The 230040-nt window shown below is 72.7% G+C and carries 188 protein-coding genes, 2 tRNA genes, 4 pseudogenes and 1 riboswitch (2 of these 195 running past the window's edge); of the genes and pseudogenes, 99 read left to right on the top strand and 95 right to left on the bottom strand.

Translation table 11 applies throughout. The annotated features are described in order from the left end of the window. Both SYYSPA8_RS17020 and SYYSPA8_RS17015 read right to left on the bottom strand, forming a co-directional pair. On the bottom strand, positions 1–363 hold the 5' portion of the coding sequence (locus tag SYYSPA8_RS17020; protein ID WP_323448032.1) for a RidA family protein. The gene continues 108 nt to the left of window position 1, outside the view; 363 of the gene's 471 nt are visible here — the first part of the coding sequence; its start codon is at positions 361–363; its stop codon lies off the left edge, out of view. Continuing rightward, positions 360–518, bottom strand: coding sequence for a hypothetical protein (locus SYYSPA8_RS17015; protein WP_323448031.1), 159 nt, complete (start codon positions 516–518; stop codon positions 360–362). Before SYYSPA8_RS17015 ends, SYYSPA8_RS17020 begins: the two co-directional genes overlap by 4 nt. Positions 519–702: 184 nt before the next feature. Between SYYSPA8_RS17015 and SYYSPA8_RS17010 the strand changes: the two genes are divergently transcribed. Further along, complete coding sequence (locus SYYSPA8_RS17010) at positions 703–1665, top strand: ArsA family ATPase (RefSeq protein ID WP_323448030.1); 963 nt, start codon at positions 703–705, stop codon at positions 1663–1665. Next, a complete protein-coding gene (locus SYYSPA8_RS17005; protein WP_323448029.1) occupies positions 1662–3191 on the top strand; it encodes an ArsA family ATPase in 1530 nt (509 codons plus the stop codon). The genes SYYSPA8_RS17010 and SYYSPA8_RS17005 overlap by 4 nt, the downstream gene beginning before the upstream one ends. A gap of 255 nt (positions 3192–3446) precedes the next feature. Here the strand turns inward: SYYSPA8_RS17005 and SYYSPA8_RS17000 are convergent, their stop codons facing one another. Continuing rightward, a complete protein-coding gene (locus SYYSPA8_RS17000; RefSeq protein WP_177149633.1) occupies positions 3447–3791 on the bottom strand; it encodes a WhiB family transcriptional regulator in 345 nt (114 codons plus the stop codon). Positions 3792–4296: 505 nt separating this feature from the next. On the opposite strand from SYYSPA8_RS17000, the gene SYYSPA8_RS16995 reads away from it, so the two are divergent. Beyond that, positions 4297–6675, top strand: a complete 2379-nt coding sequence (locus tag SYYSPA8_RS16995) for a transglycosylase domain-containing protein (RefSeq protein WP_323448028.1) — start codon at positions 4297–4299, stop codon at positions 6673–6675. A 101-nt stretch (positions 6676–6776) separates the two neighbouring features. On the opposite strand, the gene SYYSPA8_RS16990 is transcribed toward SYYSPA8_RS16995, so the two are convergent. Next, a complete protein-coding gene (locus tag SYYSPA8_RS16990; protein ID WP_323448027.1) occupies positions 6777–7241 on the bottom strand; it encodes a GatB/YqeY domain-containing protein in 465 nt (154 codons plus the stop codon). A gap of 278 nt (positions 7242–7519) precedes the next feature. On the opposite strand from SYYSPA8_RS16990, the gene SYYSPA8_RS16985 reads away from it, so the two are divergent. Together SYYSPA8_RS16985 and SYYSPA8_RS16980 are read left to right on the top strand one after the other, a co-directional pair. Then, positions 7520–8446: a metallophosphoesterase gene (locus SYYSPA8_RS16985; protein WP_323448026.1), complete on the top strand. Its 927-nt coding sequence runs from the start codon at positions 7520–7522 to the stop codon at positions 8444–8446. 90 nt (positions 8447–8536) lie between these two features. Next, a tRNA-Pro gene (locus tag SYYSPA8_RS16980) sits at positions 8537–8610 on the top strand. 77 nt (positions 8611–8687) lie between these two features. Here SYYSPA8_RS16980 and SYYSPA8_RS16975 read toward each other — a convergent pair. The 9 genes from SYYSPA8_RS16975 to SYYSPA8_RS16935 all read right to left on the bottom strand — a co-directional run bounded on the left by SYYSPA8_RS16975 (position 8688) and on the right by SYYSPA8_RS16935 (position 15124). After that, positions 8688–9722: a site-specific integrase gene (locus SYYSPA8_RS16975; protein WP_323448155.1), complete on the bottom strand. Its 1035-nt coding sequence runs from the start codon at positions 9720–9722 to the stop codon at positions 8688–8690. Positions 9723–9874: 152 nt separating this feature from the next. Next, positions 9875–10057 carry a helix-turn-helix domain-containing protein gene (locus tag SYYSPA8_RS16970; RefSeq protein WP_323448025.1) on the bottom strand — a complete coding sequence of 61 codons (183 nt, stop codon included), beginning with the start codon at positions 10055–10057 and terminating at the stop codon, positions 9875–9877. Continuing rightward, positions 10050–11339 carry a replication initiator gene (locus SYYSPA8_RS16965; RefSeq protein WP_323448154.1) on the bottom strand — a complete coding sequence of 430 codons (1290 nt, stop codon included), beginning with the start codon at positions 11337–11339 and terminating at the stop codon, positions 10050–10052. The genes SYYSPA8_RS16970 and SYYSPA8_RS16965 overlap by 8 nt, the downstream gene beginning before the upstream one ends. A 148-nt stretch (positions 11340–11487) precedes the next feature. Continuing rightward, a complete protein-coding gene (locus tag SYYSPA8_RS16960; RefSeq protein WP_323448024.1) occupies positions 11488–11682 on the bottom strand; it encodes a hypothetical protein in 195 nt (64 codons plus the stop codon). 12 nt (positions 11683–11694) lie between these two features. After that, on the bottom strand, positions 11695–11883 hold the full coding sequence (locus tag SYYSPA8_RS16955) for a mobile element transfer protein (protein WP_323448023.1): 189 nt from the start codon (positions 11881–11883) through the stop codon (positions 11695–11697). 13 nt (positions 11884–11896) lie between these two features. Beyond that, positions 11897–12463, bottom strand: coding sequence for a DUF2637 domain-containing protein (locus tag SYYSPA8_RS16950; protein WP_323448022.1), 567 nt, complete (start codon positions 12461–12463; stop codon positions 11897–11899). Between the two features lie 19 nt (positions 12464–12482). Further along, positions 12483–13802 carry an FtsK/SpoIIIE domain-containing protein gene (locus SYYSPA8_RS16945; RefSeq protein ID WP_323448021.1) on the bottom strand — a complete coding sequence of 440 codons (1320 nt, stop codon included), beginning with the start codon at positions 13800–13802 and terminating at the stop codon, positions 12483–12485. Further along, a complete protein-coding gene (locus tag SYYSPA8_RS16940) occupies positions 13802–14158 on the bottom strand; it encodes an SCO3933 family regulatory protein (RefSeq protein ID WP_323448020.1) in 357 nt (118 codons plus the stop codon). The genes SYYSPA8_RS16945 and SYYSPA8_RS16940 overlap by 1 nt, the downstream gene beginning before the upstream one ends. A gap of 177 nt (positions 14159–14335) precedes the next feature. After that, a complete protein-coding gene (locus SYYSPA8_RS16935; protein WP_323448019.1) occupies positions 14336–15124 on the bottom strand; it encodes a GntR family transcriptional regulator in 789 nt (262 codons plus the stop codon). Between the two features lie 109 nt (positions 15125–15233). Between SYYSPA8_RS16935 and SYYSPA8_RS16930 the strand changes: the two genes are divergently transcribed. The 5 genes and pseudogenes from SYYSPA8_RS16930 (at position 15234) to SYYSPA8_RS16910 (ending at position 19045) form a co-directional block, all read left to right on the top strand. Then, positions 15234–15641: an NUDIX hydrolase gene (locus tag SYYSPA8_RS16930; protein WP_323448153.1), complete on the top strand. Its 408-nt coding sequence runs from the start codon at positions 15234–15236 to the stop codon at positions 15639–15641. A gap of 46 nt (positions 15642–15687) precedes the next feature. Continuing rightward, positions 15688–15759, top strand: a pseudogene (locus tag SYYSPA8_RS16925) (ATP-binding protein); the annotation flags it as partial. A gap of 92 nt (positions 15760–15851) precedes the next feature. Continuing rightward, positions 15852–16460, top strand: coding sequence for a hypothetical protein (locus SYYSPA8_RS16920; RefSeq protein WP_323448018.1), 609 nt, complete (start codon positions 15852–15854; stop codon positions 16458–16460). A gap of 408 nt (positions 16461–16868) precedes the next feature. Further along, complete coding sequence (locus SYYSPA8_RS16915) at positions 16869–17579, top strand: hypothetical protein (RefSeq protein WP_323448017.1); 711 nt, start codon at positions 16869–16871, stop codon at positions 17577–17579. A 248-nt stretch (positions 17580–17827) separates the two neighbouring features. After that, entirely contained in the window at positions 17828–19045 is a 1218-nt protein-coding gene (locus SYYSPA8_RS16910; RefSeq protein WP_323448016.1) for a restriction endonuclease, read from the top strand. Between the two features lie 203 nt (positions 19046–19248). On the opposite strand, the gene SYYSPA8_RS38390 is transcribed toward SYYSPA8_RS16910, so the two are convergent. Then, on the bottom strand, positions 19249–19815 hold the full coding sequence (locus SYYSPA8_RS38390) for an endonuclease domain-containing protein (RefSeq protein WP_407706016.1): 567 nt from the start codon (positions 19813–19815) through the stop codon (positions 19249–19251). 1177 nt (positions 19816–20992) lie between these two features. Between SYYSPA8_RS38390 and SYYSPA8_RS16905 the strand changes: the two genes are divergently transcribed. The 3 genes from SYYSPA8_RS16905 (at position 20993) to SYYSPA8_RS16895 (ending at position 23792) form a co-directional block, all read left to right on the top strand. Further along, positions 20993–21850, top strand: coding sequence for a hypothetical protein (locus tag SYYSPA8_RS16905; RefSeq protein ID WP_323448015.1), 858 nt, complete (start codon positions 20993–20995; stop codon positions 21848–21850). 410 nt (positions 21851–22260) lie between these two features. Continuing rightward, on the top strand, positions 22261–23385 hold the full coding sequence (locus SYYSPA8_RS16900) for a toll/interleukin-1 receptor domain-containing protein (protein WP_323448014.1): 1125 nt from the start codon (positions 22261–22263) through the stop codon (positions 23383–23385). A gap of 143 nt (positions 23386–23528) precedes the next feature. Further along, positions 23529–23792 carry a hypothetical protein gene (locus tag SYYSPA8_RS16895; RefSeq protein WP_323448013.1) on the top strand — a complete coding sequence of 88 codons (264 nt, stop codon included), beginning with the start codon at positions 23529–23531 and terminating at the stop codon, positions 23790–23792. Between the two features lie 298 nt (positions 23793–24090). Here the strand turns inward: SYYSPA8_RS16895 and cobN are convergent, their stop codons facing one another. Continuing rightward, entirely contained in the window at positions 24091–27789 is a 3699-nt protein-coding gene (gene cobN / locus SYYSPA8_RS16890; RefSeq protein WP_323448012.1) for a cobaltochelatase subunit CobN, read from the bottom strand. Positions 27790–27837: 48 nt separating this feature from the next. Continuing rightward, positions 27838–27950: riboswitch (cobalamin riboswitch) on the bottom strand. A gap of 107 nt (positions 27951–28057) precedes the next feature. Here cobN and SYYSPA8_RS16885 point away from each other — a divergent pair. The 3 genes from SYYSPA8_RS16885 to SYYSPA8_RS16875 all read left to right on the top strand — a co-directional run bounded on the left by SYYSPA8_RS16885 (position 28058) and on the right by SYYSPA8_RS16875 (position 32238). Next, positions 28058–29638: a cobalamin biosynthesis protein CobG gene (locus SYYSPA8_RS16885; RefSeq protein ID WP_323448011.1), complete on the top strand. Its 1581-nt coding sequence runs from the start codon at positions 28058–28060 to the stop codon at positions 29636–29638. A 456-nt stretch (positions 29639–30094) separates the two neighbouring features. Continuing rightward, positions 30095–30721, top strand: a complete 627-nt coding sequence (locus SYYSPA8_RS16880; protein WP_323448152.1) for a precorrin-8X methylmutase — start codon at positions 30095–30097, stop codon at positions 30719–30721. Next, positions 30718–32238: a precorrin-2 C(20)-methyltransferase gene (locus SYYSPA8_RS16875; protein ID WP_323448010.1), complete on the top strand. Its 1521-nt coding sequence runs from the start codon at positions 30718–30720 to the stop codon at positions 32236–32238. The genes SYYSPA8_RS16880 and SYYSPA8_RS16875 overlap by 4 nt, the downstream gene beginning before the upstream one ends. 220 nt (positions 32239–32458) lie before the next feature. Here SYYSPA8_RS16875 and tsaD read toward each other — a convergent pair whose 3' ends face one another. Then, a complete protein-coding gene (tsaD, locus tag SYYSPA8_RS16870) occupies positions 32459–33532 on the bottom strand; it encodes a tRNA (adenosine(37)-N6)-threonylcarbamoyltransferase complex transferase subunit TsaD (protein ID WP_323448009.1) in 1074 nt (357 codons plus the stop codon). Positions 33533–33697: 165 nt separating this feature from the next. On the opposite strand from tsaD, the gene cbiE reads away from it, so the two are divergent. Both cbiE and cobM read left to right on the top strand, forming a co-directional pair. Further along, entirely contained in the window at positions 33698–35104 is a 1407-nt protein-coding gene (gene cbiE, locus SYYSPA8_RS16865; RefSeq protein WP_323448008.1) for a precorrin-6y C5,15-methyltransferase (decarboxylating) subunit CbiE, read from the top strand. Beyond that, positions 35101–35865: a precorrin-4 C(11)-methyltransferase gene (gene cobM, locus SYYSPA8_RS16860; protein ID WP_323448007.1), complete on the top strand. Its 765-nt coding sequence runs from the start codon at positions 35101–35103 to the stop codon at positions 35863–35865. The genes cbiE and cobM overlap by 4 nt, the downstream gene beginning before the upstream one ends. Here the strand turns inward: cobM and SYYSPA8_RS16855 are convergent. After that, positions 35862–36650 (bottom strand): cobalt-precorrin-6A reductase, encoded by a 789-nt coding sequence (locus SYYSPA8_RS16855; protein ID WP_323448006.1) that lies wholly within the window; start codon positions 36648–36650, stop codon positions 35862–35864. The genes cobM and SYYSPA8_RS16855 overlap by 4 nt on opposite strands. A 17-nt stretch (positions 36651–36667) precedes the next feature. Here SYYSPA8_RS16855 and SYYSPA8_RS16850 point away from each other — a divergent pair, with 17 nt between their 5' ends. Both SYYSPA8_RS16850 and SYYSPA8_RS16845 read left to right on the top strand, forming a co-directional pair. Further along, the gene (locus SYYSPA8_RS16850; protein ID WP_323448005.1) at positions 36668–37798 is read left to right on the top strand and encodes a cobalt-precorrin-5B (C(1))-methyltransferase; all 1131 of its coding nucleotides are present in this window, start codon (positions 36668–36670) and stop codon (positions 37796–37798) included. A gap of 503 nt (positions 37799–38301) precedes the next feature. After that, positions 38302–44784, top strand: a complete 6483-nt coding sequence (locus tag SYYSPA8_RS16845) for a hypothetical protein (protein WP_323448004.1) — start codon at positions 38302–38304, stop codon at positions 44782–44784. Positions 44785–44962: 178 nt separating this feature from the next. Here SYYSPA8_RS16845 and SYYSPA8_RS16840 read toward each other — a convergent pair whose 3' ends face one another. After that, positions 44963–45613 carry an SRPBCC family protein gene (locus tag SYYSPA8_RS16840; protein ID WP_323448003.1) on the bottom strand — a complete coding sequence of 217 codons (651 nt, stop codon included), beginning with the start codon at positions 45611–45613 and terminating at the stop codon, positions 44963–44965. Positions 45614–45920: 307 nt separating this feature from the next. Here SYYSPA8_RS16840 and SYYSPA8_RS16835 point away from each other — a divergent pair, with 307 nt between their 5' ends. Then, the gene (locus SYYSPA8_RS16835) at positions 45921–46625 is read left to right on the top strand and encodes a 4'-phosphopantetheinyl transferase family protein (RefSeq protein ID WP_323448002.1); all 705 of its coding nucleotides are present in this window, start codon (positions 45921–45923) and stop codon (positions 46623–46625) included. Positions 46626–46721: 96 nt separating this feature from the next. Next, positions 46722–47015: a DUF6191 domain-containing protein gene (locus SYYSPA8_RS16830; protein ID WP_323448001.1), complete on the top strand. Its 294-nt coding sequence runs from the start codon at positions 46722–46724 to the stop codon at positions 47013–47015. Positions 47016–47067: 52 nt separating this feature from the next. Here SYYSPA8_RS16830 and SYYSPA8_RS16825 read toward each other — a convergent pair whose 3' ends face one another. Continuing rightward, positions 47068–48006: a class I SAM-dependent methyltransferase gene (locus SYYSPA8_RS16825; protein WP_323448000.1), complete on the bottom strand. Its 939-nt coding sequence runs from the start codon at positions 48004–48006 to the stop codon at positions 47068–47070. 70 nt (positions 48007–48076) lie between these two features. On the opposite strand from SYYSPA8_RS16825, the gene SYYSPA8_RS16820 reads away from it, so the two are divergent. Next, positions 48077–49903, top strand: a complete 1827-nt coding sequence (locus tag SYYSPA8_RS16820) for a S9 family peptidase (RefSeq protein ID WP_323447999.1) — start codon at positions 48077–48079, stop codon at positions 49901–49903. 229 nt (positions 49904–50132) lie between these two features. Next, complete coding sequence (locus SYYSPA8_RS16815) at positions 50133–50891, top strand: SURF1 family protein (RefSeq protein WP_323447998.1); 759 nt, start codon at positions 50133–50135, stop codon at positions 50889–50891. Positions 50892–51245: 354 nt separating this feature from the next. Here SYYSPA8_RS16815 and SYYSPA8_RS16810 read toward each other — a convergent pair whose 3' ends face one another. The 7 genes from SYYSPA8_RS16810 to SYYSPA8_RS16780 form a co-directional block, all read right to left on the bottom strand. After that, entirely contained in the window at positions 51246–52286 is a 1041-nt protein-coding gene (locus SYYSPA8_RS16810; RefSeq protein WP_323447997.1) for a hypothetical protein, read from the bottom strand. 485 nt (positions 52287–52771) lie between these two features. Next, entirely contained in the window at positions 52772–53512 is a 741-nt protein-coding gene (locus SYYSPA8_RS16805) for a SigE family RNA polymerase sigma factor (protein WP_323447996.1), read from the bottom strand. Between the two features lie 343 nt (positions 53513–53855). Next, complete coding sequence (locus SYYSPA8_RS16800) at positions 53856–54914, bottom strand: aspartate-semialdehyde dehydrogenase (protein ID WP_323447995.1); 1059 nt, start codon at positions 54912–54914, stop codon at positions 53856–53858. Beyond that, positions 54911–56182 (bottom strand): aspartate kinase, encoded by a 1272-nt coding sequence (locus tag SYYSPA8_RS16795; RefSeq protein ID WP_323447994.1) that lies wholly within the window; start codon positions 56180–56182, stop codon positions 54911–54913. The genes SYYSPA8_RS16800 and SYYSPA8_RS16795 overlap by 4 nt, the downstream gene beginning before the upstream one ends. A gap of 371 nt (positions 56183–56553) precedes the next feature. Continuing rightward, a complete protein-coding gene (locus SYYSPA8_RS16790) occupies positions 56554–57207 on the bottom strand; it encodes a DUF5063 domain-containing protein (protein ID WP_323447993.1) in 654 nt (217 codons plus the stop codon). After that, on the bottom strand, positions 57200–57799 hold the full coding sequence (recR, locus tag SYYSPA8_RS16785) for a recombination mediator RecR (protein ID WP_323447992.1): 600 nt from the start codon (positions 57797–57799) through the stop codon (positions 57200–57202). Before recR ends, SYYSPA8_RS16790 begins: the two co-directional genes overlap by 8 nt. 81 nt (positions 57800–57880) lie before the next feature. Then, positions 57881–58216, bottom strand: coding sequence for a YbaB/EbfC family nucleoid-associated protein (locus SYYSPA8_RS16780; protein WP_323448151.1), 336 nt, complete (start codon positions 58214–58216; stop codon positions 57881–57883). Between the two features lie 353 nt (positions 58217–58569). Between SYYSPA8_RS16780 and SYYSPA8_RS16775 the strand changes: the two genes are divergently transcribed. Beyond that, the gene (locus SYYSPA8_RS16775; protein WP_323447991.1) at positions 58570–59379 is read left to right on the top strand and encodes an SLATT domain-containing protein; all 810 of its coding nucleotides are present in this window, start codon (positions 58570–58572) and stop codon (positions 59377–59379) included. Between the two features lie 112 nt (positions 59380–59491). Here SYYSPA8_RS16775 and SYYSPA8_RS16770 read toward each other — a convergent pair whose 3' ends face one another. Beyond that, positions 59492–60322 (bottom strand): serine/threonine-protein kinase, encoded by an 831-nt coding sequence (locus SYYSPA8_RS16770; RefSeq protein WP_323447990.1) that lies wholly within the window; start codon positions 60320–60322, stop codon positions 59492–59494. A gap of 152 nt (positions 60323–60474) precedes the next feature. On the opposite strand from SYYSPA8_RS16770, the gene SYYSPA8_RS16765 reads away from it, so the two are divergent. From SYYSPA8_RS16765 to SYYSPA8_RS16735, 7 genes are all read left to right on the top strand, one after another. Further along, positions 60475–61758 (top strand): adenylosuccinate synthase, encoded by a 1284-nt coding sequence (locus SYYSPA8_RS16765; RefSeq protein WP_323447989.1) that lies wholly within the window; start codon positions 60475–60477, stop codon positions 61756–61758. A gap of 370 nt (positions 61759–62128) precedes the next feature. Continuing rightward, positions 62129–62686 (top strand): RICIN domain-containing protein, encoded by a 558-nt coding sequence (locus SYYSPA8_RS16760; RefSeq protein ID WP_323447988.1) that lies wholly within the window; start codon positions 62129–62131, stop codon positions 62684–62686. Between the two features lie 561 nt (positions 62687–63247). Then, positions 63248–64699, top strand: a complete 1452-nt coding sequence (locus SYYSPA8_RS16755; RefSeq protein WP_323447987.1) for a DUF11 domain-containing protein — start codon at positions 63248–63250, stop codon at positions 64697–64699. Positions 64700–64819: 120 nt separating this feature from the next. Beyond that, complete coding sequence (locus tag SYYSPA8_RS16750) at positions 64820–67021, top strand: hypothetical protein (RefSeq protein WP_323447986.1); 2202 nt, start codon at positions 64820–64822, stop codon at positions 67019–67021. Between the two features lie 102 nt (positions 67022–67123). Continuing rightward, positions 67124–69283 carry a COG1361 S-layer family protein gene (locus SYYSPA8_RS16745; RefSeq protein ID WP_323447985.1) on the top strand — a complete coding sequence of 720 codons (2160 nt, stop codon included), beginning with the start codon at positions 67124–67126 and terminating at the stop codon, positions 69281–69283. Between the two features lie 403 nt (positions 69284–69686). Beyond that, a complete protein-coding gene (locus tag SYYSPA8_RS16740; RefSeq protein ID WP_323447984.1) occupies positions 69687–70115 on the top strand; it encodes an SSI family serine proteinase inhibitor in 429 nt (142 codons plus the stop codon). A gap of 120 nt (positions 70116–70235) precedes the next feature. Continuing rightward, positions 70236–71606: an aspartate aminotransferase family protein gene (locus SYYSPA8_RS16735; RefSeq protein ID WP_323447983.1), complete on the top strand. Its 1371-nt coding sequence runs from the start codon at positions 70236–70238 to the stop codon at positions 71604–71606. Here the strand turns inward: SYYSPA8_RS16735 and SYYSPA8_RS16730 are convergent. Beyond that, on the bottom strand, positions 71596–75645 hold the full coding sequence (locus SYYSPA8_RS16730; RefSeq protein ID WP_323447982.1) for an nSTAND1 domain-containing NTPase: 4050 nt from the start codon (positions 75643–75645) through the stop codon (positions 71596–71598). The genes SYYSPA8_RS16735 and SYYSPA8_RS16730 overlap by 11 nt on opposite strands. 129 nt (positions 75646–75774) lie before the next feature. On the opposite strand from SYYSPA8_RS16730, the gene SYYSPA8_RS16725 reads away from it, so the two are divergent. Further along, a complete protein-coding gene (locus SYYSPA8_RS16725) occupies positions 75775–77340 on the top strand; it encodes a glycosyltransferase family 39 protein (protein ID WP_323447981.1) in 1566 nt (521 codons plus the stop codon). A 91-nt stretch (positions 77341–77431) separates the two neighbouring features. Here SYYSPA8_RS16725 and SYYSPA8_RS16720 read toward each other — a convergent pair whose 3' ends face one another. Beyond that, complete coding sequence (locus SYYSPA8_RS16720; RefSeq protein ID WP_323447980.1) at positions 77432–77881, bottom strand: hypothetical protein; 450 nt, start codon at positions 77879–77881, stop codon at positions 77432–77434. A gap of 73 nt (positions 77882–77954) precedes the next feature. Between SYYSPA8_RS16720 and SYYSPA8_RS16715 the strand changes: the two genes are divergently transcribed. The 3 genes from SYYSPA8_RS16715 (at position 77955) to SYYSPA8_RS16705 (ending at position 82087) form a co-directional block, all read left to right on the top strand. After that, complete coding sequence (locus SYYSPA8_RS16715) at positions 77955–78752, top strand: GntR family transcriptional regulator (RefSeq protein ID WP_323447979.1); 798 nt, start codon at positions 77955–77957, stop codon at positions 78750–78752. Between the two features lie 2 nt (positions 78753–78754). Next, a complete protein-coding gene (locus SYYSPA8_RS16710; protein ID WP_323447978.1) occupies positions 78755–81226 on the top strand; it encodes a dolichyl-phosphate beta-glucosyltransferase in 2472 nt (823 codons plus the stop codon). A gap of 210 nt (positions 81227–81436) precedes the next feature. Then, positions 81437–82087 carry a hypothetical protein gene (locus SYYSPA8_RS16705; RefSeq protein ID WP_323447977.1) on the top strand — a complete coding sequence of 217 codons (651 nt, stop codon included), beginning with the start codon at positions 81437–81439 and terminating at the stop codon, positions 82085–82087. 24 nt (positions 82088–82111) lie between these two features. Here SYYSPA8_RS16705 and SYYSPA8_RS16700 read toward each other — a convergent pair whose 3' ends face one another. From SYYSPA8_RS16700 to SYYSPA8_RS16615, 18 genes are all read right to left on the bottom strand, one after another. Further along, a complete protein-coding gene (locus SYYSPA8_RS16700; protein ID WP_323447976.1) occupies positions 82112–82405 on the bottom strand; it encodes a hypothetical protein in 294 nt (97 codons plus the stop codon). 13 nt (positions 82406–82418) lie between these two features. After that, positions 82419–82712, bottom strand: a complete 294-nt coding sequence (locus tag SYYSPA8_RS16695; protein WP_323447975.1) for a hypothetical protein — start codon at positions 82710–82712, stop codon at positions 82419–82421. Further along, positions 82705–82929 (bottom strand): hypothetical protein, encoded by a 225-nt coding sequence (locus SYYSPA8_RS16690; RefSeq protein ID WP_323448150.1) that lies wholly within the window; start codon positions 82927–82929, stop codon positions 82705–82707. Before SYYSPA8_RS16690 ends, SYYSPA8_RS16695 begins: the two co-directional genes overlap by 8 nt. Before the next feature lie 112 nt (positions 82930–83041). Next, positions 83042–84247 (bottom strand): cytochrome P450, encoded by a 1206-nt coding sequence (locus SYYSPA8_RS16685; RefSeq protein ID WP_323447974.1) that lies wholly within the window; start codon positions 84245–84247, stop codon positions 83042–83044. 121 nt (positions 84248–84368) lie between these two features. After that, positions 84369–85013: a response regulator transcription factor gene (locus tag SYYSPA8_RS16680; protein ID WP_323448149.1), complete on the bottom strand. Its 645-nt coding sequence runs from the start codon at positions 85011–85013 to the stop codon at positions 84369–84371. 11 nt (positions 85014–85024) lie between these two features. Further along, positions 85025–86410 (bottom strand): sensor histidine kinase, encoded by a 1386-nt coding sequence (locus tag SYYSPA8_RS16675; RefSeq protein WP_323447973.1) that lies wholly within the window; start codon positions 86408–86410, stop codon positions 85025–85027. Positions 86411–86459: 49 nt separating this feature from the next. Further along, positions 86460–87308 carry an NAD(P)H-binding protein gene (locus SYYSPA8_RS16670; RefSeq protein ID WP_323447972.1) on the bottom strand — a complete coding sequence of 283 codons (849 nt, stop codon included), beginning with the start codon at positions 87306–87308 and terminating at the stop codon, positions 86460–86462. A gap of 65 nt (positions 87309–87373) precedes the next feature. Beyond that, complete coding sequence (locus tag SYYSPA8_RS16665) at positions 87374–88267, bottom strand: alpha/beta hydrolase family protein (RefSeq protein ID WP_323447971.1); 894 nt, start codon at positions 88265–88267, stop codon at positions 87374–87376. 162 nt (positions 88268–88429) lie between these two features. Then, on the bottom strand, positions 88430–89842 hold the full coding sequence (locus SYYSPA8_RS16660; protein WP_323447970.1) for a kynureninase: 1413 nt from the start codon (positions 89840–89842) through the stop codon (positions 88430–88432). Continuing rightward, entirely contained in the window at positions 89835–90734 is a 900-nt protein-coding gene (locus tag SYYSPA8_RS16655) for a tryptophan 2,3-dioxygenase family protein (RefSeq protein WP_323447969.1), read from the bottom strand. Before SYYSPA8_RS16655 ends, SYYSPA8_RS16660 begins: the two co-directional genes overlap by 8 nt. 160 nt (positions 90735–90894) lie before the next feature. Further along, positions 90895–91308 (bottom strand): DUF3151 domain-containing protein, encoded by a 414-nt coding sequence (locus SYYSPA8_RS16650; RefSeq protein ID WP_323447968.1) that lies wholly within the window; start codon positions 91306–91308, stop codon positions 90895–90897. Positions 91309–91322: 14 nt separating this feature from the next. Then, positions 91323–92906 carry an MFS transporter gene (locus tag SYYSPA8_RS16645; RefSeq protein ID WP_323447967.1) on the bottom strand — a complete coding sequence of 528 codons (1584 nt, stop codon included), beginning with the start codon at positions 92904–92906 and terminating at the stop codon, positions 91323–91325. A gap of 217 nt (positions 92907–93123) precedes the next feature. Further along, positions 93124–94146: a class II fructose-bisphosphate aldolase gene (gene fbaA / locus SYYSPA8_RS16640; RefSeq protein ID WP_323447966.1), complete on the bottom strand. Its 1023-nt coding sequence runs from the start codon at positions 94144–94146 to the stop codon at positions 93124–93126. Between the two features lie 304 nt (positions 94147–94450). Then, positions 94451–94999, bottom strand: coding sequence for an orotate phosphoribosyltransferase (pyrE, locus tag SYYSPA8_RS16635; protein WP_323447965.1), 549 nt, complete (start codon positions 94997–94999; stop codon positions 94451–94453). Positions 95000–95045: 46 nt separating this feature from the next. After that, positions 95046–95840 (bottom strand): aldose epimerase family protein, encoded by a 795-nt coding sequence (locus SYYSPA8_RS16630; RefSeq protein WP_323447964.1) that lies wholly within the window; start codon positions 95838–95840, stop codon positions 95046–95048. 36 nt (positions 95841–95876) lie between these two features. Then, positions 95877–96749 carry an SRPBCC family protein gene (locus tag SYYSPA8_RS16625; RefSeq protein ID WP_323447963.1) on the bottom strand — a complete coding sequence of 291 codons (873 nt, stop codon included), beginning with the start codon at positions 96747–96749 and terminating at the stop codon, positions 95877–95879. A gap of 70 nt (positions 96750–96819) precedes the next feature. Continuing rightward, complete coding sequence (locus SYYSPA8_RS16620; protein ID WP_323447962.1) at positions 96820–98430, bottom strand: polyamine aminopropyltransferase; 1611 nt, start codon at positions 98428–98430, stop codon at positions 96820–96822. A 300-nt stretch (positions 98431–98730) separates the two neighbouring features. After that, positions 98731–99285, bottom strand: coding sequence for a DUF2617 family protein (locus SYYSPA8_RS16615; RefSeq protein ID WP_323447961.1), 555 nt, complete (start codon positions 99283–99285; stop codon positions 98731–98733). Between the two features lie 880 nt (positions 99286–100165). Between SYYSPA8_RS16615 and SYYSPA8_RS16610 the strand changes: the two genes are divergently transcribed. After that, a complete protein-coding gene (locus SYYSPA8_RS16610; RefSeq protein ID WP_323447960.1) occupies positions 100166–101365 on the top strand; it encodes a pyridoxal phosphate-dependent aminotransferase in 1200 nt (399 codons plus the stop codon). A gap of 106 nt (positions 101366–101471) precedes the next feature. On the opposite strand, the gene SYYSPA8_RS16605 is transcribed toward SYYSPA8_RS16610, so the two are convergent. Then, positions 101472–102098: a hypothetical protein gene (locus SYYSPA8_RS16605; protein ID WP_323447959.1), complete on the bottom strand. Its 627-nt coding sequence runs from the start codon at positions 102096–102098 to the stop codon at positions 101472–101474. Between the two features lie 46 nt (positions 102099–102144). After that, complete coding sequence (hisS, locus tag SYYSPA8_RS16600; RefSeq protein WP_323447958.1) at positions 102145–103473, bottom strand: histidine--tRNA ligase; 1329 nt, start codon at positions 103471–103473, stop codon at positions 102145–102147. A gap of 465 nt (positions 103474–103938) precedes the next feature. Here hisS and SYYSPA8_RS16595 point away from each other — a divergent pair, with 465 nt between their 5' ends. The 3 genes from SYYSPA8_RS16595 (at position 103939) to SYYSPA8_RS16585 (ending at position 106302) form a co-directional block, all read left to right on the top strand. Next, the gene (locus tag SYYSPA8_RS16595) at positions 103939–104736 is read left to right on the top strand and encodes a helix-turn-helix domain-containing protein (RefSeq protein WP_323447957.1); all 798 of its coding nucleotides are present in this window, start codon (positions 103939–103941) and stop codon (positions 104734–104736) included. Then, the gene (locus SYYSPA8_RS16590; protein WP_323447956.1) at positions 104736–104936 is read left to right on the top strand and encodes a DUF397 domain-containing protein; all 201 of its coding nucleotides are present in this window, start codon (positions 104736–104738) and stop codon (positions 104934–104936) included. Before SYYSPA8_RS16595 ends, SYYSPA8_RS16590 begins: the two co-directional genes overlap by 1 nt. Positions 104937–105087: 151 nt before the next feature. Beyond that, complete coding sequence (locus SYYSPA8_RS16585; RefSeq protein ID WP_323447955.1) at positions 105088–106302, top strand: mannosyltransferase family protein; 1215 nt, start codon at positions 105088–105090, stop codon at positions 106300–106302. A 51-nt stretch (positions 106303–106353) separates the two neighbouring features. On the opposite strand, the gene SYYSPA8_RS16580 is transcribed toward SYYSPA8_RS16585, so the two are convergent. Beyond that, the gene (locus SYYSPA8_RS16580) at positions 106354–106896 is read right to left on the bottom strand and encodes a type III secretion system chaperone family protein (RefSeq protein ID WP_323447954.1); all 543 of its coding nucleotides are present in this window, start codon (positions 106894–106896) and stop codon (positions 106354–106356) included. Positions 106897–106995: 99 nt separating this feature from the next. Then, positions 106996–109593: an ATP-dependent chaperone ClpB gene (gene clpB / locus SYYSPA8_RS16575; RefSeq protein ID WP_323447953.1), complete on the bottom strand. Its 2598-nt coding sequence runs from the start codon at positions 109591–109593 to the stop codon at positions 106996–106998. A gap of 239 nt (positions 109594–109832) precedes the next feature. On the opposite strand from clpB, the gene SYYSPA8_RS16570 reads away from it, so the two are divergent. Next, complete coding sequence (locus SYYSPA8_RS16570; RefSeq protein ID WP_323448148.1) at positions 109833–110267, top strand: pyridoxamine 5'-phosphate oxidase family protein; 435 nt, start codon at positions 109833–109835, stop codon at positions 110265–110267. A 138-nt stretch (positions 110268–110405) separates the two neighbouring features. On the opposite strand, the gene SYYSPA8_RS16565 is transcribed toward SYYSPA8_RS16570, so the two are convergent. Continuing rightward, positions 110406–110726, bottom strand: coding sequence for a (2Fe-2S)-binding protein (locus SYYSPA8_RS16565; protein WP_323447952.1), 321 nt, complete (start codon positions 110724–110726; stop codon positions 110406–110408). Beyond that, complete coding sequence (locus SYYSPA8_RS16560) at positions 110723–110857, bottom strand: hypothetical protein (RefSeq protein ID WP_323447951.1); 135 nt, start codon at positions 110855–110857, stop codon at positions 110723–110725. Before SYYSPA8_RS16560 ends, SYYSPA8_RS16565 begins: the two co-directional genes overlap by 4 nt. 148 nt (positions 110858–111005) lie before the next feature. On the opposite strand from SYYSPA8_RS16560, the gene SYYSPA8_RS16555 reads away from it, so the two are divergent. After that, a complete protein-coding gene (locus tag SYYSPA8_RS16555) occupies positions 111006–112025 on the top strand; it encodes a helix-turn-helix transcriptional regulator (RefSeq protein WP_323447950.1) in 1020 nt (339 codons plus the stop codon). Between the two features lie 590 nt (positions 112026–112615). Here SYYSPA8_RS16555 and SYYSPA8_RS16550 read toward each other — a convergent pair. From SYYSPA8_RS16550 to dnaK, 4 genes are all read right to left on the bottom strand, one after another. Then, positions 112616–113062, bottom strand: coding sequence for a heat shock protein transcriptional repressor HspR (locus SYYSPA8_RS16550; RefSeq protein ID WP_323447949.1), 447 nt, complete (start codon positions 113060–113062; stop codon positions 112616–112618). Between the two features lies 1 nt (position 113063). Further along, positions 113064–114254 carry a molecular chaperone DnaJ gene (gene dnaJ, locus SYYSPA8_RS16545; protein WP_323447948.1) on the bottom strand — a complete coding sequence of 397 codons (1191 nt, stop codon included), beginning with the start codon at positions 114252–114254 and terminating at the stop codon, positions 113064–113066. 135 nt (positions 114255–114389) lie between these two features. Next, positions 114390–115043, bottom strand: coding sequence for a nucleotide exchange factor GrpE (grpE, locus tag SYYSPA8_RS16540; RefSeq protein WP_323447947.1), 654 nt, complete (start codon positions 115041–115043; stop codon positions 114390–114392). Beyond that, positions 115040–116899, bottom strand: coding sequence for a molecular chaperone DnaK (gene dnaK, locus SYYSPA8_RS16535; RefSeq protein WP_323447946.1), 1860 nt, complete (start codon positions 116897–116899; stop codon positions 115040–115042). Before dnaK ends, grpE begins: the two co-directional genes overlap by 4 nt. Positions 116900–117242: 343 nt before the next feature. Here dnaK and SYYSPA8_RS16530 point away from each other — a divergent pair, with 343 nt between their 5' ends. Together SYYSPA8_RS16530 and SYYSPA8_RS16525 are read left to right on the top strand one after the other, a co-directional pair. Further along, complete coding sequence (locus tag SYYSPA8_RS16530; protein WP_323447945.1) at positions 117243–119522, top strand: (Fe-S)-binding protein; 2280 nt, start codon at positions 117243–117245, stop codon at positions 119520–119522. A gap of 215 nt (positions 119523–119737) precedes the next feature. Beyond that, positions 119738–120754 carry a Yip1 family protein gene (locus SYYSPA8_RS16525; RefSeq protein ID WP_323447944.1) on the top strand — a complete coding sequence of 339 codons (1017 nt, stop codon included), beginning with the start codon at positions 119738–119740 and terminating at the stop codon, positions 120752–120754. 76 nt (positions 120755–120830) lie between these two features. On the opposite strand, the gene SYYSPA8_RS16520 is transcribed toward SYYSPA8_RS16525, so the two are convergent. Next, positions 120831–121328: a phosphoribosyltransferase gene (locus SYYSPA8_RS16520; RefSeq protein ID WP_323447943.1), complete on the bottom strand. Its 498-nt coding sequence runs from the start codon at positions 121326–121328 to the stop codon at positions 120831–120833. Positions 121329–121330: 2 nt separating this feature from the next. Beyond that, positions 121331–121906 carry a dCTP deaminase gene (gene dcd / locus SYYSPA8_RS16515; RefSeq protein WP_323447942.1) on the bottom strand — a complete coding sequence of 192 codons (576 nt, stop codon included), beginning with the start codon at positions 121904–121906 and terminating at the stop codon, positions 121331–121333. 477 nt (positions 121907–122383) lie between these two features. Between dcd and SYYSPA8_RS16510 the strand changes: the two genes are divergently transcribed. The 8 genes from SYYSPA8_RS16510 to SYYSPA8_RS16475 all read left to right on the top strand — a co-directional run bounded on the left by SYYSPA8_RS16510 (position 122384) and on the right by SYYSPA8_RS16475 (position 129879). Next, positions 122384–122457 (top strand) — tRNA-Gly (locus SYYSPA8_RS16510). 246 nt (positions 122458–122703) lie between these two features. Continuing rightward, positions 122704–125754 carry an FG-GAP-like repeat-containing protein gene (locus SYYSPA8_RS16505; RefSeq protein WP_323447941.1) on the top strand — a complete coding sequence of 1017 codons (3051 nt, stop codon included), beginning with the start codon at positions 122704–122706 and terminating at the stop codon, positions 125752–125754. 233 nt (positions 125755–125987) lie between these two features. After that, a complete protein-coding gene (locus SYYSPA8_RS16500) occupies positions 125988–126698 on the top strand; it encodes a DUF4232 domain-containing protein (protein WP_323447940.1) in 711 nt (236 codons plus the stop codon). Between the two features lie 234 nt (positions 126699–126932). Next, positions 126933–128204, top strand: coding sequence for a cation:proton antiporter (locus SYYSPA8_RS16495; protein WP_323447939.1), 1272 nt, complete (start codon positions 126933–126935; stop codon positions 128202–128204). Between the two features lie 201 nt (positions 128205–128405). Continuing rightward, the gene (locus tag SYYSPA8_RS16490) at positions 128406–129020 is read left to right on the top strand and encodes a DUF5994 family protein (RefSeq protein ID WP_323447938.1); all 615 of its coding nucleotides are present in this window, start codon (positions 128406–128408) and stop codon (positions 129018–129020) included. Between the two features lie 84 nt (positions 129021–129104). After that, positions 129105–129386: a hypothetical protein gene (locus SYYSPA8_RS16485; RefSeq protein WP_323447937.1), complete on the top strand. Its 282-nt coding sequence runs from the start codon at positions 129105–129107 to the stop codon at positions 129384–129386. Between the two features lie 54 nt (positions 129387–129440). Next, complete coding sequence (locus tag SYYSPA8_RS16480; RefSeq protein WP_323447936.1) at positions 129441–129731, top strand: S1 domain-containing protein; 291 nt, start codon at positions 129441–129443, stop codon at positions 129729–129731. 22 nt (positions 129732–129753) lie between these two features. Next, positions 129754–129879, top strand: coding sequence for a hypothetical protein (locus tag SYYSPA8_RS16475; protein WP_323447935.1), 126 nt, complete (start codon positions 129754–129756; stop codon positions 129877–129879). Here the strand turns inward: SYYSPA8_RS16475 and SYYSPA8_RS16470 are convergent. Then, positions 129873–132677 (bottom strand): hypothetical protein, encoded by a 2805-nt coding sequence (locus SYYSPA8_RS16470; protein WP_323447934.1) that lies wholly within the window; start codon positions 132675–132677, stop codon positions 129873–129875. The genes SYYSPA8_RS16475 and SYYSPA8_RS16470 overlap by 7 nt on opposite strands. 185 nt (positions 132678–132862) lie before the next feature. On the opposite strand from SYYSPA8_RS16470, the gene SYYSPA8_RS16465 reads away from it, so the two are divergent. Continuing rightward, positions 132863–133006, top strand: coding sequence for a hypothetical protein (locus SYYSPA8_RS16465; RefSeq protein ID WP_323447933.1), 144 nt, complete (start codon positions 132863–132865; stop codon positions 133004–133006). A gap of 196 nt (positions 133007–133202) precedes the next feature. After that, positions 133203–135407, top strand: a complete 2205-nt coding sequence (locus SYYSPA8_RS16460; RefSeq protein ID WP_323447932.1) for an FG-GAP repeat domain-containing protein — start codon at positions 133203–133205, stop codon at positions 135405–135407. Positions 135408–135539: 132 nt separating this feature from the next. On the opposite strand, the gene SYYSPA8_RS16455 is transcribed toward SYYSPA8_RS16460, so the two are convergent. The 3 genes from SYYSPA8_RS16455 to SYYSPA8_RS16445 all read right to left on the bottom strand — a co-directional run bounded on the left by SYYSPA8_RS16455 (position 135540) and on the right by SYYSPA8_RS16445 (position 139033). Further along, positions 135540–135977, bottom strand: coding sequence for an RNHCP domain-containing protein (locus SYYSPA8_RS16455; RefSeq protein ID WP_323447931.1), 438 nt, complete (start codon positions 135975–135977; stop codon positions 135540–135542). A 22-nt stretch (positions 135978–135999) separates the two neighbouring features. Then, positions 136000–136365 carry an RNHCP domain-containing protein gene (locus SYYSPA8_RS16450; RefSeq protein WP_323447930.1) on the bottom strand — a complete coding sequence of 122 codons (366 nt, stop codon included), beginning with the start codon at positions 136363–136365 and terminating at the stop codon, positions 136000–136002. 367 nt (positions 136366–136732) lie between these two features. After that, the gene (locus tag SYYSPA8_RS16445; RefSeq protein WP_323447929.1) at positions 136733–139033 is read right to left on the bottom strand and encodes an MMPL family transporter; all 2301 of its coding nucleotides are present in this window, start codon (positions 139031–139033) and stop codon (positions 136733–136735) included. A 347-nt stretch (positions 139034–139380) separates the two neighbouring features. Between SYYSPA8_RS16445 and SYYSPA8_RS16440 the strand changes: the two genes are divergently transcribed. The 7 genes and pseudogenes from SYYSPA8_RS16440 to SYYSPA8_RS16410 all read left to right on the top strand — a co-directional run bounded on the left by SYYSPA8_RS16440 (position 139381) and on the right by SYYSPA8_RS16410 (position 144757). Further along, on the top strand, positions 139381–140610 hold the full coding sequence (locus tag SYYSPA8_RS16440) for a sensor histidine kinase (RefSeq protein ID WP_323447928.1): 1230 nt from the start codon (positions 139381–139383) through the stop codon (positions 140608–140610). A gap of 118 nt (positions 140611–140728) precedes the next feature. Next, positions 140729–141457 (top strand): response regulator transcription factor, encoded by a 729-nt coding sequence (locus SYYSPA8_RS16435; protein WP_323447927.1) that lies wholly within the window; start codon positions 140729–140731, stop codon positions 141455–141457. Between the two features lie 105 nt (positions 141458–141562). Beyond that, a pseudogene (locus tag SYYSPA8_RS16430) lies at positions 141563–141908 on the top strand (SDR family oxidoreductase); the annotation flags it as partial. Between the two features lie 367 nt (positions 141909–142275). Further along, a complete protein-coding gene (locus SYYSPA8_RS16425) occupies positions 142276–142797 on the top strand; it encodes a SigE family RNA polymerase sigma factor (protein WP_073785247.1) in 522 nt (173 codons plus the stop codon). Then, positions 142794–143372: a PASTA domain-containing protein gene (locus SYYSPA8_RS16420; protein ID WP_323447926.1), complete on the top strand. Its 579-nt coding sequence runs from the start codon at positions 142794–142796 to the stop codon at positions 143370–143372. The genes SYYSPA8_RS16425 and SYYSPA8_RS16420 overlap by 4 nt, the downstream gene beginning before the upstream one ends. A gap of 262 nt (positions 143373–143634) precedes the next feature. After that, a pseudogene (locus tag SYYSPA8_RS16415) lies at positions 143635–144182 on the top strand (capsule biosynthesis protein CapD); the annotation flags it as partial. 74 nt (positions 144183–144256) lie between these two features. Then, positions 144257–144757 (top strand): hypothetical protein, encoded by a 501-nt coding sequence (locus tag SYYSPA8_RS16410; RefSeq protein WP_323447925.1) that lies wholly within the window; start codon positions 144257–144259, stop codon positions 144755–144757. 69 nt (positions 144758–144826) lie between these two features. Here SYYSPA8_RS16410 and SYYSPA8_RS16405 read toward each other — a convergent pair whose 3' ends face one another. Beyond that, on the bottom strand, positions 144827–145720 hold the full coding sequence (locus tag SYYSPA8_RS16405) for a peptidase S1 (protein WP_323447924.1): 894 nt from the start codon (positions 145718–145720) through the stop codon (positions 144827–144829). 288 nt (positions 145721–146008) lie between these two features. On the opposite strand from SYYSPA8_RS16405, the gene SYYSPA8_RS16400 reads away from it, so the two are divergent. Beyond that, the gene (locus SYYSPA8_RS16400) at positions 146009–146650 is read left to right on the top strand and encodes an HAD family hydrolase (RefSeq protein WP_323447923.1); all 642 of its coding nucleotides are present in this window, start codon (positions 146009–146011) and stop codon (positions 146648–146650) included. A 66-nt stretch (positions 146651–146716) separates the two neighbouring features. On the opposite strand, the gene SYYSPA8_RS16395 is transcribed toward SYYSPA8_RS16400, so the two are convergent. Continuing rightward, complete coding sequence (locus SYYSPA8_RS16395; RefSeq protein ID WP_323447922.1) at positions 146717–148300, bottom strand: TIGR00645 family protein; 1584 nt, start codon at positions 148298–148300, stop codon at positions 146717–146719. A 292-nt stretch (positions 148301–148592) separates the two neighbouring features. On the opposite strand from SYYSPA8_RS16395, the gene SYYSPA8_RS16390 reads away from it, so the two are divergent. The 8 genes from SYYSPA8_RS16390 (at position 148593) to SYYSPA8_RS16355 (ending at position 155752) form a co-directional block, all read left to right on the top strand. Next, positions 148593–149228: a helix-turn-helix domain-containing protein gene (locus SYYSPA8_RS16390; protein WP_323447921.1), complete on the top strand. Its 636-nt coding sequence runs from the start codon at positions 148593–148595 to the stop codon at positions 149226–149228. A 112-nt stretch (positions 149229–149340) separates the two neighbouring features. Further along, complete coding sequence (locus SYYSPA8_RS16385) at positions 149341–149727, top strand: hypothetical protein (protein WP_323447920.1); 387 nt, start codon at positions 149341–149343, stop codon at positions 149725–149727. Between the two features lie 139 nt (positions 149728–149866). Beyond that, positions 149867–150439: a hypothetical protein gene (locus SYYSPA8_RS16380; RefSeq protein WP_323447919.1), complete on the top strand. Its 573-nt coding sequence runs from the start codon at positions 149867–149869 to the stop codon at positions 150437–150439. 282 nt (positions 150440–150721) lie between these two features. Next, entirely contained in the window at positions 150722–151123 is a 402-nt protein-coding gene (locus SYYSPA8_RS16375; RefSeq protein ID WP_323447918.1) for a hypothetical protein, read from the top strand. 86 nt (positions 151124–151209) lie between these two features. Continuing rightward, positions 151210–152370, top strand: a complete 1161-nt coding sequence (locus SYYSPA8_RS16370) for a PLP-dependent cysteine synthase family protein (RefSeq protein ID WP_323447917.1) — start codon at positions 151210–151212, stop codon at positions 152368–152370. Positions 152371–152387: 17 nt separating this feature from the next. Next, positions 152388–153644: an MFS transporter gene (locus SYYSPA8_RS16365; protein WP_407706018.1), complete on the top strand. Its 1257-nt coding sequence runs from the start codon at positions 152388–152390 to the stop codon at positions 153642–153644. Positions 153645–153797: 153 nt separating this feature from the next. Beyond that, on the top strand, positions 153798–155045 hold the full coding sequence (locus SYYSPA8_RS16360; RefSeq protein WP_323447915.1) for a DUF1015 domain-containing protein: 1248 nt from the start codon (positions 153798–153800) through the stop codon (positions 155043–155045). Positions 155046–155185: 140 nt separating this feature from the next. Continuing rightward, positions 155186–155752 (top strand): GNAT family N-acetyltransferase, encoded by a 567-nt coding sequence (locus tag SYYSPA8_RS16355; RefSeq protein WP_323447914.1) that lies wholly within the window; start codon positions 155186–155188, stop codon positions 155750–155752. A gap of 336 nt (positions 155753–156088) precedes the next feature. Here the strand turns inward: SYYSPA8_RS16355 and SYYSPA8_RS16350 are convergent, their stop codons facing one another. Next, the gene (locus SYYSPA8_RS16350; RefSeq protein WP_323447913.1) at positions 156089–156298 is read right to left on the bottom strand and encodes a hypothetical protein; all 210 of its coding nucleotides are present in this window, start codon (positions 156296–156298) and stop codon (positions 156089–156091) included. 273 nt (positions 156299–156571) lie between these two features. Here SYYSPA8_RS16350 and SYYSPA8_RS16345 point away from each other — a divergent pair, with 273 nt between their 5' ends. Then, entirely contained in the window at positions 156572–157165 is a 594-nt protein-coding gene (locus SYYSPA8_RS16345) for a DUF5919 domain-containing protein (RefSeq protein WP_407706015.1), read from the top strand. Positions 157166–157167: 2 nt separating this feature from the next. On the opposite strand, the gene SYYSPA8_RS16340 is transcribed toward SYYSPA8_RS16345, so the two are convergent. Next, positions 157168–157572, bottom strand: a complete 405-nt coding sequence (locus tag SYYSPA8_RS16340) for a pyrophosphohydrolase domain-containing protein (protein WP_323447912.1) — start codon at positions 157570–157572, stop codon at positions 157168–157170. 173 nt (positions 157573–157745) lie between these two features. On the opposite strand from SYYSPA8_RS16340, the gene SYYSPA8_RS16335 reads away from it, so the two are divergent. After that, positions 157746–158048 carry a hypothetical protein gene (locus tag SYYSPA8_RS16335; RefSeq protein WP_323447911.1) on the top strand — a complete coding sequence of 101 codons (303 nt, stop codon included), beginning with the start codon at positions 157746–157748 and terminating at the stop codon, positions 158046–158048. A 27-nt stretch (positions 158049–158075) separates the two neighbouring features. On the opposite strand, the gene SYYSPA8_RS16330 is transcribed toward SYYSPA8_RS16335, so the two are convergent. Then, positions 158076–160487, bottom strand: coding sequence for a hypothetical protein (locus SYYSPA8_RS16330; protein WP_323447910.1), 2412 nt, complete (start codon positions 160485–160487; stop codon positions 158076–158078). A 457-nt stretch (positions 160488–160944) separates the two neighbouring features. On the opposite strand from SYYSPA8_RS16330, the gene SYYSPA8_RS16325 reads away from it, so the two are divergent. Further along, positions 160945–161928 carry an alpha/beta fold hydrolase gene (locus SYYSPA8_RS16325; RefSeq protein WP_323447909.1) on the top strand — a complete coding sequence of 328 codons (984 nt, stop codon included), beginning with the start codon at positions 160945–160947 and terminating at the stop codon, positions 161926–161928. Positions 161929–162090: 162 nt separating this feature from the next. Here the strand turns inward: SYYSPA8_RS16325 and SYYSPA8_RS16320 are convergent, their stop codons facing one another. Beyond that, on the bottom strand, positions 162091–162966 hold the full coding sequence (locus tag SYYSPA8_RS16320; protein ID WP_323447908.1) for an alpha/beta fold hydrolase: 876 nt from the start codon (positions 162964–162966) through the stop codon (positions 162091–162093). Continuing rightward, entirely contained in the window at positions 162963–163910 is a 948-nt protein-coding gene (locus tag SYYSPA8_RS16315; RefSeq protein ID WP_323447907.1) for an amidohydrolase family protein, read from the bottom strand. Before SYYSPA8_RS16315 ends, SYYSPA8_RS16320 begins: the two co-directional genes overlap by 4 nt. A 236-nt stretch (positions 163911–164146) precedes the next feature. On the opposite strand from SYYSPA8_RS16315, the gene SYYSPA8_RS16310 reads away from it, so the two are divergent. From SYYSPA8_RS16310 to SYYSPA8_RS16285, 6 genes are all read left to right on the top strand, one after another. Continuing rightward, positions 164147–164728, top strand: coding sequence for an FxLYD domain-containing protein (locus tag SYYSPA8_RS16310; protein WP_323447906.1), 582 nt, complete (start codon positions 164147–164149; stop codon positions 164726–164728). A gap of 533 nt (positions 164729–165261) precedes the next feature. Continuing rightward, a complete protein-coding gene (locus tag SYYSPA8_RS16305; protein WP_323447905.1) occupies positions 165262–166236 on the top strand; it encodes an alpha/beta hydrolase in 975 nt (324 codons plus the stop codon). Positions 166237–167321: 1085 nt separating this feature from the next. After that, entirely contained in the window at positions 167322–169529 is a 2208-nt protein-coding gene (locus SYYSPA8_RS16300; RefSeq protein WP_323447904.1) for a vWA-MoxR associated conflict system protein, read from the top strand. After that, complete coding sequence (locus SYYSPA8_RS16295; RefSeq protein ID WP_323447903.1) at positions 169526–170521, top strand: AAA family ATPase; 996 nt, start codon at positions 169526–169528, stop codon at positions 170519–170521. Before SYYSPA8_RS16300 ends, SYYSPA8_RS16295 begins: the two co-directional genes overlap by 4 nt. Further along, complete coding sequence (locus SYYSPA8_RS16290; RefSeq protein WP_323447902.1) at positions 170514–173825, top strand: SAV_2336 N-terminal domain-related protein; 3312 nt, start codon at positions 170514–170516, stop codon at positions 173823–173825. Before SYYSPA8_RS16295 ends, SYYSPA8_RS16290 begins: the two co-directional genes overlap by 8 nt. Positions 173826–174018: 193 nt before the next feature. After that, positions 174019–175020 carry an ABC transporter substrate-binding protein gene (locus SYYSPA8_RS16285; protein WP_323447901.1) on the top strand — a complete coding sequence of 334 codons (1002 nt, stop codon included), beginning with the start codon at positions 174019–174021 and terminating at the stop codon, positions 175018–175020. Positions 175021–175248: 228 nt separating this feature from the next. Here SYYSPA8_RS16285 and SYYSPA8_RS16280 read toward each other — a convergent pair whose 3' ends face one another. Further along, positions 175249–175383: a hypothetical protein gene (locus SYYSPA8_RS16280; RefSeq protein ID WP_323447900.1), complete on the bottom strand. Its 135-nt coding sequence runs from the start codon at positions 175381–175383 to the stop codon at positions 175249–175251. A gap of 1174 nt (positions 175384–176557) precedes the next feature. Here SYYSPA8_RS16280 and SYYSPA8_RS16275 point away from each other — a divergent pair. Together SYYSPA8_RS16275 and SYYSPA8_RS16270 are read left to right on the top strand one after the other, a co-directional pair. Beyond that, positions 176558–177778 carry a pyridoxal phosphate-dependent aminotransferase gene (locus SYYSPA8_RS16275; RefSeq protein ID WP_323447899.1) on the top strand — a complete coding sequence of 407 codons (1221 nt, stop codon included), beginning with the start codon at positions 176558–176560 and terminating at the stop codon, positions 177776–177778. Between the two features lie 235 nt (positions 177779–178013). Continuing rightward, on the top strand, positions 178014–179270 hold the full coding sequence (locus tag SYYSPA8_RS16270) for a dienelactone hydrolase family protein (protein WP_323447898.1): 1257 nt from the start codon (positions 178014–178016) through the stop codon (positions 179268–179270). 29 nt (positions 179271–179299) lie between these two features. Here the strand turns inward: SYYSPA8_RS16270 and SYYSPA8_RS16265 are convergent, their stop codons facing one another. After that, positions 179300–180307 (bottom strand): ferric reductase-like transmembrane domain-containing protein, encoded by a 1008-nt coding sequence (locus SYYSPA8_RS16265; RefSeq protein WP_323447897.1) that lies wholly within the window; start codon positions 180305–180307, stop codon positions 179300–179302. Between the two features lie 229 nt (positions 180308–180536). Here SYYSPA8_RS16265 and SYYSPA8_RS16260 point away from each other — a divergent pair, with 229 nt between their 5' ends. Both SYYSPA8_RS16260 and SYYSPA8_RS16255 read left to right on the top strand, forming a co-directional pair. Continuing rightward, entirely contained in the window at positions 180537–181202 is a 666-nt protein-coding gene (locus SYYSPA8_RS16260; RefSeq protein WP_323447896.1) for a hypothetical protein, read from the top strand. Between the two features lie 97 nt (positions 181203–181299). After that, positions 181300–181986, top strand: a complete 687-nt coding sequence (locus SYYSPA8_RS16255; RefSeq protein ID WP_323447895.1) for a sigma-70 family RNA polymerase sigma factor — start codon at positions 181300–181302, stop codon at positions 181984–181986. Here the strand turns inward: SYYSPA8_RS16255 and SYYSPA8_RS16250 are convergent. The 4 genes from SYYSPA8_RS16250 to SYYSPA8_RS16235 are packed head-to-tail and all read right to left on the bottom strand — an operon-like array spanning position 181955 to position 186586. Then, complete coding sequence (locus SYYSPA8_RS16250; RefSeq protein ID WP_323447894.1) at positions 181955–183277, bottom strand: MFS transporter; 1323 nt, start codon at positions 183275–183277, stop codon at positions 181955–181957. The genes SYYSPA8_RS16255 and SYYSPA8_RS16250 overlap by 32 nt on opposite strands. Continuing rightward, positions 183274–184515, bottom strand: a complete 1242-nt coding sequence (locus SYYSPA8_RS16245; RefSeq protein WP_323447893.1) for an ATP-grasp domain-containing protein — start codon at positions 184513–184515, stop codon at positions 183274–183276. Before SYYSPA8_RS16245 ends, SYYSPA8_RS16250 begins: the two co-directional genes overlap by 4 nt. Next, positions 184512–185735 carry a pyridoxal-phosphate dependent enzyme gene (locus SYYSPA8_RS16240; RefSeq protein ID WP_323447892.1) on the bottom strand — a complete coding sequence of 408 codons (1224 nt, stop codon included), beginning with the start codon at positions 185733–185735 and terminating at the stop codon, positions 184512–184514. The genes SYYSPA8_RS16245 and SYYSPA8_RS16240 overlap by 4 nt, the downstream gene beginning before the upstream one ends. A gap of 59 nt (positions 185736–185794) precedes the next feature. Continuing rightward, on the bottom strand, positions 185795–186586 hold the full coding sequence (locus SYYSPA8_RS16235; RefSeq protein ID WP_323448146.1) for a class I SAM-dependent methyltransferase: 792 nt from the start codon (positions 186584–186586) through the stop codon (positions 185795–185797). A 557-nt stretch (positions 186587–187143) separates the two neighbouring features. Between SYYSPA8_RS16235 and SYYSPA8_RS16230 the strand changes: the two genes are divergently transcribed. Continuing rightward, positions 187144–189411 (top strand): MMPL family transporter, encoded by a 2268-nt coding sequence (locus tag SYYSPA8_RS16230; RefSeq protein ID WP_323447891.1) that lies wholly within the window; start codon positions 187144–187146, stop codon positions 189409–189411. A 34-nt stretch (positions 189412–189445) separates the two neighbouring features. Here the strand turns inward: SYYSPA8_RS16230 and SYYSPA8_RS16225 are convergent, their stop codons facing one another. The 4 genes from SYYSPA8_RS16225 to SYYSPA8_RS16210 form a co-directional block, all read right to left on the bottom strand. Then, positions 189446–191380, bottom strand: coding sequence for an amidohydrolase (locus SYYSPA8_RS16225; protein ID WP_323447890.1), 1935 nt, complete (start codon positions 191378–191380; stop codon positions 189446–189448). A 136-nt stretch (positions 191381–191516) separates the two neighbouring features. After that, positions 191517–191999 carry a hypothetical protein gene (locus SYYSPA8_RS16220; RefSeq protein WP_323447889.1) on the bottom strand — a complete coding sequence of 161 codons (483 nt, stop codon included), beginning with the start codon at positions 191997–191999 and terminating at the stop codon, positions 191517–191519. Positions 192000–192174: 175 nt separating this feature from the next. After that, a complete protein-coding gene (locus SYYSPA8_RS16215; protein WP_323447888.1) occupies positions 192175–193389 on the bottom strand; it encodes a helix-turn-helix domain-containing protein in 1215 nt (404 codons plus the stop codon). 335 nt (positions 193390–193724) lie between these two features. Then, positions 193725–195692: an Ig-like domain repeat protein gene (locus SYYSPA8_RS16210; protein ID WP_323447887.1), complete on the bottom strand. Its 1968-nt coding sequence runs from the start codon at positions 195690–195692 to the stop codon at positions 193725–193727. 547 nt (positions 195693–196239) lie between these two features. On the opposite strand from SYYSPA8_RS16210, the gene SYYSPA8_RS16205 reads away from it, so the two are divergent. Further along, the gene (locus tag SYYSPA8_RS16205) at positions 196240–197154 is read left to right on the top strand and encodes an NAD(P)-dependent oxidoreductase (protein WP_323447886.1); all 915 of its coding nucleotides are present in this window, start codon (positions 196240–196242) and stop codon (positions 197152–197154) included. Between the two features lie 57 nt (positions 197155–197211). Here the strand turns inward: SYYSPA8_RS16205 and SYYSPA8_RS16200 are convergent, their stop codons facing one another. From SYYSPA8_RS16200 to SYYSPA8_RS16190, 3 genes are all read right to left on the bottom strand, one after another. Then, entirely contained in the window at positions 197212–198708 is a 1497-nt protein-coding gene (locus SYYSPA8_RS16200; RefSeq protein ID WP_323447885.1) for an alpha/beta hydrolase, read from the bottom strand. A 219-nt stretch (positions 198709–198927) separates the two neighbouring features. Next, positions 198928–199392 carry a DUF7144 family membrane protein gene (locus SYYSPA8_RS16195; RefSeq protein WP_323447884.1) on the bottom strand — a complete coding sequence of 155 codons (465 nt, stop codon included), beginning with the start codon at positions 199390–199392 and terminating at the stop codon, positions 198928–198930. A gap of 50 nt (positions 199393–199442) precedes the next feature. Next, positions 199443–200951 (bottom strand): hypothetical protein, encoded by a 1509-nt coding sequence (locus SYYSPA8_RS16190; RefSeq protein WP_323447883.1) that lies wholly within the window; start codon positions 200949–200951, stop codon positions 199443–199445. A 302-nt stretch (positions 200952–201253) separates the two neighbouring features. Here SYYSPA8_RS16190 and SYYSPA8_RS16185 point away from each other — a divergent pair, with 302 nt between their 5' ends. The 4 genes and pseudogenes from SYYSPA8_RS16185 (at position 201254) to SYYSPA8_RS16170 (ending at position 204151) form a co-directional block, all read left to right on the top strand. Beyond that, positions 201254–202600, top strand: coding sequence for a chloride channel protein (locus SYYSPA8_RS16185; protein WP_323447882.1), 1347 nt, complete (start codon positions 201254–201256; stop codon positions 202598–202600). Between the two features lie 137 nt (positions 202601–202737). Next, positions 202738–202926 (top strand): annotated as a pseudogene (locus tag SYYSPA8_RS16180) (type II toxin-antitoxin system RelE/ParE family toxin); the annotation flags it as partial. Next, positions 202926–203249, top strand: coding sequence for a helix-turn-helix domain-containing protein (locus SYYSPA8_RS16175; protein WP_323447881.1), 324 nt, complete (start codon positions 202926–202928; stop codon positions 203247–203249). The pseudogene SYYSPA8_RS16180 and the gene SYYSPA8_RS16175, both read left to right, overlap by 1 nt. Positions 203250–203311: 62 nt before the next feature. Then, entirely contained in the window at positions 203312–204151 is an 840-nt protein-coding gene (locus SYYSPA8_RS16170; RefSeq protein ID WP_323447880.1) for a phosphotransferase enzyme family protein, read from the top strand. A 111-nt stretch (positions 204152–204262) separates the two neighbouring features. On the opposite strand, the gene SYYSPA8_RS16165 is transcribed toward SYYSPA8_RS16170, so the two are convergent. Beyond that, complete coding sequence (locus tag SYYSPA8_RS16165) at positions 204263–207685, bottom strand: cell surface protein (protein ID WP_323447879.1); 3423 nt, start codon at positions 207683–207685, stop codon at positions 204263–204265. Between the two features lie 345 nt (positions 207686–208030). Between SYYSPA8_RS16165 and SYYSPA8_RS16160 the strand changes: the two genes are divergently transcribed. Continuing rightward, entirely contained in the window at positions 208031–209140 is a 1110-nt protein-coding gene (locus SYYSPA8_RS16160) for a magnesium and cobalt transport protein CorA (RefSeq protein ID WP_323448145.1), read from the top strand. An 8-nt stretch (positions 209141–209148) separates the two neighbouring features. Here the strand turns inward: SYYSPA8_RS16160 and SYYSPA8_RS16155 are convergent, their stop codons facing one another. Beyond that, positions 209149–209355: a hypothetical protein gene (locus SYYSPA8_RS16155; protein WP_323447878.1), complete on the bottom strand. Its 207-nt coding sequence runs from the start codon at positions 209353–209355 to the stop codon at positions 209149–209151. A 569-nt stretch (positions 209356–209924) separates the two neighbouring features. Between SYYSPA8_RS16155 and SYYSPA8_RS16150 the strand changes: the two genes are divergently transcribed. Then, complete coding sequence (locus tag SYYSPA8_RS16150) at positions 209925–210116, top strand: hypothetical protein (protein WP_323447877.1); 192 nt, start codon at positions 209925–209927, stop codon at positions 210114–210116. Positions 210117–210389: 273 nt separating this feature from the next. On the opposite strand, the gene SYYSPA8_RS16145 is transcribed toward SYYSPA8_RS16150, so the two are convergent. Further along, positions 210390–211217, bottom strand: coding sequence for a hypothetical protein (locus SYYSPA8_RS16145; RefSeq protein ID WP_323447876.1), 828 nt, complete (start codon positions 211215–211217; stop codon positions 210390–210392). A gap of 152 nt (positions 211218–211369) precedes the next feature. Between SYYSPA8_RS16145 and SYYSPA8_RS16140 the strand changes: the two genes are divergently transcribed. From SYYSPA8_RS16140 to SYYSPA8_RS16115, 6 genes are all read left to right on the top strand, one after another. Further along, positions 211370–212143: a bestrophin-like domain gene (locus SYYSPA8_RS16140; protein ID WP_323447875.1), complete on the top strand. Its 774-nt coding sequence runs from the start codon at positions 211370–211372 to the stop codon at positions 212141–212143. Positions 212144–212356: 213 nt separating this feature from the next. Then, entirely contained in the window at positions 212357–213520 is a 1164-nt protein-coding gene (locus SYYSPA8_RS16135; protein ID WP_323447874.1) for an LLM class flavin-dependent oxidoreductase, read from the top strand. Next, positions 213517–214125: an FMN reductase gene (locus SYYSPA8_RS16130; protein WP_407706014.1), complete on the top strand. Its 609-nt coding sequence runs from the start codon at positions 213517–213519 to the stop codon at positions 214123–214125. The genes SYYSPA8_RS16135 and SYYSPA8_RS16130 overlap by 4 nt, the downstream gene beginning before the upstream one ends. 145 nt (positions 214126–214270) lie before the next feature. Further along, entirely contained in the window at positions 214271–217414 is a 3144-nt protein-coding gene (locus tag SYYSPA8_RS16125; RefSeq protein WP_323447872.1) for an ATP-binding protein, read from the top strand. Positions 217415–217512: 98 nt separating this feature from the next. Next, positions 217513–218757: a helix-turn-helix domain-containing protein gene (locus SYYSPA8_RS16120; protein ID WP_323447871.1), complete on the top strand. Its 1245-nt coding sequence runs from the start codon at positions 217513–217515 to the stop codon at positions 218755–218757. Positions 218758–219120: 363 nt separating this feature from the next. Beyond that, positions 219121–219252, top strand: a complete 132-nt coding sequence (locus tag SYYSPA8_RS16115; RefSeq protein WP_323447870.1) for a hypothetical protein — start codon at positions 219121–219123, stop codon at positions 219250–219252. Positions 219253–219424: 172 nt separating this feature from the next. Here SYYSPA8_RS16115 and SYYSPA8_RS16110 read toward each other — a convergent pair whose 3' ends face one another. Further along, positions 219425–220633 carry a helix-turn-helix domain-containing protein gene (locus SYYSPA8_RS16110; RefSeq protein ID WP_323447869.1) on the bottom strand — a complete coding sequence of 403 codons (1209 nt, stop codon included), beginning with the start codon at positions 220631–220633 and terminating at the stop codon, positions 219425–219427. Between the two features lie 162 nt (positions 220634–220795). Between SYYSPA8_RS16110 and SYYSPA8_RS16105 the strand changes: the two genes are divergently transcribed. Beyond that, positions 220796–221032 (top strand): hypothetical protein, encoded by a 237-nt coding sequence (locus tag SYYSPA8_RS16105; protein WP_323447868.1) that lies wholly within the window; start codon positions 220796–220798, stop codon positions 221030–221032. Positions 221033–221143: 111 nt separating this feature from the next. Here SYYSPA8_RS16105 and SYYSPA8_RS16100 read toward each other — a convergent pair whose 3' ends face one another. The 5 genes from SYYSPA8_RS16100 to SYYSPA8_RS16080 all read right to left on the bottom strand — a co-directional run bounded on the left by SYYSPA8_RS16100 (position 221144) and on the right by SYYSPA8_RS16080 (position 225832). Beyond that, on the bottom strand, positions 221144–222307 hold the full coding sequence (locus tag SYYSPA8_RS16100; RefSeq protein ID WP_323447867.1) for a MerR family transcriptional regulator: 1164 nt from the start codon (positions 222305–222307) through the stop codon (positions 221144–221146). A 238-nt stretch (positions 222308–222545) separates the two neighbouring features. Beyond that, a complete protein-coding gene (locus SYYSPA8_RS16095; RefSeq protein WP_323447866.1) occupies positions 222546–223445 on the bottom strand; it encodes an ABC transporter permease in 900 nt (299 codons plus the stop codon). Then, entirely contained in the window at positions 223442–224458 is a 1017-nt protein-coding gene (locus tag SYYSPA8_RS16090; RefSeq protein ID WP_323447865.1) for an ATP-binding cassette domain-containing protein, read from the bottom strand. The genes SYYSPA8_RS16095 and SYYSPA8_RS16090 overlap by 4 nt, the downstream gene beginning before the upstream one ends. 136 nt (positions 224459–224594) lie before the next feature. After that, entirely contained in the window at positions 224595–225164 is a 570-nt protein-coding gene (locus SYYSPA8_RS16085) for an NADPH-dependent FMN reductase (protein WP_323447864.1), read from the bottom strand. Positions 225165–225319: 155 nt separating this feature from the next. Next, positions 225320–225832 (bottom strand): hypothetical protein, encoded by a 513-nt coding sequence (locus SYYSPA8_RS16080; protein ID WP_323447863.1) that lies wholly within the window; start codon positions 225830–225832, stop codon positions 225320–225322. A 267-nt stretch (positions 225833–226099) separates the two neighbouring features. Between SYYSPA8_RS16080 and SYYSPA8_RS16075 the strand changes: the two genes are divergently transcribed. Beyond that, positions 226100–226942 carry a hypothetical protein gene (locus tag SYYSPA8_RS16075; RefSeq protein WP_323447862.1) on the top strand — a complete coding sequence of 281 codons (843 nt, stop codon included), beginning with the start codon at positions 226100–226102 and terminating at the stop codon, positions 226940–226942. 39 nt (positions 226943–226981) lie between these two features. Here the strand turns inward: SYYSPA8_RS16075 and SYYSPA8_RS16070 are convergent, their stop codons facing one another. From SYYSPA8_RS16070 to SYYSPA8_RS16060, 3 genes are all read right to left on the bottom strand, one after another. Further along, on the bottom strand, positions 226982–227761 hold the full coding sequence (locus SYYSPA8_RS16070) for a TetR/AcrR family transcriptional regulator (RefSeq protein WP_323447861.1): 780 nt from the start codon (positions 227759–227761) through the stop codon (positions 226982–226984). Between the two features lie 348 nt (positions 227762–228109). After that, positions 228110–229633, bottom strand: a complete 1524-nt coding sequence (locus SYYSPA8_RS16065) for an MFS transporter (protein WP_323447860.1) — start codon at positions 229631–229633, stop codon at positions 228110–228112. Positions 229634–229742: 109 nt separating this feature from the next. Then, positions 229743–230040, bottom strand: partial view of a response regulator transcription factor gene (locus tag SYYSPA8_RS16060; protein ID WP_323447859.1) — the final stretch only. Its footprint extends 455 nt past the window's final position; the window shows 298 of its 753 coding nt (coding positions 456–753); its start codon lies beyond the right edge, outside the window — the gene reads right to left on this strand; its stop codon occupies positions 229743–229745.

Genomic DNA, 230040 nt, shown 5'->3' with positions numbered 1-230040 from the left:
CTCGCCGAGCAGCTCGCTGGCGCCGTTGAGGACGCCGGGCTGCCCGGTGAAGTCCGCCGCCGACGCCACAAAGCCGGTGACCTTCACCACGCGCGCGATCCGGTCCAGATCACCGGCGACGGACTTGACCGCGGCCAGCGCGTTCAGCGCGCAGATCCGGGCCAGCTCCTTGGCCTCCTCCGGCGTGACCTCGGCGCCCACCTTGCCGATGACCGGCAGCTTGCCGTCCACCATCGGCAGCTGACCCGCCGTGAAGACGTAGGAGCCGGAGACGACGGCCGGCTGGTACGCGGCCAGCGGAGGCACGACGTCCGGCAGGGTCAGCCCCAGCTCGGCGATGCGCGCCTCGACGGCGCCGCTCATGACGCCTTCGCCCGCTTCAGATAGGCCACGAGCTGCTCGGGGTTCGGGCCGGGCACGACCTGGACCAGCTCCCAGCCGTCCTCGCCCCAGGTGTCCAGAATCTGCTTGGTCGCGTGCACGAGAAGGGGCACGGTCGCGTATTCCCACTTGGTCATGGAGCCGACTGTAGCCGTAGGCGGGGCGTGACCCGTCCCCGAGGGCGGCGGGAACGGCCCGGAGCCGCCGCGAGCCCTGTGGGGACGAGGGGTGCGCCGGGCGTGCTCCGGCGCACCCCGGGCGTGACGCAGCCCGCACACCGCCTGTGCGTAGCGCGCCATGGGACTGGTTAGGCTCGAATGTGTGAGCAGGCTCCAGGTCGTCAGCGGCAAGGGCGGCACCGGTAAGACCACGGTCGCCGCCGCCCTCGCGCTCGCCCTCGCGACCGAGGGAAAGCGGACTCTCCTCGTCGAGGTCGAGGGGAGGCAAGGCATCGCCCAGCTCTTCGAGACGGAGGCCCTTCCGTACGAGGAGCGGAAGATCGCCGTCTCGTCCGGGGGCGGTGAGGTCTTCGCGCTGGCCATCGACGCCGAGCGGGCCCTCCTCGACTACCTCCAGATGTTCTACAAACTCGGCAGCGCGGGCCGCGCCCTCAAGAAGCTCGGCGCCATCGACTTCGCGACGACCGTCGCCCCCGGCGTGCGGGACGTGCTGCTGACCGGCAAGGCGTGCGAGGCCGTGCGCCGCCGCTCGCCGCAGGGCTCGTACGTCTACGACTACGTGGTCATGGACGCGCCCCCCACCGGCCGGATCACCCGCTTCCTCCATGTGAACGACGAGGTCGCCGGGCTGGCGAAATTCGGCCCCATACACAACCAGGCCCAGGCCGTGATGCGGGTGCTCAAGTCGCCGCAGACCGCGGTCCACCTGGTGACGCTGTTGGAGGAGATGCCGGTCCAGGAGACCGCGGACGGCGTCGCCGAGCTGCGCGCGGCCGGGCTCCCGGTCGGCAAGGTGATCGTGAACATGGTCCGGCCGCACCTCCTGGACGAGGACGCCGTGCGCAGCGCCTCCGGCGAGCGGCGCGAGGAGATCGCCGGGGCGCTCGCGGCGGCCGGGGTGAGCGGCGCCGACGAACTGGTGGACCCGCTGATCGAGGAGGCGGCGGAGCACGCCCAGCGGGTCGCCCTGGAACGCGAGCAGCGGGCCGCGCTGAACCGGCTGGAGCTGCCGTCGTACGAGCTTCCCCTGCTGAGCGAGGGGGTCGAGCTGGCCGGGCTCTTCCAACTGGCCAAGGAACTGCGGAAGCAAGGGACCGGTTCATGACCCTGGACGCGTCGGCGACCCCCCTCGATGTCGACCCGCTCATCGACGATCCGGCCACCCGGATCATCGTGTGCTGCGGCTCGGGCGGCGTCGGCAAGACGACGACGGCGGCGGCCCTCGGGCTGCGGGCGGCCGAGCGCGGGCGGCGGGTGGTGGTGCTGACCATCGACCCGGCCCGCAGGCTGGCGCAGTCGCTGGGGATCGACTCCCTCGACAACACGCCGCGCCGGGTCGAGGGCATAGCGAACGGCTCCGGTCGCTCGGCGGAGTCGGCGGACTCGGGCTCCGCGGACTCGGGCTCCGCGGACTCGGCAGACCCCGGGGACTCGGCGGACGCCGGCGGCGAGCTGCACGCCATGATGCTGGACATGAAGCGGACCTTCGACGAGATCGTCGAGGCCCACGCGGACCCGGAGCGGGCCCGCGCGATCCTGGAGAACCCCTTCTACCAGTCCCTGTCGGCCGGCTTCGCGGGCACGCAGGAGTACATGGCGATGGAGAAGCTGGGCCAGCTGAGGGCCCGCGACGAGTGGGACCTGATCGTGGTCGACACGCCGCCGTCGCGCAGCGCCCTGGACTTCCTGGACGCGCCCAAGCGGCTGGGTTCGTTCCTGGACGGCAAGCTGATCAAGCTGCTGGTCGCCCCGGCCCGGATGGGCGGCAGGGCGGGGATGAAGTTCCTCAATGTCGGTATGTCGATGATGACGGGAACCCTCGGCAAGCTGCTGGGCAGTCAGCTGCTCCGGGACGTACAGACCTTCGTGTCGGCGATGGACACCATGTTCGGCGGCTTCCGCACCCGCGCCGACGCCACCTACCGGCTGCTCCAGGCCCCCGGTACGGCGTTCCTGGTGGTGGCGGCCCCGGAGCGGGACGCCCTGCGGGAGGCGGCGTACTTCGTGGAGCGGCTGGCGGCGGAGGACATGCCGCTGGCGGGGCTGGTCCTCAACCGGGTCCACGGCAGCGGGGCCGACCGGCTCTCGGCTCAGCGGGCGCTGGCCGCGGCCGAAATCCTTGCCTCGGAAATTACGTCAGAAAATCTTGACGGAAGCCGCATTGTCGATCAGGGGGTAGGGAAGACTGGTGTTCGTGAGGCCGCGGACGCCCCTCCCGAAGCCCTGTCCGTGGCACACACTCCGGCACGCACCCCCCGGCAGCCGGCGCACACCCCCGAGCAGTGCGACCCACCCGAGACCCCCGACCCGGCACCGTCCCACCGAGCGGCAGCCCCAGACGGCCCCGCGGCTCCGAACGACCCCGCAGCTCCGGACGACCACACCGCCGAGCAACTGACGGCCGGACTGCTGCGTCTGCACGCCGAGAGGATGCAGGTGCTCGCCCGCGAGCAGCGGACCCGTGACCGCTTCACCGCTCTCCATCCCGAGGTGGCGGTGGCGGAGGTCGCCGCCCTGCCCGGCGATGTGCACGATCTGGCGGGCCTGCGCGCCATCGGCGACCGGCTCGCGCGCGCCGACCGGGCGTTTCCCGGTACGGGTCCGCGCGCGGACTTGACGACAGAGGCGTGAGCGCGGACACGGGGAGCGCAGGACACGCGGAGGTGTACGCGGCCGGCAGGCGCGAGCGGTGTGACCCGTGGCCGCCCGATGAGTAGACAGTGAGGCGGCGGAGGAGGCACACAAGGAGAGCGAGGAGAGCAGAGAAGCGCAGGGGACGCGAGGGACGGAGCGCATGACGGAGCGGATGGCCGAGGAGCACGGAGGACCCGGGAGCCGGATGGCGTGGACGCGACGTACCGCGGGGGCGCGGCCCGTGGCCGTACCTCACCCGACCGCGGCGTACGTCTCGTATGTCTCGTCGTCGTCGAGTCCGACAGGCAGAATGCCCGCGCTCCGCTCGTACTCCGTACGAGCCGTCTCCAGCAATCGGCGCCAGGAGGTGACCGTGGGACGCCGGCGCAGCAGAGCCCGCCGTTCTCTTTCGGTCATTCCGCCCCACACGCCGAACTCCACGCGGTTGTCGAGAGCGTCGGCCAGGCATTCCGTACGCACCGGGCATCCGGTGCACACCGCCTTGGCCCTGTTCTGCGCTGCCCCTTGTACGAACAGTTCATCCGGATCGGTAGTGCGGCAGGCTGCCTGCGCACTCCAGTCGGTAACCCAGCCCATCCCGGCGCCGTCCTCTCCCGAATCGAGGCTCCCCCACGGCGGCAGCGGCATATTCACCGCTGCCAGTTGAGGACGTTACGGAAGGCGGACACAGCGCAACACCCCCTTCGGGCCCAATCTTGAATGGCCCGAACGGACTATGCGTACGCGTCAGATCACCCAGGGGAGTGACCTGATGGCATAAAGGACATAATCCGCATAGAGGGTCAGATCACTCTGGTCGGCTCGACCGCGGGAGGGCACATAGGCCGGGTTTATCTAGAATTCGGACACGGACTGAAGGATTCCACTTGCCTGGCCACTCCCACCGTTGTGACTATGCGGCTCGCGGGAGCGGCGCCGGGCCGCCGCGGGAGGCTTGCTACGAAATTGCTACAGACACCCTGTGACCTGGTACGGATTCCAGGAATACCCTGATACAAAACCGCACTGCTGTGACTGTTGAGAGCAGCTTAGGCCACGGCCTATACGTGTGTCCGGCGAACAAGAACGTAGGCTCCCTTACATGCCAAAGAAGCGCTCCGGTGGCGGTCTGACCGGACCCCAACAAGCCGCCAAGTTCCTCGGTGTCAGTGTGCTCGCGGGAGCGGTGCTGGCGGGTATCGCCCTGCCGGCCGCCGGGGTGCTGGGCCTGGCGGCCAAGGGGACGGTCAAGGGCTTCGACGAGATCCCCGCCAACCTCAAGCGGCCGCCGCTCAGCCAGCGCACCACCATCCTGGACGCCGACGGCGAGCTGATTGCGTCGGTCTACTCCCGCGACCGTACGGTGGTCCCGCTCAAGGACATCTCGCCGTACATGCAGAAGGCGATCATCGCGGTCGAGGACTCGCGCTTCTACCAGCACGGCGCGATCGACCTCAAGGGTGTGCTGCGGGCGCTCAACAAGAACGCGACGAGCGGCGGGGTGGCCGAGGGAGCGTCCACGCTGACGCAGCAGTATGTGAAGAACGTCTTCGTGGAGGAGGCGGGCGACGACCGCGCCAAGTTCGCGCAGGCCACCCAGCAGACCCTCGGCCGGAAGATCCAGGAGCTGAAGTACGCGATCCAGGTCGAGGAGGAGCTGGGCAAGAAGAAGATCCTGGAGAACTACCTCAACATCACCTTCTTCGGGCAGCAGGCGTACGGCGTCGAGGCGGCCTCCCGGCGCTACTTCTCCAAGTCGGCGAAGGACCTGAAGCTGGAGGAGGCGGCCATGCTGGCCGGCCTCGTCCAGTCGCCCAGCCGCTACGACCCGGTCAACGACTCGGAGGAGGCGCGCAAGCGGCGCAACATCGTCCTCCAGCGGATGGCCGACGTCGGCGACATCACCCAGGCCGAGGCGGACAAGGCCAAGGCGACCGCCGTCAAGCTGAAGGTGAGCCGGCCCAAGAACGGCTGCATCACGGCGGTCAACGGCGCCGGCTTCTTCTGCGACTACGTCCAGAAGTCGTTCCTCGCCAACCCGGTCTTCGGCAAGACCCGCGAGGAGCGGGCCAAGATCTGGAACCGCGGCGGTCTGACGATCAGGACCACCCTGGACCCGAAGGCGCAGGAGTCGGCGCAGGAGTCGATCGAGAGCCATGTGAACCAGGACGACAAGGTCGCCACCGCGGTGACCATGGTCGAGCCGGGCACCGGCAAGATCCTCGCGATGGCGCAGTCGCGACCGTACGGCTTCAACAAGAACGAGACCCAGATCAACTACTCGGTCGACCAGAAGCTGGGCGGCTCGGCCTACGGCTTCCCGGTCGGTTCGACGTTCAAGCCCTTCGTCGCGGCGGCGGCCATAGAGCAGGGCAAGCCGGCGACGCAGGTCTACCCCTCGCCGTACTCCATGCCGTACCCGTCCTCGATCCCGGCCTGCGACGGCAAGATGTGGATCAACGACCGGGCGGACAACCTGGAGAACGAGAACGAGCTGGAGGTCGGCCCGTACGACCTCAAGGAAGCGATGGAGAAGTCCGTCAACACCTATTTCGTCGAGATGATCGACGACATAGGGCTCTGCCCGGTGGTCGACATGGCCTCCGAGCTGGGGCTGGTCCAGGGCAACGGCGCAGAGCTGCCGGTCGCGCCCGCGCCGCTGACCCTCGGCTCCACCGGTATGTCGCCGCTGACCATGGCCAACGCGTACGCGACCTTCGCCAACCGGGGCACGCACTGCACCCCGACCGCCATCTCCTCCATCCGCACGGCGGACGGGAAGAGCATGCGGGTGCCGAAGAGCACCTGTGAGCGGACGATGAGCGAGCGGACCGCGGACACGATCAACACCCTGCTGAGCGGGGTGGTCTCCGACTCCGGTACGGGTGCGAGCGCGGGCCTTTCCGGCCGTGCCAACGCGGGCAAGACGGGTACGACGGACGGCCGGAAGAACGCGTGGTTCGTCGGGTACACCCCGAACCTCTCCAGCGCGGTCTGGGTCGGTTCGCCGACCCAGCAGGTGGAGATGTTCGGCATCACCATCGGCGGCATCTACCACGACAAGGTCTTCGGTGGGCAGGTGCCCGGCCCGATCTGGCGGGACGCGATGAACGGCGCGCTGGCGGACAAGGACGCCCCGTCCTTCAACAGCGTCTCCATCCCGGACCGGCCCAAGGGCGGCGACCGCCCGGGCAACGGGGACACGGGCGGCGCCACCACCGGCACCACCACCGGCGGCGGCGGGGACGGCGACTCCGACGGTGACGGCGGCGACAACGGCGGCGGCTGGGACAACGACGGGAAGCCGGGCGACGAGGAGCCGATCCCCGGAATCTCCATCCCGGAGAACGGCATCGCGGGCGGCGACGGCGAGAACGCCGGCGGCGACAGTGCGGGCAGTGCCACCCTGGGGTCGGACGGCGGGGGCGACGGGGACGGCGGCGACAGCGAGGGCGGTGGCCTGAACGGCGGCTGGGACTGACCTCGCCTCCCGTAAACGGGTGATCATGCGGAAGGGCCCGGCTCCTGGGGAGCCGGGCCCTTCGGCATGTCGGGGGCGACGTCAGTCCGTCAGCCAGTCCGTCAGCCGGCGAGCTGCTGCCTGACGGCGGCGGCGACCCGGCCGCCCTCGGCGAGGCCCGCCACCTTCGGGTTCACGATCTTCATGACGGCGCCCATGGCCCGCGGCCCCTCGGCACCGCCGGCCTTGGCCTCGGCCACCGCGTCGGCGACGATCGCCGTCAGCTCCTCGTCGCTCAGCTGCTTGGGCAGGTACGAGTCGAGCACGACCCCCTCGGCCCGCTCCCGCTCGGCCGACTCAGCCCGGCCGCCCTGCTCGAAGGCCTCGGCGGCCTCCCGGCGCTTCTTCGCCTCGCGGGCGATCACCTTCTGGACCTCGTCGTCGGACAGCTCACGGGCGGTCTTGCCCGCCACCTCCTCCTTGCTGATCGCCGCGAGGGTCAGCCGGAGGGTGGACGAGCGCAGCTCGTCACGCGCCTTGATCGCGTGGGTGAGATCGTCGTGCAGCTTGGACTTGAGCGTGGTCATACGGACAAGTGTGGCAGGTCGGAGCCGCACGGCGCCGCGCATTATGCGGCCCGGCCCCCGCCGGCCCCGCCGGCCCGGCGATCGCCCCGCCCCGCCCTGCCCCGACCGGAGGCCCGGGCGCCCAAAGGTACGGTCCGGTTCCCCGGCCGGAACAGATCCGCCAGAAAACACCTGTACCCCCCGCAGCACCCCGGACCTGGGCATTCTCCCTCGTACAAAGATCACGAAGCCCGCCCCGGCCCCATGGTCGCTCCCCGGGGTCTGCGACGATGGGCAGCATGCGCGCACGCTACGGAGTACCCCTGGCAATCACGGCGATCGGCGCGGCCGGCATCGCCTACGCGGCCGGCTTCGAGGCCCGTTCCTTCCGCCTCCGGCGGGTGACGGTCCCGGTGCTGCCGAAGGGCATGCGCCCGCTGCGCGTGCTCCAGGTCTCCGACATCCACATGGTCAGCGGCCAGCGCAAGAAGCGCGCCTGGCTCCAGTCGCTCGCGGGCCTGCGCCCCGACTTCGTGGTCAACACGGGCGACAACCTGTCCGACCCCGAGGGCGTTCCCGAGCTCCTGGACGCGCTGGGTCCGCTGATGGAGTTCCCGGGCGTCTATGTCTTCGGCTCGAACGACTACTACGGCCCCACGCTCCGCAACCCGGCCCGCTATTTGTTCGAGAGGGCCCAGGGCCGCCACGGTCACAACGGGAACGCGCCCGTCGCCGCCCCGGTCCAGAACCCGTGGGAGGAACTGCGGGACGCCTTCGACGACGCGGGCTGGGCCGGGCTGGGCAACACCCGCGGCCGCCTCAAGATCGACGGCCTGGACCTGGCCTTCACCGGCCTGGACGACCCCCACATCAAGCGCGACCGCTACGAGGAGGTCGCCGGCGGCCCCGACGAGAGCGCCGACCTCTCCGTGGCCGTCGTGCACGCGCCGTACCTCCGCGCCCTCGACGCCTTCACCACCGACGGCTACCCCCTGATCCTGGCGGGCCACACCCACGGCGGCCAGCTCTGCATCCCCTTCTACGGCGCCCTGGTCACCAACTGCGACCTGGACACCGACCGCGTGAAGGGCCTCTCCACCCACACCGCCGACGCCCGGACCTCCTACCTCCACGTCTCGGCGGGCTGCGGCACCAGCCGCTACACCCCGGTCCGCTTCGCCTGCCCCCCGGAGGCCACCCTCCTGACCCTGGTGGAACGCCCCTGACCGCGAGGCCCGCCGCACCCGCGAATCGGATTTCGTCTGGGAGCGCCGGTGGGCTAAAGTAATCGATGTCGCCACGACAGTGGCGGCGATCGGGGTGTAGCGCAGCTTGGCAGCGCGCTTCGTTCGGGACGAAGAGGTCGTGGGTTCAAATCCCGCCACCCCGACAGCTGAGTAGCAGATCAGGACCAGTGACTCACGTGAGTCACTGGTCCTGATTCGTTGTGCGTGACTAACTGCGTGACTACCGCTTCGGGGGCGGTGACGTGCCGAAGATCCCGTCCATGGCGACGGCCCCGGTCTGGATCACCAGACGGGTCTGCTTCCGGTAGACCTCCTCCGTGACGGCCGGGCTGGAGTGGCCGACGAGCCGGGATATCGCCTCCAGCGGGATGCTTCGATCGGACAAGATCGAGACGAAGGATGTCCGGGTCTCCCGCGTCGTCCACTCATGCGGCTCGATCTCAATTCCGGGCACCCGGGCGACCCGCGCGAGAATCTTCCGGAGTTCGCGCCGGACGTTCGCCGCGTCCAGCTCAGTGCCCACTGCCGAGGTGAAGACGAGCCCAGTCTCTTGCCACTCGTCACCGGCCGCTACCCGTTGCCGGCCCTGGCGCTCCCGCTGGACCTTCAGCACGTCGACGGCGCGGCCGAGCAGGGCCAGGGTCCGGCGGGATTTCCGCGTCTTGGTGTCCCCGGTGCTCCGGACCGAGCGCCAGACGGCGATGTGCGGCGGGATCTCGGGAACGACGTCCGGATCGCCCTCAAGGTCGACGTGGTCCCAGCGGAGGGGGCGCATCTCCTCCGTGCGCCCACCGGTGAGCAGCGACACCACGAAGTACGCGTACAGCGGGGAGTCCTCGGCCGCGACGAGCACAGCCTCGGCTTGCTTGAGGGTGAGGGATTTCGATGGCCGGCCAGTGCGGCCGGTGGGCACTGAGCACAGCTCCACGACGTTCCGCTTCACGTTGTCCCGTGCCATGGCGCGCTTGACCGCGCGGTTGAGGCAGGAGCGGATCGCTTCCAGGGAACGAGTGCTGAGCGCCTTGGCCTTGTCCGCAAGCCATCTGTCCACGTCGTCAGCGCTGAGGTCACGGAGCTTGCGGGCTCCCAGGGCCGGGATGACGTGGGTATTGCACAGGATCGTGTTCGTCTTGACCGTGGCGGGGTCCCGACCGGCCAGTCCGTACATGAGCCAATCGGTCACAGCATCCTTGACCGTGTAGCCGGTCGGCGCGATGGCGAGGCCGTCTTCGTAGTCCCGAAGGATCTCCTTCAGCTTGTTCTTGGCCGCCGTCTAGGTGAACCCGCTCGCCCGATTCACGATCCGCTTGCCGCTCGGGTCAAACCCGAGGCTGGCCGTGGCGATCCAGCGTTGACGCTTGTCGTCCCAGTGGAGACCGCCGTCTCCTCGGCTCCGTCGGGTGGCCATCAGGCTGCCTCCCTCAGCTCGCCGGCGATGAAGTCGCGAACGGACTGCACAGGAATGCGACGGGCGCGGCCGACACGGATGGAGGCGAGCCGGCGGGTACGGATCAGTTCGTAGACGGTGGTCCGACTGAGCCGGAGCCGAGCCATGACCTCAACCACTGTCAGCAGTTCGTCGTCACGCATGGGTGGGTTCTCCTTCCGTGCCGGGGGCGGGGGTGAGGGATGCGGCGAGCCATTCCTCTGCGGCGCTGAGGCCGGTTCCGGCGAAGACCCAGTGGGCGAGGACGTGCGTCGTGCCGGTCGGATGCTCGGGGGTGTTCTGTGTGCGGCGCCAGTCGGCACGAGCGGTGCGGAGGGCGCCGAGAGTGGTCGAGTACGTGCGGGACTTGGTCGAGAAGTGGCCCCGGAAGCCGAGCATGTGGGCCCAGGCGCGGAGGCGGAGGTGGTCCAGGTCCTTGCGGGCGCCGAGGGTCCAGGCGGTGCGGATGAGGCGGCGGGCGTGGTCGGAGATGTCGAGCTGGGCGAGTTCGGCGGCGAACTTCAGGGGCCGGTCCAGGGCTCCGGTCGCGGTTTCGGCGCCCTTGGTGGCGTACTTGGCGATGTACGCGGCCACGGCCCGGTCGGTCAGCGCCTGATCACCCGGGAAGTCGGCTCCCCGGATCGTCCGGACATCGAGTTGCCGACCGAAGGTGAAGGAGTGGGCCCGGTCGTCCACCGTCGGGCCGTCGACCCGGGCCTTGGCTGCTGCGGCGTGGATCGCGTCGGTGAGGAGTTCGGCGGTGGCCCAGGCCGGGGGCGGGGTGTGGCCGCCGTCCGGGCCGTCGAGGCGGATCACGGCGTGGAAGTGGACCGCGCCGCGCCGCTGGTATTCGGCGACCTTGGCGAAGGCCACCCGGGCGTACTGCCGGAGGGCGCGTTGCGAGAGTCCGGCACGCTTGGCGACCTCCCGGCGCAGGTAGATGGTGAACCGCCGCCAGAGTGCCCCGGTGTGGGCGTTCCAGAGGACCGCCGCTTCGTAGTCGTACCGGCCGGGGTCCAGCGGGGTGCCGAGGACGGCGTCGTCCTGGTCGTGCTGGACGCCGCAGCGGCAGCGTTTGTCCGTGCGGTTGTGGACCGGGCCGAAGCCGGGCGCGGTGAAGGTGGCGAAGACCCGGGGGTGGGCGGCGACGGTGTCCGGGGTGCCCTTGCCGCCGCGCAGGCCGGTGGCGATGAGATGGAAGGTGTCGCGGCGGTAGACCTCCGCGCAGGCCCGGCAGCGGGTCGCACGCCGGTTGTTGCAGCGGACCAGCAGATGGCCGGCCGGAAGCGCGGACGCGTCGAGGTGGTGCAGGACGGAGCCGATCTCACCGGTCCGGATGTCGACGGCGTACTCCGTGCGGTGACCGTCGAGCCGGATCGGGTGGGTACAGCCGCCGAGCCCGGAGAGCTGACGGAGGATGCCCGGCAGGGTGCCGCTGTTGGCCAGATTGAGGAGTTCGGGGAGCGGGGGCGGGGTGGCGCTGGTAAAGATGACGTTCTCCTTCTGACTGTCTCGGTCGGGAGGGACGCCCCGGGGCGGTGGATTCTTGGCGGGATCAGACCGCCCCGGGTTGGCACGCTAGCTGTCTACTCGTCTAGTCATGTGGGTCGTTAATGACGGACACTCCGGATTCCGTGCCGGACCTGATGGCGGGGGCGAGGAAGGTGTCCGAGAGCCAGAAGCCGAAGAGCGCGATCACGACGACGACCCAGGTCCGGACGCCGAGGAACTTGACCGCACCCCAGGCGAAGAGGCCGAGGACGAAGACGAGCGGCAGGTTCACGTTCATGGGACGGTCCTTTCAGCGGACGGGGCAGCGGTGGGTACGGGCCGCCAGTTCGGCGGCGGCGCGGCTGTCGTAGTCGGCGGAGAAGCCGCAGCGCGGGGCGGTGCAGGCGGCGGTGTGCTGCTCGCGGCCCCTGTGGTCGTACGAGGTGCCGACCTGGACGGGGCCGGTGCGGATGAGGTCGCGGAAGTGGCGGCGGGGCATCGTGGTCTCCTGCTCAGAGGTGGGTGGCGATGGCGTCGGCCATGGGTGCGGGCACGCCGAGGCGGGCTCGGAGCGTCGCTGTGTCGATGGGTTGTCCGGTACGGGTGTGGTGGTCGGCGGCGACTTTGCGGGCGTGTTCGATCAGGGCGGCCGGGACCGGCGCGGGTGGGAGTTCCGGGATGGGCGGTTCGGGCGTGTCCTCCAGGCGCTCCGCTTCTGGCGCCGAGTGGACGAGGAGCGTTCCGCCGAGGAAGGCGACGGCGGGCCAGCCCGCGACGAGGATCCGGAGCCACGCGGGTACGTCGTCCAAGTCGAGGAGTCCGGCGGTGGCCACGTTCGCGCCGAGGGAGGCGGCGAGCGCGATGACGAACCAGCACCACCCCATGGCTTTCGACGGCCCGGTCCGCAGCCGCCGCCAGGCCGCGACAAGCAGCAGGTCGACGCTGATCGGGTAGGCCCACGCCTTCCAACCGTCCTGTCCGGCCGCGAGGGCGACATCGTGGATGTGGGCGAAGGAGAGGGCGGCGGCGATGACGGCCTGGACGAGTACCGCGTCGACCCGGGCGAGATGAGCGCGCACAGTGCGGCTCCTTCCGTGGTCAGGGGGCGGGTCGGAACGGCTCCAGCGCGGGCAGGTCGGGCACCAGGTGCGCGTACTTCTGGCAGGTGCGGGCCGCGTCGCTGAGTGAGAGGTACGGGGTGCGGATGCGGGACCAGCCGCCGGAGGTGTCACCGGCCACGGCGAGGCCGGGCCGTTCCGGGGCGATGGCGCAGGCAGCCATGACCGCGTCGGGCGCGATGTCGCCGAGCGCCATTTTGGCGGAGCCTTCGTCGTTCACCCGGTGGCAGACACGGCCGGTGAGCTGGGCTCGGAGCATGGTCGCGCCCTTGCCGAGTTCGGCGCCGAAGCGCTGCCCGCAGACCTCCAGGTAGACGCCGGCGGCACGGCCGAGCTGAGCGAGTCGGATGAGCTGGGTGACCATCTCGTCCCGCCGTTCCTCGTCCTTCTTCGTGGCGACGAGGAAGAGTTCCGCGACCTCGTCCACGAACAGCACGACGGGTACGGGACGTTCGTGGTCCGGCAGTCCCCAGATGTCGGAGGTGATCTCCTCGTCCGGGGTGCTTGATGAGATGCCCTGACGGGCCTTGATCACGTCGTATCGGTCCTCCATTTCCTTGATGAGTACGGGCAGGAGCGCGGCGGCCTGTTCCGGATCGGTCGCCAGCGCGGAGAGTCGGGGCGCGAACGGCGCCAGCTCCACACCGCGCTTGCAGTCGATCCCGACCAAGGCCACCGGCTGCCGGGCGAGCCCGCTGATCAGATGCCGCAGGAACATGGACTTGCCGGACAGCGTCGCGCCGAGGATGAGCCCGTGGGGGACGGCGCGGTAGTCCCGCACGTAGGCGGTGGCGTCCTCGCGCAGTGCCACCGGAACCCTGAGAAGCCCGGTGTCGACCTTGCGGGGCATCCGGACCCGCCGCAGCACGTCGAAGCCGACGAGCCGGAGTTCGACCATGCCCGGCTTGACCGTCGAGACGTACACGGCGTGGACGCCCCAGGCGTGCCGGAGTCGTTCCGCCGAGGCGGCGACATCGGCGGGTTCCTGCCCCGGCGCGAGCCGAAGCCGGAGCCGTAAGCCGGTCGACGTCGGTCGGATGAGTCCCCGGCGGGGCGGGACCGGCCGGATCACGCGGTGGCTGGTGGCCCTGGTCAGCAGGACCCGCAGCCGGGACGGCGGCACGGTGAGCCCGCATGCCTCCATGGCCGATCCGTACGAGCCGAGCAGCCGCAGGGCGGAGACCTGCATTCCGAACGCCGCCCAGTGCGCGGAGGGGCGCCGGGCCCGGGTGTAGGCGGCCCCGCCAGCCAGTACGGCGAGGAGGCCACCCACCACCAGGATCGTCGTCGGGTCGGTCATCAGGCGATGGCGCCGAGGGCGGACGGGAAGGCGCCCGGGGTGACGGCGGCGGCCCGGTAGGCGATGCCGTGCCGTTGCTGCCCGTTGAAGACGCTCTCCCAGGGCCGGGCCAGCAGTCCGGGAAGCGCGACCGGCGACCCGAGTGCCAGCCCGTCCGCCACCCCGCTCTCCGGGACGGTGACCTTGATCAGCGCCGATTCACCGTCCTCGATGTAGACGACGCCGATCGTCATCAGGGACTCGCCGCTGACAGCGTCCTTGGCGATCTCCCCCGTCTGCCGGTCCCGGATCTTGGGCTCCGGTGCCTCCGTGAGCAGGATCGTGGCGGCCGTGGTCTCCACACGGATGGTGCGCATAACCAACTCCCCATCTACTCGTCTAGACAAGATGCATTCCGGGGGAGGACTCCCCCGAGGTCGTGGCGATCACCCTGCCACACAACTTGCCCACTCGTCTATACGAGTATGCCTGTTGGGGTGTACGAGTTCGGAAAGACGGCCCCGCGCACCACCGTTGGCCACCGCCTCAGCCCATCAGGTCGCCGGAAGCTGGTAGTTGAGGACGTACGCGTCCGCCGCCATCACGGTGTCGCAGACCTCCACGGCCCGGCCCTCCGTATCGAACGCGGTACGGACCAGATGGATCACGGGCACGCCGGATGCCAGCCGGAGCGTCTTCACCTCGGAGGGCGAGGGCATGCGGGCCCGGATCTCCTCCTCGAAGTGGTCCAGGCGGTGGCCCAGCTCTTCCAGCCGGGCATAGATGCCGCCGGGGCCGGGGTTGGGTTCGGCGATCTGCGTCCCACGCGCGATGTCGAGGGGCAGGTACGAGGTGGCGAACTCCACCGGCCGCCCGTCCAGCAGATACCGGCGACGCCGGGCGAGGACCCGTCGCACCGAGCCGAGGCGGGTGGAGATGTCCTGACTCGCCTTCTCCTCCTTCACCTCCAGTCCGTCCACCTGGGGGTGACTGCCGGCCGCGTCGGCCTCCACGATGAACGCGGACTTCCCCTGATCGCGATGGCGCCGGGCGAACCGGTCCGAGGCGAGCCGCCGCACGGGCGGCCGGGGGCGGACGAAGACACCCTTGCCGTGCTCCGCGTGGACCAAGCCCTCCCCCTGGAGTACGGAGAAGGAGTTCCGGACGGTCATCCGGGACACCCCGTAGTGCTCGACCAATTCCGCTTCCGAGGGCAGCTTCGCCCCCTCCTTGAACCGCCCACGGTCGATGGCCTCACGCAGCTGATCGGCGATCTGCCGGAACACCGCTCGATCACTTGTCGGGTCGAGATCCCCGAGCAGGCCGGAGGAGAGTGAAGGCACGTCTTACTCCTTTAGGTGTCTAGACGAGTGGGCGACTCTTGTTGCTACGGTGGAGAGCCTAGCCATCCGAGAGGTCCCGGGAATCGTGAACCCTGAACGCCCGCATTCCGTGAGCGTCGCCGGAGTGATCGTTGACGACCACGGCCGGGCCCTCTTGATCCAGCGCCGCGACAACGGCCACTGGGAGCCCCCGGGCGGGGTCCTCGAACGTGAGGAGACGATCCCCGAGGCCCTTCAGCGCGAAGTCCTCGAAGAAACCGGAATCAAGATCGCGCTTCCCGCGACACTCACCGGGATCTACAAGAACATGACGGGGCTGATCGTCTCCCTGGTCTTCCGGTGCGAGGCCGCCGACGGCACGCCGACCACCGGAAGCGAGACCCGCGCGCTGCGTTGGGTCACCCGCGACGAAGTCGCCGAACTCGCCGACGAGGCGTATGCGATCCGCGTCCTGGACGCACTCGACGCGGCGAACCCGCCGGCCATCCGCGCCCACGACGGCGTGAAACTCGTCTAGCCCGAACCCGCTGCACATGGCGGCCTACCAGCACGAAGGAACTTGTATGCACGAGTATACGAGCACAAATCGAGTCTGGGGCCTCACTTGCCCAGGTTTTCCGGAAGAGATCAGCCGGGTCCCCGGCGGCCGAGCGGTCGACAAGGTCACCGACCTCGTCCACCAGGACGTGCACCACGACGCCGGCCAGCTCGCGGGGCGGTGCGCCGGATGACCCAGGCGACGTTCCCGAAGGGCACCGTCCCGTACATCACGCAGTGGACCGGGGAGGCCCCCGCGAAGGTACGAGTGGTGGTGCGGCGCGGGCGACTGGCGTACGCGGACGAGCGTTCCTTCGACCGGGACCCCCGGGGTGTGCTGTGGCGGCGGATCCCCTCCACTCCGGGTAAGGGGAAGCCCGACTTCGGAGCGGTGCACGCGTTGCGTCAGCGGTTGGCGATGGCCAACGTGCTCTGCCAGGTCTGCGGCAAGCCCGCCGACTGCGACGAACGCGGAGTCCTCTGGCTCCTGGGCGAGGCGGAGGACGACCCGGACTCCTGGCCTCAAGGGCTGGAGACCCCGCATCCCCCGGTCTGCCGACCGTGCGCGACCGTGGCGACGAAGGCGTGTCCCCACCTCAGGCGCCGCTACGTGGCACTACGAGTCCGGCGGTGGACCCCGGTAGGAGTCCACGGTGCTCTCTACCGACCCAGCGAGCAGCCCGTAGCCGTTGACGCCAGGGGTATCCCGTTCGACAGCCCCGCCATCCGCTGGACCATCGCCGGCCAACTCATCGTCCGTCTGGATCGATTCACCCTCATCGACCCGACCGAGGTGTGAGTTACAACTTTCTCTACTGGTTCAAGGCGCCTCGCTCCGCTCGCCGCGCGCGGCCCGGCTCCCCCGGGCCGCCGCTCCTGTCTCCGCCCCGCTCCAGCCCGGACCGCCGACCGCGCCAGCGACAGCACGCCATGACATCGGGAGAGAACCCCTCTATGGCTGGGGGTCGGCTCCACGGCTTTAGGCAGCCACCATGGGGCGAGCCTCGAAGATCGGGGCCCACATCGGGCCTTAGCGGGCAGGTCCAGAGACTGCCCGAGTCGCCAGCAGCTTACGGGCCCCGATCTCTCGCCCCATGGCAGCTCCCGCCCAAAGCCCCTCCACCGACCTTCAGGAAAATCCCCTCACCGACAGCGCTCCCCAATATGATGTCGCGTTGAGGTGTCCGAACATTTTCAAGGAGACTCGATGCCGTCGCGGCTAGCAAGTGAAAAGATCAGCGGATCCGTAATGGCCCTTACCGCGGGACTGGTAGCCGACATGTCCGCAACCGCCCTCTTTCTTGCATCGCCAGGAGTGCGTAATTGGCTGAAGGAAGAGTACGCCCTGATTTCACTCACGACAATACTCTTGTTTGCGACTGTAGTAGTAGTGGCCAACATTGCCTTTTCGGCGCGCGGGAAGATTCATGAACTCCAAGCGGAGATCGAATCTCTGACCTCTCGACTGACTACCCCATCCGAGCATGACACCGAGATGTTCAGGGCGATCAACGAGAAGGCATCGCCTCAGAGCCCCTTTGTAACTTGGTTCCGAGAATGTTTCATCGCAACCCGAATCCCCGCAGGACCATTCCAGAGTCTCGAAAAAATGATCGATTTTTTCGATCGAGAACCCAGAGGGTTTATTGATAACGATGTTGATGATTCATATCGAGCGCTCATCGGAGCTGGAAGCGATTTGATCAACAAGATATCGGATCACATGTGGTACGAGGGGAGGGAGAATTCACGCCTTGAGATCCCACGAGAGTGGGAATTGAATGATCCGCAAAGGTTCGAGGGTGCTATGAATGAAATCAGGGAGGCACGCGAGGCGTTCATTGCTTCCTATGACGCATTCTTTATGACAGCCCAGACCAAGGGATTGTCAAGCGTAATTTCAGCGTCTGTACAGTAGGAGACTTCCCGGGCGGCCCATTCTCACCTTTCTCCGTATGCCGGGGCGGCTCCGCACCAAAGCGCACCAGAAGTGTCGGTGAGCAGCGGCCAGAAAGAGCCGCCAGATCCGCACCCGCACCGGAAGCCCGATCCTGCTCCTCCTCCCGGACAGTCCGCACCATACGGCTTGAGTCCGTCGGCCACCGCAATCTGTCCCGATGCCAGGAGGCTCAGACCGCTGCAAGCAGCACCTGGTAGACCTTGCGGGTGACCCATTCACACACGCCCCAGGCGCCACAGCCCCACGTTGCGTTCGAAGACCTCAGCACCGCGGATCTCATCGTGGATGCGCTCTACGCAGGCGGATCCCGGGGAAACTCCGGCGATGACCCAATATCGAAGCTGATACCGGGTGTGGGCAACCAGGGAGGATTCCGACATGCCGGATCCCCAGCCCAGGGCACAGTACGACTGTCCGTGCTGTACACCAGCGGTAACGACGTTGACTGGCCGGACTACCTGGATATCGACACAGGCACCTTCACGTACTACGGAGACAACAAGAAGCCCGGGCAGGGACTCCATGAGACATCGCGGGCAGGGAACATCCTCCTGCGTGATGTCTTCGCAGCGTCACACTTGTCGGCAGCGGATCGGGCCAGGATCCCACCGTTCCTGCTGTTCGAGAAGGCGGCTTCGGCCGGCCGCTCTGTGCGCTTCCGCGGGCTGCTGGCCCCCGGAGGGCCGACCCTGACTTCGGACGACGAGCTGACTGCAATCTGGCGGGCAACAGCCAAGGACCGGTTCCAGAATTACCGCTCACACTTCACGGTCCTTGACCACAACTCGATCCCCCGCAGCTGGATCCAGCACCTGCTCGACGGCGGGAACCCTCTTGAAGGGGGATGCCCTGAGGCGTGGAGGACCTGGGTAGAAGGCCGCGTCTACAAGCCGCTGCTCGCCCCTCAGACCACCATGATCCGCTCTAAGGCTGAGCAGCTTCCCGATGACGCCAACGGCATAGCCCTGCTGGAGGAAATTCGTGAGTACTTCCGCGGACGGGAGCACGACTTCGAAGCGTGCGCCGTGGCCATCTGGCGTCTGATCGCGCCCAGCACGGGGCCAGTCGACCTGACCAGGCCGAGCAGAGACGGAGGCCGGGACGCAATCGGCACATACGGCCTGGGTCCGGCAACGAGTCGGATCGCGATCGACTTCGCCCTTGAGGCCAAGTGCTACAGCCTGTCCCACTCTGTTGGAGTCCGGGAAGTATCGCGGCTGATCTCAAGGATCCGGCACCGCAACTTCGGTGTCCTCGTGACCACGTCACACTTCAACCGGCAGGTCCAAGAGGAGGTACACGAGGACGGGCACCCGATCGTTCTTCTCGCCGGCCGGGACATCGTCGACGCTCTACGTCATCAGGGACGAAGCACAGTGCCCGCCCTCCGGCAGTGGCTGGAGCAGAGCTTCCCGCAGCCGTAGAGGATCACAGGCCATGCCCGATCCGTGCCCGGCAGGTCGGTAAACCACGGCTGCCGCCGGACGCTGGGGGTGGTGGATCTACCACCCCCAGCGCTCATCGTCGCAGGTCAGACCGCACGCAGGGCCTTAAAGATCACTGACTCCCAAGCTCAGCGCTTCGCTCCTCTGCGACGAAGTTGCACAGGCTCCGACCTGCTCTAGGTCTACAAGGTCTCACGGAGAGGTCTGTTAGAGCGCCAACTGGCAAACGACCCATCTCGCGAGCGGACGCCAGCGAGATCACCGTGGAACAGCACCGCCGCCTCTGGTCTACGCGCCGGGGGATCGGCCAAATAGGCGTTGGCGTGATCCCAGGTTCGCAAGTCGACCGTGAGACTTTCATACCAGGCCAAGCCGCGCGTATTGCAGTCCCTGCACAGCAGTCCTCGTACACATTGTCCGCAAGAGGTCGAACCAGGACAGCAGTGGTGATCATGGTCGATGTGCCACCACGATCGCCCCTCCATTGAGGAGTCACCTCCCAGGCTACGGCAGAGGGGGCAGGTGTCGTCCTGAACTCTGAGGATCGCATTGACACGAGCACGCGTCAGGTTGTGTCGACGTGCCTGCCGTTCGGCATTACGACACTGCGGACATACCCTCCCTCTGGGCCCCGCATCGACCCGCCAAAACTTGTCGCAGCAAACCTTGCACGGTTCCAAAGTATCGACCCATGCATAGAACTCTTCACTCGTCAGGGCGACGATCTCATCGTCTGTTAACCAATCCACAGGCCGCAAGATAGACGGTGCCACTGACAAACGATTAGCTGGCGCCTTGAAGTTCACTCTGCCACCCGTCGCACGGATCTTGGAAGGGCCCAACGAGACCCACGGTGCGCAGGAGAGGAACGAGACACGGCGAGTGTCTAACTGCGTGACAACGGTGACGGACGTCCATGAACAACTGCGGACGTCTGTGGACCATCAGCGCAGGTGAGAGCCACACCAGCCCAAGCGGCGCCCATACCCAACTTGCTTCGGGACGAAGAGGTCGTGGGTTCAAATCCCGCCACCCCGACAGCTGAAACACCAGGTCAGGGGCCTGATCCGCGAGAGCGGATCGGGCCCCTGACTCGTTTCTTGGGCCTCTTGGGATCCATCGGGGAGCCGAGCATATGGGTCCGGACAGCAGGTGATCTCGGCAACCCCGCAATACCTTTCCACCGGATCTTCCCTGGTTGACCGGATCCGTCATCGACCGGGCCGGGCCACTTCTTACGCGCCACCTGTTTGGAGATCCCCCATACAGATCCCAGATGGCCCAAGGTGTCACCCACTCCTCCACCCATCAGCGCAGCCTCGGCAGCAAGGACCTCCGTGGCCTCTCGTACCTGCCAAAGGGCGTACGAGTAGGCAAGCTGTCAGTCCGCGAATCGCTCCGCCATAGCTGAGTGTTCGTGTCCGTTGGTCAGACACTCCTGGCTCGCGTCGAGGCCCCGTAGCCGACGTTGCGGGCGAGGTCACTTGCGGAGTTGAGCAGCACCTGCTGCAAGGTAGGCACACTCGCAATCGCCAAGCCATCCCCGCCTACTTACGGTTGACTTGTGCCGTAGGACAGCAGAACCGGAGACGTTATGGCCAAGCACCTCAACTTTGACGTCACTCCTGCCGTTCAGGCCGCATACCTGCCAGAACAACCCTCGCGCACACCGGTCTTCGAGCTTTGTTGCGGGCCTCTGCACGTGACCCTTGACCGCGCACCGCTCAAGTTGCTGACGCTCGGAAGCACGTTGACGGCCGTTGCCATGCGAACAGTGCATTGGTTGCGCTGACCGCCGGGCCACGGCTCGCCAAGCAGAGGGACGAGCCGAGCCTCCTGCAGGGCCTTCTACGGATACCAGCCGGAGAACGCCGCACTGGGCTCAGATGCCGCCGTGACACCTCGGCCCGCTGCTACGGTCCCCGCATGACGCACTCGGTCTCCGCTCTTCGCGCTGCCGATCTCCGAGTCGAGCCGGTCGACAAGATTCTTGATCGCGTCGCGCGGTCCCTTCAAGCCTGTTTGGACCCGGGCACGGTGGTACGCAAACGCCGGTCGATAGGAGCCCGGACGGACAGGGACACCTGGGTACGAGTGGAGCGGCGCCCGCTCGAACGGATCACTGACCAGGGGTGGAACGGTACGGAGAGCGCCGCCCGCCTTGAGGGCGTTGTCCAGCCCGCGTGGCGGGGGTGTGTGGTCTGGCGGGACACGGACGAGCCGGTGATGTGGCGAGCGGACGAGACCGATCTCCTTCCCGGGGCACCGATCGGGACCGCCGTCCTGGCTGAGGAGCCGACGCTGTCGGAGGAGTGGTGGCGGGCCTTCGGGCATTCCCTGGACGCACTGGCGCGGAACAAGACCAGGCGTGTGGCCACTCCGGACACGGTCAAGATCTCGCAGGAGCTGGTCGGCGAGTCGATCCGGGGCGTATTCCCCGAGGTGATCGACACGACCGTTGAGCGATGGGTTCCGGCCCACGCCGATCTGAACTGGGCCAACATGAGCGCGCCGGCCTTCTCCCTCTTCGACTGGGAGGACTGGGGAAACGCCCCCCGGGGCCTCGACTCCGCGACCCTCTGGGCCGCCTCGCTCGCCGTCCCCGCTCTGGCCGACCGCGTACGACGCGAGCGGCGGCACGACTTCGAGAGCCGGGACGGCAAGCTGATGACGCTCTTGGTGTGCGCCAAGGTCCTCGGACCGGACGCCCACCCGGAAGACCCTCGGATCGAACCCGTCTGGCACAGGGCACAGCAGGTCGTCTCGGAGCTTCAGGTCGGCTGACCGTTCAACCGCTGTTGGAGGAGGGCTCGGCACTCATGGATCGTCCGCTCATCGGGCTCGGCGGCCAGGGCGTCGAGCAGCTCACCCGGATGAGCCGGGCCGTCCGTGCCCACGGCCACGGTCCCGACATGAGGAAGGCAGCACGAGGCCCGGAAGGCCGCCTGGACCGATCCCGTACTCACCGACACTGCCGATGTGTGAGTGACAACTCTCTCTACAGGTTCAAGGCGCCTCGCGCCGCTCGCCGCAGGGTGCGGGCGGTTGGGCCGGGACTCTCTGCACGACGCCAAAAACCAGGCAGGCCCCGGCCAAACCCGCTACCCCAGCCTCAGAGCGACAGCCAGAGAGCAGATAGTAGGAAAAGCTGCGTCTCTGGGACATCTTCGGTTCCTGCGTCATAGGGTACGGACATGAATCAGGACGAGCCTGTCGGCTTCTGGAGCTACACGCGCCGAGACGATCAGATTGAACGCGGCAGAATCAAAAGATTGGTCGATCTCATTGCAGACGAGTTCGAGATCATGAGCGGCCGCCAGTTACATATATTCTTCGACAAGGAAGACATTTCCTGGGGCGAGGAATGGCGCTCGCGAGTCGACTCGGCAATCATGGGAACAACTTTCATGATCGCCATCGTCACTCCTCGATTCTTAAGGAGTCAAGAGTGCCGCCGCGAAGTAATCACCTTCTCCAGTCATGCGTCTAGCCGCGGACTGGATGATCTACTGCTTCCAATTCTCTACAGCGGCCCTTCGGGCCTACTAGAAGAAAGTCAAGACGATGAAGTAGCCGCCTTGATCAAGAGGCGGAATTATGTTGACTGGAGACATCTTCGCCTCGAAGATGAAGGGTCTCCCGAATACAGGCGAGCCGTCCATAAACTGGCACAGCGTCTGGCGGAGATCCTGGATCGCTCCAGCGAGTTGGAACCCACCACTCAAGAGGAAGCACTACTGATTGACGACCAAGCAGGAATCGTCGATCGGCTCGCCAGCATGGAGAGCGCCCTGCCGCGACTGGCTGAATGCTTGACCGGATTCGGTCAGGCGACATCAGAAATCGGCTCCCAGATGCGATGGGCCACTGAGGAAGTCAACGAATCCGACAAACGCAATGGCGGATTCGGTGGAAGGCTCCGAGTCAGCAACGAGCTTGCCGGCCGACTGCACGAGCCGGTACAGAAACTGGCCGAACTGGGGGAGCGATACGCCTCCGAGCTGGCCGTCGTCGACCCCGGCGTGCTGACATTTATCAAAATAGCGAACGGACCAAACCTTCCCGACGCGGACCGCGCTCCTGTACAGGAGTTCCTCCGCGCCGTTGTGGATGCGGCAAAGACTTCGCGCGAAAACGTGCCAATCCTCATGGGTTTCGCATCAAACGCTGACAGCATTTCAAAATACAGTAAAGAAATCCGCCCATTGATGAAGAATCTAGTAAAATCCGTACAGCGGTTCATCGACGGGCAAGCAATCATGGACGAATGGGAGAGGTTGATCCAGGAAGGCGGAGACTCAGCAGCAACCTCCGCTTGACGGATTTTCAAGCAATGTGTGCAGCATCATCCGCTTGCCGAATCAACGCCCACCAGTGGTGGCCGTGGGTTCAAATCCCGCCACCCGACTCACCAGACCGGAGCAAGTGTCTGAATCCACTGAGGGGATCAGACCCTTTCCACGTGTCCAATGATCTTTTAGGAGAGAGCCAGGGGACGATCCTGATCCGCCTCGCCCTGGAGCACGTCCGTACGGGCAGAATACACGTCCCACCGCCTGTCACCCGACGCCGACGGCGGTCTAGCTCCTGGAAGACCATCAGTTCGGACTCCCCCGGCGAACTGGCCCTGGGCGGGGAGCTGCTGGGCGAGCGGTTCACCGTTCATAAGCCGGTGGAGCGGGTATGGGAGTTCAGTGCCCGGTTCGCGGCGGCGGCAGGCCTGTGAGCGGCCCGCCTATCCTCGTCCGTACCAACGACGACAGGGTCAGCGGACGGGGGACGGACACGTGCGGGATCTGATGGCGGAGACGGGTGTACGGGAGCGGATCGCCATCGCGGCCGGGTGGGAGCCGGGTGGGTCGTCCGTGGTCGGGCGGGCGCGGCGGTGGCTGGTGGTCGTCGGGTTGGTGGTCGGTTGTGCCGGCGGGGTCGGGGTCGTCGGCGCGGTCGTTCTCGGGGTTGGCTGTGCCCAGTGAGTGCGTCGCCGGAGGGCCAGCCGGAAATGGCCCTCCGGCGGCGGGGCGTCAGTCGTCGGTCTCGGCCTCCAGGTCGCCCTCGGTCTCCAGATAGACCTGCCGCAGTGCCGCCAGGATCGCCGGGTCGGGCTTCTCCCACATGCCCCGCGACTCGGCCTCCAGCAGCCGTTCGGCGATCCCGTGCAGGGCCCACGGGTTGGCCTGCTCCAGGAAGGCCCGGTTCTCCGGGTCGAGGACGTACGCCTGGGTGAGCCTGTCGTACATCCAGTCCGCGACCACGCCGGTGGTGGCGTCGTACCCGAAGAGGTAGTCGACGGTCGCGGCCAGCTCGAAGGCGCCCTTGTAGCCGTGGCGGCGCATCGCCTCGATCCACTTCGGGTTGACGACGCGGGCGCGGAAGACCCGGGAGGTCTCCTCCACCAGGGTCCGGGTGCGTACGGTCTCCGGGCGGGTGGAGTCGCCGATGTACGCCTCCGGGGCGGTGCCCCGCAGTGCGCGGACGGTCGCCACCATGCCGCCGTGGTACTGGAAGTAGTCGTCCGAGTCGGCGATGTCGTGCTCGCGGGTGTCGGTGTTCTTCGCCGCGACCGCGATCCGCTGGTACGCCGTCTCCATCTCCGCGCGCGCGGGCCGGCCGTCGAGTTCCCGGCCGTACGCGTAGCCGCCCCACACCGTGTACACCTCGGCCAGGTCGGCGTCGGTGCGCCAGTCGCGGGAGTCGATCAGCTGGAGCAGGCCCGCCCCGTACGTCCCGGGACGGGAGCCGAAGATCCGGGTGGTGGCCCGGCGTTCGTCGCCGTGTTCGGCCAGGTCGGCCTGGGTGTGGGCGCGGACGTGGTTGTCCTCGGCGGGCTCGTCCAGCGAGGCGGCGAGGCGTACGGCGTCGTCCAGCAGGCCGATCGTGTGCGGGAAGGCGTCGCGGAAGAAACCGGAGATCCGCAGCGTCACGTCGATGCGGGGGCGGCCCAGTTCGGCGAGCGGGATGGGCTCCAGGCCGGTGACCCGGCGGGAGGCGTCGTCCCACACCGGCCGGACGCCCAGCAGGGCCATGGCCTCCGCGACGTCGTCGCCGGCGGTGCGCATGGCGCTCGTACCCCACAGGGAGAGCCCGACCGACGTGGGCCAGGTGCCGTTGTCGGTGCGGTAGCGGGTGAGGAGGGAGTCCGCGAGGGCCTGTCCGGTCTCCCACGCGAGCCGGGAGGGGACGGCCTTCGGGTCGACGGAGTAGAAGTTGCGGCCGGTCGGCAGGACGTTGACCAGTCCGCGCAGCGGCGAACCGGAGGGGCCCGCCGGGACGAAGCCGCCGTTCAGGGCGTGGACGGTGTGGTCGAGTTCGGCTGTGGTGGCCGCCAGCCTCGGGACCACCTCGCGGGCGGCGAACTCCAGGACGGCCCGGACCTGTTCGCTCTCGTCCGCCGGAAGGGCGGCGAGGTCCCAGCCGGCGTCGTCCATGGCCTGGACCAGGGCACGGGCCCGCTCCTCGGCCGCGTCGGCCGTCGTGCGGGTCGCCGCCGACTCGTCCAGCCCCAGGGCCTCGCGCAGCCCCGGCAGCGCCGTCTTCCCGCCCCAGATCTGGCGGGCCCGCAGGATCGCGAGGACCAGGTTGACGCGGTCCGCGCCCTGCGGCGCCCCGCCCAGGACATGGAGCCCGTCCCGGATCTGGGCGTCCTTGATCTCGCAGAGCCAGCCGTCGACGTGGAGCAGGAAGTCATCGAAGCCGTCGTCCTCGGGCCGGTCCTCCAGGCCCAGGTCGTGGTCGAGCTTCGCGGCCTGGATGAGGGTCCAGATCTGCGCCCGGATCGCGGGCAGCTTCGCCGGGTCCATGGACGAGATCTGCGCGTACTCGTCCAGGAGCTGTTCCAGGCGGGCGATGTCCCCGTACGAGTCGGCGCGGGCCATCGGCGGCACCAGGTGGTCCACCAGCGTGGCGTGGACCCGCCGCTTGGCCTGGGTGCCCTCGCCCGGGTCGTTCACGAGGAAGGGGTAGATCAGCGGCAGGTCGCCGAGGGCGGCGTCGGGGCCGCAGGCGGCGGAGAGACCGGCGTTCTTGCCCGGCAGCCACTCCAGGTTGCCGTGCTTGCCGAGGTGGATCATCGCGTCCGCACCGAAGCCGCCGTCCGCCCGGGGCGTGGCGATCCAGCGGTAGGCGGCGAGGTAGTGGTGCGACGGCGGCAGATCGGGGTCGTGGTAGATCGCGATCGGGTTCTCGCCAAAACCGCGCGGTGGCTGGATGACGATGAGTAGGTTCCCCCGGCGCAGCGCCGCGAGGACGATGTCGCCCTCGGGGTTGGCGCTGCGGTCCACGAACATCTCGCCGGGCGGCGGGCCCCAGTGCTCCTCGACCTGCTCGCGCAGCGCGGCGGGGAGCCCCGCGTACCAGCGGCGGTAGTCCGCGGCGGGGATGCGGACCGGGTTGGCGGCGAGCTGTTCCTCGGTCAGCCAGTCCTGATCGTGGCCGCCCGCGTCGATCAGTGCACGGATCAGCTCGTCGCCGTCGCCGGAGACCACGCCCGGAAGGTCTTCCTCCGGCCCGAAGTCGTACCCCTCCGCCCGCAGTCGGCGCAGCAGGGCGACGGCGCTGGCGGGGGTGTCGAGACCGACGGCGTTGCCGATACGGGAGTGCTTGGTGGGGTACGCGGAGAGCACCAGCGCGAGCCGCTTGTCGGCCGCCGGGACATGGCGCAGCCGCGCGTGGCGGACCGCGATCCCGGCGACGCGGGCGGCCCGCTCGGGGTCGGCGACATAGGCGGGCAGGCCGTCCTCGTCGATCTCCTTGAAGGAGAACGGGACGGTGATCAGGCGGCCGTCGAACTCCGGGACCGCGATCTGACTGGCGGCGTCCAGCGGCGAGACGCCCTCGTCGTTCTCCTCCCAGGCGGCGCGCGAACCGGTCAGGCACAGCGCCTGGAGCACGGGGACGTCGAGCCCGGTGAGGGCGCCCGCGTCCCAGGACTCGTCATCGCCGCCGGCCGAGGCCTCGGCGGGGCGGGTGCCACCGGCGGCGAGCACGGTGGTGACGATCACGTCGGCGGCGCGGAGCGTGTCGATCAGCTCGGGCTCGGGGGCGCGCAGGGAGGCCACGTAGAGCGGGAGGGGGCGGGCGCCCGCGCGCTCGATCTCCGTGCACAGGGTGTGGACGAAGCCGGTGTTTCCACTCATGTGGTGCGCGCGGTAGTAGAGGACCGCGACCACGGGGGCCGTATCCGCCGGGGTCGCCGCCGGGGTCGTGTCCGCCGTCGTATCCGCCGGGGTCGCCGCCGGTCCGGCCGACGGCGTGCGCTCCAGGGGGCCCCAGGTCGGGGCCGGGGCCGGCGGCTCGAAGCCGTGGCCCGTCAGCAGCACCGTATCGGAGAGGAAACGGGCCAGTTGGCCAAGATTGTCCGGGCCACCGTGGGCGAGATAGGCGTGCGCCTCGGCCGCGATGCCGATGGGGACGGTGGACGCCTCCATCAGCTGGGCGTCGGGGGCCTGTTCACCGGTGAGCACGACGACCGGGAGGCCGCTCGCGAGCAGCCGGTCCAGGCCGTCCTGCCAGGCCCGCACCCCGCCGAGGAGGCGGACGACGACGAGTCCGGCGCCGTCGAGGAGGGCCGGGATGTCGTCCAGCGGAAGCCGGGAGGGGTTGGCGAAGCGATAGGAGACCGGGCCCTCGGCGGCGCGAGCGCTCAGCAGATCGGTGTCGGACGTCGACAGAAGCAGGATCTCGTGGGGCTGCGGGGCGGTCTGGTCCCCGGACGACTGATGCATGCGGCGTCTGGCCTTCCTCGGGGTTTCCGCGCCCCGGGCGGTGTCGGACGGCGGGAGTTCCTGACTCATCCGGCCAGGCCGGCCGGATTCACAGTGGCGGGACCGCGCCGGAATCGCACCGGGCTTCCTCCCCTTACGCCGTCGCCGGCGAGGGCGGACCGGGTGATCCGCCGGGCCACATCGTACGGGCCGCATCCGTCGCGCGGGATATGCGATATGGGCGTCTATGCAGGTGAGTGCCGGAATGGCCATCGGTATGCTCGCCGCCATGTCCATGCCTTCCAGCAGCTCCGGGTCGTCGTACGGCGGCTCCGGGCCGTCGTCCAGTGGCACCAGGCAGTCGGCCGGGGGCGCGTCCGGGCCCGTCTCCGGGGCCGTCTCCGAGGCAGTCTCCGGGGCGGTCTCCCGGGCCGGTGGCGATGCCTGTCCCGGTGCGCTGCGGCTGCACCGGGCCGACGACGGCGCGCTGGCGCGGGTCCGGCTGCCCGGCGGTGTGCTGGCGGTGGCCCAGGCGGACGCCCTCGCGCGGGCGGCGCGGCGACTCGGCGACGGAGTGCTGCATCTCACGTCCCGGGGCAATGTCCAGCTGCGCGGCCTCGGTGACGGCTGCGGCGCGGAACTCGCGGATCTCCTCACCGGGGCGGGGCTGCTGCCGTCGGCCCGGCGGGAGCGGATCCGCAACGTGGTCGCCTCCCCGCTCTCCGGTCTGGACGAGCCCGGGAACGGGAACGGGAACGGGAACGCGGATGTGGGGCCGTGGCTGCGGGAGCTGGACGCGTTGCTGGTGGGCGGCGCCCCGGGGCTGGAGGCGTTGTCGGGGCGGTTCCTGTTCGCGCTCGACGACGGGCGCGGGGACGTGGGCGCCCTCGGCGCGGACGTGACCCTCACGGCGGCAGCGGACGGCGGCGCGCTGCTGCGGCTGGCAGGGTGCGGACACACGGCGCTCCGGGTGCCGGGCGGGCTGGCGGCACGGGCGGCGGCGGTCGCGGCGGCGGTCTTCCTGGACGCGGCGGACGCGGTGGCCGGGGTGGCCGGGGGCGGGGGCGGGGGTGGATCCTCGGGCACGGACGCGGTACGCGGGGGCCCGCCCCGGGGTATCTGGCGTATCGGTGAACTGCCCGACGCGGTACGGGGGAACCTGCTCCGCGAGGTCGCGCACCGGCTGACCCGTGGCACGGGTACGGACATTCACGCCACGGCGGACCGGATCTCCGCGGACCGGGCCTCCGCGGCGACCGGAGCGCCGGGCGTGGCCGAGGTGTCGGGGGCCGTCGGAGGGCCGTCGCCCGGTGCGGTGCCGGGACCGGACTCCGGCCGGGTCGCGCTCTGCGTCGGGATCCCCTTCGGACGGATCAGCGGCGACCAGTGGCGGCTGCTGACCGACTGCGCGCGCGACGACGGGCGCGGCGAGCTGCGGCTGACCCCCTGGCGCGGAGTCGTCGTCCCGGCGGTCGCCGCCGCCCGCGCGGACGCGTGGCTCGCCCGGTTCGCCGCCGCCGGGCTCGTCACCGCCCCCGGCTCGCCGTGGCGGGGCGTGGGCGCCTGCGTCGGGCATCCGGGCTGCGCGAAGTCCCTGGCGGACGTCCGCGCGGACGCGGCGGACGTGGTGCGGGCCGGGGCGTACCGGCCTTCGGCCGCCGGGCCGGCGGTGGTGGAGTTGCCGGTGTACTGGTCCGGGTGCGAGCGGCGGTGCGGACGGCCGCCGGGCGACCGGGTCGATGTGGTGGCCGTCCCCGAGGGCTACCGGATCTCCGTGGTCGGCGCGGACCGCCCGTCCGCCGCTTCCGTCCGCGTCGCCTGCGGACCGGATCTGACGGCCGCGGTTGCCGGTGCGCGCCGTGTTCCCTGAGCCGCTGTCCCCTGAGCCGCTGTCTTCCGAGTGGCCTGATCCCGAACAGCCTGATCCCGAGCAGCCGGATCCGCAGTGGCCTGATTCGCAGTGGCCTGATACCCGGCAGCCGTCCCGCGAGCTGCTGCGTCCCGGCCCACTGCCTCCGGAGCCGCTGTCCTCCGAACCACTACCTCCTGAGCCATGGGTTCCTGAGCGGCTGCCTCCCGCTGAACCGCTGTCCTCTGTCCTCCAGACCGCCGCCCCCGGAGCGCCACGGGCAACCGGCCCACAGCGGACGTGGCAACCGCCCCTGACCCCGGCCCCTGGCCCCGCACCCTGACCACCGGTGTTCCCGGAGGGCCGACCCCCTGGACGGCCCCCGCGACCCCACCGCCACCATGGCACAGGCGCACCCGGCGCCGCCCGCGTCCCTCCGGACGCGGTGACCCGATGAGCGAGAGCAGCGAGAACAGCGTGTTCGAATACGAGAAGGACGGCGCGGCCATCTACCGCCAGTCCTTTGCCACCATCCGCGCGGAAGCCGACCTCGCGGGTCTGCCCGCCGATGTCAGCCAGGTCGCGGTCCGGATGATCCACGCCTGCGGGATGGTCGATCTCGTACGCGATCTGTCCTACAGCCCCCTGGCGGTGGCCCGCGCCCGCGCCGCGCTGCGGGCCGGAGCGCCCATCCTCTGCGACGTGGCGATGGTCGCGAGCGGGGTCACCCGCAAGCGGCTGCCCGCCGACAACGAGGTGATCTGCACGCTTTCCGACCCCTCCGTGCCGGAGCTGGCGGCCCGGCTCGGGACGACCCGCAGCGCCGCCGCGCTGGAGCTGTGGCGGGACCGGCTCGACGGCGCCGTGGTCGCCGTCGGCAACGCCCCGACCGCGCTCTTCCGGCTCCTGGAGATGATCGAGGAGGGTGCCCCTCGCCCGGCGGCCGTCATCGGCGTCCCCGTAGGCTTCATCGGCGCCGCCGAATCGAAGGACGCCCTGGCCGGGCACCCCTCGGGCCTCGACCACCTGGTCGTGCGCGGCCGGCGCGGCGGCAGCGCGATGGCTGCGGCCGCCCTGAACGCGATCGCGAGCGAGGAAGAATGAGCGCCACAACGACCGGCCGGCTGTACGGAGTCGGGCTCGGCCCCGGCGATCCGTCGCTGATGACCGTACGCGCCGTGGAGGTCATCGCCGAAGCGGACGTGATCGCGTACCACAGCGCCCGGCACGGGCGGTCGATCGCCCGGTCGATCGCGGCCCGGTACATCCGTCCCGACCATGTCGAGGAAGCGCTCGTCTACCCCGTCACCACGGAGACCACCGACCACCCGGGCGGCTACCGGGGCGCCATGGAGGAGTTCTACGCCGAGGCGGCGGACCGGCTGGCCGCGCATCTCGACGCGGGGCGGACGGTCGCGGTGCTGGCGGAGGGCGATCCGCTCTTCTACGGCTCGTACATGCACATGCACAAGCGCCTCGCGGACCGGTACCAGACGGAGGTCGTCCCCGGGGTCACCTCCGTGAGCGGGGCGGCGGCCCGGCTCGGGGCGCCGCTCGCCGAGGGCGAGGAGGTGCTGACGATCCTGCCGGGCACCCTGCCCGAGGAGGAGCTGACGGCCCGGCTCGCCGCGACGGACGCGGCGGTGGTGATGAAGCTGGGGCGGACCTTCCCCAAGGTGCGCCGGGCGCTGGAGCGGTCCGGGCGGCTCGCCGACGCCCGCTATGTGGAACGAGCCACCATGGCCGGGGAGCGCACGGCCGAACTGGCCTCCGTCGACCCGGATTCGGTGCCGTACTTCTCGGTCGCGGTGCTGCCGAGCCGTATCGGCGCACAGGCGCCCGAGCCGGCGGAGTCCGCCGGGCCCGGTGAGCGCGGTGAGGTCGTCGTCGTCGGCACCGGCCCGGCCGGTCCGCTGTGGCTGACCCCCGAGTCCAGGGGTGCCCTGGCCGCCGCCGACGACCTCGTCGGCTATACGACCTATCTGGACCGGGTGCCGGTACGCCCCGGTCAGCGGCGGCACGGTTCGGACAACCGGGTCGAGTCCGAGCGGGCCGAGTTCGCACTCGATCTGGCCCGCCGGGGCCGGCGGGTGGCGGTCGTCTCCGGCGGCGACCCCGGGGTCTTCGCCATGGCGACGGCGGTCCTGGAGGCGTCGGCGCTGCCGGAGTACGCGGAGGTCCCGGTACGGGTGCTTCCGGGGGTGACCGCCGCGAACGCGGCCGCCGCGGCCGCGGGCGCTCCCCTCGGGCACGACTACGCGACCGTCTCGCTCTCCGACCGGCTCAAGCCGTGGGAGGTCATCGCCGGGCGGCTGCGCGCGGCAGCGGCGGCCGATCTGGTCCTCGCCCTCTACAACCCGGGCTCCCGCAGCCGGACCTGGCAGGTGGGCAAGGCCCGCGAACTGCTGCTGGAGCACCGCGCGCCGGACACCCCGGTGGTGGTGGCGCGGGACGTCGGCGGTACGGAGCAGAGCGTCCGGATCGTCCGGCTGGCCGACCTGGCGCCGGAGGAGGTCGACATGCGGACGATCCTGCTGGTCGGCTCGTCGCAGACCCGTACGGTCCGGCGCGGCGACGGCACGGAGATCGTCTGGACCCCCCGGCGCTATCCGGAGGACTGACCGAAGGCTGAGGACTGACCGAAGGACGGGCCGGGCCGCTGACCGGGAAGCCGGCCGGGCGGCCGACCGACGGCCCGTCGCCCGACGGCTGCGGAGGCCCGGTATCGAGGGTTCCGCCGCTCCCGGCCGGGCGGCGGCTCTCCGTACCCGTCAGATCCCCCCGGAAACACCGACCCCCGAAGACACCAGAAACGCCGGAATCAGTCCAGCGGAGCCGGTGTCATGCCACCCTCGCCACCACCGGCAGCGGCTGGAGCGCCGCGTACTCCAGCGGCGCCGACGGATCGATCGACAGATCCAGCGGCGCCGGCGCGGCGCCCGCCCGCACCAGCAGGTCGCCGACCGCCGCGATCATCGCCCCGTTGTCGGTGCAGAGGTCCAGCGGCGGCACCCGCAGCTCGATCCCGGCGGCCCGGCAGCGCTCCTCCGCCAGCGACCGCACACGGGAGTTCGCGGCGACCCCGCCGACCACCACCAGCGTCCCCACCCCGTGCGCCGCGCAGGCCGCCACCGCCTTGCGGGTGAGGACATCGGCGACCGCCTCCTGGAGGGCGGCCGCGCCGTCCGCCACCGGCAGCTCCGTGCCCGCGCCCCGGTGCCGCTCGGCCCAGCGCGCGGCGGCCGTCTTCAGCCCGGAGAAGGAGAACGCGTACGGGTCGTCGCGCGGCCCCGTCAGCGGCCGGGGGAACGCCACGGAGGCGGGATCCCCGTCCCGCGCCACGCGGTCGATCACGGGGCCGCCCGGATACGGCAGCCCGAAGACCCGCGCCACCTTGTCGAAGCACTCCCCGGCCGCGTCGTCGAGGGTGTCCCCGAGGTGCACGATCGGATCGCGCACCAGATCGCGCACCAGCAGCAGCGAGGTGTGCCCGCCGGAGACGATCAGCACCACGCAGGGGTCGGGCAGTGGCCCGTGCGCCAGGGTGTCGGCGGCGACGTGCCCGGCCAGGTGGTGGACGCCGTACAGCGGCACGCCCAGCGCGTACGCCAGGCTCTTCGCGCCGGCGACCCCCACCTGGAGCGCGCCCGCGAGCCCGGGGCCAGACGTCACCGCGACCGCTCCGACGTCGGACAGCGTCAGACCGGCCCGGGTCAGGGCCTCGCCGATCACTGGTCCGATCGCGTGCACATGGGCGCGGGCGGCGATCTCCGGGACGACGCCCCCGAACCGCGCGTGCTCGTCCATGCTGGAGGCGATGGCGTGACCCAGCAGCTCACCGTCGCGCACCAGCCCCACGCCGGTCTCGTCGCAGGACGACTCGATCCCCAGCACCACCGTTCCCGCCGTGCCCATCGCCCGCTCCTCCGCACCTGTCCCGCGCGTGCACAGCCCTTGCGCACTCCGCGCGACAAGGGTAGGGCCCTGCCCGAAACCGGAGGGCGCGCGAACAGTAGAGTGCGCCTGCGTCCCACCCCGGCACGCCCCGCCCCCGCCACCCGAACCCCGAGGTAACGGCCCGTGCCCCCCGTACCCCCCGCAGGCCAGGCGCCCGCCCCGGCCGTCACGGTGGTCGGCATCGGAGCGGACGGCTGGACCGGGCTCCCCGGTGCGTCCCGGACAGCGCTCCTGGACGCCGAGGTCGTCATCGGCGGCGGCCGTCAGCTCGCCCTGCTGCCCCCGGAGTGCGCGGCCGTCCGCGTGTCCTGGCCGTCACCGCTGCGGCCCGCCGTACCCGGGCTGCTCGCCGCCCACCGAGGCCGCCGGATCGCCGTTCTGGCGAGCGGCGACCCCATGCACTACGGCATCGGGCGGACCCTCGCCGACGTTCTCGGCGCGGACGCCCTGCGGGTGCTGCCGCATCCCTCGTCCGTCTCGCTGGCCGCCGCCCGCCTCGGCTGGCCGGTGGAGGCGACCGAGGTGGTCACCCTGGTGGGCCGCCCCGCCGCCCGGCTCGCCGCCGCCCTGTACGACGGCCGCCGGCTGCTGGTGCTCAGCGCGGGCGCCGCGACCCCCGGCGAGGTCGCCGCCCTGCTGCGGGACCGTGGTTTCGGCCCCAGCCGGATACGGGTACTGGAACAGCTCGGCGGCGCGGCGGAACGTATCCGCGAGGGCACCGCCGACGACTGGCCGCACGCACCCGGAGACCCGCTGAACGTCGTCGCCGTGGAGTGCCGGCGCTCCGCCGACGCGCCCCGGCTCGGCGCGGTGCCCGGCCTGCCCGACTCCGCGTACGAACACGACGGGCAGCTCACCAAACGGCATGTCCGCGCCGCCACCCTCGCCACGCTCGCGCCCGCCCCCGGCGAACTCCTCTGGGACGTCGGCGGCGGCTCCGGTTCGATCGCGGTCGAGTGGATGCGTACGCACCCCTCCTGCCGGGCCGTCACCGTCGAACGCGACCCGGAACGGGCCGACCGCATCACCCGCAACGCCGACCGGCTCGGCGTCCCCGGGCTGCGGGTCGTCACCGGTGCCGCCCCCGGCGCGCTCGCCGGGCTGCCCACCCCGGACGCCGTCTTCATCGGCGGCGGACTGACCGCCCCCGGCCTGCTGGACGCCTGCTGGGAGGCGCTGCCCCCCGGCGGCAGGCTGGTCGCCAACACGGTGACCCTGGAGTCCGAGGCGCTGCTCGCGGAACGGCACCGGCTGCACGGCGGCGAGCTGGTACGGCTCGCGGTGGCGCACGCCGTGCCCGTCGGCGGCTTCACGGGCTGGCGGCAGGCGATGCCGGTGACCCAGTGGTCGGCGCGGAAACCCGGCCACGACCGGTCGTCCGAACGCGCCGAGGCCAGTCGCACCGAAGCCGGAAGCACCGAGGCAGGACCCGCCGAAGCCGGAAGCACCAGAACCGGACACGCCGAAACCGGGCACAGCGGAACCGGACCGGGTGCAGCCGGACGCAGTGAAGGAGACAGCAGCACATGACCGTGTACTTCATCGGCGCCGGCCCCGGCGCGGCCGACCTGATCACCGTGCGGGGCGCGCGGACCCTCGCCTCCTGCGAGGTCTGCCTCTACGCCGGCAGCCTGGTCCCGCGCGAACTCCTGGACGGATGCCCGCCCGGCGCCCGGCTCGTCGACACCGCCCGGCTCACCCTCGACCAGATCACCGACGAGCTGGTCCGCGCGCACGCGCAGGGCCGGGACGTGGCCCGGCTGCACTCCGGCGACCCGTCCGTCTTCAGCGCGGTCGCGGAGCAGATGCGCCGCCTGGACGCGGCGGGCGTCCCGTACGAGGTGATCCCCGGCGTCCCCGCCTTCGCCGCCGCGGCGGCCGCGCTCAAGCGCGAGCTGACCGTGCCGACCGTGGGCCAGACCGTGATCCTCACCCGGGTCGCGCAGCGTGCCACGGCCATGCCGGAGGGCGAGGATCTGGCCACGCTGGGCCGCAGTGGCGCACTTGTCGTGCTGCACCTGGCCGCCGGATACGTGGACCGGGTCGTCGCGGAGCTGCTGCCCCACTACGGCGCCGACTGCCCCGCCGCCGTCGTCGCGTTCGCCAGCCGCCCCGACGAGATCGTGCTGCGCGGCACGCTCGCCGACATCGCCGGGCAGGTGAAGGCGGCGGGCATCGTCCGTACCGCCGTCATCATCGTGGGGCGGACGCTGGGCGCGGAGGGGTTCCGCGACAGCCATCTCTACTCGCCGGAGCGTGACCGGCACGACTGCGCGCCGGACCCTTCCTAGCCGGCGAATCCGCCTGCGACACCGTCGGCGAGGCCGAAAACCGACGGAAAGCGGGTCCGCATCCATGCGACCGCCGCCTCCGGGTCCGGGACGGCCGCCACCCCCGGCGGCGGCTCCGGGCGGCGCACGACGACCACCGGCAGCCCGGCCTCCCGGGCGGCCGTCAGCTTGGGCGCGGTGGCCGCGCCCCCGCTGTCCTTGGTCACCACGACGTCGATCCGGTGGCGTGCCAGCAGCTCCCGTTCCCCTTCGAGGGTGAAGGGGCCCCGGTCCAGCAGGACGTCGAGGTGTTCCGGTACGGGTCCCTCCGGCGGGTCGACGGAGCGGACGAGGTGCCACAGGCCGGCCCCGGGCGCGAAGGCGGCGAGCCCCATCCGCCCGGTGCTGAGGAAGACCCGGCTCCCGAGCGCGGGCAGCAGCCGCGCCGCCGCTTCCAGGGAGTCCACCGGGTGCCAGTCGTCACCGGGCCGGCGGACCCAGCCGGGGCGGCGCAGCGCGAGCAGGGGAACATGGGCCGTGGCGGCCGCGTAGGCCGCGTTGGAACTGATCTTCCGGGCGAAGGGATGGGTGGCGTCGATGAGCAGATCGGCCCGGTGCGCGCCGAGCCATGCCGCCAGCCCTTCGCTGCCGCCGAAGCCGCCCGTGCGGACCTCTCCCGGGGGCAGCCGGGGCGCGGCGACCCGGCCCGCGAGGGAGCTGGTCAGCCGCAGGCCGGGGGTGGCGCCGTGGAGCAGCTCCGCCAGTCGGCGGGCCTCCGTCGTACCCCCCAGAATCACGATGTGCACGGAGCGCGGACCCTTTCATGAGTGAGGCACCGGGCGGGCGCGTCGCCCAACTCAAGCACACCGGTCTGCGCTCCGGCTGGACGACCGGGGCCTGCGCGACCGCCGCGACGACCGCCGCGTACACGGCCCTGCTGACGGGCCGGTTCCCCGACCCGGTGACGATCACCCTGCCCAAGGGGCAGACACCGGCCTTCGCGCTGGCGCGCGAGGAGCTGGAGACGCCGCCGGAGGGGCGGCGGGCGATGGCGGCGGTGGTCAAGGACGCGGGCGACGACCCGGATGTCACCCATGGGGCCCTGGTACGGGCGACGGTGCGGGCGCTGCCGGCCGGTACGGGCGTGGTCTTCCGGGCCGGGCCCGGCGTCGGCACGGTCACCCGGCCGGGGCTGCCGCTGGCGGTGGGCGAGCCGGCGATCAACCCGGTGCCCCGGCAGATGATGCGCGACCACGTCGAGCGGGTGGCGGCCCTCCACGGCGGCTCGGGCGATGTGGAGATCACGGTCTCGGTGGACCACGGCGAGGAGATCGCCCGTTCCACATGGAACCCCCGACTGGGGATCCTGGGCGGGTTGTCGATCCTGGGCACGACGGGGATCGTGGTGCCGTACTCCTGCTCCGCCTGGATCGACTCCATCCGGCGCGGGGTGGACGTGGCGCGGGCGGCGGGGCGCCGCCATGTGGCCGCGTGTACCGGTTCCACGTCGGAGCGGACGGTGGTCGCGGAGTACCGGCTGCCCGAGGACGCGCTCCTGGACATGGGGGACTTCGCCGGCGCGGTGCTGAAGTACCTCCGCCGGCATCCGGTGGAACGGCTCACCGTGTGCGGCGGTTTCGCGAAGCTCTCGAAGCTGGCGGCCGGGCATCTGGATCTGCACTCGGCCCGTTCCCAGGTCGACAAGGGGTTCCTGGCCGAACTCGCCCGCCGGGGCGGGGCGGACGACACGCTGGTGCGGGAGGTCGCGGAGGCCAACACCGGGCTCGCCGCGCTCCAGTCGTGCGCGGCGGCGGGGGTGCTGCTCGGTGATCTGGTGGCGGTGGCGGCACGGGACGAGGCGCTGGCGGTACTGCGCGGGGCGCCGGTGGTGGTGGACGTGATCTGCATCGACCGGGCGGGGACGGTCGTGGGACGCAGCGCCCCGGCCGGCTGAGGCACCCCGGGACCGGTCCTCGCCGGCCCTGCCCGCCGCCCCCTCGGCCCTCGGCCCCCGCCTGACGGCCTGTCCGCCTGTCCGCCTGTCCGCCTGTCCGCCTGTCCGCCGCCAAGTCTCTCCACAAGACCTTCAACGCCCTTTGCCCCCAAGGCGCTTCACTTTCCGTAGTCGCTCCGTGATGATGTGCACGTATGAACATGCACGGCCGTCCCACCCCGCCCCGCGGAGCCGTATCGCGCGCCACCGCCCTCGGCCGGGGCCGCCACGGCTTCCGAATACGCGCCCGGGTCGCATCGCGGTAGCCGCCCGCGATCCCCTTGTGCGCTGTTCCTCACTCCACACCTTCTCCGCCACCGGCTTTCCGCCACTCCGGCCCTCCGGCCCTTCCCGGACCGCCGCGCCGCCGGACCGCCGGATCCCCGTCACTCCGGACCCGTGCGCCGACCCCACGGCGTACGCGTCCGTGTGTTCCGCCGCGCACACCCCCACCTGGAGTACCCGTGACCTCACCGCGCCGTCACCGGCCACCCTCCCGTGAGGAGTCCGAAACCCCCCGCACGGCCACCGGCACAGCTGCCGGTACCGGTACCGGCAGAGCTACCGACAGCGAGGCGGAAGAGCCGCCTCCGGTACGGGCCGCGCTCGCCGACCTCTCCCACGCCCTGGCCGCCCTCGTGCCCCAGCTGGGCGACGCGGTACGGGACATCGAGCGGACTGATGTCGAGCACGTCCTTCAGGCGATGCCCGTCCAGCGCCGCCGCCAGGTCCTGGGCGCGCTGCGCATGCCCGTCGCCAGCACCCGGGTCGGCCCCGCGCTCTGCCGGGATCTGCTGGCCCGGCTGCGGCGGGAGCCGGACTCCGAGCGCGCCCGGCACGCCGTCGCCCATCTCACGCAGCCGCTCCTCGGCGATCTGGTCCTCGCCACGGTCCGCTCGGCCGCCCACCCCGACCAGGCGCCGCCCCCGCTCACCCGGCGCTGGAGCCCCGCCCTGCTGCGGCTGGCGCTCTGGTCGGCGCTGCGGCCTACCGCCGGGGACGCCCGGATCTGGCTCTGGGCCCTCGATCAGCCCTGGCTCGCGGAGCACGCGGGCGCGGTGGAGCTGTCGGCGGTACGGGAGGCCGCGCGGCGGCTGGTGGACCTCACCCCGGAGCTGGACGCGGTGACCGGCGGGCCGCCCGCAGCCGCCCCGGCGGCGGCCCCCGACGCCACCGGGCTGGCCGCCGCCGTCGAACGGCTCACCCGCGCCCTGGCGGACGCAGGCGATCCGTTACGCCGGCTCACCGGGGCGATCGGGGACGGGGCCCGCCCCGCCGACGCGGACATCGGCGCCCTGACCGCGCTGGCCGACGCGTTCGACGACGCCCTCGCCGGCCTGACCGCGCACGGCGCCACAGAGGTACGGGCCGAACTCGCCGCCGTGCGTCACCACACGGCCGATGTGCTGGCCCGGCTCGCCGACGGGGAGCTGCGCGAACGGCTGGGGACGGTGGGCCGGCTGACCCGCACGGAGGGCTCCGTGGTGCCCGACGGGGCCGTGCCCCAGGCACACGAGCGGGCCCGGGCGCTGCTGGCCCGGCCCACGTGGGATGAACGGGAACGCGCCGACGCGGCGGCCCTCGGAACCCTGCTGACCATGGTCGGTCTGGCCCGGGACGGGGACCGGGCGGGCGAGATCCTGGAACTGCTCGCGGGCATGTCGCGACAGGCGCCCTGGCTCCTCCCGCTGGCGGCCCAGCACGCGGGGCTGGAGCTGGCCGATCCGCCGCCACCGGAGCCGGCGGCCGGGCGTCCGTACGGCCCGTCGGACGGCGGCCCGGGGGGCGAAATCCGGCCCCCGGATGACGAGGGCCCGGATGACGAGGGCCCACCGCCGCCCGCCCCGGTGGACACTGCTCCGGAGCCTCCGGCGCGGGAGCCCGGCGCCCCCGCTCACGTACCCCACGGGCCCCCGGCCGAACGGCCGCCGACACCTGCGGCCAGCGCGCCGGAACCGCCGCCCCAGGACCCCACGGAGCCCCGGTGCACCGCCCCCGCTCCCGGCCCCGGCCCCGGCCCCGGGGACACGGAACCGCTGTCCGCGGAGCCCCAGTCCGGCGGACCGACCCCACCGGCCCCCGGGTCCCGGCCCTCCGGGCACTCCGGGCCCACGGCACCCGCCCCCCGGACGACACCGACGGCCACGACCGAGGCTCCGGACCCGGACGGGCCGGTGGCACCTGACGGCCCCGTCCCGGAAGCCGCGGCGTACCGCCCCACAGCGCACACCGCGCCCGGCACCCCCGAACCCATCGCCTCCGCACCCGTACCCGTATCCGCACCGGTGTCCGGTCCCGGTGCACGCACGGGTGGCACCGCCGGCCACACCACTGGGAACACCGGAAGCACCGGAAGCACTGCCGACGCGGATGGGTACGGCGCCCCGCCGCGTACCCCCACCGGCGCGGAGGCGACCGCGCTCGCCCGGCTCGTCGGGGACGGCCGGCACGGGCTCGCCGCCGCCCTGGCCGAGCAGGCGGGGGAACCGGCGTACCGCGTCTCCGCGCTGCGGATCAGCGCGTACAGCAACACCCTGGACGCCACCGGCAACGGCACCGGACACGCCCATGTCCGCTCCGAACTGGCGTGTACCGACCTGGAGGAGCTGGCCGCCAGCCGGCCGGAGACGCTGCTGCTGACCGCCGCGCTGCTGCGGACCGTCCTGGTCACCGGCGACCCCGAGACCGGCGCCCCGCTCGGCCGGCTGGCGGGGGTGGTCTCCCCCGCGCTCGCCACCGTCGCCCGTGAGGTCTCGCAGCGGGCGCTCCAGTCGACGCTGCTGCACGCGCCGCCGCTGGCGCTCGCCCGCGACGCCGCCGGGCTCGAACGGGCGCTCCAGAAGGCCCGCGAGGAGTGCCGGCAGAGCCTGGAACAGCACCCGAGGCTCCGGTTCAACCGCGCCTCCGACATCGCGCGGCAGTGGCTCGCCCGGGACGGGCTGCTCGGGTGGCTGCTGCACCGGGCCGCCGCCGACGACCGTGGGGTGCGGGACGAGGTCGCCGCACGGGTCCGTGAGCTGAGCGGCGGCACCGTGCTCCAGGACCGTCTCGGCGACATCGACCGGCGGCTGATGAAATCCAGCCGCACCCGGCTCGAAGGGGCCGCCCGGCAGAACCTGCTGCGGCTGGCCCAGAACCAGCTGCGGCTGGTCGAGCGATGGGTGGCGTGCTCCCGCGCGCTGGACGCCGGGGCCGCCGACTGGGGCGCCGACCAGGTCCAGGAGATGCGGGCCACGGTCCTGGGGCTGCGCGACCGCGTCGCCGCCGAGCTGGCCGAACTCCCCGCGGCCGCCCCGCCGGACGGGGTCGGCGGCGACAGCCCGCCGGGGCCCGCCTACGCCGCCTCGGCCCACCGGGCGGCCGCCGACTCGCTGGCCCTCACCTTCCGGCTGCTCTCCGGCGAGGACCGGCTCGCCCCGGCCCGCTGCGGGCCCGCCCCTGCTCTCGGCGCCGAACTCCTGCGGATCGCGGGCGTCCGGCTGGACACCGCCACCGGGGAGGCGATCGTTCCCGCCACCGGGCCGGGGGAGTTCCTGGCCGCGAGCCACCGCGCCCCCGCGGACGCGGTACGGCTGCACACCGCGGCCGAGCGGTACGACGTGGCCCGCCGGTTGCTGGACACCGTGCTCGGCGGCACGACCGCCGGTGGCACGGACCCCGGTGACGTCCCGTCCCCGGTGGGCGAGTTGTGCGCCCTGGTCGCCGACGCGGGCCGGCGCACCGCGGCCGAGTTGGAGCAGCGTCGCCGGATCCTGGAGGACCGGTTGCGCCGGGCCCGGGTCAACGAGGTGTTCCAGGAGCCCGAGGAGCGTGCGTTCGAGCACCGGCTGCGGGCCGTCCCGCTGACCCCGGTGAGCGATCTCGCGGGGGCGCGGGCCCGGCTCGACGCCCTCGCGGAGGAGCTGGAGCGGGCGAACGCGGGCTTCACCGCCGGCCTGCGGGCCCGGCTCGCCGGGATCCCGGGTCTCGCGCCGGAGGACGCCGCCCGGGTGACGCCGCTGCTGGACGAGGGTGATCTGCTGACCGCGCACGAGCTGATCTCCTCGCTGGCGGTCGGGGAGGCCATTCCGGACACCCGGCAGACGGACCACGCGCTCGCCGCGTTCTCGCGGTTCTTCCCGGCCGTCCCCGACGCCCTGCCGGACGGCGTCACCGAGGAGCTGATCGACGCCGTACGCCGCCGTGAGCGCCATCTCGGCCTGGACGCGCTGGACTTCTCGGCCATGTCGCCGGAGTTCGCCGAGGCGGCGGCGCAGGGCCTCGCGGGCTGGCGGGACATGGCGTCCCGGGAGGGCGCGCGCCGGCTGGACGGGCTGAGCGAGGAGAGTCTGCTGATGCCCGCGCTGCGGCTGATCGGCTACCGCAGCACCCGCAGGCCGCAGCGGGACCAGCAGAAGAGTCTGGGGCGCGAGTACCGCTTCCTCGACGTCCCGGACGTCACCCACACCGGGGAGGCGCTGGTCCCCGACTTCGGCTCCGGGCTGCGCGGCCGGCTGCGGGTGATGCTGGTGTGGGGCCAGCCCGCCCCGGAGGCGCTGCTCGCGCGCGTACGGCAGGATCCCGGCCAGGGCGGGCTGCTGGTGGCCTATTTCGGCACCCTGTCGGCGGCGGGCCGGGCCCGGCTGGCGTCCGAGTGCATCGGCGGCCGTCCGCTGCTGGTGCTGGACGACGCGGCGCTCGCCCATCTCGCCGCCCGCGGCAATCAACTGCTCGGTGCGGCGATGCGGGTGCTGCTGCCGTTCTCGGCGGTGAATCCGTACGTCAGCGAGAAGCGCGGCCGGGTCGCCGAGGAGATGTTCTTCGGCCGCAGCGACGAGCTGAAGTCGGTCCAGCTCCCGGCGGGCAACCAGGTGCTGTTCGGGGGCCGGGGGCTCGGCAAGTCGGCGCTGCTGCGGGAGGCGGCCCGCCAGTTCGAGCGGGGCGCGGGCCCCGCGGGCGGCCAGGTCGGCCTGGTGCTCAGCCTGGACTCCACGTACACGGGCACCAATGCCCCGTCCGCGACCATCTGGCACATCATCGGCCGGGAACTGCTGGACCGGGGTGCCCTGGTGATGCCGCGCAAGGTGCGTTCGGACGCGACGTTGACGTACGAACAGGTACTGGCGGGAATTCGCGGGTGGCTGCGGGCGGACAGCGGGCGGCGGATGCTCATCATGCTGGACGAGGCGGACGGCTTCTTCGAGGCCGACTCGCCGCGGTTCACGGAGACCCGGCGGCTGCGGGACCTCAGCGCGCGGACCGACGACGGGGTGAAGGTGGTCCTCGCCGGGCTGCACTCGGTGCAGCGGTACGCGACGCTGGCGGTGAACAACCCGTTCAGCCATCTCTCGCAGCACCCGGAGCCCATCGGCCCGCTGGAGCCCCAGGCGGCCGCCGATCTGCTGATCGGTCCGCTGACCGCGCTCGGTCACCGCTTCGAGGAGCCGACGCTCGTCCACCGGATCCTGGGGCACTGCTCGTACCAGCCGTTCCTGCTCCAGATGTTCGTCCACCGGCTGGTGCAGACGATGCACGAACGCCGCCGGGGAGCCCCGGAGCCGCCGCCCTACCGGATCACCCGCGCGGACGTGGAACAGGTGCAGTCGGACAAGGAGTTGCAGCGCTCCATCACGGGCGCCTTCCACGACACGCTGCGGCTGGACTCCCGGTACAACGTCATCGCCAACGTGGTGGCCCTGCACGCCTACCACCAGGGGCTCGGTGCCCTGCTGACGCACGCGGAGCTGCGCAGCGAGTGCACGTACTGGTGGTCGGACGGCTTCCGCGACCTGGATCCGGACCAGTTCCGGGCGTATCTGACGGAGATGGAGGGGCTGGGGGTGCTGGCGCCCGACCCGGACCACCGGGGCTGGCATCTGCGCGGCGCCAACGCGCTGAACATGATCGGCACCCTGGAGGACGTGGAGGCCCAGCTCCAGAACGCGGCGAGCCGCGAGATCACCGAACGGCTCTCCGCGCTGGAGTCCCGGCACACCTCGCGGGCCACCCGCACGCACTCCCCGCTGACGGCGGCCCAGGTGGCGCAGATCCTGCCCGGCGGGCGGCGCGATCCGGACCGCCGCAACCTCGCCCGGGTCGTCGTCGGGACCCCGGCGACCGGGATCGACCGGGTGGCCCCGGCGCTGCGGGAGATCGCGGAGAGCACCGGGTGGACCATGCCGCCGGTCGTGCGGCGTTCCGACTTCGAGCGGGAGCTGACCGGCGGTACGCCGGGGCGCGGCCGGGTCGTCGTCTCGGACCTTCACGCCAAGTCTCCGGTGGCCGGAACCTGTCTGAGTTCGCTGGAGAGCGCGCAGCGGATGCTGCCGGAGCGGGCGGGGGTGACCCGGTCGGCTGTGATCGTCGCCGGTCCGCGGCAGCGGGCGCTGTGGTTCCTGCCCGGTGAGCGGGAGGGCGACATCGACACGGTGCCGCTGCGCCGGTTCACCGCCAGCGGGCTGCGGACGTGGGCGCTGGACATGAGCGCGTTCACGTCGGAGGCGGCGCTGGAGCGGCTGACGGCGGCCACGGGCGGCTGGCCGCTGCTGGTGGACCGGGTCGCGGCGGGGCTGTGGGAGGGGTGCGGCGAGCGGGAGGCGCTGCGGTCGGTTGCGGAGTGGCTGGATACGGAGGCGGGGGCGGCCGAGTTCCTGCGGCTCGCGGGGCTCGAACCGGGCTCCCGGCTGTGGTGTGCGTACCGGGCGGTCCGTGAGCTGATGACGGAGGACGGGCTGAGCGGCGAGGACGTGCGGGCGGCGGTCGGCACAGGGCTGGTGGACCTGCCGGATCCGCTGCGGAGGCAGGACGCGCTGCCGGTGGAGCTGGAGGCGGCGGAGACAGTGCGGGCGCTGCGGGTGATGCAGGTCTTCGACGTGGACCAGTCGGGCCGGCACCGGCTGGAGCGGGTGCTGCTGTCCTGCTGGCCGTCGGCGGCGGGCGGGGCCGGCGACCCGGGGGCCAAGGGGTAGCCGGGCAGCGGGGGGGGTATCGGGGCGGCGGGGGCGGATACGCGGTAAGGGCCCTGGCGCACAGTACGGGTGGTACGGGATGACGGTTGCGGAGGGTCGGTTACGGGGTGGGCCGGTGGCGTGTGATCCGGCCACCGGGCGGTACGGGGTGGGGGCCGGCCCCGTACTCCCGGGCCCGTCAGCCGGCGTCGGTGTCGGCCGCGGGCGGGGGGATGTAGAAGGCGATGGTGCCGCGGACCGCTTCGGCGACCGCCTCGGGGGAGGCTCCGGAGGCGCGGTGGGCCTCGCCCCACGCCTCGCTGCTGCGGGTCATGAAGACACGCGCCTCGTCGGTCGCCTGCCAGGCCGTGGGGTCGGCGATCTCGCCGCCCAGCAGATGCAGCCCGAGGCCGAGGAGGGTGAGGTCCCAGCCGACGCCGACGGCGCCGGGTCCGAAGCCCTTCCACATCTCGACCGGTACGACGGCGACGTGCTCCAGTCGCAGGGCGGTGCCCCCATTGCCCGCGGGGGTGAGCCGCAGCTCGACCTCGCTGAATCCGGGGTTCTCGCCGAAGAGCCAGCTCACCCGGAGGAGCCGGGGCGGCTCGCAGCGCAGGATCCGGCCACCCGCGTTGCCCTCCAGGCGGTAGTGGCCGCCGGGCCGGAGGTCTCCGCTGACCGGCAGGAACCAGCGGCCGATCCGTGCGGGGTCCGTGCAGGCGGCCCAGACGTCGGCGGGGTGGGCGTCGTAGGCGCGGTGCAGCAGGACCACCCTGGCCTCGTCGCCCTCCACCGAACGGGTGGCCACCTCCCGGTGGATGTCGTTGACCTGGTCGGCGATCTCGCTCATTCCGGTCTCCCTGGCTTGGCTGGTTTCCCTGGTCTCCGTGGCCCTGTCCCCGGCGTTCCGCCGCCCCTTTGGGGTCCCCCTGTGCCGGATCCGCCCGGCGGCGCACCGGCACCCGGGGCGCCGGACACGCACGCCTTCCCCACTATCCGCCGGGTGCCGGTGCGGGGCCACACGTCACGACGGTTCCGGGGCGGTCGGGAACCGGGGTGGCAGGCGGGGCGTTGGATGCCACAGAGCACCACCCGGGAGGACGCGGGGGACAGCGGCGACGGCCGCCGGGCCCGCGGCGGTGAGGAGAGGGCAGAGCATGGCGACCGAGTCCCCGTCAGACGTCCGGCGCACAGCGCAGCCCGTGCCGCCGCCCGGAGTGGAGCGCGTCTGGTTCGGGCGGGTGACGGAGCTGGCGGCCGACGCCCTCGCCCACCGGCAGGTGCTGGACGCGGGCGAGCGGGCGCGGCTGGACGGCTTTCTGCGGCCGGTCGACCGGGACGCCTACGCGGTGGGGCATGTGGCGCTGCGGCGGCTGCTGGGGGCCCGGCTCGGGGTGGAGCCCGCGGAGGTCGTGATGGAGCGGCGGCCGTGCGCCCACTGCGACAAGCCGCACGGCCGGCCGGTGGTCCCCGGCGATCCGGTGCACTTCTCGCTGTCGCACACCGCCGGCGGGGTGCTGATCGCGCTGGCGGCCACGGCGGTCGGGGTGGACATCGAGGGCCGGCCGTCCGCGTCGGCGGTGGACGACATCGCGGGGCAGCTGCACCCCCGGGAGCGGGCGGAGCTGGCAGGGTTCGCCAGCGAGGAGCGGCAGTGGGCGTTCGCCCGCTGCTGGACCCGTAAGGAGGCGTATCTCAAGGCCACCGGCGCGGGGCTGACCGAGGATCTGTCCCTGACCCATGTGGGCGCCGGGCCCGTACCGGCCGGGGTGCCGGGGTGGTCGATCACGGATGTGCGCACCGACCCCGGTTACGCGGCGGCGGTGGCGGTGGCGGTGGGGGAGCCGGCCGCGGCTTCCTGAGGCTTTCCGGGACACCCCGGGGCCTCCGGGGCGTCCCGCGGTTCCGGGGCTCCCGGCCTGTGGGGTTCCGGATGTCCAGAGAAGGAGAGCACCACCATGGAGTTCGTGGTCTTCATGACCCTCCCCGGTCTGGTGATCGTGCTGTTGCTGATCGCCTTCGCCGACCAGATCCTGCGGGCGACGGGCCTGGGCAGACGGCGGGGGCAGGTGTCCGCCACCGGCTTCGAGCAGTTGCACGCCAGCTTCTCGCCCGGCAAGCAGAACGAGCTGAAGGAGCGGCAGAGCGCGCTGCTGCTGCGGGACGACGAGGAGGACGGGGCGCCGCCGCACCGCTCCTCCGTCGATCTGGAGGGCGGCACGGCGGTGGTACGGCTGCCGAAGTCCCCGTAGGCCGTCCCGTCTCCCGGGCTGCGTCTCCGGGCTGCGCGGGCGACGGCCCCGGTCAGCGCGGGCGGCTCGCCTTCAGGGAGTACATCAGCGGGATGCGGGGCCGGCCCTCCGGGAAGCGGTAGCGCTGTTCCCCGGTCTGTACGAGGTCGTCGAAGCGGGCGAAGACCGAGGTGTCGTGCTCGTGCAGAAACTCCAGCCGCAGCCCGGCGGCGCAGAGCGCGGAGACCACGTCGCCGATCGGGTGCTGCCACTCGACGGTGCGGCTGCTGGTGATCGCGGTGCCGGGCCCGGCGTCGGTGTACGTGAGGGGCTCGTCGTCGATCCAGGGGTCGCGGGAGAAGTAGTCGTGCACGACCCGTGAGCCGGTCTCGTCGTCGAGGGCGTCGGTCAGCGGGTGGAACTCGGCGAGATAGAGGAATCCGCCCGGCGCGACCAGGGACGCGGCGGTCCGGGCCCAGCGGTCGACGTCCGGGAGCCAGTTCAGCGCGCCGGTGCCGGTGTAGACGATGTCGTAGGACGGCTCGGGGACGGCGGCCGGGGCGTCGTACACGTCGGCGGCGACGAACGCGGCCCGGTCGGGGCCGAGGCCGACGTCCGCGGCCAGTGCGCGGGCGGCGGCCACGGCCGGGGCGGAGAAGTCGAGCCCGACGACGCGGGCGGCACCGCGCCGGGCCCAGCTGAGGGTGTCCTGGCCGAAGTGGCACTGGAGGTGGAGCAGGGTCCGGCCGGTGACATCGCCGACCTCGGCGACCTCGAAGTCGCGCAGGAAGTCGCGGCCCTCGCGGAAGGCCTTGACGTCGTAGAAGTCGCTGGCCACATGGATCGGGACGCGCTCGTCCCAGTTGGAGCGGTTGGCCTCGCGCCAGTCGGCGGGCACCTGCCGGTGACCCCTCCGGTCGGACCCGGCGCACCCGTCAGCCGGGGCGCTCTGATTTGTCATACCGGCAGGGAGGGGCTGTCCGGGCAGGTCGGAGGGGGTGTGCTCGTCCATGGCGCCGACGTTATCCACAGGCTGGGCGGGACGCGAACGGTTTGTCGGGGCCGGGCGCAGAATGGGGGACATGACTGAGACCAGCGACTCGATGCCCGCCTGGGAGCGGCGTTTCCGCGCCCCGCGCGTCTCCCTGCCCGACTGGGCGGTCGACGCGCCCGACCGCTCCCTGTTCGTCTCCAATGCCACGGGCACCTACGAGCTGTACGCCTGGGACCGGGCGAGCGGGGAGCAGCGGCAGGCCACCGACCGTCCGAGCGGGACGACGGACGGGGTGCTGTCCCCGGACGGCCGGTGGATCTGGTGGTTCAGCGACTCCGACGGCGACGAGTTCGGCATATGGATGCGCCAGCCCTTCGGCGGCGGGGAGGACGTGCCCGCCGTTCCCGGTCTCGCCGCGTCGTACGGGGCGGGGCTGGCGCTCGGCCGGCACGGGGTCTCGGTGGTCGGGCGCTCCACCGACGAGGAGGGCAGCACGATCCATGTGGTCCGCGAGGGGTCCGGGCCGGTGGAGATCTACCGGCACCGGGAGTCCGCCGGGGTCGGCGACCTGTCCCACGACGGCACCCTGATCGCCGTCGAGCACACCGAGCACGGGGACGCCATGCACTCCGCGCTGCGGGTGGTGCGGCCGGACGGCTCCACGGTGGCCGAATTGGACGACACCCGGGGAGGGGCCGAGGAGCTGGGCCTCGAAGTGCTCGGCTTCGCCCCGGTCGACGGGGACACCCGGCTGCTCGTGGGCCATCAGCGGCGCGGCCGCTGGGAGCCGATGATCTGGGATGTGGCCACGGGCTCCGAGACCGATCTCGCGCTGGGGCTGGCCGGGGACGTGTCGGCGGAGTGGTATCCGGACGGGTCCGGCCTGCTGGTCATCCATGGCTACGAGGCCCGGGGCGAGCTGTTCCGCTACGACCTGGCGAGCGGGGAGCTGACCCGGATCGACACCCCGGCGGGCACGGTCTCGGGTGCCACGGCCCGGCCGGACGGGGCGGTCGAGTATCTGTGGTCGTCGGCGGCGCTGCCGCCGAGGGTCCGTTCGACGGCCGGCGGGGTGGTGCTCGACCCGCCGGGCCTGCGGGCCCCGGAGTCGGTACCGGTCGAGGACGTCTGGGTGGAGGGCCCCGGAGGCCGGATCCACGCGCTGGTGCAGCGCCCGGCGGGGGCCACCGGCCCGCTGCCCACCGTCTTCGACATCCACGGCGGCCCGACCTGGCACGACAGCGACTCCTTCGCCGCGGGCCCGGCGGCCTGGGTCGACCACGGCTATGCGGTCGTCCGGGTGAACTACCGGGGTTCGACGGGATACGGCAGACAGTGGACCGACGCCCTGAAGCACCGGGTGGGGCTGATCGAGCTGGAGGACATCTCGGCCGTCCGCGAGTGGGCGGTGGCCTCGGGTCTCGCCGACCCGGAGCGGCTGGTTCTGGCGGGAGGCTCCTGGGGCGGCTATCTGACCCTGCTGGGGCTGGGCACCCAGCCCGGCTCGTGGGCGCTGGGGCTGGCGGCGGTGCCGGTCGCCGATTACGTCACGGCGTACCACGACGAGATGGAGGCCCTGAAGGCGATGGACCGCACGCTGCTGGGCGGCACCCCGGAGGAGGTGCCCGAGCGGTTCGCGGCCTCGTCGCCGCTGACCTATGTGGACGAGGTGCGGGCCCCGGTCTACATCTCCGCCGGGCTCAACGACCCGCGCTGTCCGATCCGCCAGGTGGAGAACTACGTCGACCGGCTGGCGGCCCGGGGCGCGGTCCACGAGGTGTACCGCTATGACGCGGGCCATGGGTCGCTGGTGGTCGAGGAGCGGATCAAGCAGGTGGCGCAGGAGATCGCCTTCGCCTCCGCGCATCTGGGCACCGGCGGATCCGGAGCGGGTGGGGAGGCTGCCGGGGCCTGAGCCGAGGCAGGGCCGGCCGCTCCCGGGCGGCGGCCGGGCCGGGGGCGGGGACGGGACGGGGCCGGCCGCTCCCCGCCGCCCCCGGCCGGGCCGGGGGCGGGGGCGGGGACGGGCGGGGACGAGACGGGGCGGGGCGGGGCGGGGGCGGGCGGGGGCGGGGAACGGAGAAGAGAGGTCGGAGAGGGGGGTGGGCCGCCGGGTCACCGGGGGCGTTCCGTACCGTGGAGGGGTGTACCGGTTCCTGCTGACTCCCCGGTGGTGGGGCATCAATGCCTTCGTCGCCCTGGCGATCCCGTTCTGCATCTTCATGGGGACCTGGCAGCTCGACAGGTTCGAGGACCGTGTCGACTCCCACCAGGAGGCCAAGAAGGCCCCCGCCCCCAGTGAGCGGGCGGCGGTGCCGCTGACGGAGCTGCTGCCCGTCGACAAGCGGACCGCCGGGCGGCCGGCGACCGCGTCGGGGGTGTACGGGAAGCAGTTCCGGGTGCCGGACCGGCAGGTGGACGGTGAGCGGGGGGACTATGTCCTGACGCTGCTGAAGACCGACGGCGGTCCCGTGCTCCCCGTGGTCCGGGGCTGGGTCCCGAAGGACGATCCGCTCCCGGCCGCGCCCTCCGGCGAGGTCACCGTGACGGGTGTGCTCCAGCCGTCCGAGCACATGGGCACGGACGGGGTGCATTCGACCGGCGGGCTGCCGGCCGGCCAGCTGGGGATGATCAGCGCGGCGTCCCTGGTGAACCTGGTGCCGGACGAGGTCCACAACGCCTGGATCACTCTGATGAAGGCGGACGCGGACATGGTGGCGGTGCCGCCGGTCATGGTCGAGGGCAGCGGGCTGGATCTGAAGGCGTTCCAGAACCTCGGCTACACCGGGGAGTGGTTCGTCTTCGCGGCCTTCATGCTCTTCATGTGGTTCCGGCTGGTCCGCCGTGAGGCGGAGGAGTTCCGCGACCGCGAGCTGGGTCTGACGCCCGACCCGGCGGCCTGATCCGGCCGGGGGCTTCACCGCCGGACGGCCAGGACCCCACCGCCGGACCGACCCCGGAGGCCCCGGCCCCTCACCCCGGCCCCGGGCTCCGACCACGCACTCCGGCCCCGCACTTCGACCAGGGACTCCGGCGCGGGATCCGGCCCTGGCAGCACGGCCTGAGACGGGGCCGGAGGTGACGGGGCCGGGAGCTGGGCCCGGCGCCGGATTCCCTGTGACCTGAACCGGGCCCCACGGCCTCATGGCCCGGCCCGTGCCAGGCCTGGGACCCGGTGGGTGGTCCGGCGGGCCGCCGGCCCGGCGACGCCCGTGGAGGGTCGTCAGGCCGGGGCCGGGGACATTGTGGCGTCGCGGCTATGCGGAGGTGGCCAGCAGGCCCGTCTGGTAGACCGTGCCCGCGCAGGCGTTGGGGATGCTGGTCTCGGCGGTCGGGGCGGAGTCGGCCACGAGGGAGACGGTGACGGAGCCGTCCGCCGTGCCGCCGCTCTCCGTGATCAGTTGTGGGGCCATGCCGTCGGCCGAGGTCTCCGCGCCACCGCCGCCACCGGCCTCGCCCGGTACGGGCGGCTCGGACGGCGTCGGGGAGGGGGACTCCCCCGTCGTCGGGCAGGACTCGCTCGGCATCCAGGCGAATCGCACCTCGTAGGAGGTCTGCGGCGCCAGCAGCAGCGCGGGGGCCTCCTGCGAGGGGTCGGGCAGACCGGCCGCCGGGCCGCCCGGGGTGTGCCGGAGCACGGTGAGCTTGGCGGGGTCCGCCGCGCCCGAGTTCTGGAGGGAGATCGTGCCCGGGTCCTCGACGGTGCAGGTGTCGCCGGAGGCGTTGACGATCCGGAAGGTGCCGTAGACCGAGCCGTCGGCGCCCGGGGCGCCCGACTCGGCGAGGGCGACCGTGAGCTGGGAGGCGTCGCAGCGGGTCTGCAAGGGCTCGGCATTGCCGCGCGGGGGCACCGGGACCGAGCCCGTGCCGCCTCCGGCGCCGGAGCCGGTGCCGGGTGTCGTGCCGTCCGGCCGCTGCGGGGTCCGGCTCTCCTTCTTCGGCCGGTCCGGCGGGGTCGTGGGGCCGTCGCTCCGTTCGGCGAGGCTCTTCTCGGCCGTGCCGCCCTTGGTGGGGATCTGGCCGGTGCCGCCATGGGCGTCCTGGACCCTGCCCAGGTTGACCCGGGCGTCCTTGTCGCTGGTGCCCGTGCCCGCGACATGGACGAAGGCGGGGATCGCCGTGCCCAGCAGCAGCGCGGCCGCTGCCACGCCGACGAGGGCCTGCCGCTTGCGGGCCCGGCGCGCGGGCACCGCCCGGCGCAGGTGGTCGAGAGCCCCGTCGGTGGGGGCGAGGCCGCCCACCGTGTCCTGGAAGAGCCGGCGCAGCCCGTCCTCGTCCATGCCGGAGGAGGAGGTCATGCCGGGGGAGACGGCGCCGCCCGTTCCGGCCAGGGAGAAGACCGGGGTGGTGGGACGGTCCGGACCGCTGCCGGACTCAGCAGGCTCACCGGACCCGCCAGACTCACCGGACTCAGCAGGCCCGCCGGACTCAGCAGACCGACCAGGCCTGCCGGACCCGCCGGACTCAGCAGACCGACCAGGCCTGCCGGACCCACCGGACCCACCGGACCCATCAGGCCCGCCGGACTCAGCAGGCTCGTCGGAGGAGGCCTCGGCCTCCGCCTCGGCTTCGGTCCGGGCCCGGGACTCGGCGGAGGCGGGTTCGCCGGAGGGGGCGCCGCCGCCCGGCTCCGTGGGCGTGCCGCCCTCGGTGCCGCCGTGCTCCTGGTCCTTGCCCACAGTCCCGTTCCCGGTCCGGTCGTCCATCGGCCCGTCCGCGCGGCCCGTCCTGCCTGTGCTGCCCGTACCCGGTTCGTGCCGGTCGAACCTCTTGTCCTCGCCGCTCACGCCGTGGCCTCCATGGCGACGCGAAGCGCCGCGATGCCCCGGGACCCGTACGCCTTCACCGATCCCAGGGATATGCCCAGTGTCTCAGCGACTTGAGCTTCCGTCATATCCGCGAAGTATCGCAGCACCAGGACCTCGCGCTGGCGGCGCTGGAGACCGCGCATCGCCTTGATGAGGGCGTCGCGCTCCAGCTGGTCGTAGGCGCCCTCCTCGGCGCTCGCCATGTCCGGCATCGGCTTGGAGAGCAGCTTCAGCCCGAGGATGCGGCGGCGCAGCGCGGACCGGGAGAGGTTGACGACGGTCTGCCGCAGATAGGCGAGGGTCTTCTCGGGGTCGCGGACGCGCTTGCGCGCGGAGTGCACACGGATGAACGCCTCCTGCACGACGTCCTCGCAGGAGGCGGTGTCGTCCAGGAGCAGCGCGGCGAGACCCAGCAGCGACCGGTAGTGGGCGCGGTAGGTCTCGGTGAGGTGGTCGACGGTGGTGCCCGCGGTCATGGCCTGATCAGCGCCTTCACGCTGACCCGGCAGGGGCGAGGCGTGCGGGGTGGGCATCGGGGCGATCACCGGCATGCCGCCGGTGGAACGGCGCCGCCGCGTGGGGCGCGCGGGCGTGCCGAAGTCCGGCCGCACCGGCTCCCCGCGTACGGGTGCGGGCGCGACCGCGCCACCCCCGAGCAGGCGCATCGGCGCTCTGCGGACCGGGACCACCGTTGCGAAGTCGAGTACGTCTGCCACGCCTGTTGGACACGCATCCCCCCGTCAGGGTTGTACGCGTACGCCATCGCGTTCAGCGATGTTTGGTTTGCTGTCATGCGTACCCGCTCTTCCCCAATGCCCCATTTGCCTGCGGCGACATGCAGAAGTGCACGCCAAGACGCCTCCCGCCCGGCCGCCGGTTGCAGAGCGGGGGAGAAGAATTTTCAGCCATCCGCCCACCCGGGGCCACATGTTTTCGACCATGGTCCTGAACACAGCTCAACCACAGGTTGTTCACAGATCCTACAAACCTGTGCCACACCGTTCCAGATCAGTTCGACTTTTGATCATCAAACGATGTGATCAAGGGTTTAAGCAACCATCACCGAGGGAATTCCGCAGCGACAATCTCGGCAATACGGACGGAATTCAGTGCCGTTCCCTGCCGGAGGTTGTCGGCGCAGAGAAACAGCTCCAGTGCGCGGGGGTCGTCCGGGGCCCGGCGGACCCGCCCGGCCCAGGTGGGATCGGTGCCGACGACATCGACGGGGGTGGGGAAGCCGCCCAGCGCCGGTTCGTCGTAGAGCACCACGCCCGGCGAGGTGGCCAGGATCTCGTGCGCCCGCGCGACGGTGACCTCGTCCTCGAAGCGGGCGTGCACGGTGAGGGAGTGCCCGGTGAGGACCGGCACCCGGACACAGGTGGCCGCCACTTTCAGGCCGGGCAGCCCGAGGACCTTGCGGGTCTCGTCGCGCAGCCCCACCTCGTCGGACGACCAGCCGTCCGGGCGGACCTCGCCCGCCCAGGGCACCACGTTGAGCGCGAGCGGCGCGGGCAGCGGGCCGAGGCCGCCGTCGCCCACGGCCCGGCGGATGTCACCGGTGGCGGTGCCCAGCTCCATGCCGGAGACGAGGGCCAGTTGCCGCCGCAGCGCGGCGGAGGCGTCCCGTCCGGCGCCGCTGGCCGCCTGGTAGGAGGAGACCACCAGCTCCCGCAGGCCGAAGGCGGCGTGCAGCGCGCCCACCGCCGGGAGCAGCGTGAGGGAGGTGTCGCGGGGGCTCGCGACGATGCCGCGCGGCCGGATGCGCAGCGCGTGCGGGTTCAGCTCGGGGACGACGAGCGGCACCTCCGGGTCGAGCCGGAAGGCGGCGGAGGTGTCCACGACCACCGCGCCCCGGGCGACGGCGACCGGCGCCCAGCGCGCGGAGATGTCGTCGGGTGTCAGGAAGAGCACGACGTCGCAGCCGGCGAGGGCGTCCTCGTCCAGCGCCCTCACGACGCACTCCTCCCCGCGCACGGCCAGCGTCCGGCCGGCCGAGCGCGGGGAGGCGATCAGTCGTATCCCGCCCCAGACGTCCTCGTGCTGGGAGAGGATCTGGAGCAGTGCCCCGCCGGCGGCTCCGGTCGCGCCGACGACCGCGAGGGCGGGGCGGTGGGTCATCGCCCGGTGCCGCCGTAGACGACCGCCTCGTCGGAGTCGCTGTCGAGCCCGAAGGCGGTGTGCACGGCGCGCACGGCCTCGTTCACGTCGTCGGCGCGGGTCACGACCGAGATGCGGATCTCGGAGGTCGAGATCAGCTCGATGTTGACGCCCGCGTCCGACAGCGCCTCGAAGAAGGAGGCGGTGACCCCGGGATTGGTCTTCATTCCGGCGCCGACCAGCGAGATCTTGCCGATCTGGTCGTCGTAGCGGAGCGATTCGAAGCCGATCTGCCCCTTCGCCTTCTCCAGGGCGTCGATGGCGCGGGCGCCATCGGTCTTGGGCAGGGTGAAGGAGATGTCGGTGAGCGCCGTGGTGGCGGCCGAGACGTTCTGCACCACCATGTCGATGTTGATCTCGGCGTCGGCGATGGTCCGGAAGATGGCCGCGGCCTCGCCCGGCTTGTCCGGCACCCCGACGACCGTGACCTTCGCCTCGGAGACGTCGTGGGCGACTCCGGAGATGATGGCGTGCTCCACCTGCTGGTCTCCCTGCGGCTCGTTGCTGACCCAGGTGCCGCGCAGGCCGGAGAACGACGAGCGGACGTGGATCGGAATGTTGTATCGGCGGGCGTACTCGACGCAGCGGTGGAGCAGCACCTTGGAACCGGACGAGGCCAGCTCCAGCATGTCCTCGAAGGAGATCCAGTCGATCTTCCGGGCCTTGGGCACCACCCGGGGGTCGGCGGTGAAGACACCGTCGACGTCCGTGTAGATCTCGCAGACCTCGGCGTCCAGCGCGGCCGCGAGGGCGACCGCGGTGGTGTCGGAACCGCCCCGGCCCAGCGTGGTGATGTCCTTCTTGTCCTGGGAGACGCCCTGGAACCCGGCGACGATGGCGATGTTGCCCTCGTCCAGCGCGGTACGGATCCGGCCCGGCGTCACATCGATGATGCGCGCCCGGTTGTGGACCGAGTCGGTGATGACGCCCGCCTGGCTGCCCGTGAAGGACTGGGCCTCGTGACCCAGGTTTTTGATCGCCATGGCCAGCAGCGCCATGGAGATGCGCTCCCCCGCGGTCAGCAGCATGTCGAATTCCCGCCCGGCAGGGATGGGTGACACCTGCTCCGCGAGATCGATCAGCTCGTCCGTCGTGTCGCCCATCGCGGACACCACGACCACCACCTGGTGGCCGTTCTTCTTGGCATCGACGATCCGCTTGGCGACGCGCTTGATGCCCTCGGCATCGGCAACGGAGGAGCCTCCGTACTTCTGCACGACAAGGCCCACGTGCGCTCCTCGCTCGGTTCTCCACCACAGCTTCGTACTGTGGTCGGCTCAGTCTAACGAGCGGCCGGAACCGATCCCTCGGCATTCACATCGTGAGATGTTCCGCTCAGGGAGTGATCACGGCCGCGCTCGGACTCATGCCCCCGGAACGGCGGTGTACGCGGGGTGTGCGGCGGCTCACATCGGGAGAGGGGCCGCCGTTGGCTGAAAAGGTACGCTCCGCCGGGCCGCGCGATCGACCCGTACGGATCAGGCCACACGGATCAGGCGGTGCCGGATCAGGCGGACGGTGCCGGATCAGACCGTGCCGGATCGGACGGTGCCGAATCAGGCGGCGCCGGATCGGACGGTGCCGGATCGGACAGTACGGATCAGACGGTACGGATCCCCAGCGGGGCCGCGATCTCCTCGGCCATGACCTGGCCGGCCTCCTCCGCCAGCGCCTCGTCGGCCAGCTCGTCCGTGTCCAGCCCGTCCAGCTCCTGGAGCGGCTGGTCCAGCCGGACATGCGAGACGAGCGACTGGAGCGCGCGCAGCGTCGCGGACGCCGTCGGACCCCAGTTGGAGAAGTACGAGAACTGCCACCACCACAGCGCCTCGGAGACCCGGCCCGCCCGGTAGTGCGCGAGCCCGTGCCGCAGATCGGTGACGATGTCGGCGAGGTTGTCGGAGATCCGGCAGGCCACCGGGGCCTTGCGCGGCTCGTACGGGTCGAAGACCTCGGAGAACACGTCCACCGGGTCGAGCAGGACGGCGAAGCGTTCCCTCAGGTCGTCCACGTCGGGCTCCGGGCCGGTGTCCGGCTCGTACCGCTCGTCCGGGACGATGTCCTCGTGCGCGCCCAGCCGGCCGCCGGTCAGCAGCAGCTGGGAGACTTCGAGCAGCAGGAAGGGCACGGCGCTGTCGGGCTCGTCACCCTTCGCCACCTCGGTGGTCGCGACGATGAAGGACTCGATCGAGTCCGCGATCTGGACCGCGAAGTCGCCCGGATCCTGGTGCGTCGCGTGCAGCATGACGTCAGACATCGAGAAGTCGTCTCCCCTCGAAGGCACGCCCGAGCGTGACCTCGTCGGCGTATTCCAAGTCTCCCCCCACGGGCAGACCGCTGGCCAGCCGGGTGACGCGCAGACCCATCGGTTTGATCATGCGGGCCAGATAGGTGGCGGTCGCCTCGCCCTCCAGATTGGGGTCGGTGGCGAGGATCAGCTCGGTGACCGTGCCGTCCGCCAACCGCGTGAGCAGCTCACGGATCCGCAGGTCGTCGGGGCCGACGCCCTCGATCGGGCTGATCGCCCCGCCCAGGACGTGGTACCGGCCCCGGAATTCGCGGGTCCGCTCGATCGCCACCACGTCCTTGGACTCCTCCACCACACAGATGACGGCGAGGTCCCGGCGCGGGTCGCGGCAGATGCCGCACTGCTCCTCCTGCGCGACATTGCCGCAGACGGCACAGAACCGGACCTTGTCCTTCACCTCCAGCAGGGCGTGCGCGAGCCGGCGGACGTCGGTCGGCTCGGACTGGAGGATGTGGAAGGCGATCCGCTGCGCGCTCTTGGGACCGACGCCGGGCAGCCTGCCCAACTCGTCGATGAGGTCCTGGACCACGCCTTCGTACAACGGACTGCCTCTCCTCGGCTCGTACGGCTCCGTGACCCGTACGGTAGTTGTTCCTGCCGCGCCTTAGAAGCCTCGGCAGCCTCAGAAGGGCAGACCCGGCATGCCCCCGAGGCCCTGCGCGAGCGGGCCCAGCTTGCTCTGCTGGAGCTGCTGCGCGTTCTCGTTGGCGGCCTGGACGGCGGCGACGACCAGATCGGCCAGCGTCTCGGTGTCCTCCGGGTCGACGGCCTTCGGGTCGATCACCAGCGCCCGCAGCTCGCCGGAGCCGGTCACGGTCGCGGTCACCAGACCACCGCCCGACTGGCCCTCGACCTCGGTCCGCGCCAGCTCCTCCTGGGCCCGCGCGAGATCCTGCTGCATCTTCTGGGCCTGCTGGAGAAGCTGCTGCATATTGGGCTGGCCACCACCGGGGATCACGGTCACTCCAGGCACGTCGTCGACGGATGTTTCGGTCACCCGAGCCTACGTGGTCGTCGCGAGGTGCGCCGAACCCCGCGACGGCACCTCTTTCGAGTGAGTATCCTGCGGAGCCCCCGGCTGATCACGGCCCGGCCAGAGGCAGAGAGCGGGCGTTCTCCGCCACGGGGGCCGCCATTCGGCGGTAGGAAGGGCATACGCGTCCGCGCGCACGCCACGGACATATGCGCGGAAGGCGACGGAACGCGACGGGGGCGGCCGAGAGCAGCGCCGTACCGCCGCGCCGTGCGCACCGTACCCGTCACACCACGCAGCAGCACCGTACCCGTCACACCATGCAGAGGAGTGCCCCGGTGAGCCAGCCGGAGATGCAGCCCGGGGGGCCGGCCCGGGAGGAGCGCGGCGACCCGCAGCGCGGGGAACAGCAACGCGCGGAGCGGCAGCGCGGGGAACAGCAACGCGGGGAGCCGCAGCGCGGGGATCTGACCGGCAGGCCCTTCCCCCTCGGCGACTGGGGCCGGCCCGCCGAGCGCCTGGACGAGCTGTACCGCTGGGTCGAGACGGGCGCGCTGCGCACCGCCGAGTGGTATCTGACCGACCGGGTCTGGAAGCGCCGCACGGGACGGGCGCTCCGGCTGGCCGCCGCGCTCGGTTTCGTCGCGGGTGCCGCCCTGCCCCTCGCCGATCTCACCGGGGTCCTGCCGTCGGCGGCGGGCTGGGGCTACCTGGCGCTCCTCCTCGGGGCGGCGGCGCTCGCCTGCGACCGCTACTTCGGGATCACCTCCGGGTGGATGCGGAGCGTGGCCACGGCGCAGGCGGTGCAGCGACGGCTCCAGAAGCTCCAGTTCGACTGGGCGTCGGAGAGCGTCCGGGAGATCCTGGGCCCCGCCGACGGCACGGCGGCGGAGGCCGCCGAACGGTGTCTCGGGGTGCTGCGGCGGTTCTCCGACGACGTGACGGAGCTGGTACGGGCGGAGACCGCCGACTGGATGCGCGAGTTCGCCGGACCGCCGGCGCCGCTGGCCCTCCAGCCCGCGCCCCTGCCCCCGGCCCCGTTCCGCGCGACGCCCCCGGACCCGCTCACCGCGGCCCGCTCCTCCTCGATCCCGCCGGGCGCCCGCCCGAACATGCCCCGCCAGCGCCCGCCGGAGTCCCCCCGCTGACCCCCGCTGACCCCTGCTGGCTCCCGCTGACCACCGCTGACCTCGGGAGTCCCCCGGGGTCCTCCGGGGTCCCCCGCCGACCCACCCGCCCCCGTACCGCTGGACAGCCCGGTTACGCGCCCGCCCCCGCCGCCGACAGGTCCGCCTCCGGCTCGCGGCCCGGGGGCAGCGTCAGGCCCCAGGCCCCCGCCCGGACCGTCCAGGTCCGGGTCCGTACCGGCCCGGTGATCGTCGTGTCGGCCCGGTAGCGGAAGTCCGGCCCCGAGACCGTCACCGTCAGCGCCTTCGCGGTCAGCGGCTCCCCCGCCCCGCCCGGCTGGACCACCACCTCCGCCCGGCCGTCCACCGCGCGCACCGTGACCGCCGCCACCTCGCGGTCCCGGTCGGACAGGACCACCCCGTCCGCCTCGATCCGCAGCCGGTGCCCGCCGGCGCCGACCGCCGGAACCGAGCGGACCAGCGAACGGGCGAGCAGCCGCAGGACGGCCCGGACCGGGCGCGCGCCCCCGGGCGACGGTCCCGCCGGGATCGCCAGATCCCCCACCACCACCCCGTCGCTCTCGTCGACCAGCAGGTCCAGCCGCCGGACCGCCCCGTCGAGGACCGCGCGCGCCGCCGCGACCGCGCCCCGGGGCACCCCCAGCGAGTGCGCCAGCTCCACCGCGGGACCCACCGGCACCAGCGCCAGCGCCCCGTCCCCGAGCCAGCGGTCCCGGTGCAGCAGGGCCACCGCCCGCAGCAGCGCCCGGTCGTCCCCGACCACCACGGGCCGCCGCGACCCCCTGCGGGCGAGCGCTCTGGCGAATTCCTCGGGACCCTCCGGAAGGCAGATCTTCACCGATGATCCACCGCACAGCACATCCTTCGCGATCCGAACGGACTCGCCGTCGCTTCGGCGGGCGACCGGGTCGATGACCACCAGCAGCTGGTCGTGAGCCGACACCTCGGTCCTTCCTCGGGTAGCATCTTTGTGCAAGAGCCCCTTGCGCTATTGCGCCAGGGGCTTCGTCTATTCCGGGGCAACCGGTCCGCGGACTCAGGCACGGCTCACGCCCCTGACCTTGGACATGCCCCGCCCGGAAGGGGTGTACGCCTGTGCCCGCACTTGTGCTGCTCGGTGCTCAGTGGGGTGACGAGGGCAAGGGAAAGGCCACCGACCTGCTCGGTGGATCGGTCGATTATGTGGTGCGTTACCAGGGCGGCAACAACGCCGGCCACACGGTCGTCGTCGGCGACCAGAAGTACGCGCTGCACCTCCTCCCTTCCGGAATCCTCTCGCCGGGGTGCACGCCGGTCATCGGCAACGGTGTCGTCGTCGACCCGGCCGTGCTGCTCTCCGAGCTGAGCGGGCTCAATGACCGCGGCGTGGACACCTCCAAGCTGCTGATCAGCGGAAACGCCCATCTGATCACTCCGTACAACGTCACGCTCGACAAGGTGACGGAACGGTTCCTCGGAAAGCGGAAGATCGGCACCACCGGTCGGGGCATCGGCCCGACCTACGCCGACAAGATCAACCGCGTCGGTATCCGGGTCCAGGACCTGTACGACGAGTCGATCCTGCTCCAGAAGGTCGAGGCGGCGCTGGAGTCCAAGAACCAGCTGCTCGCCAAGGTCTTCAACCGGCGCGCGATCGAGTCGGAGCAGATCGTCGAGGAGCTGCTGGCCTACGCGGACCAGCTGCGCCCCTTCGTCGCGGACACCACGCTGATCCTGAACAACGCCATCGACGACGGCAAGGTCGTGCTCTTCGAGGGCGGCCAGGGCACCCTGCTCGACGTCGACCACGGCACGTACCCGTTCGTCACCTCCTCGAACCCGACGGCCGGCGGCGCCTGCACCGGCGCCGGTGTGGGCCCGACGAAGATCAGCCGGGTCATCGGCATCCTCAAGGCGTACACCACCCGCGTCGGCGCCGGTCCGTTCCCGACCGAGCTGTTCGACGAGGACGGCGAGGCGCTGCGCAGGATCGGCGGAGAGCGTGGCGTCACCACGGGCCGGGACCGCCGCTGCGGCTGGTTCGACGCCCCGATCGCCCGGTACGCGACCCGGGTGAACGGCCTCACCGACTTCTTCCTCACCAAGCTGGACGTGCTGACCGGCTGGGAGGAGATCCCGGTGTGCGTCGCGTACGAGATCGACGGCAAGCGGGTCGAGGAGCTGCCCTACTCGCAGACCGACTTCCACCACGCGAAGCCGATCTACGAGCGGCTGCCGGGCTGGTCCGAGGACATCACCAAGGCGAAGACCTTCTCCGACCTGCCGAAGAACGCGCAGGCGTATGTGAAGGCGCTGGAGGAGATGTCGGGAGCGCCGATCTCCGCGATCGGTGTCGGCCCCGGCCGTACCGAGACGATCGAGATCAACTCCTTCATCTGAGCCACCCCGGGGCCGTCCCCGGGCCGCCCCCGGTGGCAGAGGTCCGGTGCCCGGACGGGGTCTTCCCGTCCGGGCACCGGCGTTTTCCCGCCCGGTACCCGCGTTTTCCGGCCGGTGATCAGCTCCGGACGGGACCGCCGTGACCTGCGGGGGCTTCCGGCCACGGACGGGTCGGGCGACCGGGCCGCGGAGCGCCCTGGGAGCGTAGGGACCAGAGAAACGGTTCCCCCCACTATTCCCTGACATCGACCGATTCTGGTTACGGGATTCACGACTACCCTCCGCCCCATTGGCTACGTATAGCGCCAGAAGTCGCACGGAGAGTCGCCGCCGGTCCCCCGCCGGCGGGGCTCCGCACAAGGGAGGGCGCATGATCAGGATTTCCCGGTGGACGGCGGGCGCGACGGCCGCGGCCCTGGCGGGCACGGCACTGCTACTGGGCGGGCCGGCCCCGGCCTCGGCGAACCCCGGCCAGGCGGAGGCAGGGGACCGCTCCATCCCGGTCCGCCAGGTCTCGCTGCGGCTGGCGGTACAGGCGGACCAGGCCGCCACCGTGTCGGACGCCTCCCAGAACAACGACGCGCAGGTGATCCAGGGGGCTTTCACGCGCGCCACGAACCAGATCTGGGAGCCGGACGACATGGGCGGCGGCTACATCCGCTTCAAGGCCGTGCACAGCGGCAAGTGCCTCAATGTGAAGGGCAGCAACAGCGAGGACCTCGCCGAGATCGTCCAGTGGCCGTGCGGCACCGATCACAACGAGCAGTGGAAGCTCGTGCCGAAGGGCGTCGGTCACCAGCTGGTGGCCCGGCACAGCGGCAAGTGTCTCAATGTGAAGGACTGGGTCGGCGAGGGGAACCAGCTGATCCAGTACACCTGCTCCGAGGACATCGCGACGAACAACATCTGGCTGGTCGTCACCGAGTGAGACCGTCCCGGCGGTGACGCCGGGAGCGCACGGGTTACGGGGCGGGCGTCCGGCGATGGTCCGGGCGCCCGCCTCCGGCGTGCGCGGGCCGTGCACGGGCCGCGCACGGGCCGACAGGCACCGACAAGCACCGACAAGCACCGACGACGGCGTCGTCGGGACACGCCGGGGCGACTGCCTCTCCGGGTGCTTCTGTTAGTGCATTACGAGTAATAACTACCGATTATCAGATAAATCAGCCGATGGAGGGGAGGGTTGGTGCCTGTGGATCACCGTTGATGAACAGCGCGGAGGGCATCCCGTATGAGAACCATCCACGGACGGCCCGGGAGGGCCGTCCGCCGTGCCGGTGGCACGCTCGCCGTCTGCTGTGCGCTGGCGGCGGGGGTCCCGGGCCTGGCCCCGGCCGGAGCCGCATACGCGGAGGCACCCGTTCCGGTGATGGTGACGGAGATGGGGACGAGGGCGGGGACGGGTACCGGGACGGGGGCGGGGAACCCGGTTCCCGGCGGCGCGGAGAGCCCCGCCGTGTCCCCGGTCCCGAGCCGCCCCGCGGCACCCGTGTCCCCTCTCGCGGACCCCCTCCCGCCGGCCGGGGCCGCCGGACCCGTCGGGATCGGCGACCCTCTCGGTGCGGTACGGGACCGGACCCGGGAGTACGCGGCCGGCCGGGCCGATCTCGCCGTCCGCGCCGAAGCGGGGCAGCCCACCGCCCCCGCCGGCCCCGTGAAGACCACCGACACCACCGGCGGAGTCCGGGGCCCCGCGCTCCGTGACACCCCTGCCCGTGCCACCGCCGACGCGCCCGAAGGCGCCGCACCGGCCGCCGGCCTGGGCAAGCGGCTGGCGGAGGGCGAGGACATCTTCGAGTACCGCGTGACGGTCACCAACCACGGCCCCTCCCAGGCGGTGAACGTCGTGATCACCGACGAGCTGCCCGAGGCCCTGGTCTTTGAATCCTCCCCCGACGGCTGTAGGGCGTCGGGGCAGCGGATCACCTGCGGCCCCCTGGCGCGGCTCGCCGTCAACTCGTCCCACTCCTGGCGGCTCATCGTCCGGCTGGCCGACGGCTACAACGGCGACGGCACCGACATCACCAACGTGGTCGCCGTCTCCTCCCAGACCGCCGACCCCGACCCGGCCAACAACACCGCGTCGACCACCGGGCTCCCGGTGCCCCCCGGCTCCGGCAGAGCGGATCTGGCGCTCACCATGACCGCCGTGCTCGCCTCCGGCCGCCGCTGGGTCACCCCCGGCGAGAGCTACGCGTACCGCATCACCGTGCACAACAACGGCCCGGCCACCGCCCGCCAGGTGAAGGTCACCGACCCGCTCCCGGCCGTGGTGCGCTTCGTCTCGTCCCCGGACGGCTGTACGGCGTCGGGGCAGACGGTGACCTGCCCGGTCCTGGACCGGCTGGCGGCGGGCGCCTCGGTCACGTACACCTTCACCGTCCGGGTACGGAACGACGCACGGTCCGCGGCCGGCGTCACGGACAGCGTCACGGACAGCACCACCACCGACGCCACCACCGACGAACTTCTCCTCGGCCCCGAAGACGACACCGAAGACGACACCGAAGGCGGTGGCGGCGGTGGCGGCGGCGGGGACGGCGGCCGCGGCAGGTTCGTGGAGATCGACAACATCGCGACCGTCACCTCCGTCACGCGGGACCCGGTCCTGAGCAACAACAGCAACCGGGCCGGCACCACCGGCCCCGGCGGCGGCCCGCTCCTGCTCAAGCTCCCGTCGGCACCGCACCCGCATCCGCACCCGTCCCCCACCGGACCCGGCCGGCCCGGTGAGCCGGGCGGCCCCGGCGGACCCGGGGAACCGCACCCCGGTGAGCCCGGCGGACCCGGGGAACCGGGCGGCCCCCAGGGCCCGCCCCCGCAGCTGCCCCACACCGGCGGCGACCTCCCCGCCTGGCTGCCCTGGTCCGCCGGGCTCGCGCTCGCCTCCGGCTCCGCCCTGCTGCTCCTGGCCAACCGGGCCCGGCGCACCCCCCGCTGAACCGGCCGGGCCGGCTTGACCGGCCTGACCGGCCGAGCCGCCCGCCGGGCCCCGGGCCGCCCCTCTCCCCCGCCCCACCCGCACGATCCCGACCGACACCCGAGACGAAGGTCCGCGGACATGAGACTCATCTGGGGTCCGGCCATCACCGCCCCCCGCCGGCTCGCCCTGGCCGCCGTGTGCGGACTGCTGCTGCTGGCACCGCAGTTCCCCGCCGAATCCGCTGAATCCGCCGCACCCGCAGTACCCGCCGCATCCACCGCATCCACCGAATCGGCAGCGCCCACCGCACCCCCCGCAGGCACCCCCGACGGCCGCGCCGCCCGCCCCCGCGCCCTCAGCTTCCCCGTCCACGAGCCCTTCGACTCCGCGGTGGGCAGCCTGGGCACGGCCGTCGGCAGCGCCACCTTCCAGAGCGGCGGCTGGCTCCGGCTCACCAGCGCGGCCGGCAACCAGTCCGGGGCCTGGGAGATGAACGACTCCTTCTCCACCGGCCTCGGCATCGTCGCCGAGTTCACGTACGCCACCTACGGCGGCACCGCCTTCGACGGCAAGCGCGGCGACGGCCTCGCCTTCTTCCTCGCCAACGGCGCCTCCGCCAACGGCACCGGCGCCCCCGGCGGCAGCCTCGGCTACGCCTGCGGCGGCAACCCCTGCAACCGGGCCGGTGTCCCCGGGGCCTTCCTCGGCATCGGGATCGACGAGTTCGGCAACTTCTCCAGCGCGTCGGTGGGCAACGGCGGCCCCGGCACCCAGGCCAACCGGATCGTGCTGCGCGGCGGCGGCAACAACACCACCGGCTACCGCTTCGGCACCTCCACCCCCGGCCCCACCCAGGGCTCCTCCCCCTGCGCGCTCCCCGCCACCAGCGTGGAGACCTGCGGGCGCGGCGACTACCGGACCGTACGCGTCACCGTGACCCCGAGCGGCGGCCAACTGCTGGTCTCCCTCTGGTCGGACACCGGCCCCGGCACCGCGATGCAGCAGATCATCACCGACTTCAACGTGTCGACGATCGCGAACCAGCCGGCCCTCCCCCCCACCCTGAAGGTCGGCTTCTCCGGCGGTACGGGCGGCGCCACCAACATCCACGAGATCGGCGATCTGAAGATCAACGTCCCGGCGGACCTGTCGGTCACGAAGACCGCGAACGTCAGCACCGTCCCGGCGGGCACCGGGCCGGTCACGTACACCGTCAAGGTCTCCAACAGCAACGAGAACGACGTGATGGGCGCGTTCGTCCGGGACGCCGTCCCCGGGCTCACGGGTGTCACCTGGACCTGCACGGCGACGACGGGCAGCTCCTGCGGCCAGCCGTCCGGCAGTGGCAACAACCTGGCCACCACGGTGAATCTGCTGCGGAACGGCTCCGCGACCTACACCATCACCGGCACCGCGCCCGCCCAGCCGGCCACGCTGACCAACACGGTCACGGTCACCCCGCCCGCCGACCGCAGCGACACGGATCCCACCAACAACACCGCCTCCGTGACCACGACGGTGACCGCGCGCGCGGACGTCGCCGCGATCAAGAACGGGGTCGGCACCGGCCCGGTCACCCCGGGCCAGCAGTTCGACTTCCGCGTCACCGCCGTGAACAACGGTCCTTCGAACACCACCAACGTACGGCTGAGGGACACCCTCCCCGCCGGGCTGACCTTCGTCTCCTCCGGCAGCGGCTGCACGGCCGCCGGCCAGAACGTCACCTGTCCCGCCCTCGCGAGCCTGGCGTCCGGAGCCACCTCCTCGTGGACGTTCCGGGTGCGGCTCGACCCCGCGTACACCGGGGACGGCTCCACCCTCGTGAACACGGCGACGCTCGTCCACGACGTCCCCGACCCGAACACCGCGAACAACACGGCGACGGCGATCCCGCCGGGCGGGGTCACCGTCCCCCGGGCCGATCTGCGGACCGTCAAACGGACCGGGACCACCGCCCTCGTCTCCCCCGGTGAGAGCTTCGACTTCACCGTCACCGTCACCAACGACGGCCCGTCGAACGCCCGCCAGGCGCGGATCACGGACCCCCTGCCCACCGCGTTCGCCTTCGTCTCGTCGCCGGACGGCTGTACGGCGTCGGGGCAGACGGTGCGCTGCGGACCGGTGACGACGCTGACCCCGGGAGCCTCGGTGTCCTGGACGTTCCGGGTGCGGCTGAGCCCCACGTACGAGGGGAACGGCTCGGACCTGCGCAACACGGCCACCGCGTCGTCGGCGACCGAGGATCCCGACGAGACCAACAACAGCGGCTCCGCCGGGCCCCCCGGCGGCCGGACGAATCCACCGACCGCCGACATCGTCCTCACCAAGCGGACCGACTGACTCCCCTACCCCCCTGCCCCTGCTGTCCCCCGCCACCCGCCACCCGCCCGCAGGGCCCGTCCCCGGCCCCCGGACCACTGAACGGAACGGAATCGATGTGAGATGAGAACGACCAGACATCGGCCCCCCACGGTGAGAGCGGCCGTCGCCGCGCTCGCGTGCGTACTACCGCTGTGGTCCGGCACGGGTGGCGCCGTGGCCGCCCCCCAGCTCCCCTCCCTGCTCCCCCCGGCCGCCCTCTCCGCCCCCCTCGTGGCGCACGAGCGCCCGGCCCGGGTCGAGACCCGGCTGACCCGGGCCCCGGCGTCCCGGGCCGTCCCGCCCGGCGGGATGGTCACCTACACCCTCACCGCCACCAACCGGGGCCCGTCCGTGGCCCGCGAGGTGATCGCCACCGACCTCCTGCCCGAGGGCATGGAGTTCGTCTCCTCCGCCGACGGCTGCACCGCGTCGGGACGGAACATCACCTGCGGCCCCGAGCCCCAGCTCGCGGTCGGCGAGACCAAGAACTGGACGTTCATCGTCCGTCTCGACCCCTCCTATCAGGGCGACGGCAGCGACCTCGGGAACTCGGCCGACGGCACCTCCGAGGCCGTCGACCCCGACCCCGGCAACAACAAGCCGGACCCGGTGATCCCCGAGGGCCCGTTCACCCCCGTATCGGATCTCAACACCGTGAAGAACGCGCTGGGTTCGGGACCGATCGTCCCCGGCGAGGAGTTCGAGTACGAGATCATCACCGAGAACACCGGGCCGTCGGACGCCCGCAATGTCACCGTCACGGACGCCCTGCCGGCCGGGATCACCTTCGTCTCGTCCGGCGCCCCCTGCCGGGCCTCCGGTCAGCAGGTCACCTGCGGCCCGCTCGCCCGGCTCGCCGCCGGCGGCCATGTGACCTGGACCTTCCGGGTCAAGCTCAGCGACTCGTACACCGGCGACGGCAGCGATCTGGCCAACACCGCCACCTCCACATCGGACTCCGAGGACCCCAACCCCGAGGACAACACCTCGCCGCCGGTGCGGCCGCCGGGCGGGGTCAGCCAGCCGCAGGCCGATGTGTGGACCGCCAAGCGGCCCACGACCACCACTCCCGTCTCCCCCGGTCAGACCTTCGCGTACGCGGTGACCGTCACCAACGACGGCCCCTCCCGCGCCCGGAACGTCCGGATCACCGACACGCTGCCCGCTCCGCTCGCCTTCGTCTCCTCCCCGGACGGCTGCACGGCGACCGGACAGAACGTCAGCTGCGGACCGGAGGCCGCCCTCGCCCCCGGGGCGTCGAAGACCTGGACCTTCACCGTCCGGCTCGACCCCAACTACCGGGGTGACGGATCGGACATCGCCAACACCGCGACCGCGGCGTCGGACACCACCGACCCGGTGCCCGGGAACAACACCAGCCCGCCCGCCGGGCTGCCCGGCAGCGCGGTCAACCAGCCCTACGCGGACCTGTCGGTGACGAAGACGGCCGTGGGCAGCACCCCGCTGCCACCCGGGTCGACCTTCGACTACCGGATCCACATCACCAACAACGGCCCGTCGGCGGACGCCCTCAATGTGCGGCTCGCGGACAGCCTGCCGCCGGGACTCATCTATGTGTCGTCGTCGCCCGCCGGGTGCACGGTCTCCGGGCAGCTGGTCAACTGCCGGCGCAGCACCCCGCTCCAGGTGGGCCAGAGCGTCGACTACACCCTGACCGTACGGATCGACCCCGACTACAAGGGCGACGGCAGCGACCTGCTGAACAGGGCCAAGGTCACCGCCGACAACATCGACCCGAACAGCCGCAACGACGAGGACGAGGAGCTTCCGCCCGGCGGCTCGGTCGCCCAGCCGTCGGCGGACCTGGCCATCGTCAAGCGGCCGACGACCACGGCCCCCATCGCCCCCGGCGAGTCCTTCGACTACGAGATCACCGTCACCAACAACGGCCCGTCGACGGCCGAGCAGGTACGGGTGACCGACATGCTGCCGACCGCGCTGACCTTCGTCTCCTCGGACGACGCGTGCGTCTCCGGGGACACGGTGCAGTGCGGGCCGCTCGACAGCCTCGCCCCCAGGGCGTCGACGACCTGGGTGTTCCGGGTGAAGCTGGACCCGGAGTACGAGGGCGACGGCGGCGACATCCGCAACACGGCCACGGTGCACTCGGACACACACGACCCGGTGCCCGGGAACAACACCAGCCAGGCCGCGGGTACCCCCGGCGGCACGGTGAAGGAGCCCACCGCCGATCTGGAGGTGACGAAGAAGACCCCGTGACCTCCTCCTGATCACCCCCGACCCCCGCCCGGACCGCACGGCCCCGGGCGGGGGTCGCCCGTCGCCCACCCGTTCCCCGCGTTCACGGGCGGGCCCGTCAGCCCGGGTCCCAGCTCCCCGAACCGGACCCGTTGCGACGGCCCGCCGGTGCGGTCCGGACGGCCCCCGCCCGGGGTACATGGACGGACAAGGGCGACTGTCCCTGTGATCTCGGCATGAACCCATGGTCGTCCGCCCCTGCCGGAAGTTCTTCCGCCCCAGGGGCAACGCCCGTCTCCTCCGTACGGGGGAGACGGGTGTTGGTTGTACGCCGGACGAGGGACCGCCCGGCGTGTCCACCGACCGCACCGGGGGGATCGGCGCTGGTCTGGGGGAGTTCGTCCCTCCGGCAGGAAGAGTTCCCATGCGCCGCCGCGCGGTCCTCCGTACCGTCGTTCCCGTCGTCGCCGCCGTCGTCGCCGCCCTCGGGACCGGCACCGGCACCGGCGCCGCGTCCGTACCGGCCGGCCAGGCGGCCCCCGCCGCGCACATCGGACCTGGGCTGCTGCTGACCGTCGCGGGCCCGGGGAGCGGCGGCCACCGCTCGGTCACGCTGCTGTGCGACCCGCCGGGCGGCACCCACCCCGAGCCCGTGGCCGCCTGCGACGCGCTGGCGCTGGCCGGCGGCGACCCGAACGCGCTGGCCGGGGAGCCGGGGATCTGCCCGCTGGACTACAACCCGGTCACGGCGAGCGCGTACGGCGACTTCCGGGGCCGGGTGGTGAGCTGGCGGAAGACCTTCACCAACGCCTGCGTCCTGCACCGGGAGACCACACCCGTCTTCGACTTCTGATCCGCCCAGGGAAGTCCCGCGTACCGGCGGGCGCGGCCCGACAGAACGCCGTGGCCGGGGCCGCCGGGCCCGACAGTGTGGCCATGACGGGCCGTACCGCGCCCTCCGTACGCTGACGGCATGACCACTCATGCCCAGCGGCCCGCCGCCGACCCCGTGACCGCCGCCGCCGTCAAGGCCGCGGACCGCGCCCACGTCTTCCACTCCTGGTCCGCCCAGGGGCTGATCGACCCGCTCGCCGTCGCGGGCGCGGAGGGCTCGTACTTCTGGGACTACGAGGGCAGGCGCTATCTCGACTTCACCAGCGGGCTGGTCTACACGAACATCGGCTATCAGCACCCCACCGTCGTCGCCGCCATCCAGGAGCAGGCCGGGAAGCTGACGACCTTCGCCCCCGCGTTCGCCGTGGAGGCCCGCTCGGAGGCGGCCCGGCTGATCGCCGAGCGCACCCCGGGCGACCTGGACCGGATCTTCTTCACCAGCGGCGGCGCCGAGGCGGTCGAGCACGCCGTGCGGATGGCCCGGCTGCACACCGGCCGGCCGAAGATCCTCTCCGCGTACCGCTCGTACCACGGGGCCACCGGCACGGCGATCAACGTGACCGGCGACCCCCGGCGCTGGGCCTCCGACAACGGCACCGCCGGTGTGGTCCGCTTCTGGGCGCCCTTCCTCTACCGTTCGCCGTTCTACGCGACGACGGAGGCGGAGGAAGCCGAGCGGGCGCTGCGGCATCTGGAGGAGACGATCGCCTTCGAGGGCCCGTCGACGGTGGCCGCCGTGGTCCTGGAGACCATCCCGGGCACCGCCGGGATCATGGTCCCGCCGCCGGGCTATCTCGCGGGGGTACGGGAGATCTGCGACCGGTACGGCGTCGTCATGGTGCTGGACGAGGTGATGACGGGCTTCGGGCGGACCGGGAAGTGGTTCGCGGCCGAGCACTTCGACGTGGTGCCCGATCTGCTGACCTTCGCCAAGGGCGTCAACTCGGGCTATGTCCCGCTGGGCGGGGTGGCGATCTCGGACCGGATCGCCGCGACCTTCGAGACCCGGGCCTACCCGGGCGGACTGACCTACTCCGGTCACCCGCTGGCCTGCGCGGCGGCCGTCGCCACGCTTCAGGTGATGGCGGACGAGAACGTGGTGGAACGGGCCGCCCGCACCGGCGCCGAACTCCTCGGCCCGGGTCTGCGCGCACTGGCGGAGCGGCACCCGAGCGTGGGCGAGGTGCGCGGTACGGGGGTGTTCTGGGCGCTCGATCTGGTCCGTGACCGGGCCACCCGGGAGCCCCTGGTCCCGTACAACGCGTCCGGGGAGGCGGCGGCGCCGATGGCCGCGTTCGCCGCCGCCTGCAAGGAGGGCGGGCTGTGGCCCTTCGTGAACATGCACCGGACGCATGTCGTGCCGCCGTGCACGGTCAGTGAGGCCGAGGTGAGGGAGGGTCTGGAGGTGCTGGACGCGGCGCTGACGGTGGCGGACGGGTTCACCGTCTGACCGCCCGGGCGGCCGGCCGCCCCGCGGTGCGTCCGGCCGTCCTCCGTCCCGCTGTTCCGGGGCCGCCCCACAGCGTCGGCCCCCGCCCCGGCCCGTCACCGGAACCGTTCTCCGTACGGGTCCCGGCCCCGGACCCCGGGTCCTCGCAGCCGGGGTCCGGAGTGGGGAGGAGGGGGTCGTCGTGCACGGGGATCTCGTCGGGCATCAGCCGGCCGATCCGCGCGCAGACCTCCCGCGCCATCCGCCCGGGATCGAGGGCGCGGGTGTGGGACGCCGTATGCGGTGTCGACACCCGCAGCCCGGTCCCGTCCCCGGTGAAGGCGAGGGCCAGCACGGGGCCGTCGGCGGGCGGGAGCGGCACACTCCGCTGGCTTTCGACGTCCCACAGCCGCAGGGCGCCATGGCTGTCGCCGGTGGCGAGGGTACGGCCGTCGTGGGAGAGGGCCAGCGCCACGGGCCGAGCGGCCCGGCCGTGCGGGGAGGGCCGCTCCGCCGGCAGCAGTACCCTGCTGAGGGCGTTGCCGGCGCGGGCCCAGACCGTGACCCGTCCCCTGGCGTCGGCCATCGCCGCGCTGCCCCAGTGCCGGCCGAAGGCCACGGACACCGCCGCCTCCTCGCCCTCCATGAGCTGATGGGTGTCTTTCACCTCCTCATTCGTGATCAGCCGCCGGTGTTCCGTGAAGAAGAGGTCCTCCTCGGTCCCCGTGCCGATCACCCGGCCGTGGTCACCGCGGGCCAGGGGCGCCCAGACCGGGGCCTGCCGCCCGGGGTGCCAGCGGACGACATCGACGGCGGTGCGGCGGGAGACCCCGAGCAGATCGCCCTCCGAGGCGAAGAACATCCCGGTGACCCCGGGCCTGAACGGCAGGACGAACCCGCCGGGCGGCCGGTCCGTGGCGCTCTCGTACGCGTGGTCGCCGGCGGAGGGCTGCGCCAGGTCGTGGAAGACGACCCGGCCCGACGCGTCGAGCCGGGCGAAGCGCGCCCCCTGGTCGTCGAGCGCCATCAGCGGACGGCAGGGGGCGGCGCACGCGCCGACCCCGGGGAAGCCGCGCCGCAGCCGCCCGTCGCCGTGGCGGATCTCGTACTCCCGGGACCGCGCGGTGGCCAGTACCCCGCCGTCCCGGGAGAACAGGGCCGCGTCGAGCGGGCGGTGCTCCCACTGCCGGGAGACGGCACTGCCCACGTCGACGGTCCGGAAGGTGAGCGCGGACGCCTCGCCCTCGCGGAAGCGGACGAGCCCCCGCTCCAGGTCCAGGCGCGGTTCCGCGTGCGGGAGTCCGCTGAGCGGGCGGTGGAGCACCGGTGCGCCGGTGGCGTCGGTCCGCCAGAGCCGGAGCACGTCCGTGGTGAGCGTGACGAGGTGGGAGCCGTCCGCGCTGAACGCCAGCAGGGGCGTCCCGTCGGTGGTGATCCGGGGGCGTTCCCGGCCGGTCCGTACCTCGATCGTGCGGACCCCGGTCGCGGTGGCGAAGGCGAGCGCCCGGCCGTCGGGGGTGAAGTGGAACCCGCCCGCGCCGCAGCCGCCGCCGGCCCGCGCGGTCCAGGGCGTGGGGAGCGTCCGGCGCTCGGTGATGTCCCACAGCCGCAGGGGTCCGCCACCGGGGCAGTACGCCAGGTACCGGCCCCCGGGGGAGACGGCGGCCCGGTCGATCCCGGGCCGCCGGTCGCCGGTGTCGAGGAGTTCCCGGCCCGTGGCGGTGTCCCAGAGCCGGAGCGGGCCGCCCGGCTCCCGGGCCGCGAGCAGATCGCCGCCCGGGGCGAACCAGCCCTCGATCCGGCCGGTGCGCGGCCCGAACGCGGGCCCGGTCAGCCGGTCCCGGTGGAGGTCCCAGAGCCGGATGCCCCGGTCGGTGCCGACGGCGACCGTGCGGTGGCCGGGGTCGACGGCGATCAGCCGCCGCTGATGCGCCCCGAGTGCGGCCCCGCGCCTGTGGGGCGTACCGGCGGTCAGGCCCTGGAGGACGACCCCGTCGGGGGTGAGGAGGAGCAGACTGCGGCCGTCGGCGCCGAGGTGGTGGCGTACGCCGATGCGGCCGACGGTCCCCGTGCCGTCGAAGAAGTCCCGTACCCGGAAGACGGACTGGTCGGGCTGGGCCGCCGCCTCGAAGAGGGCTTCCCGGGTCTCCTGGAGGTCCGCCTGGTGCCAGGCGGCGGCGCTCAGCCGCAGCGCGGCCGCCGGGTCCGACTCGCGGACCGTGTGCGCGAGACCGGCCAGCCGCCGGGCGTCGGCCTCGACCGCGCGGCGGTCGCCGGCCAGGCTCTGGCGCCAGAGTCCGAATCCGGCGATCGCGGAGAGGCAGAGCAGGACGGAGAGCGCGGCGGTGAGGGCCCGCAGCCGGCGGGTGGTGCGGGCCGCCGCGCGGAGCCCGGTGTCGTGGGCGTGGACGGAGGCGGCGAGGAAGTCCTGTTCGCAGGGGGTGAGGGCGGCCCCGGGGGCGGTCGCGGAACGCCGGGTCCGGGCCCGGCGCATACGGCTACGGGTACGGGTACGGGTACGGCCCGCGCGGGTGCGGCGGTCGGCGAGCAGCCGGGAGCCGGCCACCCGGCGGAATCGGGAGCCCGTGACCTCTTCGGTCTCCCTGTCCTCCGCAGCACCGTCTTCGGCTTCTTCGGCTTCTTCGGCTTCTTCGGCTTCTTCGGCTTCTTCCGCCGCGAAGAAGGTCTCGCGGGCCGCCGCCAGTTGCGCCCCCCGGTACAGCGCCCCTTCGTCCCGTCCCAGGGCGTCCCAGTTCCGGGCCGCCTCCGTGAGCCGGCGGTGCAGCCGCAGCCGTTCGCGGTCCGTCCCGATCCACTCGCGCAGCCGGGGCCAGCCCCGGATCAGGGCCTCGTGGGCGAGGTCGACGGTCCCGTCGTCGACGGTGAGGAGCCGGGCGGAGACCAGGCGTTCCAGGACCCGTTCGGACTCGGGCGAGCGGATCAGCTCGTCCCGGCCGGCCGAGCGGCGGGTGTCCTCGGTGGCGTCACCGGGGGATATCAGGCGCAGCAGCAGTGCCCGCGCGGCCCGTGCCTCGCCCGGGGTGAGGCCGGTGAAGACCTCCTCGGCGGTGTGCGCGACGGCGCCCTGGACGCCGCCGATCGCCTCGTACGCCGACAGGGTGAGGGTCCGGCCCCGGCGCCGGCGCCAGGTCTCCAGCAGGGCGTGGGACATCAGCGGCAGCCCGCCGGGCTGGTCGGCGATGTCGGCGACGATCCGGGTGGTCAGCGACCGTTCCACGATCAGCCGCTCGGCGCCGGCGGGGCCGACGACCGCCGCCCGCAGCTGCTCGGGGCTCATGGGCGGGACGAGCAGCACCGCTTTGCGCAGGGCGGCGGCGAGCGCGGGGTGTTCGGCGCACCGGCCGTAGAAGTCGGCGCGGACGGCGAGGACGACCCGGCAGCCGGAGTCGGTCAGCAGCTCGATGAAGGCGTTCCGTTCGGCCGGGTCCCGGCAGAGGGTGAACACCTCCTCGAACTGGTCGACCAGGAGCAGCGCCCCCTCCTCGGCCAGCGGTCCGTGGGTGCGGGCCGGGGTGGGTCCGGGGGTGAGGATCCGGATCACGTCGGCCGCCGGTCCGCCGCCGTCCCGGAGCGCGGGCACCAGACCGGCGCGCAGCAGCGACGACTTTCCGCTGCCGGACGCGCCGACGAGCGCGGCGAACGGGCGGCGCCGGATCAGCTTCAGCAGATCGGTGACGAGTTCGTCGCGGCCGAAGAAGTGGTCGCGGTCCCCGGAGTCGTAGCGGGCGAGTCCGGGGTAGGGGGCGGCGGTGCCGTCGTCGGGGGCGACGACGGGGTCGTCGGCCACCGCCCGGTGCCAGCGGCGTTCCCACTCCGCCGGGTCCCCGCCGCAGGCGGCCGCGTAGGCGAGGGCGACGGGGAGCGAGGGCAGCCGCTCGCCGGAGGCGGCCTGGGAGAGGGTGGGGGCGGAGTACGGGGAGCCTTCGGCCATCGCCCGGTAGGTGGGTCCGCCGGCCGTGCGGCGGAGTTCGCGCAGGGCGTGGGCGAAGGCCGCGGCCGGCCCCTCCGTCGGCTCCAGCGCCTTCTCCCGGCGTCCCATCCCGCGCCCCTCCCCGTCCCCCGTGCGGCCCTCGGATGACCCTCATGTGGCCCCTGGGCAGGGTAAATGAATTGATGGGTACGGCGTGGGGGGCCTGCCCATCAATGCGCGGGCCAGTGGACTCGCCGCATGATCGATGCCGCGACCGCACCTGTCCGCCCGCTGCCCGGGGCCCGGCCAGGACCTCCGCCCGCCGCTGCCCGCGCTGCCCGCGCTGCCCGTACGGCGTGGAGATGCGCGCTGCCGCCGGCCGCGCTGGCGCTCGTGCTCGGGCTCTGGGGGATCCGCCGCGAGGGCACGCTGTGGGGCGACGAGGCGGTCACCTACGAGATGGCGCGGCGGAGCGTGCCGGAGATCTGGGCGACGCTGGGGACGGCGGACGTGGTCCACGGTCTGCACTACCTGCTGATGCATGTGGTGTTCCACGCCGGGGAACCGGGGCTCGTGGCGCTGCGGCTGCCGTCGGTGCTGGCGATGGCGGCGACCGCCGCCGGGGTCGCGCTGATCGGTCTGCGGCTCGCGGGCCCGCGCGCCGGGCTGCTGGCGGGGCTTGTGCTGGCGGTGCTGCCGGTGGTCCAGCGGTACGCGCAGGAGGGGCGTTCGTACGCGCTCGTGTGCGCGCTGGTCACCTGGGCGACGCTGCTGCTGCTCCAGCGGCGGTGGGGGGCGTACGGGGCGGTGCTGCTGACCGCGTGTCTGCTGCACGAGTTCGCGGTGCTGACGCTGGTCGCGCACGCGGTGACGCTGTACCGGCCGGGCGGGTACGGGGCCGGGATCAGGGCGGGGATCAGGACGGGGGTCAGGACCGAGGCCAGAGCAGGGACCGGGAGTCGCGGAACGGATGCTTCCGGGCGGCCGCCGCGCGGCTGGTGGCGGGCCGCGGCGGTGATCTGCGTCGTCCTCGCCCCGCTGGCGCTGTTCTCGGTGACGCAGTCGGCCCAGGTGGACTGGATCGGCCGGCCGGACTTCGCGCAGGTGGGCGCGTTCGCGGCGCTGGCGGCGGTGGGCGTGCTCTGCGCCCGGTCGCCGGGCGGGGACCGGGTGGGGGCGCTGGCCCTGCCGCTGCTGGTCCTCCCGTCGGCGCTGCTGATCGTCGTCTCCTTCGGCCACCCGCTCTTCGTGGACCGCTATGTGCTGCCGTATGTCGTCGGATTCGCGCTGCTGCTGGGAGCGGCGCTGGACCACCACTGGTCGCGGACGGTCGCCGGGGCCACCGCCGCGGCGGCGCTGCTGACCCTGGTCGCCCAGGGCCCGCATCTGCGGTCGCCGGAGAGCCGGAAGAACGATGTGGGCGCGGTGGCGGACGCCGTCGCGGAGCTGGCCCGCCCCGGGGACGCGGTGCTCTTCACCCCGCAGCGGCGCCGGGTCTGGTCCCTCGTGCACGCCGACGGCTTCCGGGGGCTGCCGGACCTCTCGCTGGACCGCTCGCCGCGCACGTCGGACACGCTGTTCGGGACGGAGCTGGCACCCGCCGCGATCCGGGACCGGATGTTGGAGCACCCCGGGCGGGTCCTGGTCCTCCAGGACCGGCGCGGGCAGCCGCTGGACGCGGTGCCGGGGGAGGAGATGAAGCGGGAGGTGCTGGAGCGCCACTTCCGGCTGGTGTCGGAGCGGGTGGTGGACCAGGCGCGGATCGGGGTGTACGTGAGAAGGGCGGCCCCGGCGGCGGACGCGGCACCGAACGCGGCGGAATGAGCCCGGGAGCCGGAGGCCCGGAGGAGCAGGGCCGGAAGGCTCAGGGGCAGGGGCAGGGGCAGGGGCAGGGCCGGGGCCGGAGCACAGGTGCTCACCCCGCCGGCTCGACCTCCAGGAACCGCCGTCCGCCGGCCCCCCGGTAGAGCAGCGCCTCCCAGCCGGCCTCCGCCAGCACCCGCGCGCCCTCCCGCAGCCGCCCCTCCGCCTCCCTGGGGGCCGCGCCGCCCGGCGGCCCGGCCCACTCCACCCGTACCGCGTCCGGCCGCTCCGCGTCCGCCACCACCCGGTACCCGGCCGCCACCCGCGCGCCGTCCCCGGCCACCGCCGACGGCGGTACGCCACCGGCCTCCAGCGCGAGCGCCACCGCCCACACCATCCGGCCGCGTTCCCAGGGCGCGGGAGCGGTCCCGGTGAGCCGGCGGATCTGTATCAGCCCTGCGTAGGCGGCCTGTACCTCCGCCGTGCGGGCGGCGTCGCCGGCGGTCGGCGGGCCGTCCCCCGTCGCCGCCTCGAAGACACCATTCGCCCCGATTTCACCCATCTGCGCCTCACTTGGTCCATATACTGACTGGCCTATCGTGTCCGGGACCCACTTTGGCGAAGGAGAGCCACCGATGCCCCGGCCCGGACCGAACGGCGCGCGTACCGCTGTCACCCGCAACACCCTGCGGCAGCAGATCGCGGACGCGCTGCGGGACGAGGTGCTGGCCGGGCGGCTGCTCCCCGGCCAGGAGTTCACCGTCCGGCAGATCGCCGAACAGTACGGGGTCTCCGCGACACCGGTGCGCGAGGCGCTCGTCGACCTCAGCGCACAGGGACTGCTCGACTGCGACCAGCACCGGGGCTTCAAGGTGCACCGCTTCACCGTCGCCGACTACCGGACGATGGTCGAGTCCCGCTCCCTGGTGATGGACGGGGTGATCCGGCACGCCGAGCGCCGGGGACGGGCCCGTACCCACGCCGTCGCCATGGTCGCCGTGCGCCGCCGCGCCGAGGAGGCGGCCCGCGCGGCCCGCTGCGGCGACCTGGACATCCATATCGGGTATGACCTGCGTTACTGGCACGAACTTGGAACCATCCTTGCCAATCCCTATATATCAGGCTTTCTCCACCGACTCCGGGTCCAGGGCTGGGTCTTCGCCGTCCCCCACCTCAGGGTGGACGACGACCGCAGCGGCTGGCTGTGGAGCGGCCATGAGGAACTGGTGGACGCGGTGACCCTCGGGGACCTCGGCGCGGCCCGCGCCGTCATCGACGCGCACAACGACCGGGCGCTCGCCTGGGCGGACCGCCTGGAACGACCGGACCGTACAGACGGGCCCGATCCGGCGGACCGACCGGATCTGCCGGACCGACCGGACCGACCGGAGCGACCAGATCTGCCGGACCGACGGGAGCGACGGGAACGGTGACCATGGCCCCGCACCCGGACCCCGTCACCCTCCCACCCGCCGTCGACGGCGGCGGCGTGGAGCTGAGCGTGGTCGTCCCCGCGTACAACGAGGAGAGCAGGCTCCGCCCCACCCTGGACGCGATCCGCGCCCATCTGTCGGCGGATCCCGCCCTCACCTGGGAAGTGATCGTGGTGGACGACGGCTCCACCGACGGCACCGCGCGGGTCGCGCGCGAAGCCGCCGCCACGGAGCCCCGGATCCAGGTCCTGACCGCGCCCGACGGCGCCAACCACGGCAAGGGCGACGCGCTGCGGCGCGGCGTGCTCTCCTCGTACGGCCGCCGGGTGCTGGTCACCGACGCCGACCTCGCCACCCCCATAGAGGAGCTGGACCGGCTCGGGAAGCTGCTCGCCGAGGCGGGCACGGCCGCCGCGATCGGCTCACGCGCCCACCCCGACTCGCTGATAGAGATCCACCAGTGGCGGGTACGGGAATGGCTCGGCCGGCTCGGCAACCGGCTGATACGCACCGTCGCGGTCCCGGGGATCCATGACACCCAGTGCGGTTTCAAACTCTTCGACGGCGACAAGGCGCGGGCGGCGTTCGCCGACTCCCGGCTGGACGGGTGGGGCATCGATGTGGAGATCCTGCGGCACTTCCGGCGCGAGGGCTGGCCGGTGACCGAGGTCCCCGTCCGCTGGTCGCACCGGCCCGGCTCCAAGGTCCGCCCCCTGGACTACGGACGGGTGCTGCTGGAGCTGCTGCGGCTGCGGACCCGCTCCCTCACCCGCGTCGACCTGCTGATCGTCCTCGGCTTCCTGCTCGCGGCCTTCGTCCTCTACCAGGACCTGTGGGCCGATCTGGACCGTGGCTACCTCGCCGACGCCGGCCAGGACCAGAACCAGTGGGAGTGGTTCTTCCGGGTCACCGCCGAGAACGTCACCCAGCTGCGCAACCCCCTCTTCACCACACTCCAGGGCCACCCCGAGGGGGTGAACCTGATGGCGAACACCGTGATGCTGGGCCTGTCCGTGCCCCTCACCCCGGTGACCCTGCTGCTGGGGCCCCCCGTCACCTGGGCCCTGGTCCTCACCGTCGGCCTCGCCGCCACCGCGATCTGCTGGTACCGGGTGTTCGGCCGCTGGCTCGTGGCCGACCGCTGGGCCGCCGCCGTCGGCGCGGGCTTCGCCGCCTTCGCGCCACCGATGATCTCCCACGGCAACGCGCACCCCAACTTCCTCGCCCTCTTCATGATCCCGGTGATCGTCGACCGCGCGCTGCGGCTCTGCGAGGGCCGCCAGGTGGTCCGCGACGGCATCCTCCTCGGGCTCTTCACCACGTACCAGATCTTCCTGGGCGAGGAGGCGCTGCTGCTCGCCGCGATGGGGATGCTCTTCTTCGGAGCGGCGTACGCGCTCTGCCGCCGCGATGTCGCGGCGGTGGCGTGGCGGCCGCTGCTGCGGGGCACCCTCATCGGGCTCGCGGTCTGTCTGCCGCTGGTCGCCTTCCCGCTGGGCTGGCAGTTCTTCGGCCCGCAGAGCTACACCCAGATCATGCACGGCGACAACACGAACAACAGCCCGCGCGCGTTCGTGGAGTTCGCCGGGCGCTCGCTGGCGGGCGACGCCGAGGACGCCGACCCCCTGGCGATGAACCGCACCGAGCAGAACGCGTTCTTCGGCTGGCCGGTGCTGCTCCTCACGACCGTGGTCGTGCTGTGGCTGCGGCGCTCCGCGCTGGTGAAGGCGCTCGCGTTCACGGCGGTGGCGGCGGCGCTGCTGTCGCTGGGCGTGAAGTTCCGCATCCCGTCCACGGACGTGGTCCTCACCGGGCCCTGGTGGGCGCTGGCGGAGCTGCCGCTCTTCGAGTCGGTCATCGAGTCCCGGGTCGCGATGATCTGCGCGCCGGTGATCGGCGCCCTGCTCGCCCTCGCCGTCGACCGGTTCACCGTGGCACCGTCGATGGTCCTGCGCACGGGCGGACTGCTGGCGGTCACCGCCGCGCTGCTGCCCGTACTGCCGACGCCGTACCCGGTACGGGAACGGGCGCCCGTACCCGCCTTCGTCACCGAGGGGATGTACCGCTCGTACCTCGCCGACGGCGAGTCGATGGTCACCGTGCCGCTGCCGGGCCCCGGCGGCGCCGATCCGCTGTACTGGCAGTCGTCCACCGGCCTCGGCTTCCCGCTGGCGGGCGGCTACTTCAACGGACCGTGGGGCCCCGACCGGATCGGGATCTACGGCTCCACCCCGCGCCACACCTCCAACCTCTTCGGCGAGGTCCGCAACAGCGGCGAGGTGCCCGAGATCGGCCCGCAGTGGCAGGCCCAGGCGCGGGCCGACCTGAAGGCCTGGCGGGCGGGGGTGGTGGTGCTGACACCGCAGTACAACGACCACGCCCTGTACGCCACCGTCGAGCGGCTGCTCGGCCGTCCCGGGCGGCCGGTGGGCGGCGTGTGGGTGTGGGATGTGGGCACGGCTCGCGGGGAATGAACGGGGAAGGGAGCACCGGGAGGGAACGGAGAGGACAGAGCGTGAAGGGGGCGACGCAAGGATGTCCCCGGACTGCCATGACCGGGCACGATGTGCGACGGTATCCCCGCCCGGCGCCGCCCTTTTCCACCCGGTGCGCCCCGTGCGCCCGGCGCCGCCCTGGCCGCGTGTTCCCGCCCCGGCCCCGACCCCTAGGAGAGCGAGCCCCCCTTGGCCTGTGACCTCTGGCTGGTCCCCCTTGTCGACGTGCTCTGCCACAGCCCCGACAACCCCTTCGCCGAAGAACTCGCCGCGTACGACGAGGCCCTGACCGGGGCCGGACTGCCGACGGTGCCCGTCTTCGCCTATATGCCGGGCCTCTCGGGCGACGTGGCCCCGGTCGCCGGCTTCGACTACGACGCCCTGCACTTCCTGCGCCGGGCGTATCTGCTGCGGCTCTGCGGGCTCGCGGTGACGCCGGTGGACGAACTGGGCGGCGACTACGAACAGCTCCTGGAGATGTTCGAGTCCACCGCCCAGGAGTCCCACCTGGTCTGGCACTACGACCACGCGGGCGCGTACGTCCCGGTCGACTTCGCGAGCCCCCTGGCCACCGAGGCCCTCCTCGCGGGCGGCGGCCCGCTCGGCTCCACCCAGGGCCTGCTGCGGGAGCTGGAGTTCGTGGCACCGGCCCTGGGCATCGACCCGGCCAACCCACCGGCGGCCCCGGTGGCACCCCTCCGCCCCACCTCCCTGGAGGAACCGGCGGCCCCGGTCCCCCTGGACGACAACCCCTTCGCCCGCGAACGCCACGTCTGGCTGGGCCTCCACGCGGCGGCCACGCGCAGCCTGGGCCAGGGCTCGATGATCGTCTTCAGCTGATCGGTACGGGGTGCGCCCCGCGCCTCACCGGGGCGCGGGGACGACCGCCGGGGTGGCCATGCCGTTTTTGTCGAGGTCGAAGTGATCCATCTCCACACTGCGCACCAGAACCCCGGGGAAGTCCTCGAAGAAGGCAAGCGCCTCGGCAATCGCCTCCGTCAGAGTGGCAGCTGGGAAAAGGCAGCTGAAGTGCGCCCGCCCTGGGCTCTCCACCAGACCGATCCTCCCGTCGTTGAAGCGGTCGAGATGGTCCAGGGTGTCCGACTGCTCCGGTGTCAGCGGCTCCTGCAAATGCAGGTCGAACCACCATTCATGCATTGCCGCTCCTCTCCTACACAGGCGCCGGCACGACCGCCGGCGTCGCCATGCCGTTGTCCTCCAGGGCGAATTCGTCCAGCTCGACACTGCGGACGAGCACACCCGGGAAGTCCTCGAACCTTCCGAGTGCTTCGGCGATGGCCCCGGTGAGCTGCTCCGCGTCGAAGGAGCACCGGAATTCGGCGAATCCGGGACCCTCGACCAGGCAGGTGCGCCCGTCACTGAAGCGGTCGAGACCGTCCAGGGTGTCCGACTGCTCCGGGGTCAGCGGAGCTTGCAGATGCAGGGTAAAGCGCCATTTACGCACAGTTTCGGTGCCCTCGCGTGAATCGGTCGATCTCGGCTGCCTCGTCCCCTTGGCTCTTGGGCGTGCAGTCCACCCGGAAGCGCTGGCTGCACGGACAGCAGAGGACGTAACCCCAAGTGTGCTTCTTCTTGTCACGGGTCACTTTCAGACCCGCCGCCTCGGCCCGCTTCAACGCCGCCTCGACGTCCTTCTTCTGATGTCGGTCACCCAATGCCATGGTCATACGACTACTCCTGCCCGCCCGGCAAAAGCACCCCATGAGGCATCAGTTCACCCGAACAGTCGGCTCACCCGACAAGCACACACCCCCGGCGCACCCCCACGCGCCCCTACAACTCCACCCGCAGCTCGTGCACCCCCCGAATCACATACCCCGGCTTCCACTCCGGCTCCCCGACGAGCCGCAAGGTCGGCGCCTCCCGCAGGAGTTCGCCGAAGGAGGCCGCGAGTTCGAGGCGGGCGAGCGGGGCGCCGAGGCAGAAGTGGATGCCCGCGCCGAAGGTGATGTGGGGGTTGTCCGCGCGGGTGAGGTCGAGGGTGTCCGGGGACGGGAAGCGGGCCGGGTCGCGGTTGGCGGAGCCGAAGAGGAGGGCGAGTTCCGCGCCACGCGGGATCACCGTGCCGTCGATCTCGATGTCGTCGAGGACCCACCGTTCGAACATCTGGAGCGGGGTGTCGTACCGCATCAGCTCCTCGACGGCCGTCGGCAGCAGCGTGTGATCGGCGCGCAGGGCGGCCAGCTGCTCGGGGTGGCGGAAAAGCGTCCACCAGCCGTTCGCGGTGGTGTTCACCGTGGCCTCGTGGCCCGCGTTGAGCAGCAGCACACAGGTGGAGATCATCTCCTGCTCGCTCAGCCGGTCGCCCTCGTCGTGCGCGGCGATCAGCGCGGAGATCAGGTCGTCGCCCGGCTCGGAGCGGCGCTCGGCGATCAGGCCCCGCAGATACGCGGAGAACTCCAGCGACGCGGTCACCGCCCGGCGCGCGGTCTCCTCGGAGGGGTTCAGCTCGAACATCCCGCAGATGTCGGCCGACCAGGGCCGCAGGGGCCCCCGGTCCGCCTCCGGGATGCCCAGCATCTCCGCGATCACGGCCACCGGCAGCGGTTCGGCCACATCGGCGAGGAGATCGCCGCCGCCGTTCCGCTTCAACCCGGCGACCAGCTCCGCCGCGAGCCGGTGGACGGTCGGCTCCAGGGCCGCGACCGTACGGGGGGTGAACGCCTTGGTCACCAGCCGCCGGATCCGGGTGTGGTCCGGGGCCTCCAGGTCGAGGATGCCGTGGTCGTTGAGGGTGTGGAACGGCTCGTGCGCGGCGGGCGGCGGGGTCCGCCCGAACTCCTCGTGGGTGAAGCGGTGGAGATACGTCCGCCCCAGCCGGCGGTCCCGCAGCAGCGCCGAGACGTCCGCGTAGTGGGGGACGAGCCACTGCCGGGTGGGCTCGAACCAGTGGACCCGGCCGTCCTCCCGCAGCCGCTCGTACGCGGGGTAGGGATCGGCGACGAAAGCGGGCGACCATGGCGCGAAACGTGCGTTCATAACCGGACGTTAACGCCGGTTCTCCCCCGCTGGCCAGAGCCGTGACCTGTCCGCCACCCGCTTGTGACCAGCGAGTACACCGACCGCCCGGCACAAACCACCGGGCCCGGGGGCCCGGGGCCTATCCCGGGGAGACGAGCCGGGCCTCGTACGCGAACACCGCCGCCTGCGTGCGGTCCCGCAGCCCCAGCTTCACCAGGATCCGGCTCACATGGGTCTTGATCGTGGACTCGGCGACCACCAGATGGGAGGCGATCTCCGCGTTCGACAGCCCCTGGGCGATCAGCACCAGGACCTCGGTCTCGCGCTCGGTCAGCTCCCCGACCCGGGAGAGGGCGCTGACCCGGGGGGTCTGGGTGAGCTTGGAGAACTCGTTGATCAGCCGCCGGGTCACGGTGGGCGCGAGCAGCGCCTCGCCCGCCGCGACCACCCGCACCCCCTCCGCGAGCCGGCGGGCGGAGGCGTCCTTGAGCAGGAAGCCGGAGGCTCCCGCGCGCAGCGCCTGGTACACGTACTCGTCCAGGTCGAAGGTGGTCAGCACCAGCACCTTGGCATCGGTGCCGGACGCGACGATCTCCCGGGTGGCGTCGATGCCGTTCAGCTCGGGCATCCGGATGTCCATGAGCACCACGTCGGGCCGCAGCTCGGCCACCTTGGTGACGGCCTCCCGGCCGTTGACGGCCTCGCCGACGACCTCGATGTCGGGCATGGCGTTGAGCAGGACGGAGAAGCCCTCCCGGACCATCATCTGATCGTCGACGATCATCACGCGGATGGTCACGCCGGGTCCCCGCCCGTCTCCAGGACGACCGTGTCGGCGGTGGTCTCGTCGTCCGCCGGGGCGACGGGGATGAACGCGGTGACCTCGTACCCGCCCTCCCCGGTCGGCCCGTGGGTCAGTGCGCCGCCGAGCATCGCCACCCGCTCCCTCATTCCGGTGATCCCGTGTCCGGCGCCCGGCGAGGGCTTCACCAGCCCCTGCGGGGCGGTGTTGACGACCCGCAGGCCGAGTCCGCCGAGCACATAGCCGACCTCGACCCGCGCGGTGGAGCCCGGGGCGTGCCGCAGCGCGTTGGACAGCGCTTCCTGGACGATTCTGTACGCCGACAGTTCGACGCCCTGCGGCAGGGTGCGCACGGCGCCCGTGACGGCCTTCTCCGTCGTGAGACCGGCCTCGCGGACGTTCGCGAGCAGGCCGTCGAGATCGGCGAGGACGGGCTGCGGCGCGTCGGGGGCCTCGTAGTCCTCCGCGCGGACGACCCCGAGGATCCGGCGCAGCTCGGTGAGGGCGGCGACGGCGTTCTCCCGGATGGTGGCGAACGCCTGCTCCAGCTCCGGCGGCGGGTTCTCGACCCGGTAGGGCGCGGCCTCGGCCTGGATGGCGACGACGGACATGTGGTGGGCGACCACGTCGTGCAGCTCGCGGGCGATGGTGGTGCGCTCCTCCAGCGTGGTGCGGCGGTCGCGCTCGACGGCGGTGACGGACTGCTCGGCCGCGATGTCCTGCGCGGCCTGCCGGCGGACGTGGACCAGCGAGGTGGTGAGCATCGCCAGGCTGGAGAGGAAGAGCATCCACGCGGAGCTGCTGCCCACGCCGGGCATGAAGACCTCGCTGAGCAGGGCGTAGAGCACGGTCGTGGCCCACATCCAGCCGGCGATGGCGGGCCGGGTCGCGCGGGCCGCGAGCACCATCACGATCAGATGGGTGAAGAAGGAGGCCGGGGACCAGGGCCAGAACCCGGCGGAGCCGGCGCCGACAGCGACGACCGGTGAGACGATCAGGGAGAGCCAGAAGGCGGCCGTGGGGCGGACGAACGCCAGCAGCACGGTGCCGACGGGTATCAGGCTGAGGACCAGCACCGTGCTGCCGGCCAGGTGGTAGCCGGTGGTGAGTTCGGCCGAGATCAGGACCGTGACCAGCGTGAGGAAGGCGATCACGGCGTGCGGGGCCCACGCGGCCGCCGCGCGCCGGCCTGCGGGCAGGCGGCGGGTCAGCGGCCCGTCGGTCCGCATCCGGGGGAGGGGCCGGGGGGCGAAGGCGTCACGGAAGAGCTCGGGCGGCAGGCCCTTGGCCGCGCCGGCGGCCAGCTGGTATTCGGGGCTGTGGGTCTTCTGGGTCACGTACAAAACGGTATGCGGAGGGACGGACGCGGTCGTCCCCATCGCTGGGGATCCTGCCGCGTCCGTCCTGAGGACTACGTGTCGCCGTCCGTCATCCGGCGGCCGGTGCCTCGGTGGGCGTGGCACGGAAGGTGTCCGCGTGGTCCCGTGCCCACGCGGCGAAGGTGCGGGCCGGGCGGCCGGTGACGCGTTCGACGGTGTCGGCGACGGTGCGGCCGACGGCCGGGGTGTCGCGGTAGACGCTCAGCAGGAAGTCGACAACCTCGTGGGAGTGGCCGGCGGCGGCCCACCGGGCCAGGGCCTCCTCCTCGCTCAGCTCGACCAGCCGGATCGCCCGGCCCCGGGCGGTGGCCAGCGCCTCGGTCTTGTCCCGGACGGTCAGCACCTCGGGGCCGGTGATCACGTACTCCTGTCCGGCGTGACCCTCGGTGGTGAGGGCGACGGCGGCGACGGCGCCGATGTCGCCCTCGTGGACCATGGCGCTGAGCCGGCCGGTGAAGGGCTCGCTGACCTCGTCGGCGGTGCGGACGGGCTCGGCCCACTCCAGCGCGTTCGCCATGAACTCGACGGGGAGGAGCACGGTCCAGTCGATGTCCCCGGCGCGGACGGTGTCCTCCACGGGGCTGGGGCCGCCGCCGTGGAGGACGGTGATCCGCCGCACGCCGGCCTCGCGGGCCAGTTCGAGGATGCGCGGGCCGGTCTCCAGGGGGGCGTAGTAGGGGCCGCCGAAGGTGATCAGGTGCAGACCGGTGACGCCGTCGAGCGCGGCCCGGAGCGAGTCGGGGTCGGTGAGGTCGCCGCGTACGGTCTCCACTGCGGCGGGCAGGTCGGCCGTGGCGGGGTCGCGGGTGAGGGCGCGGACGGAGTGGCCGCGCTCCAGGAGTTCCCGCACGATCTCACGGCCGACGGTTCCGGTCGCCCCGGTAACAAGGTTCGTCATGGAGGGAACAGTAGGAAGCCTTGCGGTCAGTTTCTGTCCGTAATCGGGGCCGGCGGTCGGCCGGTTCACCAGGCCAGCTGGTCGATCTCCTCCGCGACCACCGCGCACGCGTCCGCCGCCGGATCGATCAGCGGGAAGTGCCCGGTGTCCGGCAGCAGCGTGAGCCCGACGGTCTCCCCGGACCGGGCCGCCGCGTCCACGAACGCCTCCGCGACCTGCGCGGGCACCACGATGTCCTCCTGCCCCTGGACGACGACGGTGGCGATGCCCGACGGGAGCAGGGCGGCCGGATCGGTCTGCGCCCTGCGGTCCGCCGCTGCGGAGCCGTCACCGTCACCGGTCGCGGGCTCGCCCAGCAGCTGGCGTACCGCGCCACCGCAGACGTCCAGCTCCACGGCCCGCGCGAAGTCGGCGATCGGCGCGAGGGCGACGACCCCGCGCAGCGCGGGCGGGGCGGGCAGCTTCCACGGCGAGGAGGCGGGCAGCACATGCCGGGCCGCCGCCCACAGCACGAGCTGGCCGCCGGCGGAGTGGCCGGTGAGGACGGTGCGCCGGGGGTCGGCCGCGCCGGGCAGTGCGCGTTCCACCAGCTCGGGCAGGGCGTCGAGCACGGTGGCAAGGTCGTCGAAGGTCTCGGGCCAGCGCCCGGCGACCGGGCCGGCGCCACCCTGCTGGGGCAGGTCGCGGCCCCTGCGGTACTCGACGCTGGCGACGGCGAGCCCGCGCCGGGCGAGGAAGTCGGCGAACGGGGAGATGTGGCGCCGGTCGTAGGGCGCCCGCCAGGCCCCGCCGTGCACCACGACGACCAGCGGGGACCGCTCCCGGCCGTCCCGGGGGCGGTAGAAGTCCACGACCTGGTCGGGGTGGTCGCCGTAGGGCAGGGACGCGTCGGGGTCCACGGCCGGATGCGCGAAGACCGACTCGGACTCGGCGATGTCCCGGGCCACGGGGTCCTGCATGCGGTGTCACCTTCCCAGAAGTCGCGGATTCCCGGAGGCCGGGGATTCCCGGAGCCGGGGGTTCCCGGAAGTCGCCGATGAGGTCCCGGGCTTGGGGAAACGACCGCGTGAACGAGCTGATCAGCGGGACGGTACCAGGCACCCGGGCGGTGCGGGCGGGGCTCAGCCGCTCGCCACCGGGCCGTCCGTCACGGCCTCCGCCAGGACCTCCGCCACGACCTCGACGACTGCCGCCGCCGCCCGCTCCGTGTCCGCGAACCCGGTGTACAGCGGGGTGAAGCCGAACCGGAGCACGTCCGGCCGGCGCAGGTCACCCACCACTCCCCGGGCGATCAGCCGTTCCATCACGGCCGGGGCCGACGCGCAGCCGAGGGCGATCTGACTGCCCCGTTCCGCGTGGTCCACCGGGGTGAGAAGGCGCAGCGGACAGCCGGAGGATCCCAGTCCGCCGCCCCACCGGGCGGTGAGCCGGGCGTCCAGGCACTCCAGGAAGAAGTCGCTCAGCGCCAGGCTCTTGGCCCGTACGGCGTCGATCGGCACCCCGTCCCAGACGTCGAGCGCGGCGTCCAGGGCGAGCATGGAGAGGATGTCCGGGGTGCCGACCCGGCCCCGTACGGCGCCGTCGGCCGGGGTGTGGGCGGCGGTCATCGCGAACGGGTCGGCGTGCGAGTTCCAGCCGGGGAGCGGGGAGTCGAACGCCTTCTGATGGCGCTCGGCGACGTACAGATACGCCGGTGAACCGGGCCCTCCGTTCAGATACTTGTAGGTGCAGCCGACCGCGAGGTCCACGCCGTGGGCGTCGAGTCCGACGGGGAGCGCCCCCGCGCTGTGGCAGAGGTCCCAGATCGCGATCGCGCCGGCCGCGTGGGTGGCGCGGGTGAGTTGGGGCAGGTCGTGGAGGCGTCCGCTGCGGTAGTCGACATGGTTGAGCAGGACGGCGGCCGTCGCCGGGCCCAGTGCGGCGGTCAGCTCCCCGGGGTGGACGGGCACGATCCGGCGCCCGGTCAGCCGGGCGGCGGAGGCGGCGATGTAACCGTCCGTCGGGAAGGTGGTGGCGTCCACGAGCACATCGGTACGCGCGGTTCCGCCATCCGGGCGAGTCCTGTCCGATCGAGTCCTGTCCGATCGAGTCCCGTCCGATCGAGTCCCGTCCGATCGAGTCCCGTCCGGTCGAGTCCCGTCCGGTCGAGTCCTGTCCGATCGAGTCCCGTCCGGATGGCCGTCGAGCAGGCGGATCGCGCCGACCACCGCCTTGAAGACGTTGACGCTGGTGGAGTCGCCCACCACGATCTGCCCCGGAGCCGCGCCGACCAGCGGGGCGATCCGGTCGCCGATCCGCTCGGGCGCGGTCCACCAGCCGCTCTCGCTCCAGGAGCGGATCCGCAGCTCGCCCCACTGCCGGGCGACGACATCGGCGACCCGGGCGGGGACATGGGCGGGCAGGGCGCCCAGCGAGTTCCCGTCGAGGTAGACGGAGTCGTCCAGGGCGAAGAGCGCGCGCACCGGGGCGAGTCCGTCGGCGGCGTCCAGGGCGGCCGCCCGCCGAGCCGCCGTCTCCGCACCGCTCTCAGACATGGCTGCGCGCCGTCCACAGCTCGGGGAAGACCTGGCCACGGGCCCGCTTCTCCAGCCAGGCCACTCCGGCGGAGCCGCCGGTGCCGGTCTTGGCGCCCATGGCGCGGCGGGTCGCCACCAGGTGGTCGTTGCGCCAGCGCCAGACCAGTTCGGCGACGTCGGTCAGCGCCTCGCCGAGCCGGACGAGTTCGGCGTGGGCGTCCGGGTCGCCGTAGATGGCCGCCCAGACCTGTTCGACGGCCTCGCTGGGCTCGTACTTGCGCCCCGGTTCGCGTTCCAGCACCTCGGCCGGGACGGGCAGTCCGCGCCGGGCCAGCAGGGCCAGCACCTCGTCGTAGAGGCTGGGCTGCTGGAGCGCCTTCTCCAGTTCGGCGTGGACGCGGGGGGCGCCCCGGTGCGGTACGAGCATGGACGCCGACTTGTCGCCGAGCAGGAATTCCATCCGCCGGTACATCGCGGACTGGAAGCCGGAGCCCTCGCCCAGGGCGGCGCGGTACGAGTTGAACTGCGCGGGTGTCAGCTGCCCCAGCGGCTTCCAGGAGGCGTTGAGGGCTTCGAGTTCGCGTACGGAACGCTTGAGCGCGTCCACGGCCACCGGGATCCGGTCCTCGCGCAGCGCGCGCCCGGCGGTCTCCCACTCGTGGACGATCACGGTGAACCACAACTCCATCACCTGGGTGGTGACGAGGAAGACCATCTCCCCGGGGTCGTCGGAGAGGGGGTGCTGGAGATGGGTCAGCACATCCGCCTGGACGTAGTCCTCGTACGGAGTGGTGCCCTCGAAATCGAGATGCGGGGTGGTGTCTGTGCCAGGGGTGCCAGGGGTGCCAGGCGTATCAAGCGTGCCAGGCGTATCAGGTGTGTCAGGGGTGGCGTCTGCGTCATGTGACATCGCTGTCTCCTCGACGAGTCCGGGTAGCGGTCCGCCCCTTCCTGGTCGGTGTGGGCCCCGGTCCCCATCCGCATCATAGGCCGGAGCCCGCGCCCCCTCCATGGCTGATCCATGGGGCGCACGCCGTGCGTGCGCGGGTGGGGCGCGGGCTCCTGACCGGTCACTTCAGGGTGTCGGCCGCCGTCTGGGAGGAGTCGCGCAGGAAGGTGGTGCAGCGCTCGTACTCCGCCTGCTCGCCGATCTCGCCGGCGGCGCGGGCCAGGGCGTGCAGGGCCCGCAGGAAGCCCCGGTTGGGCTCGTGCTCCCAGGGCACCGGGCCGTGGCCCTTCCAGCCGCTGCGGCGGAGCGCGTCCAGGCCCCGGTGGTAGCCGGTACGGGCGTACGCGTACGACTCGACCACGCTGCCGCGCTGGAAGGCGTCGTCGGCGAGGAGCGCCCACGCCAGCGAGGAGGTGGGGTACTTGGCGGCGACTTCGGCGGGTGCCGTGCCGGCGGCCAGCAGCTCGCGCGGCTCGGCCTCGTCGGGCAGATGGGTGGGGGGCGGTCCCCCGAGGAGGTTCTCGTGGATGCTCATGGCCCCAGTCTCCCTCACCGGCCGGGGCCGGAGCCGGGGCCCCCGGGCGCCTGGGGGCCCGTACCGCCGGGGGGCCGGGGCCCTTCCGGATCCGTGCCGCCGGGCGGTCCCGGGCCGTCGGACGGGAGGGCGGTCGCGGCCTGTGCGCGGTCCGGTTCGCCGGTCTCCAGCGGGGGTGCGACGGCGGCGCAGTTGAAGCGGCACCTGGGGTGGACACCGGCGCCGGCGGGGCGGCGGATGGTCACGGCGGCGATCAGCGCGCCGAGCACCAGGACACCGGCGCAGATCGGCATCGCCTTGCGGAAGGTCGCGTCGAACTCGACCGCCGAGCGGTACGCCTCCGGGCCCATCCCGGTGAGCAGCGGCAGCGCCGCCACCGCCAGCAGGCCGGCCGCGCGGGCGGCGGCGTTGTTGACCCCGCTGGCGATCCCGGCGCGGGCGGTGTCCACGGAGGCCAGGACCGTGGCGGTGAGGGGGGCGACCAGGGTGACCATGCCGAGCCCCATGACGAGCATCGCGGGCAGGACGTCCGTCACGTACGAGGCGTCCGGCCCGACCCGCAGCATCAGCAGCATCCCGGCGGCGCAGATCAGCGGCCCGACGGTCAGCGGCAGCCGGGGGCCGGTCCGCTGCGCCAGCTCGCCGGAGCGGGCCGAGAAGAACAGCATCAGCAAGGTGGTGGGCAGCAGGGCGACGCCCGCGCCGAGGGCGGAGTAGCCGGAGACCACCTGGAGCTGGAGCGCCACCAGGAAGAAGAAGCCGCCGAAGCCCGCGTACACACAGAACGTGACCAGGTTGACGGCGGTGAAGAGCCGGGAGCGGAAGATCGACAGCGGCAGCATGGGATCGGGCCTGCGCCGTTCGACGGCGACGAAGAGGACGCCGACCACCACCCCGGCCACCCCGGCCCACCAGACGGAGGCGATCAGGGAGTAGGTCACCAGGGTGAGCGCCGCCGCGCCGAGGACGGCTCCGAGGATGTCGAAGCGGGCGTGGTGGGCGGCCGGGTCGCGGGACTCGGGCACATGCCGGAGCGCGATCGGTACGCAGATCGCGGCCAGGGGCACGTTGATGAGGAAGATCCAGCGCCAGCCGGGGCCGTCGACGAGCCAGCCGCCGACGAAGGGGCCGATGGCCGCGCCGACGCCGCCGAAGCCGGACCACAGGCCCACCGCACGGGACCGGTCGTCCGGGTGGAAGCTGGCCTGGATCAGGGCGAGCGAGCCGGGGGTGAGCAGGGCGCCGCCGATGCCCTGGAAGGCGCGGGCGAGGACCAGCAGCTCGCCGGTGGGCGCGAGACCGCAGAGGAAGGAGCCGACGGCGAACCAGATGATGCCCAGGACGAAGATCCGCCGGCGGCCGTAGCGGTCGCCGAGCGCGCCGCCCAGCAGGATCAGGCCGGCCAGCGCGAGCGTGTAGGCGTTGACGGTCCACTGGAGGACGGCGAGGTCGGCGTCGAGGCTCTCGCCGATCCGGGGCAGGGCGACATTGACGACGGTCGAGTCCAGCAGTGCCATGCCGGAGCCGAGGACGGTGGTGAGGATCACCCAGCGGCCGGTGGCCGAGGCGAGCCTGATCTCTCCCGGGCGGACATCCATGTCCGGATCATCCCAGCGCCGCCGGACGGGCACGACCGGAACACCGAAGCCCGGCACGCGGGAGACAGCGGCACGGAGGAGACAGCGGAGGGGGCCGGGTACGGGAACGGTCCGGCGCCCCCGGGGTGGGGAGCGCCGGACCGTGTCCGTGAGCCGATCCGGGGCGGGCGTACCGCCGACCGGTCTACTGCGTGCCTACGTCATTCCTGCTTCGTGCCTACTTCAGCTTGCGGCCCGCCGAGCGCAGCGAGACACACGCCTCGGAGACACGGGTGGCCATGCCCGCCTCGGCGAGCTTGCCCCAGGTCCGGGGGTCGTAGGTCTTCTTGTTGCCGACCTCGCCGTCGATCTTCAGCACGCCGTCGTAGTTGGCGAACATGTGCCCGGCGACGGGGCGGGTGAAGGCGTACTGGGTGTCGGTGTCGAGGTTCATCTTCACGACGCCGTTCTCCAGCGCGGTGGCGATCTCCTCGGCCGTGGAGCCGGAGCCGCCGTGGAAGACAAAGTCGAACGGGTCGGCGTTGCCGTACCGCTCGGACACGCCCTGCTGGAGGTCCTTCAGCAGCTCGGGACGGAGGACCACATTGCCCGGCTTGTAGACGCCGTGGACGTTGCCGAAGGACGCGGCGAGCAGGTAGCGGCCCTTCTCGCCCAGGCCCAGGGCCTCGGCGGTGCGCAGGGCGTCGTCGACGGTGGTGTACAGCTCGTCGTTGATCTCGTGGGTGACGCCGTCCTCCTCGCCGCCGGTCGGGGTGATCTCGACCTCAAGAATGATCTTGGCGGCGGCGGCGATGGCCAGCAGTTCCTGGCCGATGGCCAGGTTGTCGGCCAGGGTCTCGGCCGAGCCGTCCCACATGTGGGACTGGAAGAGCGGGTTCTGACCCTTGGCGACCCGCTCGGCGGAGACCGCGAGGAGCGGACGGACAAAGCCGTCCAGCTTGTCCTTGGGGCAGTGGTCCGTGTGGAGCGCGATGGTGACGTCGTACTTCGCGGCGACGATGTGCGCGAACTCGGCCAGGGCGACGGCGCCGGTGACCATGTCCTTGCTGTGCTGGCCGCCCAGGAACTCCGCACCACCGGTGGAGACCTGGATGATGCCGTCGCTCTCGGCCTCCGCGAAACCGCGCAGGGCGGCGTGGAGCGTTTGCGACGAGGTCACATTGATGGCCGGGTAGGCAAACTTTCCTGCCTTCGCCCGGTCCAGCATCTCGTTGTAGACCTCAGGGGTTGCGATGGGCATCTGTCCGCTCCTTGTGATGTGCGGGTAAGCGATATGAGCTGGCCCTGACCTGGGGGCGACGTCATCGTCGGATCCCTATCTTTCCAGACCTGCCGCGCGGCTGGTCGGGGCCCGGTCGGTTACGCCGTACGGGCGGCGGCATGTTTCACGTGAAACAGTGCGTGAGACCGTGCGTGAAACAGTCGTACACCTGACCATCTGCGCAGGTCAGAGAGGTAGAGCAGAAAGCCGCCCCGCCGGCCCGGAAGATCCGGGCCGACATCTGGGGCGGCTTTGCGAGGCGGCATCCGTCACACCCGACGGCTCAGGCGAGGCCCAGCTCGTCCAGGGCGAAGGCGTACCGGTAGGGAACCCCGGCGGTCTCGCTGATCTTCTCGCCGGCGCCGGTGGCCCGGTCCACGATCGTGGCGACCGCGACGACCTCGCCGCCCGCCTCGCGGACGGCCTCGACGGCGGTCAGCGGGGAGCCACCGGTGGTGGAGGTGTCCTCGACCACCAGGCAGCGGCGGCCCTTGATGTCCGGACCCTCCACCCGGCGCTGCATGCCGTGGGCCTTGGCGGCCTTGCGGACGACGAAGGCGTCCACCCGGCGGCCGGCGGCGGCCGAGGCGTGCAGGATCGCGGTGGCGACGGGGTCGGCGCCCAGAGTGAGCCCGCCCACGCAGTCGTAGTCGAGGTCGGCGGTCAGCTCGGACATGACCTGGCCCACCAGCGGCGCGGCGGACCCGTCCAGGGTGATCCGGCGGAGGTCGACGTAGTAGTCCGCCTCCAGACCCGACGAGAGGGTCACCTTGCCGTGCACCACGGCCTTGTCCTTGATCTGCTGGAGCAGATCGGCACGTACATCACTCATGCCCACGAGCTTAGGCCCCCTCTCTTTCGGATCTTGCCGGGCTCGGTCAGAGCCGCCGCCAGGTCCACGTCGTCGCCGTCTCCAGCGGGTCGACCAGGGTGACGAGCCGGGGGTGGGTGTTGAGCCCGTTCGGCGGCCCGGTCTGGGGCTCCACACAGACCGCCTCCGCCTGCTCGTCGTAGACCACCACCCACTCCTCGCGGCTGGCCACGGTCAGCTCCAGCAGCCCCGGCCAGGTCAGCGTGACATCGACGCCGCCGGGCATGCCGAAGCAGTCGTCCCAGGGGCCGGGCAGGGGGTCGATCCGGCGGCCGGTCGGCAGATGGTCCTCGCCGCGCTCCTCCTGCCAGGCGGGCTCGAAGCCGATCCGGACCTCGCTGTCACCGAGGGTGCGCCGGAACCAGGGGTGCCAGCCCGCCTGCGCCGGGAAGGAGTTCTCCTGGGTCTCGACCCCCATCCGGAGCGTCAGGGAGTCCTCGGTCAGCTCCACCATCTGGGTGACCGTGCCGGGCCAGGGCCACGGATCGGTCAGTTCGCAGGTGAAGACCGCCTCGGTGGCGCTGTGCCGGGCGGTGCGCCAGGCCCGGTCGCGGACGGTGCCGTGGATGGCGTGCGGCGCGGCGTTGATCGGCAGTACGTAGGTGTCGGCGCCGCTGCGGAAGAGCCCGTTCTCGGTCCGGCCGCACCAGGGGGCCATCGGGAAACAGCCGAACCGCTCGCCCTGGCGCAGCAGCTCCGTACCGCCGACGATCAGGCTCTCGATCCGGCAGCCGTCCTGCGGACCGACCGTCAACTCCACGTCGCCGGCGGTCAGCCGGACCTTCTTCTCGCTGCTGTTCATCCGAAGGACCCTACTGGCATCGCGGGCCCGAAACGCTCACCGACGGCGGCGCAACGCCCGTCCGATGACGACGGCGGAGGCGACCGCGAGGGCGGCGGCGGCCGGGGCGAGCCAGTGCAGCGGCAGGCCGCCGCCGTCCGGGTCGGGTGCGGGGACGGGGGCGTAGCGGCCGCGCGGCGGGGCGTGGTCGACCTCCTCGGCGCTGCGCCCGATCATGGTGCGGCGGGCGTGGGCGGCTTCGGCGGGCGGGCCGTCGCGGAGCACGGACAGTTCGTCGAGGTCGGGGAGGCCGTCGAGGGCGGGCAGTTCCGGGAGCGCTTCGGTGCCGTCGCCGTCCGGAGCGGATGTGTCCCCGCCGTCGGCGGCGGCGGAGGTGTCGGCGAGGTCGGCGGTGTCGGCAGTGGTATCGCTGCGGGGGCCGTCGGGCCCGGGGCCGGGCGCGGGCACGGCCGCGCCCGCCCCGTCGGCGGACCCCGCCGGAGCGATGGCCTCCTCGGCGAGGCGTTCCCCGAAGCGGTCGAGGAGCCGGTGCGCGGCCTGCTCCCGGGCGGTGGGGCTGAGCTGCGCCAGCCGGCCGTCGACGGTGGCGGTGCCGGTGATGCTGAGGTTGGTCCCTCCGTCGGCGGCGGCCGGACGGATCGTCAGCTCCAGCGCCACGGTGCCGGCGCCGCGCACCTCGGTGCCCGCGCCCCGGACCGTGAAGGCGTCGCCGTCGGCGTCGCTGCTCAGGGTGCCCCGGTAGGTGACGGTGTGGCCGCCGGCCCGGATCCGCAGCCGCCCGGAGACCGGCTCCCCCGCCCCCGTGGGGTCCGGCTTGAGCCCCTGGACACAGCGGGCGAGCCGCGCCGGGTCGGAAAGCACCTGGCGTACGGCGTCGGCCGGGGCGGGAACGAATACCTCGTGGTCCATGGCGTCCGAGCCTACCCAGGGGGGCCGTGCGCGTCTTCCTTTCGTTCCCGGTCCGGGGACGGCTCCCCGCTCACTCCCCGTAACGCGGATGGATCAGGGTGGAGGGCGCCAGGCCGGGCAGCCGGGTGCGTCCGGCGCCGTGGGCGTCGGCGGCGAGAGCGGCGGCGGTGAGCGAGCGGAGTGCGGGGCCGCCCGGAGCCAGGCCGAGCGGGGGTGCCTCGCCCCGGGCGGCGAGAAGGAAACCCCAGGCACGGGGGGCGGGTGCGGCGGCGGTGGCGCGCTCGGGCCCGGCGGCGAAGCGGGAGAGCCGGCCGGTGGCGCGGTAGGGGGTGGTGCGGTATCCGGCGGCCCGCAGGGTCGCGTCCACGGTCCAGTAGGTACGGGGATGGGAGTCGGGGGCCCCGGCGTGGACGACGAGCCGCCCGCCGTCGGCGAGCGCGCCGCCGATCAGCCCGTAGAACTCCTGGGCGTAGTACTTGGCGCCCCGGGTGGTGCCGGGGTCGGGCAGGTCCACGATCACCACGTCCCAGACGGCGGTGTGGCCGGGGCGGGCGGTGCGCAGCCAGCCGAAGGCGTCGCCGGTGACGACCCGGACCCGGGGGTCGCGGTAGGCGTGCCGGTTGAGGGCGGTCAGCGCCGGGTCGGTCCGGGCGAGGGCGACGACGCCGGGGTCGAGTTCGGCGATGGTGACGGAGGCGGTGGTGGGGTAGCGGAGCGCTTCCCGGGCGGCGAGGCCGTCGCCGCCGCCGATGACGAGGACCCGGGCGTGCGGGCCGCGCATCGCCGGGTGCACCAGGGCCTCGTAGTAGTGGTGTTCGTCGCGGGCGCTGACCCAGAGCCGGCCGTCGAGGAAGAGGTCGAGCGGCCCTTCGGGGCCCCCGGTGAGGATCACTTCCTGGACGTCGGTCTCGACGGCGACGCGGACCCGGTCGCCGTAGACGGCACGGCGGGCGGCCCGTTCGAAGTCGTCCACGAGGAGGGTCGCGGTGCCGAGGACGGCAAGGACGGCGGCGTTGGCGGCGAGCAGCCAGGCGCGGGAGCGGGGGGTGAGGTCGCGGCGGAAGAGGCAGAGCACCAGCAGCCCGCCGACGACGGCGTTGACGGCGCCGGTGAGGAGCCCGCTGCTGAGCCGGCCGAGCCAGGGCAGCAGCAGAAAGGGGAAGGCGAGCCCGCCGACCAGGGCGCCCACGTAGTCGACGGCGAAGAGATCGGCGACGGTGCCGTCGACGTCCCGCCGGGAGACCCGCTGGATCAGGGACATCAGCAGCGGCAGTTCGGCGCCGATCAGCACGCCGATGACGAGCGAGAAGAAGACCAGGACGACCCGGGACTCGCCGAACCAGGCGAAGGAGGCGTACAGGACGAGGGCGGAGCAGCCGCCGATGAGGGCGAGGGCCAGTTCGAGGAGGCCGAAGCCGACGGCGGCCCGGCAGCGCAGCCGTTTGGCGAGGAGCGAGCCGATGCCCATGGCGAAGACCATCACGGAGAGCACCACGGACGCCTGGGTGACAGAGTCGCCGATGAGGTACGAGGCGAGGGCGACCAGCTCCAGTTCGTAGACGAGTCCGCAGGCCGCGCAGACGAAGACGACCAGCAGCACCAGCCAGCGGCCGGCGGCCGGGCGCACGGGCAGCCCCGGGGCCTCCTGGGGCGGTGCCAGCTGCTGCGTCCGGTCGATCATGCAGTAACGCTACGTCACGATTCTGGCGCGGTTTGTCACCCACACGTGTGCTCCTGCCCTGCGCCGGGTGGGCCCGGCCAGGGCGCGTCCCCGCCGGAGCGCGGGCCCGGCTCCGGCCGCGATCCGGCGCGGGAAACGGGGCACGGAACGCGGCCCGCCGGCCCCGCCCGGGACTCGGGCCGCGCCCGGACACTCCCCGTACCCGGCGCACCGGCGGCGCCCGGCGCCCACGGACACACTTCCCCCGGGGGGCGGGCACACAGTGGCCGGCCGCCCCCTGGACACCCGGGCCCGGACGCGTTATCGCGCGACGGACACGGGCTCGGGCAGGCGCCGCGCGCGCTGCCGCTGGGACACGGCGCCGACCCGGGTACGGGTGACGACGAGCCGCCCTTCCTGCGGGTAGGAGTGCCAGGTGCGCCACCGCACCTGGCCCTCCGCCCGCTGCGCCATCATCGCGGTGAAGGCGTGCGGCGAGCCGGGGAAGGTCCCGGCGAGCGAGTGCGGATGGTCGGCGACCAGCGCCAGGAGTTCCTGCGCGCGCCCCGCGAACGAGCCCCTGGACAGGGTCTCGACCCGGGCGGCGAATTCGTACTCCCAGTCGCCGACTCTCTTGGCCACGCCCAGCGGCAGGGGCGTGCTGCTGCCGGGCATACAGGCGACGGTCTCGGAACAGGTGCCGCGTTCCTCTTCGAGCAGGACTTGGTGCGAGGCACCGAGCAGCCTGAGCTGGAGCTTCGCGCCGGACAGATCGAGGTCGAGAACGGCCAGGGCGGGAAGCGGCTCCCGTCCGAGTGCCCAGGCGAGGTCGTCGGCACGGGTATCGGTGTAGGCGGTACTGAGGGTGGTGAGCATGGGTCGGCTCCGCAAACACGCGTCGGCGGTGGATACGTGAACCTGAGGCGCCCCCAGAGCGGGAGTTCACAAGGTGGGGGGACCGCCTGATCGGGCCGTGCAGCACGCCCGACGGCCGGGTGGTTCCAACAGGTTCCTGCCAGCGACTGAATCATGGAGTACGCGGGGCTCGCAGTGTTTTTACCCAACTTGAAGGGGTTTCCATCCCCTAGGGGCCCCGCTGGTTCAACTGTTCAACTACAGCTTCACCGCACCCCGGACATCCGGGACAGAGACGGGCCGAAGCCGGGCCGGAGCCGGGCCGAAGCCGGAGCGGAGCCGGGCCGGAGCGGGGCCGGAGAACCGCTGGAGCGGGGGCGGGGCGGGTCAGGGCGCGCCGAGGCGTCCGGCGGAGAACCCCCCGGACGCCACGCCCCCCCGCGGCCGCCGAGCGGCCGCAGACCGCTGCCCCGTGTCAGCTGCCTCCGCCGCACCCGCCGCCTCCACCACCGCCACAGGACGACGAGGACGAGCCGCACGACGAACCGCCGCCGTCGTATCCGGTGTACCCCCCGCTCGAACCTCCCCCGTCCGACGCCCCGCGCCGGCGAGCCCTCGTGACACCCGGCCGGGGGCCGGAGGTCCGACGATTCATCACCACGACCGCCACGGCTATCACCGTGCAAATAACCAGGCCATATACAAAGGTCATGTCCCCCACGTCCTTACTTCTCGCCGATTCGCCGAAGCGAGCCCTCCGCGCCGTTGCGTGACCGCGTCTCGTGCCGGTGCTGTGTTGTTCTTATCTTCCCGCGCTGTGCGCGTGAGAGGGGGATGCCCCCGGCGCTCCGGCGCCAAAGCGGACTTGAGCAAGTCCAGAGCTTCCCCGGAGGATGACGCCATGGCGACCATGGATGGACCCGGCCCGCACGCGACCCGACCGCTGCTGAACCGCCGGCTGGCCGAGTTCGGTACGACGATCTTCGCGGAGATGTCGGCGCTGGCGGCGGCGACCGGCGCGATCAACCTGGGACAGGGCTTCCCCGACACCGACGGCCCCGAGGAGGTCCGCGAGGCGGCGATCCGCGCGATCCGCGACGGCCGCGGCAACCAGTACCCGCCGGGCCCCGGCGTCCCCGAACTGCGCACCGCGATCTCCGAGCACCAGCGGCGCTTCCACGGCCTGACCGTCGACCCCGACACCGGGATCCTGGTGACGGCGGGCGCGACGGAGGCCATCGCGGCGTCCCTGCTCGCCCTGGTCGAGCCCGGCGACGAGGTGGTGGCACTGGAGCCGTACTACGACTCGTACGCGGCCTGCGTGGCGATGGCGGGCGGCCACCGCGTCCCGGTGACCCTGCGCCCCCGCGACGGCGCCTACCACCTCGACCTGGACGAACTCCGCGACGCGATCACCGACCGCACCCGGCTGCTCCTGCTCAACACCCCGCACAACCCGACGGGCACGGTCCTCACCCGCGAGGAACTGACCGCGATCGCGGCCCTCGCCGTGGAACGCGACCTGCTGGTGATCACGGACGAGGTCTACGAACACCTGGTCTTCGACGGCGAACACCTCCCCCTGGCCGGCTTCCCGGGCATGCGCGAGCGCACCCTCACCATCAGCAGCGCGGGCAAGACCTTCTCGTACACCGGCTGGAAGGTCGGCTGGGTGACGGGCCCGGCGGAACTGGTGACGGCGGTCCGCTCGGCGAAGCAGTTCCTGACGTACGTGGCCTCGGGCCCCTTCCAGTACGCGGTGGCGGAGGGCCTGCGCCTGCCGGACGCGTACTTCACGGGCCTGCGCGACGATCTGCGCCTCAAGCGGGACCTGCTCAGCGCGGGGCTCGCGGACGCGGGGTTCGCGGTGTACCGGCCGGCGGGGACGTATTTCGTGACGACGGATATCCGCCCACTGGGCGAGGAGGACGGTTTCCAGTTCTGCCGGAAACTCCCGGAGCGGTGCGGGGTGGTGGCGATTCCGAACGCGGTCTTCTACGACCACCGTGAACAGGGGGCGCCGTTCGTGCGATTCGCCTTCTGCAAGAAGGAAGCGGTGCTCCGCGAGGCAGTGGACCGGCTCCGGAAACTCGCCGGGTAGCGCACGGCGGCCCGCCGCACAGCCGGCGGCGACGAGTGAGACCCCGTTCCGGCCTTACGGACACCCGGAGAGGTAGTCGGAGCACCGGAACGGGGCACCACCATGCTTACATCACCGCAGGCTCTCCGTCGAGATAGAGCAGCGCAGTGATCGTTTTCTTGCACACGTCGCAGTGCATCGGGGCCTCGATGCTCGCAAGGTCGCACTCGATGGACGTGATGCGGTCCACCACGCCGGTCTCGACCTCGCCGTCCCAGGCCGCGTGCCACCGCCCGGTGTTCTCCTGAAGACGCGCGACATAGCCCCGCGTCATCTCGTAGAACGCCCGGACGCCGCACTCCTTCATGTAACCCCAGTTGAACTCAAGGCTCTTGAGTACGACGGGGAACGGATGGAGCGCCTGGGTGCGCCCCCAGGTCTCCAGCACGTCGGCGATGTCCAACCTGCCGACGCGCTCGTCCAGGACGCCCCACATGCCGGAGGCGTCATAGTCGCCGATCACCTGCTCCAGGATGCCGGCGCAGTGGCGAAGGTTCGCCTCCTTCGCCACGAAGACCCGCGTGACCTCCGCGCGCGTCCCGGCCGCCGGTTCCTTGCGGGCCCTGCCGATGGCGCGGGTCAGTTCCGTGCTCAGGGCCGCCTCGTCGCAGAGAGAGTCCCCGAAGCTGAGCCAGGGGTCCGGAAACCCCCGCTCAGCAGTGATCCGGAAGATGCGATCGCCTTGCGTTCCCATCCGCTCCTCCTCGGAACAGCCGGCAGCGGAAGGGATCCGCCGCACGTCAATTGGATGGTGCGCACCGCCGCGAGACTTCGGCGGCGGCCTGATCGAACGGGATCTGGACCTGTTCGCCGCTGTCCATGTCCCGCAACGTGACCGTACCGGCCTCGCGTTCGGTCGCACCGTAAATAAGGCAGTAACGGGCCCCCTGGTCACCGGCCCATTTCATCTGCCGGGCGAACTTTCCGCTCGACCCGAGATAGACACCCGTGCGAACCCCGGCCCGGCGGATCTCAGCCGCGAGACGGAAGCTGTCGGCGGCCTGCTCCTCACCCATCACGGTGACGGCTACGTCGATCTGCGCGTACGAGGCCTCGTCCGCCTGCGAGAGCAGGGGCAGGATGCGCTCGATGCCCAGCGATCCGCCGCACGCCGGGGAGTCCTTGCCGCCGAGACGGCCGATGAGCCCGTCGTACCGTCCACCGGACGCGATCGATCCGGGCATGCCGGGAGCCACCACCTCGAAGATGATCCCGGTGTAGTAGTCGAGCCCGCGCACGAGGTTTGGCGTGAACGCGATGCGCTCGGCCGGGATCGCGCCCTTGGTCAGCTCCAGCAGCCGGTCCACCTCGGCCAGCCCGGCCTGGCCGGTCTCGCTGGACTTGAGTTCACCCCTGACCCGCTCGACGGAGTCGGGCGCGGTCAGATCGTCCACCAAGCCCTGTGCCACCTCCGGCGACAGCCCGCGACTGGTCACCAGCTCGGCCACGACAACCTCCGGAGAGAGCTTGTCGAGCTTGTCCAGCGTGATCAGCGCACCGGAGCCGAGATCGTCCGGCACTCCGTACGCCTCCAGCAGACCGAACAGCGCGTGCCGGGAGTTCACCAGGAAGCGGAAATCCGGTACCCCCAGCGCTTCGAGGGCGTCGTGCAGCGCGAGGACCACCTCGGCGTCCGCCAGTGGCGACGAGGACCCGACGATGTCCAGGTCGCACTGGACGAACTCACGGAACCGCCCCTTGCCGGGACGGTCGGCCCGCCACACGGGCGCGATGGCGAACCGCTTGTACGGCGACGGCAGCTGACTGCCGTAAGCCGCCGCCGCGCGGGCCAGGGGAACGGTGAGGTCGTAGCGCAGAGCGAGATCGGCCTCTCCGGTGGCCTCGTGTTCACCCCGCCGGAGAATCTTGAAGATCAGCTTGTCGCCCTCGTCCCCGTACTTGCCCGTGAGCACGTCAAGCCGTTCAAAAGCCGGGGTCTGGAGCGGCTGGAAGCCATAACGGGAGAACACGGTGCGGATGGTCGCGAATGCGCGCTCGCGCCTCTCGAACTCGGCTGCGAGGAAATCACGGGTCCCGGATGCGGGGTCGAACTGCTTCAAGGAGGCCATGCGGGCATGGTCCCGTAAGCCGGCGGCCCGGAGCAAAACGCGCCGAGGGGGTGTCTCACCCGCTTCGCGACGGCACCGGCACGGACGCAGACGATCGAGCCCGACTCGACCCAGTGTATGCAACTTTGCACCCCTTCATGGCGCGGGCCACGGACCCATTCGCGGCACTCCCTATCGCATGCAATCGAATCGGAAATGGGCATGCGAAAAATTCAATGGGCACCCACATTTAGGCGCTGGGTATTTGCATGCACTCTACGCTCACTGGTCACGCATGATCGCGGCGGAATCTTGACCTGCGAGCGTCGCTTGTGACAGATTTCCTTTTCCTCGAATTTCCCTACAGAGGCCGCTTCCTGGTTCCATAATGGGAGCGAGGGCATGCCTTCACCAGACCCGAGGTGATTCCACATCACTTGGAAACTAAGGGGGATTGCACACATGCACGAATCATCATCCGAACCGGTGAACGGATTGCAGTGGTTCGGCAAGGAGCTGGAAGCCGAATTGCGGCACGCCGGGAAGTCGCAGAGCGAGTTGGCGGAGGCGATCGGGTACCAGCAGCCTTACGTCTCCAAGGTCAAGCACGGGCACGCGATGCCGAGCGAGTACTTCGCCGAGAGCTGCGACAGGTTCTTCGACACGAGCGGGTCGTTCGCCCGGCTGCGGACCCGGATCAGCAGGCGGGGGCATCCCGAGTGGTTCGTGCCGTACCTGGAGCTTGAGGAGCGGGCGTCGCGGATCAGGTACTTCACCCCGTTCCTCGTGACCGGGCTCTTGCAGACCTGGTCGTACGCAGAGGCCCTGTACCGGTCCTGGAGCCCATGTGACAGCGACGAGACCATCAGAGAGAAGGTCACAGCTCGTATGTCACGCCAGGTCATCCGCGATCGCCCCAGCCCGCCCCTGCTCTGGGTCGTTCTGGACGAGTCGTGCCTTCACCGGATGGTGGGCGACCGGGCCGCCATGCGCGGGCAGATGGAACATCTGATGACCGTGGCCCAGACCCCTCACGTCACGCTCCAGATCCTGCCCTACGACTCGGGGGCGCCAGCGGCGGGCGAAGGCTATACGCTGCTGTCGTTCGATGATCCCGCCCAAGACCCGGTCCTCTACGCGGAGGTACTCGGAGAGGGATACGTGATCGACTCGGCGGCGACTGTGGCCACCGGTGCCGATGGGTACGAGCGGCTGTGCGCCGACGCACTGTCCCCCGAGAAGTCTCTCCGCGTGTTGCGTGAAGCGATCAAGGAGTTCGCCTGATGAGCAGCACGGACAGTTTCATCTGGATCAAGTCGAGCCACAGCAGCGGCGCCGGTGGCGAATGCGTCGAATGGGCCCCCGCCCACGCCACTACCGGCGCCATACCGGTCCGCGACAGCAAGAACCCCCACGGCCCCGTCCTCATGCTCACCCCCACCGCCTGGACCGGACTGATCACCCTGGCCCGCGCCACCGCGTAACCGCACAGCCCACCACGGAGCCCGTCGCCCACCCGGGCGGCGGGCTCCGTCCCTGTCAGCCGACCGGGTGGAACCCGCCCCCGCCCCGCCGTGTCGCACCCCCATCACTCGCATCGGAGCGCATCGCCGCAGAAGGTCTCCTTGACGACCCGTGCGCGCCCGGAGGTGTTCCCTGTCCGCAGAGACCTTCGAGGACGCGACAGCCGGCGACGCGGCGGCGGCCCACAACCGGACCCGTCGGCTGCGGGACGCCTTCCGGCGGGCCGCCCCCGCGCTCGGGCTGTTCGCCGCCGCGCGGCTGACCGGGCTGCTGGTCATGGCCGCCTGGGCCTGGCACATCGATCGGCCCGCGCGGCGGACACTGGCGCGGTCGTGGGACTCCGACTGGTATCTGCTGATCGCCGAGCACGGCTACGGGCGGACCCTGACCTGGCCCGATGGCGCCGTGCAGAGCGATCTCGCGTTCTTCCCGCTCTACCCGGGGCTGGTCCGCGCCGTCACCGCCGTCGTCCCCGTCACCCCCGGCACCGCCGGGCTCGTGGTCTCCTGGGTCGCCGCCGGGGTCGCCGCCTGGGGGATCCACGCCGTCGGTGAGCGGGTGTACGGGCGCCGCGCCGCGACCGTGCTCGTGCTGCTGTGGGGGCTGCTGCCGCACTCCGTCGTGCTCACCATGGCGTACACCGAACCGCTGCTCTGCGCCTTCGCCGCCTGGTCGCTGTACGCGCTGCTCACCGGCGCCTGGCTGTGGGCGGGGGCGCTGTCGCTGTTCGCCGGGGCCGCCCGGCCCAACGGGATCGCGGTCGCCGCCGCCGTACTCGTCACCGCCGCGTGTCACGGCGTACGCGCGCTCAGGCAGGGCCGGCGGACCGGGTGGCGGCCGTGGGCGGGGGCCGCGCTCGCGCCCGTCGGCTGGTGCGCGTACGTGCTGTACGTGGGGGTGCGCGAGGGCGATCCGCTCGGGGGCTACTTCGCCGTGCAGCGCCGCTGGACGTCGACGTTCGACTTCGGGGCCGGGTCGCTGCGGGTGGTCCGCGATGTCGTGCTGCGGCCCGCGCCGCTGCCCCTCGCGGTGACGCTGGTGATCGTCGCGGCGGGGGTGGTGCTGTACGCGCTGCTGCTGCTGGACCGGCCGCCGCTGCCGCTGATCGTCTACGCGGGGGTACTGGTGCTGATCACCGTCGGCGGGTCGGGCTTCTTCGAGTCGAAGCCGCGCTTCCTGCTGCCCGCGTTCCCGCTGCTGCTGCCGGTGGCACGGGCCCTCGCACGGGCGCGGCCCGGACCGGCGGCCGTCGTCACGGGCGCCCTGGCGGCGGTCTCGTTCGCGTACGGGACCTATCTGCTGACGCTCTCGCCCGTGGCGCTGTGAGAACGGGGGCCGCCCGGCGTACCGGACGGCCCCCGAGACGAAAGACGATCGTCAGGACTCGTCGGACGCGTCGTCGCCCTCGTCCTCGGCGGCGGGCTCCAGGCCCAGCTGCTCCACGAGCCACTTGTCGAACTCGATCGCGGCCCGCACCCAGCTGACCGTGGACGAGACGAAGTGGTCGAGGCTGACGCCCATACCGATGAGCATCTGCGCCTCACCGATGAGACGGATCGTGGCGCCGCCGTCCTCGTCCTCGTGGAGGTGCGTGTAGACCTTGGGCCACAGGGTCCGGCGGTTCCAGTCGTCGATGACGTCCAGGACGCGCGGACGGTCGGCGGCGGGAAGCGGCCGGTCGTAGAACGTCCGTACCGAGAAGACCTGCTGGTCCGCCTCGCCACGGAACATGAAGTACGTCCGGAACTCCTCCCACGGAGCCGCGAGGTCGCCCTCGTCGTCAATGACGTACTTCAGCTCCATCTGGTCGAGGAGCTGCTTGACCAGGTCCTGGTCGGGAACGACGGGGCCCGCCGGTCCTGCGGCCTGGGGCTGGGGCTGGCCCCCGAAATTCGGAATCGAGGACGGATCGATGGTCACCGTGGATTTCCCTTCGTACGGTTGACGCCATCCTCCCCCATGGTGGGGCGGGGGTCACAACCCCCACCCCCCAGGGCATCCGGGAAACCGGCCCCACGGTCACTCGCCGGTCGCGCGGCCCACGATCAGATCGTCCCCGAAGCGGTCGACGCGGACCGTGTCGCCGTCCGTGACCTCGCCGGAAAGGATCTCCCGGGCCAGCCGGTCCCCGATCGCGGTCTGCACCAGCCGGCGCAGCGGCCGGGCGCCGTACGCGGGGTCGTTGCCCTCGTCGGCCAGCCACTCCAGCGCGGCGGGCGTCACGTCCAGCGTGAGCCGGCGCTCGGCGAGGCGGCGGGCCAGGCGGCCGATCTGGAGTTCGGCGATCCGGCCCAGTTCGGCCTTGTCGAGGGCGGAGAAGACGACGAGATCGTCCAGCCGGTTCAGGAACTCCGGCTTGAAGGAGGCCCGGACCACCTCCAGGACCTGCTGCTTCTTCTCCTCCTCGGAGGTCAGCGGCTCCACCAGGTACTGGCTGCCCAGATTGGAGGTGAGGATCAGGATGGTGTTGCGGAAGTCGACGGTCCGGCCCTGGCCGTCGGTGAGCCGGCCGTCGTCCAGGACCTGGAGCAGGATGTCGAAGACCTCCGGGTGGGCCTTCTCGACCTCGTCCAGCAGGACCACGCTGTACGGGCGCCTGCGCACCGCCTCGGTGAGCTGGCCGCCCTCCTCGTACCCCACATAGCCGGGAGGCGCCCCCACCAGCCGGGCGACGCTGTGCTTCTCGCTGTACTCCGACATGTCGATGCGGACCATCGCCCGCTCGTCGTCGAAGAGGAAGTCCGCGAGCGCCTTCGCCAGCTCGGTCTTGCCGACGCCGGTGGGGCCGAGGAAGAGGAAGGAGCCCGTGGGCCGGTCCGGGTCGGCGATGCCCGCCCGGGTACGGCGGACCGCGTCCGAGACCGCGCGGACGGCCTCGCCCTGGCCGATGAGCCGGCGGCCCAGCTCGTCCTCCATCCGCAGCAGCTTCTGCGTCTCGCCCTCCAGGAGCCGGCCGGCCGGGATCCCGGTCCAGGCGCCGACCACATCGGCGATGTCGTCGGGGCCGACCTCCTCCTTGACCATGGTGGACGCGCTGCCGGAGCGCGCCGCCTCGGCCTCGGTGGCCTCCTCCAGCTCCCGTTCGAGCGCGGGGATCTCCCCGTACAGCAGCTGCGACGCGGTGTCGAAGTCACCGTCGCGCTGGGCGCGTTCGGCCCGGCCGCGCAGGCTGTCGAGACGTTCCTTCAGCTCGCCGACGCGGTTGAGGCCCTGCTTCTCCTTCTCCCAGCGGGCGGTGAGGCCGCGCAGCTCCTCCTGCCGGTCCGCGAGGTCGCGGCGGAGCTTCTCCAGCCGCTGGCGCGATGCCGGGTCGGACTCGTTGCGCAGCGCCATCTCCTCCATCAGCAGCCGGTCGACGGAGCGCTGAAGCTCGTCGATCTCGACCGGGGAGGAGTCGATCTCCATCCGCAGCCGGGACGCGGCCTCGTCCACCAGGTCGATCGCCTTGTCGGGGAGGAAGCGGGAGGTGATGTACCGGTCGGAGAGGGTGGCCGCCGCGACCAGCGCCGAGTCGGCGATCTGGACCTTGTGGTGGGCCTCGTAGCGGCCCTTGAGCCCGCGCAGGATGGCGATGGTGTCGTCCACATTGGGCTCCGCGACCAGCACCTGCTGGAAGCGGCGCTCCAGCGCCGGGTCCTTCTCGATCCGCTCGCGGTACTCGTCCAGCGTGGTCGCGCCGACCATCCGCAGCTCGCCCCGGGCCAGCATGGGCTTGAGCATGTTGCCCGCGTCCATGGCGGAGTCGCCGCCCGCGCCCGCGCCGACGACCGTGTGCAGCTCGTCGATGAAGGTGATGATCCGGCCCTCGCTCTCCTTGATCTCGGAAAGCACCGTTTTGAGCCGTTCCTCGAACTCGCCCCGGTACTTGGCGCCGGCCACCATCGCGCCGAGGTCGAGCGAGACCAGCCGCTTGTCCCGCAGGGACTCGGGGACGTCGCCCTTCACGATCCGCTGGGCCAGGCCCTCGACCACGGCGGTCTTGCCGACGCCGGGCTCGCCGATGAGGACGGGGTTGTTCTTGGTGCGGCGGGACAGCACCTGGACCACCCGGCGGATCTCCTGGTCCCGGCCGATGACCGGGTCGAGCCGGCCCTCGCGGGCGGCGGCGGTGAAGTCGGTGCCGAACTTCTCCAGGGCCTTGTACTGGCCCTCGGGGTCGGGGGTGGTGACCCGGCGGCTGCCGCGCGCGGCCTCGAAGGCGGTCGTCAGCCGGTCGGCGGTGGCGCCCTGACCGGCCAGTACGGCGCCGGCCTGCCCGCCCTTGGCGGCCAGGCCCATCAGCAGATGCTCGGTGGACAGGAACTCGTCGCCCAGCTTCCGGGCCCGCTCGCCCGCGTCCGTGACGACGGCCAGGAACTCGCGGCTGGGCTGCGGCGGCGCCACCGTGGAGCCGGTGACGCTGGGCAGCGCGGCGAGCACCCGCTCGGCGCCCGCGCGCACGGCCGCCTGGTCGGCCTCGACGGCGGCCAGCAGATCAGTGATGTTCTCATTGTCCGAGCCGGCGAGCAGCGCGAGCAGAAGATGGGCGGGGGTCAGATCCGGGTGCCCCCCGGCCACCGCCCGGCTGGTCGCGGCATTGATGGCGTCCCGACTTCTGTTGGTCAGCTCGGCGTCCACGTGCGGTCTCTCCTCCTTGCTGGGGTCCTGCTGGGTCCTGCGACGCTGGTCCAGGCAGGTACGGGGAGACTTCCCCCTCCTAGTGACTCATCCAACGTCCATAAAGTTGAGTCTATTCCGCTCAACCATGCTGCGCCAGCGTGGAACCGTCCTTGGTCAGCAACGTTGGCAACCGCAACTACGCTGACGCCATGACCGATGTCATGACCGACGTCATGACCACGGAGAGGGGAACGGACATGACCGCGGCGGGTACCGACCTCGACGCCCTGAGCCCGGAGTATCTGGAGTTCTGGCGCGAGTACCACCTGTGCAGCCTGACCACCCTGCGGCCGGACGGCAGCCCGCACGTGGTCCCGGTGGGGGTCACCTTCGAACCGGGGACCGGCACCGCCCGGGTGATCACCAACAAGGGCAGCCGCAAGGTCGCCAACATCCTGCGCTCGACCGACGAGGGCGGCGCGCGGGTGGCGGTCTGCCAGGTGGACCGGGGCCGCTGGGCGACGCTGGAGGGCCGGGCGCGGATCCGCACCGAGGAGGACGTCGTCGCCGACGCGGTGCGGCGCTACGCGGAGCGGTACGGGCGCACGCCGGGGCCCAACCCGGACCGGGTGGTCATCGAGATAGCGGTGGAACGGGCGCTGGGGCGCGGCGCGGGCATCAGCCGGGCCTGAGGATCCTGCGGGCCTGCGGACGGCCGCGGACCTGCGGACGAGTGTGCGCAGCACAGCGGCGCCATCGCGTTTCAGGTCCGCGATGACGCCGCTGTGTGGGGGAAGCGCCTGAGCGATTTGGAACGACGGGGGAATCGCTCAAGCACTGCGGGGGGTGGCGGTGGTGGTGTCGGGCTCGGCCATCTGGTGGTCGCGCTGATCGAGGTTCACAAAGATCATTCCGTAACGGATCGCGCACCGTACGGGCTGCGGGGCACCACGGGGCCGGCGAAGACACCGGTAGGCGCGGACGTCCTCGTCCTCCTCGCGTGCGACGACGATCGGCTCGCCGAACAGGGTGACCATCAACGAGTCGCCACGGTGGGGGATGGCCGTGACGAGATCGATGAAGTGCCACCCAGAGCGGTAGGCGGTCGCCATCTCACGCCGGAAGACCCGGTCGTCCGGGGGGACGGTCATGCTTCTGTGCTCTGGATCGAAGCGGCGGCGGTGACGGCGGCGGCGTCCCCCACGCCCCCGGTGGCGACGGCGGCCACGACGTCGGCAGGAGAGCTGTCCCAGGTCGGGTCTTGGGGACCGAGGGTGCCCACGCCGACCGCGGCAGCCGCTATGGCAAGAGCACAAGTAGCACGTAGCGTCCTAGACATGGGTGATCTCCACCTCGTTTGATCAATCCTCCTCCCCCGCGCATAAGACGATGTCTCACTCCGAACGCTTGCACCAGCGACGGCAGGCATCATGTTCCTGTATTGCAAGAGCCTGAGGGGGGTGCATATGACGCCGAACAATGGCGAAGTGGGACATTCCCATACGGTCGGCGAGTTGTGCGAGGCCGGGAAAAGTCTGTACATCACCGCTCTTCGCACCGGACGCATCGCCCGGTCGGAAGCGGAGGCCACACCCTGTCTCTTCGACCTCGCCCTGCTCTACCCGGATCCCGACGACGGGCAGTGGCTGCGGCCCGTCGCGCCCACCGCCGCCCTGTCACAGCTCATACACCCGATCGAAAGGGAGATCCAAGAGCGACGGCGCCGTGCGGTCGCGCTGACCGACGCACTTGAGCCATTCATGGCCTTCACCGCGCAGAACTCGACGGCCCCGCAGGGCATAACGGTCCTGGAAGGCCGCAACCGCATCAACGCGATCCTCGACCAGGTGCTGATGGACTGCTCCGAGGAACTCCTCACGGTACAGCCCGGCAGCGGACGGCAGCCGCATGTGGTGCAGAAGGCGCTGCGGCGGGTGAATCCGCTGCTGGAGCGGGGTGTTCGGATGCGGACGCTCTACCAGCACACGGCCCGGCACCACCCCGCGACGCTCGCCTACGTGGAGCTGGTGGGGCCGTTGGGGGTCGAGGTGCGCACGCTGGAGGAGATCATCGACCGGCTGATCATCGTGGATCGGAAGGTCGCCTTCATACCGGCGAGCAGCGACCGCCTCTCGGCGCTGGAGCTGCGGCACAAGGGGATCGTGGAGTATCTGGTCGGCGTCTTCGAGCAGTTCTGGCTGCACGGGCTGCCGTGGGAGGAGCCCGTGACCTACGGGCCCGATCTGAACGGGATCACGGGGGTCCAGCGTTCCATAGCGAAACTGCTGGTGGAGGGGCATGTGGACGAGGCGATAGCCCGCCGGCTCGGGATGAACGTCCGTACCTGCCGGGCCCATATCGCCAAGCTGGGCTCGTCGCTGGGCAGCGGCAGCCGGACCCAGCTGGGGTATCTGATCGCCCAGTCGAAGATCCTGGAGGAGGACTCCTGAGGGCTTTCCCGGGCATCTGAGGGCCTTTCGGGGGTCCGGGGCGCTCTCCCCCTGCCCCCAGGTGAAACAAGGCCGGAAATCGCTGTCCTCGGCCCCGAGGCCACCGGGGCGACGGTTTCCGGTGTTTCACCCGCGTACGACGGGGAAAGGCGGGGCGCCGCAGGAGTGACGCTCCCTCAGCCGACCTCCGCTGTACGGGGATACGGGCGTACAGGCGTACAGGCGTACGGGGATACGGGCCCGAGGGGCGCCGGCCGGGCCGCGAGCGCGCCGGAGGGCGACCGTCCGCCCCCGGGGGCCCGGAACCTCCCACCGGCCCCCGCCGGCCCGCGCACGGGCCCCTCGCGGGCCTTCCACCCCGTACCGGAATCACACCGGCGGAACACCGTTACCAGGGACGGCGGGAAGGCCGGGCCCGGGCCACCCACCGTCCCCACGACGGGAACTGACGCTCCGTACGGTCACCGCTCCACCGCCCCGGGGACAGAAACAGGCCCCCGGGGCGCGAAAGCGCTCACCGGGGGCCTGCCACTCATCTGCGACCGGACCGTCGGGACCGTCAGCAGGATCTGTCGACGCGGACGGCGTGATCAGCCGTCGGCGCGCTTGGGCCGCCACACCACCAGCGCGCTGGTCTGCTGCACGTCCTGGTACGGCACAAGATCGCGCCGGTAGGAGGCGTGCACCTGGGCCTCGCGCTGCTGGATCGCCGCGGCCGCGCCGTCCAGCGCCGCCGACAGCTCGGCGACCCGGGACTGGAGGGCCGCGACCTGGTGCTCCAGCTCGATGATGCGCTTGATGCCGGCCAGGTTGATGCCCTCGTCCTGCGAGAGCTGCTGGACGGTCCGCAGCAGTTCGATGTCACGGGCGGAATAGCGCCGCCCCCGCCCGGCGGTGCGGTCGGGGGAGACCAGCCCCAGCCGGTCGTACTGCCGCAGTGTTTGCGGATGCAGACCGGAGAGCTGGGCGGCCACCGAGATCACGTACACCGGGGACTCGTCCGTCAGCTCGTAGGGATTACGGCGCCTTCCGTCCATGTCATGCTCCCTTCGCGGCCTGGAACAGCTCGGCCCGCGGGTCCTCCTCCGCGGTGGCTTCGCGGTAGGTCTCCAGGGCTTCCTTCGCCTTCTCGCTCAGGTCCTGCGGGACCGCCACCTCCACGGTGACCAGGAGATCGCCGCGAGTGCCGTCCTTGCGGACCGCGCCCTTGCCGCGCGCCCGCATGGTGCGTCCGTTCGGCGTGCCCGGGGGCAGCTTCAGGGTGACCGGGGGGCCACCGAGCGTGGGCACCTTCACTTCACCGCCCAGCACCGCCTCGGTGAAGCTGACGGGCACGGTGACGGTGAGATTGTCCCCCTTCCGGCCGAAGACCGGGTGGTCGCCGACGTGGACGACGACATAGAGGTCACCGGCGGAGCCGCCGCGCTCGCCCGGCGCGCCCTTGCCGCGCAGCCGGATCCGCTGCCCGTCGGAGACGCCCGCCGGGATGCGGACCTGCATGGTGCGCGAGGAACGGGCCCGTCCGCTGCCCTTGCAGACCTCGCAGGGGTCCTGGGCGATGAGGCCCCGGCCCTTGCAGTCCACACAGGGGTCGGTCAGCGAGAAGGAGCCGCTGCCGCCGCGCGAGACCTGGCCGGTGCCGACACAGGTCGGGCAGACCCGGGGGGAGCCGTTCTTGTCGCCGGTGCCGGAGCACGCCTTGCACGCGGCGGAGCTGGACATCCGCAGCGGGACCGTGGCCCCGTCGACCGCCTCGGTGAAGCTGAGCGTGACCTCGGACTCGATGTCCTGGCCGCGCCGGGGCTGGGTACGCGGACCCGCGCCCGGGCCCGCGCCGCCCCGGTTGAACAGGCCGCCGAAGACATCGCCCAGGCCGCCGCCGAAGCCGCCCGCGCCGCCGGCGCCGCCGCCCTGGGCGCCGCCGAAGAGGTCGCCCAGGTCGAAGTTGAAGTTGCCGCCGCCGGCCCCGGGACCCGGGCGGAAGCCGCCGTTCCCGAAGAGGGCGCGGGCGTCGTCGTACTCCTTGCGCCGCTTGGGGTCGCCGAGGATGTCATTGGCCTCGGAGATCTCCTTGAACCGCTCCTCGGCGGAGGAGTCGCCCTTGTTGGCGTCCGGGTGGAACTCGCGGGCGAGCTTCCGGTACGCCTTCTTGATCTCCGCCTCGGTGGCGTCCTTGGGGACGCCGAGGACCTTGTAGTAGTCCTTCTCGACGAAGTCCTTCGTGCTCATCGACGTCCCTCCTCCCGGGCGGCCACCTGGGCCGGTGCACTTGCGGTCACCGGGGCGGCCCGCCGGGACCCGGCCGGGGCGGTGCCCCGGACGGTCCCCGGGTCACCGCCCCGGACGGTCCTTGCCGAACGCGCGTCAGCCCTCGTCCGGGCCACCGCTCTCCTCGTCCTTCGCCGCCGCCTCGTCCTTGCCGTTCGCGGGTGCCGCGCCCGGCTGGGGCTCGGCCACCGCGACCCGGGCGGGGCGGATGGTCCGCTCGCCGATGCGATACCCCGGCTGGAGCACCGCGACGCACGTGGTCTCGGTGACATCCGGCGCGTAGCTGTGCATCAGCGCCTCGTGGATCGTCGGGTCGAAGGGCTCGCCCTCCTTGCCGAACTGCTGGAGGCCCATCTTCGCGGCCGCGGTCTCCAGGGACTCGGCGACCGACTTGAAGCCGCCCACCAGCTCCCCGTGCTCCCGCGCCCGCCCGATGTCGTCGAGCACGGGCAGCAGCTCGGTCAGGAGGGTCGCGGTGGCGACCTCCTTGACCGCTACCCGGTCCCGCTCGACCCGGCGACGGTAGTTCTGGTACTCGGCCTGGAGCCGCTGGAGGTCGCCCGTGCGCTCGGAGAGCGCCGTGCGCACCTGGTCCAGCTCGGCGGTCAGGCCGGTGACCTTGTCCGCGTCCCCTGCCGGGGCCGCCTTCTCCTTCTGCTCGGAGGAGTCGGCGGCCTCGGCGGCGTCGTCAGGTGTGGCGCCGGAGGGGACGTCGGGCTTCTCTTCGAAGCCCGGAGTCTCCTCGGTCACGCGGCACCGCCCTTGGTGTCCTTCTCGTCGTCGACGATCTCGGCGTCCACGACGTCGTCGTCGGCCTTGGCCTGGCCGGCACCGGCGTCGCCCTGGGCGTCACCGGCGGGGGCCTGCTGGCCCTGGGCATCGGCGTACATGGCCTGGCCCAGCTTCTGCGAGACGGCGGCGACCTTCTCGGTGGCGGTGCGGATCTCGGCGGAGTCCTCGCCCTTCAGCTTCTCCTTGAGCTCGCCGATGGCGGTCTCGACCTCGGTCTTCACATCGCCCGGGACCTTGTCCTCGTTGTCCTTGAGGAACTTCTCGGTCTGGTAGACGAGCTGCTCGCCCTGGTTGCGGGTCTCGGCGGCCTCGCGGCGGCGGTGGTCCTCGTCCGCGTACTGCTCGGCCTCCTGGCGCATGCGGTCGACCTCGTCCTTCGGCAGCGAGGAGCCGCCGGTGACGGTCATCTTCTGCTCCTTGCCGGTGCCGAGGTCCTTCGCCGTGACGTGCATGATGCCGTTGGCGTCGATGTCGAAGGCGACCTCGATCTGCGGCACCCCGCGCGGGGCCGGCGGCAGACCGGTCAGCTCGAACATGCCGAGCTTCTTGTTGTACGCGGCGATCTCGCGCTCGCCCTGGTAGACCTGGATCTGCACGGACGGCTGGTTGTCCTCGGCCGTGGTGAAGATCTCGGAGCGCTTCGTCGGAATCGTGGTGTTCCGCTCGATCAGCTTGGTCATGATGCCGCCCTTGGTCTCGATACCGAGGGACAGCGGGGTCACGTCGAGGAGCAGGACGTCCTTGACCTCGCCCTTGAGGACACCGGCCTGGAGCGCGGCGCCGATGGCGACGACCTCGTCCGGGTTCACACCCTTGTTGGCCTCCTGGCCGCCGGTCAGCTCCTTGACCAGCTCGGCGACGGCGGGCATACGGGTGGAGCCACCGACGAGAACGACGTGGTCGATCTCGGAGAGGGCGATGCCGGCGTCCTTGATCACGTTCTGGAACGGCGTCTTGCAGCGCTCCAGCAGATCGGCGGTGAGCTGCTGGAACTGGGCGCGCGTGAGCTTCTCGTCCAGGTGCAGCGGGCCCTCGGCGGACGCCGTGATGTAGGGCAGGTTGATCGACGTCTCGGTGGACGACGACAGCTCGATCTTCGCCTTCTCGGCGGCCTCGCGCAGACGCTGGAGCGCCATCTTGTCCTTGGCGAGGTCGACGCCGTGGCCGTTGGCGAACTGCTTCACCAGGAAGTCCACGACGCGCTGGTCCCAGTCGTCACCACCGAGGTGGTTGTCACCGTTGGTGGCCTTCACCTCGACGACGCCGTCGCCGATCTCCAGGAGCGACACGTCGAAGGTGCCGCCACCGAGGTCGAAGACGAGGATCGTCTGGTCGTCCTTGTCCAGGCCGTACGCCAGGGCGGCGGCCGTGGGCTCGTTGACGATGCGCAGGACGTTCAGACCCGCGATCTCGCCGGCCTCCTTGGTGGCCTGGCGCTCGGAGTCGTTGAAGTACGCCGGAACGGTGATGACCGCGTCCGCGACCTTCTCGCCCAGGTAGGCCTCGGCGTCCCGCTTGAGCTTCTGCAGGATGAAGGCGCTCATCTGCTGCGGGTTGAAGGTCTTCCCGTCGATGTCGATCTTCCAGTCGGTGCCCATGTGGCGCTTCACCGAACGGATCGTCCGGTCCACATTGGTGACCGCCTGACGCTTGGCGACCTCTCCGACCAGCACTTCACCGTTCTTCGCGAAGGCGACGACGGACGGCGTGGTCCGGGCACCCTCGGCGTTGGTGATGACGGTGGGCTCGCCGCCCTCCAGAACGCTGACGACGGAGTTAGTCGTGCCCAGGTCGATGCCGACCGCACGTGCCATGTCAATTCCTCCAGCTGACTACCTTGAGTGGAACAGACTCAAGGATGCACGACCCCTCCCTCCGAGTCAACAGACCTGAGTCGACCGCACTCAACTTTTATCCCGCGCTTATCCGCACCCCTGGACAACGGACGAGGTCGCGCGCCCGATCGGGGGATGCACACGGGACGCAGGCGGGAGCGGCGACGGAGCGTCAGGGGTAGGCACACCTGAGCGATACAGATCACCGGCCGCGCGGCTACAGAGCCGCCCCGAAAATGGGTAGTCTCAGCACCTGACCAAATAAGTTACCGCTTAGTAATTGTGGTTGGTCCCCCACCTCGCCAGGCCCGAGGAGCCCTGCATGCAACTCGCCGCGATCGTCGTCTCGCTGGTTCTGACCGTGGTCGGCGTTGCGCTCATCGCCCGCGCCGTCGCGGAGATCTACCGGTTCGTGAGGCTCGGCTCGCCCGTGCCCGCCGGCAGCCGTACCGATGAGCCCAAGCAGCGCACGATCACCCTGGCCAGGGAGTTCCTCGGCCATACCCGGATGAACCGGTGGGGGATCGTGGGCTTCGCCCACTGGTTCGTCGCGATCGGCTTCCTCACCCTGCCGCCGACCCTGGCCCAGGCCTACGGCCAGCTCTTCCGGGCCGACTGGATGCTGCCGGTCCTCGGCGGCTTCCTCCCGTTCGAGATGTACACCGAGTTCATCGGCCTGATGACGGTGGTGGGCATCGTCGTCCTGATGGTCATCCGGCTGCTGAGCCTGCCCTCGCGCGCGGGCCGCAAGTCCCGCTTCACGGGCTCCAAGGCCTGGCAGGCGTACTTCGTCGAGTACGTCATCCTCACCATCGGCCTCGCCATCCTCGTCCTGCGCGGCCTCGAAGGCGCGATCCACCACGTCGACGGCTACGAGCCCGCGTACTTTGTCTCGTACCCGCTGGTCATGGCGTTCGACGGGCTGGATGTCGGCACCCTCCAGAACCTGATCTACTTCACCGCCATGGTGAAGATCAGCGTCTCGCTGATCTGGATGATCACGGTCTCGCTCAACACCAACATGGGTGTCGCCTGGCACCGCTTCCTCGGCTTCCCCAACATCTGGTTCAAGCGGAACGCCGACGGCGCCACCGCGCTGGGCGCGCTCCAGCCGATGACCTCGGGCGGCAAGGAGATCGACTTCGAGACGGTCTTCGAGGAGGACGAGGAGGCCGTCTTCGGCGTCTCCCAGGTCGAGCACTTCTCCTGGAAGGGCATCCTCGACTTCTCCACCTGCACCGAGTGCGGCCGCTGCCAGTCGCAGTGCCCCGCCTGGAACACCGGCAAGCCCCTCTCGCCCAAGCTGCTGATCATGTCGCTGCGCGACCACGCGCACGCCAAGGCCCCCTACCTGCTGGCCGGCGGCGGCAAGACGGCGGAGGGCGAGGAGAAGGCGACCGAGGAGCAGCTGAAGGACGTCCCCGCGAGCGCCCTGGCGGAGGCCGAGCGTCCGCTGATCGGCACGGCAGAAGAGAACGGCGTCATCGATCCGGACGTGCTGTGGTCCTGCACCACCTGCGGCGCCTGCGTCGAGCAGTGCCCGGTGGACATCGAGCACATCGACCACATCGTCGACATGCGCCGCTACCAGGTGATGATCGAGTCGGCCTTCCCCTCGGAGGCGGGCACGATGCTGAAGAACCTGGAGAAGAAGGGGAACCCCTGGGGGCTCGCCAAGAAGCAGCGCGTGGAGTGGACCAAGGAGGTCGACTTCGAGGTCCCGATCGTCGGCAAGGACATCGAGGACCTGTCCGAGGTGGACTACCTCTACTGGGTCGGCTGCGCGGGCGCCCTGGAGGACCGGGCCAAGAAGACCACGAAGGCGTTCGCCGAGCTGCTGCACATCGCGGGCGTCAAGTTCGCGATCATGGGCGGGGACGAGAAGTGCACCGGCGACTCGCCGCGCCGCCTGGGCAACGAGCCGCTCTTCCAGCAGCTGGGCCAGGAGAACGTGGCGATGCTGAACATGGCGTTCGGCGAGGATGACGAGGACGAGTCGACCCGTAAGCCCGCGTCGGCCAAGAAGATCGTCTCCACCTGCCCCCACTGCTTCAACACCATCGCGAACGAGTACCCGCAGCTGGGCGGCGAGTACGAGGTCATCCACCACACGCAGCTGCTCCAGCACCTGATCGACGAGGGCCGGCTGATCCCGGTCACCCCGGTCGAGGGCCTGATCACCTACCACGACCCCTGCTACCTGGGCCGGCACAACAAGGTCTACACGCCGCCGCGCGAGATCATGTCCGCCGTGCCGGGCCTGCGCCAGCAGGAGATGCACCGCCACAAGGAGCGCGGCTTCTGCTGCGGCGCCGGCGGCGCGCGGATGTGGATGGAGGAGCGGATCGGCAAGCGCATCAACACGGAGCGGGTGGACGAGGCGCTGTCCCTCAACCCGGACATCGTCTCGACCGCGTGCCCGTTCTGCCTGGTGATGCTGACGGACTCGGTCAACGGCAAGAAGAACGACGGCCAGGCGAAGGAGAGCCTGAAGGTCGTGGACGTGGCCCAGCTGCTGCTGGAGTCGGTGAGGACGCCGCCGTCGGACCCGGAGCCGGCGGAGGAGCCGGAGGGCGCACCGGAACCGGAGCCGGCCCAGTAGCCCGTCGCTCGCGGATCTTTGAGTTCTCTGCACCCCTCGTGCCCCTCGTACCCCTCGTACCGCGCTGGTACGGGGGGTACGCGCGTCCCGGCCCGGAGGCCACCCGGGTTTCAGGTCCGTACGCCCCTTAGGGGATGTCACAGGTCGGCCGCAAAGAGCCCCACCCGCCCCACCCGCTCCCATGCGGCGGGCCGGGAGCGGGTACGTTCGAGAACGTGGCTGGATTCAGGATCGGACGCGGCCGGGACAACAACCGCACGCAGCAGCAGCGACCGCAGCAGGCACCGCCCGGGTACGGGGGTGGGCAGCAGGCGGTGCCTCCGCATGCCCAGCGGCAACAACCGGCACGGTGGCCGCAGTCGGGCCAGCCGGGCCAGCCCGGCCCCGGTGGCCACCCGGGTCACGCGGCCCCCCGGGGCCACGGCGGCGGCTACCAGGGCCCCCACGGCGAACCGGAGTACTTCGGCGAGCCGGACCCGTACCAGCAGCAACGCCGGCCCCAGCCCCACCACCCGCAGCAGCAGCCGTACCCGTACGAGCAGCAGCACCCGCAGCAGCAGCCGGGCCCGGGCGCCGGCCGGCAGGACCCGTACGCGAACAACCCGGGCCACACCCAGGCGTTCTCCGTGCCGGACCCGTACGGCGAAGGCGCGGTCTACCAGGCCGGCTCGGCGGACGGCCCCCCGGCCGGGCCGAGGCTGCCGTGGAAGCAGCTGCTGAGCGGCATCGTGCTGCGGCCGACGGCGACGTTCTGGCAGATGCGGGACTACGCCGTGTGGGGCCCCGCGCTGGCGGTGACGTTCCTCTACGGAGCGCTGGCCCTCTTCGGCTTCGACCAGGCGCGCGACGAGACGATCAACGCCACCATCTCGGCGGCGATCCCCTATGTCCTGACCACGGGCGTCGCGTTCGTGATCGGCGGCCTGATCATGGGCGCGGTGACCCACACCCTGGGCCGCCAGCTCGGCGGCAACGGCGCCTGGCAGCCGACGGTCGGCCTCTCCATGCTGATCATGTCGATCACGGACGCCCCGCGGCTGCTCTTCGCGATGTTCCTGGGCGGCGAGAACGCGTTCGTCCAGATCCTCGGCTGGGCCACCTGGCTGGGGGCGGGGGCGCTGTTCACGCTGATGATGAGCCGTTCCCACGACCTGCCGTGGCCGAAGGCGCTGGGGGCGTCCGCGATCCAGCTGATCGCGCTGCTGTCGATCATCAAGCTGGGCACGATCTGAGCCGTTCACGGAAGAAGGGGCCTGTACCGATTCCCTCGGTACAGGCCCCTTCTTTCTGTTCCATCCGTTCCGGCGCTCAGGCGTCGAGGACCTGACCCTCGCGCCGGACGACGGGCTTCTCCACGCTCCACGGGAAGTTGATCCACTCGTCGGTGCGCTTCCAGACGTACTCGCACTTCACGAGCGAATGGGACTTCTCGTAGATGACGGCGCTGCGGACCTCGGCAACGTGGTCGACGCAGAAGTCGTGCACCAGCTTGAGCGTCTTGCCGGTGTCGGCGACATCGTCCGCGATCAGGACTCGCTTGTTCGAGAAATCAATCGCATTCGGCACCGGGGCCAGCATGACCGGCATTTCGAGAGTCTCATTTACTCCCGTATAGAATTCGACATTCACCAAATGAATATTTTTGCAGTCGAGCGCGTACGCGAGACCACCGGCGACGAAGACACCGCCGCGCGCGATCGACAGCACGACATCGGGCTCGTACCCGTCGTCGGCGATCGTCTGGGCCAGCTCCCGCACGGCCCCGCCGAACTTCTCGTACGTCAGGTTCTCTCGTACATCACTCATGATCACACCTGCGTCCGGTGGAAGTTCTGGAAGGACCGGGAGGCCGTCGGCCCGCGCTGCCCCTGGTAGCGGGACCCGTACCGCTCGCTCCCGTACGGGAACTCGGCGGGCGAGCTGAGCCGGAACATGCACAGCTGCCCGATCTTCATCCCCGGCCAGAGCTTGATCGGCAGGGTCGCCAGGTTGGACAGCTCCAGCGTGACATGCCCGGAGAAACCGGGGTCGATGAAGCCGGCGGTCGAGTGGGTGACCAGTCCGAGCCGCCCCAGCGAACTCTTCCCCTCCAGCCGCGACGCGAGATCGTCCGGCAGCGAGATGACCTCGTACGTCGAAGCCAGCACGAACTCCCCCGGGTGGAGGATGAAGGGCTCATCGCCCTCCGGCTCGACCGTCCGCGTCAGATCCGCCTGCTCGACGGCGGGGTCAATGTGGGGGTAGCGGTGGTTCTCGAACACCCGGAAGTAGCGGTCCAACCGCACATCGATGCTCGACGGCTGCACCATGGATTCGTCATACGGGTCGATGCGAACCCGTCCGGCGTCGATCTCGGCCCGGATGTCCTTGTCTGAGAGAAGCACCCCCCGAGGATACGCAGAACGCCCGGACCCGCCCTACTCGGACGTCCCCGCGCGCCCCACGCACCCCTCTGTCACCGCTGCCCGACGCCGCTACCGCCGCGCCGGCACCACGGGAACAGCACTCCGCAACCGCGCACACCGCGGACACCTCATCAACCGGCCGGGCCCGATCCGCCCGGCCCCGAGCCGCGGCATCGGAAACGAAGCGGCGGCGAATACATGCCCCTCGGCACAGCGAACGAGAGTGTGCTCCATCAAGCCCATCGACCCTTCCCCTAACAAATGCGGACGAAAGCCCACACTAGGGGATCCCTGTCGACGCCCTGACCCCGGCACCCGCGCACACGGTACGCCCCAACTCCCTTACGCGGTGGCGGTTTCCCCGCACTCTCCACGCCACGCGGAACGGGACCGTACCCGCGGCTCAGTGGATGGGGTAGAGTGGGCGGCGCGCTACCGGATCATCCCGGCGGCCAAGCGGGTGTAGTTTAATGGTAGAACATGAGCTTCCCAAGCTCAGAGCGCGAGTTCGATTCTCGTCACCCGCTCCAGACAGAAACCCCCAGGTCGGAGACCCGGGGGTTTGTTGTTGTCTAGACCACTTCAGGGGCGGCGTGCCAGATCCGCGCCGAAGGCTCATTCCCCAGCCCGTGGGTCATACACAGGTAATGCTATATTCCGGCCACTTGGCCGGGGGGTGTCTGAACGTCCTGTCTGCCGCGCCTTCATGGCCTGCGGCTCAACGGCGTACGCACAAGCCTCTCCAGCCTTCGACACCGTCCCCGGAGAGGTTCCGCATGGGCAGACATGCGCTCGTACGAAGCGCCACCGCCGTCGCTGTTTCCTTCACAGTCGCCCTCGGGATCGCCCCGCTCGCGGCCGGCAGCGCGCAGGGGAAGACGGTCGCCGGAGAGGTGGTCGTGCCCGCCACCACGTCCCTGGTTCCCCGGACGGGTCTGCTGAGCGCGGGGCCCTCGGGGTTTCTCCGGTACGAGGAGGGGCGGGGGCAGTTGTGGACGACGTACGGCGGGGTCGACACGGTCGTCGATGCGTCGGGCAGCGAGGTGGACGGGGTCACGAGTGCCGGCGCGGGGTCGGACGTCGTCGCCCGCTACGACGGTTCCGCCCGGGTCGTGACATTGCGGAACATGGTGTCCGGGCAGGTCAGCACCGTTCCGCTGCCGGACGGGCACGCGTACTTCAGCACTCTCGGATCGACGGTCGTCACGACGGCGGGACACCCGGGTACCGACTCCGTGTGGCATCTGCTGGACCTGCGGGCCGACGGGTCCGTCTCCGACCGCACGGTGGAGGGCGTTCCCTCCGGCGTGCATCTGTGGTCCGCCGCCGGGCTGGGTGACGCGCGCGGGCAGCTCGTGCGGTACCGGAAGGGCGACGAACAAGTCACCGGGTGGCTCGATGTCGAGCAGGGGCGCTTCATCACCGTGCCGTACGACGTGCGCGCGTGGTACTCCCAGGTCGCGATCAGCCCCACCCACGTGGTGTGGGTCTACGACGGCACCCTCCACGTCGCCTCCCGCCAGGACCCGGCCGCCGCCGTGCGGACCGTTCGGGTCGGGGACATCGCGCAGGTACTGGGGTTGGTCGGGGACACCGCCGTCGTGTCCCGGTACGACCCCGCCCTGGGCCGTCACGACATCGGCCGCCCGGTCTCGCGGGTGGAAGCCGTCCCTCTCGACGGCTCCGCGCCGCGGACGCTGCTGGCCAGGACATCACGGCAGGCCGTCCCGACCCCGGACGGCGGGCTGCTGGTCGCGGGTGGCGCCGACACGAACCGCTGGGGTGTCTCCCTCATCGAGGCCGCCGCGGGCGGCGGGGTCACCGTGCGCCGGGTCGCGGACGCGTACCCCCGGCCCACCGCCCACAGGGTCTCCCAGCTGACCCTCGCCCAGGGGCGGTTGACCACCGTCGAGCGGGATCCCGTGGGTGACTGGACGTATCTGCACACCCGTGAGACCGGGGTGGCCGGTTCCCCCACGGCGGGGGCACGCACCACCCGTGGCCGTATCGCGCTGGAGAACTACGCGCAGGAGCGTCCGCGGCTGATCGACACCGGTGACGGCCGGACGGTCATCTCCGGTCACGGCACGAGCACCGCCCAGCAGCCCCACCTCCTCGGGGCGACCCAGTCACTGCCCGGTACCCGGATCGACAGCTCCCGCAGCTATCAGACCGCGTCCGCCGCCAGCGGCCGCTTCGCCGCCCTGACCAGGCCGTACACCAGTACCGGCGCGGAGACCCGGATCGTCGACCTCGACACCGGGCGCACGGTGTACACCACGGGGAGAACAGTCCAGGCGATGTGGGGCACCACCGCGTGGCTGAGGGACGGCAACGACGGCGTGGTCCCCGTCGATCTGCTGACCGGGAAGCAGGGCGTGCCGGTGTGGTTCGGGCGCGGCTGCCTGCTGAACGACTTCCAGGCGGTCGGCCGGTGGCTGCTGTGGAACTGCGTGGGCGGCTCGGAGGGCGTGGGTGTCCACGACACCGTCACCGGGCGGAACCTGACCCTCGTCGCCGGTCGCGACTGGGAACCGGCACAGCTCGGGGACGGTTTCGTCACGACGTCCGAGGCCGGCCGGCTGAAGGTGATCGATGTCCGCGGCGGGAAGCCCGTGTCCCGCACCGTCGGGACGGTCGAGGGGTACGACTGGGATGTCGACCCGTACACGGGCGTGATCGCCCAGCTCCGCTCCGACAACACCGTCCGTCTGATCTCCAGCGGTGTCCCCGTCTCCGCCCTCACCCCGCGCGACGCCACCGTCGCCGCCTCGGCGGACGTCAAGGGCGGAGCCGCGCAGTGGAGCCCGAAGTGGTGGCTGAACAAGCCCGCGGCCTCCTGGAAGCTCGTGATCAGCAACAGGGCCGGTACGGCCGTGCGCACGCTCTCCGGTGGACTGGCGCGCGGTGTGGTGGCCCCGGCCTGGAACGGCAAGGACGGATCCGGCCGGCTGGTTGCCAACGGCGCCTACACCTGGAAGCTGACCGCCACCCCCGCGGACGGGCAGGGCGCGGCGCTGACGAGGACGGGCACGGTCAAGGTCACCGGAGCGGCCGCGGCCCGTCGTGACTTCGTCGGGTCGGACGGGTTCGGCGAGCTGCTGACGCTGAACGGCTCGGGCGGGCTGACGTACCAGTACGGGACGGGGAAGGGGACGTTCACGGGGAAGCGGACGGGCTCCGGGTGGCCGGCCACGGTGAAGGCGGTGCCTTTTGGCGACCTGAGCGGTGACCGCTGCAACGACGTGCTCGTCCGGTTCGCCAGCGGCACCTTGCGCGCCTACCGGCCCGCGTGCGGGGCGGCGCCGACGCCTTCCACCGCGTACACCTCGCTGGGCACGGGCTGGAACCAGTACGACGTGCTCACCTCGCCCGGGGACGTCAGCGGCGACGGCCGGGCCGATCTGATCGCCCGCCGGGCCTCGACCGGCGACGTCTACCTCTACAAGGCGACGAGCACGGGCAAGCTCTCCGGCAGGGTGAAGATCGCGTCCAAGTGGACGGGGTACAAGAAGATCCTGGGCGCGGGCGACCTCAACGGCGACGGTCACGGCGACCTGCTGGTGCAGGACAGGTCGAACGAGCTGTGGCGCTACGACGGCACCGCGGCCGGCAAGTTCAAGGGCCGCGTGAAGGTCTTCGACAACTGGGGCGCGTCGTACAACGTGACCGTGGGCACCGGCGACATCACCGGCGACGGCCGGGCCGACCTCGTCTCCCGCGACACCTCCGGCACCCTCTGGCGCCACAACGGCAACGGCAAGGGCTCCTTCGGCGGCGCCACCAAGGTCGCCACCGGTTGGCAAGGGTACAAGGGCCTCTTCTGAGCCGGCCTCTGTGCCACTGCCCCGCGGGCCCGGACGCCGTGCTGCGTCCGGGCCCGTTCCCTGGCGTATGCCGCGCGGCAGCTCTTCGTGGCCGTGTCACCGGTCTGTGACGGCGCTGTCCTGGAACGAAGCCGTCTGGATCCTCCCGGTCGAAAGTTCCCTCCTACTGATCGACCAACCACCGTGAAGTCGGGGTCACTTCGGTCCCGACCATCGATGTCCAGGGGGATCTCATGTCCGACAACCGACGCAAGGCCTTCCTCGCCTCCGCCGTCCTCGTGTGCAATCTCGTACTGATGACCGCGTGCCAGGGTCAGGAAACGGACGGGATCACGGGAAGCGGCGCCGCGCAGGGTTCCTCGGCCGCCACCCCGGCTGCCACCCCGGCCGGCTCGTCGGCCGGCTCGTCGGCCGCAGACAGTGGTCAGGGCACCACCAAGGGCACCGCCAAGGGGGCCGACGCGACGGGCGAGGCAGCGGGCGAGGAGGCCATGGGCGCGGCCGGTTCCGGCTTCGACACCGGGAACGGGAAGCGGGTGCCGGTCGAGCAGAGCTGCGGTGCCAACGACATCTCCTGGAGCACCAGGTCCGAGAGCCAGGCCGGCGGGTACATCCTGGTCGTCGCGAAGGCCAAGTCGGGAATCAGCTGTTACCTGCCCGCCGCGCTTCCGACCGTGGCGTTCGGCTCCGACGGCACCCAGGCGGGTCCCGCGGAGCAGAGCGCCGGCCGGCAGATCAAGCTGGGTGGCGGCACCACCGCCTACGCCGGGGTCAACCCGAAGACCACCGGCGGAAACGGGGGCAAGCAACTGGACAGCATCATCGTCGGCGTCGGAAACGACGACCCCAACCCCGTCTCCCTGCCGGTCGGCCCCATCGTCGTGGATCGCCCGGTCGTCACCAACTGGCACACCGACGCGGCGGACGCCGTTCCCCTCGGCTGAACGGACCCCGGCGTCACCAGGAGGGACAGCGGGTCGGCCCGTAACTGCGGTGTGGTCGAACCCGGACCCGGCAACAAGATCTGCGAGAACCAGTCCGGTCCATACGGGGCAACCAGGGGACTCACCGGAGCGCCACCCCGCCCCCGCCCGGGTCTCCGGCCCAAGCTGGCCAGGTACGGGGAGGGGATGGGTTTCCAGCGGCGGCCGGCACGGACGGCCCGTGGAGGAGGACCGGTGAATCCCTGGGCCGTCATCGCGTCGGGCGCCGTGCTCGGCGGCTACGCGACGGTGTCGCGCCGGCTGTCCACGACGGTTCTCTCCGGGCCGATGGTGCTCGTCACCTGCGGTCTGGCAGTCGGCCCCCTGGGGCTCGATCTCATCGACCGCGCCCACGACGCGGAAGTCGTCCGCGTACTGCTGGAGAGCGCCCTGGCCCTGGTGCTGTTCACCGGGGCCGCGGCGGTCCGGCGGCGGGAACTGCACCGGGAGCGCTCACTGCCGGTGCGGCTGCTGGCGGTCGGGCTGCCCCTGACCATGCTGCTGGGATGGCTCCTGGCCTGGGCGCTCCTGCCCGGCCTCGGGGTGTGGCAGCTCGCGCTGATCGGGATCGTCCTCGCCCCCACCGACGCGGCACTCGGGCAGCAGGCCGTGTCGGACCGGCGGGTGCCCGCTCCGGTACGGCACGGGCTCTCCGTCGAGTCCGGTCTCAACGACGGCATCGTGCTGCCCTTCTTCGTCCTGGCCCTCGCGGCCGCGGCCGGCGGGCATGGCGGCGGCCGGGGCCCGCTCGCCGCCTTCCTGCTCGCCCTCGTCGCCAGCAGCGCCGTCGGACTGGCGGCCGGCTGGCTGGGCGCGCGGCTGCTGCGCTGGTCGGCGGCCCGCGACCGGAGCACCCCCGGCTGGCGGCAGATCCTCGTCCTGACCGTGCCCGCCACGACGTACGCCCTGTGTGTCGTGATCGACGGCAGCGGGTTCATCGGGGCGTGGGTGGCTGGCCTCGCCTTCGGTTCCGCCCTGCGCGACAGGACACCGGCCGGCCGCCCGCCCGCCACCGACGACGACATCCGGCACGGCGTCGAATTCAGCGACCGGCTCGGCGAGCTGCTGGCCGCGCTGAGTTTCCTGGTCTTCGGGGCCGTGATCCTGGGGCCGACGCTGGAGCGGATCGACGGGCGGATGGTGCTGTACGCGGTCCTCAGCCTCACGCTCGTCCGCATGGTCCCCGTCGCCGTCGCCCTCCTGGGGTCCGGGCTGCGTGCGCCGACCGTGGCCTACATCGGCTGGTTCGGCCCGCGCGGGCTCGCGTCCGTGGTGTTCGGGCTGATCGCCTTCGAGGAACAGCTTCCCGGGACGGAACTCTTCAGCGCCGTCGTCGCCGTGACCGTGGCGTTCAGTGTGTACGCGCACGGGGCGTCGGCCGCGGTCCTGGGGGCCCGTTACGGATCCTGGTACGCGGACGCGGTGCACCGCGTACCGGAACTGCGGGAGAAGGGGTCCGGGCCGTGACGGGAGGGCCGGTGGTGCCTTCATGGTGCCCCCGCCGCCCGTACGGCGGAAAGCCGCAGGTGGAAACCGGTTCAGAGCTGTTGATCAGGCGTACAGTGAAGGTACCGGGAGTACTTCGCACACCGGCTTCCACGCGGGTGTCGTTTCCGGCGATCACGGAGAACCGGGCTGCCGACGGATGGTCCGGGGACAGGTCCCGCCATGACCACCATCCTCGACCGGACCGTGCGCCGTGACGCCGCCACGGAGTCCCCGGCACGCTTGTCCCTCACCCCGAGGACCGCCCTCGCCGGCCGGCTGGACGGCGCCTGGTGGCCCCGTACCCGCGATCTCGAAGCGGAGCTGCCCCCGCTGGCCGCCGCGCTCGACGGGGTCTGGGGACGCATCACGCGCATCGCGGTGAATCCGGCCCGCTGGCCCGTCGTCCCGCACAAGGTGTCCGTCGCCGGGCACACGGTCCACGTGGGCTGGTTCGCCGAGCTGCACCCCGACAAGGTGATCCTGCTGTCGTTCACCGTCGGCCGCTGGGACCTGCTGGTGATCCCGCCCGGGACCGAGCCCGCCGCCGCGGCCCGGCTCATGGGCGCCGCGGCGATCCCGGGGAGCGTCCTCACCGCCGGTGCCCTCATGGCCGAGGAGGCCGCCATCAGCCGCGGGATGCGGGATGCCCGCAGCCGCGAGGACACCTGGGAGACCGAGGGCGGCGCCTGCGTCTCCCCGTACGGGGCCCTCGTCGGGCAGCGGGACCTCCCCGTATCCCGGACACACGGACACATCGACACATGGACACACGGAGGTTCCGGCCCGATGACCTGAATCTCCCGCTGAACGGGGGCAGTCGGCGGGGACGCCTGTGGCGCCCCCGCCGATGTGTCGCCCGCCGATGAAAGGACGCCCACCGTGGAACCCCACGACCCCGGGACACTGCTGCCGACGGCCGGACACGCGGAGGTCCGCATCGTGGCCGCCTCGCCCGACGCGGCCCGCGCGGTCGCCGAAGCCCTGCGGCACTGCTTCGCCGGTACGGAGCAGCGCAGTTACCCCGCCCCCGGCGGCGGCACCCGGCTCCATCTCACCGTCGACACCGGGACGGCGGCGGGACCCGCGCGCTCCTGGCTGGCCACGAGCAGGCCCCCTGTCGGTACCGGGGCGCACGCGGAGGAGTCCCACCACATCGCGTGACGGGGGCACAGGGGGAGCGGTTGAAGGGTGCGGTCCCGGCGTAGGGTCGTCGCCATGGTGACAGCGGTGGTCCGGGAGTGGCGCGACGAGGAAGGGTGGGGCGTGCTCGACTGCCCCGAGACGCCAGGAGGGTGCTGGGGGCACTACTCCGACATCCAGATGGCGGGCTTTCGCACCCTGGCCGCCGGGCAGCGGGTGGAACTGCGCTGGGAGGCGCCCGGGTTCCGGCAGGACGGGTACGCCTTTCGCTCGACGTCCATCACCCCGCTCCCCCCGGCCGCCCCGACCGCCCCGCTCGCCCCGGCCGCGCCGGCTGCCTCACCCAGGCGCCGTAAAAAGCGCTGATCCGGTCCCCTGCCGTGACCGTATGACCGACTCCGCGACACCCCTGCGGACCGGTCCGGCTCTGCGGCTCGACGAGCTGGGCGGCCCCCACCGCCGGGCCGCGGAGTTGGAGCGGCCGGCCGAGAGCACGGACGGGACGGGTCACTGACGCCCCTCACCGGTCCCGGGTGACCTGTGGGCCAGGTGCTCCGGGGGCGCCGCGCTCCACGGTGCGGAGATCGCGCCGCCGGGCTCCCAGCCGTACCGCCGCAGCCGCCGCGCGTCCTCGCTGCGGTCCGCCGACTCCAGCAGCTCCGCGTACTGGATCCAGGCGTACGGGTCACCGGCGCGCGAGGCGTCGTGGAGCCAGGCGAGTGCCTCGTCCGTACGGCCCGCGGCGTGGAGCAGTTCGGCGGCCGTGGAACGCTGATCCGGCCGGCCCTCCGCCGCGAGGCCGTCCGCGCAGGTCCGGAGCCAGACGAAGGTCTCGTCCTCGCCCACGGCCCCGGTCATCAGCCGGGCCGTCTGTCCCAGTGCGTCCGGGTGTCCCTGCTCGGCCGCCCGCCGGTACCGGTCGAGTGCCGACGCGGGTCTGCCCAGTTGTTCGTGGAGCGCGGCCGCCTGTACTGCGGCGTCCCGGTTGCCGGTGCTCTGCGCCTCCGCCTGTGCCTCCGCCTCGTAGATCGCGAGGGCTTCTTCGAGGGAGCCTTCCCGCCGCAGCGCTTCGGCGGCTTCGGCGGTGTCCGGGGCCCCGCGGAGGTGCTCTCCGGCGGCGACCCGTTCCGCCAGATCCGCCAGGGCGGTCAGCTCCCGCGTGGCCTCGGGTCCCGCGCCCGCCGAGGTGGCGGCTCTCCGTATGAGGTCCCGCGACCCGGTGTCCTCGGCGAGATGCGTCACCAGCGCGCCCCAGGCCCAGCGGAAGACCGGGTCCTTCGTCCGGTTCTCGTCCGCCACCCGGGACAGCAGCCAGGCCAGGATGTCGACGCCGCTGTCGCCGCGTTCCCGCATCAGGGCGGCGGTCTGAGCCACGGCATGGCCGCCTTCGGTCTCGGCGTCCCGGCGGTGGTGGACGAGGGCTTCTTCCGTGCGCCCGGTCCCTGCCAGCAGCGATGCCAGCTCCCCGTGGCTCCCGCGGACCCCGGCGTCGACCGCGCGCCTGAGGCACTCCTCGGCCTCCCGCAGGTGACCGCCGGACCGGAGGAGGTGTCCGGCGCTGCTCCAGCTCGCGCTGTGTCCCGCTTCGGCGGCCCGCCTGTGCCAGGCGACGGCTTCGGCGGGCCGGCGGGCCATCTCCATGATCCCGGCCACCCGGCTCATGGCCTCCGCGTCCCCTGCCTCGGCGGGCGGTCCGCACCACAGGAGTGCCTCCTCGTACCGCCCCTCCTCACTCAGCAGCTGGGACACCGTCGGCACAGCGCCCGGCACTCCCGCTTCGGCGGCGGCGGTGAGCAGGCGGAACGCGATCCGCAGATGCCCCCTGTCCCTCGCCGACGCCGCCAGGGCGATCAGGGACCGTGGCGACGCGTGGTCGACCAGGGTGTCCCAGAACCCGGCCGGCGGTGCGCCGGTGCGCCGGGTCCTTCTCCCATGCTGGTCCAGATAGGGCGCGAGTCTGACGCTGCCCGTGCGGACGAGGGGGCGGCCGGGCGCACGGACGGTGAGGTCCGTGAGGGGGCCGCGGGTCCCCCGCCACGGTTCACCCAGTTCCGCGAGCGCGCTGTCGATGTCGCCGTCCGCCACCCACTCGTACTGCTGACCCGTGAGGTAGTGCGGGAGCGCCGCTTCCAGCAGCAGCCGGGGCAGGCCCGTGTCGTGACCCAGGCGGAGGGCGTCCATGGCGGGCTCGATCAGGGCCCGTTGCAGAGCGGTGGCGGTGTCGTACCGGTCCACGAGCGCACGGCCACCGGCGAGATACTGGGTGATCTGCCCCTCTTCCGCGCACTCCAGCGCCTCCCGGATACGGGGGTCCACAGCGGCGAGACGCCTCAGCTCGGGCAGGCCCTCCTCCTCGAAGGTGTCCGGAACCCGGTGGTGCCGGCAGGTGAGGAGAGCGCGCACCGACGCGCGCGGATCTCCCCGCTCGCCCTTCCGGCGCGCCCTGACCAGGGCCGTCCACGCACCGGGCCAGGTCGTGCCCAGGACGAGCAGGGGTCCTCGCGCCGGGTCCGCGAAGGCCTCGCGCAGCCGGGCGGCCGCCTCGGCTCCCCGTTCACCGCTCAGGTAGTCGTGGATCTCGTCGAGCCACAGAACGGTCCGGGGGCGGACACGGTCCAGTGCGGTGATCAGCGCCTCGGCCGGGCCGGGCACCAGCGGGTGCACGAGCCGCCAGTCGGCGGGGAGCAGACGGAGCGCCTCCCAACAGGCTCTCGTCTTTCCCGTGGAGGATCCACCGACGAGTACGGCGATGGCTCCCGCCGCTTCGCCGGTGGCGCGCTGTGCCACGCTTCCCACCACGCCGGCCAGCCATCGGTCGTGCTGTCGCGGGGCGTAGGGCGGCAGCACGGGCAGCGGGACTCCGGCACCAGCACCAGCAGCGTCGATGGATTCCTGTACCTGGAGGGCGAACGGGTCGGTGGCCTCGGTGACCGGCTGTCCGGGACCAGCCGGCCCGGGATGGGCCGCGCGGGCGGACCGGGCCTTCTCCAGCAGGTTCCGCCAGGAGCGTTCATCCGGTTTCTCACCCGCCCAGGAACTCCACAGCCGTATCAGCGCCAGCACGTCGTCACTGTTGCGGTCGCTCGGGACCTGGGGCTCCCTGTCCTGCCTGAGGGGCACCCAGGAGCTGATCCGCTGACCGGCGACCGGTCTGCTGTACGGAGGTCTGCCCAGCGCCTCGCTCGCCTGTCTGCGTGAGTAACCGCGGCCGTCCCGGACGAGCGCGGCCTTCGCACGCCCCTCCAGGTCCCGCAGCTGCCGGCAAAGCTCCCCGGACGCCGACGCCGACGATTCCAGCGGTGGCCGTGTCACCGGCGTTCCTCCCCTTCCGCCCTGGCGTGCCCGCTGCGGGCACCGCGGGCACGTCGCCGACCAGCAGCGTAGACCGGCGTTCGCCCGGTGTGCCCGCTTCCCGGGACGGCGTCCGCGAGAGGGCCGGAGGCTTGGGCGAAGGGCTCGGGACAGGGCCGGGCACACACTCCTCGGGAGGACATGCGATGGCACGGACGACGCGGCACACGCATCGGAGGACCGCCCGCCGGCTCGGGCGGACCGTCCTGTTCGGTGCCGTACGCGGGGCGGCCGCCGCGACGGGATCGGCCCTCGTCACCTGCGGTCTGCTGTGGTGGGGGAGCCGGTGAGCGGACTCCATGTGCCGTGCGCCCGGGGCCCGTTCGCGGCAGGGCGATGGCAAGGTCGTTGTCAGAGGCGGCACCTAATCTGGTCGGAACCGTGTGGGGGAGCACGGCCCGGACGACGGTGTCCGCGCGTTCCTCCATGTCCGCAGCAGGCAGTGGAGGAACCGTGAGAAGAGCCGACGGACGCCCCAGTGGGGCCTTGAGCCGGGCCCTCGGGTTGTCGCTCGCTCCCGTACTGGTCCTGGGGGCCGTCGCCGGGGCCGCGCCCGGGGCCGTGGCCGCGTCGGCCGGAGGCAGTGGGAGCGCCGGGGTGGGTGGGAGCGCCGGGGTCAGCGGGGTCGCGGGGCCGTGGGGTCCTCCCGCCGCGCTGACCGGCGGCAGTGACGGGGTGGGGGTCGCGGAGCTGGTGACCGCCTCCGACGGGACCGTCGTCGCCGTCTGGCACCAGCGGATCACCGGGACGTACGACCTCCAGATCCGGGCGGCGGTGCGGCCCGCGAACAGCTCCGTCTGGGGCGCATCGACGCTCGTCGACACCATGGACCTGCGCGGCGGCTGGCAGGATGTCCGGCTGCTGCCCGCTCCCGACGGCTCCGTGGCCCTGACCTGGCTGCGGACGGGGGATGTCAGGACCGTCCGTACGTCGGTGCTCGCGCCGGGCGCGAGCGCCTGGTCGCCGCCGGTGGACATCGTCAGCGGCGCCGGTGTGGCCGAGCCCGTCATGGCGATCGGTGCCGGCGGGCGGGCGGTGCTGGTCTGGAGCCGGTTCGTCGGGCGGGCCACCGAGATATTCGTCCACGAGCGGGGCAGTGCATCCGGTGGCTGGTCGGCGCCCGTGCGGCTGGACGACACGCCCGCCGAGATCCTGGAGGGCGGCTCGCAGATCCTCTTCGGGGCGGACGGTTCCACCACGGTCCTCTGGAGCGAGGGCGGTCCGCAGGCCAACCGGATCGTCGCGGTCGAGAAGGCGGCCGGTGCGGGCACCTGGTCGGCGCCCCGGGCGCTCTCCGCGCCCGCGACCGTCCCCCATGGGGCGCGGGCCGCGAGCGGGCCCGACGGCACGGCCGTGCTCACCTGGACGACCACGCCCGACATTTCAGGCGGCGAGTCCACCCTGAGGGTCGCCGTGCGCCCCGCGGGGAGCAGCCAGTGGGGTCCCGTCGAGACCGTCGGCCCGGCCGATTCGGCGGTCCGGACGGAGCCGCTCGTCGCCGCGAACGGTGAGATCACGCTCGTGTGGGGGGACAGCGGGGAGAGCGGTTTCGGGGTGCGGACCACCACCCGCTCCCCCGCCGGGGTCTGGTCCCCGGTACGGACGCTGTCGACGCGGCCCGTGCCGGACACCTCCGAGCAGCTGGACGCGGCCATCGGGCCCGACGGGACCGTGCACGCGGGCTGGGTGCAGGAGTCCGAGCCGGGCGGCCCGCCCGGGCGCGCCTTCCGGTACGCCGCGCGGGTCGACGGCGTCTGGACCGCGCCGACCGTGCTCAGCCGCAAGCCGTCGGCCGTGGCCATCGGCCAGGTCACCGGCGGGCCCCAGGGCCGGACCACCGCCGTGTGGCACGAGTCGACCGGGGACTTCACCGGCCAACTGTGGTCGGCGGGGACGGGGCTGCCCGGCCGCAAGCCTCCCGTGCGGCCCGCCGCCCACCGCGACCACGTCGGTGACGACGGATACGTCGACCTCTTCTCCCGTACGGCCAAGGGCGAGCTGACCGTCCACCGGGGCACCGCGTCGGGCACGTTCTCGGCGAAGGTGAAGGGCGGCGTCTGGCCCACCACGTCGACGCTGCTCCCGTTCGACGATCTGAACGGCGACGGGGCCAACGAGGTGCTGGTGCGCGATGCCTCCGGCACCCTGCGGGCCTACCGCCCGGCGCGCGGGGCCGTCGTCACCCCGAAGAGCCCGTCCGTGCGGATCGGCTCCGGCTGGGGGGCGTTCGACTCCTTCGCCACCGGCGACCTCACCAACGACGGCCGTATGGACCTGCTGGCCCGGGAGAAGAAGACCGGCGCCCTGCGGCTGTACGAGGCCGACGGCAAGGGGGCGTTCGCGCCGGCCCGGCGCGTGTCCACCGGGTGGAAGGGGCTGACGCTCGTCGGCGCCGGCGAACTCAACGGCGACAAGCGGGACGACCTCCTCGCCCGGGACGCGGCGGGGGTGCTCTGGCGGTACGAGGGCACGGGCAACGGCACCTTCCGGGCCAAGGTCCGGATCGGGGCCGGCTGGGGCGGCTTCACCTCGATCGTCGGCGTCGGGGATCTGACCGGGGACGGCAGGGACGACCTGGTGGCCCGGGACGCGGCGGGCGTGCTCTGGCGGTACGACGGCACCGGCAAGGGCGGCTTCCGCGCGAAGGTGCGCATCGGCACTGGATGGAAGGGCTACACCGGGCTGTTCTGAGCCCGGCTGGGCTGAGCAGGACTGAGCAGGGCCGGTCAGGGCAGGGCTGGGCCGTTCCGAGCGGGACGGCGGGCGGGCGCGCCCGATGCCCCGGCGGGCCCCCGGAGTCGGGGGTCCGCCGGGGCGGGCGGCTCAGAGCGCGAGGAGTGCGCGGGTCGGGACGGTCGGGGATTGGAGGGGGCGGAGGGCCAGGTGGAGCAGGGGTAGGGGGTTGTCGTCGCCCGCGATGCGGTTGGCGCTCAGTTCGCCGCAGGTCAGACACTGGTGGATGATCATCCATTCGCCGTCCGGGCGGACGGACATGCTGAGGGGTTCCATCCGGCCGTGGCAGTCCGAGGCGCGGTCGCCCGGGATCCTGCGGTCGACATGGAGGCTGGCCAGGCAGTGCGGGCAGTGGTTGCGGTGGGCGGTGCCCGGGGCGGTCAGGGGGACGTCCAGGCGGCAGCCGGCACAGCGGAAGTCGTTCGCGCGGTGGCGGCCGTTGCCGTGCAGGACGTCCTTGTGGCGCTGGGGGCGCCGGGGCCCCGAGCCGGAGCGGGCGCGGGCACGGGCGGGCTTGCGTCGTGGCATGGCGGTGGCTCTCCTTCCCGAGTCAGAGCGTTCCGAACGCTTCGAGCGGGAAGGGTGGTTGGGCCAGCGGGCGTACGGCCATGCGCATCAGGATGAGCTGGTTGTCGTCCGCGCAGATCGGGTTCGAGGTCAGCTCGTCGCAGCGGACACAGCGGTGGACGACCATCCAGTCGCCGGTGCGCAGCACGGCGATGGCGATGGGGGTCATCCGGCCGTGGCACTGGCTCGGGCCACCCTCGACGTGGTCGAGGACATGGCGGGAGTGCAGGCACGACGGGCAGTGGTTGCGCGGCGTGTTGTCGGCGGCGCGGGCGGACACGGTGAGACCGCACCAGGCGCAGGCGAAGGTCTCGATCTTCAGTATGTGCTGAGTGGTGTTGCTGGACACCCGGGGTGCTCCTTGCTGGGAGGTCGTTCATGGCAGCAAGAGCAGGCCGAGTGGCCTCGACGGGCCCGTGGCGGGGCCGGGTCAGGGACCGGGAACACATCCGGCGGCCGCGCCGGAGCGGCGGGGCGCAAGAGACGGACGGTTACGCGGCAGGACGAGGCGCACTCGGCGCGGTCCGGGACATCAAGACACCCTCTTCGATCGGGCCGGAAGCCCGGAACGTAGCGAAACGGAAGATAAGCACAGATAGGTGAGCAGAACGGTAGCTCCTTTGTCAGGCTAGCAGGAGGGGCTCCGGCCGCGTCAACGGAATTAGCGCTGCCCCGGGCCCGTCGGACGGGCCCGGGGCAGCGCTCGCCACCGCTCGTCAGCGCTCGTACGGGGAGGGCGCCGCAGGCGGCTCATAGGCCGGACGCTGGTACGTGGTCGGCTCGTACGCGGTCGGCTCGTACGCGGTCGGCTCGTACCGGGTGGTGGCGGGCGCCGGCGCGGACCCCACCGGTACGCGTTCCCCGGACGCGGCAGGCGCCACCGGCACCCGGGCCGCCGGGCGGCGCGGCCACCAGAAGGCCCGCCCGCAGAGCACCGCCAGCGCCGGGACCAGGACGAGGGAGAGCACCAGCGCCGAGAGCGTGATCCCCAGCGCCGTCGCGAAGCCCACGTCCTGCGTCATCGGGTCCGCCGCCAGGCTCGCGAACGAGCCCGCGAGCACCAGCCCCGCCGTGGTGATGGCCGGGGCCGTGTGCCGGATCGCGTCGGCGACCGCGCGCCGGGTGCTCACCGGGCGTTCCATCTCCTCCTTGATCCGGTCGCTGATCAGGATGTTGTAGTCGGTGCCCAGCGCGACCACGAACAGGAACAGCACCAGCGGCAGCGTGAACATCACCCCCGGCCGCTCCAGCGTGTGCTGGAACAGGAACGTGGACGCCCCCAGGGTCGCCGCGAAGCCGAGCCCGACGGAGAGCAGCAGCACCAGCGGGGCCACCAGGGAGCGCAGCAGCACCAGCAGGATCAGCGCGATCAGTGCCGCCGCGACCGGGAAGACCACCCGCAGGTCCTTCTCCACGGCGGTGGCGACATCGGCGAAGACGGCGGCCGTCCCGGTGATGTGCGCCTCCGTGCCCCGCGGGGTGTGCTCCCCGATCGTGGTGCGCACGGGTCCGGAGATCAGGTCGCGGGCCCGCTGGGTGTCGGACCGTACGGTGAGGGCGACGTCGATACGGGCGGCGTTGCCGTCCTCGTTCATCTCCGGGCGCCCGACCTGGCCCACGCCCTCGGTGCGGCCGACGGCCCCGGCCAGGTCGGCGAGGGCGGCCCGGTCGAGGGTGGCGCCGCTCTCGCTCCGTACGTACAGGGTGTGCCGGTCCGTCGCCCCGGCCGGCAGCGAGCGGGAGATCTCCTCCGCGACCTTCACCGCCTCGGTCCGGTCCCCGCCGCTCGGGTCGTACGTCATCCGCATGCCGAGGGCACCCGCCGACAGCACGCCCAGCAGGGCCAGCGAGAGCAGGACGTACCGCACCGGTCGGCGGGTGACGGCCTCGCCGAGGCGGGCGGCCCGCCCGGCGGCCGGCTCCCGCTTCCAGGCGCGCGCCGGCCAGAACATGCCCCGCCCGGTGACGGCGAGCAGCGCGGGCATCAGGGTGAGGCTGCCCAGCAGCATCACCAGGACCGAGACGGCGATGGCCGGCCCCAGCACCCGGAACTGCCCGAAGCTCGCCACGCCCAGCGTCGCGAACGCGGCGACGATCGTCAGTCCCGCGGACGCGATCGCGTTGCCCACCCGGCCGGAGGCGACGGCGGCGGCCTCGGCGGCCGACTGGTCCGGGTGGGCCCGCAGCTGTTCCCGGAACCGGAAGAGGAGGAAGAGGAAGTAGTCGATGCCGATGCCGAGCAGGACCACATGGGTCAGGGACGGCGTCGAGGGGTCGAGCCGGATGTCGAGGAGCAGCGCCGTGCCCGCCACGGCGCCCGCCGCCGCGCCGCCCACAATGGCCACCGCGATCAGCGGCAGCAGCGCGGCCAGCACACTGCGGAACACCAGCACGTTGAGGAGGACGATCAGGAGGACCGTCAGGGCGCCGATGACCTTCTGCCGGGTCTCGCCCGCGTCCATCGCGTCGACCCTGTCGGCGATCCCGCCGGTGAAGCCGGCCCGCAGGCCGTGCTCGCGGAACTCCTCCTTCGTCGCCGTCCGCAGCTCCCGGTGGACCTCCTGGAGTCCGGGGTCGTTCGGGTTCCCGGTGAGGGACACGGTCAGCAGCTGGAACGTGCCGTCCGGGGCGAGCGGCCCCGGGGTCACCCGGGGAGTCTGCGCGTAGTCCTTCATGAACGGCTCTTCGGACTTCGGGGGCGTGATCCGCCGCTTCCCGAGGTCCGCCGCCGCGGTGGCGACCGCCTCCCGGTCCTGGGGGGTGAGCCGGCCGCCGTCGGTACGGGCCACGAGCAGGGTCGCGGCGTTCCCGTCGGGTGTGACGCCGAACTCCGACTCCGCGATCTCCAGCGCGGCCGCGGAACCGTAGCTCCCGGGCAGGAACTCCCCCGTCCGTGATTCGGTGACGCGGTGCGTCATCGACGGACCGACGACGCTCAGGGCGCCGCCGATCAGTACCCAGACGAGGATCGTCACCCATCGCCTCCGGATGGCGAAGGAGGTGAGTCTGCGGACCATGTGGGTTCTCTCCCGGGTGTCGGGCAGGGGCGGATGGACTCCTTCCAGGTCATCACCCCGGGACCGGGCGGGCATCGGCCTGCGGGACGGACTGGCTCCGGGACCCGGGTCCGGTCCATCCTGGTGGGGGGTACCCAGGTCCTGGGTACCCCCGTCCCCGACCCGGACCGGAAGGACCGGCGGGGCCGGAAGGGCCGACGGGACCGGAAGGACCGGAAGGACCGGCAGACCTGATGGGACCGCCGGACCGGAAGGACCAGGCAGACCAGGCAGATCAGACGGACCGGACGGACCGACAGACCACCGGCGGACACACCTGTCCGCGCACACACCGAAGGAGCGACCCCATGGGTCCCGACCAGCCCGTGGGCTCCGCCCCCCATGCCCCGGCGGGCCCGGTTCCGCCCCGGCCGCCCCTCGTCTCCCTCGCCCGCAACGACCTGCTCATCGTCCTCGCCACCATCGCGATCGAGTGGATCGACTACATCGGGTCGAGCGGCACCTTCGGACCGGTGGTGGAGGCCCCCGTCCTGGCCCTCTTCGCCGTCGCTCCCCTCCTGCTCCTCGCCCGCCACCGCCATCCGGTCGCGGTGTTCGCGGGCGTCCTGGCCCTGTTCGCCCTCACCGCCGTGTTCTCCCCCGTCGGCCATGGCTTCCCGACCGCCGTCAGCGTCGCCCTCTACACCGTCGCCCTGCACCGCGGCCGGGCGGTCATCGCCGTCTCCGGTGTCGCCGTGCTCGGCGTGGAGTTCCTGCGCGGGGTCGGCAGCGACCGCCTCCTCTCCCCCGGGCTCGCGGTCTTCTCGGACGTGATCGCCGTCGCGATGGTGATCGTCGTCGGTACGGCCGTACGCGGCTACCGCCACCAGGTCGAGCTGAACCGCCGGCTGCTCGCCGAACGTGCCGTGGCCCAGGAGCGCCGCCATATCGCCCGCGAACTCCACGACGTGGTCGCCCACCACATCACCACCATGTATCTGATGTCCGGCGGCGCCCGGTCGGCGCTGGAACGGGATCCCGACGCCAGCCGGGAGGCCCTGGTGACGCTGGAGGACTCCGCCCGGACCGCGCTGAGCGAGATGCGTCAGCTGCTCGGGGTGCTGCGCAGCGACGACGGCCCGGACGAGGCGGCGTCCGGCCCCCGGCCCGGTGTGGACGAGATCCGGCGGCTGGTCGCGGAGTCGGAGGTGTCGGGGCTCCCGGTCGGCCTGCGGATCACGGGCGACCGGCCGGCGCTGCCCGCGACCGTCGGCCATACGCTCTACCGGCTGGTCCAGGAGGCCCTGACGAACACCCGCAAGCACGCCGGGGCCGCCCGCGCCCGCGTCCACCTCGACTACCGCCCGGACAGCGTCGTCGTGGAGATCACCGACGACGGCGGAGGCGGCGACGGGGGTCCCGGCGCGGGCGGCGCGCACGGGCTGGTCAGCGGCGGATTCGGGCTGCTCGGCATGCGGGAACGGGTCGCCGTGCACGGCGGCTCGCTGGACGCGGGACCCCGGGAGGGCGGCGGCTTCCGGGTGGTGGCGACCCTGCCGCTCGCACCGCACCCGCAGGCCACGGACGCTCCCGCCTGAACCGCGCGTCCCACAGGGGGGCCACCACCACTGTGGAACGCCCCCGGCCCCTGCACACTGGAACACCGGCCACCGGGACACCGGAAGACAACAAGGACACCAAGGAGGTACGGCCCCGATGACCGCAGCCGCACAGGCAGCACCCGACGACAGCGCCCCCGAGCAGGACGGTGGGCGGCCCGCAGGCCCCATCACCGTCCTGATCGCCGACGACCAGCTCCTGGTACGGCGGGGACTCGCGCTGATCGTCCGCTGCGCGCCCGGCTTCACGGTCGTCGGCGAGGTCGACGACGGCGAACAGGCCGTGGCCGCCGCCCACCGCCTCCGCCCCGACGTCGTCCTGATGGACCTCCAGATGCCGGTCATGGACGGCATACGCGCCACCGAGCGGCTCACCGCCGAGCTGCCCGGCTGCCGGGTGCTCGCGCTGAGCACGTTCGACATGGACGAGCAGGTCCTGCGGGCGCTGCGGGCCGGTGCCTCCGGCTTCCTGCCGAAGGACATCTCCCCCGAGGAGCTGACGAACGCGCTGCGTACGGTCCACTCCGGCGAGGCCGTCGTCGCGCCCCGGCTGCTGACCCGGCTGATCGGCTCGTTCGTGTCCCCGCCGGCGTCGCCGCTCGCGGTGGCTCTGGACGGCCTCACCGCCCGGGAGACGGAGATCCTGCGCCTGATCGCCACGGGGCTCGACAACACGGCCATCGCGGACGATCTCGGGATCGGCGTCCAGACCGTGAAGAACCACGTCACCAGCGTCTTCGCCAAGCTGGGCGCCCGGGACCGGGCGCAGGCCGTCATCGCCGCGTACGAATCCGGCCTGGTACGGGCCCGTACCGCCGCACCCTGACGGCAGGTCCTGCTCGTCCGGCGCTTGACCTCAACTTCGGTGGACGTCCTACGGTCGCGGCCATGCGGGTATCCGCCCGCCGGTGACAGAACGGACCGGGCGACCATGATCCTGGTGACCGGGGCGACCGGAAACATCGGCAGTGCCCTCGTACGACAGCTGAGCACCGACGGCGGCGAACCCGTGCGCGCCCTCACCCGCGACCCCGCGCGGGCGGCCTTCCCCCGGGGCGTCGACGCGGTACGGGGCGATCCGACCCGGCCCGAGTCGCTGCCGACCGCGCTGGTCGGGGTGCGGGCGCTCGTCCTCGTACCCGGTCTGGGCGACGACGCCGGGGTGCTCGCGACGGCCCGGGAGGCGGGGGTGGAGCATGTGGTGCTGGTGTCGTCGATCACCGCGCTGACCCCATCCGCACCTCGGGCCCGCCCGCGAGAACCTGGCGTCCAGCCAAGGTGAGCCCAGAAGGGGCAGTGAGACGATCTTGAAGGCGTGAGCCCGCGTTCCGGGCCCACCACCGAGGGCTTGGCCCTGTCCGTCGCCGACGTCGGCGAACGTAGTACCTGGCAAGAGGCGCCCCCGTTCTTCTCGGCCGACTGCGGGCCGCCCGCCCGGCGGCCCTCCGCTTCGCCGGGCCCCGCCCGCACCCCGGGCGGCAGCGGCGCGAGGTCCTGGGACACCCTTCCATCCCGGCTGTGATTCGCGTCACTGCCGGCGGCTCGGTGCAGCACCCGGCCCCGTTCCGCCGTCATGGGGGCAGTGATCGGGACGGGACGAGGAGAGGAGGTCGGCGGGTGAGGTTTCGCAGGAGCGGTCCGGGCATCGGATTCACGGAGTTCGTCGCACAGCGGTCGGGAGCGTTGTTCCGCACCGCGTATGCGCTGACCGGTGACGTGCACGTGGCCGAGGATCTGGTGCAGGAGACGCTGGAGCGGGCGTGCCGACAGTGGCGGAAGGTCGCGGTGGCGGACTCGCCGGAGGCGTACGTGCGCAAAGTGCTGGTCAACCTGGCCAACGACCGCTGGCGGCGGCTGTCGCGCCGGGGCGAGCGCCCCGGGCTGTCGGGGGTGCCCGAGACGGCCGACCCCCGGGACCGGTTCGGGCAGGTGGATCTGCGCGCGGAACTGATCGAGGCACTGCTCGGGCTGCCGATGGGCATGCGCAGCGTGGTGGTCCTGTACTACCTGCACGATCTGGACGCCCGGCAGGTCGCCGACGTCCTGGACATCTCTTCGAGTGCGGTGAGGTCCCAGCTCGCCCGCGGCCTGGCCAAGCTGCGCGATTCCGTATCGGGCGCCCAGGCGCCGCACACGCCGTCGGCCGCTTTCGGAGGTACGAAGTGAGGAACACGTCGTCCGGACCGGCCCCGTTCGAGCCGGGCCTCGAAGCCGAGCTGCGTGCCGCGGTGGCCTCCTTCGCCGACGGGCCGACGGCGCCGGTCGTCGACGCGGCCGCGATCGAGCGAGCCGTCAGCCGCAGCCGCACCCGCCGGGCGCTCCTCGGCACCGCTGCGGCGTGCTGCGTGCTGGCGGGCGCCACGGTGGGGTTCTTCGCGCTGAAGCCCGTGCCGCCCGCGCCCGGCGCCTCCCCGTCCCTGTCCGCACCGGCGAACGGGGCGTGCACCCCGCTCGCCACCGGCACCCCCAAGAGCGGAAGCGCCGATGCGACTCCGGCACAGGAGCAGGAGCAGACCACGGGAGCGGGCATCGCGCTGCCGGACCTGGCCGGCATGCCGGTCGAACAGGCCGGAAGCCTGCTGCGCGGACTCGGACTGAGCTGCACGGTCATGCGGCACACGGACTGGAACGCTCCCGCCGGACAGGTGATCAGCAGTCAGCCCCGGGGCGGCGCAGAACCGGTGGCACCGGGCTCGTCCGTCCTCCTGCTGGTCTCGACGGGCAAACCCGGCGGAACCTGAGCGACCGGCCCCTTCGGCCCGCGCACCGGCCGAGTGACCCAGGGGCCGGTGCCGGGCAGTCCGTCGACCGCGGCGCACCGGCTGGACGCCCGCCCCTCCGGGCCGCTGCTGGACTTTTCCGAGGGGCGCGTGCGGGGAGAGGAGTGGGGGGGAGGGCTCCTGCCGGCCCGTCCCGGCCGCGCCATGGGCTCGTGAGGACGTTCTGAGATCAGGGGGCGGGCTGCTTCACCTCAAGATCATCCCACTGCCCTTTCTGGGCTCACCTTGGCTGGACCCCAACCTGGCGGTCGAACGGCTGCTGAAGGAGAGCGGGATGGCGTGGACGGTGCTGCGGCCCACCCAGTTCGCGTCCAACGCGCTGTGGTGGGCACCGGCCGTCCGCGCGGGCCGGACGGTGAGGGTCGCCCACCCGGACACCGGGCTCCCGGCGATCCACCCCGCCGACATCGCCTCCGTGGCACGGGCCGCGCTGACCGCCCCGGGACACCGGGGGCGTACGTACGAACTCACCGGACCGGCCACGGTCACCCCCCGGCAGCAGCTCGCGGCCATCGGGGACGCGCTCGGCCGCGAGATCGAACTCGCCGGGATCGGACGGGACGAGGCCCATCGGGAGCTGGCGGGACTCCTCGGGGACGAGGCCGCCGACGCCGTCCTCGACATCACCGGCGGCGACCTGAACGACGGGCTGAGCGCGGTGCGCGACACCGTCCGCCGGATCACGGGGTCCCGGCCCGGACCTTCGGGGAGTGGGTACGGGAGAACGCCCCGGCGTTCCGGGCCCCGGCCGCCGTACCCATCCCCTTCTGACCGCACATCGGCATATCGGCACATCGGCACATCGGTTCGAGCGCAGGTGATCACATGCGCTAGCGTCCCGGCGCATGAGGACACACGGGGACACGGATACGGACACGGACACGGGCGCGGGCGCGGCCAGGAAGAGGAATCGGGTCGCCGGCATCACGGCCCTGGTGCTGGTGCTGGGCCTGTTCGGGACGCTGCTGGGGCCGTCCGCCTGGTACTTCCTGTTCGAGTACGGCTGCCGGGACCGCGAGGACCGGCTCGCGAAGGTCCTCGCCACCGATCCCCTGCTGGACGCGGGCCCGGCGGGGACCGCCGGCCCCCGGGCGTACACCGGGTGCGACGACGACGATCTGTGGGTGTACGCGGGGAACCGGTACGCGTACGCGAGGACGGAGGCCAATGCGGCGGCCCACTACCGGGAGGCCGCGCCCGCCAACGGCTGGCGGCCGACCTCCCGGAAGGGGTGCTTCACCAAGAAGATCGGCTCCAGCACGGCGTACTTCACGGTGGACGGGGTGGCGGACGGGGAGCTGGAGGTGAGCATCGTCGCCAACCACGAGGACGTCGAGTGGTGCTGACCGGCCGGCCCCGCTGACGTCCCCGCGTCGGACCCAGGCCTCAGGGGCCCCGGACCCAGGGCCCAGGCCTCAGGAGAGCGCGAGTTCGGTGACGCCGTCGGCCTCGTGCACCCAGCCCGCGTTCAGGTCGCCCTCCTTCACCTGGGCCTGACCGTCGCCCCGGACGATCCCGACGCGGTCGCCGGAAAGGGCGATCTGAAGGGTGTTGGCCGCCTGCCGCACCCAGCCGGCATCCAGGTCGCCCTCCTTCACGTACGCCTCACCGGTGTCCCGCAGCACCCCGATCCGGTCCTTGGACAGCTCCAGCTGGAGCGTGTCGGTGAACTGCCGCACCCAGCCCGCGTCGAGGGAGCCCTTCTTCACGAAGGCCTCGCCGTCGCGCTGGACGATCCCGACCCGGTCGTCCGTCAGGTCGAGGTCGACGACGTCCGCCGACTGCGTCACCCAGCCCGCCGTCAGCGAGCCCTGCTTCACCTGGGCCTCCCCATTGCCCTTGATCACGCCGATCCGGTCGGCCGCCAGCTCCAGGGCCTTGACCCGGTCGGCCTGGAGCGTCCAGGGCGCGGTCAGCGAGCCCTCCTTCACATACGCCTCGCCGTTGTCCTTGAGGACGCCGATCCGGTCACCGGCGAGAGCGATCCCGCGTACGTCGTCGGCCTGCCGGACCCAGGGGGCGCCCAGGCCGCCGTCCTTGACATAGGCGACGCCGTCGCCGGTGACCACGCCGACGCGGTCCTTGGCGAGGGCGATCTGCTTGACGTCCCCGGCCGCGCGGATCCAGGGGGCGCCGAGGCCGCCCTGCTTCACATACGCCTCGCCCCGGGCGCGCAGGACACCGACGCGGTCCCCGCCGTCGCCGGAGACGGTCCGGGGCGCGGCGGCGGCCGTCCCGGCGAGCCCGCAGGCCAGGGCGAGGATCATGGCGGCGAGTGCGTTCGGGGTACGGCGGTCGAGGGCGTGCATGGGGTGGCCTCCGGTGGCTGCCTGGACGGTGCGCTGTGCGCTGACCCACCGCAGTCGATCACTCCTCGCAACCGTCCGGGACGGGCTCCCGGCCCTGACCTCGCGGACGTTGACGCCGCCGCCCGTACGGCACCGCGAATCGTCACTGTGCGTCAATCACCCGGGGGAGCGACGGAGTACGACGATCCCGAACGCCAGTGCGCCGGTGCCCCAGTGCGTCGGTACAGCGGTACGGAACACTGGGACCGAGCCGCCCGCGACCGCCCGCGACCGCCTGGAGTCACCGCGATGACCTTCCGACACCCCGTGATCGTCTTCGACCTCGACGGCACCCTGATCCGGGGCACCACCCTCTCCCTGGTCCTCGCCGAAGCTCTCGGCCACCGGCCCGTGGTCGAGGAGTTGGAACATCTCTACGACGACCACCGCATCGACAACCACGAGTTCGCCGTCCGGGAGGCGGGACTGCTGCGCGGGGTGACACCCGAGCGGTACCGGGCGCCACTGGCCGGCGTCCCCTGGATCGCCGGTGTGAAGGAGACCCTGAGCGCGCTCACCGAAGGCGGCTGCACCCTGCTCCTGACCACACTGGCCTGGCAGTTCGCCGTGGAGGAGCTGGAGCACCGGCCGTGGTTCACCGCCGTCGCCGGGGCCGGCATGGACCTGGTGGACGGCGCGCTCTCCGGCCGGGTCGACCGGCACTTCCACGAGGAGGACAAGCGGGCGTTCACCGAGGAGTGGTGCCGGACGCGCGGGATCCCGCTCGCGGAGGTCGCGGCCATCGGCGACTCCCGTACCGATCTGCCGCTCTTCGGCGCGGTCGGCACGTCGATCGCGCTCAACGCCGGCGCCGAGGCCCGCGCGGCGGCCGATCACGTCCTGGACACGGACGACCTGCGGGACGTGCTGCCGCTGCTGCGCGCCCGCTGACCCGCCCCGAGGAGCCGTTTGGCTGTGCCCCCGGCCGCGCGGGCGGCCGGGGGCACAGCGGAGGGATCAGAGGAGGTCGGGTCCGGCGACCAGGGCCCGGCCGTCGCCCCGGAGGGTGACGACCTCGGCGTGGTGGGTCACCCGGTCCACCAGCGCGGAGGTCACCGGGCCGGTGCCGAGGATCTCGCCCCAGTAGCCGGGCGCCCGGTCGCCGGTGACGACGACGGAGCCCCGCTCGTAACGGTGGGAGACGAGCCGGAAGAGCAGGTTCGTCGCCTCCGGGTCGCCGGGGACGTACTCGATCCCGTCCACGACGATCAGCGCGTACCGGTCGAGTCCTGCCAGCTCCTCGGTGAGCCGGCCGTCGGCGTGGGCGGTGGTGAGCCGGGCGACCCACTCGGCGGCGGTCGCGAACCGCACCTCGTGCCCCGCCTGGCAGGCCCGCAGCCCGATGCCGGCCGCCAGCCGGGTCCTGCCGGTGCCGGGCGGGCCGACGAGGACGGCGTTGCCCCGGCCGCGCAGGAAGTCCAGCCGGCCCAGCCGGTCGACGGTCTCCCGGTCGGGCTGCGAGCCGTCGTGGGTGTCGAACTCCTCCAGCGAGGTCCGGACGGGAAAGCCGGCGGCGCGGATCCGGTTCTCGGCGGCGGTCCCCCGCCGCTCCGGCCGCTCCGGGTGATGCCCGTGGTCCCCGTACCCGCCGTACTCCGCGCGCTCCGGGTAGCGCGGGTACTGCTCGTAGGACTGCTGGTGGGACTGCTGGTAGGACTGCTGATGCGGGACGTACGCGCCCGGGCCGGCCGCGCGGGCGGGGTCCGTGACCCGGGTCCCGGTGCCCTCGCCGTCGCCGCTCACCCCCGCGCTGCCCGCGTGCCCGGCCTTCGCGGTGTTCACGACCGGGTTGCGGTCCTGGACGATCACGCCGTCGGCGGCGGGGCGGGGTTCGCCGGTGGACTGCGCGGGCAGCAGGTCGCGCAGCGTCATCGAGCCGGTCAGCCCCTCCGGGAGGGCCCGTTCCGAGATGATCAGTTGGGTGGGTGACGACGGCCGGGGCGGGCGGGGGGCGCGGGTGCCGCCGCCGGGGCCCGGGGGCTGGTAGTTGCGCGACTCCATCGGCCCGGACATATAGGCGAGGATCGCCGCCGACAGGATGAAGGCCATGTGGATCACCGTCCCCCAGAGCAGCGAGTGCTGTTCGGTGTGGTCGACGTCCACGAACATCTGGAGCAGATGGACCGAGGAGATCCCCACGATCGCGGTGGCCAGCTTCACCTTCAGGACATTGGAGTTGACGTGGGAGAGCCACTCCGGCTGGTCCCGGTGGCCCTGGAGGCCGATGCGCGAGACGAAGGTCTCGTACCCTCCGACGATCACCATGATCAGCAGGTTGGCGATCATCACGACATCGACCAGCTTGAGGACCGCGAGCATCACATGGGTCTCGTTGACATGGCCGCTGATGATGTGGGCGACCAGGTGCCACAGCTCGTTGAAGAACTTGTAGACATAGACGCCCTGGGCCGCCACCAGACCGAAGTAGAGCGGGGCCTGGAGCCAGCGGGTGGCGAAGAGCGCGTAGCCGAGGGAGGGGGCCGCGTAGCTCGCGATCCCCGGCTTGGACGAGGAGGGCAAGGGGTGACCGAGCAACGGCATCTCCAGAGTGGCGGGGCGGCGGAGCGGGCGCGGACCGTGCACACGCGTCTACGGCAGTTCAACGACGGAGCGTGGCGAGTGTCACGGACATCGCCGGTCTCCTCTGACCCGGCCGCCCCCAGAGCAACCGTTCCTTCTCTCAACGCCCCAGGTGGAGACGGTTCTTCAGTGCCAAGGTCATGAACAGGGCTGTGCACACGCTCTGTTACTGAACAGGGGCGTCCAGGCAGGCGATGGCGCGGGAAGCGGGAACGCGGTTGCCGTTTCGGGGACGAGCGGGTTCCCTGGGGGGATGGACATCCCCGAGACCGTGTCCCGGACGCTGACCGAGGTCGGCCCCCGGCTGAGGAGGCTGCGCACCGAGCGCGGCATCACGCTGACCGCCCTCGCCGAGGCCACCGGGATCTCCAAGAGCACCCTGTCCCGGCTGGAGTCCGGGGGGCGACGGCCCAGTCTGGAGCTGCTGCTGCCGATCTCGCAGGCGTACCAGGTGCCGCTGGACGAGCTGGTCGGGGCGCCCGAGGTGGGCGACCCCCGGGTGCGGCTCACCCCGCGCGCGGGGCACGACAGCACGGTGGTGCCGCTGACCCGGCAGCCGGGGCCGCTCCAGGCGTTCAAGATGGTCGTCCCGGCCTCGCGGACCACCCCCGAGCCCGTCACCCATGAGGGGTACGAGTGGCTCTACGTCCTCGCCGGGCGGCTGCGGCTGGTGCTGCCCGGCCACGATCTGGTGCTCGGCTCGGGCGAGGCGGCCGAGTTTGACACCCGGGTGCCGCACTGGTTCGGCTCCACCGGCGAGGGGCCGGTGGAGATCCTGAGCCTCTTCGGCCGCCAGGGGGAGCGGATGCATGTACGGGCCCGGCCGGGGCGGCGGCGGAAGCCGGACCCCGGGGGCGGGCGGGAGGCGGCGGGGGAGTCTCCGGAGTGAGGGGTAACCCGGGCGGACGCGCAGCGGGTGCCGCCCGGGGGCGGGGGCGGCAGGGTGGCTCCAGCGGGACGTGTCCGTCCCCCTGAGCCGCAGGAGAGACGAGGACCCGCCCATGTCCGTGACCCCCCTGTCCGCGACCGCGACCGCGACCGTGTCGCACCACCGCAGGCGTCTCGCCCGCGCCGGCGGTGCGGCGCTGCTGGCCGTCGCCACCGCCGCCGTCGCCGGCTGCTCCGGGCTGGGCCGGACCGCCGTGGGGACGGTCGAGTACGAGACGGCCGCGCACCGGCACGTGCAGGTCAACAGTCCGCTGGTGACGGGGTGCCACGCGGTGGAGACGCCGGGGGCGGTGCGGGTCCTGAACAACACCCTGGTCGACATGATCATGTATCCGACGGGCGACTGCTCGGGCGACGCGTCGATCTACGTACCGACGACGACGTCCGACGTGGTCGCGCCGGGGGCGGGCGTCTGGCGCACGTACAGCTTCGTGCACTGAGGTGGGGGTGTGCGGGCGCGCGGGCGTACGGCGGGGGAGGACCGTTCACCGTTCCGAGGGGAACTGTTCACGGCCATTCAAGGCCGCTTTGTACAGCTGGAGTTGTCATTCCCCGCGGGCGCCACGCTATGATCACGGCATGATTACGGCCCGGTCGCCCTTCGGTGTTCCGCGGACCCGGGTATTTCGGGGTCCGCTGCACATCGTGTGGCTCGCCGTGCTGGCGCTCGGGCTGGTGTTCGCCCATGGGCTGAACCGGGAAAGTCCGGTACATCACTTCACCACCGCCTCCTTTTCGGCAATGAATTCCGGCCATGTGGTGGGCGGTTCGGCCGGGCGGCCGGGGTCCACCGGGAGCGCCGGGACCACCGCGTCCACCGGGATCGCGGATCACATCGACCACGCCGGCCACGCGGGCCGGACAGCGGCCGACCCCGGCGGGCATGTCCACGCCCCCGCGCCCTCCGCCGCCCACGGCGACCCCTCCGCGCACGCGCTGCTCGCCACCCACTCGGACGGCTCGGTCCACCCCGTCGAGCAGTGCATGCCCGGCCAGCCGCAGCTGAACAGCGGTACCGCGAACCCGGGCGCCGAAGCGGTGGCGCTCTCCACCGCGCGGGACCGCACGACGCGGCCCGCCGCACCGGCCCGCTGCCGCCCGGCCACCGAGCCCTCGGCCCGTCCCGCGCCGACCGGCGTGCTGCGCATCTAGGATCCGTCCTCCCTCGTCCCGGGGTCACCGCCCCGAGCCGGTCGACGGACCCGTTCCCACCCCTCACACGCCCTTTTCCGGACGTGTACGGATTCCCTTGCGCGGATCTCCTCCGCCCGGGGTCGCCCACCGGATTCCTTACATCCGGCATTTCCCGGACGACCCTCCCATAAGGCGAACGGGACTTTCGACGGCACTTCCCCCCACCCGAACTCCGCCTCCTTCCCCTGAATTCATCCCGGGAAGGCGGTGTCCGGAGGAACCGTGCCGTTTTTACCCCCCATGTTCCCGGCCCGAAAGCGTTCCCATGGCCGGGCCGCATTCCCGGCGTACGTCCTGTGCGCCCTGTGTGTCCTGTGCGCGCTGATCGCCGGAGTCCTCGGCTGCTCGGCGCAGGACGCGGCGGACCGTCTCCCGCCGGGTGAGGTGCGGACCGTTTCCGCGTACTCCCCCGGCGCACCGGCCGGCTCCGGCTCCGGTTCCGGCTGTGCGGCGGAACACCAGGGGTCCGTGCGGCAGGCCCCGGCGGACCGGCGGGAGGCGCCCCGGCCCCTCGGAACCCCCGGTCCCCCCGGGCCCGACGGCGAACAGGCGGCCGCGACCGGCCCGGCGGCGGCGGAGACGGCCGGACCACCCCGGGACGGCCGGGCCGTCCTCGCCCGCAGCGCGCGCAGACGGACCTAGGGGGCACCCCACGCGCGACCGCCCGGCGGCACCGCCGCGTACCCGTCGAAGCCACCTCCGCCGTACACGAACGAGAGCACGAGACGATGAAGACCACCCCCCTGACCACTCCCCCGACCACCCCCCTGACCGCCGGGGGCACCCCCACCACCGCCTCCCCCGCCGCGCGGACCGCCCTGTCCGGCCTGGTCGGCAACACCCCCCTGCTGCGCGTCGGCGAGCCCTTCGCCTCCGGCGACCGGGGCTTCTGGGCCAAGCTGGAGGGCTTCAACCCCGGCGGCATCAAGGACCGCCCCGGGCTCCACATGGTCGAACGCGCCCGCGCCCGGGGCGATCTGCGCCCCGGCGGCCGGATCATCGAGTCCACCAGCGGCACCCTGGGCCTCGGACTCGCCCTCGCCGGCATGGTCCACGGCCACCCCGTCACCCTGGTCACCGACCCGGGCCTGGAATCCTCCATGACCCGGCTGCTGACCGCGTACGGAGCCCGCGTCAACGTGGTCTCCGAGCCGCACCCCAGCGGCGGCTGGCAGCAGGCCCGGCGGGACCGGGTGGCCCAGCTGATGGAGCGGCACCCCGGCTCCTGGTGCCCCGACCAGTACAACAACCCCGACAACACGACCGCGTACACCCCGCTCGCCCTGGAGATCGCCGCCGAACTCGGCCATGTCGACGTCCTCGTGTGCAGCGTGGGCACCGGCGGGCACTCGGCCGGGGTCTCCCGCGTGCTGCGCCAGCTCTACCCCCAGCTGCGGCTGGTCGGCGTGGACACCGTCGGCTCCACCATCTTCGGCCAGCAGGCCGCGCCCCGGCTGATGCGCGGCCTCGGCTCCAGCATCTATCCGCGCAATGTCGCGTACGACCACTTCTCCGAGGTGCACTGGGTGGCACCGGCGGAGGCCGTGTGGACCTGCCGCGCCCTCGCCTCCTCCCACTACGCCAGCGGCGGCTGGAGCGTGGGCGCGGTCGCCCTGGTCGCGGGGTGGCTCGCCCGGACCCTGCCCGCCGACACCCGGATCGCGGCCGTCTTCCCCGACGGGCCGCAGCGCTACCTCGGCACGGTGTACGACGACGACTACTGCGCCGCGCACGGGCTCCTGGAGGGGCCGCCGGCCGCCGAGCCGGAGGTGGTGGGCCGGGTGGACGAGAAGCAGGTCACCCGCTGGACCCGGTGCGCCTCGGTCGTCGACCCGCTGACCCTGGCGACGGAAGACGCCGTGGACGCGAGCGGGAGCGCCGCGTCGTGAGGGACACGTTCCGGCGGATGCGGTCGTACGAGCGCTCCGTCCAGCTGCTGATGATCAATCAGTTCACCATCAACCTGGGCTTCTACATGCTGATGCCCTACCTCGCCGCGCATCTGTCCGGCTCGCTCGGGCTGGCCGCGTGGACGGTGGGGCTGATCCTCGGGATCCGCAACTTCAGCCAGCAGGGCATGTTCCTGGTCGGCGGCGCGCTCGCCGACCGGTTCGGCTACAAGCCGCTGATCGTCGCCGGATGTGTGCTGCGGACGGCCGGGTTCGCGGCGCTCGGCCTGGTCCAGTCGCTGCCCGCGCTGCTGGCGGCGTCGGCGGCCACCGGCCTGGCGGGGGCGCTCTTCAACCCCGCCGTCCGCGCGTATCTGGCGGCGGACGCGGGCGAGCGGCGCGTCGAGGCGTTCGCCCTCTTCAACGTCTTCTACCAGGCGGGCATCCTGCTCGGGCCGCTGGTGGGAATGGCGCTGACGGGGGTGAGCTTCCAGCTGACGTGCCTGGTCGCGGCCGGGGTCTTCGCGGTGCTGAGCCTCGTCCAGATCCGCTCGCTGCCGGCCCGGCGCGGACAGCCGGCCGGCTCCGGCGGGCCGGTGCCGCGCGGCGCGTGGCGGGGGATCCTCGGCAACCGGTCCTTCCTGCTGTTCGCGGCGGCGATGACCGGCTCGTACGTGCTCACGTTCCAGGTCTATCTGGCGCTGCCGCTGGAGGTCCGCCGGGTCGGCGGGGACGGGGACTTCGGCACGGCGGCGGTCGCGGTGCTGTTCGCCGTCTCCGGGCTGACCACGATCCTCTTCCAGACCCGGGTGACGGCCTGGTTCGCGGCGCGCGTGGCACCGGGGCGGGCCCTCGTGTGGGGGCTGCTGACGATGGGCACGGCCTTCCTGCCGCTGCTGGCGGCGGTGGCCCTGCCGGTGCCGGCGGACGGCGCGGGCCGGTGGCTGCTGGCCGCCGTACCGCCGGTGCTGGCGGCGCTGCTGCTCGCGGTGGGCACGATGATCGCGTACCCCTTCGAGATGGACACCATCGTCCGGCTCTCCGGCGACCGGCTGGTCGCCACGCACTACGGGCTCTACAACACGGTGTGCGGGGTCGGGATCACCGTCGGCAACCTGCTCACGGGAGCCGCGCTGGACGCGGCACGGGACGCGGGCCTCCCGGCACTGCCGTGGCTCGCGCTGACCGGCCTCGGTCTGCTGTGCGCGCTGGCGCTGCACGGCCTGCACCGGGCGGGCCGGCTGGAGGCGCCCGCCGTGGCGCGGGCGGCCTGAGCGGTGGGGGCGGCCCGTCCCTCGGGGGTGGGCCGCCCCCTTCCCCTCCCCGACGCACGCACGCCCCCCGACGCACCTCCCCGACGCACCCTCCCCGTGGCTCCTGCCCGCCGCCCCCCTGACCTTCGCGAGACCGCCGAGATTGGACGCCGTATGCCCTCCCTCACCCCCCTGCCCGGCCCCGGACTGCGGATCCGGCCCTTCCGGGCGGTGCGGTACACCCCGGTGGCCGCCGGGGACCTCTCCCGGGTGATCTGCCCACCGTACGACGGGCTGCGCCCCGCCCACGCACTGGCCCTGCGCCGCCGTCCGCACCACCTGGCACGGCTCCTCTACTCGGCCCGCCCCGACGAGGCCGCGCGGCAGCTGGCGCTCTGGCTGGAGCGGGGGGTGCTGGTCCGGGACGAGCACCCGGCGCTCTACGTCTACCGGCAGCACTGCGGTGACGAGGTGCTCCAGCGCGGGGTGATCGGCGAACTGGAGCTGGCGGGCGGCGGCGTGCCGGTCCTGCCCCACGAGGGCGTGCGGGACCATGTGGTCTCCCAGCGGGCCGCGCATCTGGCGGGGCTGCGGGCCCAGCTCGAACCCCTGCTGCTGGGGTATCGCGCGCCCGGCTCCCCGGCGACGGCGCTGCTGGACCGGATCACCGCGCGCCGCCCGCTGGCGACGGCCCGCGACGGCGATGTGACGCACACCCTGTGGGCCTGCACGGACCCGGTCGAACAGGCCCTCGTCGCCGCGCACCCGGCCCGGGGCAGCGCGCTGATCGCCGACGGGCACCACCGGTACGCGGCCTGTCTGCGGCTCGCGGCGCGGCAGCCGCGCGGGCCGTGGGGGCGGACGCTGGCGCTCCTGGTCGACCAGGAGGCCCACCCCCTGCGGCTGGCCGCCGTGCACCGGGTGGTTCCGGGCGTCGACGCGGAGAAGGCGGCGCGGGCGGCGGCGGAGGTGGCCCGGGTGCGTCCACTGCCGGAGGGGCCCCGGCTGCCGGGGCCCGGCGAGATCGTGCTCACCGGGGCCGGCGGCGCCTGGAGCGTCACGGAGCCCCGGCCCGCCCCGCTGGCCAGGGCACTGGCGGGCCGCCCGGCGGCCTGGCACGACCTGCCGGCGGCGATCGCCGACCATCTGCTCCTGGAACGCGCCTGGTCGGTGCCGGACCTCCCGGGCGCGGTCCACCACGTCCACGACGCGGGCCTCGCGATCACCTCGGTCGCGGCCCCTGACCGGGGCGTCGCGGTCCTGCTGCCCGCCGTCACGGAACCGACGGTCCGCGCCCTGGCCGAGGCAGGGGTGCTGCTGCCCCGCAAATCCACGTCCTTCGGCCCAAAACCGGTCGCGGGCCTGGTCCTGCGCCTCCCGGAGCCCCGCCGCGCGGGCCGCGCGGGCCGTACGGCGGGCTGATGGGAACGGCGTCCGGTGCCCATACGTTCGATATCCGTACATCCGGAACCGTTCGTGGACCCGTTCCCGGAATCGATCCCGGAATCGATCCCGGAATCGATCCCGGAATCGTTCGCAGACCCGTGAGGCAAGGAACGCGCATGTTCGAACTCGTCACGCCGATCAGGACCGAGCGTCTGGTCCTCCGCCCGTTCACCGCCGCCGACGAGGCGGACATGCTGGAGTTCGAGTCCCGGGAGGACGTGGCCCGCTATCTCTTCAACGAGCCCCGCACCCCCGAGGACAACGCCCGCGAGCTGGCGGCCCGCCAGGGGCAGACCGCGCTCCGCAAGGAGAAGGACGCGCTGTGCGCGGCCGTCGAGCTGGACGGCAAGGTCATCGGCTATGTCCTGCTGATCTGGCTGAGCGAGGAGCACCGGCAGGGCGAGTTCGGCTATGTCTTCCACCCGTCCTTCGGCGGCCGGGGCTACGCGACGGAGGCGGCGGCGGAAATGCTGCGCGTCGCCTTCGACCACCTGGACCTCCACCGGGTCATCGGCCGCTGCGACCCGCGCAACACGGGGTCGGCGCGGGTGATGGAGCGGCTGGGGATGCGCAAGGAGGCGCACTTCGTGGAGTCGGAGATCTTCAAGGGGGAGTGGGGCGGGGAGCTGCACTACGCGATGCTGGCGCGGGAGTGGCACGAGCGGGGCGGCGCCGGGGCCTGAGACCGCCCATGGGGCCCGGCCGCGGCGGGGGGCTGCGACCGGGCCCGTACGCCCCGGCCCGGTGCGGTGGGCCGGGGGCCGTCACCTGGCGCCACCTGGGGCAAGGGGGTCCCGGGCGTTCCGTCCAGGTGACGGGGATCAGGGGATCAAGGGATCAGAGGGCCAGAGAGTCAGAGGTTCAGAGGGTCAGAGGGCGTCGGACAGTCCCCAGGTCAGGAGCCCGAGGGACAGGGCACAGGCCATGAGGGTGCTCACGGCACCGGCCAGGGGTTCGTGGACGCGTCGACGCGGACGCCGTCTCATGGGCGGACCCTCTCTCGTATCAGCAGCCGCGTTTCAGCGGCCGAAGTCGCCGAACGTCCGGCGCCGTTCGTTGTCCTCGCGCACGCGCGCCCGCAGGGCGAGGATGACGAGGGACTCCCCGGCGCCCTGCCGGGGGCTCTTGAGCGTGCAGTCGGGATCCGGGCACTCGCACGGCGGGAAGGCGAGCGGGTTGAAGTCCGGGTAGCTCCCCTGTGGTGCGGGGCTCTTGGCCGAATCGGTCATGGTCCGATCGTGGCCCACCCTTGCGGACGTATCTCGCCGGGAATCGCGGACGGTTGGGACATCGATCTCTAAGGTCGAAGAAAGCCCAAAAGGCACCACGCGGGGGTTGACGTGAACAAAGCGCTGCGGACCGCGATGGACGACGCGGGACTGTCCTCCCGTCGACTGGCACACCGGGTGGGGGTCTCCACCAAGCAAGTGGAACGATGGCTGGGGAGTGCTGATCTCACACCACACGCGAGAAACCGGGCAGACGCCTGCCGGGTGTTGGGAGTGGACGAAGAGATGTTGTGGCCGAAGACGGTGCAGGACCGGGTGAAGACCGGTGGCGACCGGGAGCTGGTCCGGAGCTACCCGTACCGGTCAGCGTGCCCGTCCACCCTCTGGGCGGAGCTGGTCGCTTCGGCCGAGTCGGAGATCTTCCTCGCGGGGTACACGAACTACTTCTTCTGGACGCAGGTGCCGCACTTCGCCGACACCGTCCGGCGGAAGGCCGAAAGCGGCTGCCGGGTTCGGTTTCTGCTCGGGGATCCGGAGGGGGAGGCGACGCGGCGGCGGGAGGAGGTCGAGGGAGTGGCGCTCACCGTGTCCGCGCGAGTTCGCACCACGCTGGAGCAATTGGAGCGGATGGGGGCTGTCGACGGGGTGGAGGCGCGATTCTCGGCGGTGGACGACGCACCGGCCCATCTCGCGCTGTCGGTGTTCCGTTTCGACGCCGACGCGCTGGTCACCCCGCATCTGGCGCGGCTCGTCGGGCACGACTCACCGCTGCTGCATCTGCGTCGGTACGGCGCCGACGGGCTCTTCGACCGGTTCACCGGGCATGCCGAGGAGCTGTGGGGGCGGGCCCGGGGCATCGAGGGCTGAGGTCACTCCGCCGGCGGGGTCCAGCCCTGGCGGCGGAGGACGGACGCGATGTCCGGGGCGCGGTAGTGGGGGCCCTTGAGGACCTTGCCGTCGGCGCGGCGGACCGGGGTGCCCTCCGGGCCCAGTTTGGACATGTTGGCGCGGTGGACCTCGGCGATCACCTGGTCGAGGTCGATGCCGTGGACCAGCGCGGTGCCGTACGCGATGTAGACCATGTCGGCCAGCTCCTGGGCGAGGTGGTCCAGCGGGCCGGTCACGGCAACCTCCGCCACCTCGGCGAACTCCTCGGCGAGGAGATCCTGCCGGTGCGCGGCGAGTTCGGCCGGGATCTCCGCCGGGGCAGGCCGGGCGTCGAGGCCGAAGGCGTGGTGGAACTGCTGGACCAGGGCGGCGGGCGACTCGTGCATCCACCCGACTCTACGGGGGCCGCCCGGCCCCGTTCACCCGGGCCGGTGACTGTCCGGAAGTCGATCACTCGATCGTAGGAGAAGCGCATGAGTGGTCCGGGAGCGGAGCAGACCCCCCGCAGCCCCGCGGCCCCTTCCGCCGCGGGACGCCCCCGACAGTCAGGAGACATGCCATGAGCCTCATCCAGACCGGCCGGATCACCCTCGCGTCGAGCAGCCCCGTGGCGACCACCGGAGGCGACACCTCCACCTTCACCCGGGTGTCCTTCCCGACGCCGTTCCCCGCCGGCTCCACGGTCATCGTGCTGCCGCTGACGCAGACGTTCAACGGGCCGGAGACGCCCGGTATCCGGATCCACGACGTGACCACGACGGGATTCCTGATCCGGCTCAACGAGGTGAACGCCGGCAGCGCGGCACGGAGCGACGGCACGCACACGACGGAGACGGTCGGCTGGCTGGCCTCCACCGTCTGAACCACCCGGGCGCCGGCCCCGTAGCGCTCAGGGGCGTCGGGAGCGGGCGTGGCGGACCAGGGTCAGGCCGATCGCGATCAGGGCGAGGCTGACCAGGGCCGCGCTCAGGGTGTGGCCGCCCGTGTCCGAGAGCATGTGGCGCGGGGGCTCGGCGCGCGGGGGGCGGGGGGTCGCCGGCGGGGTGCGGTCCGCGCGGGCGCCCTGGGGGGTCGGGCCCGTCGCCTGGTCGTGCGGGCCCGGGGCGGGGTTCGCCGGAGTGCCCTTCGGTGGGGCACCGGTGAACTCCGCCTGGCGGAGCAGGACGCCGTCCGGGCCGCCACCGGTGCCGCCGATGGTGAGGCGGTCCAGCCGGGACGGGTCGACGCCCCGGAAGCGTTCCAGCGGCACGCGGACCGTACTGATCTGGAAGGCGGCGCCCTGCTCGCCCCGGGCGGCGTTCGCGAGCGCCGGGTCCGTGGCCGGCAGGTCGACGGTGGCACCGCGGCCACCGGTGTCCCGCAGGGTCAGCCGGAGCGGGGTGCCCGGGGAGCGCTCGTCCCGGCCGCCGAACGGTGCCAGGTGCAGGGTCAGCCGGTCCGGTGTCTGCCGCAGCCGCAGCGGGATCCGCAGCCCGCCCGTCCTCTTCCAGCGCACCTGGAGCAGCGGCGTGGTCGAGTCCACGACCCCCAGGGCGGTGTCGTCGCACCTGTCCGGCCGCCGTGCCGGGTCCTGCGGGTGGTACTGGCGGCACAGGCGCGCGGTCGCGTCACCCGTCGCCGACCAGGTCACCCGGGCGCGGCCCGGTGCGGTACCCGCGCGGGGCAGGGCGACGACGGTCTCCCGCCGCACCGACGGGGTGCCGGGGATCAGCCAGCGCGCCGGTACGCCGCCGAAGCCGCGGGGCACGGCGGCCCGGACGTCGTCCAGCGCGGCGATTCCGGTGGACCGGCCCGGACCCGCGGCGATTCCGGTGGACCGAACCGGTCCCGCGGCGATTCCGGTGGACCGGCCAGGACCCGCAGGGATCCCGGCGGACCCGCCCGGCCCCCAGGTCCCCGCCAGCCAGTCGCCCAGAGTGGCGGTCAGCAGCCTCTCGTGGGCGGCGGGACCGGGGCAGTTCCGGGTGCAGGACACCCGGTCGTCGGCGCGGGCCGCCGACAGCGCCCGGTTGAAGTAGTTGTGGCCGAAGCCGCGCACGGTGACCGCCCCGGCGGGTGCGGTGCGCCGCTGCCCGAGGTGGTCGGAGAGGTAGACGTTCCCCGCGTACCCGACGTCGGCGTCCTCCGCGCTGAGGACCGTCAGCCACGGCAGGTCCGCCGGGGGCGCGCTCATCGGACCGTACGGGTCCTCCGCCGAGGTCTCCAGCGCGGGCTGGAGCAGATACTGGCTGCGGATCCGGGTCGGGCCGGCCGCCCAGCGCCGTGCCATCGGTTCGGCGGCGTACGCGGAACGGGAGTGGGTGACCAGGGCCGCCGTCCGCAGGTCCACCCGGCCGCGCAGCCGCGTCCCGAAGGTGTCGCCACCGTCCTCCACCGCCCGCGCCAGCGCGTCGCGTTGCTCGCCGAAGACCTTGAGGACCGCCTCGACCTGGTCGTACGCGCCCCGGACGTCGTGGCCGACCCAGATTGGGCCGAGGTCGGGGATCAGCGACGCGTACCCCCGGCGGGCCAGCGACTCGGCGAGGTAGCGCCAGCCCCGGTCGTACCGGACCTCCTCGCTGCCCGCCGGGCACGGGTACGCGAAGACACCGCCGTCGGCGAGGTCGCCCGTCGAGCAGTTGCCGGACCGGAGGTGGCTCAGCAGCACCAGCCGGGCGGGCGGGCCCGACGCGGGCAGCACCAGCTGGCCCCGGACCGGGGCGCGGAAGCCGCCGCCGCCCGGGAGCGCGGTGTCGCCGAGGTCGAACCCGACGGCGGTGAAGCCCTTGCCCCGGGTGACCTCGGGCCGGGCCGGCCGCCGGTTCGCAGGGGAGCGCGGGCCGTCGGCGTCCCCGGAGTCCCCGGAGTCCCCGGAGTCTTCGGACGCTTCCGCCGCTTCCGCCGTCCCGCCGTCGCGGGTCCTGGGCGGCGGCGGGGACGGTGTGCCCGGCGCTGATGACGGGGGCACGGAGGGGAGGGAGGGGACGGAGAGGATGGAAGGGGCAGAGGGTGCGGCGGAGGCGGCCGGCGTCACCAGGTCCGCGTCCGGCGCCTCGTCCGGCGCCCGGGTATCCGTCGCCCGGCTGTCCGCGGCCCGCCCGCCCAGGCCCCCGGGAACGGGTACCCCGGGAAGCCCGGGCGCCCCGAGGTCCCCGGGAAGCCCGGGAACGAGCGCCGACGGCACCGGCTCCCGCCCCGAACCGGACGCCCCGGCCCCCGGCGCCGTACCGCCGACCACCAGGACGGCCAGCGACACCGCGCAGAGCAGCCGGGCACGCCGCCGCCTCCCCCGCTCCGCGACCCTCGGCACCGTCACTGACATTCCGCCCTCCCTGGACCACCGGCGCCCGGTCGCCCCGGGGACTTCACTGCCGCTCTGCTCCCGAAGATGCGGAATGTCCGGGCCTGGTTGGTCACGAACCCGGGGTAATTCCACAAATCGGACCCACGATTCGCGCCCCCCGCCCCCCGCCCGGGGGAACGGACCGCGCGTACGCCCCCAGCGGGTCCCGCGTACGCCGCTCATGGCCTCGCGTACGCCGGCACCGCCCCAGGACTCGCGCACGCCCCGGGGACCGGGGTCCACGACCTCTCACCCGTCCAATCCCCCGTATGCCGGTGTCCTTCACCCTTCCGGACCGTGCCGCGCGCGCCGGCACCGCCGCTCGCCAACGCTGAGGAACGAGAGCAATTCCCCCAGAGCCCCCGAGCGCTCCGAGCCCTCCCCGAGAGAAGAGCCCGCCATGGCCGTGCCGCCGTCCTCACCGTCCTCCCGCCGTATGTCCCGCAGGTCCCGCATATCCCGCGCTCCCCGCACCGCCGCCCGGATAGCCGTCCTGACCCTCACCGCGTCGGCCCTGGCCACCGGGCCCGCCATCGCCGCCGGAACCACGGCGGGAGCGACGGCGGGAACCGACGGCGGCGCCAAGCCCACCGTCGTCCTCGTGCACGGCGCCTTCGCCGACGCCTCCGGCTGGAGCGGTGTCGTCGAACGCCTCCAGCACCACGGATACAAGGTGGTCGCCCCCGCCAACCCGCTGCGCAGTCTCTCCGGCGACTCCACCTACATCGCCAGCGTGCTCAAGAGCATTGAGGGCCCCATCGTGCTCGCGGGCCACTCCTACGGCGGCGCGGTCATCACCGAGGCCGCCGCCGGCAACCCGAACGTCAAGGCCCTCGTCTACGTCTCCGCCTTCATGCCCGACAAGGGCGAGACGCTGGGCGCCCTCTCCGCCAAGTTCACCGGCAGCGAGTTGCAGCCCGCGCTCAAGCCCGTCCCGTACACCGACGGCACCACCACCGGACAGGACCTCTACATCCGGGACGACAAGTTCCACAGCGTCTTCGGCGCCGATCTGGCCCGCGCGGAGACCAAGGTGATGGCGGTCGAGCAGCGGCCGATCGCGGCGGCCTGCTTCGAGGAGAAGGCGACCAAGGCGGCGTGGCGCTCCATCCCGTCCTGGTTCGTCGTCTCGAAGCACGACAAGGCCATCGCGCCCGACCTCGAACGCTTCGAGGCCCGCCGGGCGAAGTCGCACACGGTCGAGCTGAACTCGTCGCACGTCTCGATGATGTCCCACCCCGATGTCGTCACCCGGCTGATCAGGGAGGCGGCGACGGCCACCGCCGGCGACCGCCGGGCCGAACTGGCCCGTACCGGCGCCCAGGCGCAGGCCCTCGTGGGCGTCGGCGGACTGGCCGGAGCCGCCCTGCTCGCGGGAACGGCGCTGGTGATGACCGGCCGCCGGCACTCCCGCGACTGAGGACGCGCCCCCGGGTGCGCGACGCACCCGCCCGGGGCGTGCCGTGCCGGGCCCGGTGGACCGACCGCCGGGCCCGGCCCGTGTACGTGTACGTGTACGAGTACGAGTACGTGTACGTGTACGTGTACGTGTACGAGCGGAATCAGAGCGTCAACAGCACGGTCAGTGGCGGGCGACGAAGTCGAGCACCGCCCCGTTCAGCGCCGCCGGATCCTCCTCGTGCATCAGATGCGAACCCCGCACGATCTCCACCCGCTCGGTGTCCGGCAGCAGCTCCTCCAGCCGGTCCACGAGCCGGTGCAGCACGGGCGCGCTGTGCAACCCCGTCACCAGCAGCGTCGGGGTCCGCAGCCGCCGTACCGCCTCCGTGTCCACCACCGGGAACCCCGCCCCGAACAGCCCCGCCTTCAGCGCCGACAGGTTCTCCCACATCTGCGGCACCCGCTCCCGCTTGAGCGACCCGAACGCCTTCCGGTCCAGCACCCCCCGGAGGAAGGTCCGCAGCGCCTTCCCGTCCCGGCCCGCGCGGAACGCCCGTCCCGCCGGGAGCACCGTCCCCAGCTGGAACCGGAGCAGGTCCTTCAGTACGGCCGGCCGACCGGCCAGCAGCTTCAGTTCGGCGGCGCTCGGCGGGTCGCTCAGATAGAGCGGCACCACCGGCGGCTCCTCCAGGACCAGGCTCCGGACCGCGTCCGGCCGCCGCACCGCCGCCAGCAGGGAGACGAACGCGCCCCACGAGTTCGCCACCAGATGCGCGGGCGCGGCGCCGACCCGGTCCAGGAAGGCGAGCAGATCGCCGATGTGCGGCCCCATCGGGTTCAGCGTGCCGGGCAGGATGTCCGCGTTGGGCCGCGCGTAGCGGCGGCTGTACGCGATCGCCCGGTACGAGGCGCCGAAGACCGGCAGCTGCGCGTCCCAGGTGCGCAGATCGCTCAGATCCCCGTGGACGAAGACGACCGGCTCGCCCCGCCCCGTCTCCCGGTACGCCAGCGACACCCCGTTCACCTCGACCGTGCGCACGTCCTCGGGGATGCTCATGGCCGCACTCCCAGCACACCCGTCGCGTTGGTGTCGAGGATCCGCCGCGCCTGGTCCTCCGGCAGCCCCGCGTGCTCGATGTAGGCGACGGCGGTACGGAAGAGGTCGCCGTCCTCGTACGGGAAGTCCGTGCCGAGCAGGATCCGGTCGGCGCCGAAGGTCTCCACGGCCGCGCGGAGCGCCGGGGTGTGCCCGTGGCCGACGCTGTCGTACCAGAGCCGACGGGCGGCGGCGCTGGGCAGTTCGGGGGTGCCGGGGGCCTCCCAGCCGACCTGGTTGTCGGCGCGCTGGAGCAGCATCGGCAGGGCGCCGCCCAGGTGCGATGCGATGATCCGCAGCCCCGGGTAGCGGCTGGGGATCCCCGCCAGGATCAGCTGCATGATCGCGATCGTGTCCTCGATGGGGGCGCCGATCGACCAGGTCAGCCGGTGTTCGGAGATCAGCGGTGTGCCCGCGCCGCAGCCCGCCGGATGGATGTGGAGGACCGCTTCGCGCCGGTCCAGCTCCTCGTACACCGGCTCGAAGGCGGGGTCGGCCACCGACCGGCCGAGGACGGACGTGGTGGTCGAGACGCCCGCCATGCCCAGTTCGTCCAGGGCCCGGACGAGTTCGGTGAGGCAGGCGTCGACGTGCGGGAAGGGCAGTGAGCCGAAGGCGAGGAAGCGGTCGGGCCGGGCCCGTACCGTGTCCGCGTACAGGTCGTTGACGAACCGGGCCGCGTGGACCGCGTGCTCCTCCTCGGCGAAGTGCGGCGACTGCGGTGGCGCGGAGATCACCTGGTGGGTCACCCCGGCCGAGTCCATCAGGTCGAACCGGGCCGCCAGTTCCCCGTCGCCGACGCCGGCGCCCAGGCCGCGCTGGGTGTCGGTGTCCGTCTTGCCGTATCCGCGCAGCAGGTCCAGATACTCATCGGTCCAGACATGCGCATGGACGTCGATCCTCACGGGTGGCTCTCTTCCCTCACGGCTCCGGAATTTCCCCCACCGCTCCGGAACGTTCACCACCCCCACCAGTTCCTCTCTTCCCTGGGGCCTCGGCGGTGTAACAACGCCTCACCCGGCGCCCGGGTCCCCGGCCCGGATGGCGTACCCCTGGGTGCGGGCCCGGCCCCCGCCTCCTTGACTGGTGGGACGGATCCCTGACGGATCCCGGACGGTCCCGGACGAAGGAGGCGGCTGACGTGGGTGGTCGTGGTCGTGGTCGTGATCGATGGCGGCGGAGCGCGGTCGCGGCCGGTCTCGCGGTGGCGCTGGGAGCCGGTGCGGCGGGCTGTTCCGACAACAGTGTGTCGAGCCCTTCCGACCTGGCGTCGAAGGCGGCGTCGGCCGGGGCCCGGGTGACGTCCGCGGCCTCGTCGGCGGTGGCGGAGGCGTCCCGGGCGGTGGAGTCCGCCGGGGGCAAGGTCACCGGAGCCGCCTCGCAGGTCGCCTCGGCGGTGGCGTCGGCGACGAAGGAGGCCGACCGCAAGCTGGAGGAGATCAAGGGCGGGGTGAACGCCAAGGACGCCGTGACGCTCGGGAAGCCCGCCACCGGCGGTGATCAGAAGACCTCGGTGAAGGTCACCGTGCGCAACACGACCGACTCCGCCAAGTCGTTCGCCGTCCGGGTCGACTTCACGGACAGCAGCGGGAATCTGCTGGACGCCGTCGTCGCCGACGTCAAGGACGTGGCCGGCGGCGCCACGGGCACCGTGGACGCGATCAGCCACCGGCAGCTGACCGGTGAGGTGAAGGCCGAGGTGGGGACGGCCGTCAGGTACTGAGCCGCTGATGCCCCCGGCCGGCCGCCGGTTCCTGGCCGCCGGTTCCTGGCCGCCGGTTCCTCGGCGCCCGGGTCGTTGCCCGACCACCCGGGTCACTCCCCGGCGGGTACGGCGGCGAAGACGGGCGCCGACGGGCCGGCCGCGAGCCACTCCCACTCCACCGGGCCCGTCGCCCGGTACGGCGCCCGGTACCCGGTACCCGGCCTCCCGCACGGAGGTCCCGATCGCGAGGTACTCCGGCACCCGGCCCCGGGGGCCGTCAGCGTGCTCACGGGGCCGCGGGGGCCGATGCGGGGTCGGGGCGCCCCGGCCTGCGACCTCGGGTTCCGGGGTGAGGACCACTCCCGGCCGAAAGGGTCCCCCCTTGACAAACCCGTCGACTCTTGTCCCGTACAGAGGAGTTGGTAGCGTTCTGCCACCTGGTCGGCGGGATCGCGTACACGGGGGTGGGGCGGCGGGCCGGGCCGCCCGGAAGGGGGTGCTTGGTGCGTACGGTGAGCGGAGCGGACCGCGGGGGATCCCGTCCCCAACTGGTGTTCGTGCACGGGATCGGGCGGCCACGGGAGGCGGAGCCGACCCGTACGGAGTGGACACGGGCGCTCGCGGAGGGCGCGCGGGCCGCCGGACACGCCCCCGCGATCTCCGGGGTGACCGGAGGGTGGTCGGTGGACACCGTCTTCGCCTCGTACGGGGAGCTGTTCACCGGAAAGGCCCGGCCCCAGGGCGGCGGCGAACCGGAACTCGACCTTGACGACGAGGACGCCCGGATGGTGCTCGCCCTCGTCCGCGAACTCCTCGACCAGGAGGCCGCGAGCCCCGAACACCGGGGCGACCGCCGGCTGGCCCGCGCGCAGGCCCAACTGAGGGCGGCGGAGGACGCGTCGGCGCGGGCGCAGGGCGTGCTCGGCACCGCCAGGATCGCTCTCGACGCGTGCGCGCAGGTCGCGGCGTTGCCGGCCGTCCGCGAGCTGGCGCAGTGGCTCAGCGCGCGGGACGCGCTGCGGGCCCTGGGGCAGCCGGGCCGCTATCTGCGCCGCAAGGAGCCCGACGCCGCCGGGGTGACGCTCGACGCCCGGATCCGCGCCCTGGTACGGGGCTGTCTCGACCCTTCGCGTCCGGCGATCGTCGTGGCGCACTCGCTGGGCACGGTGGTCGCGTTGGAGACGCTGGCGGCGGACTACCCGGGCCCGGTCCCGCTCTTCGTCACCCTCGGCTCGCCGATCGCGACGAAGGGGGTCGTCTGGCCCCTGCTGCGGCCCCGGCCGCCGGCCACGCCAGCGTGCGTGGGGCGCTGGCTGGATTTCGCCGACCGCGACGACGTGGTCGTGCCGCGCACGGGGTTCGCCGAGTCCTTCGTCCCGAACGCGGCGGGCGTCCGGCCGGAACCGGAGCACCTGGACTCGTGCCGGCTCTGGGTCCACCCCGCGACCACGTATCTGCGCAGGCCCGAAGTGGCGGGCCGGATCATGGAGGCGGTCGCCGCACTGGGCGGCGCCCCGGCCTCATGACGGCACGGGAGACTCCGGCGACTCCGGGTGGCCCGGCGGTCCCGGGACCACGATCGCTCCCCGGGGACGTCGGGGATCCCGCGCGCGCCGGGGCGGAGGGTGTTCCCGGCGGTACGGGTGACGCGGGCGGGCTGCGCGGCCCTGCGCCGGCCGGACCCGGGGGCCGGGGCGCGGATGCTCCGGCTGATGCCGGGTTGTCGGCGGCAGGTGGCCGGATATCGTCCCCGCCGGTCGCGCACACCACCGCCCACGACGGACGGCCCGCACCCGCGACGGCCGGGGACGCCGAACGTGACCGCACCGGCGGTACGGGCCGGCTCCACGACACCGCGATACCCGGGGACGAACCAGAGGGCGCGCCTGGAACGCCGGGAACCCTCCGGGAAGCCGATACCGGAGCACCCCACCAACCCGGCGACCGGGCTCCCGCCTTCCCGGCACCGGCACCGGCGCCCGTCACCGCACAACCGCGCCCACCCGGGACACCCGGGTCCCTCGGCACCGGCGACCAGCGTCCGGGCTCCCTCGCACCATCGACCGCAGGCCGACAGCCATGCCCACTCGGGGACGCACCACGGGGAACGCTCCGGCAAGCCGACACCGGAGCCACCGGAGCACCCGGCCGCCCCGGCGACCACCAACCCGGCCTCCCCGCACCCGCAACCGCACACCCACGCACGCCCGGGACGCGCACTGCCGCCCCGGCCGAGGACACCGACCGCACCAGCCGTACGAGCCGTACGAGCCGGCTCCACGACACCGCGACACCCGGGGACGAGCCACCACGCCCGCCGGGAACACCGGGAACACCACGCCCGCCGGGAACGCCGGGAACGCTCCAGGAAGCCGATACCGAAGCCTCCAGCGCGCCCGGTCAGCCCGGCGACCGTGACCCCGGCCTCCCATCCGTCTCCGCACCACCACACCCCCCGGAGCCGCACACCACCGACCGCGAGCCCCGGAGCCAGTACGCGGACGTCCCCCCGCCCCCGCCCGGCCCGTGGGCAGGAAGCGCGACAGCGGGCGGCCGGACCCCGCAGGGCGGCCGGCCCCCGTACGGCCCCGGGGACCCGGCCGGGACCGGAGTGCGGCATGTCCTCGTCGTCGCCAGTCAGTGCGCCGCCGAGGAGGAGCTGCCGGGGCTCGCCGAGGTCGCCGACGGGGTGTTCGGTGCGCTGACCGATCCCCGGGTCGGCGGCTGCGTGGAGAGCCCCGTGCCCGGGGCCGCCCGGATGCGGGCCGGGGCCGCCGACCGGCGGGAGGTCGACGGCGCCGTGCGGGAGGCCATCCTGCGGGCCGGGGCGGCGGGCGCCGTGCTCGTGCTCGTCTTCATCGGGCACGGGCAGGCCCCCGACGACGCCGCCACCCTGCACTTCCTCGCCCGGGACTCCCGCCCCGGCGAGATGGCCGGCGCCGTCGACGTGGGCGCGCTGCTCGCCGCCGCCGCCGACCAGCCCGGCGTCGACGGCGTGATCGCGCTCCTCGACACCTGCCAGGCAGCCGCCGGCGCACCCGGCGGCCCCGCCCTCACCGGCGGCTACGCGCAGGGCCTCAAACGCGTCGCCGTCCTGATGGCGGCGACGGCCCGGCGGCCCGCCTACGACCTCGACTTCAGCCGGGAACTCACCGCCCTGCTGCGCCGGGGCGTGCCCGACGCCGGTCCGCTCCTGTCGCCGCGTACGGTCAAGGCCGGGCTGGGCGAACGGCTGCTGCGGCAGGACACCACGTATCTGGAGTACGACGGCGACCCCGGCGCCCCGGCCACCGGGCTCTGGCTGGCCCGGAACACCCGCCACTCCGTGAGCACCACCGGCGCTCTCGGCCCCCTCGGCGCCGCCGAACTCCACGACGCCCTCGCCGAGTGGACCCAGGCCGACCCCGGCACCGCCTGGACCCCCGACGCCCTGGACCGTCTCGCCCGGAGCGCCGCCGCGTCCCTGGACCCCGCCGCGCTACGGGTCCGCGAGACCGCCGAAGCGCTGCTCGCCGCCGTCGCCACCGGCCGTTTCCTCACCGACTGGGCCACCGGGCTCTCCACCCCCCACCTGCGGACCGCGATCGTCACGGTGAACCGCATGGCCGCCGCACCCGGCACCCCGCCGCTCGCGCCACCCGCAGCGGTCGGCGGCAGCGAACTCCTCCGCCATCTCCTCGAATTCGCCGTGCTGCGCACCACACCCGCGCTGCTGTCCGGCGGACCGGGCGCGTCCGGCGGCCCCGGTGGGGCGCTCGCGCGCTGCGTGGTCGCCGTCGCCGGGGCCTGCGGCCTCGATCCCGGGGACCCGGCGGTCCTCGGCTGGGCCCGGGGCGCCGACGCCGTCATCGCCCTCAACGACGCCCGCGAGGCCTACGCGGGACTCCGCGAGGACCACGTGCCCCGGCTGGTGATCAGCCTGCACGCGGCCCCGGTCGACTGGCCGGAGTCCCTGGCGGGCTTCCTCCGGGTCGGCGACCGGGCCCGGCACCAGCGGGAGTTCGCCTGCGTACCCACCCGTTCCGGGGTCGAGGAACGGCTGCCGGAGATCGTGGAGTGGGCGGAGTCCCTGCTGCCCGCCGGGGAGCCGCTGCGGCACGTCGACATCGCCGCCCCCAGCGCCGTCCTCGCCGAATGGCACCCGGAGCACGTCCCCACCGGGCTGTACGAACTCGGCGCCGACCGGACCGTCACCCTGCGCTGGGCGCGGCGGCTCGGGGTCCCCCGGCGGCTGCGCGGCATCAACGGGGAGGCCCGGCGGCGGCTGGCCCTGCTCGACGCGGGACCCACCGGGGGCGAGGCCCCTGTCGACTGGCTGGATCCGGTCACCGCGCAGGACACCACCGCGCTCAAGGGGCTGCTGCGGATGCGTCGTTTCCAGCGGGCCATCGGGGTCGACCACCGGCCGGCGCCGCCCCGCCTCGCCGAACTGCTGGAGACGCTGCTGCCGTACACCCCGGTCCTGTTCTGGCCCGGCGCCGGCGAAGGCCGGGCGGGGGACGCGCACCGCGACTGCCTGGGGCTGCTGTGGCCCCGGCTGCCGGCCGGGTTCGGGGAGGCGTACCAGCGGCGCAGGCTCGCCGACGCGGGTGTCCCCGCACCGCATCTGCCGCCCGCCGAACAGCGGCTGCTGGACGCGCTCGCGGAGCTGCGGACGGTGTGGCACGACCGGGACTGGCTGGATTTCTGCCTCTGGTACGAGGGGGCGGCCCCACCGCCGGAGCCGGCATCCCCGGAGCCGGCATCCCCGGAACCACCTCCCACGGGACCGACGCCGCCGGAACCGACTCCCACGAGCACCCCCGAGGACCCCACATGACCTGGCAGACGTACTACCGGGGCGACGGCCTCCCGCGCGATGTGGAACTCGCGGACCCGCCGCCCTGGCGCACCTTCCCGCGCCGCTCCGCCCATGAGGCGTTCCAGCCGCCGGAAGGGCTCACGGACGCGGTGAACGCGGCGCTCTACCTGCGCCGCCCGCTCCTGATCACCGGCGCGGCCGGGACCGGCAAGTCCACCGTGGTCGAACAGGTCGCGGCGGAACTGCGGCTGGGATCGGTGCTCCGCTGGCACATCACCTCCCGCAGCACCCTGGCGGACGCGCTGTGCCGGTACGACGCACTGGGCCACATCCACGCGCTGCGGCTGCGCCAGACCGTCCAGCCGGCCACGGAACCGGCCACGGAAAAAGGCACGGAACCAGCCACGGAAACGGCCACCGGCGCCGACGACATCGCGCCCTTCCTCCGGCTCGGCCCCCTCGGCACCGCCCTGCTCCCCGGCACCCGCCCCCGCGCCCTGCTGATCGACGAGATCGACAAGAGCGACCTGGACCTCCCCAGCGACCTCCTGGATGTCCTGGAGCGCGGCGAGTTCGAGATCCCGGAGCTGGTCCGCCACCCCGGCGAGCTGATCCCGGTCCGCACCGCCGACACCGACGCCCGCCGCACGCACGACATCGCCGACGGCCACGTCCAGTGCACCGAGTTCCCGTTCATCGTCATGACGAGCAACGGGGAACGGGACTTCGCGCCCCCGTTCCTGCGCCGCTGTGTCCGGTACGAGATGCCCGCGCCCACCGCCGACACCCTCCGCCGGGCCGTCGCCGCCCATCTGGGGGCCGAGCTTCCCGGTCAGGGCCCAGTGGCCGGCCTGATCGAGTCGTTCGCGGCCCGGGTGGAACGCGGCGACAGCCTCGCCGTCGATCAGCTCCTCAACGCGGTACGGCTCCTCACCGACGCGGGGGCGCCCACGGGTGAGCAGCGCGAACGGCTGCTCGCGCTGCTCACACGGGAGTTGAACGGTGGCTGACCAGCCGCCCCTCTACGGTGCGCTGGACCGGCTGACCACGGCCCTCGCGGGGGTGCTCGGGGAGCTGGCCCCCGGCGGTACGGACGCGGTGGCGGTCGCCGACGCGCTGTGGCTGGCCGCCGCGTCCACCCCGGGCGGGGCCGTCCCCGGTGCGGCCAGACCCGTACCGGAGCCGGTCGCGGTACGGACGGCACGGCCCGCCGCCGCCCCCGACGGGCCCGCGCCCCCGGATCCGGACCCCGAGCCCGTACCGCCACAGGAGCCGGCGCAGGAGTCGGCACACGAGTCGGGCCGCCCGGACACCGTGGAGTGGTACGAACCCCTCCCCGGCCCCCGGCGGCCGGCCACGCCCACCGCCCCCGTGACCGTCGCGGCCGTCGCGGCCGGCCGGGCGCTGCCCGCCCCGCTGGACGTCGGACGGGCGCTGCGCCCCTTCCACCGCCGCCGTGGCCACGGCCCGCGCCGGGTCCTCGATCTGCCGGAGACGCTGCGGCAGAGCGCGCGTATGGGGGAACTCCTGCCGGTGCTGGGCCCGGTGCCGGAGCCCTGGTTCGAGATCGTGCTCGTGGTCGACACCGCGCCCGCGATGGCGGTCTGGGAGGACGCGGTCGCCGAGTTCACCGCCCTGCTGGCCGGTCTCGGCGCGTTCCGCCGGGTCACCGTCCTCGCCCTGGCCGACGGGGAGCGGCTGGTGGACCGCCGGGGCCGCAGCGCCGACCCGGACCGGCTCGCCGCGCCCGACGGCCGGCGGCTGGTGCTGATGGTCTCGGACTGCGCGGCGGCCCCCTGGTACGGGCCGGGGCCCTGGCGACTGCTGCGCCGCTGGGGCCGCCGGGCGCCGGTGGCGCTGCTCAATCCGCTGCCGGGGCGCCTGTGGTCCCGTACCGCACTGGACCTGCCCGCCGTACGGGTTGGCTCGCGCGCGCCCGTCCGCGACAACCGGGGCCTGCGGTACGCCGGTTCCGCCGCCCGCCCGGGGTGGCTGCCGCTGCCGGTGCTGTCCTTCTCCCCGTACGCGCTGGAACGCTGGGCGCGGGGCTTCGTACGCGGTGCGCCGGAGGGGTACGACGCCGTACTCGTACCGCCGTCGGGGATCCTCCCGGCGGCCCTGACGGCCCCGGAGGCGGAAGAGCCGGACCCGGTGGAGGTGTTCCTGCGGACCGGTTCGGCGGACGCGGTCCGGCTGGCGGCGCTCGGCAGCCCGTTCCGGCGGCTGGATCTGGCGCTGTTGCACCTGATCCGCCGGGAGGTGGTGCCCGGGGCCGGTACCGACACCGTCGCGGAGCTGCTGACCAGCGGGATCGTCAGCGTCGAACGGGAGGGCACGGCACCGCCGTCCGTCCTCTTCGGCGAGCGCGCGCGGGAGCGACTCGCCGCCGTCCTGACCCGCCGGGACGCCTGGCTGACGCACACCGCGCTGAGCCGCTACGTCGCTTCCCGGACACCGTGGCCGGTGGACGGCGTCAACGCGCGCGTGGCCGGAACCGGGACGGTCCTCCCGGCGGAGGTGCGGCCGTTCGCGGAGGCGTCGGGCGAGCTGCTGGGGCTGCTGCGGGGCAGCAGCCCGACGGTCGCGGCCCGCACGGCGGAGGCCCGGCCGATTTCGTACGACGGTCCGCTCCCGGATCCCCGGCGCAGCCGGGCCCTGTTGATCGGGACCACCGACTACGACTTCCTCGCGGCCCACCCCGGGGCCTCACACGCGGTGGAGAATCTGCGTGCCGTGCTGACCTCTCCGGATGGCTGGAACCTGCCGCCGGAGCACATCCGGATCCTCGTCGACCCGCCGGACCGGGAGGCGGTGCTGGGGGCGCTGCGGAAGGCGTGCGAGGAGGCGACGGACGCGCTGTTCCTCTATGCCGTCGGGCATGTGGTGACGGAGGCGGGGGCGGTCGCCTGGGGGCTGAAGTCGGCCGTGTCGGGCGGGTCCTCCGATGCCATCGTGCCCCTGTCCACGGTCCGGCTCGTCCTGGAGAGCCACCACGTGCGCCGGGTGCTGGCCGTGCTCGACCACGACCGGGGGCTGGAGTCGCTGCGGCTGCTGGCGGTGCCCGCCCGCCCCCTGAAGACCCAGCCGTCGCTGCGGCTGCTGGCGAGCACGGGCCAGGACGTGGTTCCCCTGGGTCCGGTGCTCGCGGGGATCGCCGACCGGGGGGTGCCGGGCGGGCCGGAGTTCCTGGGCGTGCACGAGCTGCGGGAGGAGGCGGAGCGGTGGCTGAACGCCGGTCCGCGTGACGAGTACGTCCACTCGCTGGAGCTGGGATCGTTCCCGCTCGCCCTGGTCCGCAACAGCGCGGTCGGCGAACCGTCGGACGGACCGGACCCCACGGATCCGGAGACGGACATCGTGTACGAGGCGGTGAGCACCAGGCTGCGGCGGCTGCTGCCGCTCCGCTACGCCGGCCCGTCGCGGCGGAGCACCGACCGGGTGCTGCTGGAGCTGTTGCAGTTCGCGGAAGCCCCGCCAGAGGGGTCAGACCCGGCGAATGCCGGCGAACTGCTCACGGCGCTGACCGCCCATCTCACCGCCAGGGGCCTCACGGTGTCCTCGGAGAAGGCAGGGGAGAGCGTCAGGCACTACTTCGTCAGGACCACCCGCCGGCTCACCGGACACGCCCATCATCTGCGGGTGGAGGGGGCGACCGGACCCTGGCTCCCGGCCCCGTACGAGGCGATCCGCTACTCGTCGCCGAGGGTCCGCTTCCTCGTCGTTCCCGACGAACCGGACCACCCGTTCCCGCCCCTGGCGGACCGGGTCTCCGTGCTGGACGACGATTCGGTGGACGGCCACTACGCCACCGTCGTTCTGCGCGTGCCGCTCTCCCCCGCCGCCCGGGACGGGTGGCCCGGTATGGCCGAGGAGTTGCTGTACGAGTTGCCGATGCCGTTCGAGGACGGGCTGCTGGCGGCGGTGGAGAACGCCTGTTCGTCGCTGGCGGCCAACGGCCCGGACCTGGCCCGGCTGGGCGTCCCGGACTCGCTGGAGGATCCCGTCCTGGTGGCCGTGCGGCCGGACCCGGAGTCGCTGGACTGGCAGCCGCACGAGGAGTACGACCACGGCCTGGTCGTGGGCGAGCTGACGATCTCGGCCGAGCTGGAGTTCGAGGGGTTCCTGCCGGCGGACGAGACCTCCGTACGGGATCCGGACGACGACCCCAGGGTGTGGACCCGCGTCCACCGGGACGTCGTCCTCGTCTTCACCGCCCAGATCGAACCCGACGAGCTGGGCATCGAGCTGGAGTTGCAGCAGGCCCACGAGGTGGGCCGGAGCCCCCGGGAGGACCATCCGCACGCCGGTGAGTGAGGGTGCGCGTGGGGCGTGAGTGACGGGAGTCTCAGCACGGGCGGCGTCCGCCCCCTGGTCAGGTGTAGGATCCATCGACTTACACTTAGCCAAGCCTTACCAAACCACATTCCGGGCAGGGGTGACGTCTGCCCTGCCCGGGACGCGCCGACTGCTCAGAACCCTTGCTCGCCCGCACGAAAGCAGAACGTTCATGATCAGCAAGTCCTCCTCGCGCCGTGGCGCGCTCGTCCTGGCCGCCGCGCTCGCGGGTGCGCTGACCCTCACCGCGTGCGGCTCGGGCAACGACTCCGGCGACGGCAAGGACAGTGGCGCCAAGGGCGGCAAGGGCACGGACAAGTCGGCCACGAAGACCGTCAAGACCGCGATGGGCGATGTCCCGGTCGCCGAGAAGCCGCAGCGCGTCGTGGTGCTGGACACCGCCGAGCTGGACTCGGTCATCACCCTCGGCGTCAAGCCGGTGGGCGCGACCCGCACGGACACCGCGTCCGGCTTTCCCGAGCACCTGCCCAAGGACATGGTGGACGGCGTGAAGCTGGTCGGCGAGCAGCCCGACCCCAACCTGGAGACGATCGCGGCCCTCGACCCCGATCTGATCCTCACCAGCAAGCTGCGCCACGGCGACAAGTACGAGCAGCTGAAGGCCATCGCCCCGACGGTGATGACGGAGAGCACCGGCCTGCCGTGGAAGGAGAACTTCCTGAAGCACGCGGAGGCCCTGGGCAAGGAGGCCGAGGCGAAGCAGGCCGTCGCGGGCTACCAGGCGCGTACGGCCGAGCTGACCAAGGCGCTGGGCGGTAAGGAGAAGGCCGCCGCCACCACGGTCAACATGGTCCGCTTCATCGAGGGTGCGGACATCCGCATCTACGGCAAGGAGAACTACATCGGCACCATCCTCGCCGATGTCGGCCTGGGCCGCCCGGCCATCACCGACGAGGCCGAGGACGGCTTCATGGTGAACGTCAGCCCGGAGAAGATCGACTCCGCCGACGCGGACGTGATCTTCCACTCCACCATCGGCGACCCGAAGAAGGCCAAGGCCACCCAGGTGCTGGGCGGTCCGCTGTGGAAGAACCTGGGCGCGGTGAAGAAGGGCGACGTCTTCCCCGTCAAGGACGAGCTGTGGATCCAGGGCATCGGCTACACCGCCGCCGGTCTGATCCTCGACGAGCTGGAGAAGTCGCTCGTCAAGTGACCCGGCGGGCGGGGCGGCAGGCGCCGCCCCCTGACCCGGCACACGGGGGCGGCCGACACCATCCCCCCTCGGATCACCGCGCCGGCGGGACCCCACCCCTCACCCGGGTCCCGTCGGCGCGGTGCCATGTCCGGACCCGTGCGGGGCTCGCCGAGGTGGTGGCGGAGCGGTGAACGAGGGCCGGGGCGCGGCTGCCGGACGGCCGGTCCGTCATCCGCGCCCCGGCCGTCAGCCCGGGTCCCAGCCGTCCCCCGGGTCTCCTGTGAAGCCTGGGTCCCAGCCGTCCCCGGGGTCGCCGTTGACGGCGGTGACGACGGTGACGACGGCGGGAAAGGCGGTGAAGGCATGCGTGAACGTGTACATGGGATTCCTCTTCTCTGCTGCTGCTGCGGCTGCGGCTGCGGCTGCTGCGACTGGCTCTGGGGTACGCCCCGCACGCCCGGCGCCACCGGGCACGGCGGCACGACTCCGTTCCGGACCCGGCGTGGGCACGGTCGGCTGCCGGGACCGGCGCACGCTCGGATACGGGCACGGATGGGCGGTACGGGGAAAGGGGTGCCGCCCGGGGGCGGTCTCCCCCAGGGGCTCGACCGGGGCAGGGGTCCGGGACGGGAGGGGAGGATCTGCCCCGCCGGGGCGGGTGGGGGTGGGTCGCGGGAGAGCCCGGGACGGGGTCCGCGTGCGGGAGTCCGGGGGACTCACCGGAGGGTGGCGTTCATCGCCTTTCCGTTCGTCATGACATCGATCGTTGCAGGGGTGTTGGGGATGCGCAACGCGGTTTCCGACCGCCGGAACCGCATCCAGAACGTGCCCCGGGACCGCATCCGGAACCACTCCAGGAACCCGGCCCGGACGTCCGTACGAGCTCTTTCCCGGGCCCGCCGGAGCACTCCCGGAGCGCCCCGGAGCACTCCCGGAGCACCCGCCGGAGCACTCCGCGGGGAACGCGCGTCCCGAGCCAGGAACTGCCGTTCGGGGAATTACCGGACTATGGACGGACGGACCGCTTCCGGAGAGACTGAGCCCCATCGACGCGCACCGCGCAGGGCATCCTCGGTCGATGAGAGGGGCGTCGGCGGACCATGACGTGCGAACCGGGGGGAAAAGCCGCCGACTTAGGCGATCGGTCACCCGTGAGACCCGTTCTGACCTGGCCATTCCTGGAATCGGCCGGGCCAGTGCCCGCCCCGCCGGACGGCCATTCGTCACCGGCATATGCACCCTCGATAAACCGCGGTCCCGGTTCGGAACACCCGTACCACGGAACCCACTTCGCACAGCCGGAGGAAATCACAGGGGGGAATTCCCGCCAGGGGGAAATCCGGCCCCGGAAACGCCCGGTGGAACACCCGGTGGAACGACCGGCGGAACGACCGCCGGCGTGCGGGGGCGGGGGCGGGATCCGCACCCCGGGACACGGGCGGACCACCGGCCGGCGACGACACGTTCCGCGCGGCGGAGCGCGGCGGGATCCGGAAGACGGGGCCCAGCTCACGGCCCGGCGGGCCGCCCGGCAGACGTACGGCAAGGGGGATCCATGCGACACCCACCAGCGATCACGGACGCCCGCGGCGGACGGGCAGGCGCCCAGCCGCTCTCCCGGCGGGTGCGGCGGCTGGCGCCGCCCACCATCGACCGGTACACCGCGGAGGGCGCCGGCGCCGCCATCGACCTCGCCCACGGGCACTGCGAATGGGACGGCGGAGCCGGCGCGCCCGAGCCCGGGGAGCTGTCCGCCGGGGCCCTGACGGCCGCCTGCGGCCACGCCCCGCCGGAGGGGCCGCTGCCGCTGCGCTCGGCCGTCGCTCGCGCCCTGGGTCTGCGCCTGGGCACCGCCGTGGACCCGGCCGCCGAGGTCACCCTCACCCAGGGCACGGCCCAGGCGCTCTACGCGGCCCTGCTCGCACTGGTCGACCCCGGCGACGAGGTGATCGTCTTTGAGCCGTACCACGAGGGCTTCCTGCACGCCGTGGAGCTGGCGGGCGCCCGGGTGCGGCTGGTCCGGATGCACCCGCCGGACTGGGAGTACGACGAACGCGAGCTGCGGGCCGCCTTCACCACCCGTACCCGGGCGGTCGTCGTCAACTCGCCCCACAATCCGACAGGCCGGGTCCTGGGCCCCGCCGAGGTACGGACCCTGACCGAACTCTGCGCGGCGCACCGCGCGGGCATCGTCAGCGACGAGGCGTACGCGGCGACGGTCTACGAGGGGACGCACCACTCGCCCTGGCAGTACCCGGGGGGCCGGGAGCGGACGGTGGTGATCGGCAGCCTCTCCCTGACCCACCGGACGGCTGGCCGGCGCATCGGGTACGCGGCGGCCTGCGCCCCGCTGACCGACCGGCTGCGGCTGGTCCAGCAGACGGTGGCCCGGTGCGCGGCCGCGCCCCTCGACGCGGTGTCCGCCGCGGCGCTGGCGCGGGCCGACTTCTCCGCCGCGTACCACCTGGGGCTGCGCGAGGAGTTACGGCGCAAGCGGGATCTGCTGGTGGACGCGCTCAACGACGCCGGGCTGCCGACACCCGCGCCACAGGGGGCGGTCTTCGCCTTCTCCGGCACCCTCGGCCGCGACAGCGAACGGCTCACGCAGGCGCTGGCGCGGGATCTCTCCCTGGCCGCCGTGCCGGGGACCTGCTTCTTCGCCGGAGCGCACCGGGGGAGCGGAATGGTCCGCTTCTGCTTCGCCCGGAGGGACGCGACCCTGGCGGCGGCCCTGGCCGGACTGCCGCTGCTGCGGTCGGGGGGCGTGGCGGTCTGACGCCCCGGGGGTGCCCGGGGGTACGGGCCCCGGGCACCCCGCACCGCACATGCCCCCGCACATGCTCCCGCGCGTGTCCCCGTGCGTCCCCCCGCGCGTATCGCTGCACGTATCCCTGCGCGATACCCACGCTGGCCTGCGCGGGCGGCGGCCACGACCCGGGGACGGCCCTCCCCGTCCGCACCATTCCGCGACAAGGCGGAACCAATCGCTCCATTTCCCCCTCCTCCCTTCCGTGAACACCGCGAAACTCCGCCCCCTGGGGCTGACGGCCGCCGCCGCGACCGTCGCCCTGTCCCTCACCGCCGCCTCCGCCCCGGCCGTGGGCGCCGCCGCCCCCACCGCCCCCGCGAAGGCGAAGCAGCCCGTGCCCGGCGCCGTGCTGACCTCGTACAAGCTGGCACCGGGGCTGCTGAGGATCACCGGCGGACGGACGGCCGGCAACCCCTCGCAGTTCCACGGAGTCCTCGGGGTGCCCCGGGGCAAGGGCCCCCACCCGGTCGTCGTCGTCCTGCACGGCAGCCACCACAACTGCGTGTCGCCCGGGAACCCGTACATCGCCCGCAAGCCCGTGAAGACCACCTGGCCGCTGGTGTGCGCCAAGCCCGGCGCCCCCGTCAAGAACGGTCTCGGCCCCGACTACCTGCGGCAGAACGTGGGGCAGTCCTACCTGGTCGAGGAGCTGACCCGGCAGGGCTTCGCCGCCGTCGCGATCGACGTCGTCTCGCCCGAGATCTGGTGGGGCGGCGAGACCGAGCCCGACAAGGGGTACAAGCAGCTGATCGACGCGCATCTGCGGCTGCTGCGCGACCTCGGCCAGGGCAAGGACCACGGGCTGAAGGTCAAGGGGCTCAAGGGCCGCCTGGACACCTCCCGGGTGGGCCTCGTCGGGCACAGCCGGGGCGGCGGGCATGTGCTCTCGCCGGGGGCCGCGAAGCGCCCGGGGCTCTTCGGCGCGGTCGCGATCCAGCCCGCGGAGAGCGGCGAGGCCGCGACCCACAAGGTCCCCGTCCTCAACATCCGGGGCGGCTGCGACGAGGACGTCTCCCCGACGGCCGGCCTGGACACGATGAAGCGGCTCGCGAAGTCCGGGTCCACCCGGGTCGCCGCCGACGTGCTGCTCGCGGGCACGGGCCACCGGATGCTCAACACCAACCTCTCCGCCACCGACCCCGGCGGCACCATCGGCGACTGCGCGCGCGGAAAGGTCGCGTCCCCCGCCGCAGCCCGCTCGCAGACCGCGCGGCTGACGGCGGAGTTCCTGGCGCAGGCGCTGCGGAAGTCCCCGTCCTACAGCCTCCCCGCCGTCAAGGGCCTCGCCCCGAAGGCCGTGAACCTCCGCAAGGGCGGCCCCGCGCTGCGGCTCCGGCCGGCCGAGCGGCGCGCGTACACCGAACCGCACCGGATCCCCCTGGTCTCATCGGAGCGGCGGATCCTGCCCGCCATCCCGAAGAACCTGGAGATCAACAAACAGCCCGACGCCGGGATCTGACCCCCGGGGGACAGCGGGCCGGGGGCGGGTCAGTCGTGGTGGTGCGTGGACGACGTGTCCGCCGGCGGCTCGCCCCGGCCGCCGTCGCGGCCCGTGGCCAGGACCGCCAGCACCGCGACGACGACGCCCGCGACCGCGAGCCGGCCCGCCGCCCGCAGGGTCCAGGCCGCCTTCGCCCCCGGGGACGACCCGGGGGCCGCCAGCCGCTGCGCGCGGCGCGCCGGGCGGAGCAGCCGTACCAGGAAGAGCGCCGCGATGGGCAGTTGCAGCAGCCAGATCGAGGTGCGGAACCAGCCGTCGTACCAGACGTTCGTCCCGTACAGCAGCGTGTGCCACACACTCGCGACATAGACGACGATGACGAACCGGTGCATCACCCGCCAGGTGCGCGGGCCGATGCGGTGACGTACGTAGAAGAGCAGCCCGAGCGGGATCGCGAGGTAGAGCGCGGCCTGGCCGATGGGGATGGCGATCCGGCCCGTGCCCGAGGCGTAGCCGCCGGGGACGAAGGCCTCGACGAAGGCCGTCCAGGCGCTCGCGTACCAGGAGTCCTGGTCGTGGCGGACGAGTTCGGCGGCGAAGAGCAGGGCGTGCGCGAGGGTCAGCACGATGACATTGAGGCTGGTGGTGCGGTGCAGCCGCTCCAGCCGGGGCCCGGACAGCGGCAGCCAGGCCGGGCGGGAGCCGGAGAGCAGCAGTCCGAGGATGACCGTGCCCCACGCCCACAGCAGCGCCGACCAGCCGAAGGCCTGGCTGAGGAAGTAGAGCCAGAAGCCCTCGGGGTCGTCGGCCATGAACGGCATGACGGTGGCCGTGGACGAGGACCGGTCGTTGATCCGCACCCAGAGCAGCCAGAAGACGGCTCCGGTGACGATGAGCGCGACCAGGCCGTCGTAGCCGCTCGCGCGCAGGTCGGAGCGGAGGGTGACGCGGGGCGGCGCGGGCCGGGAGGACTCCGGCCGCCGGGCCCCGGGAACGCCGGCCGTGGCCTCCGGAGCGGTCGGCTCCGGGGCTGTGGGCTCCGTGTTCTGTTGCATCGGCTCCGCTCCGCTCTTCGCTGGCGCCCGCATGGGCCCGGGGGCGCACGGGGGACGTGACGCCGAACAGGTCGGACCCGGGGGCCGGAAAGTTCCCCCGGACCCCGGATCGACCGGAAGTGATGTGCGTCACCTCGCATAAGTGTCCGATTTCCTCGGTGGATATCCAGAACTGTCCTGATCGGCGGGTCTTCCCCGCCCCCGGGGTCCCACTGGCACCATGGCGCCCATGGCAGCCGGATCCGCGCTCCGCCTCGCCCACACCGCGGTACTCGCCGCTGTGTGCGTCGTGGTGTCCGGACTCGGCCACGCGCTGGCCTCCGGGGCGTCACCGCCGTTACGGGCGTACGCACTCGCCCTGCCGCCCGTGCTCGCCGCGGGCTGGCGGCTCACCCGCAGGGAGCGGTCCGCGCGGGCCGTCGTCGCCGCCAGCGCGGCCGGACAGCTCGCCCTGCACGTGCTGTTCGGCCTGGTCTCGCACGGGCCCGCCGCGCCGGGCCATCCGCCGGGGCACCCCGCGCCCGGGGGGACGTCGCTCGCCGGGCTCACCGTCTCCGCCGAGGCCGTGACCGCCTCACTGACCGCCTCGCTGACCTCCGGCATGGCCGGCGCCCACGTACTCGCGGGCGCGGTCTGCGGCTGGTGGCTCTGGCGCGGCGAGCGGGCCCTGGTCCAACTGGGGCGCGCGCTCGCCCTCTTCGCGGACGGACCGCTGCACAGCGTCCGTACCGCCATCCTCCGCACCGCCCTGATCGAGGCGGTGCTCCGCGGCACCCTCGTGCCGCCGCCGGCCCCGGCCGTGCCCGCCGGGCCGCCGGAACCCGCCCGGATGCCGGCCTTCCTGCTGCCCCTGCGCACCCTCTCGCGCCGCGGGCCCCCGCTCCTTCCGTCCTGATCCCGCCATCAGCAGCGCCAACGCCTGCCTCTGAGCAGCGCCTTTCAGGCTTTCATCACCTCTGCCGGGCCCGCCCGGACGTGAAGGACGATTTCTTATGCTTCGTACGCATACGCCTGCCCCCGCCCCTGCCCATGCCCCTGCCCCTGCCCCGGGGACGGCAGACCCGGAGATATCCGCATCCGCCCCGGATGCCGCCGCGCCGGTCGCCGCCGACCGTGCCGAGCGGGACGCCGAGGTCACCCGCTGGGCCCTGGCCGCCGGCCGCGGCGACCGGCGGGCCGCCGAGCGGTTCGTCCGCGCCACCTACGACGACGTACGCCGTTTCGTCGCCCATCTCACCGCCGACAGCCGGGGTGCCGAGGATCTGACGCAGGAGGTCTTCCTGCGGGCACTCGCCGGGATCGGCCGGTTCGCCGGGCGCTCCTGTGCCCGGTCCTGGCTGCTGGCCATCGCCCGCCGGGTGGTGGTGGACCGCTACCGGCGGGCGGCGGCGCGGCCCCGGATCGCCGACACCTCCGACTGGCTGGGCGCCGCCGACCGGGCGCAACCGCGCCATCTCCCGGGATTCGAGGAGTCGGTGGCCTTCGCGGACGCGATCGCCGCCCTGGAGCCGGGCCGCAGGAGGGCGTTCGTCCTCACCTGCCAGCTGGGGCTCTCGTACGCGGAGGCCGCCCGGCTGCTCGACTGCCCGGTGGGGACCATAAGATCCCGGGTCGCGCGGGCCCGCCGCGATCTCGCCGAGGTCTGGGTCAGCGACCGGCGGGCGCTGGTCGCCGCCTGACCTGCTCCCGACCGCCACCGCGCCGCCGTCGCCGCACCCGTACGACCGCCCACAGGAGCAGCGGCAGCAGCACGCTCTGGGCGGCGACCGCGAGCCAGAACCAGGAGGCGTCGCCCGCCTGTTCGGCGGCCCCGTAGAGCGGGCCGCCGAACAGGGCCGCCCCGAAGGCGCCCAGACCGGCCGCCAGCCGCTGCCGGCCGAAGACGGTGGCGGCGGGCGCGCGGGTACGGGCCAGTGCCTCCAGGTCGTTGCGGAGGAAGAGGACCGTCTCGGCCGTGCAGATCAGCACCGCGCCCAGCACGATCCCCGGCGGGCCGCCGGTCGCCACGGCGGCCGTGCCGGCGGCCATCGCGCCGAACCCCAGCCACAGCGCCCGGGGGTAGCCGAGCCGGGCGATCCGGTCGGCGAACAGCGGCTGGCCGACGACCAGCAGCAGCGCGTACCCCATGAGCAGGAACCCGTAGAACGCGGCGGACGTGCGGGGGACCGCGTACAGGGCCAGGTAGTGCTGGAAGAACATGAAGACGTAGACGGAGAGCAGGGTGTACGCGAACGGGGAGGGGGCGGGTGGCGACCGGTCGTCCGCAGGCCCACCGGGCCCCTCCGCAGGCTCACCGGGTCCCTCCACAGGCTCCTGCGACGACTGCGAAGGCTCCTTCGCGGACTCCTCCGACTCCTCCGACTCCTCCGACGGCTGCGACGGCTGCGACGGCTCCGGTTCCGGTTCGTCGGCCGTCTCCGGCAGCACCAGATGCGCCGCCGCCACCAGCGCGAACACCACCGTCACCGCCGCGAACAGCGCGGTCGGCGAGGTCAGCACCAGCGGCGCGGCGGCGGGCGGCCCGAGCGCGATGCCCAGGTTGAACGCCGACCCGCTCGCCGCGAGCAGCCGGGGCCGCTCCTCCGCCGGCCGCCCCGCCACCAGGTACGCCTTGTTCGCGGGGAGGTACAGCGCCGCCCCGACCGAGATCAGCAGCAGTGCCGCGATCGCGTACTCCGGCCGGTCGGCGGCGGGCACCAGCGTGCCGAACCCCGCCGTCCGGACGGCGAGGGCGGTCAGCATGGTGGTCCGCAGCCCGATCCGGGCGGCCAGCGCGGCGCCCACCACACCCCCGCTGAACTGCACCAGCGAGGCCACGGCGAGCACCAGGCCGACCACCCCGAGCCCGAGCCCGAAGCGCTCGTGGAGCAGCACCGACATGTACGGCAGCACGGCGAAGCTGCCGAGGGTGATCAGGAAGGAGGCTCCGAGGAGGAGCCGGCGGTGGGCCCCGAAGCGGGTCCGGGTCACAAAACGGCGGGCCGGGGAGCCGGCTTGAGGACCGGGCGGACGGTGGTCGCCGCGGCCCACGCCCGGTGCTGGGCGAGTTCGGCGGTGGCCGCCTCGGCGAGCACCATCCCCGTACAGCCGCGCTGGTCGCCCACGTCCGGGACCGCGTCGCCGGGTGCGCGGACGGGGAACCACTCCACGGGCCCGGGGAAGGCGCCGAGCCCGTCCAGGCCCGCCCACTCCAGCAGTGTGCCCGGTTCGTCCGGGTAGACGAGGACGAAGGAGACCGCCGGGCCGCTCGGTGCGAGCGAGGCGTCCAGGAGGGCGGGCCTGCGGCCGAGGGTGACGTCGATCAGCGCCTCGTACACATTGGTCCGCAGCGCGCGGCAGAGGGCCTCCCCGATCAGGGCTCCGCCGATCCTTCGGTTGATCTCGACGAGTTCGGGGCCCTGGGCGGTGAGGACGAACTCGACATGGGCGAAGCCCTGGTCGTGCCCGGCGGCGGCGAGCGCCCGGGCCACCCAGCGTTCGACGGTGTCCCGGTCGCCGGCGGGCAGCGCGACCGGGAAGGCGGCGCCCTCCTCCCGTACCGCCGGGGTCCGCGAGGTCAGCCGGCTGGAGACGCCCAGGAGCCGGGTCTCGCCGTGCCAGCTCAGGGTCTCGGCACTGTAGAGCGGTCCGGAGAGGAAGGGTTCGGCGAGAAGCCGGCCCTTGAGGGCGCTGCGGGCGGCCTCGTCCAGGGCCGGGCGCAGCGCGTCGGGGTCCCGGACGATCCACACGCCCCGGGAGGAGGTCCCGGCGGAGTCCTTGAGGACGCAGGGCAGGCCGACGGCCGCGAGGACGCGGTCGGCGGCGCCGGGGAGCGCCGGGTCCACGACGACCGCCGTCCGGGCGCCGACCCCGGCGCGGTGCAGGGCGTCCCGGACGAGGGCCTTGTCGCGCAGTGCCCGGACGGCGGCGGGGTCGGGTCCCGGCAGGACCAGCTCGGCGGCGAGTTCGGCGGCCGGGGTGCTCCAGGTGTCGGTGGTGTTGACGATGCCGGCGAGACCGGGCAGGTCGCCGAGGGCCCGCCGGACGGCGCCGGTGTCGGTGGTGTCGACGTCGATCACATCGAGGAGTCCGGGCTCCATGGTGGCCAGCTCATGGCGGTAGACCGAGCGGTCGCCGGTGAGCAGGGCCAGCCGGTGACCGGCGGCGATGGCGGCCTCGGCGGTCCGTACCAGGCCGAAGGAGAGCGATTCGAGGGAGGCGATGGTCATCGGGGGCTCCCGGCGGGGAGGGCGGCCTGGCCGCTGTCGTCGGTGGTGGTGGCGGCGGTGGCTGTGGCGGCGGGTACGGGCACGGCGGATACGGGGGCGTCGGCAGACGGGTCCGAGGACAGCGGGAGGGGCGGTTCCGCCTCGGGTCCGGTGCGGGCGCCCGGCGGCGCGGCCCGCCCCGCCCACTCCAGCACCGACCACGGCGGCGCCAGGTCCGCGAGCGCCGTGATCCGCCGGGGCCGCAGCCCGCGCGGGTCCTGGGCCTCCTCGTGCCGGGCGAACACCCGCTCCGTGTACCGGTGTCCGGTGTCCGCGCCCAGCACCAGATGGGTGGCGCCGGTGGTGTCCCGCTCCGCCTCCCACCGGGCGACCAGGTGCGCGGCCCCGGTGGAGAGCCCGGCGAAGACGGCGTGCCCGCGCAGGAGTTCCACCGCGCCGGCCATCGCGTGCCGGAAGTCCAGCCAGTGCAGGGTGTCGTACAGCTCGTGCCGGACGTTCCCGAACGGGATCGAGCTGCCGATCCCGGCGATGATCGCGTCCGGGTCGCTGAACCCCTCGCTGCCGAAGGTGACGCTGCCGAACGGCTGCACCCCCACCAGCCGGACCGGCCGCCCGGCGGCCCGCAGCGCCTCGGTGAGCCCCCCGGTGGACGAGCCGGTGCCGACCGAGCCGACCACGGTGAGCGGCCCGGTGGGCAGCGCGGCCCCGGCCAGTTCGGCGAACTCGCGGTAGCCGGCGTAGTGCACCCCGTCGTGGTACTGCCGCATCCAGTGGCAGTCCGGCCGCCGCCGCAGCAGGTCCCGTACGTGCCGCACCCGCCGCTCCTGGTCGAGCCGCAGGCTCCGGGACGGCGGCATCTGGTCGACGGTCGCGCCGAGGACTTCGAGCTGGGCGCGCATGGTGGCGTCGACGGTGGTCGAGGCGACGATGTGGCAGCGGAGCCCGTAGCGGTGGCAGGCCATGGCGAGCGCGAGCGCGTAGATGCCGCTGGAGCTGTCCACGAGGGTCTGGCCGGGGACGATCCGCCCGCTCTCCAGCAGGGAGCGGACGGCGCCGAGGGCCGCGTACACCTTCATCGTCTCGAAGCGGGCGAGGACGACGGTGTCGGAGAGCCGGACGAAGGCGGGGTCCTTGAGCGCGTCGGTGATGTGTTCGTGGACGGGCACGTGCCTCGCAGCCGTGGTGGGGGTCGTGGTCGTGGTCAGGGGTGCGGCTGCCATGGACGGACGGTTCTCCTCCGGTCGGGACGGCGCGGGGCGGCGGGGCGCGGCGACGTCGCTCACTCCACGCGGCCCTGGACGATGAGCCGGCGCGAGTGCTGGTCGTAGGGCCCGCCGTCGAAGTCGCCGAAGCACTCCACGTCGGTGAACCCGGCCGCCACGAACAGGTCGTGCAGCTCGGCGGCGCTGTAGAGGAACGAGTGGATGGAGGCGGTACGGGCGGTGTCGCCGCGTACGAGCGTCCAGTCGGTGCGGAGCCTGCGCCAGCTGTCGAGGACGGTGTCCCGCTGCACGACGTAGGAGCCGTCGGGCAGGTCGACGGCCTGCGGGCGGCCGATCCAGCCCGCCAGCACCTCCTTGCCCATGACGTCCACGAGCAGCCGGCCGCCGGGTGCGAGGCTGCGGTGCGCGTTGCGCAGCACCCGCAGGTTGTCGGCGGCGTCGGCGAAGTAGCCGAAGGAGGTGTAGAGGTTGAGGATCACGTCGAAGGCGCCGGGGTCGGCGTAGTCGAGCATGTCGGCCCGGACCAGGTCGGCTTCGGCGCCCGCCCGGGCGAGGGCGGCTCCGGCCCGCTCCAGCATGGCGGCGCTGAGGTCGACGCCGGTGACCTTGTGGCCGCGCCGGGCGAGCGGGACGACGAAGAGCCCGGGGCCGCAGCACAGGTCGAGCACCCGGGAGCCCGCCGGGAGGTCGAGGAGGCGGGCGGTCGCGACGAGTTCGGCGACGGAGTCGGCGCGGGCGCCGGAGAACATGGCGGGCGCGAAGTCCACCCAGAGCCCGTCGTCGGCGTACCAGGCGGGGTCGTCCGTGTCCGGGGCGGGATTGTGCGTTTCCGGGGCGGCCCCGGCCACCTCGGGGTCCGTGCCGCCGCCCGTACCTCCCGTACCGCCCCGGCCACCCTGCCCGCCGTGCCCGCCCCGCCCGCTCTGCCCTGTACCGCCGCTCACCGCACCGACCTCCTCGGATCCGGGTCCCTGTGTCCCCCGAGTAGTCGGGGGATGCCGGTACCGAGTTCCCGGGCGCATGAAAGTACTTTCGGCGCCGGTCTCCCGGCAGTGCCGGCGCGGGAGGCGAGGGGCCCGGAATCTATCCCTCCCGAACGGGCCGGGGGCGCCCCGGCCAAGGCGGCGGCGGCCCGCGCCACCGCTCACCCCAACGTGCCTCCGCCACACGGCGGACCGGAACCCCTCCCGGCCCCCGTCACTCCCAGGTGGTGCGCCATTCACACCCTCGTGTCACCAGGCGCCGTCCCGGACCGCGTCCTCCTCCCGCGGACCGCGTCCGCCCCGTGTCACCCGTTCCCCCGCCCCGGGGTGCCCGCCGCCCCGGTCCCGCCTTCAATGAGGGTGCCGGGGCAGCCGCCCCGCGCGGCGGGGGAGCGAGTGCCGTACGTACGGGAGGGCCGCCCATGGAGCCCACGCCGCCGCCCGCCGGGCCGCCGCAGCGCCCCGGTGTTCTGCGCCGTACGGGTGAGTGGTGCGCGCACCACGGTGTCGTGGTCGTCATGCTGTGGCTGGCCGCCGTCGCCGGGCTCCAGGTGCTCCAGCACTCCTACGGCGGCACCTACTCCGACAACTTCGCCCTCCCCGGCACCCCGTCGCAGAACGGGCTCGACGTCCTCAAGGAGCACCAGCCGGACGCGGGCGGCTACAGCGCGCAGATCGTCGTGCACGACGGCGGGCGGCCGGTGTCGGCGGCGGCCGGGCAGGTCGCCGGGGCCGTCGCCGGCCTCGCGAAGCTGCCGGACGTCCTCACCGCGCAGAACCCGCTGACCGTGCCCGGGAATCCGGCCGTGGGACCGGTCTCCGCCGACGGCCGGACCGCGTACATCACCGTCCGTTTCGCGGTCCAGCCGAGCACCCTCGGCGCGGACTACCTGCACGGCGTGGACCGGGCCGTGGCGCCGCTGCGGGAGGCCGGCTACCGGGTCGACTACGGCGGCGGGCTCGGCGAGCTGGCCCGGCCCGAGGCCCACGACCGCACCAGCGAGATCGTCGGCTTCACGGTGGCGGTCGTGGTGCTCCTGATCGGCTTCGGCAGTGTGCTGGCGGCCTTCCTCCCCCTGGTCACCGCCCTGGTCTGTGTGGTCTGCGGGCTTTCGCTGCTGGCGCTGCTCGCCGCCGCGTCCGCCTTCGCCACCGTCTCCCCCACGCTCGCGACGATGATCGGCCTGGGCGTCGGCATCGACTACGCCCTCTTCCTCGTCACCCGGCACCGGCAGAACCTGATGAACGGGGACTCCCCGGTCGCCGCCGCCGGGAAGGCCACCGCGACCAGCGGGCACGCCGTGCTGCTCTCCGGCTGCACGGTGATCATCGCGCTCTCGGGGCTGTGGGTCTCCGGGATCGGCTTCATCGGCAAACTGGGCCTGGCGGCGGCCGTCACCGTCGTCACGGCGGTGGCGGGCGCGATCACCCTCGTACCGGCGCTGCTCGGGCTGATCGGACGGCACATCGACACCCTTCGGGTACGGAGGCCGATCGCGGAGGCGGACACCGTGCCGGGCGGCCCGGACCAGCGGCACGGTGGCTGGCACCGGTACGCGCGGCGGGTGGAGCGCAAGCCGTGGTGGTTCCTGGGCGCGGGGGTCGCGGTCCTCGCGGTGCTCTCGTTCCCGGTCTTCTTCATCCAGCTGGGGCACATCGGCGATGGTGCGGATCCGAAGTCGTTCACCGACCGGCGGGCGTTCGACGCCATGTCCGAGGCGTTCGGGCCCGGTTCCAACGGGCCGCTGACGATCGTGGTCGACCAGTCCGGCGTACCGGCGTCGCAGCGGGCCGCCCTCGCGCAGAAGGTGGGGCAGTCGCTGGCGGCGACCCCGGACGCGGCCACCGTCACCCCGCCGGCGCCGACGCCCGACGGCGAGGTGCTGGTGGCCACCGTGTACTCGGTCGCTGCCCCGCAGGACGTCCGGACCACGCACCTCGTCAACCGGCTCTCCGACGACACTCTCCCGGACGCGGTGTCCGGCACCGGCGCCCGGACCTACGTCACCGGGGGGACGGCCGCCCAGGTCGACTTCCTGGACATCGTCTCCCGGCGGCTCCCCCTGATCATCGCGGTGGTCGTCGGCCTGGCGTTCCTGGTGATCCTGGTGGTCTTCCGGGGGCTGCTGGTCGCGGTCAAGGCGGCCGTGCTCAACGTGCTGTCGATCGCGGCCTCGTACGGGGTGGTCGTCGCCGTCTTCCAGTGGGGCTGGGGCGGGCCGGCGCTCGGGGTGTCGGGGAAGGTGCCCGTCGAGAGCTATGTGCCGATGATGATGTTCGCGATCGTCTTCGGGCTGAGCATGGACTACGAGATCTTCCTGCTCTCCCGGATCCACGAGGCCTGGCGGCGCACGGGCGATCCGGAGGCGAGCGTGGCGCACGCCCTGGAGATCACCGCCCGGGTCATCACCTGCGCCGCGCTGATCATGGTGAGCGTCTTCGCCGCCTTCGTGCTCAGCGACGACATCGTGGTGAAGATGCTGGGGCTCGGGCTCGCGGCGAGCGTGCTGATCGACGCGACGGTGGTCCGGCTGCTGCTGGTGCCGGCGGTGATGACGCTGCTGGGGAAGCGGGCGTGGTGGACACCGGGGTGGCTGGACCGGGTGCTGCCGCATCTGGAGGCGGAGGGGCACGAGGGGCCGGCGGGCGGGCCGGCGGGCGGCGCGCCGGTCCCTCGTACCCCGGGCTGAGCCCCGTACCGGAGCCGGGGCGGCGGACGGGCGGCTACGCGCGGGCGGTGGCGGGGCCCGGCGCCCCGCAGCCGCAGCGAGATCTCCCGGCCCCACTTCCGGTTCCGGTTCCCGTTCCCGTTCCGGGGTACGAGGCCGGACGCGCCGAGGTGAGCGGCGACAGCATCATCTCCGCCCGGACCCGCTTCCCCTCCTCCGTGTCCGCGTCGAACACCGGCTTCCCGCCCACCAGCGTCAGCCGCACCTGCGCGTCGCCGACCTGCTGCACGGGGATCCGGGTGACGTCCCGGTCCAGGACGACGAGATCCGCCGCCCGGCCCGGCGTCAGCCGCCCGACCAGCCGGTCCATCCGCAGCTGGTACGCCGACCCGGCGGTGTGCATCCGCAGCGCCGACGCCCGCTCCAGACCTTCCCGTTCCGGATACAGCGCCCCCTGCCGGGCGGAGTTCCCCTCCCGGTCCTCGGCGGTACGGATCTGGTTCCACACCCCCAGCGGATCCACCGGCCAGTCCGAGCCGCCCGCCAGCACCGCGCCGTTCCGCTCCAGGCCACGGGCCGGGTAGAGCCACCGGTGACGGCGTTCGCCGAGGTACGGGAGGAGCGCCTCCACCGTCCACTCGTTGCGCATCGCCCACTGGAGCTGCATACAGGCCACCACCCCGAGCCGGCGAAAGCGCGGCAGGTCGTCCGGGTGGACCAGCTGGAGATGGGCGATGGTGTGCCGGTTGTCGCGCGGGCCGTTGGCGCGGCGGGCGGCCTCGTACCCGTCGAGCGCGGTCCGTACCGCCCGGTCGCCGACGGCGTGCGCGTGCACCTGGAAGCCGTGCCGGTCGAGCAGGGTCGCCAGCTTCGCGAACCGGGCGCCGGTGGCGTGGAGATCGCCCCGGTGGTCCGTGGGCCGCCCGTCGCCGTCGAGGTACGGGTCGAGCAGCGCGGCGCTCCGGCTGGGGTGCTCGATCACCCCGTCCAGGAACACCTTCGCGGTACGGATCGCGAGCCCCGGTACCTCGCGGTGCTTCGCGCGGGCCTCCCGCAGCCAGGCCAGCGCCTCGGGCGGGTCGGCGACCTCGTCCGGGTCCAGCCGCAGGGCGGCGGCGACGCGCTGCGGCAGCCGGTCCGAGGAGGCGAGCGCGGCGTAGACCCCCAGCTCCCAGTCGGTGCAGGCCGCGTCGAGGAAGGTGGTGACGCCCTGCGCGGCGGCCCGGGTGAGGACGCGGGAGCAGGCGTCGTACAGCTGCTCGCCCCCGGGCCCCGGGATCAGCCGGGTCACCGCGTACAGGGCGTCGTCCCGGAGTATCCCGGTCGGTTCGCCGCCGGGGCCCCTGGCGATGGACCCGGCCGGCGGGTCGGGGGTCCCCCGGTCGATCCCGGCGAGGTCGAGCGCCCGCCGGTTGACCCAGGCGACATGCCCGTCGGCGCCGATGAGGGCGACGGGGCGGCGGGTGGGGAGGGCGTCCAGGATGCGGTGGTGGGCCTCGGTGCCGGGCGGCAGCAGCCCGACCGGGTTCCAGTCGACCACTTCCAGCCAGCCGTCCGGTTCGCTCCCGTCGCTCTCCTCCAGGAAGCCGCGCAGGGTCCCCTGGAGCTGGTCGACGGTGAACGAGCGGTGTTCGAGGCTGAGTTTGAGGGAGCGGACCCCGGCGCCGACCGGGTGGGCGTGCCCGTCGACGATGCCGCTCATCACGGTGGCCCCGGCCGCGTCCACCACGTCGGTGTCCCGCCCCGCGTGGCGGCGGACGACGGCGGACGGGCCGGTCGCGAGGACCCTGCCGTCCCGGCCGACGGCGATGGCCTCCTGGGGCGGGGCACCGGCCACACCGGTCAGTACCCGGGCGTTGTGGACGACGAGCGCGGCGCCCGAGCGGGGGCGGGGGGAGGCGGCCGGCGCGACGGCGGACGGGATCGCGGCGACGGAGGCCAGGCCGGTGGCGAGGAGCGTCCGGCGGCGAAGGCGTTCAGGCGGGATCATGGCCGCATCCTGAAGGGGCGGACCCTCCACCTTCAAAGGCTTTTGCCACCGGACGGGGGGAGTTGCGCCGAAAAACGGGAGCAACGGGAGCGATGGGAGCGTCGGGAGGGACGGGAGTGAAGGGTTCCCGGGAGGGCTAGACCCGGCTGCGGGCTGCTCCGCGCAGGTCGTCGACCACCTGGAGGAAGCCCCCCGACGACTCCGCCCGCCGGGCCACCTCGTTGTACTCCTGCGGCAGCGGCGAGATCATCGACCGCCACGGCGTGAGCACCGCGCCCGCCCGCTGGTCCCGCAGATGGGCGAGGGCCTGGCTCAGCCCCGTCCGGACGTCCGGCGGGCCGAGGCCGTCCCGGTCCTCGATGACCGCCGCGATGGTCCAGCCCAGGGACTCGGTGTAGTCGGTGCAGGCCCGGTGCGGTCCGGTGAGATCCGCGTTCGGCGCTCCGCAGAGATAGACCACCACCCGGAACCGGTCGGTCCGGCCGGCTGCTCGGGCCGGCCCCTCGTGCGGCACGGACGGGCGGCCGGCGGCGGCGTCCGCGAGATTGCGCCGGCGTCTGCGGTCACCGTCCGTGCGCGTGGTCGGCGATGGCCCAGGGGTTCTCTCAGTACGGGACATGATCCCATCGTGACCAATGAGTGACGGTGGGTGAAGAGATGGGGCGTAGGCGCCGGACGGACGGCGGACCGCCGACTCCTACGCTCCGTAGGAGTCACGTGATCATTCGCCCGCCGTCGCGCGATGCGGGGGGGCAGGCGGCGCGGTGCGGGAGTCAGGCGGCGCGGTGCGGGGATCAGGCGATCAGCGGTACGCCGATCAGCTCGCTCAGATGCCGGACCCGGGCCGTCGACACCTTCGCCAGCCGGGCCGCGATCACCCCCGGCAGCGCCTGGTGCCGCACCCACTCCGGCGCGTCGAGCGCCACCTCGGTCAGGGTGCGTTCGGCCGCGTCGTACAGCCCCGCGCCGCACTGCGCGAGCGCCACGTCCAGCCGGTAGCGGTTCCGGGCCACCTTGGACATGCCCGGCGGCAGTGTCCGCATGTCGGGGTGGGCGGCCAGCTTCAGCGCCTTGCCGTAGTTCTTGAGCGCCACATGGATGCCCACCGCCTCCGTCTGCACGGCCGTCGGCCCGAAGCTGGTCCCGTACAGCTTCTCGTCGCGGCCGAGCCGGGCCGCCGCCGCGCGCGCCTGCGAGATGTAGTCGTCGGCCGCGCTCCCGTCCTCGCGCCGGGCCGCCGCGACCGCCGCCGAGATCATCAGCCGGCCGTAGGCGAGGAGCCGGGGCCGGGAGGAGCGGCTGAAGCTGGGTTCGATGGCGAGGGCGGCCCGTTCGGCGACGGCGACCGCGCGGGGCAGCTTGGCGCCCCGGAGGTGGACCCAGGAGAGCGTCGAGTCGAGGAGCGCGCCCATCACCGGCTCGTCGGCGTCGCGGGCGAGGAGCTTGGCGGAGGTGATGGCGCTCAGCGCCAGGTCGCGCTGGCCGAAGCCGTTGGCGCAGGAGGCGGCGACCCGGTACGTGCTCGCCAGGATCAGCGCCAGCTGCCGCCGCTCGTCGCCGGCGGCGCTCGCGTACCGCACCTGCCCCTCCATGAGCACCTTCGCGGCGAGGCCGCTCATCCGCGCGGTGTCGCTGGCCCAGTAGGCGCCCCAGGCGAGATCGCGGGCGCGCGCCAGGTCCCGTACGCCGCTGGGGTCGTCGATGCCGTCCCACTCGCCGAGGGCGCTCTCGTGGACGGCGTCGGAGAGCCGGCGCAGGGCGGCGCGGTCGCTCTGCCCCATGCCCCGGCGCGGGGCCTGCTGCCCGAGCAGGACCGCGACATCGGTGTTGAGGGCGGCGGCCAGCTTGAGCAGGGAGCCGATGGAGAGTTCGCCCCGGTCCTGCTCGGCCTTCTGGATCGTCGCGTACGACAGCCCCGACGCCTCGGAGAGGCCCTGCTGGGTGAGGTCGGAGCCCCGGAGGTGCTTGATGCGCTCACCGTTGGTCAGGTCGGCCCACAGGTTGCTCACGGTCACCTCGGCGGTTCGGCGGTTCGACGGGTTCGACTACGGGGGGGGAGGTCTCGGGTACGGACTGCTCCCCGATGGTAGGGCCGCCGATGGAGTGCCCAATTCGGGCAAGTCGCCTTGTATGCACCCCTGTTGACGGTTGTCCCCGTACTCTGTGGCCTCCCCTCCCCCATACTTCACTCCCATGAAGGACCGCGTGAAGGATCTGGAGCCGGTGCGCGAGGACGGGCTGACGCGCTGGTTCGGGGTCACATGGGAAACGCCGGCGCCCGGGTGGGGACCCGGACGCCGGCGCGGCGCCGCGTGGACGGACGGCGGGACGGACGACGGGTCCGTCAGCGGGTGAAGGTGTAGTACTTCCAGGGGCCGTGCGTGGTCGCGTTGACCGAGTCGCCGGACGTTCCGTCGATGTACGAGGAACGCATCCGCTTGCGGAAGCCGGTGTAGTGCTCGCCCACCAGCTTCACCTGCGAACGGCCGTTGACGACGGTGAAGAAGTCACCGCCGTTGGTGCGCCACTGCCTCCCGTCGTGGTACTCCAGCTGGAACGACTGCTTCCGGTTCGGGTAGCCCGTCATCCGGGTGTCGAACACCGGGTCCGTCTTCTTGCGGATGACGTGGTACGTGTTGCCGGCGATCCGCTGCGTCTTGTAGTGGCCGGTCACCTTGGTGCTGATCGCCACCTTGGTGCCGACCCGGCTGCTGCCGCCCGCCGGAGCGGTCCGGGAGTCGCCCCCGAACGCGGCGGAGACGACGGTGTCCCGGGTCAGCTTGACCTTCGCCGAGATCTTCCCGGCGCTGTTCACCTTGCCGGTCCTGATCAGCTTGCGGCCCTTGCCGTCGCCGGCCGGGTCCGCGTACAGGCTCACCGTACGGTTCTTGTACGTCTTGCCCAGCTTGGCGGTGAAGGTGACATTGGAGCCGTAGCCGTAGACCTTCTTGTTGCGGTCCACGGTCAGCGTCGCCTTGTCACGGGAGACGTCGACCGAGTCCGAGCCGCCGGCCGGGGTGTGCTGGGCGCCGCCCGCGTAGCTGACCCTGTAGGTGACCTTGCCGCCGGAGTGCGGGGTGTCCTTGAAGGAGAACGTGCCGTTCGAGGCGAGCGTCTTCTTCCCCAGGGACTTGCCCTTCGGGGACTCCATGTCGGTGCGGACCACCGAGACCTGGGTGCCCGTCGGGAACGGCAGCGTGGCGGTCAGCCGGCCGCTGACGGTGAGCGACTTGGCGCGGCTGGCCTTCGAGGGGGCGTTGACCGTCAGCGTCGGCAGCGCCTTCGTCGGGTCGGTGAGCGTACGCAGCGCGTGCCGACCCCAGTTGTCGACGGTGACCGCGAACAGCCGTCCGCCGCCCGGCTCCCAGGCGAGGGACCGGTCCTTCAGCACATCGCCGGCGCTGGTGCCGGAGACCGAGCGGGGGAAGTCGTAGACCCGTACCGGCTTGGTCTTCCCGGCCCCGAAGACATGCACGTCGGCGTCGTACTCGCCCCAGGTGCCGGTGGCGACGGTGCCGTTGGTGTGCACCGCGACCGAGCTGGACGAGTGCGGCGTCGGGTACGAGCCCGCCAGGGTGAGGTCGGCCGTCTTCCAGATCCGGTGCGCGGCGTCGCGGCTGGCCGTGATGACCTGGCTGCCGTCGGCGCTGAGGGCGAGATCCTGGGGGAACCAGAAGTCCGGGCCGGTGGCCTTGCGCTCCGGCGTCGCGGTGCTGACGTCGTACGTCTCCAGCTTGGCCGAGGTGCCGTTGACGGCGGCGACGACCAGCGTGTTCGGCGTGCCCGGCACGGTGGCGACCAGCGGCGTCCCGGTGAGGGCCTCGGCGCGGTGGCCCAGGACGGGGGCGGGCTCCGCGGCCGAGAGGTCCAGCGAACCGATGTTGCCCCGGTAGCCGAACCAGAGCGTGTCGCCCAGGACGGCGATCGTCTCCGGGTCGGTGCCGTCGCCGATGGCGTAGCGGGCGGTCCGGGTGGAGGTGGCGGTCTCGACGGAGACGATGGAGTCGTCGCCGGGGACGGCCGCGTAGAGCCGCGAGGAGTCGGCGGAGAGCGCGAGGCCCTTGACGCCGGGCAGGTCGGCGAGGACCGCGATGGTCCGGCCCGCGTAGTCCGTGACGAGGATCTTCCCGGTGGACGGGTCGGAGATGTAGACCCGCTTGTGCACGCCGTCGACGGCGATGTCACCGGTGGCGCGGATGTCGATCGGTTTGACCGTGTCGGCGGCGGCCGGTGCCGCCGTGCCCGCCACCAGGGCGACGGAGCTGAAGAGGACCGCGAGTGCCGTCGCGGTCGGGATACTGCGCGTACGCAAGATGGTTCGAACCCCCCACAGGGAACCGCGTCAGGACGCGAGAAGAGAGGGCCGCGCGCACCCGGGGCGGCCCGTGGTGACGGGGCGTCCGCAGGGCGCGGCCAGATGAGCGGCAGATTAGCCCATGCCCCTGACAATTCACACTGTTTTCGCCGGTCAGGCGGGTGGTGATGCCGTTCCGATGCTGCTTCGATGCCGTTCACCCGGTGATGACGCAGCGTCCGGAGGGGGTCGGTGGCGCTCCGGTGACGGTCCGTTCGGGGACGGCGCGGGGCGGGAGCGGGTTCGCGGGGGCGGTTGTCTGGGAGGCTCGGGCCAAAGTCCGCCCGAGGGGGCCGGGGGCCCAGGGTGCGACCGCCGGAATTCATCCACAGCCTGTGGACAGTTGAGCGCGGGCCACACGCGTCCGCGATGACCGACGACGGCCGATGACCGATGACTGCTAGAGCGATCGCTCTAGCGGGTGCTACAGTCGGCCCCACGTTCTAAATAGAGCGCTCGTTCCAGTCCTCATTCCAGTCCTTTGCCGTGTGTCCCGGAGGTCCCCATGTCCCGCCCCGCGCCCCTCACCCTCGTCGGACTCGGCCCCATGGGCCGGGCCATGGGGCAGGTCCTGCTCGACCGGGGCCACCCGCTCACCGTCTGGAACCGGACCGCGTCCCGCGCCGACGACCTCGTCGCACAGGGCGCGGTGCGCGCACCGGACGTGGCCGCCGCGCTCGCCGCGAACGAGCTGGTGGTGCTGAGCCTCACCGACTACGACGCGATGTACGCGCTGCTGGAGCCCGCCGCCGGCGCCCTGGCCGGCCGGGTGGTCGTCAACCTCAGCTCCGACACCCCGGAGAAGACCCGCGCGGGCGCCCGCTGGATCGCGGAGCGCGGCGGCACCCTGATCGCGGGCGGCGTCACCGTCCCGCCGTCCGGGATCGGCGAGCCCGGCTCGTCCACCTTCTACAGCGGCCCGCGCGAGGAGTTCGAGCGGCACCGGGCGACGCTGGAGGCCCTGACCCGGACCGACTACCGGGGCGAGGACCCGGGTCTGGCCGCGCTGATGTACCAGATCGGGATGGTGATGTTCTGGACGTCGATGCTCAGTTACTGGCAGGCCGTCGCCCTCGCCGACGCCAACGGCCTCACCGCGTCGGACATCCTGCCGCACGCCGCCGGGACGATGACCGCGATGCCCGGCTTCCTCTCCTTCTACGCGCCCCGCGTCGACGCGGGGAACCACGAGGGCGACGTGGACCGGCTGGCCATGGGTGCCGCCAGCGTGGAGCACGTACGGCACACCATGGCCGACGCGGGCGTCGACACCGCGCTGCCCGACGCCGTCGTCGCGCTCTTCGAGCGGGGCATGGCGGCCGGGCACGGGGCGGACAGCTTCTCCAGCGTGGTGGAGCTGCTGAAGCGCCCGGCCGGCGGCGCCGGGGCGACGGCGGCGACGGCGACGGCCGGGGCCTGAGCCGCCCCGGCCGGGCTCCGGGTCTGCGGCTCGGTCCGCTCGGTCCGCTCCGCCCGCTCAGTCGGCGCAGTGGACGTCCGCCGCCGGGCGCTGCCCCGTGGTCAGGAAGCGGGTGACCAGCTCCGTGGAACAGGCGCCGCCGACCCCGAGATAGACCCCGTGCCCACCCCGGTCGACGGAGACCAGACGGGCGCGGGAGCCCAGCGCCTCCCGCAGCCGTACCCCGCTGAAGTGCGGCGCCGTCGGGTCCCGCAGGCTCTGGACCATGAGGATGTTGGACGGCCCCTCGTCGGTGATCCGGGTCGGCCGCTCGACCGGGGCGTCCTTCCAGAACGCGCAGGGCAGCAGGCTCCCCGGCATCCCGGCGGTCAGCGGATAGCGGGCCTTGTCGGCGGCCACCGCCCGCTCGTACGCGTCGATCCGGCCCGGCCAGCGGACGTCGTTGCAGATCACCCCCATCATGACGGCGACATCCCGGTCCGGTGCCGCGTGCGCGAGATCCGGCGGGAGCACCGGGGTCGCCTCCGGGTCCGCCGCATCCTGGATCAGCCGGGCGAGACCGGCGAAGTGGGCGTCGTCGTAGAGCGCGCCGTGCATCGCCTGCCGCAGGGCGTTTCCGGTGAGCTGTACGCCCGGGGTGGCCGTATCCCTCGGCTCCCCGTCCAGCCGCGCGGCCAGCTCCAGGAAGAGCGTGCGGACATCCCCGGGCCGCTCGGCAAGGCGCAGGCCCTCCGTCTCCCGGGCGGGGTCGGCGGCCCAGCCGGCGAAGTCCGGGAAGCGCAGGTCGACCGCGCGCGAGGTGTTGGCCACCCAGTTCCGGGAGACCTTCGCCGGATCCGGGTCCTGGCCGCTGTCGAGGACCCAGCGGTCGGTGCGGTGCGGGTACTTCTGCGCGTACACCGCCCCCACGTACGCGCCGTACGAGTTCCCCCACGCGGACAGCTTCTCCACGCCGAGGGCCCGGCGGAGCCGTTCGATGTCCCTTACCTGGTTGGCCGTGGTGAAACTCCGCAGCGTCGCCCCGCCGTTGCGCTGACACGCCTTGGCCGTCCGGCGGCCGTGCGCCACGACCTCGTCCAGCTCGCCCCCGGGCCCCGGCCACGCCCGCAGCTTGATCAGCGTCCGGTCCGCCGCGTCCAGTCCGCAGTCCGCCCGGGTGCTGCGGCCGACCCCCCGGGGGTCGAGGGTGACGAGGTCGTACAGCCCCCGCGTCTCCTTCCGCAGCGCCGCCCCCTTCTGCGCCAGCCGCTGCACCCCGGAGCCACCGGGCCCGCCCGCGAGGACGAGCAGCGCGCCCCGGCGTTCGGCGGGCCGTTCGCTCCGAAGACGGGACACCCCGACGGTGATTTTCGGACCGTCCGGATCGGCATGGTCGAGCGGCACCTGAAGCTCGGCGCACTGCTGGTCACCAGGCCCTTTGTCGTGCGGGCACGCCGTCCACTCCAGCGCCGGCCGCTCCCGCTGCCGGGGCGGGCCGTCGGCCTGCGCGATCGAGGTCTCCATACCGGCCAGCACACAGGCCAGCGCCACCGCCGTCATCTTTGAAGTCGCCATGCCCACAGCCTGGTTGGGTACGGCGCGCCGCCCCATCCGGGAGCCCGGTGGAAGGGGGGTGGGGCCAGCACCAGGGAGTTCCCCGAGGGGGCGCGGGCGCCTCGGGGGCCCCGGGACGGCAGGCCGAGGGGCCCGGCCCTGGTGGGGCCGGGCCCCTGCCTGCCAGGGAGGCCGTCCGAGCCCGTTACGCGTCCTGGGTCCTCCGGGATCCCGGAGGACCTAGGCCAGATCGCGTCGGCCGTCGGAGTGGTAGACCGAGAGCGCCCAGATGATGAAGACATCGATGGCGATCATGATCAGCGCCCAGACCGGCAGATACGGCAGGAACAGGAACTGCGCGATCAGGCTGATCGACGCGAAGAAGATGCCCGCGTACCGCGCCCACGACATGCTCTTCAGAATCCCGTATCCCGTGATCACCAGACAGATGCCGATGATCAGATGGATCCAGCCCCAACCGGTGAGGTTGATCCGGTAGACGTAGTCGCCCACCCGGCCGTACACGTTGTCCTCGCCGATCGCGGCGATGCCCTGGAGGATCGCGAGGACACCGTTGCAGAGCAGCAGGATGCCCGCGAAGATCACTCCGCCCACGGCCCAGTCGGTGTTCCGGTCCGGTCCCCGGTGGGACCCGGGGGACGCGGGGGGCGGTGTCCCGGCCGACGGCTGAGATGCGTGGCTCATGGGACCTCCCTTCCTTGCCCGTGCGCCCGACGCGTACGGGGATTCGAGCCTCAGCCCGACGGCGTGCCACCGCCATCCGGATACACCCGTTCGGGTGAATCGCCGGGGTGGGAGGGACCTGGGGGGCCTGGTGGGCGCGGGGGGTTCGAGGGCCCGGAGGGGCGCGGTGGGCGGCCCGGACCGGCGTCCGGACCGGCGTCCGGAGCGGCCTGTGGGGCTGCCGGGGCTGCCGGGTCGGCGGCCAGGAATTCGACTATCGCGAGGGCCGCCAGCAGGACGAGCGCGATACCCACGACCACCCACGCCGTGGGATGGCTCCACAGCAGATACGCCAGAACGGCGGCCGCGAGCAGCACCCACACCACCCACCGTCGATGACCGCGCAGCCAGGGCCCCACCGGGCCGGTGCGCAGCCCCGCGTGGTCGGCCGTGGCGCGCGCCGCGCCGATGCCCGTGTGCCAGAGGCGGCGGACGAGGACGGCGTACCGGCCGGGGCCGGTCAGCCACGCGGCCAGGGCGACGACCACACCGAGGGTGATCACCATCCGGACCGCGTCCCTGAGGAACCGGGTCAGCGCGTCGTAGACGGAGGCGGCCGCCGGCTGGGAGACCCCGGCGGGCAGCCGGTCGAGGTAGACCGCGCGGAACGCGATCAGCGCCGCCCCCAGCACGGCGAGCGCGAAGGCCGCTCCGAGGGCGGCGGCGACCAGCGCCCTGCGCCGCCGCACCGCCAGCAGCACACCCGCCGCGACCAGCACGAACGCCAGCACCGGCAGCCACGACCCGGCGAGCTGGAGCAGCCGGAACCAGGTCTTCGCCTTCCCGATCTCGTCGGACCGGAGCACCGTGAAGTGGGTGTGGACCTCCGGGATCCGCCCGGCGGCCGTCAGCCCGCTGTCGACCAGCCGCGTCTTGAGCTGGTCGACCAGGGGCGCGAGATCGATCTCGACCGTGTCGTTCGTGAGCTGGACCGCTCCTCCGCCGCTGCCGGTGAGGGCCTTGTCGACGGCGTCGTGCGCGCGGCGGTTGGCGTCCGTCCACACGGTCTTGAACCGGTCGGACGCGACCACCTCGCGCGCCTTGTCGTGGACGAAGCTGCGCAGCGCGCTCTCCAGCGAGCCGCCCAGCCGGCCGAGGGCCTTCGTGACCAGGGGTCGGTCCGTCGGTGCGACGCCCTCCAGGAGCGATTGCAGGTCGATGTGGTCCATCACCGCGTTGGTGATCCGGTTCGCGGCGGCATCCTGGACGTCCGGGTCGGAGGCGAGCGGGGCGACGGTGGCGACATAGCGGTCGGTGTCGCCCACCTCGTCGGCGGCCCAGGAGGCGACCGCGCCCAGCGGGGCCAGCACACAGCCGATGACGATGAGCAGCGCGGAGAAGAAGGAGCGCACCCGGTGGTGGCGGGGGCGGGCCTCCAGGGCCGTGACCCGCTCCCGGAGCCGGATCAGCTCGTCGCTGCCGCCGTCCCGGGGCTCGCTTCCGTTTCTGCCTCCGGCTCCGGATTCGGCTCCGTCGCCTGTTCCCTTGCCCGTTCCGTCGGCGTTCGCCTCCGAGGCCATCGCGCTTCCTCCCGTACCCCCGTGGCTCCAGGGAAAGCGGGGACGGGAGAGGCGGCGACCCACGGTGCACCGAACGGGTGGCCGGGGGCTCCGGCAGGGTCACCGGGAAGCGGAACGCGGGGGGCGGGGGACTCACCCGTACGGGCGCCTCCGGGGGCAACCGGCCGTGCGCGGCCGTTGCATGGGGACATGCACACCAACGGACCGGCCGCGCCCCGAGGGCCGGTGCCCGGGTGAACGCCCCGCCCCCGTCCCCCGCCCCCGGGCCGGCCGCCGGCGGTTCCGGACCGGGAGAAGCCGGGGTGCCCGCGAGCCCCGCCGTGCCCGGGGTGCCGAAGACGCCCGGGACCCCCTCCCTCCGGGACATCCTGCTGAGCCGGGGATACCTCAAGCTCCTCGGCCTCTCCCTCCTTCTCGGCATCCCGATCGCGCTGGCCTGCTTCCTCTTCGTGAGCGTCCAGCACGCGTTCCAGCACGCCGTCTGGACCGACCTCCCCCGGGCCGTCGGCTACGACGAACCCCCCTGGTGGTGGCCGCTGCCCGCGCTGCTGCTCGCGGGGCTGGTGCTGGCCCCGATCGTCACCCGGGTCCCCGGCGGCGGGGGCCATCTGCCCGTCCACGGCCTGGGCGGGACCCCGCTCGGCCCCCGCGAGCTGCCCGGGGTGGTCGCCGCCGCGCTCATCTCCCTGCCGCTGGGCGTGGTGCTCGGCCCCGAGGCGCCGCTGATGGCGCTCGGCAGCGGGCTGGCGCTGCTCGCCGTACGCGAGTCCCGGCGCGCGGCGGAGCCCAAGGCCGCGATGGTGCTGGCGACGAGCGGTTCCACCGCCGCGATCTCGACCATCCTCGGCGGGCCGCTGGTCGCCGCCGTGATGATCGTGGAGGCCGCCGGGCTCGCGGGCCCGCAGCTCGTGGTGCTGCTGCTGCCCTGTCTGCTGGCGAGCGGGGTCGGCGCGCTGGTGTTCACCGGGTTCGGCGAGTGGACCGGGTTCTCCATCGGGGCGCTGGAACTGCCGTCCGTCCCCCCGAACGTGTCCCCGGACGCCGGGGACTTCCTCTGGGGGGTGCCCGTCGCCGTCCTCATCGGCGTCGTCGTCACGGGCGCGCACCGGCTCGGCTACCTCAGCGCCGCGTGGACCGCCCGGCACACCGCCGTCCGCACGGTCGTGGCGGCCGTCGCGGTGGGGGTGCTGCTGACGGCGTACGCGCTGATCACCGGCCGTTCCCCGGCGGAGGCGGCGCTCTCCGGGCAGGCGACCCTGGGCGCGCTCGCGGCCGCCCCGCACTCCTGGTCGGTCGCCGCGCTGCTGGTGCTGGTGGCCTGCAAGGGCCTGGCCTGGGGCATCTGCCTGGGCGCCCTGCGCGGCGGCCCGATCTTCCCGGCGGTCCTGCTGGGCGCGGCGCTCGGGGTCGCCTGCGCGGGCCTGCCGGGTCTTGGGGCGACCCCGGCGCTCGCGCTGGGCATGGCCACGGCATCGGCGGTGGTGACCCGGCTGCCGGTGACCAGCGCGGTGCTGGCGGCGCTGCTGCTGGGCCCGGACGCGGCGAACCAGACACCGCTGATCGCCGTCTGCGCGGTGGTCGGCTTCGTGACGGCGCAGTTCCTGGAACGGCCCCGGGGAGAGAGCACCGCTCCGGACGGGAAGCAGTGACCTGCCGGGAAGCAGCATGGTGGCGGCGTCTCGTCGGACCTTCTCGATTCGCACGGAGTGGCCCGCGAGGAGTCGATTCATGTCGTCGGTGCCGGAGGTGAAGACCGCAGGCCGGCGGGCGGGCGTCGTCGCCAGGGCTGGACGGCGAGGCTGTGCGCATTCCCTACTGGCTCGCCCCTGGGCAGCGGATCGTCCTGTTGACGGTGTTCCGCAGGACGAGGATGCGTGAGACGGCGGAAGTCGAGCGTGCACATCAGGCCCAGAAAGTCTGCGAGGCCGAGCATGGCCGTGCCGACCACGCCTACGATCGCCGCAAGGAGAGTTGATGAATCACAGCACGTGGAGAACGCGCCGGGCCCGGCAGCTTGCGCATGAGGCGGTGGAGTACGACCAGGAGTACGTCGACGCGCGGCTGGCCGGCGATCTCGGGCAGGCGGTCCACGACCGTCGGATCGAGCTCGGGCTGTCCCAGGCCGAGCTGGCCGAGCGAGCCGGGATGACGCAGCCCCAGGTGTCCCGGATGGAGGGCGGCGACACCGTGCCCACCCTCCCGCTGCTGCGCCGCCTGGCCAAGGCCCTGGACGGCACCCTGAACCTGGCCATCGACGAGGGTGACTCCCGCGTCACCTTCACCCCGCACGCCGCCTGAAAGCGAACTCGCCCGCCCGGAAATCATGGTCCGGCCCCGGAAGCCACCGCGAGGAGCGCCGCATGCCCCACCCCCCGCCTCACTCCTGCACCACCGGCACCTTCAGCACTCTCAGCACCGACGCCGAGAGCCTGTCCGGCGGCGTCCACGACGTGCTCCGGGTCGGTGCGACCGTACGCAGGCCCACCGGCCCCTGGTCGCCGCTGGTCCACGACCTGTTGCGGCACATCCGGGCCGAGGGCTTCACCGGTGCCCCCGGGGTGCGCGGAACCGCCGACGACGGCCGCACGGAGATCCTGGACTTCCTCCCGGGCGAGGCGGGCACCGATCCGGCCGCGCCCGCCGTCACCTCCCTGACGGCCCTGGAGAGCGCGGCCGCCCTGCTCCGCGCGTACCACGACAGCACCGCCGGTTACGCGTCCACCGCCCCCCGCGAGGGGTGGCTGCTGCCCGCCCGGGAGCCCGCCGAGGTGATCTGCCACGGCGACTTCGCGCCGTACAACTGCGTCCTGGACAGCGACCGGGTGGTGGGGGTCTTCGACTTCGACACCGCGCACCCCGCGCCCCGGCTGTGGGACCTGGCGTACGCGGTCTACCGCTGGGCCCCGCTCACCGCACCCGGCAGCCCCGACGCGCGCGGGACCACGGAGGAACAGGCCGTCCGTGCCCGTGTCTTCTGCGACGGCTACGACCTGTCGGCTGCGGACCGGGCGGCATTGCCGGACACCGTGGCCGAAAGGCTCCACGCCATGGTCGCGTTCATGCGCGCCCAGGCCGCCGCCGGTCACCCGTCCTTCGCCCGCCATCTCGCCGAGGGCCACCACGAGCAGTACCTCGGCGACGCGGCGTACATCCGGGCCCGGCGCGAGGTCTTCGAGCACCACCTGCGCGGCGCGGTCTGACGGCGGGCGTCCGGAAACGACGGTGCCCCGTCCCCCTCCGATCACTCGAAGGGGGACGGGGCACTTCAGCGTTCGATCAACCGTCGATCAGTCGCGGCTCAACGCGCTGGCTCAACGCGCCACGCCCGGAGTCGCCTTGCTGACAGCCGACCCGTCCGCGTGACCGGTCCGCTTGGCGGTCACCTTCACCGTGATCTTCTTGCCCCGCTGGGCCGTCTTGAGGTCCAGCGTCGACTTGGTGGCGCCGGAGATCGCCCTGCCGTCCGCGTACCACTGGTACCCGTACGAGGTCGCCGCCGGCGTCCACGTGCCCGGGTTGGCCGTGAGCTTCTTCCCGACCTTGGCCGTGCCCGAGATCGTGGGCACCTTGGTGGCCTTGGGCGCGCTGCCCTTGGCGACGGTGACCGCCGCCGAGGTCGCCGTCCCCGAGGGGTGGCCGGAGCGCTTCGCGACCACCGCGACGCTCAGCTTCTTGCCGAGCAGCGACGCCGGGACGGTGTACGTGGAGGCGGTGGCCTTGGCGATGTCCTTGCCGTCGGCCTTCCACTGGTACCCGTACGAGGTCGCGGCGGGCGTCCACGTCCCCGGCTGCGCGGTCAGCTTCGCGCCGACCTTCGCGCTGCCGCCGACCGCCGGCGCCTTGGTGTTCTTCAGCGCCGCCGGAGTGACGGTGAAGCTGCCCACGGGCCGCTCGTAGCCGTCGATGGTGATGACGCTCATGTCCCAGCCGCCCGGCGCGGCGGCCGTCAGGTCGAGCCGCGCGGTGAGCGTCCTGCGGTCCGGGGCGACGGAGACCGTGGTGGACTCGATCCGGGAACCACCCGAGGAGATCCGGACCTTGTCCTTCTCGTGCAGGGCGGAGCCGGCGACCGTCAGCGTGACGACGGACTTGGCCACCCCGGTCGCCGGGGTGACCCCGGTGGCGGTCTTCTTCTCGGGGCCGCAGAGCCCCGGCCCCGAGCAGACCATGTTCAGCCGGTACGAGGTCGTGGACGCCTCCTCCGGCAGTCCGAGCACCAGCGTGCTCGGCTCGGGCTGCTGGTGCGCGCCGGAGCGCACGGAGCACTGGTAACCGCTGGGAATGAACAGCCTGCACCCCTCGGAGAGGTTGCCGCTGTAGAGCGCCGGTTCGGCGATGGCGCTGCCGCCCGCCGTGTCGGTCAGGTCCATCTGGAAGCGGTTGCCGAAGGCGGTGGGCAGGGCCGCGCAGTACGCGGTGCGCTGCTCGTTCAGCACGCCGGTGACCGGTCCGAAGCCGTAGCTGATGTTGGGCACCTTGGCGCACTCGGGCGCCGGCTTCGACCCGTTGCCGATGCGCAGGGCGTCGAGCCGGTACGCGGTGGGCTGCGGATACCGGCCCGCCGTGACGCTGATGACCACCTGGTACGCGGTGGAGCCGGTGATCGCGCAGGCGCGCTTCCAGCCGCAGTCGACGACGGTGCCGTCGGCGCGGAACACGGTGTGCTGGAGGGCGTCGTCCTTGTCGCGGACGTTGAGGTGCAGGACGTCGCCGGCGCTGCCGGTGGTCACCTGACGGCACACCACGGAGCCCCGGTCGGCGGGCGTGCCGCCGGTGGACGCGCCACCGACCGCGGTCGCCGGGGCCGGGCCGCAGCCCTTCGCGCCGCCGCTGACGTCGCGCCGGGTGAGGGTGAACGTGGAGGGCTCGTCGACACCGGCGAGGAGCACGGTGTACGCGGTGTCGGCCCGGAAGTCGCAGCCGGTCCAGGTCCCGCCGTAGGCGCGCTCGACCGAGCAGGCGAGCTTCCCGTCGGCGCCGATGACGTAGACGTCGGCGCGGCCGGCCCCGGTCAGGGCCTTGAGCTGGAGCAGTTCCGAACGGTTCTGCCCGGCGGCCGGGATGGACAGGCAGTCGGTGAAGGAGCCGCCGCCGGTGGTGAGGGCCGCGTGGGCGCTTCCGGCGGTGAAGTCACCGAGGGGCAGGGTTCGGCAGCCGGCCGCGTCGTCGGTGCGGACGAGGGAGAGCGCGTAGGCGCTGTCCGACTCGCCGTCCTCGGCGTTGACGAGGACGCGGAAGGGCGCCTTCCCGACCAGCTTGCAGATCCCCTGCCGCTGGGCGTAGGAGTCGCAGACGTAGCCGCCGTCGGCGTCGGTGAGGGTGGTCTCGATCCGCGCGGCGCCGGCGCCGTAGGACTGGTGGAGCGCGACCGAGGCGTTCTCGGGGAACGGCAGGGTCAGGCAGTGGATCCCGCCGGTCGCGAGGGTGCCGCGGTGGGTGCCCGGCGCGACGGCCTCGCACCCGGCGGTGGAGTTGCGGTCGAGAACGAGCGTGGCCGCGTCGGTGTGCAGGGTGTACACGGCCCCGGCGGTCAGGTCGCAGGGCTGCCGGTACCCCTCGCAGACGGTGGCCCCGGCGCTGTCGTAGATCCGCTGCGCGGTCCGCCAGCCGTCGGACACGCCGTAGGCGTTGTACGAGGACGTCGCGGGGGCGGTGAAGGTCTTGCAGCCGACGCCCGGGGTGCTCGCCGTGGGGGCGGAACCGTACTGGTTCACGGACACGGTCTGGCAGCCCTCGGGCTGGGAGAGCCGGTGGATCCGCGTGCGGTAGGAGGCGGGGAAGCCGCCCTCGGAGGAGGTGACACCGCCGAGGAGCCGGTAGGGGCCGGTGCCGGGCAGGACACAGCCCTGGTTGCCGTCGCTGGCGCGGGCGCAGATGTCCGCCCCGCTGTCGTCGGTGATCCAGGCCCAGCTGCTCCCGTACCGCTCGGACTTCAGCTCATGGATGATCCGCTCGCCCTGCTGGGCGGTGAACGGCCGGCAGACGACGGCCAGCGGCGAGGGCGAGGAGTCGATGATCGGCGGGGCGTTGAGCGAGGTGCCCACCGCGGGGAGGCAGCCGGGGGTGCCGGCGCCCACCGGGACCACGGAGGTGTGGTACTCGCGCGGCTCCCAGCTGGTGTTGAAGACCCGCAGCGTGAAGGCGCCGGTCCGGGGCAGGTCGCACCCGCCGCGGTCGCCGCACTCCAGCGGGGTCTCGCCGTCGTGGATCCGGGCGTACCCGAGGCCCGTGGCACCCGGGGTGGCCAGCTGGACCAGGTGGATGCCGGTGCGCTCGGCGGTGAAGGTGAAGCAGGCGTCGCCGTCGCCGGGCAGGGTCACCTTGCCCACGGCCGCGCCGGGGTCGCCGAAGGAGGAGAGGGCGAGGGGGGCGCAGTCGGCGGGGGCGGGCGCACCGGCGGCCTCGGCGCGGGCGAGGGCCTTGGCCGTACTCGCCTTGAGCCGGGCGGCGCGCTCCCCGGCGGCCTTGTCCTTCGTGCCACTGTTCGCGGTACGGGGCTCGGCGTCCCCGTCGACCTTGGCCCTGACCGCCGGGTCGACGTCCGAGGGCTGCGACGCTGCGGTTTCGGTGGACGCGGTGGACGCGGCGGGCTTCGCGGGCCCGTCCGCGGCGCCGGCGACCCCGGCCGCGCCGCCCGGGACCACCGGGAGCAGCAGGGCGACGAGGACGGACAGGGTGAGCAGGAGCGCGGTGTACGCCGCGGGTCTCGCGGCCGTACCCGGTGGCTGGTGCATCGATTTCCCCCCAGGGAAACGGAAGAACGGTGAACGGAGGCATCCGGCACGCACGGCCCGGCAGGGCACGGAGCGGAAGCGGGCACGAGGACGGCCGGCGGGAACGGTCGCGGGCCGCCACGGAACGGCACGGCTGCGCACGGCGCGTGGGATGAGGGTGATGATGACACAGGCGTGCGACAACGAGCACCGGTTATCCCGCGATATCGCCACGCTCATGCGGCAATACGTGTCAACCCGCTGTTTTCGGACCGTCCGCACACACGCGTTCCGGGCGTACGGGGCATGAGGCCCCGGTTCCCGGGGCATACCCCCCGGCAACCGAAGGAGCCTGCGCCCGTGCCGATGATCCGCCGACTGCGGCGAGCGATGCGCCGCGCGTACCGCCGACCGACGATCGACCTCAGCCACCCGTCCCGTTCCCCGCTCGGGAGTTCGGTCGTCAACTGCGTCGTGTACGAGGACGGGGTGCGCAAGCCCAGCGACGGCGACGCCCGGGAGGCCCTGCGCCAGGTGCGCAAGACGGGCCGGGGCTTCGTCTGGGTCGGGCTGCACGAGCCGACGGAGGCGGAGTTCGCGGTGTTCGCGTCGCTGTTCGGGCTGCACCCGCTCGCCGTCGAGGACGCCGTCCAGGCCCATCAGCGCCCCAAGGTGCAGCGGTACGAGCTGCGGGACGAACCGGGCCGGGTCGGCGGGGCGGTGCTCTTCACCGTCCTCAAGACCTGCCGTTACGCCGGGCACGAGAGCGCCGCGAGCGAGATCGTGGACACCGGGGAGGTGATGGTCTTCACCGGACCGGACTTCGTGATCACCGTCCGGCACGGGCGGCACGGCTCGCTCGGTCCGGTGCGGGAGGCGCTGGAGGAGCACCCGGAGCAGCTGGCGAAGGGCCCGGCGGCGGTGCTGCACGCCATCGCCGACCAGGTGGTGGACGCCTATCTCGCGGTCACGGACGCCGTGGAGTCCGATGTGGACGACGCCGAGAACGCGGTCTTCAGCGACAACGCCCGGCAGGCCGACGCCGGGCGCATCTATCTGCTCAAGCGGGAGCTGCTGGAGCTGAAGCGGGCGGTGGGCCCGCTGGAGCGGCCGATGCGGTCGCTGGCCACCTCGCCGCTGCCGCCCGTCGGCCCGGAGATACGCCCGTACTTCCGGGACGTCGCCGACCATGTGGCCCGGGTGAACGAGCAGATCGGTACGTACGACGCGCTGCTGGACTCGATCCTTCAGGCGCATCTCGCCCAGGTGACCGTCGCGCAGAACGAGGACATGCGCAGGATCACGGCCTGGGCGGCGATCATCGCCGTGCCGACCATGGTCTGCGGGGTGTACGGGATGAACTTTGACCATATGCCGGAGCTGCGCTGGACCTATGGCTATCCGCTGGTCATCGGGGTGATGGCGACGGCGTGCGCGCTGATCCACCGGAGCTTTCGGCGCAACGGCTGGCTCTGACGGGGCGGTCAGAGCAGGGTGACGGCGAGGCCGAGGGTCAGCAGGGCGATCAGGGCGCCGTAGAGCGCGAGGGCGAGGGAGCGCGCCTCGTCGGAGGGGTCGGTACGGCCGGCGCTGGACAGCCGCAGGGCCGAGGTGGCGAGCAGGGCGAGGGCGACCGCGCTGAGGGCGGTGAGCGCCGGGAACGGGAAGGCCGCGCGGAGGATTTCGGTCACCCGGCGAACGTCTCACGGGGGCCCGGGGGCCGCACCCGGGCGTACTCCGTCCCGAGTACGGCACGGACACCACGTACGCCGAGTAGGCCGAGTACATCCGGGTATGTCTGGTCATGTCCGAACGCAGGGGGGCGGTGTGACGGGCTGTCCCGGTGGGCCGGCGCGGCCGTACGGGGCAGGTGGCCGGTCCGCTTGTCGTACCGTGATCATCACCGGTGACGGAGCACCACAGAGAGCCTCGGGAACCGCACGGGCCGCACAGGCCACAGGGGATCAGGGAGAGCCCGCAGGACCGTCACCGCCGTCACCGCCGCCGGGTCGGCGGGAACAGCGAGAACCAGCCAGTACCGCGACCACGACCGCGACCACGACCACGACCACGAGGACCACCACCATCGACGGGTGCCCATGGGCGCCCGGGAGAGCCCGGGGAGGGGAGCGAGCTGTTCGAGCGTTCCGCACACGGCGGTGAACCGCCGCGCCGGCCCGGCCGCTCCCCGGGGGCCGGGGGCGGCGCGCACCCCTGCCGCGTCCAGTACGCGCCCCCGGCGGATCAGTCCCGCCGGGCGATGGGCACGCCGTTGCGCATCCGGTTCGACACCGCGATGCAGCGGCTCGCCGCCGATCCGTACGGACAGGAGTCGACGGCGATCCAGGGGGACCGCGACCGCCGGGAGGCGACGGTGGCCGGGGTGGCGGTGCGGTACTACGTGAGCGCGACCGTGCTGACCGTCTCGGTGGTCCGGGTCGTCTTCGTCTGAGCCGCCGGTGCCGCTGCCACCGCCGCGATACCGGCGGCTCAGCCACGGAATCCGGCCGTCGCACCGTGCCCGATCAGCCTCTTCTGCCGCACGTACAGGGCGAGTTGGGCCCATCGCGGGTACGGTGCGAGGGTGACGGAGCGGTCCGACCCGGTCCGAGGGCCCGGGCGGACCGCGCTGACACCGACGCGCGCACGCCGGACAACAGCGCACCGCACGCATGTCTTATTCACCTGTTCGAGTGAAAGTGCACCCATCTGGCCCAACTCCCGCCTACTGTGCACATGTGGTGGGATTTGAGCAGTTGAGCGTACTGGGCATCGTGGCGGTCCTGGGCTCATCCGGAGCGGGGGGCGCCGGCCCCGGGGACGAGCCGGTGCGGAGACCGGACCGGCCGCCCGTGGTGGCCACCGCCCCCGAGCGGGACGCGGCGGCGCGGCCGGCACCGACACCGGTGGCGGCTCCGGCGCCCGGGCCGACGGCTTCGGCGGCGCGGCAGTCCCGGCGGTCGTGGGAGCCGTTCCCGAGGAGTACGACGACCCGGGTTTCGGTGCCGGGGGTCGCGTGCGTCTGCGGGCGGGTCGCGCTCGACGGACCGCCCCGGCCGGTCCTGGTCCGGGTGTCGGTGGAGGTGCGGATCGGCGTGCACTGCCCGCCGCCGCGTACGCCGTGCACCTGTCCCACCCCGACACCGACCCCGACGCCGACGCCGTCTCCCACTCCCTCTCCCACGCCGTCGCCCACGCCCTCACCGACTCCGTCGCCCACGCCCTCGCCGACTCCGCCGCCCTCCCCGACGCCGTCCCCGACGCCGCCGGCGCCCTCGCCGTCCCCGCCGCGGACCCCGGCGCCGACGCCCGCGCCCCCGGTGTCCGCGCGGCCGCCCGCTCCGGTGGTCCCGCCGACGCCCCGCCCGGCACCCACCACGGCCCGTCCGGCGCCCCCCGCACCGTCCCCCTCCCCCTCCTCGTCACCTGCGCCTTCGCCACCACCACCGTCGGCCACGCCCACGAAGCGGTTCAGGGTCGTCCAGGCGGAGCGGCCCATGGCCCGGCCGCCGGAGGACGGGGGGATGCCGATGGTCTTCCGGGTGCTGCTCACGATCACCCCCGCCGTGGCGGCCGCCGTGGTGCTGCGGCCCCGCCGCCGCTGAGCCCCGACCCCGTACCGACGCCGTACCGACGCCGCCCTGGCACCGCCCCGGCGCCGAATCGATCCGCCCCGCCCGCCCCCGTACACCCAGGGAGTTCACGATGTCCGAATGGCTGGTCCTGGCCATCGCCATGGCCGCCGCCTGCGCGGTCGTCCTCGCCGTCCCGCTGCTCAGCCAGCGCAGACGCGGCGCCGGGCCGGAAGGCGGGGACGCCGAGGTGGAGACGCCCGACGTCCTGGAGTACATGACGATGATGGTCGGCGTCGTCTACGCGATCGTCCTCGGTCTGGCCATCGCGGGCGTCTGGGAGACCCGGGGCTCCGCCGAGGCCGATGTGCAGCGGGAGGCCCAGGCGCTGTACGAGATCTCGCAGCGGGCCGCCGTGCTGCCGCGCGAGGCCCGGGAGGAGCTGCGCGAGGACATCGACGCCTACGTCTCCCATGTGGTGCGCACCGAGTGGTCCCACATGATCGAGAACCAGGAGCTGACCTCGCGCGGCGACGAGCTGCTGACCGAGGTGCGCGAGGACATCGCGCTGCGGGCACCGCAGAGCGAGCTGGAGGCCCAGACGTACCAGCCGATGCTGGAACGGGTGGCGGTCGTCCAGGACGCGCGGACCACGCGGGCGGCGAACGCGGCCTCGACGCTCCCCGGCGTGGTCTGGTTCGGACTGATCATCGGCGCGCTGGTGACCGTGGGGCTGATCTTCACCATGCGGATGGGCAGAAGCTTCCGCGAGCTGCTGGTGGCGGGGGTCTTCAGTGCGCTGATCGCGTTCCTGCTCTTCCTGGTGTGGGACTTCGACGCGCCGTTCGGGCGGTCGGGGACGGACTCGGCGGAGATCTTCCAGGACCTCTTCCCGGGCGCCACCTGACACCTGACACCCGGCGCTCCGGCACCGGCTCTCGGCCCCCGGCCCCCGGCCCCCGACCCCCGACTCTCGGCCCCCGACCTCCCCGGTCGGGGGCTGATTCGTTCCCGATCAAGCCCGTGAGCTGGGACTTCCCCCATCGGAATAGCCAGATGGCCGCTCCCGTTGTAGAGTTTGGTTCAACATTCAACCAATCTCCTCCGAGAGGTGAGTCTCATGCAGTTCGGCATCTTCACCGTCGGCGACGTCACCACCGACCCGACCAACGGGCGTACGCCGAGCGAGCACGAGCGGATCAAGGCGACCCTGGCCATCGCGCAGAAGGCGGAGGAGGTCGGTCTCGACGTCTTCGCGACCGGCGAGCACCACAACCCGCCGTTCGTGCCGTCGTCCCCGACCACCCTGCTGGGACACATCGCGGCCCGGACCGAGAACCTGATCCTGTCCACCTCCACCACGCTGATCACCACCAACGACCCGGTGAAGATCGCCGAGGACTACGCCTATCTCCAGCACCTGGCCGACGGCCGGGTGGACCTGATGATGGGCCGGGGCAACACCGGACCGGTCTACCCCTGGTTCGGGCAGGACATCCGGCAGGGCATCCCGCTCGCCATCGAGAACTACGCGCTGCTGCGCAAGCTGTGGCGGGAGGACGTGGTGGACTGGGAGGGGAAGTTCCGTACCCCGCTCCAGGGCTTCACCTCGACCCCGCGCCCGCTGGACGGCGTGCCGCCGTTCGTCTGGCACGGCTCGATCCGCTCCCCGGAGATCGCGGAGCAGGCCGCCTACTACGGTGACGGCTTCTTCCACAACAACATCTTCTGGCCCATGGCCCACACCAAGAAGATGGTCGAGCTGTACCGGAAGCGGTACGCCCACTACGGCCACGGCAGCGCCGAGCAGGCCATCGTGGGTCTGGGCGGCCATGTGTTCATGCGCAGGAACTCGCAGGACGCGATACGGGAGTTCCGTCCGTACTTCGACAACGCGCCGGTCTACGGCCACGGTCCGTCGCTGGAGGAGTTCAGCTCGCAGACCCCTCTGACCGTCGGCACGCCGGAGCAGGTCATCGAGCGGACGCTCACCTTCCGTGAGGCCGTCGGCGACTACCAGCGCCAGCTGTTCCTGGTCGACCACGCGGGCCTGCCGCTGAAGACCGTCCTGGAGCAGATCGAACTCCTCGGCGAGGAGGTCGTCCCGGTGCTGCGCAAGGAGTTCGAGAGCCTGCGGCCCGCCGGAGTGCCGGCGACCGCGCCGCTCCACCCGGCCGTCGCCGCGCGGATGGCGGCCGCCGAGCCGGAGCTGCGCGCCATGACAGCCCCTACGACCGAGCAGACCGAGCAGGCCGAGCAGACCCAGCAGACCCAGGAGGCATGACGATGACCACGCTGAAGCTGGTGGCGGTCTCCGCCGGACTGAGCGTCCCCTCGTCCACGCGGCTGTTGGCCGACCGGCTGACCGAGGCCGTGCGCGGCTCGCTCGCCGGGTCGGGCCGGGAGGTCGAGGTCCGCGTGGTGGAGCTGCGCGAGCTGGCCGTGCCGATCGCCAACCACCTGGTGACGGGGTTCCCTTCGCCGGAACTCGGCGAGGCGATCGAGGCGGTCACCGAGGCCGACGCGCTGATCGCGGTCACGCCGGTCTTCACGGCGTCGTACAGCGGGCTGTTCAAGTCGTTCTTCGACCTGGTCGACCCGGACGCGCTGACCGGGAAGCCGGTGCTCGTGGGGGCGACCGGCGGCACGGCCCGTCACTCGCTGGTGCTGGAGCACGCGCTGCGGCCGCTGTTCGTGTATCTGCGGGCCGTGGTCGCGCCGACGGCGGTGTACGCGGCGTCGGAGGACTGGGGCGGCTCGGGCGATCCGATGACGGACACGCTGCCGGTACGGATCGAGCGGGCGGGCCGGCAGCTGGCGGCGCTGATGGAGGCGGCCGGGGAGCGCCGGCGGGCGGACGAGGTCCCGGTGCTCTCGTTCCCGTCCTGAATCCCGGTCAGGGGCCCGGCGGAGCGCCGGGCCCCTGACCGCTGACTGCCGTATGCCGACCGGTTCGGTGTTGCCGCGCAGGTCGGCGGGGGTACGGGGAAAACCTACGGGGGCGTTGTCAGTGGCACCTCGTAGGGTGCGGGACATGAACCCTGCACTCATCGGCCGCGACCACCCGGCAGGCGTTCTGCGCGGGGAGGTGGACCGGGTCCTGGCGAGCCACGGCGGGCTGGTCCTGGTCACCGGCGAGGCGGGGATCGGGAAGAGCACGCTGGTCACCGAGGCGGCCGACGAGGCGCGGCGGCGCGGGGCGCTGGTGCTGGGGGGCTCCTGCTGGGATTCGGACAGCGCGCCCGGGTACTGGCCGTGGGTGCAGGTGATGCGAGGGCTGCGGAGGGCCGTCGGCGACGGGGAGTGGGCCGAGGCCGAGCGGGCGGCGGGCGGCCGGATCGGGGTGCTGCTGGGCGAGCGGCCCGCGCCGGACGGGACGACCGGGGACGGGGTCCCGGCGGACGGGGCGGAGAGCTTCGCGCTGTACGACGCGGTGACGACCGCCCTGGTCACCGCCTCGCAGGACCGCCCGGTGGTGGTGGTCCTGGAGGATCTGCACTGGTCCGACCCGGCGTCGCTGCGACTGCTGGAATTCGCCGCGCAGCACGCGTGGTTCGAGCGGCTGCTGCTCATCGGGACGTACCGGGACGTGGAGGTGGAGACCGCCGACCACCCGCTGCGACCGCTGGTCCTGGCGCTGGGGGCGCGCGCCGGGACGGCGCTGACCCTGACCGGTCTCGCGCCGGACGAGGTGGGCGCGCTGATCGCGCTGACCGGGGGCGTCGAGCCCGATCCGGCCCTGGTCGCGGAGGTGCACCGGCGCACCGGCGGCAATCCCTTCTTCGTGGAGCAGACCGTGCGCATCTGGCGCGGCGGCAGCCCGGTCAGCACGGTCGCGCCGGGGGTGTCGGAGGCCGTCAGACGGCGGCTGTCGCTGCTGCCGGACGAGGTGGGTCGGCTGCTGGAGACGGCGGCCGTGCTGGGCCGCGAGTTCCACCGCCAGGTGCTGGCGGCGGCGGTGGCCGCACCGGTGCCGCATGTGGAGCGGCTGATCGAGCGGGCGGTGGCGGCCCGGCTGGTCACGGTCGGCACCTGCGGCGGGTACGCGTTCGTCCACGACCTCGTGCGCGAGACCCTGTACGACACGCTCGACGAGCGGCGGCGCCGGGCGCTGCACGCGGCCGTGGTGCACGCGCTGGACGGGGCGGCGGGGTCGGCGGCGCTGCGCGAGCGGATCGTCCCCGCCGATCTGGCCCGCCACGCCCATCTCGCGGGGGACGATCTGGAGCGGACCCGCCGGGTGGAGCTGCTGACCGCCGCCGGGCGGGACGCGACCGGCCGGCTGGCGGGCGAGGAGGCCGAGATCCACTTCCGGCGGGCGATCGAGGCGGCGGGCGAGGACCACCACCGGGCCGCCCTGATCTGTCTCGACCTCGCGAGCACGCTGTGGCACATCACCGACGCCGAGGGGTCCTGGCGGGCCTTCGAGCAGGCCCTCGACCTGGCCCGGGAGGCCGGGGATCCGGCGCTGCTGGCGCAGGTGGCGATCCGGCTCCACCAGTACGAGCACACCGCGCTGCCCGAGGGGAGGAGCGCCGCGCTGCTGCGGGACGCGTACCGCACCCTGATCAGCGGCGGCGGCGCGGACATCAGCGGACTGAGCCCCCAGCGGATGGCGAAGGACCTCGCGGAGGCGACCACGACCCTCGCGCGGGACGGCGGGGACGACGAGGGTCTGGCGTTCTCCCTGTGGGCCCAGCACGACGCGATATGGGGCCTGGGGACGGCACCGGAGCGGCTGGAGCTGACCACCGAGATGATCGAGGTCGCCCGGCGCACGGGGAATGTGCAGTTGAAGCTGCACGCCACCAGCATGCGCTGGGTGACGATGCTGGAGCTGGGCGATCCGCGCTACCGGGAGCAGCTGCGCGGCTTCGTCACGGAGGCCGGGCATGCGGGGCAGCGCCAGTACGAGCTGTCGGTCCTCATCGACAGCGCGCTGGTCGCGGCGGTCCAGGGCCGGTTCGGCGAGGCGGAGGAGCTGCTGGGGAAGGTGGAGCACGGGGAGCCGCGGGAGGTTCCGTACGGGTTCGTGCGCGGCCATCTGTGGTGGACGCTGGCGCTGCTGCGGGGCCGGTTCGACGAGGCGCGGGCGCAGGTGGTGCGGATGGAGGAGGCGGGGCACCCCTTCCCGGTGCTGTCGGCGGCGCTGACGGCGGTCGAGAGCGGTGACGCGGCGGGCGCCCGGCTGCTGCTGCGGGAGCTGCCCGCCGAACTGCCCCGGGTCTTCGGCCCGCTGAGGCTGCGGCTGCGCGCGCAGATCGCGGCGGCGACGGGCGACCGGGAGGCGATCGACGCGGTCCTCGCGGAGCTGACGCCGCACGCGGGGCAGTGGGTGGTCTCGATGTACGGCTGCGACATCGGCGGCCCGGTCGACCTCTGGCGGGGCCTGCTGCACGCGGCGCGCGGCGACCTGCCGGCGGCGGTGTCCGCGCTGACGGCGGCCGCCGAGTCGGCGGACCTCCTGCGGGCCCGCGCCTGGTCGGTCCGGGCCCGCACCGAGCTGCTGACCCTGCCGGGCGGGGATCCGGCGGCCCTGGCGGCGGTGCGCGAGGAGGCGGAGCGGCTGGGGATGACCCTCCTGCCGGCCCGCCCGGCCGTCCGGCCGCCGGTGGCGGAGTGCGCGCCGGAGCATCCGTCCTTCCGCCGCGAGGGCGCGGTGTGGTCGCTCGTCTTCGACGGCCGGTCCGTCCACATGCCCGACGCGAAGGGCCTGCGGGACCTGCACACGCTGCTCTCCCGCCCCGGGGACGACCTGCCGGCCGTGGCCCTGCTCTCCCCCGAGGGCGGCGCGGCGGTACTGGCGGCCCGGGGCCTGGGCGGCGACCCGGTCCTGGACGAGGAGGCGAAGTCGAGCTACCGCCGCCGCCTGGCCCACCTGGACGAGGAACTGGACCGCTCGGCGTCCCGGGGCGACGACTCCCGCACGGCCGACCTCTCCCGCGAACGCGCCACCCTCCTGGACGAGTTGCGCCGGGCGGCGGGCCTGGGCGGCCGCCCCCGCCGCCTGGGCGACGAGGCGGAACGCGCCCGCAAGACGGTGACGGCCCGCATCCGCGACACGTTCCGCAAGCTGGACACGCTCCATCCGGAGCTGGCGGCGCATCTGCGGGAGGCGGTGACGACGGGGGCGCACTGTGCGTACCGGCCGGGGGAGGCGGTGGGCTGGCGGCTCTGACCCGTACTCCCATCGGGCCGCCACGCTGCCCGGGGCGGGGTCGCCGGGCGTACGCTCGAATGACGGCTACCACATGTCAGGGAGCAACGATGAGGGACATGTCCCAGGACCTTCCGGAACTGCCCGAGGAACTGACAACAGGTGAGCGCATCCGCGTCCTCCGTGAACGCCGGGGAATGAGCCGGGCCGTCCTGGCGGGGCTGGTCGGCAGATCACCCGATTGGCTGAAGAAGATCGAGACCGGTGCCCGGGAACTCCGGTCGATCACCCATCTGGTGCATCTGGCCCAGGCGTTGAGGATTTCCGACGTGTCCCGGCTGACAGGTGGGGACCTCGCCGTTCCCGTCGACTCCGTGGGGAAGTTGTCCCACTCCTGCGTCCCCGCGATCAGGACCGCCATGCACGCGGTGTCGGTCGTGCGGTCGGATCGCGCCCCCGAATCCCCGGTCGTGCTGAGGGGCCGGGTGGACGCGGCATGGCGGCTCTGGCACCGCAGCAGGCATCAGCGGACGGAGGTCGGCGCGCTGCTGCCGGAGCTGATCCGAGACGCGCACCTGTGCCTACGGGCCCACGAGGGATCCGAACGCCGGTCCGCGCACGCGACAACGGCCGATCTGTACCGGCTCGTACAGCGGCTGCTCGCGCACATCTGCGAGCCGGAGCTGTACTGGGTCGCGCTCGACCGTGGCCGGGCCCACAGCGAGGAGGCCGACGATCCCGTGAGCCTGGCGCTGGCGGCTTGGTCGACAGCGATCGGGCAGCGCGCGGCGGGCTACGGCGAGGAAGCGGTACGGACGGACGAGAGCGGCATGGAGCTGCTGCGTGCCCGCCTCGCCGACGGGGACACCGACGCCGATGTCCTGGGCGTGTACGGCGCGTTGAATCTCCAGGCCGCCATCTCCTGCGGTCTGGACGGCCGTGCCGGTGAGGCCGAGCGCTATCTCGCGGAGGCGGACCGGACGGCGGCCCGGCTGCCGGCCGGGTACACGCACACACCGTCGGCGTTCGACGCAGCCAATGTGGCGATCCACGGCGTGAGCGTCGGCGTCGGGCTGCTGACACCGGGGGAGGCGCTGCGGCGGGCGGAGTCGATCGACCCGGCGTCGGTGGGGTCCCTGGAGCGACGTTCCCGGCTGCTCCTGGACATCGCGGCCGGTCACGCGCAGAAGCAGGAGACCGTGGCGGCGCTGCACTATCTGGGGCACGCCTTCCGGGTGACGCCGGAGGGCATCCGCTACGTCCCCATGGCGCGGGGCCTCGCGGCCGAACTGGCCCGTACGGCAAACGGCCCACTCCGGGCCGAGGCCGTCTCGCTCGCGGAGTCCATCGGCGTGGCCGCGTAATCCGATCGGGCGGGGGGACAGCGCGTCCCCCTTCCCGAGGGCAAGGGCACCTAGCTTTTCTCCCACCCCGCCGAAGGGACGGAGAGGAATGCCATGGAGCCTGCCCGGACGACCTGGGGACCGGCACCGCGCCCTGCCGCCGGTCCCCACCGGGGGCCACGATGATCGAGCGTCGGCCCCGGCTTCACCGGAGCACCGGACTCAATCCGCTGGATTTCGGTCCGTGCCGCTGTCCCCGCCCCGATTGCCCGCTCAAAGCCCCCCGCGAACCCCTGCGGGAAAGCACTCTGCCCACGCTGGAACGCCTCCGCGCGGAAATTCAGGCGGACCTCGAACGGCGCCGGAAATTCGGGACGTGGGGCCGTGACGGATTCTGAGCGCGGCCGCCGCCGCTTACCCGTGTGGCTGCCCTGGCTGCCGGGGTCCTGCCTTCTGACCCTGACCTGTCTGTCGTCCATAGGACTGCTCGGCGCGGGCATAGCCGAACAACTCTGACCAACAAAGACGGCCGTCCGTCGCAGGACCGCCCGATCAGGTGCGACCACGCCTCCGCACCCCGGGCACGCGACGGACGGCACCCCGGCCTGCCCCTGCCCGGGCCAGGCCGGGGAACAGGTGGGGCCCCGGCTGCCGACCCCGCACCCGGCCACCGGGGCCCCACCACCGATTACAGGCTCATCCCGGCCAGCCTGGCGAGCCGGACCAACTCGGGGTTGCTTCTGCGGTGCAGCGAGGAGACGACACGAAGCGTTTCCCGGAACCAGGGGTCGATACAGGCGATCTGCGGCGCCGCGTCACACGCGATGGCCAGGTTCCGCAGCGCCATGTCCAGTTCCCCCAGGTCGAGCTGGGCCCGGGCCATGCTGACGTGGGTCGGCGCCACCCGGGTCGCCGGCAGTCCGTCGAGCGCGGCGGGGAGCATGTCCACGAGCGCCATGGCCTCCTGTGGCCTGCCCAGATCCACATAGGTGGCCAGTCGGTGCAGGACGGTGTTCTGCGGCCCGGCCGTCAGCCCGAGCACCGTGCTGTCCCGGCTACCGAGCCCGTCGGCGACGGCCATGGCGGACCGGATGTGCCGATCGGCCTCCCGTCCGGCCTCTTCTCTGTCGGGCAGCCGGCCGGCCAGCGTCATGCCCCGGAGATTGAGGATGCACACGGCCAGGTCCCGTTCCGTGCCGCTGAGATCCCGTTGCGCCTCGGCGATCGCGCGGTCCACGACATCGAGCCCTCGCCCGGCATCCCCGAAGTTGAGATAGGTCCCGGCCCGGTCCCGCGCGGCGACGGCCGCCGCCATCGGCGTGGGCCGCTGCTCGACGGCCCACCGCTGCCGGGTCACCGCCAGCTCCGCCAGGTCCGTCCACCGGTACCGGGCGGCGAGCCAGTAGACGGTGCTGTAGACCTCGGAGAGATCGGACCACGCCGTGGCCGTGTTGACGGTGTGCGCGTGCGCGGTGGCACCCCGGAGCAAGGTCGGAAGAACTCCCAGCAGCCGGGAGACATCGAACTTCCTCCGGTACCGGCGCGCGGTGGCCAGGTCGTCGCCGAACCGCCCCTCCGCAGCAGCCCCGGTCTCCGGCAGGTCGTAGTCGCGAAGCGCCGCCCGCAGTTCCGTGAGCGCCCGCGCCTCGTTCTTCGCGACGGTGGCCTTCCCCAGCACGTCGGACATACCGAGCCCCATCGCCCACCCCACGGAGGCCGCGACAGACGGCGTCAGCACCCGGTTGCCCGCCTCGATCGCCGACAGCAGCGAGAGGGGGATGCCCGCCCTTCCCGCCAGTCGCGACCGGGTCAGACCGTGTGCCTTCCGGATCACCGCCAGGTGCTCACCCGGCGCGAGTTCCGTCGTGGTCCCCGGGTCCTCTTCCGCAGCGCCCACGTCTGCCCTCCTCACGGAGTCGTCGCCGGTCCCAGGATGACGGAACGGGCGACCGCCGGTCATCGCTTCTGCCCGGAACAGGACAGCGAGCGTACGCTCGAATGACTGGTACCACATGTCGGGGAGGCGCTGCGGCGGGCCGAGTCGATCGACCCGGCGTCGGTGGGGTCCCTGGAGCGACGTTCCCGGCTGCTCCTGGACATCGCGGCCGGTCACGCGCAGAAGCAGGAGACCGTGGCGGCGCTGCACTATCTGGGGCACGCCTTCCGGGTGACGCCGGAGGGCATCCGCTACGTCCCCATGGCGCGGGGCCTCGCGGCCGAACTGGCCCGTACGGCAAACGGCCCACTCCGGGCCGAGGCCGTCTCGCTCGCGGAGTCCATCGGCGTGGCCGCGTAATCCGATCGGGCAGGGGGACAGCGCGTCCCCCTTCCCGCCCCGGACGGCCGGGGGAACAGGTGGGGCCCCGGCCGCCGACCCCGCACCCGGCCGCCGGGGCCCCGCCACCGATCAGAGCGCCGCGTGAAGCGCCTTCGGCGCCGGCGCGTCCGGCGCCGCCGACACGTCCGCGACGACGCACGCGATGTTGTCGGGCGCGCCCGCCTCGTGGGCGAGGGCGATCAGGGCGTCCACCGCCGCGTCGGGGTCGGTCGCCCCGGTCAGGGTGGAGCGGATGGCGGCGTCCGGGACGGTCGTGAAGAGGCCGTCCGAGCAGAGGAGGTAGCGGTCGCCCGCGCGGGCCTCGTGGAGCCGCAGGTCGGGCTGGGTCGGGTGGTCCGTGGCGCCGTGCAGGGCCCGCAGCAGCAGCGTCCGCTGCGGGTGGGTGGCCGCCTCCGCCTCCGTGAGGGTGCCCGCGTCGATCATCGACTGGACCACGGTGTGGTCGTGGGTGATCCGGAAGAGCCCGCCGTCGCGGAGCAGATACGCCCGGCTGTCCCCGATGTGGACGAGAGCCAGCCGGGACCCCGTCCACACCATCGCGGTCAGGGTCGTCCCCGATGCGGGGGAGTCCGTCAGGTCGCCGATCGCGGTGTTCGCGCGGTGGACCGCGTCCTCCAGGGCGTTGAGCAGGTCGCCCGCGCGGAGGCCGTCCGGCGTGCCGGAGGCGGGGCGGGCGGCCGGGCCGGTGTCCAGTTCCCGCAGCGCGGCGATCGCGGCCGCGCCCGCCGGGCCGCCGTCGGTGCCGAAGCCGTCGGCGACCGCGAGGAGCCGGCCGCCCGCGAGGGCGGTGTCCTGGTCGGTCTCGCGGACCAGCCCCCGGTCGGTGCGGGCGGCATGGCGGATGATCAAGGTGGTCGGGTTGGTCATAGGTGGTGTCTCCTCGTCCGGTCGGGCCAGCTGATCGGCGAGGAAGAGGGCCAGGTCCCGGCGGGCGGCGGTCTCGGACTCGACCCCTGCCCAGTAGGCCCGTACGGCCCGTGCGGCGGCGGCCGGATCCGTACCGTACAGATCGCAGACCCCCCGGACCCCGGCCAGCGGCATCCCGATCCGCCGCAGCCAGACCACCAGACGGGCCCGTTCCACCTGGGACTCGTCGTAGTACCGGTAGCCGGTGAACGGGTCCACGCTCGCCGGGGGCAGCAACCCCAGCTCGTCGTAGCGGCGCAGGGCCTTCGCCGAGAGCCGGGACAGCCGGGAGAACGCCCCGATGGTCAAGCGGGTCCGCCGGGTCATGGGCTCCTCCTCGCGCTCCTCGCGCCGGGTGCGGTGGTCCGACCCGGCGGAACCGATGCTGGTCCTTCCCCGCACGGGAAGGTCAACGGGCCGAGACGGGGCAACGGGTCAACGGGACAACGGGACAACGGGACAACGGGCCATGGTGACCGACGGCCGGGCCCGGACATGGCGGCGGGCCCCCCGGTACACACCGTGGAGGCCCGCCGCCGTCCCGCACCCCCGTGACGGGACGGCGTCACTTGCGGTTGTACAGCCGCATGGTCAGCGCGCCGAAGACCACCAGGAAGAAGCCGGACCACCCCAGCGACCAGGCGATGTCGGCGGCCGGCCACTCGCCCGCCATCAGCTCCCGTACCGCCGTCGAGACATGCGTCACCGGGCTGTTGTTGACGAAGGCCTGGAGCCAGCCCGGCATGGTCTTCGGGTCGACGAAGACATTGCTGAGGAAGGTCAGCGGGAAGATCACCATCATGCTCACGCCCATGACCGACTTCTCGGTGCGCAGGAGCAGACCGAACATGGTCCACACCCAGGAGAAGGAGAAGGCGAAGACGATGAGCAGGGCCACCCCGAGCAGCACGCCCAGCGGGCCGCCGTCCGGCCGGAAGCCGATGACCATACCGACAGCGATCATCACGACCGAGGCCAGCAGATAGCGGGCCACGTCGCCGAGGAGATAGCCGACCATCGGCGCCGGCCGCCAGATCGGCAGGGTGCGGAAGCGGTCGAAGACGCCCTTGGTGATGTCCGTGTTGACCGCGATGCCCGTGTACATCGTGATCATGACGATGCTCATGGTGAGGATGCCGGGCAGCAGGTACTGGATGTACTCGCTGGTCGAGCCCGCCAGCGCCCCTCCGAAGAGGTACGTGTACATCAGCACCAGCATGATCGGGAACGCCGTCACGTCGAACAGCTGCTCCGGCACATGCTTGATCTTCAGCATGGCCCGCCACCCGAAGGTGATCGACGCGGAGAGCGCGGACGGCGGGGGCGGCTGCTCCCTGCTGTCGACCAGCAGGGCCGCCAGCTCCGCCGACTTGGGGTCGGCCAGACCGAGATCGTCGGTGTCCCGCGCCTTCCCTGCCGTCCCGGTGACGGTCTCGGCGGGCTGGGTGTTGGTCGCGGTGCTCATGCTGCCGCCGTCCCCTTCGCATCGGAAGTCGTGGTCGTGGTCGCGGTCGCGGTACTGGTGCGGTCGGTGAGGGCGAGGAAGACCTCGTCCAGGCTGGGCTGCCCCAGCGAGAAGTTGTCCACGGTGATCCCGGCGCCCGCCAGCTCGGACAGGGCCCGCGCGGCCTCCTCGGCCGCCCCCCGCTCACTGCCGTGCCCGCTGACCCGCGCGGTCAGCGCGACCGGGTCGGACTCGGGCTGCACCTCGGTGCCGAGCACCCGGGCCAGCACCCGCTGCGCGTCGGGCCGCTGCCCGGCGTCCCGCAGCCGCAGATGGACCGTGCCGGGGCCGACGGACGCCTTCAGCTCGCCCTTGGTCCCCTCGGCGATCACCCGGCCCTGGTCGATCACGGCGATACGGGCCGCGAGCTGATCGGCCTCGTCCAGGTACTGCGTGGTCAGCAGCACGGTGGTGCCGTGGGCGACGACCGTGCGGACGATGTCCCAGACCTGGTTGCGGCTGCGCGGGTCGAGCCCGGTGGTCGGCTCGTCGAGGAAGAGCAGGTCCGGGGTGTTGAGGATGGACGCGGCGATGTCGATACGGCGCCGCATGCCGCCCGAGTAGTTCTTCACCTGGCGGGCGGCGGCGTCCGTCAGCCCGAAGGCGTCCAGCATCGCTTCCGAGCGCTTGCGGGCGGCCGCCGGGGTGTAGCCGAGCAGCCGGGCGAGCAGGACCAGGTTCTCCGTGCCGGTCAGGTCCTCGTCCACCGAGGCGTACTGCCCGGTGAGACTGACCCGTCGGCGCACCGCGTCGGCGTGGGTGCGCACGTCCTTGCCGAAGACACGGGCCTCGCCGCCGTCCGGCCGCAGCAGGGTGGCGAGCATCTTGACCGTCGTGGTCTTGCCGGCGCCGTTCGGGCCGAGGACGCCGTAGACCATGCCGGCGGGCACCGCGAGGTCGACGCCGTCGACGGCCCGCTTCTCGCCGAAGACCTTCACCAGGCCCCGGGTCTCGATGGCGAGCTGTGTACTCATAAACAGATTCCTTCGAACAGAATTTCGATATTCAGGGAATTCATCGGCGGGGCGCGGAAGCGCCCGGACGGTGGCGGCCAGGAAGCGATCGGGAGGCGATCGGGAGAGACGAGGTCAGGAGGCGGTCAGGAGGCGGTCAGGAGAGATAGGGCCGGGCGGCGCGGGCCTCCCGCAGGGCCAGCCCCCACCAGGCCAGCTGCCCCAGCATGCGCTGCGCCGCACGCTCCCCGTCCGCCCAGCCCTCCTCCAGGAGGTCGAGCGCGACGCCGTTGCGCAGGGTCACGGTGTGAAGTTCGGTGAAGACCGTCCGCAGCTGCTCCACCGCGTACAGCCCCCGCGAGCCATGGCCGTAGCTGACGAAGCCGACCGGCTTGGCGTGCCACTCGTCGTAGGCGTAGTCGATGGCCTGCTTGAGCGACGCGGGAAAGGAGCGATTGTACTCGGGTGTTACGACCACAAATGCCTCGGCTTTATCGATACGTTCCGAAAAGTCGCGCATGGGGTCTGTGGCCCGCTCCGGGTAGCGGGCGGGAAAGTCGTAGCCGGCCAGGTCGATCACGGACAGCCCCAGATCGCCACGGAGCCCGGCCCGCCGGGCGAACCAGTGCCCCGCGGTCGCGCCGAGCCGCCCCTCGCGGGTGCTCCCGATGATGACGGCGACCCGCAGCGGGGGCACGGCCCCGCTGTCCGTCCCCTCCCGCAGCACCGCCCTTCCCCCTTCCGTCCACCGTGACTGCCGTCACCGTCGTCATCCCTGTCATGAGGTAGGCGCGAGACGGCGGCGCGCGGCCGCCAGATCGGATCTGGCGACCGCGCGAGATGCGCGAGATTTCACGGGACGGACGGGACGGGCCGGACCCGTCAGGGAACTCTCACCGGCCCGGGCCCTTCACCCGTGGCCGGGGGCTTCCCGGGCTCGCGGACCTTCGCGGACTCGCGGACCTTCGCGGACTCGTCGGTCCTCACCGGCTCGTGGGTGTAGAAGACGTAGCACGCCGCCACCAGCATCGCCCCGGCGAACATCAGCCCCATCCCCGCCGAACGCAGAATGCTCGCCCCGGTCAGGCTGTGCAGGAACCCGATCGCGATGCCGCACAGCGCGGCGTACCCGAAGCCCCGCAGCTCCTTCGGGATGGTGTGCTGGATCCGGCCGAAACCGTAGGCGAGGGCCGCGAAGATCAGGCCGGCGACCACGCCGTACAGCACGTCCCCCCAGCCGACGGCCTCGCCGGTACGGCGCAGGAAACCGGCGTAGAAGCCGAAGAACGCGCCGAGCAGCACGGGGATCACCCAGCTGCTCGCACTCGTCCGCGTCCCCGTCCCCGTCGACGTGTGCCGGTGGTGGCGGACGGGCGCCGTCGCATGTGTGGCCATGTCCGGGGCTCCTTCCCTCGGGACCGCCCCCGCTCCCTCCCCTGGTGCTCCTCCCAGGGCACACCCGCCGACAGGGCCCGGCAACTCGAACGGCCGTCCGGACCGGCGGGCGGTCCGACCGGCGATCCGGTGCGCGATCCGGTGCGCGATCCGGTGCGCGATCCGGTGCGCGATCGGCCAGCGGTCCGTCGGCAGTGCGGTGGGGACGCGCCGCCGGTCGGCGGAGCAGCGGTCGCGCCCCGCCCCACCCCCCTCTTTCCTGGAGAGGTGCACAGACTCCGGCCGGCCCTGTCGGCAGTGCTGATCGCGCTCGTGGCCCTGCTGACGCCGCTGAGCGTGCTCGCCGTCTGGGCGGAACGGGAGATCGGCGACACCGACGGCTATGTCACCGCGATGGCCCCGCTCGCCTCCGACCCGGCCGTCCGGGGCGCGGTCGCGGACCGCATCACCGAGGAGGTGTCCGGGCCGAACGGCCTGGGCCCGCTCTCGCCCGACGCCCGGGCGCTGGTGCACGACGCGGTGCTGTCCTTCGCCGGGACCGACGCGTACCGCACCGCGTGGGACACCGTGAACCGGGCCGCGCACACCGCCGTGGAACAGGCCCTGACCAGCGGCGAAGGCGATACGGCGAGCATCGACCTGGCCCCGGTGAGCGAACAGGTCAAACGCCGGCTCAGCCTGGACGGGGTCCCCTTCGCCGATCAGATCCCGGTGGTGGGCGCGCGGATCACCGTGGTGGAGTCCGACGGTCCGGCGGCGGTACGGGAGAGCTTCGACGCGCTCCAGGCGGCGGGGGTACGGCTGCCGGTGCTCACCCTGCTGACCGTGGGGGCGGCCCTGCTGCTCGCGCCCGGGGCGCGGCGCGGCCGGCTCGGGGTGGGGCTGGCCCTGGCGGCGGGCGGGCTGCTGCTGCGGCTCGCGGTGGCGGCGGGCCGGGCGCTGACCCTGGACGACCTTCCGGCGGACGTGGACCGGGCGGCGGCGGACGCCGTCTTCGACGCGCTGACGGCGACCCTGAGGACGGTGTCGTGGTGGCTGCTGGGGGTGGGGCTCGCGGTGGCGGCGTACACGGCCAGGCAGGGGCGGGCCGAAGCCAGGGACAGAGGCTAGCCAGGGACAGAAGCCGGAGACAGGTACCTAGCGTTCCGATTAAAGTTCCCGCTCCCGCTCCCGCTCGACCATCGCTTCGATGCCCACGATCAGCAGCTCCAGCGCGTACCCGAAGTCCTGGTCGCGCATCTCCGGAACGGTCTCCCCGCCCCGCGCATCCATGATCTCCGAGGAGCTGGCGGCATACGCCCTGAGCTGCGGATGCTCGGTCATCGTGCCCATCGCCTCGCGGAAGTACTCGTCCTGGCTGACCCCAGCCGACGCGCAGCGCGCGATGAAGTGGCCCTCGATCGTGCCGAACCCGTACACGAACTGGAACACCGCCGACAGCCCGCCCATCTGCCCATGCGCGGGCAGCTGCGCGTTCCGCATGACCTGTTGCACGGCGAGCGAGAAGGCCAGCGAGTTCGGCCCGATGTTGAGGAAGGAACCGACGAGCGGGGAGACCCAGGGGTGGCGCACCAGCAGCGCCCGGTACTCGCCGGCCAGGGTGCGCAGTTGCTCGCGCCACTGGTCCGCCGGGCCGGTGTCCGGCAGCCGCATGGTGCCGAAGGCGGTGTCCAGGGCCAGTTCGAGAAGGTCGTCCTTGGTGTCCACGTACCAGTAGATGGACATGGCGGTGACGTCCAGCTCGGCGGCGAGCCGCCGCATGGAGAACCGGGCCGTGCCGTCGGCGTCCAGCAGCCGCACCGTCGCCTCGATGATCTTGGTGCGGTCGAGTCCGGCGGGGTGGGCCTCCTTGCGGCTCCGGCCCGTCCGGTCCTCCGTCCATACGCTGGCCCGCGCCGGGCCCTTCGCACGGTCGGCCGCACTCACCATCGCGCCACGCTCCTCGCTGGTTGCCTTCGGACGGGGCGGATGCCTCCGTACCGCACGGGGCGTACGGTACGGCCGGCGGCGACGCCACCCGGGGCGAAACGGCGGCGTACGAGCCGTACCGGACCGCCGGGAGGTCGTCCCGGCCCGCACATGCGCCGCGTCCGCCACATCCAGCGCGCATCCGGCGCACATCCGGCACATCGAAGCGGGTACCTCTGCCCGTCTCGATGCTATGCGGTCGCACGGGCGGGCGAACGCGCGGCCGGGCCGGGCCACGACGGCGCCAGACCTTCGGACCGGCCCATCCAGTCCGCGCCGTCGGTCAGGCCTTCGGGTCAGGCCTTTCGGTCAGGCCTTCCCTTCCACGCCGCCGGGCGCCCCCGCCTGCTGCTCCGCGCGCCGGAGCAGCAGGGCCGCGAGCAGACCGCCCGCCAGCACCGCGACCGAGCCCACCAGCTGGCTCGTCGCGAGCCCCGAGGCGAAGCCGTCGGAGATCGTGCGGGCCTCGTCCGGGCCGTCGGCCGCCGCCAGCGCGGCGGGCAGCGAGGCCGCGCCCGCGATCCCGGGGACCAGCGCGGCGAACCGGGAGTTCAGGACCGCGCCGAGCACGGCGACCCCGAGTCCGTTGCCGAACTCCGCCAGGGTGCCGTTGATCCCGGCGCCGACGCCCGCCTTCGCCGGCGGGATGGCACTCATGATCGCGTTGGCCATGGCGGGCGTGGCCAGGGCGATCCCCACACCCATGATCACCAGGCCGAGGAACATCCCGCTGTAGTCGTCCCGGCCGAGCAGCGCGATCGCGGCGAGTCCGGCGGCGACCGCCGCCATGCCGACCGCGATGGCGGCGGGCGTCCCGATCTTCGGCAGCAGCCGGGGGCCGAGTCCGGAGAAGTTGAGGGCGACGATCGTCAGCGCGAGCGGCGCGGTCCGCAGCCCGGCGTCGAGGGGCCCGTAACCGAGGACGAACTGGAGGTGCTGGGTGAGCAGGAAGAGCGAACCGCCCATCCCGAACGTCACCAGGATCGCGCCGGCGACCGCCCCGACGAACGTACGGTTCCGGAAGAAGTGCATGTCCAGCATCGGGTACGGGATCCGCAGCTCCCACAGCACGAAACCGGTCAGCACCGTCACGCCGACCCCCGCCGCGAGCAGCACCTGGCCGGAGGTCCAGCCGTGTTCGGGGCCGGAGATGATCGCGTAGACGACGGACGTCATACCGATGGTGGAGAGCAGCGCCCCGAGCAGATCGGGCCGGTCGCCCTGCGGGTTCTTGGACTCCGGTACGAGGGTGATCACCGCGAGGAGGCCGAGCGCGGCGACGGGGATGTTGATGAGGAAGATCGCGCCCCACCAGAAGTGGTCGAGCATGACGCCGCCGATGAGCGGTCCGGCGGCAAAGCCGAGGGAGTTGACCGTCGACCAGAGGGCGATGGCCTTGACCCGCTCGCTGTCGTCGAAGATCTGGACCACGACGGCGAGGGTGGTGGTCATCAGCAGTGCCCCGCCGACGCCCATGCCGGCGCGGGCGGCGATCAGCTGGGCGGACGACTGGGCGAGGCCGGCGGCCAGCGAGCCGATGCCGAACAGCGCCAGACCGGCGATCAGCAGCTTCTTCCGGCCGTAGCGGTCGGCGGCGTTGCCGGCCGTCAGCAGCAGACCGGACTGGACCAGCGAGTAGGCGTTGATCATCCACTGGATGTCGGTGGCGGAGGCGCCCAGCTCCCGGTTGAGGGAGGGGATGGCGACGCTGAGGACCGTGTTGTCGAGCAGCACGGTGAGCTGCGCGAGACAGATGACGCCGAGGATCAGCCAGCGCTGTGGGTGGCGGCCGTCGGCCGGGGCCGGCGTCGTGGCGGTGGTCGGCACCGACATGGCCGGCTCCTTGTGCGGTGTGGGGGACGGTACTTCTACACCGTACAAGTGTCGCTATACGCTGTATAGCAATTATTGGGCGCTCAGGTCGTCCCGGCGACTGCCCTCCTCATCCCGTCGGCTGCTCGCCGGGCTTGATCAGATAACCGGCGCCCCGCCGGGTGTGGATCATCGGCGGGCGGCCCGCGTCGATCTTCTTCCGGAGGTACGAGACGTACAGCTCGACCACGTTGGCCTGGCCGCCGAAGTCGTAGGACCAGACCCGGTCCAGGATCTGCGCCTTGCTGAGCACCCGCCGGGGGTTGCGCATCAGATAGCGCAGCAGCTCGAACTCGGTCGCCGTCAGATGGATCGACTGGCCGCCCCGGCAGACCTCGTGGCTGTCCTCGTTCAGCGTCAGATCCCCC

The organism is Streptomyces yaizuensis (assembly GCF_034961445.1).
GTDB lineage: Bacteria > Actinomycetota > Actinomycetes > Streptomycetales > Streptomycetaceae > Streptomyces > Streptomyces yaizuensis.
The sequence above is the reverse complement of the archived record's forward strand: the minus strand, read 5'-3'. Positions and strand labels throughout refer to the sequence as shown.

What these genes read in the sequence shown, in the direction of transcription:
- SYYSPA8_RS16255 (WP_323447895.1), top strand. Translation starts at nt 181,300, where the DNA reads ATGCTTCGTACGCATACGCCTGCCCCCGCCCCTGCCCATGCCCCTGCC.
- SYYSPA8_RS16960 (WP_323448024.1), bottom strand. Translation starts at nt 11,682, where the DNA reads ATGAACGTGAACCTGCCGCTCGTCTTCGTCCTCGGCCTCTTCGCCTGG.
- SYYSPA8_RS16280 (WP_323447900.1), bottom strand. Translation starts at nt 175,383, where the DNA reads ATGTACACGTTCACGCATGCCTTCACCGCCTTTCCCGCCGTCGTCACC.
- SYYSPA8_RS16590 (WP_323447956.1), top strand. Translation starts at nt 104,736, where the DNA reads ATGAGCAGCACGGACAGTTTCATCTGGATCAAGTCGAGCCACAGCAGC.
- SYYSPA8_RS16850 (WP_323448005.1), top strand. Translation starts at nt 36,668, where the DNA reads ATGAGTGAGGCACCGGGCGGGCGCGTCGCCCAACTCAAGCACACCGGT.
- SYYSPA8_RS16275 (WP_323447899.1), top strand. Translation starts at nt 176,558, where the DNA reads ATGCGACACCCACCAGCGATCACGGACGCCCGCGGCGGACGGGCAGGC.
- SYYSPA8_RS16970 (WP_323448025.1), bottom strand. Translation starts at nt 10,057, where the DNA reads ATGCGTGACGACGAACTGCTGACAGTGGTTGAGGTCATGGCTCGGCTC.
- SYYSPA8_RS16465 (WP_323447933.1), top strand. Translation starts at nt 132,863, where the DNA reads ATGGCACGGACGACGCGGCACACGCATCGGAGGACCGCCCGCCGGCTC.
- SYYSPA8_RS16440 (WP_323447928.1), top strand. Translation starts at nt 139,381, where the DNA reads ATGGGTCCCGACCAGCCCGTGGGCTCCGCCCCCCATGCCCCGGCGGGC.
- SYYSPA8_RS16810 (WP_323447997.1), bottom strand. Translation starts at nt 52,286, where the DNA reads ATGACCTCCTCCTCCGGCATGGACGAGGACGGGCTGCGCCGGCTCTTC.
- SYYSPA8_RS16605 (WP_323447959.1), bottom strand. Translation starts at nt 102,098, where the DNA reads ATGGGAACGCAAGGCGATCGCATCTTCCGGATCACTGCTGAGCGGGGG.
- SYYSPA8_RS16710 (WP_323447978.1), top strand. Translation starts at nt 78,755, where the DNA reads ATGGCCCCGCACCCGGACCCCGTCACCCTCCCACCCGCCGTCGACGGC.
- SYYSPA8_RS16095 (WP_323447866.1), bottom strand. Translation starts at nt 223,445, where the DNA reads ATGAGCACCGCGACCAACACCCAGCCCGCCGAGACCGTCACCGGGACG.
- SYYSPA8_RS16175 (WP_323447881.1), top strand. Translation starts at nt 202,926, where the DNA reads ATGAATCACAGCACGTGGAGAACGCGCCGGGCCCGGCAGCTTGCGCAT.
- SYYSPA8_RS16225 (WP_323447890.1), bottom strand. Translation starts at nt 191,380, where the DNA reads ATGATCCCGCCTGAACGCCTTCGCCGCCGGACGCTCCTCGCCACCGGC.
- SYYSPA8_RS16670 (WP_323447972.1), bottom strand. Translation starts at nt 87,308, where the DNA reads ATGACGAACCTTGTTACCGGGGCGACCGGAACCGTCGGCCGTGAGATC.
- SYYSPA8_RS16355 (WP_323447914.1), top strand. Translation starts at nt 155,186, where the DNA reads ATGTTCGAACTCGTCACGCCGATCAGGACCGAGCGTCTGGTCCTCCGC.
- SYYSPA8_RS16090 (WP_323447865.1), bottom strand. Translation starts at nt 224,458, where the DNA reads ATGAGTACACAGCTCGCCATCGAGACCCGGGGCCTGGTGAAGGTCTTC.
- SYYSPA8_RS16835 (WP_323448002.1), top strand. Translation starts at nt 45,921, where the DNA reads ATGGCGACCGAGTCCCCGTCAGACGTCCGGCGCACAGCGCAGCCCGTG.
- SYYSPA8_RS16920 (WP_323448018.1), top strand. Translation starts at nt 15,852, where the DNA reads ATGACCCAGGCGACGTTCCCGAAGGGCACCGTCCCGTACATCACGCAG.
- SYYSPA8_RS16625 (WP_323447963.1), bottom strand. Translation starts at nt 96,749, where the DNA reads ATGGACCACGAGGTATTCGTTCCCGCCCCGGCCGACGCCGTACGCCAG.
- SYYSPA8_RS16690 (WP_323448150.1), bottom strand. Translation starts at nt 82,929, where the DNA reads ATGGCATTGGGTGACCGACATCAGAAGAAGGACGTCGAGGCGGCGTTG.
- SYYSPA8_RS16125 (WP_323447872.1), top strand. Translation starts at nt 214,271, where the DNA reads ATGAACCCTGCACTCATCGGCCGCGACCACCCGGCAGGCGTTCTGCGC.
- pyrE (WP_323447965.1), bottom strand. Translation starts at nt 94,999, where the DNA reads ATGAGTGATGTACGTGCCGATCTGCTCCAGCAGATCAAGGACAAGGCC.
- SYYSPA8_RS16200 (WP_323447885.1), bottom strand. Translation starts at nt 198,708, where the DNA reads ATGGCGACTTCAAAGATGACGGCGGTGGCGCTGGCCTGTGTGCTGGCC.
- SYYSPA8_RS16480 (WP_323447936.1), top strand. Translation starts at nt 129,441, where the DNA reads ATGGTGACAGCGGTGGTCCGGGAGTGGCGCGACGAGGAAGGGTGGGGC.
- SYYSPA8_RS16825 (WP_323448000.1), bottom strand. Translation starts at nt 48,006, where the DNA reads ATGGACGAGCACACCCCCTCCGACCTGCCCGGACAGCCCCTCCCTGCC.
- SYYSPA8_RS16915 (WP_323448017.1), top strand. Translation starts at nt 16,869, where the DNA reads ATGCCGTCGCGGCTAGCAAGTGAAAAGATCAGCGGATCCGTAATGGCC.
- SYYSPA8_RS16985 (WP_323448026.1), top strand. Translation starts at nt 7,520, where the DNA reads ATGCGCGCACGCTACGGAGTACCCCTGGCAATCACGGCGATCGGCGCG.
- SYYSPA8_RS16800 (WP_323447995.1), bottom strand. Translation starts at nt 54,914, where the DNA reads ATGACCCACCGCCCCGCCCTCGCGGTCGTCGGCGCGACCGGAGCCGCC.
- SYYSPA8_RS16120 (WP_323447871.1), top strand. Translation starts at nt 217,513, where the DNA reads ATGTCCCAGGACCTTCCGGAACTGCCCGAGGAACTGACAACAGGTGAG.
- cobM (WP_323448007.1), top strand. Translation starts at nt 35,101, where the DNA reads ATGACCGTGTACTTCATCGGCGCCGGCCCCGGCGCGGCCGACCTGATC.
- SYYSPA8_RS16165 (WP_323447879.1), bottom strand. Translation starts at nt 207,685, where the DNA reads ATGCACCAGCCACCGGGTACGGCCGCGAGACCCGCGGCGTACACCGCG.
- SYYSPA8_RS16370 (WP_323447917.1), top strand. Translation starts at nt 151,210, where the DNA reads ATGAAGACCACCCCCCTGACCACTCCCCCGACCACCCCCCTGACCGCC.
- SYYSPA8_RS16490 (WP_323447938.1), top strand. Translation starts at nt 128,406, where the DNA reads ATGACCACCATCCTCGACCGGACCGTGCGCCGTGACGCCGCCACGGAG.
- SYYSPA8_RS16065 (WP_323447860.1), bottom strand. Translation starts at nt 229,633, where the DNA reads ATGTCGGTGCCGACCACCGCCACGACGCCGGCCCCGGCCGACGGCCGC.
- SYYSPA8_RS16840 (WP_323448003.1), bottom strand. Translation starts at nt 45,613, where the DNA reads ATGAGCGAGATCGCCGACCAGGTCAACGACATCCACCGGGAGGTGGCC.
- fbaA (WP_323447966.1), bottom strand. Translation starts at nt 94,146, where the DNA reads ATGCCCATCGCAACCCCTGAGGTCTACAACGAGATGCTGGACCGGGCG.
- SYYSPA8_RS16570 (WP_323448148.1), top strand. Translation starts at nt 109,833, where the DNA reads ATGACCGCGGCGGGTACCGACCTCGACGCCCTGAGCCCGGAGTATCTG.
- SYYSPA8_RS16220 (WP_323447889.1), bottom strand. Translation starts at nt 191,999, where the DNA reads ATGTCCCGTACTGAGAGAACCCCTGGGCCATCGCCGACCACGCGCACG.
- SYYSPA8_RS16240 (WP_323447892.1), bottom strand. Translation starts at nt 185,735, where the DNA reads ATGGCAGCCGCACCCCTGACCACGACCACGACCCCCACCACGGCTGCG.
- SYYSPA8_RS16260 (WP_323447896.1), top strand. Translation starts at nt 180,537, where the DNA reads ATGGCAGCCGGATCCGCGCTCCGCCTCGCCCACACCGCGGTACTCGCC.
- SYYSPA8_RS16620 (WP_323447962.1), bottom strand. Translation starts at nt 98,430, where the DNA reads ATGATCGACCGGACGCAGCAGCTGGCACCGCCCCAGGAGGCCCCGGGG.
- SYYSPA8_RS16320 (WP_323447908.1), bottom strand. Translation starts at nt 162,966, where the DNA reads ATGAGCATCCCCGAGGACGTGCGCACGGTCGAGGTGAACGGGGTGTCG.
- SYYSPA8_RS16885 (WP_323448011.1), top strand. Translation starts at nt 28,058, where the DNA reads ATGTCCATGCCTTCCAGCAGCTCCGGGTCGTCGTACGGCGGCTCCGGG.
- SYYSPA8_RS16195 (WP_323447884.1), bottom strand. Translation starts at nt 199,392, where the DNA reads ATGAGCCACGCATCTCAGCCGTCGGCCGGGACACCGCCCCCCGCGTCC.
- SYYSPA8_RS16665 (WP_323447971.1), bottom strand. Translation starts at nt 88,267, where the DNA reads ATGCAGGACCCCGTGGCCCGGGACATCGCCGAGTCCGAGTCGGTCTTC.
- SYYSPA8_RS16760 (WP_323447988.1), top strand. Translation starts at nt 62,129, where the DNA reads ATGATCAGGATTTCCCGGTGGACGGCGGGCGCGACGGCCGCGGCCCTG.
- SYYSPA8_RS16150 (WP_323447877.1), top strand. Translation starts at nt 209,925, where the DNA reads ATGGGCACGCCGTTGCGCATCCGGTTCGACACCGCGATGCAGCGGCTC.
- tsaD (WP_323448009.1), bottom strand. Translation starts at nt 33,532, where the DNA reads ATGGGCACGGCGGGAACGGTGGTGCTGGGGATCGAGTCGTCCTGCGAC.
- SYYSPA8_RS16390 (WP_323447921.1), top strand. Translation starts at nt 148,593, where the DNA reads ATGGACATCCCCGAGACCGTGTCCCGGACGCTGACCGAGGTCGGCCCC.
- SYYSPA8_RS16475 (WP_323447935.1), top strand. Translation starts at nt 129,754, where the DNA reads ATGACCGACTCCGCGACACCCCTGCGGACCGGTCCGGCTCTGCGGCTC.
- SYYSPA8_RS16410 (WP_323447925.1), top strand. Translation starts at nt 144,257, where the DNA reads ATGAGGACACACGGGGACACGGATACGGACACGGACACGGGCGCGGGC.
- SYYSPA8_RS16725 (WP_323447981.1), top strand. Translation starts at nt 75,775, where the DNA reads ATGATCGATGCCGCGACCGCACCTGTCCGCCCGCTGCCCGGGGCCCGG.
- SYYSPA8_RS16130 (WP_407706014.1), top strand. Translation starts at nt 213,517, where the DNA reads ATGACGATGACCACGCTGAAGCTGGTGGCGGTCTCCGCCGGACTGAGC.
- dnaJ (WP_323447948.1), bottom strand. Translation starts at nt 114,254, where the DNA reads ATGAGCACGAAGGACTTCGTCGAGAAGGACTACTACAAGGTCCTCGGC.
- SYYSPA8_RS16660 (WP_323447970.1), bottom strand. Translation starts at nt 89,842, where the DNA reads ATGTCTGAGAGCGGTGCGGAGACGGCGGCTCGGCGGGCGGCCGCCCTG.
- SYYSPA8_RS16520 (WP_323447943.1), bottom strand. Translation starts at nt 121,328, where the DNA reads ATGAGTGATGTACGAGAGAACCTGACGTACGAGAAGTTCGGCGGGGCC.
- SYYSPA8_RS16675 (WP_323447973.1), bottom strand. Translation starts at nt 86,410, where the DNA reads ATGGGGACGACCGCGTCCGTCCCTCCGCATACCGTTTTGTACGTGACC.
- SYYSPA8_RS16740 (WP_323447984.1), top strand. Translation starts at nt 69,687, where the DNA reads ATGCGCCGCCGCGCGGTCCTCCGTACCGTCGTTCCCGTCGTCGCCGCC.
- SYYSPA8_RS16700 (WP_323447976.1), bottom strand. Translation starts at nt 82,405, where the DNA reads ATGCATGAATGGTGGTTCGACCTGCATTTGCAGGAGCCGCTGACACCG.
- SYYSPA8_RS16295 (WP_323447903.1), top strand. Translation starts at nt 169,526, where the DNA reads ATGACCTGGCAGACGTACTACCGGGGCGACGGCCTCCCGCGCGATGTG.
- SYYSPA8_RS16685 (WP_323447974.1), bottom strand. Translation starts at nt 84,247, where the DNA reads ATGAACGCACGTTTCGCGCCATGGTCGCCCGCTTTCGTCGCCGATCCC.
- SYYSPA8_RS17000 (WP_177149633.1), bottom strand. Translation starts at nt 3,791, where the DNA reads ATGGGCTGGGTTACCGACTGGAGTGCGCAGGCAGCCTGCCGCACTACC.
- SYYSPA8_RS16945 (WP_323448021.1), bottom strand. Translation starts at nt 13,802, where the DNA reads ATGACCGACCCGACGACGATCCTGGTGGTGGGTGGCCTCCTCGCCGTA.
- SYYSPA8_RS16245 (WP_323447893.1), bottom strand. Translation starts at nt 184,515, where the DNA reads ATGACCATCGCCTCCCTCGAATCGCTCTCCTTCGGCCTGGTACGGACC.
- cobN (WP_323448012.1), bottom strand. Translation starts at nt 27,789, where the DNA reads ATGCATCAGTCGTCCGGGGACCAGACCGCCCCGCAGCCCCACGAGATC.
- dnaK (WP_323447946.1), bottom strand. Translation starts at nt 116,899, where the DNA reads ATGGCACGTGCGGTCGGCATCGACCTGGGCACGACTAACTCCGTCGTC.
- SYYSPA8_RS16190 (WP_323447883.1), bottom strand. Translation starts at nt 200,951, where the DNA reads ATGGCCTCGGAGGCGAACGCCGACGGAACGGGCAAGGGAACAGGCGAC.
- SYYSPA8_RS16650 (WP_323447968.1), bottom strand. Translation starts at nt 91,308, where the DNA reads ATGAGCATCCACGAGAACCTCCTCGGGGGACCGCCCCCCACCCATCTG.
- SYYSPA8_RS16395 (WP_323447922.1), bottom strand. Translation starts at nt 148,300, where the DNA reads ATGCCGTTGCTCGGTCACCCCTTGCCCTCCTCGTCCAAGCCGGGGATC.
- SYYSPA8_RS16265 (WP_323447897.1), bottom strand. Translation starts at nt 180,307, where the DNA reads ATGCAACAGAACACGGAGCCCACAGCCCCGGAGCCGACCGCTCCGGAG.
- SYYSPA8_RS16160 (WP_323448145.1), top strand. Translation starts at nt 208,031, where the DNA reads ATGATCCGCCGACTGCGGCGAGCGATGCGCCGCGCGTACCGCCGACCG.
- SYYSPA8_RS16955 (WP_323448023.1), bottom strand. Translation starts at nt 11,883, where the DNA reads ATGCCCCGCCGCCACTTCCGCGACCTCATCCGCACCGGCCCCGTCCAG.
- SYYSPA8_RS16875 (WP_323448010.1), top strand. Translation starts at nt 30,718, where the DNA reads ATGAGCGCCACAACGACCGGCCGGCTGTACGGAGTCGGGCTCGGCCCC.
- SYYSPA8_RS16500 (WP_323447940.1), top strand. Translation starts at nt 125,988, where the DNA reads ATGTCCGACAACCGACGCAAGGCCTTCCTCGCCTCCGCCGTCCTCGTG.
- SYYSPA8_RS16080 (WP_323447863.1), bottom strand. Translation starts at nt 225,832, where the DNA reads ATGGCCACACATGCGACGGCGCCCGTCCGCCACCACCGGCACACGTCG.
- SYYSPA8_RS16385 (WP_323447920.1), top strand. Translation starts at nt 149,341, where the DNA reads ATGTCCGTGACCCCCCTGTCCGCGACCGCGACCGCGACCGTGTCGCAC.
- SYYSPA8_RS16340 (WP_323447912.1), bottom strand. Translation starts at nt 157,572, where the DNA reads ATGCACGAGTCGCCCGCCGCCCTGGTCCAGCAGTTCCACCACGCCTTC.
- SYYSPA8_RS16565 (WP_323447952.1), bottom strand. Translation starts at nt 110,726, where the DNA reads ATGACCGTCCCCCCGGACGACCGGGTCTTCCGGCGTGAGATGGCGACC.
- SYYSPA8_RS16820 (WP_323447999.1), top strand. Translation starts at nt 48,077, where the DNA reads ATGACTGAGACCAGCGACTCGATGCCCGCCTGGGAGCGGCGTTTCCGC.
- SYYSPA8_RS16750 (WP_323447986.1), top strand. Translation starts at nt 64,820, where the DNA reads ATGAGACTCATCTGGGGTCCGGCCATCACCGCCCCCCGCCGGCTCGCC.
- SYYSPA8_RS16325 (WP_323447909.1), top strand. Translation starts at nt 160,945, where the DNA reads ATGTCCCGCAGGTCCCGCATATCCCGCGCTCCCCGCACCGCCGCCCGG.
- SYYSPA8_RS16550 (WP_323447949.1), bottom strand. Translation starts at nt 113,062, where the DNA reads ATGGACGGAAGGCGCCGTAATCCCTACGAGCTGACGGACGAGTCCCCG.
- SYYSPA8_RS16730 (WP_323447982.1), bottom strand. Translation starts at nt 75,645, where the DNA reads ATGGGACGCCGGGAGAAGGCGCTGGAGCCGACGGAGGGGCCGGCCGCG.
- SYYSPA8_RS17015 (WP_323448031.1), bottom strand. Translation starts at nt 518, where the DNA reads ATGACCAAGTGGGAATACGCGACCGTGCCCCTTCTCGTGCACGCGACC.
- SYYSPA8_RS16405 (WP_323447924.1), bottom strand. Translation starts at nt 145,720, where the DNA reads ATGCACGCCCTCGACCGCCGTACCCCGAACGCACTCGCCGCCATGATC.
- SYYSPA8_RS16995 (WP_323448028.1), top strand. Translation starts at nt 4,297, where the DNA reads ATGCCAAAGAAGCGCTCCGGTGGCGGTCTGACCGGACCCCAACAAGCC.
- SYYSPA8_RS16350 (WP_323447913.1), bottom strand. Translation starts at nt 156,298, where the DNA reads ATGACCGATTCGGCCAAGAGCCCCGCACCACAGGGGAGCTACCCGGAC.
- SYYSPA8_RS16790 (WP_323447993.1), bottom strand. Translation starts at nt 57,207, where the DNA reads ATGTCTGACGTCATGCTGCACGCGACGCACCAGGATCCGGGCGACTTC.
- SYYSPA8_RS16205 (WP_323447886.1), top strand. Translation starts at nt 196,240, where the DNA reads ATGTCCCGCCCCGCGCCCCTCACCCTCGTCGGACTCGGCCCCATGGGC.
- SYYSPA8_RS16360 (WP_323447915.1), top strand. Translation starts at nt 153,798, where the DNA reads ATGCCCTCCCTCACCCCCCTGCCCGGCCCCGGACTGCGGATCCGGCCC.
- SYYSPA8_RS16530 (WP_323447945.1), top strand. Translation starts at nt 117,243, where the DNA reads ATGCAACTCGCCGCGATCGTCGTCTCGCTGGTTCTGACCGTGGTCGGC.
- SYYSPA8_RS16645 (WP_323447967.1), bottom strand. Translation starts at nt 92,906, where the DNA reads ATGGATGTCCGCCCGGGAGAGATCAGGCTCGCCTCGGCCACCGGCCGC.
- SYYSPA8_RS16135 (WP_323447874.1), top strand. Translation starts at nt 212,357, where the DNA reads ATGCAGTTCGGCATCTTCACCGTCGGCGACGTCACCACCGACCCGACC.
- SYYSPA8_RS16720 (WP_323447980.1), bottom strand. Translation starts at nt 77,881, where the DNA reads ATGGGTGAAATCGGGGCGAATGGTGTCTTCGAGGCGGCGACGGGGGAC.
- SYYSPA8_RS16505 (WP_323447941.1), top strand. Translation starts at nt 122,704, where the DNA reads ATGGGCAGACATGCGCTCGTACGAAGCGCCACCGCCGTCGCTGTTTCC.
- SYYSPA8_RS16140 (WP_323447875.1), top strand. Translation starts at nt 211,370, where the DNA reads ATGTCCGAATGGCTGGTCCTGGCCATCGCCATGGCCGCCGCCTGCGCG.
- SYYSPA8_RS16375 (WP_323447918.1), top strand. Translation starts at nt 150,722, where the DNA reads ATGTTCCCGGCCCGAAAGCGTTCCCATGGCCGGGCCGCATTCCCGGCG.
- SYYSPA8_RS16940 (WP_323448020.1), bottom strand. Translation starts at nt 14,158, where the DNA reads ATGCGCACCATCCGTGTGGAGACCACGGCCGCCACGATCCTGCTCACG.
- SYYSPA8_RS16365 (WP_407706018.1), top strand. Translation starts at nt 152,388, where the DNA reads ATGCGGTCGTACGAGCGCTCCGTCCAGCTGCTGATGATCAATCAGTTC.
- SYYSPA8_RS16170 (WP_323447880.1), top strand. Translation starts at nt 203,312, where the DNA reads ATGCCCCACCCCCCGCCTCACTCCTGCACCACCGGCACCTTCAGCACT.
- SYYSPA8_RS16905 (WP_323448015.1), top strand. Translation starts at nt 20,993, where the DNA reads ATGACGCACTCGGTCTCCGCTCTTCGCGCTGCCGATCTCCGAGTCGAG.
- SYYSPA8_RS16230 (WP_323447891.1), top strand. Translation starts at nt 187,144, where the DNA reads ATGGAGCCCACGCCGCCGCCCGCCGGGCCGCCGCAGCGCCCCGGTGTT.
- SYYSPA8_RS16990 (WP_323448027.1), bottom strand. Translation starts at nt 7,241, where the DNA reads ATGACCACGCTCAAGTCCAAGCTGCACGACGATCTCACCCACGCGATC.
- SYYSPA8_RS16630 (WP_323447964.1), bottom strand. Translation starts at nt 95,840, where the DNA reads ATGAACAGCAGCGAGAAGAAGGTCCGGCTGACCGCCGGCGACGTGGAG.
- SYYSPA8_RS16610 (WP_323447960.1), top strand. Translation starts at nt 100,166, where the DNA reads ATGGCGACCATGGATGGACCCGGCCCGCACGCGACCCGACCGCTGCTG.
- SYYSPA8_RS16655 (WP_323447969.1), bottom strand. Translation starts at nt 90,734, where the DNA reads ATGTCACATGACGCAGACGCCACCCCTGACACACCTGATACGCCTGGC.
- SYYSPA8_RS16285 (WP_323447901.1), top strand. Translation starts at nt 174,019, where the DNA reads ATGATCAGCAAGTCCTCCTCGCGCCGTGGCGCGCTCGTCCTGGCCGCC.
- SYYSPA8_RS16900 (WP_323448014.1), top strand. Translation starts at nt 22,261, where the DNA reads ATGAATCAGGACGAGCCTGTCGGCTTCTGGAGCTACACGCGCCGAGAC.
- SYYSPA8_RS16680 (WP_323448149.1), bottom strand. Translation starts at nt 85,013, where the DNA reads ATGATCGTCGACGATCAGATGATGGTCCGGGAGGGCTTCTCCGTCCTG.
- SYYSPA8_RS16615 (WP_323447961.1), bottom strand. Translation starts at nt 99,285, where the DNA reads ATGCTCACCACCCTCAGTACCGCCTACACCGATACCCGTGCCGACGAC.
- SYYSPA8_RS16330 (WP_323447910.1), bottom strand. Translation starts at nt 160,487, where the DNA reads ATGTCAGTGACGGTGCCGAGGGTCGCGGAGCGGGGGAGGCGGCGGCGT.
- SYYSPA8_RS16400 (WP_323447923.1), top strand. Translation starts at nt 146,009, where the DNA reads ATGACCTTCCGACACCCCGTGATCGTCTTCGACCTCGACGGCACCCTG.
- SYYSPA8_RS17005 (WP_323448029.1), top strand. Translation starts at nt 1,662, where the DNA reads ATGACCCTGGACGCGTCGGCGACCCCCCTCGATGTCGACCCGCTCATC.
- SYYSPA8_RS16745 (WP_323447985.1), top strand. Translation starts at nt 67,124, where the DNA reads ATGAGAACGACCAGACATCGGCCCCCCACGGTGAGAGCGGCCGTCGCC.
- hisS (WP_323447958.1), bottom strand. Translation starts at nt 103,473, where the DNA reads ATGGCCTCCTTGAAGCAGTTCGACCCCGCATCCGGGACCCGTGATTTC.
- SYYSPA8_RS16555 (WP_323447950.1), top strand. Translation starts at nt 111,006, where the DNA reads ATGTTCCTGTATTGCAAGAGCCTGAGGGGGGTGCATATGACGCCGAAC.
- SYYSPA8_RS16100 (WP_323447867.1), bottom strand. Translation starts at nt 222,307, where the DNA reads ATGACCCGGCGGACCCGCTTGACCATCGGGGCGTTCTCCCGGCTGTCC.
- SYYSPA8_RS16435 (WP_323447927.1), top strand. Translation starts at nt 140,729, where the DNA reads ATGACCGCAGCCGCACAGGCAGCACCCGACGACAGCGCCCCCGAGCAG.
- SYYSPA8_RS16830 (WP_323448001.1), top strand. Translation starts at nt 46,722, where the DNA reads ATGGAGTTCGTGGTCTTCATGACCCTCCCCGGTCTGGTGATCGTGCTG.
- SYYSPA8_RS16715 (WP_323447979.1), top strand. Translation starts at nt 77,955, where the DNA reads ATGCCCCGGCCCGGACCGAACGGCGCGCGTACCGCTGTCACCCGCAAC.
- SYYSPA8_RS16380 (WP_323447919.1), top strand. Translation starts at nt 149,867, where the DNA reads ATGATTACGGCCCGGTCGCCCTTCGGTGTTCCGCGGACCCGGGTATTT.
- SYYSPA8_RS16335 (WP_323447911.1), top strand. Translation starts at nt 157,746, where the DNA reads ATGAGCCTCATCCAGACCGGCCGGATCACCCTCGCGTCGAGCAGCCCC.
- SYYSPA8_RS16455 (WP_323447931.1), bottom strand. Translation starts at nt 135,977, where the DNA reads ATGCCACGACGCAAGCCCGCCCGTGCCCGCGCCCGCTCCGGCTCGGGG.
- SYYSPA8_RS16445 (WP_323447929.1), bottom strand. Translation starts at nt 139,033, where the DNA reads ATGGTCCGCAGACTCACCTCCTTCGCCATCCGGAGGCGATGGGTGACG.
- SYYSPA8_RS16735 (WP_323447983.1), top strand. Translation starts at nt 70,236, where the DNA reads ATGACCACTCATGCCCAGCGGCCCGCCGCCGACCCCGTGACCGCCGCC.
- SYYSPA8_RS16070 (WP_323447861.1), bottom strand. Translation starts at nt 227,761, where the DNA reads ATGGTGAGTGCGGCCGACCGTGCGAAGGGCCCGGCGCGGGCCAGCGTA.